Origin of the sequence: Hymenobacter radiodurans, from assembly GCF_004355185.1 — a bacterium.
Taxonomy (GTDB): Bacteria; Bacteroidota; Bacteroidia; order Cytophagales; family Hymenobacteraceae; genus Hymenobacter; species Hymenobacter radiodurans.
The window spans coordinates 57,672-288,357 of the sequence record NZ_CP037922.1; the positions used below are offsets into that span (position 1 = coordinate 57,672).

Here is a 230,686-nt window from a genome sequence, read left to right on the forward strand (position 1 = left end):
CCCTATTGGTCGTCCTAATGGGTGGAATAAGCTTTGTGTGGAGTATGATAAAATCAGGTCGGATAGCCCGCCGTAGCGCCATATCTTTAGCCGTAGCTACAACTGCCGATGTGGAGCAAGGATAAAGTTATTGATCGTAATAATGTAGCACCATTGCTGGAGCAGTGGCGCACGGAGGGCCGCCCGGTGGTTTTTACCAATGGCTGCTTCGACTTGCTTCATCTGGGACACGTCGATTATCTGGAGAGGGCGCGTCACTTAGGTGGAGCACTGGTGGTGGGTCTGAATACCGACGCTTCTGTCAGTTGTTTGAAGCCTGGAAGGCCGCTGCAAGACGAAATGTCACGGGCACGCATCCTGGCGTCCCTTTTGTTCGTCGATGCCGTAGTGCTGTTCGATGAGCCTACGCCGCTGGCCCTGATTGAATTGATCAAGCCCGACATTCTGGTGAAGGGCGATGACTATGCAATCAGTGGAATTGTCGGCCACGAATTTGTGTTGAGTAGTGGCGGGCAGGTACTTACCGTACCGCTCGTAGCCGGCTACAGTACCACGCGGATCGTGGAGCGCATACGTCAGCTTCCTTCTTAACTTTTACTTTTCTCTCCAAGCCCATGTATTTATTCCTCATTCTGGCGATGGTTGTAAGCTGGCTGATTCAGTGGCGCTTGCGCAGCAAGTTCTCTGAATACGCCAAGATAGGTCTGCAATCAGGCTTGTCCGGTAAGCAAATAGCCGAGCTTATGCTCGCTGATCATGGCATTACCGATGTGCGCGTTATTTCTACCGAAGGCCGTTTGACCGACCATTATAACCCCGCTGATAAGACCGTAAACCTGAGCGAGGCCGTGTATGAAGAGCGTTCGGCAGCGGCAGCAGCAGTTGCCGCCCACGAGTGCGGGCACGCCGTGCAGCACGCTACGGCCTACAGCATGTTGCAGTTCCGCTCCGCTATGGTGCCCGCTTTGAGCGCCGTATCGAAGTTTATGCCTTTCATTCTCATTGCGGGTGTATTCATGATCAACACCTCTATGATTCCGCTGGGTATAGGCATTGCGTTATTCGCTCTCACTACCTTGTTTTCCTTCGTTACGCTGCCAGTTGAATTTGATGCTTCGAAACGCGCGCTGGCCTGGATTGACAAGCGGGGTATCGTGACAACCTCAGAGCATGCTATGGCCAAAGATGCTCTTTGGTGGGCTGCCATGACGTACGTTGTAGCTGCTCTCAGTTCCCTAGCAACGCTGCTTTACTACGTTAGCATCTTCATGGGTGGCCGCAGCCGCGACTAACTTGATGATTGATTGCGCTAAGTAGATTCGTATACTAAAAAAGCCCCCAATATCTTTGGGGGCTTTTTAACATTTTAAGCTAGACATTTGTATCACTCAGTCAGTTATTCATGTGGCCAAGTCGCACTCAAATGAGCGTAACTTGCCCGTCTCTGCCCAGTTAGTGCTTACCTTTCCACCCACGTTTCCCACCCAAGCTTTTTACGAATGGATTTTCAGTTCACCGAAGAACAACTAGCCGTACAAGCGGCTGCCCGCGACTTTGCCCAATCCGAACTTTGGGCCGGCGTAATCGAGCGCGACGAACACCAAAAGTTTCCTGCCGAGCAAATCAAGAAGATGGGCGAGCTCGGCTTTATGGGCATGATGGTCAGCCCTGAGTACGGCGGCGGCGGCATGGATACGGTGTCCTACGTGCTGGCGATGGAGGAAATCTCGAAAGTAGATGCCTCTTGCTCAGTTATTATGTCGGTGAACAACTCGCTGGTATGCTGGGGCTTAGAGAAGTACGGCACGGAAGAGCAGAAGCAGAAATACCTGCCTCGCCTCACCAGTGGCGAAATCATTGGCGCCTTCTGCCTTTCTGAGCCAGAAGCGGGCTCGGATGCTACCATGCAGCGCACTACCGCTGAGGACAAAGGCGACCATTATCTGCTCAACGGTACCAAAAACTGGATTACCAACGGCTCAACGGCCTCGGTGTATCTGGTCATTGCCCAAACTAATCCTGAGCTAAAGCATCGCGGCATCAACGCCCTTATTGTGGAGAAAGACATGCCCGGTTTCGTGGTGGGTCTGAAAGAAAACAAGCTGGGCATCCGCGGCTCCGACACGCACTCCCTCATGTTTACGGACGTGAAAGTGCCTAAGGAGAACCGCATTGGCGAAGATGGTTTCGGCTTCAAGTTCGCCATGCAGGTCCTTGCTGGCGGTCGTATCGGTATTGCGGCTCAAGCACTGGGTATTGCTTCTGGTGCTTTTGAGTTAGCCCTGAAATACTCCAAAGAGCGCAAAGCATTTGGGGTTGAAATATCTAAGCATCAGGCTATTCAGTTCAAGCTGGCTGACATGGCTACCAACATTGATGCAGCTCGTCTGCTGTGCCTGCAAGCCGCCCAAGACAAGGACAACCACGTTGATTATGCGAAGTCAGGTGCTATGGCCAAGCTGTTTGCCTCAAAAGTAGCCATGGACACAACGGCAGAAGCTGTGCAAGTACATGGAGGCTACGGCTTTGTGAAAGAATTCCATGTAGAGCGCTTCTACCGCGACGCAAAAATCACTCAGATTTATGAAGGAACTTCCGAGATTCAGAAAATTGTAATCTCGCGGGAATTATTAAAATAAGAAGTTCATAGCTTAAAATTCAGATTATTTGCATTAAACCCAGTCAGAAAATGACTGGGTTTTTCGTTATTGTGAATTTTTATATGTTGTTTTGCATTGTCTACGTTTAGACGACTGTGCGGCCCCCTAGATATCCCTACCCAAAACATCCCCGAATATGGAAGATTACAATAAAGTGATTGAATCGCTTGGTGTACGTTACATCAAGGCGAAGAACCTGGTATTGCAACAGCCGTTTACGGTGCGCAATTATTATGATGTTGGTAACAATCTGATATTACTGCACAAAGGCCATATTGCCTTTGGCGATGAGGAGCAAGCAGTAGAAGAAGGTGAAATGCTGTTCATTCCCGGTGGGCGCGCTACAAAAGTGAACTACGGCGGCTCGGGGGGCAAATTGATCACCAACGACGACCTGATAAGCAATAAGGATAAGTTTTTCCATTCCAACTCTGACCTCGACCTCATTGGCGACGCAGAGGAGAGCCATAGCCACGTAAGCTTTGAGGCCAAGGTATTTGACTCGGTCAACTTCTTTGCCTCGCTGGATGTGCCGGCCTTCCTGATTACGAATAACTCCAAGCTGGCTAACCTAGTCATTAAGGTAGTAGAGGAGAGCTTGCAGGAACTGCCCGGTCGTGAGCGTCTGATCACGATTTACACCGAGAACATTGTAGTCGAAATCGTGCGCTACATCTTGAAAAACAAGATGTTTGTGGAGCAACTGGCTACCAACAGTACCTACTTCAAGGATCCACGCCTGATTGACCTGTTCAACTACATTAAGGAGAACATTGGTGGCGACTTGTCCAATAAAGTCCTGTCGAGCGTGGCCAACGTATCGGAAGACTATGTAGGCCAGTACTTCAAGATGCTGACCGGCATCAACCCACAGGACTACATCGAATACCAGCGCATGGAGCGCGCCGTATTCCTGCTTCGCACTACCAAGAAGAGCATCCGCGACATTGGTAAGGAAGTAGGCTACAAGGACACGGCTTACTTCTGCCGTCGCTTTAAAATGATGTTCGGTATTCCAGCTGGCAAGATGCGCCGCCGCGAGTCAGCGATGAATATCTAATTACAGCTTATAACCAGCAAAAAAGCCCCCAGACCTAGGTCTGGGGGGCTTTTTTGCTGTAATGCCAACAGCTTTTTTCTAAAGAGGCACTTTATACCGTATCCAGCACTGCGTTGAAGTTCTGAATAACCCTAGACACCTCGCACAAGAACTGGGGGGCTTTTTCAATCTGATTACCGACCACGATAACGTCGGCACCGGCCTCTAGAGCTGCCTGCGCTTTGTCCGTCGTGTTGATGCCGCCGCCCACTATTACGGGCACTTCTACCGCTTCCCGCACCGCCTGAATCATCGCTGGAGTAATGGGATACATGGCGCCGCTGCCACCATCAAGATACATCAGGCGCAGCCCGAGTTGCTCGCCAGCCATGGCCGTACAGGCCGCAATGCTGGGCTTATCGTAGGGTAGGGGCGTAGTCCCGCTCATATAGCTGGCGGTAGTCTGTCGGCCGGTATCTACGAGCATATAGCCAGTAGGCAAAATCTCAAGGTTGCTAGCCCTCAGCAACGGCGCTGCCACTACATGTTGGCCAATCAGGAAATCGGGGTTGCGACCCGAAATAAGCGACAACAACAGAATTCCGTCGGCTTGAGTGTCTAAGTGCAGACTATGACTCGGAAACAGCAGTACGGGCACCGTGCTGTTACTTTTAATAAAAAATATGAGCGACGCCTGGTGAGCATTCATCACCAGGCTGCCGCCCACAAAAAAGTAATCGATAGGATGAGCCTCGCTCAGTGCTAGCAAATGCCGACAGCCGGCCTCGTCCAGTTGGTCGGGGTCGAGGAGCACAGCCAGTGATTTCTGGCCGCGCTGACGGCGGTTGCTAAGCGTTTCATAGAGACTGCTGTGGCGCATCCGCGTCGTCGTGGTGATAAGTAAAGTCGATGTCCTTTGTCTCCGGCTCCATATGCGGTACCGTCGGATTGTCTGCAAGGTCGGAATTTTTGTTCACTGGCAAATATTCACCGACTTTTTTGGCCACATACGCCATTAAAACAGCTGTTACCTGAGCGGTCAGCATCTTACCTGTATCCGACTGCAGAAAACTTTGCAATACAGAGGCTACCATACTGGGTTGCTTCTGGGAATACGACTGGCTAGCATCAAATGCTGGCACCGGCAAACGGCGTGCATCATCGTAAGCTAGAGGAGGAAAAGGGTCGGTTTCGGCGGAGGCATGATATACATCAGGCGCCAAATCGGCCCGACCGGCGGCCGGGTGCTGTTGGCCGCGGTCAAACTGGTGTCCACCACCGAAGCCGTAGTCGTCGCCAACACTCTGGCGGCTGGTCTCGTGCACTGCCGGATTAGAAACATAAGACGCCCGATGCGCGTTTTTGCTCTGCTTTCTTTCCAGCTTTTCCCGTTTCTTCTGCGCCTTGCGAGCTAGACGGTCGTCCTCAAACTCTTCGTAGCCCTCATCGTCATCATCGTCCGAATCATCGCGGCTACGCAGTGCTTTAGAAATCAGCCAAATGCCCCCTAGAATGCCTGCTCCGATGGCGGCATATTTGCCCACTTCCTGTGTTTTCTCTTTGATGTGGTCAACGTCGCCCAGCAGGGCACGCTCGTATTCGAGCTTCTGGCGCTCCAGAAATTCTTTTTCGTCCTCGAATAACGGGTTGTGTAGCTCTGCCATGAGTTAGTTACGCTTATCAGATTTGTAAATTGTGTTATCCAATGTCTTGTTGGCTAGGCCCTGAAATAGCTTCTTGTCGACACCTACAACAAAGATGATCAGCAGCAATAAGTAGAAGCCCGCTAGTACCCCAAAACCCCAGTAGGGGCTGTCGAGCGCCTCGTTGAGTACCAAGCCTAGAAACACATTGAGAAAAATGAAAAAGAACAGCCCAATTATCGCCATTGTAGCACCGTGCGCGGTAGCCACGAAAGCCGTTTTTGCCTTTTCCTGCGCTTCAAGGCGCACCAGATCAATGCGCGTATCGAGGTAGCCTTTCAGGTTGCCTATCAGGCTGTCATTGGGGGGCGTTTTAGAGTCGTCGTCGAAAGCCATACGGCGTAGGATAGAATGGAAAGAAAAATTGTTAGTAGGTCGAAGGCCAGAAAAAGCGCCTAACAGCTGGTTTTTCGAGCCAAATGCACATACGAAAAAGGCGGGTTTGTGTCTGAAAATTGAATTACTTTTACCCTATACTGCCGTGTTTTGAGTCAGAATCATTATCAAGTTTTAGGTGTAGGAGCCACGGCGTCGGCCCACGATATAAAGGCGGCCTATAAGCGCTTGGCCATCCAGTACCACCCCGATAAGCACGGCGGTAGCACCCGATACGAGGAGCAGTTTAAGGCCGTAAACGCCGCTTATCGGGTGCTCTCCGATGCTGGCCGTCGCGCTGTCTACGATCATCAGTTGCGCCGCGCCGCGCAAGCACTGGAGGCACAGCGTCAGCAGCAGGCTTACCGGCATCAGGGCCAACGCGTGTATGGTGTGCCTATGCCGCCCCCACCAGCCCCTATGCGCACCCGCACCCCAGCGGGGTCGGCAGAGCGCCACTACCGCCCTATTCCGAAGCGCCGAAAATTTACGCGCCGCGACTATCTCCTAACAGCTGGGTTCATTGGGCTATTCGTGCTGTTTATATTTTCGGTGAAAGTGACCATGGACCACGTAACGGCTGTAGGAAATTATGATGATGGCCTGCGCGCCTACGCCGAGGGGGAGTGGAGTACCGCGCACAGCTTTTTCTCCGAAGCCCTGCACTTCAAGCCCAACTACACGGAGGCACTGCGTCGTCGCGCCGAAATCACGGAGTTAGTTTACCATCAGCCAGCCGTGGCGCAAAATGATTACCGTGCAGCGCTGCCCAACACGACGCACCCCACCGACCGAGCTTTTATTCTACACCGTTTGGGCCGCTATGAAGCGCGCCAGCAGCAGCCTATCGTAGCTGATCAGCTACTCACCCAAGCCGTGACTCTAGACTCAACCCGTGCCGGTGCTTGGATACTACGGGGCGAAATCCGATTGCTCACCAAACGGCAATTCCGCTTAGCCATCCGCGACCTGAGCACGGGGCTGCGGCAGCGTACCGTGGCGGGTAGGGCCCCCACGTTGTATGCGCTTACCTTGCGTGGCCTGGCCTACTACCGCCTCGGTGACTACGGCCGCGCCCAACAAGATTATCAGTTGGTAGCTAAAGCCAACCCTACCAATGGGCAGGTGCATTATTTGTTGGGGCGGGTGGCCCAGCGCCAGGGCCAGCAGGAAGAAGCATGCGCTGCATTCACGCAGGCCCTACGACTGGGCTATAGTTTTGCCAGTGCCGCGCAGAAACAAAGTTGTCAGTAAGAAGTCATGATAGCCCTAAAAAAGCCCCCAGCTATCTGAGTTATAGCGCCGGGGGCTTTTTTTAGAGTTATGCCACACAATGGCAAGTAATTGGTCGAGCAGAAGACTTAATCAAGAAATGAGGGTATTAGTAATGCCAGCGTACAAACGCTTCAATACCTTCATACTCAGGCAAACCTAAGCGGTCGTAGATCTGCGCAGTGGTACGGTTGCGCTCCTCGGCCCGCTGCCAGAATTCGCGCTGATCAGCACCAGGAAACAACGGCCGGTCCTTCTGCGACTGGTGCTTGAAAATGGCTCGACGCTTGCGCGTCAACTCCTCTGGGCTGATGGGTACCGCCATTTCAATCTGGTCCACATCCCATTCCTGCCATGCCCCGCGGTAGAGCCACACCCAGCAATCCTGTAGCCACTCAGCGCCTTCTGCTTTTAACCGCTGTACCGCCTGAAAAATGGCTGATAGACAAACGCGGTGCGTGCCGTGCGGATCGGATAAGTCGCCGGCGGCGTAAATCTGCTGGGGCCTGATTTTATTCAACAAATCGATGGTAAGCTGGATATCCTCTTCGCCCAAGGGCTTCTTGCGTACGCGTCCGGTTTCATAAAACGGCAAGTCCATAAAGTGCGCGTTCTCGTCGGGCACACCCGCGTACCGACACGCCGATTTCGCCTCACCCCGCCGTATCAATCCTTTAATCTGCTGTACCTCACCTGAATCGACTTGACCGGGGGCCTTATTCTGCAAAAAGTCGACGACGCGCCTATATAAGTTTTCAGCTGGCTGCTCATCGAGGCGGAAAGCTTCGTCATAGTCGGCCACAAATTCGGCGAAACGAATAGCTTCTTCATCGAATACCGCGATGTTGCCCGACGTCTGGTAAGCTACGTGCACCTCATGACCCTGATCGACCAAGCGTAGCAAGGTGCCGCCCATCGATATGACATCATCATCAGGGTGGGGGCTAAAAATGAGCACCCGCTTCGGAAACGGCTCTGCTCGCTCGGGTCGGTGCGAGTCATCCGCATTAGGTTTGCCCCCGGCCAGCCCGTAATGGTATGCTGCAATTCATTGAACACCTTGATGTTAATGCTATAAGCCTGGCCCGATTCAGCTAGCAAATCCGATAATCCATTCTCATTGTAATCTTGGTCAGTGAGCTTGAGTATTGGCTTTTGCAACTGACGAGCCAGCCAGGTAGTTGCCTTGCGCACGAAGGCGGCATCCTGCCAGTTGCAAGGCAATCCAGCGAGCCAGGGCGTTTTTCGGGCAGTCAACTCAGCCCCGGCAGCCTCATCCAACACGACGCGCACATGGGGATGCTTCTGCAGGTACGTAGCCGGTACCGAGTCCGTCATGTCGCCCTCGGTCATGCGCTTTATGACGGCGGCTTTGCCCTCGCCCCATGCCAGGAGCACTATTTCCCGGGCTTCCAGAATAGTGCCCACGCCCATCGTGATAGCGCGGCGCGGAACGTTCTCCTCTCCATAAAAGTCGCTGGCTGCATCGGTGCGGGTAATATGGTCGAGGGTGATGAGGCGGGTACGGGAGGTAGCACCCGAACCAGGCTCATTAAAGCCAATGTGGCCGGTGCGTCCAATTCCCAGAATCTGTAAATCAATTCCACCTGCTTCTTTAATTTTCTCCTCGTAGCGCCGGCAAAACTCTGCAACTCCCTCCGCGGGCACCGTGCCATCCGGAATATGCACATTGCCCGCCGGAATATCGACGTGGTCGAATAAGTATTCCCGCATAAAACGCACGTAGCTCTGCAGAGACTCGGGCGCCATGGGAAAATACTCGTCTAGGTTAAACGTTACAACATTCTGAAAGCTAAGCCCCTCCTGCTGATGCAAACGAACTAGTTCCTCATACAAGCGAGTAGGGGTAGAGCCCGTTGCCAAGCCCAGCACACAGCTTCGTTTCTCCGCTGCCCTCTGCTTAATCAAATCAGCAATATGATGCGCTACAGCTACAGATGCCTGTTCGGAATCTGGGTAAATGGTGGTGGGAATACGTTCTGTGGAGGCGTTTAGCAAGTTCATAGAGACTGACGGATAAGATTAAGGAAACTTATCAAAAAAATGCTCTACGTCAAACTTACAAGTCGATAATCAAAATAAATTATGTAATAAAGAAATAAAATAGAGTAATAATGTATACTGATCCGGATTTTTGCAATAAAGATGGTTGCAGCAAGTGCCTGATAATAAAATAATACTAAAATGTGTTACATGTTAAAACGTCTCCTTTTATATATTAAAACATATGATAAAATTTACTTATCATAAAGCTGTTTTGTTGTTATATATGTAGATAAAGAATTTTATAAAAATATGCTTTTAATTTTTGCTAAAGCAGTTAAAAAATAAAAGGAAAGAGTAATAATTTAATTGTTTTATCTGGGAATATAAATTTAGACCATAAGTATTTTATATGATTGTATCCCATAAAATATTTCAAGTAAAATTTGAAAAGAGAATACAATACGCGCCTATGCTTGCTCATTGTAAATGCGCCTTTAGCCTGTACCAAAGCAGCTTCAACATCAGTAAAGTATAGATTATTGGCTAAGGAAGCACAGTAAATAGCATAATTTGTGAGAGCTGCATTTCTTAAACTACTACGCTTGTCGATAGGTAAGTAATTCTGAATAATGTTAAACACCTTTATTATATCTCTTACATTTTGTCCGGTTTTTATAGAATGCTGAGTGATGCTATTACTAGTTAGGTATCGATAGTGCGCTAAACATTTAGGTGAATACGCAACCGGAAAATGTGCTGCTATTCTAGTCCACATCTCCCAATCTTCGCCGTAGTGTACCGCGAAAAAGCTCCCTAACTGTTCATACACACTTCTTTTTACTACGATAGCAGGCGGCTGTACTCGAATAGTAATAGCCATTTTTAGTAAAAAGTCTTTTACAATGCCCTCCTCCCTTTCAAATGGAGGGTTTATAAACATTGCATCTTCAGTCATATAGGCTATATGTGTGAAGGCAGCACCTGCTTCAGGATATTTAGTGAATAACGTATCTATTTCAGTGTAAAATCCCGGCGCCACTTTATCATCGCCGTGTAAAAGATGGACCCGATGGCCAGTAGAAAGGTTTAGACAGCTTTCAAGATTACGTAGGCTCCCGAGGTTACTAGTCTGTTGAAAAAATTCAACCCTGTTCTTTCCAACAGCGTCCACTAATGCCTTCACATCACCATCAGTACTGCAGTCATCAACAACTGCTATTTGCATCAGTTCGGGCCCTGGGTCCTGTGCAAGCACACTCTCTATCGTCTCCTGCAAATACTGCAAACAATTATACGTAGGTATCATCACCGACCACATAGGCCGGTGAACGTGTGCAGGAACCGCTGCAATCGTAGGTGGAACACTTGGGATGCGCTCCAAGGGAGTTGCAGTGTCAGCGGACGGCATTTTGACTTTCATCGATACCTATGCATCCTAAGTGTATGTCTATAAGATATATCCTTAGTTGTAGGCATAAAATAGGGGAGTTTCTGGCAACAAGTTAATTATTTATAGTAAAAATATAAAATTAATCATTTTGATAAAAGCTGTGATGTATCCTTGTAATAACATTTATTAATTTATTATGTTGAAAATCAGGTTGATATACATTTCTGCAAACCGTTTCCCGAGACAACGTATGAATTTCCCTTTTAATACGATAGCTAATGGCAAATCGAAATTGCCTTAAAACGAAAAGCCCTCTCTGCAAATTGCGGAGAGGGCTTTTTTGTGGTAACGGTTGGAATCGAACCAACGACACCAGCATTTTCAGTGCTGTGCTCTACCGACTGAGCTACGTTACCAACTTTCCTTTGCCCTTTACGGCTTAGGAGTGGCAAAAGTAGTAAACCAAAAGCAAGCTGCAACACTTACCTTAAAAAAGTTTTCGCCTAAAATCTTAAATTTGTTAGGCATAACGAGTACTTTTCGGTCGAACCCACCACCCAACTGCTTTCCCGTGACTATCGAAAACATTATTTTCCTGCTAGTAGCCATTATCGGCTTCGGCTTGTTTGCCTGGCAAGCGCGAAAGATCCGCGCCAACATCCTAGTAGGCCGCGACCGGGATATGTCGGGCAATATCGGGGAGCGGCTGCAAAAAACCTTGCTGGTAGCGTTTGGACAGCAGAAAATGTTCAAGCGTATTACCCCAGCCCTGTTGCATCTGGTGGTGTACGTGGGGTTTTTGGTGATCAATATTGAGGTAATAGAAATTGTAATTGACGGCGTATTCGGTACCCACCGCTTTTTACAGTTTCTAGGACCAGTGTACAATGTGCTGATGGCGACCAATGAAATTTTGGGCGCGCTGGTGATTGTAGCGGTTATTGCTTTCTGGTGGCGGCGCAACGTGAAAAAGGTGCGTCGCTTCTCCGGGCCCGAAATGCGCGCTTGGCCGCGCATTGATGCCGATATGATTCTCTACATCGAAGTAGTGCTAATGGTAGCGCTGTTCGTGATGAACACATCGGATCTGAAGTGGCATCGTCTGCAAAATCTGGAGATGCCGGGTTCATTTCCAGTTAGCTCACTACTGTTAGGCATATTCCCGAGCGACTTGAATTTGCTGCACTTCTTGGAGCGTGCAGGGTGGTGGGCACACATCGTGGGTATTCTGATTTTTCTGAACTACCTGCCAAGCAGTAAGCACTTTCACATCATCATGGCCTTCCCGAACGTGTACTACTCGCGGCTAGTGCCGCAGGGGCAGTTCTCGAACGTGGACAGCATTACCCACGAGGTAAAAGCCATGATGGACCCCAGTTATCAGGTGCCTGCCCCACCGGTAGGGCCTGATGGCTCGGCGTTAGCACCTACCTCGTTCGGAGCCAAAGACGTAGAGGATTTGGCTTGGACTAATCTGCTTAATGCGTACTCTTGCACGGAGTGTGGACGCTGCACTGCCTCGTGCCCGGCTAATATTACGGGTAAGCTGTTGTCGCCGCGCAAGATTATTATGGATACCCGCGATCGGATGGAAGAGAAGTACAACTCTCCGCTGATTTTTCAGCCTAACCAATACGGTGACGCTAGCAAAGGCACGGAGCGGGTAAAAATAGAAGCTGATCAAAACACGTTGCTGCGTGGTAAAGTAACGCCCGAAGAGCTGTGGGCTTGCACTACCTGTAACGCCTGCGTGGAGTCGTGCCCAGTGAATATTAACCCGCTCGAGTCTATCATTGAGATGCGCCGCTTCTTGGTGCTGGAAGAGTCGGCTGCACCGCATTCGTTGAATGTGATGTTCTCCAACATTGAGAATAACGGTGCGCCGTGGGCTTTTTCGCCCTCCGACCGCTTCAATTGGGCCGATGAACTGTATTTGGCCGAGAAACAAGCTGTAACAGCATAAACCAAAGCGTCATGCCACCCAACGAATAGTATGACAAACGATATCAAAAACCAACTAAATGGCTGAGCAAATCACCAAGCGTCAAGTTACCGTTCCCGTTATGGCCGATTTGGCTGCCCGCGGTGAGCAACCCGAAATCCTGTTTTGGGTGGGTTGCGCAGGCGCCTTCGACGACCGCTATAAGCGCGTGACCCGGGCTTTTGTGCGCATCCTGGAACACGTAGGCATAAAGTACGCTGTGCTGGGCATGGAAGAAACCTGCACTGGCGACCCCGCTAAGCGCGCCGGCAACGAGTTCCTGTTTCAGATGCAGGCCATGCAGAACATCACTACCCTGGATGGCTACCAGATCAAGAAGATTGTGACGGCCTGTCCGCACTGCTTCAACACGATTAAGAACGAATACCCGGCACTGGGGGGCAATTATGAGGTGATTCACCACAGCACCTTTCTCCAGCAGCTTATCAACGAAGGCAAGGTGGGCGTGGCCGGTGGTGGCGAGTTTAAAGGCCGCCGCATTACCTTCCACGATTCCTGCTACTTAGGTCGGGCCAACAATATTTACGAGGCGCCCCGCGATGTACTCGCAACCCTCGATGCTGATTTGGTGGAAATGAAGCGGAGCCGCGCCAATGGCCTGTGCTGCGGGGCCGGTGGCGCGCAGATGTGGAAAGAAGCGGAGCCGGGCAACAAAGAAGTGAACATTGAGCGCACGGAAGAAGCTCTCTTTACCCTTGACGGCAACGCTCCTGCATTAGCGCAAACACGTGGGGTAGAAGATGGCAATGCCGGCGCTACACCAAGCCCGCGTGCTAACGCGCAGGGGGCAATTATTGCGGTATCATGCCCTTTCTGCATGACCATGATGAGCGACGGGGTAAAGAACAAGGAGCGCGAGTCAGACGTGCAAGTTTTCGATTTGGCAGAGCTGATTGCTAGTGCTGAAGGTCTGAACGCCTAGCGTCGAGCCGAAAGGCATTTTTGTTTATTCGAAACAGCCTCGTCGGAACTTCCCGGCGAGGCTGTTTCTTTGTATGATTAGAGTGTATTTCTAAGTTTCAAGCTACTCCTCCATGTTTGTTCCGTTCGAAGAATTGCCCCCCAGCGCCCGCATTTGGATTTATCAGGCCGACCGGCCACTGACGGACGCAGAGCTAGCGGCCATTGAGCCCGCGTTGGCTCAGTTTGCCGCCGAGTGGACGAGCCACGGCCGCACACTGCGCGCTTCGGCCGCCTTTCGGCACGGACAGTTTTTGGTGTTGGGATTAGATGAAGCGGTAGCCGGTGCAAGTGGCTGCTCTATTGATGCTTCCGTACGTTTTGTGCACGGCTTGGAGGAGCAATTGGGCGTAAATCTGCTGGAGAAGTCGCACCTAGCTTTTCTGGTTGATGGGCAGGTGCAGTTGCTCGACCGGCGGGCGTTGCGTGAGGCAGTGGCTACTGGTCAGCTCCAGCCCGAAACGCCTTATTTTGACAATACCATTGCCCAGCACGGCAAGCTAACGGCGGCGTGGCCCGCGCCAGCCGCTGAGACTTGGTTAGCCAAATACTTTCAACCCTCGCCGCAGCGTTAAACTTACGGCTCTACTCCTGCCGAAACTTAGTATTATTGCTAGGCATAACAGCATTGCTAGTCTACGCCGCCAGCTTTACCCTTCCTACTGCTTTCCTTCTATGAAGAATTCTATTATTGTGTGGGCTGCCGCCGGATCAGTGGCTGCGTTGGGCCTTAGCGGCTGCGCGACCTCCGAATCGGGTACGAAAGCCGATAAGCGCTTTGCTCGCGGTGAATATGAAACGGCTATTGCCTTATATAAAGCGCAGGCAGAGCGGGGCAAAAATGCCCCCAGAGCAATTTTCGGGTTGGCGAATCGTATCGACTATCCAACCGCATCGAGCAGGCAGAGCTATATTATAAAATGGCCGTCGGAGCGGGCTTGAAGAACGCTGATGCTGGCTTCTATTATGGATTGGCGCTGAAAGCTAATGGTAAGTACGATGAAGCCATTGCCCAGTTTGATGACTACGTAAAGCTGGGCACCAACCGTGCCTTAGCTGCCCGGGCCGAAATAGAGGCCAAAAATACACGCTTGAGCAAAGAGCTTTTGGCGCTAAAAACGCGCGATGAAATCCAACCCCTTGATCAAGTAAACTCCGAGTCGGCCGACTTTAGCGCCACCATGATTCCGGATACTAAGGAAATCGTGTTTGCCTCGGGCCGAGATGGAAAGAAGTACTTAGGCAATGGGGAAGGGTTTAATGACCTGTATGCCATTCGCTTTGAGGATGCGGAGAAGATGACCGGCGGCACCGTCCGCAAGCTGGAGCCCATCTTCAACACCGAAGGCATGCACGAGGCAAGCGCCACCTATAGCCCCGATGGCAAAATGGTCGTGTTTGCCCGCTCCAACAGTGGTAAGAAAAAGGGTTACCTGAGCGTTGACTTATGGGCTTCTTACTACCGCAGTGGCGCCTGGACCGAGCCCGCGCTCATTAATGTCAACGATCGCACCACCGACGACTTCTCGCCCGTTTTCTCTCCCGATGGCGAAACGCTGTACTTCGCCTCCGGCCGCAAAGGTGGTGAAGGCGGCACCGATCTGTACAAAGCGACCATAGCCGCCAATGGCCGTTTCGCGCCTGCCGAAAATCTGGGCCCTGAAATCAATACGCCGGGCAATGAGAGCTTTCCTGCCATTGCTCCCGATGGCACGCTGTTTTTCTCCTCCGACGGGCACCCTGGCATTGGTAAGCTGGATGTGTTTGTGGTTGATAAGGGCAAGGTGCGCAATCTAGGCGCGCCCTTCAATAGCAGCGGCGACGATTTTGCTCCCTACTTCACGGCCCAAAACGTGGGTGTATTCTCTTCGAACCGGGCAGGTGGCAAAGGCAGCGACGACTTGTACCGTTTCCGCCGCAACACCACCAAGCTCGTCAACTTCTTCGTGGATGGCACTGTGCTGGAGCGCGACGCCAAAACCGGCACTACGAAGCCCGTCGCCTCCGAAAACGTGGAGCTGTTTGCCAATGGCAACCGTAAACTTCTTGAAGTCACCACCGATGCTGAAGGTAAGTTTAGCTTCAAGCTCGACTCGGCCACGACTTATGCACTAGTGGCTGACCGCCCCGGCTACTTCACGGCCCGCACTTCCGTAACGACGGTAGGCAAGATACCAGCCCAAGATCAGCTGCCGGAATTGGTGAATGACATTCGCCTGCCCGCGACACTCACGCTCAATAAGATTGTGAAGAACGTGGCCATTGTAGTCGAGAATATCTTCTACGATTATAACAAAGCCGACATTCGGCCCGATGCCGCAATTGAGTTGGACAAGCTAGTTGAAACGCTGAATGATAACCCCAAAATCACGATTGAGCTAAGCTCCCACACTGACTCGCGCGGTAAGGACGCGTATAACGCCAGCTTATCGCAGCGCCGCGCTCAATCGGCTGTCGATTATATCATTTCCAAAGGCATTGCGAAAGAGCGCATTACGGCCAAAGGCTATGGCGAAACGCAACCAGTCGTTCGCAACGCCAAAACCGAGGAGCAGCACCAGCGCAACCGTCGTACGGAGTTCAAAGTGACGCGCATAGCTGAATAACGATCTGCATAGAACCAAAAAAGCCCCCCGTACGTGTACGGGGGCTTTTTTGTGCTTTGGTGTATCCCTCAATCTTGTGGTAGCAAATTTCAGCAACACACCTAAGAACAAGTAATAGAGATAGTTAGAAACGACCTAAAGTAATAAGAGGCTGATAATTAAAACGCTAACCTTACTATGAAATCGAATAGGATTTACTATATTCAAAATGGCATAATACTTGGCTTAAAGAAGCTATCGGGAGCATCCCTATTGCTCTCACATTCTTCACACATGAAAAAGGCCTTACTTCTGAGCATCAGTTTGCTGATGCTATTATCGGCCCAGCTGCGTGCGGCGCCGGTTATTGTCAACTTTGCTTCCGAGCGCGGGATGCCGTTTCACTTGGTATTCGATGGGCAGCCGCTGACGCGTGGCGGCGTACGCCAAGTGTCCATCGACCGCCTCGCTCCGGGTTTCCACTGGGCTGAATTTCGAATTCCAACTCCTTACGGTCGGGCCGTTAACTACCGTACACGCGTGTTTCTAGATCCGGGGTTGGAGACTAGCTACGTGCTTATTGCCCGTAATGGCTTCGCGCCAGCGTTGCGGAAAGTAGCTGCCGTGCCGCTCGGCCTGGGCCGCGGACCTGGCCGTCGGGCGTATCCCGATGACGTCATTTACGATGATGACCGCCGGGAGCCGAACGCGCCCGTTGACCCTTATGGGGCGTACCACAACGGTCCGGGCACGGCCTACCCCGGCGCTTATCAGGTAATGACGCCGCAGGATGTCGACGCGTTGGCACAAGCGCTGGCAAATCGTTCCTTCGATAGCGACAAGCTACTGGTGGCCCGCCAAGCATTGAGCGAAACGGGCATCCGGGCCGATGATTTGCGCCACCTGCTCACGCAGTTCGACTTCGATAAAGACAAGCTGGAGTTAGCCAAATATGCGTACCCTGCGGTGGCTGATCGGCAGAATTTCTATCGGGTTTACGACGTGTTTCGCTTCAGCTCCAGCGCCCGTGAGCTGGAGGCATTCGTAGAGCGCAACCGAGGTCGATAGATAATCTATTAAGCATTAAAAAAGTCCCCCAGAAATAGTCTGGGGGACTTTTTTGTGACTCGGTAGTGCAGTAGAAGTTACCGAAGCCGATCCATGCTGCGCACGAGTTGCTCGTCGCGGCGGATGAAGCGGTTGGCCAGCACATTAAGCAGCAGCGCGAGAGTAGGCAGGTAAAAGCCGGCCTCAAACTCGCCGGGAATTTTGATATTGAGCAGCTGCTCGCCGACCCCAGAGTAGTAGAAGCCCGCGCCAATGGTAGCTACAATCAGCAGAAAGTTGACTAAGCCTAGCTTAAGCTGGCGGAAACGATTTTTGAATTGGAAAATTTCATATACCGCCACTGCCGCCGAAACCAGCGCCAAAATAGCAATAAGATAGGTTGGCGTCGGCGCTGGTGAGCCCGCTTGAAGGTTTGTAAAAGCCAGTTTGTAGGCCGATAGCACTACTTCTTGCCCGGTTAGCGGGTCGGTTTTGCTCCAGATGGGCAATACCAATACACTCAGCATGGCCAAGGCCAGCAAAAGAAGGAACACGCTTTGGATTCTTTGTATCATCTTTGTGGTTTGACGGTTCGCGCCGCGTTGCCGAAGCCTACGGGCCGGCAAAAGTAGCCAACAACGACCGTAATAACCGCATTCCAAGCCAATGCTAAGTGCTTATATAGTAGATGCCGTCCGCACCCCTATCGGACGGTTTGGCGGTGCGCTCAGTAGCGTCCGCCCCGATGATCTCGCCGCACACATACTGCGCGAGCTATTACGCCGCAATCCAACCTTAGATAAGGCGGTCGTAGAAGACATTATTATCGGTGCCGCCAACCAGGCTGGCGAAGATAACCGCAACGTGGCTCGTATGGCTGGCCTGTTGGCCGGCTTGCCCACTACGGTACCCGGCAACACCGTAAATCGCCTGTGTGCTTCAGGTTTGCAAAGCATTATTGATGCTTCGCGGGCCGTGCGCTGTGGTGAAGGTGACGTGTATTTGGCCGGTGGCGCCGAGAGCATGACCCGGGCTCCTTTCGTGATGGCGAAGTCAGAAACAGCCTTCGGCCGGGAGCTTACTGCTCATGATACCACCTTGGGCTGGCGTTTTGTAAATCAGAAGCTCTCGAAGCTGCATCACCCATATGCCATGGGCGAAACGGCGGAGAACGTAGCTCGCAAGTACGGCATCACGCGTTTGGAGCAGGACGAATTTGCCTTTAACTCCCAGCGCAAGTATCACCGTGCCAACGAGAAAGGCCGTTTTCGCCGCGAAATCGTGCCTGTATTCGTGCCCAACCCGAAGGGTGATGCTGCCTTGTTTGACACCGATGAGCCACCGCGCTTGTCTACCTTGGAGAAATTAGGCACGCTGAAACCTGCTTTCCAGCCCCAAGATGGCACCGTGACGGCTGGCAACTCGGCGGGTATCAACGACGGCGCGGCCGGGGTGATAGTAGTGAGCGAAGAGGCACTGCGGCGTTATAACCTCAAGCCTCTGGCCCGCGTGGTAGCCTCCGCCGTGGCCGGTGTAGATCCGGCTTACATGGGTCTCGGACCAGTGCCCGCCAGCCAAAAGGTATTGCAGCGCGCAGGCTTGACCATGAACGATATGGATTTGATTGAGCTAAATGAAGCGTTTGCCGCCCAGTCCATAGCCTGCATGCGCGACCTAGAGCTTGATCCTGAAAAAGTAAACGTCAATGGCGGTTCTATTGCCATCGGCCACCCGCTGGGCGCTAGCGGTTCGCGTATCACGGCGACGTTGCTGCACGAAATGCAGCGCCGTGAAGGCGTGCGCTACGGACTGGCTACTATGTGCGTAGGAGTAGGGCAGGGAGCAGCAGTAATTTACGAGAAGGTCTAAATTTGCCCCCCGGCTTATGTCTGCTGCCCGGCTGCGCCCCACGTTGGAACTACCCGTGCATGGGGCGCGGCTGCGGCCCTGGCAGCTTAGTGATGCTCAGGCATTAAGCACGCACGGTAATAGCCGCGCCATCTGGCTTAACCTGCGCGACCGGTTTCCCAATCCCTATACGCTCACTGATGCTGAGCACCATCTGCGCTTTGTATTAAGTCCGGAAGGCATGACCGACGTGCACCTGTGCATAGAGGTAGATGGGGAAGCGGCCGGGAGCATCAGCGTATTATTCAAGCAAGATGTCAATCGGCGGTCGGCAGAAATTGGTTACTTCTTAGGCCAACAGTTTTGGGGTCGCGGCATCACGACAGCGGCAGTTGTCGCCTTGACGGACTACGCGTTCACCAATTTTGACTTGTGCCGCCTGTATGCTGTGGTGTTTGCCCCGAATGCTGCTTCTGCACGCGTGCTGGAAAAGGCTGGTTATGAGCTAGAAGCGCGCTTGCGTAAGAGTATCACCAAGGATGGCCAAACTATGGATTCTCTGCTTTACGCTTCAGTAAAGTAGCATAAGCAGTAGCTTGCGTCGTATTAAACGGCCTCAGACAGTGCAGCAATTGTGCTCGTCAAAGCCTCCGCTCTACATGCGCTATTTTCTTCATCTGGCTTACGATGGTACCCGTTTTCACGGCTGGCAGGTGCAGCCTAACACCCTTACGGTACAGCAAGAGCTAGACCGCTGCCTCTCGCAGGTATTACGTCAGTCCGTCTATACGGTAGGCAGTGGCCGCACCGATACGGGCGTGCACGCCAGCCACCAGGTAGCGCACTTCGACGCCGATTTGCCCCCCACGCTGGACGAGGCCACCATTTTGTATCGCCTCAACCGCGCATTGCCCCCGACATTGCCGTGCGGCGCTTGCATGCCGTACCCGACAAAGCCCACGCCCGCTTCGATGCCGAAGCTCGCACCTACGAGTACTTCGTGCGCCTCATTCCTGATCCTTTTGGCGTTAATCAAAGCCTTTACCTAGATCGTGCGCCGAATGTGGGCGCTATGAATACCGCTGCTGCTTACCTCATCGGCTCCCGCGATTTTACCAGCTTTTCCAAAGTGAAAGGCGGCGAAAACCACTACATCTGTGTGTGTTATGAAGCGGGCTGGCATCCTATTCCGGGCGGTTTGGTGTTTCGCATTCGAGCCAACCGCTTTGTGCGCGGTATGGTGCGCTTGGTGGTAGGAACGCTGCTGAGCGTAGGCCGGGGCAAATTGACCCCCGAGGAATTTGGCCATATCCTACATACCCAAAGCCGTATTGCCGCTAGTGGCGCTGCGGTGGCGAAAGGCTTATTCCTGAGCCGAGTTGAGTACCCGTCGGAGTTGGTTGCAGCCGAAGAGCCTACCGGAATGCCGTACTTTGTGCCGACTTCTTAACATCCTTCCTCCGCAGGAGTGACGGGTGTGGGGGCAAAAGTGAGTATAAGCCGACGCTATTTTTGCAACCTCTAAGGCTTATGTGTGGTTACTTCTCCTTAGTACCCTGTATCGATTAAAAAACCCTCTGTGGAGCAAACAACTACTGCCACCAAAACCGGCAACATCTTCGATTGGCAGGTGCTAAGCCGCCTGATGAAGTATGTGCGGCCGTACCGGCGGATATTTTATTTTCTAATTTTCCTGACCGTTGCTACGGCCGCGCTGGGCACCCTGCGCCCTTTTTTGATCCAGAAAATGGTGGACCGCAGTATCGAGCAGGGCGACTTGACGGGCGTGAACCAGATGTTTGTGCTGCTGCTGGTGCTGCTGGTAGCTCACACGCTGGTAAGCTATCTGCAAACCTACTTCGGCGGTTGGCTGGGTCAGTATATCGTGCGCGATATTCGGGTTGATCTGTATCAACACATTCTAAATCTGCGCCTTAAGTTCTTCGACCGCACACCCATTGGAGTGCTGGTAACCCGCAATATTTCCGACGTAGAAACTTTGTCGGATGTGTTTAGTGAAGGCTTGGCGGCCATGATTGGCGACATTCTCCAACTGCTGTTCATTATGGGCTTTATGTTCTGGATTGACTGGCGCCTCACACTGGTGAGCCTTTCAGTCATTCCACCTCTGATTATCAGCACCTACGTATTCAAGGAAAAGGTGAAGCAGTCGTTTCAGGAGGTGCGCACGGCGGTGGCCAACCTGAATTCCTTCGTGCAGGAGCACCTGACGGGCATGAATGTGGTGCAGATCTTCAACAACGAAGAGCGCGAGTTTCGCAAGTTCAAAGCCATTAACCAGGAGCATACGAGGGCCAATGTGAAGTCGGTACTGTATTACTCCATCTACTTCCCGGTGGCTGAGGTGTTGGCCGCTATTGGCGTAGGGTTGCTGGTATGGTATGCGGCGCAGGGCCAGATTGAGGGCACTATCTCAAAGGGGGCGCTCATTGCCTTTATCCTGTATAATGCGCTGTTCTTCCGGCCAATTCGGCAAATTGCTGACCGTTTCAATACGTTGCAGCTTGGCTTGGTAAGCACGGATCGTCTGCTGAAATTGCTTGATAGCAAGGAGCTTATTGCCGATACTGGCACGCTGGCGCCATCCGCCATCCGTGGGGATGTGGCCTTTGAAAAAGTCTGGTTTGCCTACAACGACGAAGAGTACGTGCTGCGCGACATCAGCTTTAACGTAAAAGCTGGTCAGACCATCGCCTTCGTGGGGGCTACGGGTGCGGGCAAAACCTCTATTATCAACCTGCTCAGCCGCTTCTACGAAATCAACAAAGGTACTATCCGCGTCGATGGACACGATCTGCGCGAGTTCGACCTGAAAGAGTTGCGCCGTCATATTGGGGTGGTATTGCAGGATGTGTTCTTGTTTGCAGGCACCATCGCCGACAACATCACGCTGGGAAATAAGGATATTACGGAAGCCCAAATCTGGGAAGCGGCCGATTTGGTGGGTGCCCGACGCTTTATTGAGCGACTACCGGGCGGCTTGCATTATCCTGTAATGGAGCGCGGGGCCACACTTTCCGTTGGTCAGCGCCAGCTTATTAGCTTCGTGCGAGCCATGGTATACCAGCCGCAGATTATTATTCTGGATGAGGCTACTTCCTCGGTCGATAGCGAAACGGAGGAGCTGATACAAGAGGCTATCGACAAACTTATGGAGGGCCGTACCTCACTGGTTATTGCGCACCGTCTCAGCACCATTCAGAAAGCCGACCGCATTATTGTGCTCGACCGTGGCGAGATCAAGGAATCGGGGACGCACGAAGAGTTATTGCGTCATGGAGGCTTCTATCAGCAGCTCTACCAGATGCAGTACAAAGACGTGAGCATGGAGCTGAACAGTGAAAAAGTGGATCTGGGAAGTAGTGCTCGCACTTCTTAATTCATATTGTACTTTGTAGCACTCACTTTAAACACTACATAATGCGTTGGTTCTGGCTTATCGGTTTTGCTCTGGTGCTTATTCTGGGTGGCGTGTATGCGTATCTGGGAGGTTTCCGTCAGCCTGAAGTAACGGTGATAACCACAGCAAAGCCTATTTATCTGGCTGGGCGCTACTACAATGGGCCCGTTCAGGGGGATGAGTTTGGCCCTTTGTTTAGACAAGCACAGCAGTACAAGGAGAAGAATCACCTCCAGGGCACACTCGGCAATATTTATTACAACGACCCCGAGGCGGCCGGTGACACAGTGAAAGCCTTTATCGGCCTTATCGTAGCGGATACAGTTTCACAGAATTTGCCCCCCGGCTATCGTTATAGCACATTCAGCGGTGGGCAGCGGGTAGTACAGGCCCGCCTGAACGCCAGTTATATGCTGGCCCCCGGCAAGCTGTACAGTGGCATTAAAGAATACGCAAAGCAACAGAAGATACCCCTGCGCCAAGTATATGTGGAGCAATTTCCGGACGCCGGGCCGGCAGAAGTGCTGGCGGTTGTGAAGTAATAGCCATTCTACCATACAAAAGCCCCCGAGGATATCTGGGGGCTTTTGTATGGTAGAATGGCTACTTATTGGCGACCTATGTAATAAGAAGCTCCTAGCGTGAGACTGCTCAAGCCAAAATTGGCTCCAAAGCTTGAGGTTTTAGTTTCCCTATCATATTGTCCCTCCTGTAAACTTGAAGGCTTAGTGCGAGTGCGAGAATAGCCAATACTACCAGCAGTCAGTTCCAAACCTAGTTTATGAGAAGGAAAGAAAACTAGTGCTGGAGTGATACTGACACCCCCCCATTAGTTTTACTTTTACGTTCATTATCAATTCCATCAAATGTAGTGGTAGTAACTTGATGATTTAATCCAGCTGATAATTGGCTATAAAATCCGAAGCTCTCAATCGGGAAATAGTAGTAACGCAGAAAAGGCGCTACATTATAAGTGATAGATTTTGTTATCAGTTTGTTCGGGCGGGCGGGATCGGCACTTTCAGAATAAGGCCTAATTTCTTTTGTTGTACCAAATCCAAAAGACAGCCCTGCAGCTAGATTGTCAGCTATAAAGTAACCTGCATTTGGATTGATATTAAAATTTTGATAAGTGAGCTCTATTGGGTTTGGACCGGCAGGAATGACTGACCCAACATACTTGCTCTCATTAGTAGACCAATTGTATCCAATACTTCCCCCAATTAAAGAGGTGCCTCTACTTATTTGAGCTTGAGCTATTGAGAAGTTTAGAGATAAGAGTAATGCCAGAAAAACGATCTTCTTCATACAGATAGTGGAAAAGGAAGTAAAGAGATAAAGTGATTGAATACCAAGCTGGCAAAGAACGCAACCCTAACTTCATCTAGTATAGTAGATATAATAATTAAATTATAATATATAAAAAAGCCCCCAAACAATCGTCTGGGGGCTTTTTTGAGAGTTAGAGTAAGTCGGGGTGGCAGGATTCGAACCTACGGCCTCGTCGTCCCGAACGACGCGCGCTACCGGGCTGCGCTACACCCCGAGAGAGGTGCCGGTGGCGGCACCAAGCCTTCCTTTTACTGCCCAAAAAAAGCCTCCGAATCGAAATTCGAAGGCTTCTTTTAAACAGCGAACTGTTTCTGTCGGAGTGGCAGGATTCGAACCTACGACCTCCAGCACCCCATGCTGGCGCGATACCAGGCTACGCTACACCCCGATAGAATCGAGTCGCAAAGATAAGAGACGATTTGGGTTTGGCACAATCTTCGGAAGGATAAAATTTGCGGCTAAAACTGATAAAGCTACCCTAACACAAACCTAAAAATTTGATGAAAGGAAGAAGGCGTTTGCCAGCAATTAGGCTGGGCCCTACTTATCGGTTGAGGCTGAATAGAATGCAGTTGTAAAGAGGAAAATTAGAATAGAAGAATACCAACTGCGTTATACTTTTACAGGATATTGACTTTGTCTCTTTCGTTTCGGATGCATATGAAAAAATTTACTGTATTGCTGGGCTTAGGAATGGTCTTTTTGCTAACGGTGCCAACTCTAGCCCAAACGAAAACCGCTGCGAAGCCCGTGGCACCCGCAGCTAAGCCAGCCGCCCCTGCACTAACCGCATCGGCTGCCGCTGAGAAGTCCACCGATGCTGCTGAGCCAGCTACTGGTGTCCCTTCCTTGATAACTGATAAGATGGAAGCGCCAGCCGCCACTTCTGGAGCACTTAAGGTGAGTTTGGATAACAACCCGTTAACCAAGAGCCTTATCGTGCGCACCGACGCCGCCGGTCCTACCCGCGTGGAAATAAACGACGGCGAAGGCCGACCTGTACTGACGCGAAATATGATGGTTGGTAATAAGCCGACCTCACTCGACGTAAGTCGCTTGCCTGCTGGCTACTACATTGTACAATGCACCGCCGGCGAACGAAAAGGTATGCGCCGGGTGATGCTTGGTCAATAATAGCAACGACACAAAAAAGCCCCCCAGAACAAGTCTGGGGGCTTTTTTGTGTCGTAATGCCAACCTTACACTTCTTCCGTCTGCAGCTGCCGTTCGTAGAGAGCACGGTAGAGGCCATTTGCGTCCGCCATCAGTGCAGCGTGGGTGCCATGCTGCACAATCTGGCCGTCGTCGAGCACAAGAATCTCATCAGCTAGCTTCACCGATGATACTCGATGAGAGATAATCAGACTGGTGCGGTTGGCCATAATGCGTTGAAGGCTACCCAGAATGGCATTCTCCGTGTTGGTATCTACAGCTGAGAGCGAGTCATCCAGAATCAGAATTTTGGGCTCCTTAACCAAAGCTCGGGCAATACTGACGCGCTGTTTTTGCCCCCCAGACAGCGTAATGCCTCGCTCACCGAGCTTGGTGTCGAAGCCCAGCGGAAACTGTACGATGTTATCGTACACGTTGGCGTCTTTGGCCGCTTGCAGCATTCTTTCCTCCGTCGGGTTTTCGAGGCCGAAATTGATATTGTTGCGGATAGAGTCCGAAAACAGGAACACATCCTGGGGTACGTAGCCAATTTGCTCCCGCAACGACGTCAGGGCATAGTCGCGCACATCGGTACCGTCTACCAGAATGCTGCCGTCGGTTACATCGTAAAGACGACAAAGCAGGGCCGCTACGGTGCTTTTGCCTGAGCCCGTATTGCCGATAACCGCCAGCGTTTGACCGGGCCGAATCCGGAAGCTGACGTTTTTAAGAGCCTGAATACCAGTGTCGGGATATGTGAAAGACACATTGTCGAATACGATATCACCTTGAATGTCGCGCTCTACATTTTGGCGGGAGATGATGTCCGTCTTCTGATTCATGAACTCGTTGATGCGTGCCTGTGAAGCTTCTGCCCGCTGCACGAGGCTGCTAGTCCAGCCCAGGGCCGTAACGGGCCAGGTAAGCAGGTTTACATAAATCAGAAACTCGGCAATACTGCCTACGCTGATAGTGCCACGAATAACTTCCTGTCCCCAATCCAGACGGTGATAATGGTGCTTAAGCCGACTAGAAACAGAATCAGCGGGAAAAACAGGGAGTTCACAAAGTTCAGACTCAATGACTTCTCCCGGTAGTTGTCGCTAGCGACGGTGAACTGCTGGTGCGAATCTTCTTCACGGACAAACGACTTCAGTACTCGGATGCCCGAAAACGCCTCCTGCACGAACGTTGTCATGCTAGAGAGTGAGCGTTGAATTTCATCCGACTTGCGCTCAATCAGATTATTGACGTAGAAAATGCTGATAGAGAGAATCGGCAGCGGCAAAAGTGTGTAAATCGTCAGCTTCACGTTCACCATCAGCATCAGCGGGATGATGAGCACAAATAGAACGACGAGCTGCAGGAAGTACATGATGGCCGGCCCGATGTACATGCGCACCCGGCCCACGTCCTCGGAGATGCGCGACATCAGGTCGCCGGTATTGTGGCGCCGGTAGAAGCTCAGCGGCAACGATTGGTAATGCTGAAAAATCTCGTTCTTCTGGTCGTTCTCTACCCGCCGCGACATCACAATGAGCGTCTGGCGCATGAAGAACAGGAAAATGCCCCGCAGCAGCGCCATAATTACAATGAGCAGACCGTAAAGGAGCACGTTGCGCCCAAACAGCTCGTACACGCCGCTTTGCGCCTGCGTGCCGGCAAAAAGGTGATACAAGTCGATGCCTTCATTCACCAAATCGAAGGCGTAGCGCACGATTTGGGCCGGGAAAATAGCCAGCAGCGTCGACAGCGCCACGAATAGCACCCCGCCCAGGAAATGCCATTTATAGCGATACAAATACTTATTGGTAGAGGCAAGAGCGCGCACAGGTCGAGGGGTTGGGATGGGGTAGCGAAGGGAGTCGCCAAGCGGTGTAAGCCCGACGGCTGGGGGGCAAAATCAGAAAATCGGGTTACTTTTGCCCCCAAATTGAGGGGTAATGCTAAGCTCCAGCTCCGCAAATCGTCGTACGTCTAACGTTAGTTACGACCACAACGATTCACCATGTTGGAGCTTCGTCTTGCCCTCAAAGATACAACAACCGCTTTCCACCCAGTTTACCTTCCCACCCACCCAATTTTAATTTTTGTCCCGCATGGTTGAAATCCAAGAGTTGACCAATACTTCGGTCTTCGGTCAGATTGCCGAGCATCAACACGAACAGGTCGTATTCTGCCACGACCACGAAACTGGCCTCAAGGCCATTATCGGTATTCACAACACGGTGCTTGGCCCAGCTTTGGGCGGTACTCGCATGTGGGAATACGCTTCCGACGCAGAAGCCCTGAACGACGTGCTGCGTTTATCACGCGGCATGACCTACAAGGCAGCCATTTCGGGCTTGAACCTAGGCGGTGGCAAAGCCGTCATCATTGGCGACGCCAAAACGCAAAAAACCGAAGCCTTGCTACGCAAGTTTGGTCGCTTCGTGAAGAATCTCAACGGCAAGTATATCACGGCCGAAGACGTAGGGATGACGACCAAGGATATGCAGTATATCCGCATGGAAACCAAGCACGTAGCTGGCCTTCCTGAGAGCATGGGCGGTTCTGGCGACCCTTCACCCGTGACGGCTTTTGGTACCTATATGGGTATGAAAGCCGCTGCCAAGAAAGCCTTTGGATCGGAGAGCTTGGCTGGCAAGCGCATTGCGGTGCAGGGCGTAGGCCACGTGGGGGGCTATTTGTTGGAGCACCTCATTAAGGAAGGCGCCAAAATTGTGCTGACCGACTACTACGAGGACCGCAAGCTAGAAATGGCGGCCAAGTATAACGCGGTAGCCGTGGGCCTCGATGAAATCTACGATCAGGAGGTAGATATCTACTCACCTTGCGCGCTGGGTGCCACCATCAACAGTGACACAATTGACCGCTTGAAGTGCCGCGTTATTGCGGGCTGCGCCAACAACCAGCTGCAGGACGAGAACGTGCATGGGCCGGCGCTGGTAGAGCGCGGCATCATTTACGCTCCCGACTTCCTTATTAATGCTGGGGGGCTAATTAATGTCTACTCCGAGGTAATTGGCGGTAGCCGCAAGTCGGCCCTGAGCCAGACTGAAAAGATTTACGACTTCACCACAGAAGTGCTTAACAAGGCTGAGCTTGAGGGAATTCATCCTCAAAAAGCCGCTATTCGCCAAGCTGAGCAGCGTATTGCTGCATTAGGCAAGGTAAAATCAACTTATTAATTGCGTTGCGCGTTGTGGGTTGCCTTTTGACCGGTAACAGAACAGCTTTTTTATAGAGCAGTATCTTCTGACTGACAACAGGCAACTCACAACTCGTAACAGACACCACACCAGAATGCTCAATCGTCGCTCGCTTCGCATCAAGGTTATGCAGGCCCTATACGCTTACCATCAGGCAGTAGGGTCAGATTTTCTGCTGGCCAATGACCGCATTGCCGAGGAATTTGCCCCCGACCTCACTTCCCCCGAACCCCAGGACCGCAAGGTGCTGCAAGGTCAGCGCAAGCTGGCCGAGGTCATCTTTAAGGAATGGCATAAGACCAAAGCTGACCCGGAAAAAACCGAAGATGTTGCCGTAAACGAGGCTGTGGCCGATGCCATCAGCTTCTATGAAAAGCAGGTCAAGAAAGAAGGGACCTTCTTTGAGGGGCAAATGCTGCACGCCGCGGAGAGCATTCACGACCAATATATTCATCTGCTGAACCTGCCTACCACTTTGCTGCGGGTGATGGAAGACGAGCGCGACCGTGAAGCACGTCGGTTTACGCCTTCTAAGGAAGCACTACTCGACACTACTCGCTTTGAGCAAAACCAAGTGCTGGAGAAGCTCGTGGGCAATAAGCAGCTGCAGGACCTCACCATTCGGCGCAAGCTGCAATGGAACGGCGAGCAGGAGATGGAAGCGCTTCGCACCGCTTGGCGTCAGGAAATAAAGCAGGACGCCGAGTTTCAGGCGTACTTGGCCGCACCGGGGGGCAATTATACCGAAGACCAGGAAGCGCTGAAGCACCTGTACAAAACCTTCGTGTTTAAGGAAGGCGCACTGGCTACCCAGCTAGATGAGGCTGACCTGAACTGGGAGGAAAATCGTCCGGTTGTGAAAAACCTAGTGGTGAAGACTATAAAGATGCTCGACGAGGCGGCCGACGAGAATCTTGAGCTTATGGCACTGTCAGCCAACTGGGCCGAGGACAAGGAATTTGCCCAAAGCCTTTATCAGCAAACGCTTGCGGATGACGAGCGCTACGAAAAGCTGATTGCCGAGTCAGTACAGAACTGGGATGTGGAGCGCGTAGCCCAACTCGACAAGATCGTGCTGAAGATGGCCCTCTGCGAAATGCACCTTTTCCGTAGCATTCCGGTGAAGGTGACCATCAACGAGTACATCGAAATTAGCAAGATGTATAGCACACCTAAAAGCAAGCAGTTTATCAACGGTATTCTGGACAAGCTGGCCCAGGATTTGACGGCTAGCGGTGCTATCCGCAAGTCGGGTCGTGGCTTGCTTGACAATCAGTAATGGTTAAAGCTTAGTACAAGCAGAAAGCAAGCGAGACATCGACCCATTATTCGGTTGACTATATATCTCATTTTGCGTCTTTGCGTACTCAGTAGTAACTAACGTCTCATTTCTCACCTGTTTGTACTCACTTCTCTAAAAAATATGGGTAGCAAAACCACTACCGGCCTTGTGTGCTTCGCGGGCGGTGCCCTTACCGGAGCCGTTTTGGGTCTGCTGTACGCGCCTGAAAAAGGCCGCGAAACCCGCAGCTGGCTTAGTTATCAGCTTGAAAAGTACCGTGAGGTGCTAGCTGATCTTACCGAAAGCTTAGTGACGAGCCGGGTAGATGCCGGCCCATCCACAGCCAAGTCGGAGGGGCAGAAAGTAATTCGCGAAGCCAAAGACAAAGCGGAGCAACTGCTCGGCGATGTCGACCAGCTCATCAACCAAATCAATTCCCGTAAGACGGTTTAGATAATGCGCTGATTTGACGGTGTGCTGATGTGCTTAGGATGGTTCTCCATCGGGGCGCATCAGCACACTCGCATTTCACGCAACCAAGTAACGGCTGCACTTTACCTAAAAATGCCGATTCGTTTTGCGGCACATTTGCACATCAAACAATCAGTAGATCAATAGAATGCATACAATCACCCTTATTCCCGGCGACGGCATCGGACCCGAAATCACGAAGGCCGTTACGGATATTTTCAGTGCCGCCCAGGTGCCCGTGCAGTGGGAAGAGCAGAACGCTGGCCAAACGACTTTCGACCAATCGGGCGAGTTGATTCCGCAGGCGTTGCTGGATTCGTTGGAGAAAAACCGCGTGGCCCTGAAAGGCCCCATCACGACGCCCGTAGGCAAAGGATTCCGCAGTATCAATGTATCACTGCGCCAGAAGTACGATCTGTACCAAAACGTGCGCCCATCCAAGACCAACCCTGGCATTGTGACGCGCTACGAAGGGATTGACTTGGTGCTGTTTCGCGAAAATACCGAGGGCTTATACTCAGGCCTCGAAGTATGGGATGAGCGCTTAGGCATTGCCGACTCTTTCAACCGCATCACAGTGGAGGGCTCGCGCAAAATTTGCCGGGCGGCGTTTGCGTACGCGGCCAAGCATAACCGCAAAAAGGTGACGCTGGCGCACAAGGCTAACATCCTCAAGATGGCGGGTACACTTATGATCAATGCCTGCAAAGAGGCGGCCGCTGAGTTTCCGCAAATTCAGTTTGAGGATAAGATTATTGATAACATGTGCATGCAGCTCGTCAATAAGCCCGAGCAGTTTGATGTTATCGTGACGACCAACCTCTTCGGTGATATTCTGTCTGACCTTTGCGCTGGCCTCGTAGGGGGCTTAGGCGTAGTAGCGGGGGCCAATATTGGCGATGATATGGCCGTATTTGAAGCGGTGCACGGCTCGGCTCCTGACATTGCCGGCCAAGGCAAAGCTAATCCTACGGCTTTGCTCCGCTCAGCCCTGATGATGCTGCACCACCTCGGCGAGCACACGCACGCCGACCGCCTCGAAGCTGCCTTGGACGCTACCTTGCTGCAAAAGGAAAAGTGTACTGGCGACTTGGGAGGTAAGGCCTCAACCAGCGAATTTGCCCAGGCGGTAATTGATAATTTGAAATAGAAAAAAGCCCCCCAGCGCCTAATTTTGTGCGCCTCACTAGGGCCAAGTGGCTGCTAGGTGCCGGAACCCCGCCCAGCATTCACCTGTTGTAGCTTTTTTAATTGAAAACGAAGAACTTAGGCTGTCCAAATAAGATGGTCTGCTAACAAACTCCATGAAACGTACCCTCATTCCCTCCTTGTTCGCCTTTGCCGTGTTGCTAGGTGCTTGCAACAATGAAAAGTCCACGGAAGTAGGCGCCGCCGGCATGAATGCTGCCGCTACTGCCGCCGATGCTACGGCCAGCCCGGTAGTTGACAACCCCAACGTGGCCAGCGAAACGGAAGCGCCTAACCCGAATGCGCCGGTGATGACCTTCGCTGAAACCGAGCACAACTTCGGCGACATCAAGCCGGGCGAGGTAGTGAAGCACACCTTTACGTTCACCAACACCGGAAAAAGCCCCCTGCTAATTGAAAATGCAACGGCTTCCTGCGGCTGCACTACTCCTAACTGGACCAAAGAGCCCATTGCTCCCGGTGGTAAAGGAACCATTGATGTGCAGTTTGACAGCCAAGGCAAAACTGGCCTTCAGAACAAGCAAATAGCTATTCGGGCCAACACTCAGCCTACTATCACCCAGATTGCTATTCGGACCAACATCCTGCCTGACGGCCAAAACGGACCGTTAGCTCAATAAAACGGTAAGCAAGAGCGGCCCACAAGCCGCTCTTGTTATTTTTGCTGACCCGGGCGCCGCCAGCTCTTTGGTGGCCGCGGCGTTTTTTCTTCAACCCAACACCTCTCCGATGTTCCTCACGCTTTTATTGCAAGCCCCGGCGGGGGCATTACCCAGTTTCTGTTTCCGGTGGCTATTGCCGCCGTGGTTTATTTCTTCATGATCCGGCCTCAGCAGAAGCGGGCGGCTACGGCACGTAAGTTCCGCGAGTCGCTGACCAAAGGTGCTACGGTGGTTACGATTGGTGGCCTGCATGGCAAAATCGTGGATGTGCACGAAGAATCAGTGATTATTGAAGTAGACCGAGGCACCCGCCTCAAGTTTGACCGTAGCGCTATCGCGCGGGAAGTAACGCCGGCCGCGAAGGCTCCTGTAACGACGCCCTAATTTCCTTAACTATACTGCTTTGCCGCTCACTCGTGCTGCCCGTCTGGTTCGCTGGTTCACCAGTCCGTTTTACGGACAGGAGAGCAGCTACTGGCGGGCAGTTACCGTTTGTTTTATGGCGGCTTCCACGTTTTGGCTGCTGAATGCGCTGAACAAAACGTATTCTACCCGCATTACCTATCCCTTGACTTGGCGCTACGATACCACGCGTTACATACCCGTGCAGCCGCTTCCCAGTGAAGTAGCCGTAAACGTGACGGGGCGCGGGTGGAAGTTGTTGCGTAAGGCCCTGATGCTGGACGTGAAGCCAGCGGAGGTACCCGTAAGCAGAGTGCCGACCGCTACCCGCTTTGTTACAGGAAGTTCATTGCGGCCAGCCTTACAGACCGCGATGGAAGGTATGCAGTTCAACTATATTCTGACCGATACACTTTGGGTTGAATTTGATGAGCTAATAACGCGCCGGCTGCCGTTGACGCTCAGCCCGGATGTTGATGGCTCCGCTTTGCCCTACGCCGCACGCTTTGTACCCGAAAGCATTGCCTTTCGGGGGCCGGCCCGTACCGTAAATCGATTGGCTAGCCCCTATCCTGTGCACTTGCCCAAAGCACCGGCTGGTAGTAGCGACGGTGCCATTATAGTGCCTATCGGCGGTCCGGCCTCGGTGGAAACCAATGTGCAAGAAATTCAGGTGCGCCTACAGCCGCGCCCTCTGCTAACCGTGCCTGTGCAGATAGTACCTGAGCTGAATAATTTTCCGGTGGGGGAGAAGTTTGGGTTTTTTCCTGCTACCGTAACCGTAGAGGTACAATGCTTCCCTGAGGACACTGCCCGTTTGAACCTGCAGGAACTGAGGGTAATGCTGAACTATCGTAAGCTAACTGCTCCCGATTCCAGCCTGGAGCCTATGCTTGTACAGGCTCCGTCATTAGCCCGTGGCACCCTTATAAAAACACCCGCCGTGCGGGTTTCACGGGTTAGATGAGTATGCTGCGGATTGGTATTACCGGCGGAATTGGGTCGGGGAAGAGTATTGTCTGCCGGTTGTTTCAACTGTTGGGCGTGCCGGTTTATGATTCCGACTATCGAGCCAAATGGATCATGGCCAATGATTTAGGTCTGCGAGCCGAACTATTGACCACATTTGGTTCCCAGACGTTTAGCGAGTCGGGCCAGCTGGATAGAGCCTATTTGGCCCGCGTTGCCTTCTCAGACCCCGCGCAGCTAACCCAGCTCAATACTTTGGTGCACCCGCACGTAGGCCGCGACTTTGAAACTTGGGCCGTAGTGCAGCAGCAAGCAGGACACGCCTACTCGTTAAAGGAGGCAGCTTTGCTTTTTGAGTCGGGTGCCTACCGCCAGCTCGACCGTATTATTACGGTTTTTGCCCCCCAAGACGTGCGACAAGCCCGCGTATTACGCCGCGACCCCCACCGTACTGCTGCCGATATTCTGGCTATTGTCGGCAAGCAGATGAGCGAGGAGGAAAAGGTCCAGCGGGCCGATTACGTCGTGTACAATGATGATCAGCAATTATTGATACCGCAGGTGCTGGCGCTCGATACGCTGTTTCGGCAGCAGGTGTAGCTGAGGGCTACCTGATTATCGCGCTACGCTCGAATTTTCGGGTGGGGTCGAAAAGCTTGCGGTACGTCACGTGCGTTTTGGAAATGCGGGCTCCGATGGAGCGGGTAAGAGCCAACATACGCGGGTTGAAGTCGCCGATCCAGTTCATCTCAATTTCCGTGTAGCCTGCCGCCACAAGTGCCTCTTGCGCGTGCACCAGCATCGCCGACTCGACGCCCTTGCCTTGGTGAGCGGGTACCACGCCGAAGATGACCCCAAACATTTTGCGCGGCTGTCGGCGTTCGTAGCGCCATTTTTCCCATACAAACCGAATTTTGCCCCCCAGATTTAGCCTTGGCCCTACGTGCTTAAAAATCTGATTCAACTCGGGCAAACTCACAAAAAAAGCGACGGGCTCACCCTGGTGATAAGCAAACCAAAGCAGGCGCGTGTCCATAACGGGCCGCATTTGGCGCACCAGCTGGTGCGCTTTGTCCAACGTCATCGGGTTGATACCCGAATGATTAGCCCAAGCCAGGTTATACACATGATGAAAATCATGGGCCATCTGGTCGGCTGAGCGACCTACTGAGTGGGCAAACGTGTAAGCTGGCTCCTCCTGCGCGTAGCGCTCAGCGGTGCGCGTAAAGCTTGGGTGCAGAGGCTCAGCTACTTCCCGGTGACAGGTGTACTGCTTGAAGTACACCTGAAAGCCATAGTTTTCAAACAGCTGCTGATAATAAGGCGGATGATAAAACATCCCATAGTTAGGCTCCGTGAAGCCCGAGACCAGCAAGCCCCAAAACCGGTCGCGCTCCCCAAAGTTGATAGGCCCATCCATGGCCTGCATCCCACGCGTCAGTAGCCACTCCTGGGCAACACCAAAGAGTTGGTTGGCTGCGGCCTGATCATTAATGCACTCAAAAAAACCGATTCCACCGGTCGGTAACGTAGGATCGGTGTGTGCGGTAAGCTCATTCACAAAAGCGGCGATGCGACCAATGGCCCGACCTTGTGCATTGGTCAGAACCCAGCGAGTGGCTGTGCCATGCTGAAAGTTGGGATTGCGTCGCGTGTCGAATACGGCCTCAACATCATTATCGAGGGGCGAAATCCAGTTAGGATGGTGTTGATAAATTTGGGCCGGCAGCTCCAGAAATTGCCGCCGGTGCTGAGCAGTAGAAACTTCAAGCAGTGACATCACGCAGTAAGGAACGATACCGGGCACGCGAGCGGTATAGTTATAAAAAAGGTTAACCCGCTATCAGCCGACTTACTTATCAGAGCGTCGAAAAACCGACAGGATGCGCACGCCATTAACCTGAATAGTATGTACTTCCCGACCGATGGTGTCGGGAAAAGAATGCGTTCGATAACGATAGTTGGTGAGGGTATAGTCGGCGTTTTGGTGGTTTGTGAAGCGTAGGCGGGCGCGGTCGGCGGGGGGCAAAATTAGCGAGTTCGTATAAACTAGGTGACCACTGGGCCAGGGCGAGTATACGTTGATTGTGGGAGCCTGGTCGTGCATAAGTGCCCATTCAAGCCCCTGACGGTAGGAAAGGCCCCAATAGTCGAGGTCGAAGTTGTGCTGAGCGAAGCTGGGGGGCAAAATGCTGAAATACGTCTGCTGGTGCGGATGGTCGCGCACTATGCGCCAGGCCGCGTGTACCATTCCGCCGCTGACAACTAGGGCCGCACTTATAGCCACCGGCCGCCACTGAGGCCGCTGCCGCGCTGTTGCCGCGAGCGTATGCACGCCATGCACCGCCAGAAGTATCAGCGCTGGATAGATGAAGTATAAGTGCCGCCAGCCATCATACACTACCGGACGCAATGCCATGACCAGTAGCACAGGTACCAGTAGCCAGCTCACGAAAAGCAGATCGAGGCGCCCGGCAAATGAACTTACGCTTGCTCGCCCTCGCCAACTTATCTTCCGCAGCCAGAGGCCCACTCCGATTAAGGCGGATATTACGTAAGGTAAAGGCGTTGTGATGATTATCCATACTGGGATATAATGCCAGGGAAGCTGCGTGCCCGGCAAGACTTGCCCAAAGTATACCACCCGCCCCGCCCAGGGGTATTGGCTAATTCGCTGCGTAGCCGCTAAAAGTTCTTTCCAGGGCAAGGCCCATAAGTAGGGCCACCCCAACACCGTAAAAATCAGCGCGGCCACAGTATATACTCCGCCCACTCGCAGCAACATTCCGCGCTCATTCCGCGCTCGGTGGCGGGCTTCCAGCCACAGCATAACCAGCGTTACGACTAGCAGCAGCAACCCCTGCACGCGCACATCGACGGCCAGCGCCGTGGCGAGCCCGTGGACGAGGGCGCGCCCCCGCGTCGGGTGGTGCAGCAGCCGCACCAGCGTGTAGATAGCCAGCGTGAAGAAGGCCATATACACGATGTCTTTGCCGTTGTAGAAAGCCTCGGCAAAAAACCGGGGCGAGAGCACGAGCAGCCCCGTGCCCAATAACCCCCAACGCCAGCTTTCAAACCGTTGCTTTCCGAGCTGATACAAGGCCCAAACCCCGAGCACGAAAACAAGAAAGACGCAAAGGTGACGAAGACGATAGAACGCCTGTGAATCGCCATGAGTAAAAACAAAGCTGAGCAGGGCCAACGGCAGCTCGAACGCTACACCATGATCAGCATCCGCAAAGTTCTGGATGTCGGGAATCAGGCGACTGCTGGGTTGGCTGGCTACCAACTCGGGAGCTACCAACTGAGCCAGGTACTTTGCACTGACTAGCCCATTGAGGTGGTTGTTCGGCTCATCCCACGATACGCCGTAGTCATTATGCAGCCACAAACCTATGCTGATCAACACCCCAAAAAAGCCCCCTACAATCCACTGGCTGCTCGACTTAAAGAAACGAAAGCGAAACAAGTCAGGCATAAATAGGGCTGCTGTGGCGGCGCAAGTTAACAGCTAGCCGAGCAAGTGTAGTAACACAGACTGGTTGTTGAGTAGCTATTTGGTAGTCACAAAAAAGCCCGCTTCAATTATGAAGCGGGCTTTTTTGTGACTACCAAATAGCCTTATATAGACCCATAAGTAACGGTACGGACCGTAGTGGCGCCATTGCTCGTCGATGTCTGCTTAACAGTCATAGTAGAGGACGTTAAATCGGCCGGACCGCTGAGCGTAGGAGGGAAATTGGGGCATAAGCAGGGTTCCGTAAAGGTGATAACCGTCTTATCAGCATTCCAGCTCCAGGTGCCCTTCGCTGTCTGCGGATCGGGAGCAGCGCATTTGCTAGGGCCTTCATTTATCTCTAATTCGCCATTATCGTTAAAGCGGATGAAGTCATCCTTACCACAAGCCTGCAATGCGGCGTAATTATCGACTGTTGTGGTAGCACCGGCACTAGTAGTGGTCACGCTAACATCCGCTGTTGCGCGCCAATCTTTATTAATCAGCAGAGTTGTCTTAGGATCTGTTGCATCTGGCTCATTCTCTTCACCACAAGCAGTAAAAGTTACAGCCAGTAATAAGGAAAGGCTAAAAGTCAGTAAGTGTTTCATAATACAGAAAGGGTAGGGAGAGAGGGTATTATTAATGTAGCGGTGTAGCTACTGTAATGACAAGCTGAATACGCTATACGCTCCAGCAGGTTACTTTATTATAAAGATCCCACTAAAACGGATAAATATATTGATTTTTTACGGCCTTTAACCTGCTACATGTCTTACCAATCTTAAAACTATAAACAAAAAAAGGACAGCCGTTACCGACTGTCCTTTTAGTGGGAGATACTGGGTTCGAACCAGTGACCCTCTGCTTGTAAGGCAGATGCTCTGAACCAGCTGAGCTAATCTCCCTTTGTTCCCGTTTGGGATGGCAAATATGGCAGGTCATTTTCGAATACGCAAAAAAAACCGCGACCTTCGGGCTATAATTTTTAGTGAGGGAGGCCAAAAAACCTCTCAACTGTTTCACTACCAGAAAATTTCGGTTGTTGATTCGTTTAAAAAAGTTTTTTCTGTACTCGCTGCTGGGAGGCATTTTGCTGCTGTTGGGGGGCATTTTGGGAATCTGGCTGGGGGAGGAGCGCATCATTGCGCTGTTTGTGCGGGAAGCCAACCGGCACCTGCGTACACCTGTGCAAGTGGGTAAAATTGATCTTTCGTTGATCGATCAGTTTCCGCGAGTGTCGGTAACGCTGCAGAATGTGGTAGTGGGGGGCTCTTTACCTCAAGATACCGTGGCTCTGGCGCGCGCCCGTCGCTTATACTGCGCCTTCGACGTTTGGGACCTTGTAGCTGGTCGTTACCGCATTCGGGCCGTGACCCTGGACTCAGCAACGGTGCAGGTGCGCTATGATGCGCAAAGCCAACCTAACTGGGACGTCTTTCGGGCCGATTCATCGGGCACATCCGATGATAAGCCCTTCGCATTTGATTTGGAACGTATCGTGCTGCGGCGGGTGCTGGTAATATACGATGATGCAGCGCGGCGGCAGCGGCATACTATCCGAGCCCACGACTTGCGCGCGGGCCTTTCGGTAACGGATGAGCTCATTGATATTCAAGCCGATGGGAAGGCGCGTATCGAAGGGATTGAGCTAGGGCAGGATAAATACTTTCGGCAAAAGGAGTTGACACTGAAGACCCTGATAGCTATTGACCGCCCAGGCCGACGAGTTACCATTCAGCCCTCCGATTTGCGCATTGGGCCCGCTACGTATGGTGTGGCGGGTACGGTAGGATATGGAGGCGAAACGCAACTGGATTTACGCTTGGAGGGTCGGCAGACAGACATCCAATCGGTGGTGGCGTTGCTGCCGTCGCGCCTGGCTGGAAACTTAAGCGCTTACCGTAGTAGGGGTGAGGTGTATTTTAGAGGTACGGTACGCGGAGCTATGTCTGCGCGCAGCAATCCGCGGGTAGATGTGCAGTTTGGCTGTCGCGATGCTTCCTTCTATCATCCTGAGTACCGCGAGACCGTGGAACACGTCTATCTGACGGGGTCCTTTGATAATGGCAACAAGCGGTCGTTGAGCACGTCTACGTTGGCTTTGCGGCAGGTGCGCGGCACGCTACACGGGCGGGCGCTGGGGGGCAATTTGCGCTATCATAACTTCGAAGACCCAACGGTACAACTCGACCTGCGGGCTGACCTTGACGTAGCCCGTGCGTTGCGCTTCTACCCAGTAGCCGCCGTGCGTACAGCCAGTGGTGATGCGCGCCTAGCCGTGCGCTTCAACGGCAACCTGCGAGCCTTCCGGGCCCAACCTGCAACCGCCGCCGTGCAGTCTAGCGGCGACCTGACGCTACGAGGTGTGAGTTTGCGCCTGCGCGATTTTGGGCAGCCGTTTACGGGGCTCAGTGGCAACTTTATTCTGCGTCGTAACGATGTAGCCGTTAGTGATTTTAAGGGGCGAATAGGTCGCTCTGACTTTCAATTAAACGGCCTGTTCAAAAATGCGCTGGGGTGGCTATTGCTTCCCCGCCAACAGCTCTTAGTGGAGGCCGATGTGGAGTCGCGCTTACTTGATTTTGACCAGCTGCTGAGCGCGCAATTAGCTGACGCTGCGCAGAAAAGCCCCCCAAAGGGTAAAAAGCGCGGGCCGCAATCCGAATACGAGTTTCACGTAGCCCCCAATCTGGCCTTAGACGTACAGGCCAGCGTAGGCCGAGTGCAATTTCGGCGGTTCCGGGGGCGTAACCTCAATGGCACGGTGCGCCTGCGCGACCAAGTTATTTCTTCGCCTACGCTGAGTGTGGCAGCGGCTGGCGGCCAAGCCAGCATTCGAGGAAGCATTGATGCGCGCCAGCCCGATTTGCTGAAGGTGCATACCACCATGGCCTGCTCGCAGCTGCCGCTTGATAGTCTGTTTTACGTGTTTGAGGACTTTGGCCAGAAGTTTATTACGGCTCGTCACCTACGCGGCCGCCTCACGGCTTCGGGCGAGTCGGACCTGTACTTTGACCGCCGTCTGACGCCGCTTACTGACCGAATGGAAGCCGAAGTAAGAGCAACGGTGCGCGATGGGGAACTCAATAATTTTGAGCCGTTGCAGAAGCTTTCTATGATAGCTCGTCGGGACCAATTGCGCCATTTGCGCTTCGCAGAGCTCACCAACAACTTCTATATTCAGAGCCGGACAGTGTATATGCCGGAAATGGAAATCCGCTCTAACGTGCGCACTGCCTCCATTATTCGCGTTACGGGCACGCATACCTTTGATCAGCAGATGGATTATCACCTCTCTATTCCGGTATTGCCGGGGCTGCTGCATCGGGCATCTATGGGGGGAAGCGGCACCACTGGGCCCAACCTGTTGCTGGCTATTCAGGGCGATGAGAACAACTTCAAAGTAAGCTATGATCGGGCGCGCGCGCAGGCTAACCGGGCTGCCGCAACGCCCCCCGGCAGCGGTCCGCGTCCTAATCTGAGTGATGCACTGGATGTCACTACCGATCCTGTTGCGACGCCTGCGACTCGGCCGGCAGAGGCGCGAAAGCCATTTGAGCTGAAAAAGCCGGTAAAGAAGCCAGCCCAGCCACAACCCGACGAGTATTTCGATTTCTAGCCTTACTTAAAAGCGTGGCAAAAGGGTTGTGCTACAACTCTTTTTTGCGGGGTATAGTCGAGCATCAACATTTCCCGATAGAGTGCGTTAAGGAGAGCAGTACTTTTCTTTCCTCCCAACCTCAACCGCTATGGACAACACGCAAGTATTACAGAATTACTCTGAACAGGAGAAAACCGCTTACCTCAGCGTAATTGCCAGCTTGGCCTCCGCCGACCGTCAGGCCTCAGACGCCGAGATAGAGTTTTTGCAGCAGCTCGCTCAAGCTGCTGGTCTCTCCAGTGGCTCTACCCAACAGGTAGTAAGCGCCGCTCAGGATGCCACTAACAGCACTGTACAGCAGAATCTGGACGCGTTGAAAGGTAGTGAGCTACGCTTTTCGCTGGTAACCGACCTGATCAGCTTTGCCCGCGCCGATGGAGCTTATTCCAACGACGAAGAGGCAATGGTTAATAAGATTTCCACGTATCTCGGCATTAATCAGCAACAGCAGCACACGCTGGAGCAAGTAGTTGACCAAGCCGAGAAAGTGCCTCACGATGCGAACGATCCTGCCAAGCAGGGCTTCTTCGGCGGCATTACTGATAAACTTGAAAGTGCCGGCATCCCCAAAGGCGCCCTGATGGGTGGTCTGCTGGGTGTAGTGGCCCCGATGGTGCTGTCGCGCGTAATGGGCGGCAACCGGGGTGGTGCGATGAGCAGCGGTGGCTTAGGTGGCCTAATGGGCGGTGGCTCTATGGGTGGCCTGATGGGCGGCATGGGCGGTAGCGGCATGGGTGGCTTGTTGGGTGGTCTGCTCGGCGGCGGCTTGCTAGGCAACGTACTAGGCGGTGGTGGCCAGCAATTGCCCCAGCGTGGCTCGCACGTAGGCAGCGGCGGCTTAGGATCCCTCACGTCCATCTTGGGCGGTTTGGGCGGCCGCCCAAACTCGGCACCCCGTTCCGCCGGCGGCGGCGGTCTGGGCAGCCTCCTCGGTGGCGGCAGCGGTATGGGCGGCCTGCTGGGCGGTCTGCTCGGCGGCCGCTAGAACCAGTCTATAATAGTCTGACACATAAAAAGCCCCCAGAATATTTCTGGGGGCTTTTTTGCGTAATAATGGTAGAAGCTACGCAGTTGTTATTTCCCCAAAACGGGCTGATCAACAGATTCGAGACCTTGCAGCCGGTCGGCAGGCGATTGAGTGCTGGCCAGCATATTGGCAAACTTGCCGCCGTGGCGCTCCACTGCCTCCACAATAGCATAGTTCAATTCCTCTTTCACCGCCAGAAACTCATCGTAGTTATTCGTCTCGACAAAATACTGAACAGCGGCTTCCTTGGCGGTAGGGGTGAGAGCTGTGAACTGCAACTGCACTTCATTAGTCGTAAGCGGGTGCGCCCGAATAGTGGCCGTAGCATCGGCAATAATGCGACGAAGCTGGTCGCTGGTCGTTTCGTGGCTGATAGTGAGCGTGAAGTTGACGCGCCGGGCGGTACGCAGCGACAAATTATCCAACGGCTTATCAATCATCGACTTATTAGGCACCGTGACGTAGCTTTTCTCCACCGTACGCAGACGAGTACTGCGGAAACCTACCTTCTCAACGGTGCCGGTTACGCCGCCCACAGTTACCAGGTCGCCTACATTAAAGGGGCGATCAAGGAAGATGGTGAAGGAAGCGATGAGGTTTTCGAGGCTTTCCTTGGCCGCAAATGCTACAGCCAAGCCGCCGATGCCTAAGCCGCCAATTAGGGCCGTCACATTCACGCCAAAGCCTTTGCCGAGAATAATCAGAAAGGCAATGATCATCACAAACACCTTCAGCAGATCCTTGGCAAAAGGGATCAACTGATTATTCAGGCGTGAAGGAACGATTTCGGCTTTGCGGCTGAATACCAGTACAAAAAAATCGATCAGCCGAAGAACTACCCAGCAAATGGCCGTGATAAAACCAATCTGGTAAACCCGAAAAACAAGCAGCTCAAGCCAGTGCTCGCTTTTGTCCAGATCGGAAGTGCGAACCGGATAATTAAGCACTTTGAACGCCAGAAAAATAGTGATCAAAACGACGACAACTTCAATCGGTTTGATGAGCAGCACCTGAAACTGGGTTTCGCTAACACCCTCCGTTTGCTTGCGCAGAAACCGAAACAGCAGACGCGATAACAAGCGCGACAGTAGGGTTTTGAAAGCGTAGCCCACCAGCATAATAACCCGCACACGAGGTAAGTACCGATGTTGTTGCCGAAAAATCGATATTGAAGAAATTCGTTGACAGTCATAGTATTATAAAATACGATTGCCCTCTTTAGCGAACAATCAACGAACTATACAAGCTCCCGCAAGGCCATTTCAAACGACTTCTGCGCTAGTCCCGTACGGCCGTCGCCCTGCTGGCGTGTGCGCTCCAAAGCCCGACGAATAACGCGTGACGTATCGCTAAAAATGGCTTGGTCGGTGATTTCGGCGTTGGTCTCCATCAAGTAAGCAAATACCCGAGCCATACCGCAGTTGGCAATAAAATCGGGAATGACGGAAGCGTGTTGGTCGGCGTACTCGCCGGTAGGCCCGAAGAAGATTTCGGGATCTTGAAAAGGCACGTTGGCTCCGCAGGAAATCACCTCCAGGCCGCCGGCCAGCATTTGCTCTACTTGGCTGCGCGAAACCAGACGGGATGAGGCGGCAGGAATAAATATCTCGGCTCCTGAAGACCAGATGCGCTGGCTAATTTCCTCAAATGAGAGCAAGCCACTGGCAATGAGTGTATTGTTTTTTCTAGCGAGAAACAGCTCACGAATCTCTTCCAGCGAAAACCCATTCTCATTCAGCAAGCCACCGGCCCGGTCGATGATGCCCGTAATATGAACACCCTGGCTGGCAAGGTAATACGCTGCCGCCGCGCCTACATTACCCCAACCCTGAATGAGGGCACGCTTACCAACTAACTCACCGCCCCAGAGCTCATAATAGTGGCGTACCGCCTCTGCCACGCCGTAACCAGTAATTAGGTCGGCCACGGTGTACTTGCGGCTCAGGCTAGGCGTGAACGTCGCATCTTCAATTACCTTCACTACTCCCTGGCGCAACTGCCCCAGCTTCTGAATCTTCTGCGGCTCCGTGGCGTGGTAATGACCGTTTACGATACCCTCTTGGGGTGCCACAGGCCATAGTCCTCGGTAATAGGAATCACGTCGTGAATTTCGTCCACATTCAAGTCGCCGCCGGTGCCGTAATAATTCTTGAGCAACGGAATAACGGCCTTGTACCAGCGCTCCAGCACGCCGCGCTTGCGCGGGTCATGCGGGTCGAAGTTGATGCCCGATTTTGCCCCCCGATGGCCGGCCCTGATACCGTGAACTTTACTTCCATGGTTTTAGCCAGGCTTTCGACCTCGCGCTTATCCAGGCCCTGGCGCATGCGGGTTCCGCCGCCGGCGGCTCCGCCGCGCAGAGAGTTAATGACGACCCAGCCTTCGGCCTCAGTTTCAGCGTCCTTCCATTCAAAAACTATTTCGGGACGCTTATTTTCAAATTGGGCCAGTAGGTCTTTCATTAGAAATACAAGAAAATTAACAGAGTGAAAAATATGGTGCAAAGGTAAGTAGACCCATGCTAGCGCTCAGGAATTAGCTTTTATAACTAAATTTTTTGTGAGTAAAGCCACAAGAAACTCGGCGAAAACCAAATCTTTTCAGGGCTATGTTCGTTTCAAAGGAACTTTGCAGGTATAGAATATCGTATGATCCTTATTCTCTCCCTAAGTTTTCCACCTTTGTACTAGTATATGAAACCACTGCTGGCGCGCGTAGAATCCAAGAAAGTAGACAAGGCTGCCGCAATGCTGAAAGTGTTGGCCCACCCTAAACGCCTTGCAATCGTGGATTTGCTGGGTAAGGAGGACAAGATGACTGTAACGGAGATTTACCGTTCTCTCGACTTGCCTCAAGCCATTGCTTCTCAGCATCTTATCACTTTGAAAGACCGTGGCATTCTGTCCTCATTCAAAGTAGGCACCAAGATCTACTACTCCCTATCTATTCCTAAGCTGCTTGATGTGATCGACTCACTCGAGGACTGCTGCGAATCTATGTAATCACCTGTTTCGCTCACGAAACCAAACGAAAAAAGACCGCTATTAGCGGTCTTTTTTCGTTTGGGGTTAGTAGCAAGTAAAGGCTTACTAATGGGCAGTTGTCGGCTGGTTCTCTAAGTCGAACAACTCCGTGATAATATCAATTACTTGGTCTGCTTCGCCGCGTTTGCAGGCTGCTTTCAACTGCAATACCGGCTGCTTCAGAAACTTCTGCATCAGGGAGCGGGTAATTTCGTCCATGCGCTTGGCTTCCTCGGGGGCATTTTCTTCTGGTAACGGTCCATTTCTTCCTGCCGAATCTGCTCCAAGGCATTCTTCAGCTTCTGAATAGTGGGCGACACCAGCATTTCCTTGGTCCAGTCGGAGAGGCTAGCAATGCTTTCGGCGATAATAGCGCGCACCTGCGGTACGGCGGCCAAGCGCCGCTCTAGCGCCGCGCTAGCTTTGCTATGGATAGCGTCGATGTTGTATACCAGCACGCCGGGCACGTTTTCCACTTCGGCCTCTACGCTACGGGGTACCGAGAGGTCGATGAAAAACTTGTAGTTCAGTACGTCGAGGCGCGCCACCATATCGGTGGTGAAGAAGGGCGAATCGCGGTTGATGGACGAGATAACTACATCGGCGTCTTTCAAGCCAGTTACCAAGTCTTCGAAGTCGAACACGCGCAAGCCACACTCAGTCGCTAATTCTTCGGCCTTAGTACGGGTACGGTTACAGATGCTCACATTCGTGAACAAGTTGCTGTCGCCGAGGTGGCGACATACATCAGCCCCAATTTCACCTAATCCTACCACCAGAATGCTGGGGTTAGCAACGTCGGCGGTCAATTCCTCCACCAGTTCCAAGGTGGCGTAAGAGGTAGACGCGGCCCCGTCGCGGAAGCTGGTCTCTTGCTGTACGCGCTTGTTAGTGAAGAAGATAGTGTGCATCAGGCGGTGCAAGAACGGACCAGCGGCGTCCGCATCGGCAGCCCATTGATAAGCGTTCTTTACCTGATTGCTGATTTGTAAGTCGCCTACCACCTGAGCGTCGAGGCCCATAGCTACCTCAAAAAGGTGCTGAACGGCCGTCTCATAGGTATCGAGCACGTCGAAGTAGGACGCATAGGCGTGGCTTTCAGGCAAGCCCTTCAGGTGGCCTAGTGCCGTAATGATGGCCGTGCTGTGGTCGTGATCGGCGGTGTAATACACCTCCGTCCGGTTGCAGGTGCTGAGCACGAGCAGGTCGCTGAGACCCAGGTCGTGATGGAGCGTATGTAGGAAGCGGCGGCAAGCGGCCTCGTCTAATGCAATAAGCTCCCGAATGGCTAAGGGCGCTTTCTTGAAAGACAGGCTGACAGCCTTGAATGGGTGGAGCATAGCTGGTGCTAGTGCGAGAATCTGGGGGGCAAAAATACGGCGGAAATCGCTAGTGTGAAAACAGCCGACACTCCATAGTGGTTCGAGGGTATGTAAAGTATCGTGCCAAAACGCTTATAACCCGGCTGGGGGGCTTTTTGGTGCGCAGATAAACTTAAAAAATTCGTGTAGCGACCTGCTACGAAGCAGAACCGTGGAACCTGAGTTGAGGGGAAAGCGTCTGCATCGGGCGCGGGCACGTATCTTCGTTGCCCGTGCGTTTGTAGTTCTTCGCGCCTCCCGTGGGGGCTTTTCTGCCTTACAGCTTTTCTGCCTTTGCTACCGATTTACGATCAGAAGTCCCGTATTAAGCTTGTGGTGCTGGCTGGCGCTTTGCTTATTGCCGCTGCCACGGTTATCTACACCAATATTCTGGTAGGCCGCCTGTCTGAGCGCGAGCAGCAGCAGATTGACTTATACGCCAAGGCCCAGCGCTACATTATCAGCACGGAGGAGGAAACCAACCTGGTGTTTGTGCAGGAACAGATTATTGATGCCAACACGACCATCCCTATCATCTTCACCGACGATCAGGGGAATATTCAGGGCACCAAAAACATCGACCTGCCCAAGGGCATGTCGGAGGAAGCTTCGATTAAGTTTTTGCGCGAGCGAATCGAGAAGATGAAAGCCCAGCACCCACCCATTGTGGTGGAGTACGCGGCGGGGCTGCGCAATTATATTTATTACCAAGACTCGGTGCTGCTCACGCAGTTGCGCTACTATCCGCTGGTGCAACTGGCTATTATTGCCTGCCTAGGTGTTATTGCCTACTTCGCCTTCAGCTACTCACGCAGGGCCGAGCAAAACCGCGTGTGGGTAGGTCTAGCCAAAGAAACGGCTCACCAACTGGGTACGCCTCTAAGCAGCCTGATGGCTTGGCACACCTATCTGAAAGAGTCGGAGCGGTTCCGGGACGAGCCAATCGTGGAGGAACTGGGTAAAGATGTGCGGCGCCTGGAAATTATCACCGAGCGCTTCTCCAATATTGGATCGGTGCCCGTGCTCAAGGATGAAAATATTTTGCAGGTGACTCAGAACGCCATTGCTTACCTGCAAAGTCGGGTATCAAAGAAAGTGGTGTTCAAGATTGAAACCAGCCTGCCTACGCACACACCAGCCAAGCTTAATATTCCGCTGTTCGACTGGGTAATTGAGAATATCTGCAAAAACGCCATCGATGCGATGGATGGCCGTGGTAGCATTACTATTCATCTGCGTCGCCCGGCCCGCAATAAGTCCCAAGTGGCCATCGACATCACCGACACCGGCAAAGGCATTTCCAAGAGCAAGATTGATCGTGTATTCCTGCCCGGCTACACTACCAAAAAGCGGGGTTGGGGCCTAGGGTTGGCGTTGGCTAAGCGAATTATCGAGAATTACCACCAAGGCCGACTATTTGTGAAGTGGTCGGAGCTAGGGAAAGGAACCACCTTTCGGATAATCCTGAATGGCGAATAGCGAATCGGCTTTCTAACGCGTAATGCTGCTAGGCGCTGAGCTTTCCACCGGAAGCGTACGAGGTGATTTTACTTCTTTACGATTGGTTATTTCCACGTAGCTGTTGCCGCTGACTGGTTTACCATTGTGGGTGCCCGTCACGCGGCACATGCCTTCCCAGTAGCTCATCTTGATGCCAGGTAGTAGCTTGAGCGTCAGCTCCTGATCGGGTATGATTGGTTCAATGGTAAGGTCATAGCCTTGTTTGGGTACCCGCAGGCGCCACTTGCTAGGGTAGCGCAGCTTGGAGGTAGGGCTCGTCCAATAATCGAGGGTTTCGAGCTGAAAGTCCTCGGCGGCAAGGTGCGTGTTCTGGGCTTGGGGGCCAAAATGCGAGCCGCCGCTCACCGTTTGGCCGGTGGCTTTATTGAAAAGCTGATACGCCATAATTTCCTCACGTGGCTCATCAAGCTGTACCGAAAACCAATCCCAGCCGAGGTCTTTCGTGGTCACCGAGTTGCAGTTCCATTGGCGGTCGTACCACAGCTCGCCTTCCACTTCCCGCGGCTTGCCATCAATTTCAATTGTACCGATAGCCGTGAGGCGCGGATAGCTATAGTAGCCAGCCTGAGCCACTGGCCCGTATTTTTCGTAGCCCGTGCCGCCGTGGAGCAAGATAGCCTTGGCGGGCGTAGTGGTAAGGTTCACGGCTAAACCCCGATGGGCAGCCATGCGCGCCTGTAGACGGTAGCGGCCTTCCTGACCGCTTAAGGTCCAACGCTCATCCTTTTTCTTCATGGATAGGCTGAGCGGAAGCATGGCAGGAAGCAATTTAGGCAGCCGTTCTACCTTGTAATCGTAGCGGAATTGCTTGGTTTGTGGGTCGGTGAGAGCAAAGTTCACCATTTGATAGTCCTGCTTACCCGTGGGGTTGAAGTGGAAGAATACGTACTCCACACCATAGGTCTCACCAGTTGCCTTGTCCTTCAAATGGCCGGTGAAGTACCACCACTCCAGAGAATTACGTAGGTGAGGCGCTTCCTCTTGGGGCAGTTGAGCACGTTCGGTGAAAACGTCGTGCTTGTTGGTAGGCTTAAGCGTACAGGCAGTAGCAAAGAATAGCGATAGGGAAAGCAGCAGAATATTTCTCATACCCCGAAAGAAGGACTTTGGGGGGCAAAAGGTTTGCTGAAATCGAAGTTAGTGGCGTTGAAACGGACGGGTAGCTCGCTGCCATAGGCCACGTGGGGTATACCAGGGAGCCACATTGTAGCCACCGATCATGGCAACTTCACCCAGTAGCACGGTGTCCGGCGCCAGCTTGATAACCAGCACAGCAGAATTTTTTGGATCAACGGTATACTCTCGATGGATATAGCCTATTGAACTCAATAACAATTTGACAGCTTTCACTTTCCGAAACTCGTCGGGAAGAATCAACTCAAATTGTCCGTCCGTATTGGTGCTAACTCTCACATTAGTGCCTACGACCAGCACGCTAACGCCCGGAAGTGGCTGCCGTGACGCCGAATCGAGCACAGTGCCGCTCACCACGCTGGGGGGCAAATTTGCCAAGAATGGCTCCACACGGCGTGGTACTGCCACCATTCCCATTGTAATGACGTGCTGCTGCGTCGAGATGGGGCGCTGAGCCTGCGCTTCCGGTGCCGCTCCCGCCTGCATGCCCACTACTGCCAACGTCGCCGCTACCCATTGCTGCCAACGCGAAGCGTGCGTAGCCGGCGCTACTAACAGTGGCCGATTCAGCTGCTGCGTTGCAAATCGCCCACAGGTGCTACCCGCCGGCCGCTGCTGGAGCCACTGTACTACTTCGGCATCGGTCATGCGCGTAAAATCCACGACTACTTTGTCGCAGGCGGCGCAGTGACGACCTTGGGCAGCGGGTGTCATCTGGGCCCAGCCTTCATGACAGGGCTTTGGAATAGTAATAGTGGGGCGATGCGACATAATTGCGAGGGATTAGCGTTTCCCTGCTGATGCCACGCCGGAGATAATTCCACACGAAATAGCCAAAAATTTTGCCCCCCCCAAACTAAGTCAGGGCAAAGCGCTCCGCGGCTCTGGTCTTCAATTGGGCGCCATCTGACAAGAAGCTAGCGCCGGGGTGTGCAGCCCCGCCGCAATATTCTTTATCTTTTGCCCCCCAAACCTTCTGCCCTTCACCCTTCGAATGAGTTCTTTTTCCTCCCTCTTCCGTCGTAAAGACATTTCCACCATCCTGCAAAACCCGCCTGTCGACACTGCCGCCCACCCTGGTAGCACGGAAGAAGGTGCCTTGGAACGCAACCTCACCGTGCGCGACCTCACCGCGCTGGGTATTGCTGCTGTTATTGGGGCCGGTATTTTCAGCACCATCGGCAATGCCAGCCACGACGGCGGCCCGGCTGTGTCGCTGCTTTTTGTATTCACCGCCATTGCCTGCGCATTTTCGGCGCTGTGCTACGCGCAGTTTGCCGCTACCATTCCCATCAGTGGCTCGGCTTATACCTACGCTTACGCATCCTTTGGGGAGTTAACGGCCTGGATAATTGGCTGGGCTCTGATTATGGAATATGCGGTAGGCAACATCGTGGTCGCTATTTCCTGGTCCGATTACTTCACCGGACTCATGCAAGGCATTGGGCTAGAGGTGCCTGCTTACCTAAGTATGGGTTTTCAGAGCGCTTATCAAGGCTACCATACTGTGCTGGAGCTGATGCTAGCCGGGCGGCCCCTCACCGAGGCCTCGCCCGCCGATATGGCTGGCTATCAAACTTGGATTAGCGCGCCAGAACTCACTGATTCTCTTCGCTTAGTCATCGACCTGCCTGCTTTCGGTATTACGTTTCTGATTACCTGCCTTGTGTACGTGGGGATTAAAGAATCAAAAAATGCCTCCAATTTATTGGTGCTACTCAAACTCATTGTAGTAGCCATAGTAATTATAGTAGGCGTTTTCTATGTGAATACTGGCAACTGGACCCCTTTCGCGCCTAACGGCGTGAGCGGTGTGCTCAAAGGCGTATCGGCCGTATTCTTCGCCTACATTGGCTTCGACGCCATCAGCACCACCGCCGAAGAGTGCAAAAACCCGCAGCGCGATTTGCCCCGCGCTATGATATACGCGTTGATTATCTGTACGGTACTTTATGTGATTATTACGCTGGTACTCACCGGTATGGTATCGTATAAGGAACTCGGTGTAGGTGACCCGCTGGCTTTCGTTTTCACCAAAGTTGGTCTGCCAAAGCTGGCGGGCTTGGTAGCGGTAAGTGCTATTTTCGCTATGGCGTCAGTGCTGCTCGTGTTCCAGATTGGCCAGCCCCGCATCTGGATGTCGATGTCGCGCGACGGACTTTTGCCCCCCGTGTTTGCCCGCGTACATCCCCGCTTCCGCACCCCGTCTTTTAGCACCATTGTCACGGGCCTATTCGTGGGTATCCCGGCTTTGTTGCTCAATATGGACTTAGTAATCGACCTAACCAGCATCGGTACCTTGTTCGCCTTTGCGCTGGTGTGTGGCGGTATTCTGCTCATTGATCCACACGGTACTTCCGACGCACGCTTCAAGGTGCCTTACCTCAATGGCAAGTTCCTTGTGCCGCTGGTAGTACTCGTGGGGGGCATTTTATTACTGACTTATAACGGCGAGCAGGTAGCCGAGTTCGGCCGTGCCGTGCGCGGCGACAGTGGCTACGAAGGCTTCCGTCACTACATCCCGATGCTGGTGTTTCTGGGCTTCTGCGTGTACCTGAGCATTGCTTCCTTTCGCAATCGGCTCTCGTTGCTGCCAGTGCTAGGCCTGCTCACCAACCTCTACCTGATGACGCAGCTAGGCGTGAGCAACTGGCTACTGTTTTTTGCCTGGTTGGTGATGGGGCTCGGCGTGTATTTTGGCTACGGCTACAAGCATAGCAAGCTGGGCCTGAAGAAGGTCTGATTGTAGTTATGCCACTAATGGCGAATGATGGTTCATTGGCTCTAATAATTGGGTAGAAGCCGCCAGCGGAGGGATTAAGTGCCTTACTCACTTTATTATACTATCCTTGATAATTGCTCCTAACCTAGTGCACAGTGACCGTTACGAGTAATTTCCGTCAAGAATACGTTGCTTATCCTCGATCATATCGTAAGGTAAATTTCATCTACTTATATCATGCGGAAGAATTTGATTCTTAGTGTTGCTGATAGTTACGCCTATGAAGATATATCCCGATTCTTAAAATCTCTATTTAAAACTAGTTTCCGAGGTCATTTATGCTTGTTCGTTGGACCTAATAACGATCCAACTTTAATCAAAAAACTGCAAAAATTACCTATTGAGCTGATTCCGTTTCAGTATGATTTTCCCTTTGTTACGCAGCCCCATCCAGAGAATGTCAATTTTCTCCCGAGCCCCATCCATATTTACAACTACCGCCACTTTCTGTATTATGATTACTTGCTGCGTAAGGGCCAACTCTATGAGCACGTATTGCTAACAGATATCAAAGACGTTATCTTTCAAAAAGACCCCTTTGATTTTCCAATAAAGAATGCTCTGCATGTAGCCATGGAGACGCAAACTATTGTGGAGTGCACCTGGACGTGGGAGTGGTTGCTGGCTGGCTATGACGAAGCCATATTAGAAGAAATTAAGGATAAACGGGTAACGTGTGCGGGCACTACCTTGGGGCCAACTGCCCAAGTGATGCGCTACCTGCGCACGATACTGGCTGCAATAGCGACTACGAAAGACGCCGTGAACTGCGTAGACCAAGCAATTCACAATTTCTTGTTCTACCAAGGAGCATTAGAGCCGACCATCCAGTTGGATAATCAGCAAGGAATTATCATGACGGTAGGCACGGCTGACCCGTCCCCTTACATCTACGATAAGCGGGGCTATTTACTTCGCCGGGACGGTCAACCTGTGTTGACCATCCATCAGGCTGATCGACATCCCCAGATGCTTCAGGAGCTAGATAAATTCATTTTCAAGCCCACGGTGGCTCAGACGATAAGTAAGCCGTTTAATGTGGGCTTCGCATTCGTGGTAGATATGGCGCGTTTGCTGCGGCGGACCCTGCGGCAAATCTAACGGCAGTCGTAGAAGCATTATGCTCTGTCTCAGTCTGGGGGCTTTTGGGGCTCCTCAATTAACAAATCGTCACGCGGCCGGTCATGAAAATAGTTGGGCTACGCAACGGTTACACCCTTTACAGTCTTATTCTGTTCTTCAATCTTACAGCTAGGCCACGTAGGCCATGGAGTAACGGGTGATGGTAGGGAAAGAGTGCTGCGGCGAGTGCTTGTTGCACGGCTCTGTTAGAAAAATGGCCATGCAATAAGTAAGTGGAAAACCATTCCAAAAAATGCCGGCGCACACGATGATACAGCCCTTGCTGATTTACGGCCTGGACAATGGAGCCTACGCGCTGGCGGTAGTAGTTATGACAAGCTGCCGAGATATAGACTTGTTCGGTTAGATAAACTTTTGTTAAAAAGGCTTGATCCTCATAAAGTTGAAACTCTTTATTGAAGGATTCTTCAAAGCCTCCGACGGCTAGGTATGCCCGCCTATGGATCATTAAACCGGACGGGCAGGGTGCGGCAGTAGTACCCAATGGGTACAACCGCAATAGCAACTCTGCGGGCGGATATACCCGGTCGGCGGGTGCACCCACTGGGATGAGCACGTCGGCCTGGGCTGAGCCATCCCAGCTGTACCAATACAAGGAAGCCTCGGCCACCATCCCAATTTCTGGGTGGCGCTGGAAAAGAGCTACTTGCGTAGCGAGTTTTGCGGGAAGCCAAATATCATCCGCATCTAAAATAGCGATGAGTGACCCCCGACCTTGCCGAATGCCGAAATTGCGGCTGGCACTAAGCCCACGGTTCGCGTGTCCGGAGTGTTCGCAGTAAAAAATTTTGCTTGGAAATTGTGCCGCGTATTCTTTGGCTATAGCTGTACTTTGGTCGGTCGAGCCGTCGTCAACCAGCAATAGCTCCCAGTGTGCATATTCCTGCTGCAACACGCTCTCGACCGCTTGCGCTAGAAAACGCGCCTCATTTAAGAAGGCGGTAACGACTGTTACCAGTGGATAGGCAGCGTGTTCCATATAAGCGCGATGTTAAGAGCTTTGTCGCCATCCTTGCAACTGTTGCGCAAAGTTCAACGCAGGCATGTCTCGGACTTGAAAACGACCAAGACGATATTTATCAGAGACCGAACCGATTGGTAAAGCTTCTGTAGTGAAGGCGGCCCGAAATCCTAACTCGGCAGCTAAGGCTACGGTTTCAGGAATGTAGTTTCCGTAGGGATACGTGAGATACTGTATGCGTTTGCCCGTTACGGTTTCTAAAAAAGCTTTGTTGTCGACTAATTCTTGCTGTTGTACTGCGCGCGGGTGGAAAGACAAAGCAGGATGCGAGTGTGTATGCGCGCCAAGCGTGTGTAGGGAGCTTTGACTTAGGTCTTGCAGTTGCTGCCGCGAAAGACTGCGGTACGTCGGGCGCTGACTGGGAGCAACCCCCGCCCACTGCCGGACTTGGTGCAGCTGCCGCTGCTGTTCGTCGGAAGGCAAGGGGCGCAGTAACTCCCAAATCTGCAGAAATAACTTAGCCCGTAACGTAGGAGGAGGCACCTCACTGGCTGACCACTGTTTATGTTGAGCTCGTAGGGAAGCACTTAAACTGACCTCTGAGTCTAGCGCTAGATATAGTTCTGTGTTCGCAACGGTGCCGAAGAATGCTTGTGGTAATTCCTTTGTCAGTAGTATAATATCTTCTAGTTCATCCCACCAGAATTCAGTGGCTGTATCTATCGTCTGAGACGCAATGAAAAATGTAGCCGGCAAACCGTAGGTGTCAAGTATAGGCTTAGCAACAAGACCATTGTCTGCGTAGCCATCATCAAAGGTTAGGACAACGCTCCGCGGTTTGAGGGTTCTTTTGTCTATTGCTTCCACTAGTTCCTCTACGGAAATCACCCTCGCTTTGCGATGTAAGAACTCCATCTGCTGCTCAAAGTGACTGGGCGACACAGCTAGATTCCACACGTCGGACTCGAGTTCTGCCACCCGATGGTACATGAGCACGCACACATGTGCTCGGGGGGCAAAACCTAGAAAAGATCCTATCTTATTGAGCAAGGGGTAAGACCTTAACGGCTTTCACCGTGTTGATAACCTGAAAATGCGGGTCATGGTCCTGTAATTGCTGCGTCGTTACCTCCGACACGCCCATGCCATACAGAAAGGCGGCAGCAATAAGCACATTGCCATGTGACTGAATTTTGCTGGTTCCCGGCCCAGGAAACGCGTCCGCAAAAAGGCGCTGCAGCGCCTTATCGGTAAAAGACCAGTACCAGGTTTCTTTCCACTCCCCATGATCAATGGGAGTAATGCCGGGCACTGTAAGCAACAACGTGCCGCCCGGCTTCAGCAGCCGATAGCAGGTATCCAGTGCCTGCTTATAATCGTAAATAAGATGCAGTGTTTGGGTGAGCACAATACAGTCAAATAAATTATCCGCCACGTGTTGCACGTTGCTCAGGTCACCAATGATGGTGGCGCGAGGATTGCTCGCGTCTACGTGCAAAATATCGCTCTGGGTGATGTCTGAGCCAAAGCGGAGCGTATACTCATTATCGCCAATCTCTAAGATGCGCCCCCGAATGGCTGCGGCCTCTCGTTGCAGAAATTGCTCGATATAATAGCGGTCTACTGGTCCTCCTCGGTCGTAGCCAAATACAGTACTAAACGGCTTGGTTCGCCCCAAATCGCCAAGTTCTACCTGTCCGACTGGCGGCAAGTATCCTTGATAGAGACCCTTCTGAGACAGGAAGCGTAGGCCCACCGTAGGCGCGTACCTCTTGAGGATTTTCTTGAACATAGAGGTTGTTGGTCCGAAGAGATAACGAAAAAGTAGCGCGGGGTAGTGCTTGCTAAGGGTTAGAAGTTCTATATAGGTAGCCCTAGCAGCGCCGGGGGCAGCAAGGCGATTATATAACTCCGTGCTATAATAACCTTTCCAAATAAGTTGACCTAGACTGTACGCTTCCTGCTCTGCTGCGTTCCGTAAGTGTGGTTTTTGCCGATGCAATACTGCTAACACAGTGGTGAGCATCAAGGGTATGTTGCCGGACATATTCGTAGTATGCATGCGGTAAGCAGCGATGCGCTGAGTGTGATGGGCGACGGGATAGGTGCGGGCCAAGCGCAAATACAGGTCGTAGTCTTCACATGCAGGCAGCGTAGGATCATAGGCATATGCTGCAAATACCCAGCGCTGAAACATTACTGTCGCATGCATCCCAATATAGTTTCCTTGCAGCAGAGCCATGTAATAATCACCCACCACGGCCGGTGTGTCCACTGTACGCATACTCGTGCCCACAACTTTGTAGTGGCCACCTGAGACAAATGCCAGCGCAGGATTTTGCTGCAGGTAGCCCGCATTGATACGAAGAGCTCCGGGTAGGAGCCAATCATCTGCGTCTAGAAAGACGAGGTACTGCCCTGTGCTGCGGGCAATGCCCGTATTACGAGCGGCGGATAGCCCTTGATTTTCTTGATAAATGTAGGTGATGGATGGATGACTCTTTGCTACCGTCCGGGTTGAGTCCGTGGAACCGTCATCGACGACGACGACCTCAATAGCGGGATAATCTTGCTGCCAGATGCTGGCCAAGGCCTCCGGTAAATACCTGCCGTGATTATAGCAGGGGATGATAACAGAAACTAGAGGATATAGAACAGAGGGGGGGAGTCCATCACGAGAGGCAGCGCTGTGGCGTACGATGGCGATAGTAGAAAGCAATACCAGCGGCAACCCCTTTCACCTCCGCCCACAAGGTGCGACTGCGAAAACGAAAGTATGGAAAGCCTATTTTAATCTGATGAGCATAGTACTTAGGTAAATGAAAGTAGGTATGCTTGGCATAACCGACTTTAGGAGACTGGTCATGTTGGATGAGCGCAGCAGCAGCATGCCCACGCATATAGTAAAAGAGTTGACGCTTCAATTCCTTCATTCCCTTCCGATGCTCATGGTATACTATGGCGCGTGGATTATAGCGAATAGTATGCCCGTGTAATAAAATTCGGTACCACATCTCCGAATCACCGCTACAACCGGCCGCACCAGCATCCAGCAACTCATTAAAATACCCTACCTCCTCAAAGATGGATTTTCGGAAGGCCATGTTGGCACCTGCTCCAATATCCCATACTCGGGGTGCAGACTCTGCTGTAGGCCGGAGGAATGACTCATCGTAGAACTTATCTACATAACCCCGATTAAAACTCCAGTGCTGCTCAAAAATCAACTGAGCCTCTGTCTGCAAGGCCGCAGCAATGACCAAACCTGTCATCGCAGAAGTAGTTGGCTCGTGAAAGGTTTCCCAAATTCTAAAGATCAAATTAGGATGCACAACCACATCATCGTCTATGAAAGCTACTACAGGGCAGTGAGCTGCTACAATACCCGCATTACGGGCTATATCGAGACCGATCCTTGGTTCCCTAATATAAACTACGCCTGAAAATTCTTGTACGATTTCTCGGGTGCAATTATCAGTAGGAGCGTTGTCGACTACGACTATTTCCTTTGGCCGACACGGCATCGCATATAAAGATTTTAGGCAGCGAGCCAGCACCGCCGCACGGTTGCGTGTGCAGATAACTACGGAGATAGGAACTTCCGCTGGCAAAGAAATAGGTAACACAACCGTTAAAGCCGTTGCCATCCAAGCATTCCATGTGTCGGTATTTATTAGGTGGAGCCAGAGCGAGTAGGACAGCGAGCTTAAGGAATGAGGTTGCTCATACTGGCGCAATGCTGGTTGAATAGCTGCGTACACTGCCGAGTAGTATGCCTCTTCCGTGAACTCTTGGTTTGGTTCGATAAACAATTGTCCAAGAGCTATCTCATGCCACCAAAACACTAGATAGTTGCCCTGCGACCGGGTTAGGGGCGGGGATACCAGCGGCTCATGCATCGGGACATGAATAATGTGGTAAGGGAGAGCGTCGCTCATACCTAGTTACAAAAAAATGACGGGCTGGGTAGACAATCGGAAGGGAAGGTGCGGCCGAACGGCCCCCATCCATTTACCATAACCTTGCATATCGCCCCGAAAATCTTCTAGTTCAAAAGACAAACACTCCTCATAGTAAAATATTTCTTCGGAGGCATTCTGCACGATAACCAAAGAAATATAATAAGATCCGTCGTTCAGAAAGTTGCCCGGAATGTGACATTCACCAGTTACGACTCCGGTGGCACAGGGGATAGGTTGAGCCGGAGCGTCGAAGATGCACTCCCCCGCGTAGGAGAACAGGTGTAGGCCTGCACTGAGCAGAGCCTCATCCATTAGGTTCCAAAACTCGAATTTTACCGTCAGTGCCGCCCGTACATCTAGGGGGGCATCCGGCGTTGGCAAGTGAGGAATAAGTTCCACGGATTTGAATCGAACTCGATTGTTGCCCGGAGCTTGCTCTATAGTAGCCCAGGTTTGGCTAAGCTTAAGTTGTTGAACATGGGTAAGGTAGCTATTGACAACGCTGCCTGCATTTCCTCTTTCCTGCACTTGGCCATGTTGTAGCCACAAACCATAATCGCAGAGGTTAGTAATAGCTTGCATGCTGTGACTGACAAAGAGAATAGTGCGGCCTTCACTGTGGGCTACCTCCTTCATTTTACCTAAGCACTTCTTCTGGAACTCAGCGTCGCCGACGGCAAGTACTTCATCGATAATCAGAATATCGGGTTCCAAGTGAGCGGCTACAGCGAAAGCCAGTCGTACATACATTCCGGATGAATAGCGCTTTACGGGGGTATCTAAGAATTTTTCCACCCCGGAAAAAGCTACTATCTCGTCGAATTTGGTGCGAATTTCGGCTTTACTCATTCCCAGGATATAGCCGCTGAGGTAGATGTTTTCACGACCAGAAAGCTCTGAATGGAACCCTGTACCTACTTCCAATAGGCTACTCACTTTGCCTCGGCCTCGGACAAAACCAGCGGAGGGACGAATGATGCGCGATATGATTTTAAGGAGCGTGGATTTGCCCGCGCCATTGCTACCAATAATGCCCCAGACCTCGCCCTGCTTTACCTCAAAGTTTATGTCTTGCAGGGCCCAGAGAGCCTGACTCTGGGCAGCATTAGGCGACTGGGCGTCGGGCAGCTGAAAAAAAGGATCCTGTTGTTTTCTGACCGTTGTGGTCCACCAACGTTGCAGGTCCTGTAGCAGGTAGCCCGTACCGATGGTGCCTAAACGGTAAACTTTGGATAACTTCTCAACTTGGATAACTACTTCTGACATACGACCTTAGATAGTATCTATTAGCTTATCCCCTTGCTTATTGAAAATAAGCAGCGCGGCCAGCAGGAGCACAGCCGTAGTGATGAAGCTGTAAGCGAATAGGGGAAAAGTTACCACTCCTTGGCCCAAAAGGGAGCGGCGAAATAGCTCAAATAGGGGCGTAAGAGGATTTAGCTGCACGAGCCAGCGCCACTTTTCTGATACATACCCGACTGGATAAATGACGGGAGTCAGGAACATGAGCAGACGGGTTCCTAATCCTATCAGGTAGCTCATGTCCCGGTATTTTGCCGTTAATACAGAGAAGAACAAACCTAGTGCAAAGCTGATACCTCCAACCAGCAAAATTGCTACGGGCGCAAGCAGTAGCCACTGAATGTCAGGTAGTTGTAAGCCCTTGAAAATGATATAATATGCCAGCACTACTGCCAGCAAGCCGAACTGAATACCGAAGTTGAACAGGTAACCGCTTAGGCGCGCAAAGGGAATAATAAGACGCGGGAAATAGACCTTGCTGAATACCTGGGCGTTGTCGCGGAAAGTGGATGAGATGCTGGTAAATGTATCGTTGAACAGGTTCCAGAGGATAATGCCTGCTAGATAAAAAAGTACGGGCGGAGTACCTCCTGTTGAGATGCCAACTACTTTGCCGAAGACAATGACATACGTAATCAGGGTTAGGAGCGGCTGTAACAGCACCCACAGCGGTCCCAGAATAGTCTGCTGATAGACGAGCAGGAAGTCGCGGCGTACCAGCCCCGACGCTAAATGGCGGTAGGCCCAGAGGTCGGGTAGGCTAGTACCCCACCAGCTGGTTTTGGATCCGATTTCCCAATCCCATTTATTATCAGTGCGAATAGACATGTGTTGTGTGTGATACTGGCCCTAAGACCAGGCAGAAATTCTGAAACTAGAGCAGTGCTCGGGATAAGCTAGCTCGTGTAGCTTAGGTGATAAAGAAAGGTAAGGCTGATTCGTGTTCGGACCAAACTACAGAAAAGCCCCCCGCACGCAGCAAATGTAGCGGTAGCTTTCACGGAATGACGCACAAGGGTTTCAATTAAATCCTTGATTCTCACAACTATTTCAGGAATGCATACGATGTGCTTTGCTTGCTAACGAGCCCAAACTGAACCGGCCGTGAACTGCGTACATAGCGCACTATGCGCTACTGGCTGAGCACTTTGCTGCTGATTTTTATCCTTATCGAAACCGGGCGGGCCCAAAAAATGCCCCCCGACAGTAGCGTCGTCAGTTCTGACCACATCATTGCTTATTCATTCGCCAACGACGCCTTTTTTCGCACCGATTATTATTTTACCCAAGGCATGACCCTGAATGTAGTGCTGCCCGTGCTGGCTAAGTCGCCGGTAAATAAAATCCTGTTGGGGGGCAAAATGGCGGCGGTGCGCTATTATGGCGTGAAGGTATTTTATGATGGCTTTACGCCCCTGCGAATACAGGATGCTTTTATTCGGGTGGGCGACCGGCCGTATGCCTCCTATATCTATGCTTCGCTGTACCGCGTAGCCAATCAGCCCCAACAACGGCAGCGCCTTACTGCTGGTCTCGACATAGGATTTATGGGGCCGGCTGCCGGGGCCAAGGGTTTTCAAACCAAAGTGCATGAACTGCTGGATGCACCCACGCCGCGAGGTTGGGATTATCAAGTGCAAAACGATCTGGTGCTGGGCTATCAGCTAGGCTTCGAAAAACAGCTGCTGGGGGGCAAATTTGCGGAGCTAATTGGTACGGCGAGAACCTCGGTGGGTACACTGAATACCCTGGCAGCCACAGGTTTGCTATTGCGCATGGGCAAGATGAATCCGTATTTCCGTAACCTGGGCGTAAGCTCGGCGGCAGGGCGTGCTGGGGGGCAAAAATTTCAGCTTTATGCCCAAGGTCGCCTGGAAGGAAGAGCGGTGGGCTACAATGCTACGATGCAAGGCGGAATACTTAATCGGCAGAGTCCTTATACGCTGCGTGCTGAGCAGTTGAAGCGCACAGTAGTGCAGGGCAGCGGCGGAGTAGTGCTTGCCTACGGTGGCCTCCGCTTCGAGCCATCGGCTACTTGGGTGTCTCCGGAGTTTCGGGGCGGACGGGCGCACCGGTGGGTTCAGTTTGAGGTTTGGGTGGCTTTTTAGCCGCACATAAACCTGCCAGAATCCGTAGGCAGAGAGCTAAAATCCGGCAATACGACTTACTGCGTATGTTGTGCCATGCCCAAAACAGTGCGAAAAAGACGTTATAAACCGGCTAAGTGGCGTCGATTTATACAAGCTAATTGGCCCTGGAGCTTGGCATTGGCGGCCTTCACGGCGCTGGGCCTTTTAGTATGGCACCACGGCTGGTAAGTACCGGATAAATTCTGCCGACGACGGTAAGACGCAGGTGGCGGCGGGAGCTACTTTGCTTTGTTTACCATAAAAACGCCCCCCAGGATGATAATCATCCCCAGGCAATGCAGCAGGTTGATGGTTTCGCCATCCAACACGCCCCAGCCCAGCGCTACAATAGGCACCAGATAGGTATTGGAGCTGGCAAAAAGCGCCGTGGACTCCTGAATCAGCTTATTGAACAGTACCATCGCCACGGCTGTGCTCATAAAGGCCAGCAGCGCAATGTAGCCCAGGGCCGACCAGGCGCCGGGCACGGTGGAGAGCTTCGTGAGAAAATCGGTGAAGCCGAAAAGAAAAATCAGGGCGGGCCCACCGATCAGCAGCAGAATCAGGCTGGTGACGGCCAGCGACGGCAGGCCATGCAGCTGGTGCTTGATCACGTTTACACTCACCCCGTAGCCCATGGTGGCGAGCACAATATAGAGGCCGTACCAGGCATTGCCCAGGCCGGTAGGAGTGGCCGAGCCGCCGCTGCCGCCTAGGCCCATCAGAACCACCGTACCCACAAAGCCGAGCCCGATACCTAAAGCTCGCAGTGGCGTAATGGGCTGTCGGAAAAATAACGCACCCACCAGCAATGTGAATACGACCGTCAGGGCATTAAGAACGCCCGCCAGCCCCGAGGCCAGCTTGGTTTCGGCGTAGGCAAAAAGAAAAGCTGGAATAAACGTGCCCACCACGCCGCTCAGCAGCAAATACTTGAAGCGGCCACGCTCCACGCGCCGCACGTGGCGCAGCCCGAACGGCAACAGTACCAGCGCCGCAATGCTCACCCGCGCCGCCCCCAGTTCTAAGGCCGAAAACACCTCCAGCCCTTTCTTCATCAAAATAAACGAGGTGCCCCAGATGCAAGCCAGCACAACCAACAACACCCAGGCCGAGGCTGGAATGCGCTGAATAGGCGCGATAGTAACCGCCGGAGCGACCGTAGCAGATGAAGGCATTGTAGAGGAAACTGGGGGGCTTTTTTTAAGAAAAATACGAGAACACCCCACTGGCTAGGGCGGGCTTTTAGGCTAAAGCAGAGTGCTACCCTACCATTACCGGCTCGGCAGCGGCAATTTCTTCCAGAATTTCCAGAATGATTGCGGGCTGCTCAGCGTCTACAAGTCGGGTGCGCCACTGCTTGGCGCCTTCCAGGCCCCGGAAATACTGAGCATAGTGGCGGCGCATCTCAAACACGCCCACGCGCGGACCTTTCCACTCAATACTCTTCTCGAAATGCATGCGGCACATGGCTACGCGCTCCTCAATAGTGGGCGGCGCCAGCTTTTCGCCAGTAGCCAGGTAGTGCTTAATTTCGCGAAAAATCCAGGGGTAGCCAATGCTGGCCCGGCCCACCATAATACCATCGACGCCGTAGCGCTCTTTGTAAAGCGCCGCCTTTTCGGGCGAATCGATGTCGCCGTTGCCGAAGATGGGAATACGAATGCGCGGGTTGTTTTTGATCCGGTGAATAAGCGTCCAGTCGGCTTCGCCTTTGTAGAGCTGCACGCGGGTGCGGCCATGCACGGTAAGCGCCTCAATACCAATATCCTGCAAGCGCTCGGCTACTTCCTCCACGTTTTTGGTGTCATCGTCCCAGCCCAGGCGAGTTTTTACCGTCACGGGCAGGTGCGTATTCCGCACCACGGCAGAAGTCATTTCCACCATTTTTGGAATATCGCGCAGCAGGGCTGCTCCGGCTCCCCGGCAAGCCACTTGCTTCACGGGGCAGCCGTAGTTAATGTCAATCAGGTCGGGGCCAGCAGCGGTGCTGATGGCAGAGCACTCGCCCATGGTGGCCACATCGGAGCCAAACAGCTGAATGCCGATGGGCCGTTCATAGTCGAACACGTCGAGCTTTTTGCGGCTTTTGGCTGCGTCCCGAATCAGGCCTTCCGAGGAAATAAACTCAGTGTACATCAAATCAGCCCCATTGGCTTTGCATACGGCCCGGAACGGTGGATCGGAAACGTCCTCCATTGGAGCTAACAGCAAGGGGAAATCGGGTAGAGCGAGGTCGCGGATGTGTACCACAAGTAGGCAGTTAGAGGAATTTGCGCAAATTTACGACACTTCCAAGTTTCCCGTAACCACCTGTCTGCTATGAAAGGTTTCGTGTCCAGCCGATTGCACCCATTGCTGACCCTGGTCTTGCTCGTTGGCCTAATGGTGGGCGGCTTGTGCATAGCCACATTTTTAATTGCAGTCTTGGCTAGCAGCATCTACGGTATTGGCTTGCTGGAAATGGGCAACGTCACAAGCCGGCCCGACTCGCACCCCGATGGTTGGGCGTTACTTATGCTCAGCCAGGGCCTGACCTTGTTTATCGGCTTTGCCGGTTCGGCGTTGGTGCTGGCCTGGATGCAAGGCTACCGCTGGACTGAGTATTTTGCCCCCCGCCGCCCCACGCGCACCGAATGGCTGCTACTGGCCGGGCTGCTTGTCATCGTTAGCCTCCCCGCCATGTCGAGCCTGATAGAATGGAATGCTAAAATGCACTTCCCGCCGTTCATGCAGGGGTTCGAAACGTGGGCCCGCCAACTGGAGGATAAGGCAGAAGCCATGACCAAGTCGCTGACTCAATTTAATACAGTAACACGCCTGTTAGTAGCGCTGCTCGTCATTGCCATCGTGCCGGCCATTAGTGAGGAGTTGGTTTTCCGCGGGGTCGTCCAGCGCAACCTGGTGCAGTGGACGGGCAGTCACCACGTCGGTATCTGGCTGTCGGCCGCCATTTTCAGCGCCATCCACTTCCAGTTTTTTGGCTTCATTCCGCGCCTGGCTTTGGGCGTGATTTTTGGCTACCTCTACGCCTGGAGCGGCAATATTCTGGTGCCTATGGCTGCACACTTTACCCAGAATGCCTTTCAGCTTGTCCTGCTATACTTAGTGCAGCAGCGCGCTTTGACGACTGATGCCTTCAATCCTGACTCAACGGAAAGCCTTCCGTGGCCGCTGGTGCTGCTTTCGGCATTGCTTTCGGCTGGTATTCTATATTATCTGTACCAAAAAATGGCCCCCGCTACCGAGCCGACGGAGGCGCATACCATTGCTAGCACTGGTATAGCCGTGCGCACTGCCGATGCGCCCGTGCCACATGAGCGCCACACGCTCAGCGGCCGGGGCATTGAAGTCGATGATGACAAGTCGGCTTCCTAACTTTTATCTTCCATTAACCTCGCTATTTTGCCCCCCACGCCCGCCCCAGCCGAATCTACTCTGACCGACCAGCCGCCGGGCAAGAAGCCGATGTCCAACCTCACGCAGCGCATTATTTTTGGTGCTATTGGCGCTGCGCTACTATTCGGCTGCATCTGGTACAGCGCGTGGAGCTTCGCCGTATTTTTTGCCTTAGTACAGGCCAAGATGCTGCTTGAGTTTTACCGCATGATGCGCAAGACTGGCTACGCTCCGGTGGCAGCTATGGGGGTGGGGGTGAGTGTGTTGCTTTTTATGGGCGTGCACTTAATTGCCGGAGCTGGACATTACAATACGGAAGGCAACTCGGCCATTCAGATTTACAATGCGGATGCTGCACCGGGTAGCTCAGTGGCTTTTTATTCGTTTGGCTTTCTAATTCAGCGGGCCTTACTTTGCAGCCTGGTCCTCATACCCGTCCTGCTGATACTGCGGGAAATGATTCTGTGGCCACGTTCCAAAAACCCCTTCGGGAACATTGGGGTGAATCTGCTGGGCTTATTCTACGTGAGCATCCCGATGAGCTTGCTCAGCGTGCTGGCCTTCACCGAAACCGGCTACGACTTCCGCCGAGTTCTCGCCCTGCTTTTCCTCGTCTGGACCGCTGACATTGGTGCTTACGCCGCTGGCAAAACTATGGGCAAGCATAAATTGGCCCCCAACATCTCGCCCGGCAAAACGTGGGAAGGTTGGATTGGCGGCGCCCTGCTTACCCTGGTGATGGGCTGGGCCTTAGGCTATTTACTGCCCGATATGCCACTCTCGCACCGCCTAGTTGCTGCTGCCGTCGTCGCCGTATTTGGAGTGCTCGGCGACCTGGCCGAATCGATGCTGAAGCGCAGTGTAGGCGTGAAAGACTCCGGCCGTATTCTGCCGGGTCATGGTGGATTGCTTGACCGGTTTGACGCGTTGCTGCTGGTCCTGCCGGTGCTGGTGCTGCTACAGCTATTAGTGGAGTAAGCCTGACCATATCAGCGCACTGCTTGATTTGTGGAGTTTGCCGCCAGAAATCTTCTACTATATTCTTGATTTTCAGGGTTCTGCTAACTAGGCTCCGCGGCATTCAGCTGTGGAGCTTAAGCCTGTTTCCTTTCCCCGAACTGGGAAAAGCATATGGATTGGGGCAATTATTGCACAGCGAAGCACCAAGGCGGTTTATTCAGCGTATGCACAAACCTAGTACCTTTGACCACCCCAAACACAGGGGGCATTTTGGGCTCCACCCGGCCTTTATGCGTCCTGAATTATAGTCCCACCCTTTTTCAACTCTTCCTCTTCTATGGCTGTCACCACGGTGTACAAAGAGCCGGCTCCAATTGTGGACCGCGAAAATCCGCTTGAATCAATGATGTCGCGTTTTAATATCGCGGCGGAGATTCTGGGTCTGGATGAATCAACTTACAACGTTTTAAAAGCGCCTGATAAGCAGGTAATCGTCAATATTCCCGTGACCATGGACAATGGCCAAATTCGGGTGTTTGAAGGCTACCGCGTGGTTCACAACACGATTCTGGGTCCGTCGAAAGGCGGTATCCGCTACGACATGCACGTGCACCTCGATGAGGTAAAAGCTTTGGCTGCCTGGATGACCTGGAAGTGCGCCGTAGTTGATATTCCCTATGGCGGAGCCAAGGGCGGTATTATCTGCGACCCCACCACGATGAGTGCCGGCGAAATCGAGCGTATGACCCGTGGCTACACGCTGGCTCTGAAAGACGTGTTTGGCCCCGACCGCGACATCCCGGCTCCCGACATGGGTACTGGTCCGCGCGAAATGGCCTGGCTGATGGATGAATTCTCTAAAACCACAGGCGCTACGTCGCCCGCCGTTGTGACGGGCAAGCCCTTGGTAATGGGGGGCTCTTTGGGTCGGGTAGAAGCTACCGGTCGGGGCGTAATGGTATCTGCCATTGCGGCTATGAAAAAGCTCGGTATGGACCCCACCAAGTCATCGGCAGCGGTACAGGGATTTGGCAACGTAGGCTCGTGGGCGGCTAAGCTGCTCTGCGAGAAAGGTGTGAAAATCAAGGGCGTATCTGACATCAGCGGTGCTTACTGGAACGAGGAAGGCATCAACATCGATGAAGCTATTGCCTACAAAAACGCGCATAACGGCCGCTTAGAGGGCTACACTGGTGCCACTGCCATGGACCCCGACGACCTCCTAATCAGCGCTGTAGACGTACTGGTACCAGCTGCTGTTGAGGACGTAATAACGGAGCACAACGCTGAGCGAATTCAGGCGAAGCTGATCGTGGAAGGTGCCAACGGCCCAACCTCAGCCAGCGCCGACGACATTATCAACCGTAAGGGTATTATGGTAGTGCCCGACATTCTGGCTAACTCTGGCGGCGTTACCGTGTCCTACTTCGAGTGGGTGCAGAACCGCTTGGGCTATAAGTGGAGCGAGGGCATGGTGATTGAGCGCGCCGCGCGCATCATGAACGACGCCTTCGAGAAAGTGTACGCTACCAGCCAGAAATATAAAGTGCCTATGCGCATCGCGGCTTACGTAGTAGCAATTGATAAAGTAGCTCAGACGTACAAGTTCCGCGGCGGCTACTAGGCCTTTCGTGGTTACGCCACAGTCAGCTTCATGGGTTATTAGACCAAATAGCTGAATTGCGCGTATGTAAACAGAGTAGTCGTAAAACTGTCTAATTGATAGCCCGGACCCTTTAGTCCGGGCTATCTTTGTCAGGCTTTTGTACATTCGTGACTAAACCCGACAACAAACCCAGTTTTCTTATCTGTTTGATTAGCTGAAACCTTGTAGCCGCGCATTTTGTCGGTTGGGTTCAGCCTTAGGTCAGCGCAGCTAATCTGCGATTTATGAAGATTCACAAAGAAGGACGACGTATACTATTCTTTACGCTGCTGGCTCTGCTAGCTGTTAATTTGTTGCTGTTCCGATTTAATAGTCGCAACGAAACCTTCAATATCATTTTCGTCGTGGCATCGGCCGTGGCGTTTCTGCTGCTGTTGCAGTTTTTCCGCAGCCCTTACCGCAACCTGCTCACCCACGAGGATTTGCTAATTGCGCCTGCTGATGGAAAAGTGGTCGTGATTGAAGACGTACACGAACCGGAATACTTTGATGATGTGCGCAAGCAGATCAGCATCTTCATGTCGCCTATCAATGTGCACATCACCCGCAACCCGATTTCGGGTGTAGTGCGCTATTTCAAATATCACCCCGGCAATTACCTAGTGGCCTGGCACCCCAAAAGCAGCACCAAAAACGAGCGTACTACGGTAGTAGTACAATCGGAAGCCGGGCCGATGGTCCTTTTTCGGCAGATTGCCGGCGCTATGGCCCGTCGCATTGTCTGGTACGTGAGCGAAGGCGACGAAGTAAGCCAGGGCGAAGAGTTCGGATTCATTAAGTTTGGCTCCCGTGTCGATATTTATGTGCCGCTGGATACAATACTGAAAGTGCAGCTTGGAGATAAAGTGAAAGGCGGCGAAACGGTTATTGCCCAACTAAAAACGGAAACGCCCAGTCTGTTCTAGTTCGTAGCTCGTTCATGCGAACGAGGATAAACAGCACAAAAAAGCCCCCCAGACTTGCTCTGGGGGCTTTTTTATTCGATGTTGGTGAGTTGGTAATGCAACAGTATCATCCCATTGGGCCAGGCATGATTGCGTAGCAGCTTAATCGGCTGTGCAGATTTTGGAGCTTCCCACAGCGGAATACCTTCGCCTAGTAGCCTCGGAACCACAAATAGCATCAGCTCATCCACCAGCGCTGCCGCCAGCAACGGGGCTGCCAGCTTGCTGCCGCCAATAAGCCAGATTGTGCCGCCTTCCTGCTGCCGCAATTGCCCGACAAACTCAACTGCCTCCGCCGTTACAAACCTGACGGATGAGTGTGCCGCCTCAGCGGGAGGGTTGCTGGTAAAAACGTAGTTGACAAGCTCTGGGTACGACCACTCACCAAAGGTGAGTATCTGTTCATAAGTAATGCGACCCATCAATGTAGCATCGACGGAAGCTAAAAAATCAGCGTAGCCATAATCTGATTCTGGTAGAATAGGCGGCAGCCAGTCAACAGAGCCATCGGACGAGGCAATATACCCGTCAAGGCTCGCGGCAATATATAGGACCACTTTGCGCATAAGCCAAGATACAGGTTTGGGATAATCCGGCCATAGAATACAGTGGCTTGTCTAAGTTAAAGCCAAGGAATACTGGAGGGTATCCACCTAGCTGAACAGTTATAATAATCTGTTCTATCAGATGGCACTAGGATTTCCTGATACTGCGGTGAAGTCACCGAAGTACGTGCTAGTTGTTGAGCAAGTAGGAGAATTCTAAAGTACGTGTAGTAGGCTTTTCCACAATGATTTAGCAGTTGTATCCTAAATCAAGCCTTAAACAATCCTAAAGTCACGTTAATAAATCAAATTATAGATTCTTAGAAATGTTCAAGTAGAAAACACGGACACTTTATCTATGATAGGGTGCAGTTTTAAATCGCGTATTAGTTTGCAAATGAGTATTGCTGATAGTAGATATGCTGATATAAATATAATTATTATAAGTGTAAGTCCTTTTTAGTACAGGATATAATAATGGTCTAAAGAAAGCTATTTATTATATAAAAAGCTTGTATTCAGGCTAGTATGTGAATTTTATAACTTTAGGACGCAATATCTTTTGCAAGCTCGGCAATTGTTACACCTCATTATATAGATAGTTCAAAATATATGATGTGCAAATGTATTAGTCTACTAAAAAACGCTGCTTAACGAACAAAACCGACTCTTTACGGATAAGCCATAAAAAATGTTGTAAAAATTCTGAAAAAATTAGAAGGGTCCCATTTTTTATTAGATATTCACATAGATATTGGTCAATATGCTCCAATTACAATCATCCGATGCATCCTGAGTTATTAATCTCTTGAGCGATTGGGCGCTTGCCAAAATATTTGCACTTAAATAATAAACGTTAGTATAGTCTCCACCCTTAATGCCAAATTTATGAGTAGATTTTTTCCCACCCTCCCAAGGCCTCATAGCCTACAAGACAAATGTGGATTCAATGGTCCCACTGATTTTGCTGGCAACGTCACACGCAGTTGAAAAGTGTATCTGTCTTCTTAAGAAGATCATACTAATAATTTTTTTATCACAAATAAACCGTTCTGCCTAATGCACAACTCTACTCATTTCTTGCCTCCGCTGAGGCTTGTGATGGTTGCCGGATTTATGTCACTTGCAGGTGTGGGCTTTGCCCAGACAGGCATTGGCACGCGCAACCCCGATCCTTCAGCTGCGCTCGACATCTCGAGCAGTAACCGTGGCCTTCTGATCCCGCGTGTTGCTCTTACCTCAAGCACCGATAACACGACGGTGCCGAACCCGGCTACCGGGCTGATGCTTTTCAATATTAATGCATCCCTTCCAGGTGGAGTAGGCCTATATTATAACGCTGGAGGCCCAACAGGAACTAATGGTGCTACTCCTACTAACTGGGTGCGAGTAGCCACGAGCAGCGCACAAATAGGAGTAGAAAGCTGGCATACGATCAGTACTCCTAACGGTAATACTGGTGGGACCAAAGCAAGTAGTTCACCATACATTGAGAACCAGAGCGCGGCTATTCAAAGTGCCAACTTCCGCATCAATGGTACTGGTGCGATAGGTGGTACGCTGACGGTAGGTGGAAATACCACTTTATCCACACTAGCAGGCGGCGGAAACCGAATGGTTACTACCGATAACACGGGTAAGCTGATAGCTAAACCATTAGATTTTCTTACAATCAATGGTAACGAACTGCGGCTAAATGCTACTAATGCTGTAACCCTGCCGACTATTGCCGGACCACAAGGTCCAGTCGGCCCAACCGGGGCAATGGGAGCAACTGGTCCTGCTGGTGCTAAAGGTGATACAGGTGCAGCTGGGCCTATCGGGCCGGTTGGTCCTCAAGGTGTAGCTGGCGCTACGGGTGCCACTGGTGCTAACGGTTTAAATGGCGCCAAAGGCGACAAGGGTGACACCGGCGCGCAAGGTCCACAAGGCATCGCTGGTACGAACGGTACGAATGGTGTTAACGGCCAAGACGGCGCTACGGGTCCTCAAGGTGCGGCTGGTCCAGTTGGTGCTACCGGTCCTCAGGGTACTGCTGGTATTAAAGGAGATAAAGGCGATACCGGTGCGACCGGGCCTGCTGGCATTCAAGGTTTAAAAGGTGACACCGGTGCACAGGGCACGGCGGGCACCAACGGCACCAATGGTGTAGATGGTGCGAAAGGCGACAAAGGTGATACGGGCGCTAAGGGCGACCAAGGAATTGCTGGACCAGTTGGTCCGACTGGTCCGCAGGGCCTGAAAGGCGACAGCGGCGAGAAAGGTGCTACTGGCGACAGTGGTGCTAAAGGAGATACCGGTGCCAAAGGCGACCAAGGTATCCAAGGCATTGCCGGGCAAATTGGTGCAACTGGCCCTCAAGGCTTAAAAGGCGATAGTGGCGAAAAAGGTGCTACCGGTGACACAGGCGCTAAAGGTGATCAGGGAGCTAAAGGCGAGACCGGTGCTACTGGTGCGCAAGGTATCCAAGGCATTCAAGGCCTAGCTGGCACTAACGGTACGAATGGTGTCGATGGTGCCAAAGGTGACAAAGGGGATATCGGTGCGACCGGACCTGCTGGCGCTCAAGGCATTCAAGGTATTCAGGGTGAAACCGGTGCTAAAGGTGATACTGGTTTTAAAGGAGACAAGGGTGATACTGGGGCACAAGGTATTGCGGGCATCAATGGCACCAATGGCACCAATGGTGTAGATGGCAAAGACGGGGCAACCGGCGCCAAAGGCGATAAAGGTGATACCGGCGCTACTGGTGCTCAGGGTGTAGCTGGTAATAACGGCCTTAATGGTGCAAACGGCATTAATGGTACCAACGGCACGAACGGAGTTGATGGCGCTAAAGGCGACAAAGGTGACAAAGGGGATACCGGTGCAACCGGACCTGCTGGCGCTCAAGGCATCCAAGGCGTAGCAGGATCAAACGGTCTTGATGGCAGAGATGGCAGAGATGGCAGAGACGGAGCTACTGGTGCTACGGGTCCTCAAGGTGTAGCTGGCGCAACTGGCGCCACTGGTCTGACTGGTCCGCAGGGGGAGAAAGGAGCTATCGGTGCAACTGGTGCTCAAGGTATCCAGGGGGAAAAAGGCGAGACCGGAGCAAAAGGCGACACTGGCTTCAAAGGCGATAAAGGTGATACCGGCGCAGCTGGCGCTGACGGCGTAGTCGGAGCTAAAGGCGACAAAGGTGAGCAGGGTATCCAAGGCATTCAAGGTGTAGCTGGTCCAGTAGGTCCAGCTGGCACGAACGGTGTTGACGGTGCTAAAGGTGACAAAGGAGATACCGGTGCAACTGGCACACAAGGTGCAGTTGGTCCAATCGGCCCACAAGGAGAGAGGGGAATAGCTGGCACCGATGGTGCTAAGGGCGAAACTGGTGCTAAAGGTGACCAAGGCATCCAAGGCGCTCAAGGTGAAACCGGCGCTAAAGGGATAAAGGTGACAAAGGTGATCAAGGCCTAGCAGGCACGAACGGTACGAATGGTGTCGATGGTGCTAAAGGTGATAAAGGAGAGCAGGGCATCCAAGGTATTCAGGGTGAAACCGGTGCTAAAGGTGACACCGGTTTCAAAGGAGACAAAGGTGATACTGGGGCACAAGGTATTGCGGGCACCAATGGTGTGGACGGTGCTAAAGGAGATACCGGCGCACAAGGCCCAATCGGCCCACAAGGTGAGCAGGGCGTAGCCGGTGCTAAGGGTGACCAAGGCATTGCTGGTGCTCAGGGCCTACAAGGTGAAGTAGGTCCACAGGGTACTAAAGGCGACACTGGTGCAACTGGCGCTGACGGCGTAGCCGGAGCAAAAGGAGACAAAGGGGACACCGGCGCTACTGGTGCAGTTGGTCCAATGGGCCCGCAAGGTGAGGTTGGTGCGACCGGTTCTGCCGGCGCTCAGGGCCTAAAGGGTGACAAAGGGGATACCGGTGAGCAAGGTATCGCTGGAGTCAAAGGTGACAAAGGAGACACTGGCGCAGCTGGCACGAACGGTACCAACGGGGTTGACGGCGCCAAAGGCGAGCAAGGCATCCAGGGTGTAGCTGGTGCCAAAGGTGATAAAGGTGATACCGGCGCAGCCGGTGCTGATGGCGCTACGGGTGCTCAGGGTCCAATCGGCCCACAAGGCTTAGCTGGTGCTAAAGGTGAGACTGGTGCGAAAGGCGATACCGGATTCCAAGGTGACAAAGGCGACAAAGGTGATACTGGTGCTGATGGCGCTACTGGTGCAACCGGTGCTAAAGGTGATCAGGGCATTCAGGGTCCAAAAGGTGATCAAGGCACAGCAGGTACTAATGGCACCAACGGCACAAATGGTGAGCGTGGCATTCAAGGTGAGCAAGGTGTAGCCGGTCCAGTTGGTCCACAAGGTCCAATCGGTTCGAATGGTGCTAAAGGTGACCAAGGTGAGAAAGGTGAAACTGGTGCTGTGGGTCCAATCGGCCCACAGGGTACTACGGGTGCACAAGGTGTAGCTGGCACTAAAGGTGACACGGGCGAGACCGGACCAAAAGGTGACACAGGTGCTACTGGTGCTCAGGGCATTCAAGGTGTGAAAGGTGATACCGGTGCAGCCGGAGCTGACGGCGTGGCCGGAGCTAAAGGTGACAAAGGTGATACGGGTGCGACCGGTGCACAAGGCACGGCTGGTACCAACGGCACTGACGGCGCCAAGGGTGATACCGGTGCTACTGGTCCAGCTGGCCCACAAGGCTTAACTGGTGCGAAAGGTGACAAAGGAGAGCAGGGCATCCAAGGTGTTCAAGGCGAGAATGGGGCTAAAGGCGAAACTGGTGCACAGGGCACTCAGGGTATCCAAGGCATAGCTGGTACGGATGGTGCGAAAGGTGATATCGGTCCTGCTGGTGCTAAAGGAGATACGGGCGCTCAGGGCTCACAAGGCATCGCTGGTCCAGCTGGCGCTGATGGTGAAGATGGTGCTAAGGGCGAGACAGGTGCAACTGGACCAATCGGCCCCCAGGGCCCGCAAGGTGTAGCTGGTGCAAAAGGTGACACAGGTACTCAAGGTATCCAAGGTGAAACTGGTCTTACTGGACCACAAGGTCCTCAGGGTCTCCAAGGCACAGCGGGTACAAACGGCACTAATGGTATTGATGGCGCCAAAGGTGACAAAGGCGATACGGGTGCAACTGGCGCACAAGGTGTAGCTGGTCCTGCCGGGCCAACTGGCCCTCAGGGATTGAAAGGGGATACTGGTGCGCAAGGTGAAATAGGTGCTACTGGCCCAATTGGTCCACAAGGTCCAATCGGTCCGAATGGTGAGCGTGGTCTGCAAGGTGAGCAAGGTATAGCCGGCGCTAAAGGCGACAAAGGGGACACTGGCACTGCAGGCACCAATGGTACCAACGGTGTTGATGGAGCTAAAGGTGACACGGGTGCTCAAGGTCCACAAGGCCTAGCTGGCCCGACTGGTGCTAAAGGTGACAAAGGTGATACGGGCGCAGTTGGTGCTACTGGCCCACAAGGTCCAATCGGTCCAAAAGGCGAGACTGGCGCAGCTAGCACAGTAGCTGGTCCTCAAGGTGAAACGGGTCCTGCCGGTCCTGCTGGATCGACTGGTGCTAAGGGAGACCAAGGTATTCAGGGTGTAGCTGGTCCAGTAGGCCCTGCTGGTGAGACTGGTCCTGCTGGTCCAAAAGGTGACACCGGTGCGGCAAGCACAGTGGCTGGCCCTGCTGGTGCCACCGGTCCTGCTGGTGCGAAAGGTGACACAGGTGCACAAGGTATTCAAGGCATTCAAGGTGTCGCTGGTCCTACTGGTCCTGCTGCAACTGTAAACATTGGTACCGTAACTGCAACTGGCACGACTACGACCGTGACTAACAGTGTTGACCCCACGACCAAGGCGAATACTCTGAGCTTTAATATTCCCTCAGGACCTACAGGCGCTAAAGGTGACAAAGGTGACACTGGTCCTGCGGGTCCAGCTACTGCAACCTTGAGCGCTAATAATACTGGTACTAGCGGCAGTATCACTTTTGCAACAGGCGAGAACTTCACTACTTTGACTTCCGCTTCTGCTGGTTCCTTCACTTTGGCTGCCACTACAGCTGGCCGTATAGTTTACCTCCGCAATGCGAACACTGGCAACGTTAACATGACAATTTCTAATGCAAGTTCTATGGTCATGGCAGGTGCTAGTGGTAATAACATCACATTCTCTTCCAGCACTTCGACTATAATATATCCTGGTCAAACGCGGATGTTCGTTTACACTGGCTCTGCATGGGTTGCACTATAATTAGCATGGCCATGAACAGATATCTGAAACGTTTCGAACCTCCTAGGGTCGCGTTGGCTTTGCTGCTGGTGTGTGGTGCTGCGGCACCGCACACCAGCGAGGCCCAGACCCTGTACAATGGTCTGGGGGGCATTTTCGCCGTCACCGACTCAATGCGCTACGTGCGCGGCGATGTCGAGAATGCCGGCGAGCTCAATCTGACCTCGGTGCCCGGCGGCTCAGCCACCCGACTCTTCATTGATGAAGGCAACCTGATTAATACGGGTACCGGAACCTGGGTAGCAGGCCAAAGCACGGTCTTGTTGCTCGGAGTGGGCACCACGTCGCACACACTCAGCATGAACGGCGCTTCTCTCTACAATGTGCGGCTCGACAACCCAGCGGGCACTTCGCTGGGCTCGAACGCCACTGTGACAAGTGCCCTCAAGCTGGCCAATGGCAACCTGCTCACAACGGAGGCCTTCAGCCTGACGCTTGGCCCAAATGGCGCCGTGTTTGGCCCGGCTGCCGGTAACCAGGAAGATGGCACGCACTACGTAAAGGGCAGTCTGCTTCAACAGAAAGCGGTAACCGGCACCAACGACGTGAACTTCGGCAATATGGGCTTTACCCTGAATCCGCAGGGTCAGAGCTTAACATTGGCCGTTGACCGCCGCACCGGCCTGAAGCAGCAGAACTACTCCTACGGACGCAGCCGTAATTTCGCGGGCCGGGAAAGCATCGACCGCATCTGGCGGCTCAGCACGCCCGGTGCCAAGGATCCGGCCAAGCCCGTGAATATTTCGCTGGCATGGCTCGCCGACAACGACAATGACCAGAACTTTGATACTGCTCTCGCTCAGGTGTGGCGCTCTACCAACCAAGGCGCAACCTGGGTACGGGAAGGTGTGCCGCAAAAAGGCAAATCGCGCCAGGTTACGGTAGCTACCACACACCTCAATGCCTGGTACACGGTAAGCAGCACGAAGGCCCCGATGCTCACGCCAGAACAGCTAATCTTCTCGGCAGCGCCCCGGCAGCTTGACGCGGTGCTAAGCTGGAGCACTACCTCGAAGCCCGAAAATGGCTGGTTCGTTATCGACCGGTCGAAGGATGGACAGCAGTGGCAGGAAATCAGCCGCCAGCCGGTGGCTGGTCAAAGCTGGTCGCCGGCTGCTTCCACAGCTGTGGATAAGGGAGCCGGTAGCTTAGGGCAAATTGTTCACTATCGGCTGCGCCAGCTTGGTACCGATGGGATGATGCGCTCCAGCAGTACATTGCAGGTTCGCTTCGATGCGCCACTGGCGTTCAATCTCGACGCTTATCCGGTGCCTATGCAGGATTACCTGACCCTCGATCTGAGAACGCCTACGGAGGGCTCGATGTACCTGCAACTGTACGACAGCAACGGACGCCTGGTAATTAACCGGCAGGAAAAAGCGCCAGCTGGCTCCAGCCGCTATCAGCTACAGGTGCGCGACCTGCCCTTGGGCATGTACACCCTGCGCATCCGCCAAGGCAGTAACACAGTAACACGGACGATACCTCGCTACTAGCGTTGCCTCGGCCAGCTGCGTAAGCGGCTTTCACAAAACAGCCCCGTTTCCAGAATTGGAGACGGGGCTGTTTTGTGAAGCAGGAAATAAAGGGTGGCTAAGGATCTACTTAAAACCAGCTTCCCATCAGTTGCGCCATCTGCTCAAGCGCCTGCTGGTCATCTTGGTCAAAGTCGTTGAGCTGGTCGCTATCCACATCGAGGACCATAACCACATGCCCATTTTTCAACACCGGCACCACAATTTCAGATTTTGATTCGCTGCTGCAGGCGATATGCCCCGGAAACTGCTCCACGTCGGGTACGAGCAGGGTCTGTGCCTGGGCCCAGCTGGCACCGCACACGCCCTTGCCATGCCGGATACGGGTGCAGGCAATTGGTCCCTGAAAGGGACCGAGCACTAGCTCATCACCTTTTACCAAGTAAGCGCCCACCCAGAAAAAGCCGAAGGCTTGCTTCAAAGCGCCCATCGTATTGGCCAGGTTGGCAATCAGGTCGGGCTCGCCTGAGGTGAGGGCCTCAATCTGAGGCAGGAGCTGACGGTATTTTTCAGCTTTGGTGAGCGTAAGATCGAGAATGAGTTCTTCAGCCATGAGAAAAGCAGGGTAAGCGGCGGCTTATACAATTAGTTGTGTAGTACGAAAATAAGACCTTATAAGGCTAATACAGAGGTGATGCCTACGCGCGGTAGTGATGATATACAAACAGCGTATCCTCGCCCAGAGTTACCTGCTCGTGCAAATGCTTGATACCGAGTTGGGGGGCAGCAATGCCACTACCCAGGGTTTTAGGATTGCGCAGTATCCGCGCTTCATCCCACAATCCGTGTTGCAGCAAAGAGGTTAGCACTGTAGGGCCGCCCTCCACCAATACCGATTGTATCTGCCGCTCGAACAGGTTGGCCAGAATACGAGGAAACAAGTCTTCCGCTTCAGGCAGTTTGATGTATTCAATATTAGTGCTGGCCGCCCGTTCGCGGTAGGTATAAACCAGCGTAGGCTGCTTGCCATCCAATAAATGGTGACTGGGGGGCAAACTTAGGTTCTTGTCGATGACAACGCGCACCGGATTTTGGCCGGGCCATTCGCGCACGTTCAGGTTAGGGTTGTCATGCAGGGCCGTGCGAGTGCCGACTAGGATGGCCTGCTCCTCGGCGCGCCACTGATGCACCGCCACGCGGGCCAACGCACCACTTATTTGAATGGGCTGATAAAACCGTCCGGCCAATAGTCCGTCAGCCGTTTCGGCCCATTTTAAGACCACGTAAGGGCGTTTTTTCTCCTGAAAAGTGAAGAAGCGCCGATTCAGCCACCGCCCTTCTGCCTCCAGCACGCCCGTTTCTACATGCACCCCAGCGGCCCGCAGCTTATCGATGCCCCGGCCGGCTACTAGGGGGTTGGGGTCGAGGTTGCAGATGACTACGTCGCGTACGCCGTTGTCAATCAATAAGTCGGCGCAGGGCGGCGTTTTGCCAAAGTGAGCACACGGCTCCAGGGTCACATACACACGACTTTTGGGCAACAGGCTTTTGTCGGTTACGGCAGCCAGCGCATTTACCTCGGCATGCGGCCCGCCGTAGCGCTCGTGCCAGCCTTCGCCAATGATACGGCCTTGGTGGGTTACTACACAGCCAACAACGGGGTTGGGCCGCGCGTAGCCCAGGCCCAGCCGAGCCAGATCGAGGGCGCGGCGCATTATCAGTTCATCAAAATCACGCATACGGGGTGGGAGGAACGTAGCTTTATGGCCGAAGGTACAAACCTCGCCTCGTATGACCATCCTGGAGCTAACGCGCCGCCTCACCACCGCTTTGGGGGGCATTTATCCTGAGCCTGAAGCCGCTGCCATTGCGGGTCAGGTGATTGAGTATTATCTGGAACTGACTCCCTTGAAGCGCCGCATGCAAGCCGCTGAGTTGGTGCCAGCAGAGAAAGAGCAATTGCTAGAAGCCGCTCAGGTCCGGCTGCTACGCCACGAGCCGCTACAATATGTACTAGGCACGGCTCACTTTGCCGGCCTGGAGCTGGACGTGACGCCGGCTACCCTTATTCCCCGGCCCGAAACGGAGGAGCTGGTAGCGCTTATTATAAAAGAGCAAAAAAAAGCCCCCCAGCTTACTGTTCTAGACATCGGAACGGGCTCCGGTTGCATTCCTATTGCTCTCAGTCAGGCGCTGCCCGAAGCGCGGGTGATAGGAGTAGATATTTCGGCAGAGGCGCTGGCCGTGGCTCAGCGCAATGCGGCCCGCTATGCGCCAAACGTAGAGTTTCAGCAAGTAGATATTCTGCGGGCCACGCCAGCCGGAATTGTCCCCCACAGCGTGGCGGTACTAGTGAGCAATCCACCGTATGTGCTGGCAAGTGAGCGGGCGCAAATGCGGCCCAACGTGCTGGAGTACGAGCCCGCCACCGCGCTGTTTGTGCCGGATAATGACCCGCTGCTTTTTTATCGGCGCATCGCGGAGCTGGGGCTGCAATTGTTGCGACCGGGGGGCAAATTATACTTCGAGATAAACGAGCAATACGCCACGGCCGTGCTCGACTTACTCGCCGAGCTAGGGTACGCTGGGGGGCAAATTCACCAGGATATGTTTGGCAAAGACCGCATAGTGAGTGGGAGTATTGGCGCCTAAATACGCTCGTGCTTCCAAACCCAAAACTTTTCGACGTTGCGCGCCCCAAATTTCTCAAACTTAAAAAGTCCTACCTTTGCCGGCTCAAAATCGGCAGCCTGCCGAGCTAGTTATCTGCTTTCGTGACTGATACGGTTGCCTATTTTGCTCACCCCACCGCTGTGCTCGACGACGGCTGCCGTATTGGCACCGGGTGTCGCATCTGGCACTTTGCTCACCTGATGGCGGGCTGCGAATTGGGCGAAAACTGCACCATTGGGCAGAACGTGATGATAGCCGATGGCGTCCGCCTAGGCCGCAACGTGAAAGTGCAAAACAACGTGAGCCTGTATACGGGCGTGGAGTGCGCCGATGATGTTTTTCTGGGGCCGTCCGTCGTGTTTACCAATGTACGCAACCCGCGCAGTGCCTTTCCACGCCGCCACGAATACCAACCTACCGTGTTGGAGCGCGGCGTGAGCGTGGGGGCCAATTCTACTATTATATGCGGGGTGCGGCTGGGAGAATACGCCTTTGTTGGGGCCGGTTCCGTAGTAACGCATGATGTCGCACCGTATGCCTTGGTGTATGGCAATCCGGCTCGTCTGCAAGGCTGGATGAGCCGCGCCGGGCACCGCCTCACTTTCGATGCCAGCCAGCGGGCCACCTGCCCTGAAAGCGGCATGCAATACGAGTTAATTACTGATAATCAGGTGCTACCTGTTATTTCGATCCAAAATTCATAAGTCAAAATTCAGCATTTCTTCTTCCTGTGTACGAGCAATTACTTCAGAAAAAAGCCAAGCTAGCCGTCATCGGTCTTGGGTACGTGGGCTTACCTATCGCCCTTGAGTTTGCCCGCAAACTCAGCGTTATCGGCTTCGATATAAACGCCGCCCGTGTCGACTTGATGCGTAACGGTATCGACCCCAGCGGTGAGCTGGAAGCCAAAGACTTCGAGGGCTGCGACATTACGTTCACCGACTCTCTGGAGGTGTTGCGTGAGGCCACCTTCTTCATCGTTGCCGTGCCCACGCCCATCGACGAGCACGCCATGCCCGATTTGAAGCCCCTATTGGGCGCCTCAACCAGCGTGGGCAAGGTGCTCAAAAAAGGCGATTACGTAGTGTTTGAAAGCACGGTATATCCCGGTTGCACTGAGGAAGACTGCATTCCAGTGATGGAGAAACTGTCGGGGCTGTCATTTCCTCAGGATTTCAAGGTGGGCTACTCCCCGAGCGCATCAATCCAGGCGATAAAGAGCATACGTTGACCAGCATCATCAAGGTAGTGGCTGGCTGCGATGATGAATCGCTGGATATTATTGCTAAGCTCTATGAACTGGTGGTAAAAGCTGGCGTGCACCGGGCCAGCAGCATTAAAGTAGCCGAGGCAGCCAAGATTATCGAGAACACGCAGCGCGACGTCAACATTGCGCTGATGAATGAGTTGTCGTTGATTTTTGACCGCATGAACATCAATACCTACGAGGTGTTGGAGGCTGCTGGTACAAAGTGGAATTTCCTCAAATTCTCGCCCGGCCTGGTAGGTGGTCACTGCATTGGCGTTGATCCTTACTACCTGACCTACAAAGCGAAGGAGCTAGGCTTCGACGCCAAAGTTATCCTTTCGGGTCGCAGCACCAACGACAATATGGGCGCTTACATCGCCCGCAAAACGGTGCAGATGATGATTAAGCAGGGCAAGGACGTTGCTAAAAGCCGGGTGCTGGTGATGGGGGCTACCTTTAAGGAGAACGTAGAGGATATTCGCAATTCCAAAGTGGCCGACGTAATTCAGGAGCTGAAAAACTTCTCTGTAAACGTGGATATCGTAGATCCGCACGCCGACTCTGACGAACTACACCATGAGTATGGCTTTCGCCTCACATCCGCTGAAGAGACCAGAACTGACTATGACGCCGTTATTGTAGCCGTAGGGCATAAACCCTACCTCGACAAGAACGAAGCGTATTTCAAGTCGATTACGGCTGACAACGCCGTTTTGGTTGATATTAAAGGTCTGTACCGCAGCAAGATGCAGGATTTGCACTACTGGAGCCTATAGAACACATGCTAGATATGGAAAGGACGAAAATATTAGTAACCGGCGGCGCAGGCTACATTGGCTCACACGCGGTGGTGGAGCTATACGAAGCTGGATATCAGCCTGTAATCGTTGATAACTTCAGCAATTCTTCTGAGTCTGTGATGCACGGCCTGAAAGAGATTCTGGGGACCAATATAGCGTGCTATGCCATCGACTGCGCTGATGAAATAGCCCTACGGGAGGTTTTTGCGCACGAAAAGGACGTGCGTGGCGCCATCCACTTTGCTGCCTACAAGGCGGTAGGGGAGTCAGTGCAGAAGCCACTAGCCTACTACCATAACAATATCGCTTCCTTGCTGACGCTTTTGAAAGTGATGCAGGAGTTTGAGGTGGCGAACGTGGTATTTTCTTCTTCCTGTACCGTGTACGGCATCCCTGATCAGTTGCCTGTTACGGAGGAAACGCCTACCAAGCCAGCTACCTCGCCCTACGGCAACACCAAAAAGATTTGCGAAGACATCCTGCGTGACGTAGTAGCTGCGCCAAATAGCAGCGTGCGCACAATACTACTGCGCTACTTCAATCCTATTGGTGCCCATCCTTCGGCTCTTATTGGTGAACTGCCGCTGGGCATACCTAACAACCTGGTGCCATTCGTGACCCAGACGGCGGCGGGTATTCGGGAGAAGCTTACCATCTTCGGCAATACCTACGACACCCCCGACGGCACCAACGTTCGCGACTACATCCATGTAGTAGACTTGGCTAAGGCACACGTAGTGGCCGTGGAACGCCTCTTAAAAGGGGAAAGCGAGCCAGTTGAAACGTTCAATGTGGGCACCGGCCGCGGCAACAGTGTGCTGGAGGTAGTACAGACGTTTGAGAAGGCAACCGGTCAGAAACTCAACTACGTTATCGGTCCTCCTCGCCCCGGCGACGTACCGGCCATCTATGCCGATGTAACCAAAGCTAATCAGGTACTAGGGTTTCAAACCACTACTTCCTTAGAAGAGAGCTTGGCGAGTTCCTGGAAGTGGCAGCAGAAATTAATGGCGGATAACGCAGGTTAAACAGCCGAAATACCGCTGTCTAGTCGTTAAACGGTTCAACTGTAAGCAGATGAAAATCATTATCACCGGCGGGGCTGGATTTATTGGGTCGCACGTGGTGCGCCTGTTTGTAACTAAGTACCCGGAATATCAGATAGTTAATCTGGATGCGCTGACGTACGCAGGTAATCTTGAAAACCTGCGTGATATCGAGGATGCGCCTAATTATCGCTTCATAAAAGGCGACATTGCTGATCAAGCATTCATCGATGAGCTATTTGCGCGAGAAGAACCCGACGCTGTAATTCATCTGGCGGCCGAGTCGCACGTTGACCGCTCCATCACTGATCCGCTGGCTTTCGTGAAAACCAATGTGCTCGGAACAGTGCATTTGTTGAACGCGGCCAAAAACCTATGGAAGCCGCTGGGGTATGAGGGCAAAACATTCTACCACGTAAGCACCGATGAAGTATACGGCTCCCTTGAAATGGGCCCCGAGATGTTCACGGAAGAAACGGCGTATGATCCTCGCTCCCCCTACTCCGCTTCTAAGGCTAGCTCCGACCATTTTGTGCGCGCATGGCACCATACATATGGTCTGCCGGTGAAGTTGAGCAACTGCTCCAATAACTACGGCCCCAACCATTTCCCGGAAAAGCTGATTCCGCTAGCTATTCACCGCATCCGCACCCAGCAGCCGGTGCCGGTATATGGAAAGGGCGAAAATGTGCGCGATTGGCTTTTTGTGAAAGATCATGCGACGGCCATTGACGCGGTGTTCCACAAAGGCAAAGTGGGCGACACCTACAATATTGGCGGCGTAAATGAGTGGCAGAACCTGGCGCTGATTCATCTGCTGTGTGACGTGGTAGACGAGAAAACCGGCCAGGCTCCTGGCACTTCGCGCAAGCTTATCACCTTCGTGAAAGACCGGGCCGGGCACGACTTGCGCTACGCCATCGACTCGAGCAAAATCATGAACGAGCTAGGCTGGAAGCCCTCCGTCACGTTCGAGCAAGGCCTCGCCCAAACGGTAGACTGGTACTTAGCAAATACCGAATGGCTAGAGCGCGTGACGACGGGTGCCTACCAAGATTATTACCATCAGCAATACAGTAACTAGGGCTGGAAGAGCCATAATTTTCACTCAAATAAGTAACGGCTCCTCTTTCCTTCCTCATTCCCCGACAACGTGTACGAAACCCCCTTTCACGACCAGCCACTCGATAATCTGACCTTTCTGGTTACGGGTGGTGCCGGCTTCATTGGCTCCAATCTGGTTGAATACCTACTTAAATACGGCGCCGGGCGCGTGCGCGTGCTGGATAATTACTCCAACGGGTTCCGCAAAAACGTGCGCTTGTTCGAAGGGCATCCGGCCTTGGAGGTTATTGAAGGCGATATCCGCGATCCGCAAGTGTGCCGCGATGCTTGCCGGGGGGCAAATGTGGTGCTGCATCAAGCTGCATTAGGCTCCGTACCGCGTTCGATCAATGACCCTATTACGAGCAACGATGTGAACGTGGGGGGCTTTGTGAATATGCTGGTGGCTGCGAAAGAAGCTAACGTGCAGCGCTTTGTGTACGCAGCTTCTTCGTCAACTTATGGCGATTCGCCTCACTTGCCCAAAGTAGAAGACCGCATTGGGAAGCCTCTGTCACCGTATGCCGTGACCAAGTATGCGAACGAGCTGTACGCCGACGTATTTGGCAAAACTTACGGCATGCCCATTATTGGCCTGCGCTACTTCAATATTTTTGGTCCTCGCCAAGACCCAAATGGCGCTTACGCAGCCGTAATTCCGTTGTTTATTGACGCTGTGTTGCAAGGAAAAGCCCCCCGCATGAACGGGGACGGTGGTCAGACCCGCGACTTTACCTTCGTCGAAAACTGCGTACAGGCGAATATTAGAGCAGCTTTGACTACAAATCCGGCGGCGCTGAATGAGGTATATAATATTGCCGTAGCCGACCGCACGTCGCTCAACGATCTGTTCAATATTCTGAAAGAAGAAGCCGGCTCCGACATCACGCCCGAATACGGCCCCGATCGGCCCGGCGACATTCGCGACTCACTAGCTGATATTTCCAAGGCCAAAAACCTACTGGGCTACGATCCTCAGATTCGTATTCGGGAAGGTTTGCAGCAAACGCTGGCGTGGTTTAAGGCCAACCAAACTTTCATTCGCGAGAGCAACTAAACGCCGAGCGACCATACAGGTCATTCATGTTCCAATTTATATAGCAGGTTCATCCGAACAAATGAAAGGTATTATTCTCGCCGGTGGATCTGGCACTCGCTTGCACCCGCTCACGCTGGCCGTTAGCAAGCAACTCATGCCGGTGTATGACAAGCCGATGATCTATTATCCGCTATCAATTTTGATGATGGCTGGTATCCGAGACATTCTCCTGATCACGACGCCTCATGATCAGGCCCAATTTCAGCGTCTGCTCGGCGATGGGAAAAGCTTAGGTTGCAACTTTCAATACGCCATTCAGGAAGTTCCCAACGGCTTGGCGCAGGCATTTGTCATTGGCGCCGACTTTATCGGAGATGATAAAGTTGCCTTGGTCTTGGGGGATAATATTTTTTACGGCGAAGGCTTGGAGCAACTGCTGCAAAGCAATAGCAACCCCGACGGGGGCGTGGTGTACGCCTACCACGTAAACGACCCTGAGCGTTACGGCGTAGTGGAGTTTGATACTGATAAGAAGGCTCTCAGCATTGAGGAAAAGCCCAAAATGCCTAAGAGCAACTACGCGGTGCCGGGGCTGTACTTCTATGATAATGAAGTAATTGAGATTGCCCGTAACCTTAAGCCCAGCCCACGGGGCGAATACGAAATTACGGATGTGAACCAAGAGTACCTGCGCCGTGGCAAGCTGAAAGTGGGTATTCTGGGCCGTGGCACGGCCTGGCTGGATACGGGAACATTTGAGAGCCTCATGCAGGCCTCCGAGTTCGTGCGGGTAATCGAGCATCGCCAAGGCCTAAAGGTGGGTTCCATTGAGGAAGCTGCTTACCGTCAGGGATTTATCACGGCTGATGAGCTGCGCAAGATAGCGGAGCCTCTGCGTAAAAGCGGCTATGGTGACTACCTGATGAACCTGCCCGAAACGCAAATGCTGGAACAGTAACCGAGTGGAGACACCAATAAAAAAGCCCCCAAGCTAGCTTGGGGCTTTTTTATTGGTGTCAGAGGTTTTAAAACAACAGGCCAGCTACCAATCCGGCCCCGATGATAACGTAGGACGGAACCTTATTCCACAGCAGCAGCAAGAACGTAGAAGCTACCAGTATCAGATTGATAGGCGTATCGGGCAGCGGATGATAGAGCAGGAAGGTAGCGGCCCACACCAAGCCCGCACTCACCGCATTAATACCTTCCAACGACGCTTTCACCACGCGATACTGCTTTAGCTGGTCCCAGAAGCGGATGAGGAAGAAGATTAGAAAGGTGCCCGGCAGAAAAATGCCCGCCGCCGCTACCAGCGCCCCTAATAACTGGCCACTTACCCCAACCTCATCCCGCCGCATCGCCAGCGCCCCGATATAGGAAGCAAAGGAAAAATTGGGCCCTGGCATGGCTTGTACTAGTCCCAAACCGGATAGAAACTCCGGGGCCGTGAGGTAGCGCTTAAACTCCACGAACTCAGCGAATAGGAGAGGTGCCAGTACTTGCCCACCCCCAAACACGAGGCTACCGTTGCGATAGAAGTTCTCGAAAAGTCGCACGGGCAGCCAGCGAGTGTAGTGGCCGAGTACGGCCGCCGCAATAAGCACCCCCAGCCAGAGAATAAAGTTGGCCCACTCAACACGCAAAGGCTGCTTTTGCTCTACCTGCGGCAGCTTGCTGTAGCGAAAGGCTGTAATTAGCCCCCCAGCCAATAATAATAGAGGCAATACGGCCGGCAACTGGAAGGAATAGGCCAGCATGGCTCCCGATACCATCAGGGCAACTGAAGTCTTCGTGTGAATTACCTTTTCCGCAATTTTGTACGCCGAATAAGCCACAAAGCCAATGGCGATGGGCTGCACAAATTGCACTAGCCGAGCTACAAGGCTAGAATCTAAGTAGCTAATACTGAGTGCGAAGACGGTCATGAACGTCACGGCGGGCGTCATCCAAACCAGCAGCGTGAGATAGGCCAGATTGGGGCCGCCCAGCCGAAAGCCAATAGCAGTAATCGTTTGGGTAGAGGAGGGGCCGGGCACGATCTGGCATAAGGCCGTCAACTCGACCAACTCCGCCGACGTGAGATAACGTCGTTTATCAACCAGCAAGCGGAACATCATGGCCAGGTGCGCCTGCGGTCCACCGAAGCTGGTGAGGGCCAGCACGGCCACATCCTTCAGGAAAATGATGCCGCGTACGCGCTTGGTACGCGTGCCACTTCGGCGGGGTGGGGGAACCAAGCTAACCTCTTCCGTTTCCACTTTTTAGTGCTTGGTGCTTTTAACTGCCCAATAGCAAGGCGTTCATTGTTGGAAGATAAGATACGGTATTATCAGAAAAAAGCCCCCAGAAAAATGCCGGGGGCTTTATACCTCAAGTATCGGGTGTCAGAAGATAGCTGACAACCACGATTACTTTTTCTTCAAGCCAAGCTCAATCAAACGCTCATTCAGGAATTCGCCGGCGGTGATGTCTGCTTCCTGCTTGGGATTGTCAGGTGTAACGCAGCTTTCCAAGGCAGCTAAACTCATTTCGGAGCGAGGGTGCATGAAAAAGGGAACGGAGAAACGCGACGAGTTCATCTTCTCGCGGGGTGGGTTTACCACGCGGTGAATGGTGCTCTTGAGTACGCCATTGGTCAGGCGCTGGAGCATATCGCCCACGTTTACCACAATCTGATCGGGCAGAGCCGTGATGGGAATCCACTTGCCATCACGACGCAACACCTGCAGACCATCGGCCGAAGCCCCCATGAGCAGCGTAATCAGGTTGATGTCGCCGTGTTCGGCGGCCCGCACTGCATCAGCCGGTACCGCATCAGGGTTCTCAATGGGGAAGTAATGGATGGGGCGCAGAATGCTGTTGCCGTTGCGCACCTTATCATCGAAATAGTTTTCGGGCAGATTCAGGTACAACGCAATAGCACGCAGCACATCCTTACCCGCCGCTTCCAGCGTTTTGTACGTGGTTAGCGTGGTCTGGTGAAAGCTGGGTACTTCCTTCGGCCAAATGTTATCAGGATACTCGTTCTTGATAGGATCATTTGGGTCATCTACCTCTTGGCCTACGTGATAGAACTCCTTAAGGTCGCCGGTGTTACGGCCCTTCGCGTGCTCTTTGCCTTTGCCAATGTAGCCGCGCTGACCCGCCAAAGCCGGGTTCTCATAGCTTTGTTTTACCTCATCAGGCAGCGAAAAAAAGGATTTTACGTCGGCGTAGAGCTGGGTGGTTTGCTCTTCGGTTAGGCCGTGATTACGTAGTGCCACGAAGCCGATGCTTTGGTAAGCATCACCGAGTTGTTGAACGAAGCGCTGCTTGCGCTCCGGGTCGCCTGACCGAAAGTCGGCTAGATCGAGGGATGGAATTTCTTCCAGCAATGTTGGGTCCATAGCGGAAAATCAAGATACTTTTGAGCAATCATTTCGTATTCTGCAAGGTACTCAAAAATCAAATGTCATCTTTGTAGCTCAACGATACCGGATTTCTGGGTCTTTTAGTATAATTCCACTTTTTATTATGAAAGCATCAACTTTACTCTTAAGCGGCGCCATATTTTTAGGCCTTGTAGCCTGTGACACAGCCCGTCAGCAAACCGAAACTGCCAGTCAGACCATTGCTGAGAATACGGCACCGGGCGGTTTGTCAAGTATGGAAAAAAATGGAATCCGCCTCACTCCTTTCAACGACTCGCCTAAATACCCTGAGTCGCAGATGCGGCTGAAGTCACCGATTTCCGGCAACACGCTCGCATCTGGGGCAGTAGCTTTCGACTACGACTTAACCAACTTTCAGCTAACCAAAATGACCGGCGGCGTACATGCTGAGCACATGGCTAATTCTCAGCAGGGCCAGCACATTCATAATATCGTTGACAATGAGCCCTACACGGCGCATTACACCACTGAGTTCACTAAGAATATTCCGGATGGCCAGCACGTAGTGTTGTCGTTCTTGTCGCGCTCTTACCACGAAAGCCTCAAGCACCGTGGCGCTTACGATCTGCGCCTGATCAATGTAGGGTCTGCGCCCGTTACCCCATTAGGGGCCGATCTGGCCGCTCCACACATGTTCTATAGCCGCCCCAAGGATACTTATTCGGGTAATGATACCAAGAAGGTGATGCTAGATTTCTACCTAGTTAACACTACCCTGGCTCCTGAAGGCAACAAGGTGCGCGCCACTATCAACGGCACTGAGTTTGTGCTGGATCAGTGGTTGCCGTACATGATGGAAGGCTTGCCCGCCGGCCAAAATACCGTGAAACTGGAGCTAGTTGACACGAATGGCACCGTTATTCCGGGGCCGTTCAACTCCGTTACCCGTACGTTCACCCTGCAGCCCTAGGCATCTACTGCTGATTGCTTGATTTTCAACAAAAAAGCCTGTTCATGCTTAGCGTGAACAGGCTTTTTTTAATGTTGTAGCTTATATAGTTTCTTTTTAATAAGGAAAAAGTTCTATTTTTAGAAAAAATATGTCCATATAATCATCATGAGTAATTTTGGCTTGGCTTTCGCAGATCGGAGCCGCCCCCGAAACTACTTTGAATGTGATTGGGCAAGAAACGAAGTCAAAGATGAGCTTGTTAGGCTCTCTTCCTAATATCTTTTTGGTGTTAACTATGCGTTTTTACAAGTCGTTTTTTACGTTGGCGGTCGTGCTGGCCTTGAGCTTAAACGCTCAGGCTCAACATGCTGTCTGGGCCAGCAAAGTAGTAGAGGTATCGTCGCAGAAGGCGGAAGGAAAAGAGGCATTCTCGCCCGACAAAGTACTAGGTGAGCCGAACGCCAAGCCGCTTGGGCAAGTAAGCAACGATGCCTGGATTCCGAAAAAAGAAGGGAAAGAGGAATTTGTGGAAGTTCGCTTCAGTAAGTCGCTGATTGCGCGCCAGGTAACGGTCGTGGAAAATTTTAATCCAGGGTCAGTTATTAAAATTGAATTGGTCGATACGCGAGGCGGAAAGCACCAAGTGTACGAAAACAAGAACCCGGGCCCCATCCCGGAGCTGTTTCGCTCTCTGCAAGTAACCTTTGAACCAGGTACTTACCGGACGATAGGCGTGATAGTAACCATGAACACGCTGAAAGTAAATGGCGTGAATCAGATTGACGCTATCGGTATTGCCGACGTGGTGGCTACCATGGTGAAGGAAGAATTCAAAACGGCCCCCGCAGATGACAATGGGGTATCGGCCGACTCGTCGATGGTGAACTTGGGACCTGCCGTCAATTCGAAGTACGTTGATACGCACCCAGTTATATCGCCTGATGGCAAGACGCTATTCTTCGCCCGTCAGGAAAGTCCGCAGAACGTGGGGGCAAAGATGATGTGCAGGATGTGTGGTACAGCAATCTGCGTGACACGGCCACTAAGTCGTGGAACCCTGCCAAGAATATCGGAGGGCCCATTAATACGCCCGGCCCCAATGGCTTAGCCTCAGTTTCGTCGGATGGTAATGCCGTAGTGTTGATTAACGTGTATAACCCCGATGGGTCATTGGACCCTAAAGGCTTGAGTATGGCCCGGCGTACGCCCACCGGCTGGACAAAGCCAACGAAGATAGAAGTAGAGGATTTCTACAACGACGACCCCGAAAACGTTGATTTCTACCTCGCTACATCCGGTAAAGAGCTCCTAATGGCAGTAGAGCGCAAAGATGGGCAGGGCCAGCAGGATTTATATGTCAGCTTGCTCAAGAGCGATGGCAAAACCTGGGGTAAGCCGCGTAATCTGGGTACCTCGGTGAATACTAAGAAGGCTGAATTTGCTCCCTTTCTGGCGGCTGATGGCAAAACACTGTACTTCGCCTCGGAAGGGCACGGTGGCTACGGGCAGAGCGATATTTTCTACAGCAAGCGTCTTGATGATACTTGGACAAGCTGGACTAAGCCGCGCAATCTGGGTTCCAACATCAATTCTTCTGACTTCGATGCGTACTACACCGTATCGGCGGCGGGGGAAGATGCCTATCTGGTGTCGTCGCGCAACGGTACGGAGGGCTCACGCGATATTTTTCGTATCGGCCTCACGCCGCAGTTTAAGCCGGAAGTTGTAACGCTGGTGCGTGGACGCGTACTCGATGCCAGCACCAAAAAGCCAGTTGCCGCCAAAATCCGCTACGAAAACCTGCTGACCGGCGAAGAGTTGGGCGTGGCAGAAACCAGTCCGGTAGATGGCTCATACACTATTGTGTTGCCTTCGGGAGCGCACTATGGCTACCGCGCCGAGGCTGCCGATTATATCTCGGAAAGCGACAATATTGATGTAACCGATCGACAGAAGTATACTGAGCTGACGCAGGATTTGTACCTGATTCCGTTCACGGTAGGGCAAACTATCAAGCTGACCAATATCTTCTTTGCGCAGAGCAAGTTCTTTCTGCGTGAGAACTCTTACCCCGAACTGCAACGCCTGATCGGGATTATGAAGGAGTATCCGAACATGGAAATTAAGCTGGAAGGCCACACCGATAATCAGGGCGACCCGACCTTGAACGTGAAGCTGAGCCTTGACCGCGTAAATGAGGTGAAGAAGTATTTAGTGGCGCGAGGCATTTCAGCCGCTCGTATTACCACGGAAGGCTTTGGAGGCAGTAAGCCCGTAGGCAGCAACGACCAAGAGGAAACGCGCCGCCTCAACCGGCGGGTTGAATTCCGAATCACGAAGAAGTAACAGCTTCTGTAAGCCTGTATTTTCCTGAATCACAAAAAAGCCCCCAGTAATTAGTCTGGGGGGCTTTTTTGTGATTTAAGGCCTTCGTGACGGCTAGACACAGCGTAAGGATAGGTGGCAGGTATGGAATATTACAAATGGGAAGATCTGTACCGACTATGTGCGCAACTAAACCATCAGCTTGCTTTTATCGTCTAGTTAAATGACTAGCCGTACTTCTAAGCGAAAACGAACAGCCAGCATACGACTCCATAGGTACTGGTCTTGCATAATAGGCAGGCCACACTCCTTCTTCCATTGAACGCCCCGACACTGCATCTGCCCGTGGATAAGATTTCCTGCACCCTCCTAGTAGACGACGACCGCATCAATAACTTTCTCAATCAAAGGCTATTGGAAGGACTTAATATGACGGATAAGTTGCTCACGGCCCTGAATGGGAAGGAGGCGCTGTCTTTGTTTGAAAAGGAGTGCCGCGAGTCTGCTTGTCCGGCGCTGATCTTGTTGGACGTAAACATGCCCGTCATGAACGGTTTCGAGTTTTTGGAGGCCTACGACCAGCTCCAGATAACGCCCAAAGAGCCCGTTATTATCATTATGCTCACCACTTCATTGCACCCGCGCGACGTAGAGCGCGTGCAGCAACTGGGCATTGCTGGCTTCCTGAATAAGCCGCTGACTAAAGAGAAAGTGAATGATATTCTGAAGGACCATTTTAACCGGGAACTGCCGCAGGAATAAGCCCATACACGGGGTTGTTCAAGTTAAGTAGCCCAATTGCCCAGCAAAAAGCCCCCGAACGCAGTGGTTCGGGGGGCTTTTTGCTGGGCATGAGAACCTGTAAATGCGCTGGCTTTTGCCTCTGCTAATCAGGTCTGGCGGGTCTCGTCGCGGCCGGGCTTGATGCTGCTACTTTGCCCTCCAGGATTCGCAATGGAGTCGCGCATGTCGGTGTCTGACTGAATGTTGCGCATTTTGTAGTAATCCATAATACCTAGGTTGCCACTGCGGAATGCTTCGGCCATAGCCTTCGGAATTTCGGCCTCGGCCTCCACCACGCGGGCTTTGGCTTCCTGCGTCTTGGCGCGGTTCTCCTGCTCCACGGCGACGGCCATAGCGCGACGCTCTTCGGCTTTGGCTTCGGCCACTTTCAGGTCGGCCGTGGCCTGGTCGATTTGCAGCTTGGCCCCAATGTTTTCGCCGATGTCGATGTCGGCAATATCAATGGACAGAATCTCGAAGGCAGTACCCGCGTCCAAGCCTTTGCTCAGCACCAGTTTCGATATCTTATCCGGATTTTCGAGCACTTCCTTATGGGAGCGCGACGAGCCGATACTGGTTACAATGCCCTCACCCACACGGGCCAAGATGGTTTCTTCGCCGGCGCCGCCCACTAGCTGCGTGATATTGGCGCGCACCGTGATGCGGGCCTTGGCAATGAGTTGAATCCCATCCTGCGCCACGGCCGCCACGTTAGGCGTGTTGATGACTTTGGGATTTACAGAAGTCGTGACGGCCTCAAATACGTCGCGACCGGCTAGGTCAATAGCAGTAGCTTGCTTAAAGGTGAGCGGAATATTGGCCTTGTCAGCGGAAATAAGGGCTTTGATAACGCTCGGAATATTACCGCCAGCCAAGTAGTGCGTTTCCAGATCATTCGCGGTTAGCTCCAAGCCTGCCTTAGTGCTCGTAATCAGAGAGTTGACGATAAGCGTGGGTGAAACCTTACGCACCCGCATCAGCACTAGCTGAAATAGGCTGACCCGCACCCCCGAGAAAATAGCCGTAATCCAGAGCCCGATGGGAAAAAAGTACAGGAAGACCAGCAGAGCTACGGCCGCGATAGCAAGCGGAATAAAGGGAAACTCCATTAAGTAGGGGTGTAGGCTTTAGTAGAGAGAAGAGAAAAGGCTATCTGGGGAGCTTTTGGGGAGCCTACCAGCACTGCTTTAAGGGTTAAGCTTGTTCTACAATAATGCGATTCTGCTCGATGCGCAGAACGCGCACGGCGGTGCCCGCATCCAGAAATTCTCCCCGCGTGGCAGCTTCGCGGCGGTCCTCGCCAAACAGAACAGTACCGGCGGGCCGTAGTGCCGATAGTGCCCGGCCGGTAGTACCGGGCTGCATATCGGGGCGGCGCACATCGCGTACGCGACTGTCGTTTACGTCGGTGAGGGCAAACCTATGCAGATTTTTTGGTCGGAGACCTACATATAACATCACCCCCGCGGCCACCACCGAAAACAGCAGCGCATAATGGCCAGCAGTGCTTCCCAAATCCCGATAGCCTAGCCATACGCCTACTACCAGCAACCCAAATCCGATCAGGCCAACCAAGGTAGTGCCCGGAATAAACAGCACTTCCACGACGAGAAAAAGCAGTCCGAAAAGCAGAAGTAAAATAACGGTAAGCCAGTCCATAGAACGGAAAGTAGGATGTGTTCTTAAATATACACAAAAACAACCGCCGCTGCCAGCCCTCACTCCGATCTTCCTGAACTCAAATTTTCTACCCTTTTTCTGCGGTGAAACGGCGAGAAAACATATTCAGTAGCTAAAATAGATAGAAGCGCACCTCTGGTTTGCCCGGTAAGCACGTAGTTATAGCATGATGAAACAACGTGAAATAACGGACCAGTCGAACACAGCCTGGACTTGTGTGCAGGCCTACGCCGGCCTTGATAGTGAAACCGCCGAGCAGGCTACCAAGCTAGCTGAAGCGGAAGACGGAACCGTGACCGTAGTCTGCACGCCCAGCGGCGGTGCCCAAACCGTGCGGCTGGAGTTGGATAAAGGGTGGCTAGACGATCTTTCGGATGAGGAATTAACGTCCGCTATCAGTTCGGCCGGTACGGGTAACTAGCTGAGTTAGGAAGCAAAAAAGCCCCCGACAGTAGTAGCGGGGGGCTTTTTTTGAGGGAGGATAATTTACTAATATGCTCGCGCAAAGTGAGCCCGCCGCGTGCTGGGCTTGCCCGTCACGATGCAGATACCATCCTCATCCGGCTCGGCCAGCGCCAGGCAGCGAATAGTGGCTTTCGTCTCGTCCTTAATGCGCTCCTCCGTTTCGGGAGTGCCATCGTAGTGCGCTACCACGAAGCCGCCGGGGCCGTCGAGCACCTGCTTGAACTCCTCGTAGCTCTCCACGCGAGTAGTATGGGTTTCGCGGAAGGTATGAGCGCGCTGGTAGATATTCTTTTGGATATCCTGAAGCAGCTGATCGATGTTGTTCACGATGTCGGTGAGCGGCAGGTGCAACTTCTCCTTGGTGTCGCGGCGAGCTACTTCCACTGTGCCGTTTTCCAAGTCGCGCATACCGATGGCCAGCCGCACGGGCACGCCTTTCAGCTCCCACTCAGCAAACTTAAAGCCCGGCCGCTCGGTGTCGCGGTCGTCGAGCTTTACGCTGATGCCGCGCTCCAGCAAACCCATTTGAATGGGCCGGATGCGCTCCTTCAATTCATCAAGCTGGCCAGTTTTGTAGATGGGCACGATAACTACCTGAATAGGAGCCAGCTTGGGGGGCAAAATTAGTCCATCGTCGTCGGAGTGCGCCATAACTAGAGCACCCATCAGGCGCGTACTCACGCCCCAGCTGGTTCCCCACACGTGCTCCAAACCACCTTCTTTGGTGGCAAACTGCACGTCGAAGGCCTTCGCAAAATTCTGCCCCAGAAAATGGGAAGTGCCGGCTTGCAACGCTTTGCCATCCTGCATCAGACCCTCGATGCAGTAGGTTTCGAGCGCACCAGCGAAGCGCTCATTCTCGGTCTTTACTCCTTTTACCACCGGCAGCGCCATCCATTCCTCCGCAAACTCGGCGTACACATCCAGCATCTGGCGAGTTTCGGCCAGGGCTTCTTCGGCCGTAGCGTGGGCCGTGTGGCCTTCCTGCCACAAGAACTCGGCGGTACGCAGGAACAAGCGCGTGCGCATCTCCCAGCGCACCACGTTAGCCCACTGATTAATGAGCAGAGGTAAGTCGCGGTAGCTCTGAATCCAATTTTTGTAGGTGCTCCAGATAATCGCCTCCGACGTGGGCCGCACAATCAGCTCTTCCTCCAGCTTGGCATTCGGATCGACGCGCAGCTTCCCCGGATTATCGGGGTCCGTCTGCAACCGATAGTGCGTTACTACGGCGCATTCCTTGGCGAAACCTTCCGCGTTTTTTTCTTCGGCTTCAAATAAACTTTTGGGTACAAACAGCGGAAAGTAGGCGTTTTCATGGCCCGTGCGTTTGAACATATCGTCGAGCTGGCGCTGCATCTTTTCCCAGATGGCATACCCGTATGGCTTAATAACCATACAGCCCCGTACTGCCGAGTTCTCGGCCAGGCCGGCGCGCTTCACTAACTCATTGTACCACAGGGAATAATCTTCGCTCCGCTTCGGCAAACTTTTACTCATCTTTGGAGTATCTTTAAATAAGCAAATCCGTTCGTACTCTGGTACAACATTTGACACTACAAAAGGGCACCGTTTCGGGGCAAATTACGTTATTAAAACCCAAGCAGTCCGCTACATTAGCGGAGAAGAGCGTGGGTCCCGTTAGGTTACCCGTATTCTCTACTTTCTTGGTTCACACTTTCGCGCCAGCAGACATGAAAAATTTCCTCCCAGCCTTATTGCCCACTTTGGCCCTACTTACGCTCGGGGGCTGCGTTGGCACGTCGGCGCTCACCTCTACGGAGAGCGACGGTGTTTACTATACGTCTAAGGATAAGACAACTCTTGTAGCCTCGGCTGCCCCTGCCTCATATGAGGAAGGTAGCTACGAAGCTACCACCGATGAGGCGGCTAATCCTGACTACAATGAGGATGCTGCATCATCTAACGCGCGTAGTGGCTCATCCGAATATTATGATGAAGACTACGGTTATTCGACGCGCATTCGTCGCTTTCATCAGCCATACCGCGGTACTGGCCTTGGCTACTACGATCTGGCCTATACCGACCCTTTCTGGTATGGCTCTAATGCCTATTATGGTGGTTACTCGCCCTACGGTGGTTTCTACGATCCTTTCTACAATCCCTACGCTTTTGGAGGTGGCTCCTTCATTAACATTGGTTTAGGCTTCGGCAATCCTTGGTCGCGCCCATGGCGCTATGGCTACGGTGGCGGTTATGGTCTCGGCTATTACGATGGTTTCAACAATGGCTATTACAGCCGTCTGGGTGGCTACGGCTATGGTGGCTTAGGCTACGGCGGTCTGGGCTATGGCAACGTGTATAACCGCAACTACACTGATAACCGTCGGAACGTAAATGTGGCCCCGCGCCGCGACCGTAGCAGCCAAGCTTACACCCTCGACCGTCCGTCCAACAATGGTCCGGTAATGTCTACCCGTAGCCGCGGTGGTAATGTGGTTGATGGCTCTGGTGCTACTGCCGCTCCTGCACCTACGACCGCTGGTCGGGGCCGTGGGCGTGTGCTAAACGCATCAGGCGCAGATTCGCCGCAGCCTACTGCCCAGCCTTCTCAGCCTGGCGTGGTTACGGAATCGGGCGCTGGTGCCAGCCAGCCGCGGCGGTGGCGCACGGTAGATCCAGCTGCTAGCACTGGAACTGCTTCCCCCAATCAGCCTGCTCGTGCCTTCCCCTCACGTCGGGAGATGCGCAACGCGCCTAGCCAGCAGGTATCACGTCCACAGCGCTCGGAGTCTTCCAATTCAGAACGGTCTACTCGGACATATTCACAGCCCTCGCGCTCTGAGTCATATTCGCAGCCTTCGCGTTCGGAGTCGTACTCACAGCCTTCGCCTTCGTCGAGCCCCAGCAATAGCGGTGATAGCAACAGCGGCGGCAGTCGTGGACGTATTCGTTAAGCCAACGGCGTAAGCTCAATAATAATCTGCGCACGTTCGTTTTAGGCGAACTGTCTATTTCTCCTTCATGAAAAACCTGAAATACTGGCTTGGTTTGACCCTTATGGGTTGGGCCAGCCACGCCTTTGCCCAAAGCGAAACGGATGCGCTACGCTATTCGCAGCTGCAATTTGGGGGCACATCCCGGACACTAGGCATCGGGGGAGCCAACGTAGCGGTGGGCGCTGACCTCGGAAACCTCGTGAGCAACCCTGCTGGTCTGGGGCTTTTCCAGCAGTCGGAAGTGAGCTTCACGCCTGGCCTGAACATCGGCAATACCACTACCTCGGGCATCGGGGCCCAGTTATCAGATTCGCGCAACGGCTTGCAGATAGGAAGTCTGGGGGCCGTTTTTGTAAACCGTCGCCCCGACGATGACAATACGTCGGACTGGCGGGCCGGGGCGTTTGCTGTGGGCCTGAACCGCATCAATGATTTTAACACGAGTTTCCGCTATTCAGGCACGGTTCAGGATAACCAATCATTCTTTCAGCGCCTTCGCGAGCCGCGACTGTTAAATGGCTCTTTGCCTCAAACGCTGGATGATATTATCAACCAGGATAATACGGGCAACTATCTGGATCTGGAAGGCTTGGCCTACGGTGCTTATCTAACTAATATTCAGGATAACGGCCCAGGCACGGCGGAGCAGATCGTGACTGTACCACGCAGTGGCCCCATCACGCAGCAGGAAACGGTGGTAAATGAGGGCTCGCAGACGCAGTTTGATTTCGGGTATGGCGCCAGCTACCGGGATAAGATTTACATCGGTGGGGCTATTGGTATTGTGAGTACACGCTTCATCCAAACCCGTGAATTCATTGAGTTAGGTACCGACCCGAGTAGCGGGGTGAGCCTAACGTTGCGCGATAATCTCGAAACGCGGGGCAATGGCTTCAATGCGCGGCTGGGGGGCATTTATCGGCCCAACGACCAGGTGCGGGTGGGACTTTCCGTCCAGACGCCTACGTTCATGCAACTCGATGATACCTATAGCACCTCCCTCACGACGCAGTTCACGCCGCCCGTTGAGTTTGTTAATGAGAACGGGCAGGTTATCGACCGGATTTCTGATGGGTCTGCATCTACTAGTGGCGAGTTTAGCTACCGCCTGACAACGCCTTTCCGGGCATCTGGAGGCGTGGCAGTATTGATTGGCAAGTATGGTTTTTTGAGCGGTGACCTGGAATATGTAAACTACCCCAGCGCCCGGCTGAGAGACGATTCAGATACCGGACTCTCCGGCTCTTTTAGCTCGCAAAACGACGCCATTACGGCGCTCTACCGCTCCACCGTAAATGTGCGGATTGGTGGGGAAGCCCGCTATAATGCTTTCCGCTTTCGGCTGGGATACGCCCGTTACGGCAGCCCGTATGAAGGTAGCGGCCAGGATGGTTCCCAGAACTATTTCACTGGTGGCCTCGGCATTCGCCAGAATCGGTTTTTCCTTGACTTAGCTGGTGTTTATAATACTGGTAATCAATACTATCGGGCTTACACGCTGAATTCTGGCAACGAGCCTGTGATTACCGTAGATGCGAACCGCTTCACTACTTCTATAACCGCTGGTATTACTTTCTAGGTAGCCGTGGTTACCGCGAAAAAAGGCTGCTTCCTTGCAAGGAAGCAGCCTTTTTTCTTGACGAGCCAACAATTTTTGCCCCCCAGTTCCTGCCTAGGGCTGCTTGGTGACGCGCACGCGCAAATCGACGGTAGGGCGGTCGGAGGTTGGTAGCTTTTCCACCAGTATGAGTCCAGTTTGCCCCCCAGTTGTCTGGAAGGCATATACTTGGTTGAGGGCCAGCGCCCCGGTGCGCGTGATCGTTGTGTTCTGAGAATTTGCGAAAGCTGTGGTAATGGCCTGGGGGTTGATAGCGCCGGCAAAGCCGGTAGCAAGTAGTGGGGTTTGCTTGAGCACTGTCAGGTTTCTGGCTGGCCATGCCCTGATACCTAAGATTGGATTCGTGGTGAACAGCGGATCGGAGGGAGTTACGAGAATAGGCGCGTTGCCAAAGGAAGGAAAGTACAGTACATCAATACGTTGCTGAATAATAGGATTGGTGCGAACGGCGGTATTGGGAAATAATAAGCCGGCGTCCAGATCCAGAAAGCTCAGTGTACGTTGGGATGTAGGCGCTTGCAGGCGGGCAACGTATTCGTGGTAGGGGACAGTCAGCGAGTCGGTTTTGCGGGTGGTAAGCTCGAAACGACGACTGGCTTTGTTCCCATCCGCATCGGTTACCTCGAAGCGCCAGCTTTCACGGCCCGAAGTGGTGCGAGTGCCAAAGGTGAACTGGTAGGCCAGCTTGCGAACCGTAAGTAGGGAGTCCAGATATACCACGCTATCCTTAGGGGCGTTTTCTGGGTCGTAGGGGCTAGGGTAGATGAAGGGGCTCGACTGGGGCTCGTACTTCACCGTGATGACTAGGCGCTGGAGCAGCGGCCCGTTGGCCGAGTCGCGGTTGTCGGCAAAGATGCGGGTGGAAAAGGTGTCGCCGGGAGCCGTTACGAGGCGGTTATTGCTTACAAAGCGACTGGTACCAACAAAGTCAATTCGTGGGCCGGAGCCGGGGTCAGGAGTGCAGGCTGCCAGCAAGCTCAGCAGCGACAGAAGAAACAAAGACAGACGCATAGACAACAAAGGTCGGGGATGGAAAGCGAATGCTAACGCCTCCATCGCAGATGCTAGTACGCAGCAGGTGAGGCAGTGGCAGCTACTTTAATCCAAATTGCCCCCCAGGGTCCAAATCTTGCGGCCTCTTTGATTTATTGAATACCTTTAACCCACATAATTCCGCCGTCATTTTATTTCACTCTATGAAGTTTCGCTCTTTCGGGCTGGCCTTGTTGCTCACTACGGCTAGTCCTGCTTTAGTACCCCAAATTGCCCCCCAGGCTTTTGCCCAGCAAAAACAAGCCATAACTCTCGAAGATATTTGGTCGAAGCCCACGTTCCGGGCCCGCTCTGTACCGGGCTTCAACTGGATGCGCGACGGCCGCTACTACTCCGCTCTCGATGGCGGCAACTTGGTACAGTCGGATGTGACGACCGGCAAACCCGTTAGCACGCTTGTAGCCGCTCAAGATTTGCGCGTAACTGGCAGCAACGAACCATTAGCCGTGGATGGCTACAGCTTCAATGCCGACGAGCAGAAAATTCTATTCTGGACCGCTGAAGAGCCTATTTACCGTCGTAGCTCCAAGGCTAATTACTTCGTGTTTGATCGGGCTACGAAGAAACTAGCTCCCCTAAGTGCTGGTGGCAAGCAAAGCTACGCCACCTTCTCGCCCGACGGCAAGCGGGTCGCCTTTGCCCGCGACAACAACCTGTTTGTGGTCGATTTGGCCACGATGCAGGAAAAAGCGGTGACCACCGACGGCGTGGTCAACAAAATCATTAACGGCTCGGCTGATTGGGTGTACGAGGAGGAGTTTTCGTTCGCTCAAGGCTTTTTCTGGTCACCAGACAGCCGCCATGTGGCTTTTTATACTTTCGATGAAAGCCAGGTGCCCGAATATAACATGCAAGAGTGGGGTGCGCTCTACCCCAAAGACTACCGCTACAAGTATCCCAAAGCAGGCGAGAAGAACTCGGTAGTAAGCGTGTCGGTGCACGATGTAGCCGCCGCTCGCACCACCAAAATGGACGTGGGCAGCGTAGCCGATCAGTACATCCCGCGGGTGCTTTGGACCAAAACGCCCAATCTGCTCAGCATTCAGCGCATGAACCGCTTGCAGAATAAGCTGGAGCTATTGCACGCTGACGCTGCCACGGGCAAAACCCAAGTAGTCCTCACCGATACCGACCCAGCTTATGTGGACATTGCCGACGACCTGCGCTACCTGAACGATGGAAAACAGTTCATTTTCAGTAGTGAGAAAGACGGCTACCGCCACTTGTACCTGTATGATATGAAGGGCAAGTTGGTGCGTCAGCTAACCAAAGGCAACTGGGAGATTGGTGCTATTGAGGGCCTCGACGAGAAAAGCGGGCAAGTGTATTTTACTAGCACCGAAGCCTCGCCCTTGCAGCGCCACCTCTATCGCGTGAGCTTGAAAGGCAAAGGTAAAAGTCGCCTAGGAGAAGCTGGTACTGGCACTGATGTCGTGAATATTAGCCCCGATACCCGCTATTACCTCAACTATCACTCTGCCGCCGGCGAGCCGACCACTGTGAGTCTGCGCAACGGTCAAGATGGCAAGCTGGTGAAAGTGCTGGAAGACAACGCCGCGCTCCGCCAAACCCTGAGCCAGTATAACCTCGGCAAGGTGGAGTTCTTCGACTTCAAAACCACGGAAGGCACTACGCTCAACGGCTGGATGATTAAGCCTGCCAACTTCGACCCAAGCAAGAAATATCCCGTGTTGATGCACGTTTACGGTGGTCCTGGCTCCCAAACCGTGCTCGATAATACGGGCGGTGGTGTGGCCCTAACCAACTACCTCTGGCACCAGATGCTAGCTCAGAATGGCTACATCGTGGTATCGGTGGATGGGCGCGGAACAGGGGCTCGGGGGGCAAAATTCAAGAAAAGCACCTACGCCAACCTTGGCAAACTCGAAACCATCGACCAGGGCGAGGGCGCCAAGTATTTGGGCACGCTGCCCTACGTGGATAAAGGCCGCATCGGTATCTGGGGTTGGAGCTTTGGCGGTTACATGACCGCCCTGGCCATGACCAAGGAAACTGATTTATTTAAAGCAGGTATTTCGGTGGCGCCCGTTACCAACTGGCGTTACTACGACACCGTGTACACCGAGCGTTTTCTGAAGACACCCCAGGAAAACCCCGGCGGCTACGACGACAACTCACCTGTGCAGTTTGCGGAGCAGCTAAAGGGTAAGTACCTGCTCGTGCACGGCACCGGCGACGACAATGTGCATTTCCAGAACTCTGTGGCCTGGACTGATGCGCTTGTGAAAGCCAATAAAGACTACCAGACGCTGTATTACCCCAACCGCAACCACGGTATTTCGGGCGGCAACACGCGCCTGCACCTCTACCGCCAGATGACCGATTTTATCCTGAAAAATCTGTAATAGGTTGTCTGGGGGCTGTTTTGCAGAATGAACCAGTCATTCATTTTGCGCCTTTCTCGTTGTTTATAAGCTGTTCTTTCCAATGGTCCGCATACCAAAAATCCTCGGCTTAGCTGGCTTTCTATTGATAGCAAGTGGATGTCAGCGCGATAAGCCGGCAACTACCGAAGCATCAGAACCGGAGCTGGCGCAAGCCGAGGATTTTTTGGATACCATTCCGGCAGCTACCCCACTGGATACTACGTCTGGAACATGGCACCGCCTGGCTAGGCGTACCAACCCAAATGCGCCGCTCTTAAGCCGGCGGAGCTTGCGCGGGCCGTAAAATTGCCCCCCGGCGTGCCGCCCCGCCCGAGGCAGAGCTACATGATATTACCCTGAAAGCCAGCGAGTACTTTCGCATTGATCCTACCCAAGCAAGTGAAGTAATTGGGCGGGAAGGTACCATCGTACGAATTCCGGCCGGCTCCTTAGTGACGGAGACGCAAGCCCCGGCCCGCGGTCCCGTGTGGGTAGAGCTGAAGGAGTGTTACTCCATGGCTGATATTCTGCTCTCTAACCTGTCCACCGTTTCCGACAACAATGACCTGCTCGAAACGGGCGGTATTGTACTGATACAAGCCTCAGCTCAGGGGCAGCCGCTGCGCGTGGCCGAAGGACAAACAATCCAGATTGATATGCCTGCGCCGCGCCGCCAGTCGGGCATGCGCCTTTCCTTTGGGCGGGGCGACCGGCGTAAGCACTTGCGCTGGGTGGCGCTTACTCCGGATGCTGAGCCTGCCGAAGAGAAATTCTATACCGAACCTGAGAAAATGCCCGCGTACGGCAAAGGTCCGGCGGATATCAATAAGCTGATCCGATACCCCAAGCAAGCGATTGCTAAGCAAACGCAAGGATTGGTTTTTGCATCCTTCGTGGTCGATGAAGCCGGTCGGGTAGTGAACCCCAAGATTGTGCGGGGCATCGGCGACGGCTGCGACGAGGAGTTGTTGCGGGTGCTACGTCAGACTTCGGGCAGCTGGAAACCAGGTTTGCAAGCTGGTAAAGCCGTGAAAGTAAAAATGGTGCTGCCCGTGCGATTTGCTTTCCACGCGGGGTTGGCCTCGGCTCTCGATAGCGCGGCCACAATCGAAACTACTTCCGACTCCACACAGGAGTTAGCAACAGAAGAAATGCCCCCCGCTGAGCCCAGCTTCAAAGCAGAACCCACCGACCGCTACTTGTTCAGTAGCGGTAAGTTGGGTTGGCTCAACTGCGACCGGGTGTGGCATGCTACCGGCAACCCCGCCACCGACCTGATGGCCACTGCCGATACCGACCCAGGTACCAGCGTGTACCTCGTATTCAAGGAAGCAAAAACATTAGTAACTGGCCAGCCGGAAGAAGGCGGGTATGCTTTCCGAAACGTGCCGGCCAACAAGCGCGCCGTTCTCATTGGCATTCGATACCAAAACGATGTGCCATTCGTGGCCCTGCACGAAACCATGACCGGTCGCCACGCCACCGAAACCCTTGCTTTCCGTGAAACAACCTTGGATGAGCTAGAGCGAATGCTGGCGAAGCTCAAGTAGCCCTGCGCTTTACTAGCTACTTGCTGATGGTGTACGGCTGCTGATAGCTACCGGCGGCATGTACGGGCCCCGGCGTTGGGTTTTGAGATTGGGCCGTTGGAATATTGGTATCAGAAATAATGTAGAGCGGCCGGTGCCGGACGTTGGCGCCAATGCGCGAAATGTATTCGCCGATAATACCAATAGCAATTAGCTGAACACCCCCAGAAACAAGATGCTCACCATCAGCGAAGTCCAGCCGGGTAAGTAGTCATTGTAGAAAAATCGCGTCCAGAACGCGTAGATCATTACAAGGAAGGAGATTCCCGACACGAAGAATCCGCTCACAGTAGCCACTTTCAACGGTACTTCAGAGTATGCCGTCAGGCAGTCGATGGCCAGGCGCAGCATCATGCGGTAGGTCCAGGCAGTTTGCCCCCCAGCGCGCTCAGCCCGGTCAAATTCGATTGCCGTTTGCCGGTAGCCTATCCACGAAATCTGTCCCCGCAGAAAGCGGTTGTGCTCTGGCATCTGCCGTAGCGCGTCTACTACTTTGTATGAGATAATGCGGAAGTCGCCGGTATCCAGCGGAATAGAAATGTTGGTGAGCTTAGCCATCGTCCGGTAAAACAACTTGGACGTGATGCGCTTAAAAATGCTTTCGCCCGCTCGGCGGCGGCGCTTGGCATACACCACTTCGTAGCCTTCCTGCATTTTGCGGTGCAGCTCTGGAATTAGCTCCGGCGGGTCCTGCAAATCGGCATCGATAATAACGGCGGCCCGACCGGAAGAAAGGTTCAGGCCGGCGGCTACCGCGTTTTGCTGGCCAAAGTTGCGGCTGAAGTCGATGTAGCGCACTCGCTTATCCTGTTCTGCCAACTCCCTGATCAACAGCAGCGACCGATCGCGCGAGCCATCGTTTACAAAAATGAGTTCCGTTTGTCCACTCATCGAGTCAATAACACTCCGTAGGCGCTTATACAGGGCCGGAATGTTTGCCTCTTCGTTGTAAATCGGAATAACAATAGAGAGATCCATAAGCAAGTGAACAGGGAACGAGGCGCTTACGCTGATGAGGGAGTTAGGCAGGGCGAAGGTTAAGGGAAGAGTAGTAGCTTAACGAGTTGACAAAACTACTACAACTTCTGGTCAGGCTGGAAACGCTTGTTACGGCGCTCAAGGTTCTAGCGAATAGCCGTTTAGTATCAGGCGGCCTCGCTCATCAACCCAGTATACATCCGTGTCGAGGGGGCGAATCAGGAAGTCATCAACCAGCAGCTCACTGTTGTCATATAATACTTCCAAGCGATCTACGCCTGACTGCACCCGTATCGGAACGGCCACGCGCACCCAGTCGCCATCTATTTCGGTGCTATGCCGCGCATCGGCTACTTGGTGGTCAACGAGCGCACCATTGGCGTACTGCTTTACCTGCATATTACCGTAGCCTTCGGGCATTTTGCCATTCATCCACACGCTCACCTCATAGCGGCCTGTGTCGGCTGGGGCTGGCACGGGGCCATCGTATAAGATAGAAAACTTCCAGTCGGGCTCATAAAAGCCCCCCGCGCCAAGCCTGCCCCGCCGCTCCGGGCTGTTATCATACGACTGCAACAGTACCCCCTTGGAAGTAGTGGCGCGCAGACCGCCCGTCCGCACTGGCAGCGTGGGTAGCAGAGCGGCCGCTTTTGCTCGCTCCTGAGCCCGGGTAGTAGCGGCCAATGCAGCCAGGGGTAACTCATAAAGTTTCACCTCTGCCGACGCGACGAGGGGGCGGGCCAAGCTTACTAGGCGCTGCTCCGCCGGCGATAAAATGCCGGGCGCTACCAGCAGCAAAATAGGCTTATCGGAAGGAAACTGCTTTAGTAGAGGCTTACTTAGTAGCGGGCTGCTGAGCAGCTGCACGTGCCGCAATACCTGGTCTACGGATGGGCGCGAGACGTAGCTTGAGAGCTGAGGCAAGCCTGTAGCAATAGACATGCGGTGGGTTTCGGCGATGGACGCTTCGGAGCCGGGTAAGGCAATTTTGTCGCTGCCGTTATTAAAATAAGGAAGCGGTAGAATTGCCTGAAAATTGCTTGGCTTCTTGCCGGCCCAACTTAGATAGTTGACCAGAAGGTTATTGTCCCGATCCATGAAAGCGCGGGCTCCAGCGCCCAGCGCTACTTCACGCGCTTTAGTCGAGACATTTATCCACGCTTCGCTGGCCCAGATGATCAGAAGGAGTGGTAGCCACGGCAACGCTAAGAGCGACACGCCATGCTGGCGCTGATAGCGCCATAGACGGTACAAATAGTAGGCAGCGTAGGCGGTGAAAACGTAATAGAAAGGCCAGGCAAAGCGCCCCAACGCCCGCAGCTGCTTGATCGGACCCAGGTACTTTACGAAATCGGAGAACCAGGGAAAGATGAAAGGCACGCCAAACGAGAACAGCAGCAACAGGCCGCCCGCCCATAAGCTCGTATACAACGGCGTGGGCATGGCCCGGCGAAGGTGGAGCTTGTGGCCTCGGCGCTTCCACACATGCCGTATCACCCGGAAACCCGAAACCAGAGCTATGCCAGTAGCCACCAGTCCCACGTACGACATGGCCTCGAAGCTGATATCGCCGGCGGGTAGAAGTGCGGCCCATAGTTCGCGCAGGGGCGAAAGGGCTGGGGTAAATACTCCGCTTGGCGTGGCCATGTACACTAGAAAACCATATGGGTTTGGCGGCCGGTCGGTGGTCGGATCAGTCAGCCATAGCCAGCCCCTAAATAGCAGTAAGGGTAGTAGAGCGGCCAAGGTCATGCGCCAAAGCATGGCCATCGGGCGCGGCCGTTGGAAGAAGAGTACCAGTACATGCCCCAACAGAAAAAAGCAGCCGCAGGCCAGAAAGTACACCATCACTAGCCCCATAAGCAGGCTGCTAACGACAAAAACAACGTACCAACGGAGTTTAGTTGGCGCCTCCTGCATGCGCAGAATGCAGTACCACAATATCGGTACGAAGCAGGGGTAGCTCAGCGACATATGTCCCCCAAGACGCTGAATCTGAGGTGATAAAAAACCGATAAGCAAAGCCATCAGGCCGGCGTACACAACTGGCATGCGCAAACGCCGCAGGATAGTATACATCACTAAGGGCGTTACCCAGACGGCCAGCAAGGCCAGCAGATTGGTGATGGCAACCGTATGTTCCGCCGCGGGGATGCCCAGGCGCTGTAGAAGATTGATGCCTACCGCTATCAGCGGCTGCAGATTGGGGTAAGTAAAGTTTTCCCCAAACGGGTAATTCATCCCACTGAAGTGGTGGCCAGTATCATAGAAGGCGTAGTACGCGGTAGCATAGTAGCTTTGCAGACCGTCGCCGGCGGGCAGGAAAAAATAGTCGTTTGGGTTAGCCAGTACAAAAGAGAAAAGCGCAACCAGAAGCGCTGTCGTGGCTAGTCCAACGCCAGCCATCCCCAGCCAGTGCGCGTTTCGACGAGGTATAATCATACGTAAAAGCAGTGCGCTATCAGTAGTTTGGGCAAGCGAGCCAGATGCGTGATAGAGCGAATGAAGAACAGCATGCGGGGGGCAAAACTACGCTATTGCGGCCATAGCCGCCCGCAGTAGTTGTAGTGCTTCCGGCTATATTTGCCGCCGATTACATCTGCTCTCACTATTCCCTTTTTATGCGCCATTTGGCTATTGGGCTCGCCCTAGTACTGCTGACAACAGCTTGTTCGCAGAACGGCAGCGAGAAAAATCCGGCCGGAGCGGCTGGCCGAGTATTGGTTAGCACAAGCTTTGAAGAACTGGAGGGCTGGATACCCGAGAACCCGTCGTTGACCCAAGAAAAAGCTCATACCGGACGGTATTCTGTCAAAATAGATCCCGGCACGGAGTTCAGCCTTACTTACATCAACCAACTGTATCGGCTTTCACCCAAGCGCTTCGACAAAGTGCGCCTGACGGCTTGGGGCCAACTTACGGCCCCGGGCTCAGCGGCCGTCGTCTTTCAGATCACGCACGCCGACCAGACAACTGCTTTTTACGAGAAGATTGACATTACCGAAGTCAACAGTTGGGGCCGGATAGATAAGGTACTGACGATGCCACCAGTGCTAGACCCAGCAGATCAGGTGAAAATCTATCTGTGGCGCGCCACGGCCACGGCTCCCGCTTATCTGGATGATCTCACGCTGAGCGTGGAGCCCTAAAAAAGCCCCCCAGCCAATAGGGAGTTGCTATTCTGTAAAGCTATTTGGCTTGGTTCATCGGCTGCTTTGATTAAAACAACTAGAAACCCTCTGTTCGCAAGCTGGTGTGAAAATTAGCTTGGAGAGTAATATAAACCTTAAATGCGCCCTATCACTGCCTTAGTATCGCTGCTGCTACCCGCCACGCTTTTGTTCGGCTGCACCGGTAGCAGTTCAAGCAAAGGTGCCTCGGCCAACGACAAAACATTGGTAAGCACTGATTTTGACGAGTTTCGTGGCTGGGTTAGCAACGCCGACAGCTCGTTGAGCAACCGGCAGGCGTATAGTGGCCGCTATTCCCTAACCATCGGGGCGGGCCGCGAGTACGGCATGACGTTCAAATACCCACTGGGCGAGCTGAGCGCCACCAAGCCGCGCACCCTGAATGTGCAGGCGTGGGTACGAACTGAGGAAACGACTACGCCCGCCCAACTCGTGGTGGAGGTTCTCAAGCCTGGCACCAATGAGCGCGTCTTCTGGAAAGGGATACACTTATTTGGCGGTAGCAAACCCGGCAAATGGACCAAGTTGAATACCGACCTCGTGATGCCGGATAACATCGCTTTTGACCATATTCTGGGAGTGTACATGTGGGGCAATGGCGCACAGAAACCGGTGTATCTGGATGATTTGCAAATAACTAGCGCCGATTAAACCCTTTGTGTACCTGTAGTCGCAGATTAGGATAGGCTGACGACATTAAATTATCAGTCGGTAAAATATGCTGCGAGATATACACCACATGCTGCGCGCCCATTTAGCAAGCCGTTACAGTGCGTGGATATGGTTTTGTATCACATTCCTGATTTTCTTAACTCATCTCCTAACCTCACGCTACCATGATTTTTATTATGATTCGTCGGGTTATTGGTTTTTAGCCAACACTTTCGATCAGAAGGGCGCCAGCCGATTTTCTTTTTACAATTTTAATAGTGCACTGCGCGGATATTTGCTGCCGCTGCTCCATTATCCGGCGGCAGTAGTAGTGCGCGAGTGGTTTCCGGATGCCATATCGGAAGCAGCCAAAACTATGGGTGCCTTGTGGGCCGGAGCTGTGTTTGGAGTAGCTGGGCCCGCGTTATGGGAAAAAGCATCGGGCAAAGCCGTGAACAACTTGCGCCGGTTATTATTTGTCGGGGTGGGCTTCGTGCTGTGGCGGGATTATTTCAACTTTCCTCTATCTGATTTTCCAAGCGTACTGGCGGTGGTGCTGGCGTTGCTGGTTGCACACCGCGCCCGCAACTATTGGTCGGCGCTGGCGGCGGGAGCATTGGTAGCGGCCGCCGTGTACATTCGGCCGCTAAGCTTATTGGTAACGCCTTTTGTACTAGTGCTTCTCCTTCTCGGGCCAAGTGCACAGACCGACACAGCAGGAAGTAATGTTTCGTGGCTGAAACAGGCCGCACGTTTAGGATTATTTGCACTGGCCTTTTTGCTGTTAGCTATTCCTCAGTATTTGATAAATGTGAATAATTATCAATCGCCTAACCTGTTGATTTTAGGATTGGGGGATGGTGATTTCAGAGTAAACGACGTCGACAATGTTTATTTATTTAAGATAAACGAGGGACTAGATAAGCAGCGTTACGAAACTAATATTGGTACAGATTACCCCATTCCGCAGGCTATTTTTCTGGATCCGGCGGGCCGGGCACTACTGGAGCGCAATGGTAATCCGTTGTTCGATTCTTACTTTAAATACTTTGTGTTTGTCGTAAGCCACCCGGCAGATATGACGGCGCTATATACCCGGCATTTTTTCAATGGCTTGGACGTGCTCTACCCGGGACCCTACGTGAGTAGGATATACGGTTCTACGCTCTCCCTTTCGCTCGTAAATTATACCGTCCTGTTCGCCGCTTTCCTGGTGATTTTGCTTCGCGTGCAGCAGCTGCGTTTAAGGCATTGGCTAATGGTGGGGGGCTTATTTATCACCTGCCTGGCCTCTATGCCGCTGATGATTGAAACCAGGTATTTCCTGCCCTTAGATCTGCTGCTTTACGCCGTCGCCTGCTTCGGTTGGCCTGCTGACTGGCGCTGGACGACGGTGCCCAAACAGCATATTGTCTCGGTGGTTTTAGCTTATTGCTTTTTCGTGGCAATCTGCCTGACATTGTCGAGCAATACGCAGGCTTCCTTATCCTTAAAGCCTAAAACGCTACAGCGGTAGCCAATTTTGCCCCCCAAGGCTACCGGCCTAGGCCGTACCGCAGAATGCACCATAGTGCCCACAGCCCGTCGCGCCAATTGATTTTTTTGCCCTCGGCGTAGGTTCGGCCGTAGTAGCTGATGCCTACCTCGTAGATGCGAATACCGGGAACACGCGCCATTTTGGCGGTCACCTCGGGCTCGAAGCCAAAGCGCTTTTCTCGCAGCACGAGCCCCTGAAGAATATCGCGCCGGAAGAGCTTGTAGCCGGTTTCCATGTCTGTCAGGTTCAGGTCGGTGAACATGTTGGAGAGGAAGGTAAGGACTGCATTGCCGATGCTATGCCAGAAGAACAGCACCCGATGCGGTTTGCCCCCCACGAAGCGGGAGCCGTACACTACATCGGCAAAGCCGCGCACTACCGGTTTGAGTAGAGCGTTATAGTCGGCGGGGTCGTATTCGAGGTCGGCGTCCTGAATGATGATGTAGTCGCCGGTGGCTGCCCGAATGCCGGTATGCAGCGCGGCGCCCTTGCCTTGGTTGGTGGAATGCTGAAGAAGACGCAGCCCCAAGGCGGGGTGCCGGACTGCGTACGTGGTAATCAGGCTGACTGAGGAATCGGTGGAGCAGTCATCAATCAGAATGATTTCCTTCTGAATATTCCCGGCCAACTCTACCTCGCGCAACTGGTCGAGCACCTGTGTGATGGTGCGGTCCTCGTTGTAAACGGGAATGAGAATAGTGAGCGTTTGGAACTTGATCAAAGCAGGGAAGCTAACACAACGGCCCCACGAAAGTAGAAGGTTATGGCCGGAGTACGGGTTTGGCGGCCGCGCGACTTAATAAATTCAATAACGTATTAGGGCTATGTCGGAGCTGTAGCCTTCTCGCTTCACCCAAACCCAAGAGGTAAGGCCACGCATGACATAGTTGCTTACTTTTGCCCCCTATTACTTACCTACGATAGTTTCAGAACCCTTTCATGAAGGAGTTGGCCAAAAAGATTTTAAAACGTATTCCTATTGCTTTTACTAAAAACCAGCAATATGACCGCGACACGGAGCGGGTGCTGCGGGCGGTATGCCACCCGAGGGCAAACTGCGTGGATGTGGGCTGTCACAAGGGCGAAGTGCTGGAGCTTATGCTTAAATATGCCCCCAGGGCCAACATTATGGTTTTGAGCCGATACCGGATTTATATGAAAAGCTGACGGCCCATTTTGCAGATTACGCCAACTGTCACTTCTACCAGCTGGGCCTCAGCAACGTAACCGGCGAAACGTCCTTCAACTACGTGCTCACCAATCCGGCTTATAGCGGCTTTGTGAAGCGTAAGTATGATAAGGCCGACGAAGTAGACACGCTGATTACTGTACGCAAGCAGCCGCTTGATCAAATTTTGCCCCCCGGCACGCGCATCGACCTAATAAAAATTGATGTGGAAGGAGCGGAGCTGGAGGTGTTGCAGGGCGCGGTAAAAACCATTCAGCAGAGCCGGCCCGTTATTATTTTTGAGCACGGCCTAGGCGCTTCCGATTACTATGGCACACGGCCCGAGCACATATATGAGCTACTCACGGGCGCGGCCAACTTGCAGGTGTCTACGATGGCGCGGTGGCTGGCCGGACATCCCGCCTTTACCCATGCCGAGTTTGTGGAGCAGTTCGAAAAGTCGCTGAATTATTACTTCATGGCTTATCCGTTGGAGAAGGCCCAGCTAGGGCAGTCGGCGTAGTAGCGTGGCTGCGTACCCGTTGCTTACGTAAAACGGTAATTATTCCTTACCAGATACCTCGCTCCACCTTCACCAAGTACCAACCTTTATGGCCCTCGCCCGTCCCTTCAACTTTCAGCAGTGGATTGATGAACACCGTCACCTGTTGAAGCCACCCGTTGGCAATCAGCAGGTCTTTACGGATAATAAAGACTTTATCGTGATGGTGGTAGGTGGCCCCAATGCTCGCAAAGACTACCATTATGACGAAGGTGAAGAGCTTTTTCTGCAACTGGAAGGCGACATTGTGCTCAAAGTAATCGAGGATGGTAAGCCAGTGGATATTCCGGTGCGGGCCGGCGAGATGTTTCTGCTGCCGGGCGGCGTACCCCACTCGCCCCGGCGCCCGGCTGGTTCCATAGGGCTGGTGCTGGAACGCTACCGCACCGCTGGCGAGCTGGATGGGTTCCTGTGGTACTGCGAGAACTGCGGCACCAAGCTGCACGAAGAGTACGCCGAAATAACGGACATCGTACAACAATTGCCCCCCATCATGAACCGGTTTTGGGAATCGGAGGAACTACGCACCTGCCGCAACTGCGGAACGGTGATGGCGAAGCCTGCGCCAGTACCCGCCTAGCGGGGGGCTAATTGGTGTGAGTAAGCCAATCCATTGTGGCTATCTTTGCTTCCGATGACCACTTTCCAAGCCACCCCCGAGTTCGCCGCCACCCTCGACGCCCAAGATCCGCTCCGCCGCTTCCGTGAGCAGTTTCATATTCCGCCCGCGCCCGATGGGGGCGAGAGCATCTATTTCTGCGGTAATTCGCTGGGTTTGCAGCCGCGCACCGTGCGGGCCGCCATTGAGGAGGAGCTGGAATCGTGGGAACGGCAGGCCGTAGAAGGACACTTTCGCGGTAAATCGCCGTGGATGCCCTACCATGAAACGCTGGCCGACTCGACGGCCCGCCTAGTAGGTGCTAAGCGGCTGGAGGTCATTGTGATGAATAACCTGACCACCAATCTCCACTTACTGCTTATTTCCTTTTACCGCCCCACGGCCACGCGCTACAAAGTGCTGATGGAAGGGGGCGCATTTCCCTCCGACCAGTATGCGGTGGAATCACAGGTGAAGCTGCACGGCTATGCGCCCGATGATGCCATTGTGGAACTGGTGCCCCGCCCTGGTGAGCGCACCCTGCGCACCGAGGATATTGAAGCTAAAATCCGGGAAGTAGGCGAGGAGCTGGCCCTAGTGCTATTGGGGGGCATTAACTACTATACCGGCCAGGCTTTCGACATGCAAGCCATTACCAAAGCTGGGCACGCCGTGGGCGCCACCGTTGGCTTCGATTTGGCGCATGCAGCGGGCAATTTAGTGATGCACCTGCATGACTGGGATGTAGACTTTGCCTGCTGGTGTTCTTATAAGTATCTCAACTCGGGTCCCGGTGGCGTGAGCGGAGCATTTGTGCACGAGCGCTTCGCCAATCGGCCCGATCTGCCGCGCCTCGCGGGCTGGTGGGGCCACGATGCCTCCGAGCGCTTCCAAATGAAAAAAGGGTTCAAGCCCATGGCTGGAGCCGCAGGCTGGCAACTGGCGAATGGGCAGATTATCGCTTTGGCCATGCACCGCGCAGCCCTGAACATCGTGGATGAAGCCGGGGGCATTGCGGAGCTCCGGCGCAAGAGCGAGCAGCTTACGGCCTACCTGGAGTTTGTGCTGCGTAGCCTGAATTTGCCCCCCAGCATCCTTGAAATCATTACGCCCTCCGAGCCGCAGGCCCGTGGTTGCCAGCTCTCCCTGTTGGTGCACAAAGACGGCCGCGGCCTGTTCGACTACTTCTCGGAGGCCGGCGTAATTGGCGATTGGCGCGAGCCGAACGTGATTCGGCTGGCTCCGGTGCCGCTATACAACACCTTTGGCGAAGTGCAGCGCGTGGGGCAGCTACTCAGCAAATGGGCAGAACGGGTACGTTAGCTGTTCGTTTTGGAGTGAATTTACGTAGAGGAATTTGTGGCTGTCCTTTTTTCAGCCTCCTCGCCCTTCATACCTAAGATGACTGAAGATTACGTGGCCAAAATGGGCCGCAAAACCCTCGCTGAACTTCACCAGTATGTGAGCGGCCGCAGCCAGTACCGCGAAGATGCCGTGCTGGCCGCGCTCGATGAGCTGGCCCGGCGCGGTGAGCCCCACCCCGACGACGCCCAACTGCGCCCCGAGTTGGAGGCGGAAGTGCAAAAGCAGGTAGCTCAAGTAGCCGAAGATCAGCAGCGGGCCATAGATGCTACTGCCGCGGAAGAGGCTGCTGAAGCAGGACCAACACTTTACTCGCCCAGCACTATTACTTTGTTTTCGGTGGTATTCTCGATGCTGGCTGGCGGGGCTTTGTTGGCGCTTAATTTCCGCGCTCTTAAGCGGACCGGCGCTACAGTGCGGCTGGTTTTGTTTATAGTGGCTTACTTGGTTATTGGGGGGCTAATTCTGAATTGGGTGGTGCAGCGCTATGGTTTGAATCCCTGGTTTGGTGCCTTCTTCGATCTGCCGGCTATTGTGGTGTATATCTTCTGGTTTTGGCCGCGCTACGTGGGCGCTACGCCCTACCAGAGTCGCAGTTGGCTTTTGCCATTTATCATTTGCGCAGCCATAAAAATTGGCCTTACTCTATGGGTAGCTAGTTTTCTGACTAAGTTTATCGGTACGCTGCCGGGCCGATAATTCATTGTGAGGCATCTCAATCAACGTCATAGATAATCGGCTGTGTCGCTCACGTTATTGCCCCTGCCCGATGCCGAAGTGCTGCTCGATCCGCACTTTTTGCCCCCCATAGAGGCAGAGGCTCTTTTTCAGGAGTTGCTCAATACCATTCCGTGGCGGCATGAGCCTATCAAGCTGTTTGGCAAAGAGGTAATGCAGCCCCGCCTGACCTCCTGGCACGGCGACCCTGCCGCTCGCTACCGTTACTCGGGGCTTATTCTGGAGCCGCAGCCCTGGACGCCCGCCTTGCAGCGTTTGCGAAAGCAGGTAAGCGAGGCCACAGGTGCCGAATTTAACAGCGTGCTACTCAACCTTTACCGCACCGGTCAGGATAGTATGGGCTGGCACGCCGACAATGAGCCAGAGCTAGGGCCCCATCCTGTTATTGCCTCCGTGAGCTTGGGTGCAACCCGGCGCTTTCGGCTCCGACCCGGTTCCGGCACCCCACCGTATGCGCCCTTGGGGCTGGATTTGCCCCCCGGTAGCCTGTTGGTAATGCGCGGGCCCACCCAACAACGCTGGCAACATGCCCTGCCCAAAACGGCCCGCCCCATAGAAGCGCGCTTGAATCTGACCTTCAGGCGTATTGTTGAGGCCAGAAATTAACTTTAGGAGTAAGATAATTGCCCCCCCAGCCATCGTCTGGGCGTATTCATTTGGCTGGCGGGCCAAATAGGTCGTAAACGAGTACTTTTGCCGCCCGTCGCTTTCCTCGTCGGCTTTCAGCTTCTTTGCTTATGGGTACGCCTTCTTCCGCCGCCGTGGCTGCTGCCACCGATCTCTCTCCTTGCACCATTATGGGGGCGGGGCTGGTAGGGTCGCTGCTAGCGCTCTACTTGGCTCGGCGCGGTCACCAAGTGGATGTGTATGAGCGCCGCGCTGATCCGCGCCTAAGCGGAGCCGTAGAGGGCCGGTCCATCAATCTGGCGTTGTCGGATAGAGGGTGGCGGGCTCTTGAGGGTGTCGGCATCAGCGAGCAGGTGCGCGAAGTGGCCATTCCCATGTACCGGCGCGTGATGCACGACCAGCAGGGCCGCCTCACCTATCAACCCTATGGCCGCGAAAACCAGGCTATTTACTCCGTATCGCGTGGGGGGCTAAATCGCACGCTGCTTAACCTCACGGAGGCCGATCCGCGCATTCGCATGCACTTTAACGAGCACTGCCAACACGTTGATTTGCGGGCGCGGCGGCTGGAAATGCATAACACGCTCACCGACCAGGAGCAGACGCTACCGTTTCGCCGCCTGTTTGGGGCCGATGGCGCTTACTCGGCAGTGCGGGGCGCTATGCAGAAAACCGACCGCTACGAGTTCTCGCAGAGCTATTTGGAGTACGGCTACAAAGAATTAACCATTGAAGCTGGTCCCGACGGCGAGTGGCAGCTGGAGAAAAATGCTCTTCATATCTGGCCGCGGGGGCAATACATGATGATTGCTTTGCCAAACCTCGACGGGTCATTCAATTGCACGCTATTCTTTCCCTACGAAGGCCAGGAATCTTTTACTACCCTGGAAACAACGGAGCAGGTGCAAGCCTTTTTCGAGGAGAAGTTTCCGGACGCGGTGCCTTTTATGCCGCAGTTGGCGGAGGAGTTTATTCAGAACCCAACCGGCTCCCTGATTACGGTGAAGTGTTTTCCGTGGACGCACAAGGATGAAATAGTGCTGCTTGGCGACGCCTCGCATGCTATTGTGCCCTTCTACGGCCAAGGCATGAATGCGGGCTTCGAGGATTGCAGCGTGCTGGATTCTTTGCTCAACCAGTATGGCGAGGACTGGAACATGGTATTCAGCGAGTTTCAGCGCCAGCGCAAACCCAACGCCGACGCGATGGCCGACTTGGCTATCTACAACTTCGAGGAAATGCGCGACCGGGTAGCCGACCCGCGCTTTCTGCTCCAAAAGAAGATCGAAAGCAAAATCTCGGCTCAGTACCCCGATCAATGGCTGCCGCTCTATTCGCAGGTTACGTTTTCGGATACGCCCTACGCCGATGCCTGGGCCAATGGCCAGCGACAGGAAAGTATTATGCAGCGCCTCATGCCGCATATCCAAACCGAAGCAGACTATGATTTGCCCGCCGTGCAGGAAATGGTGCGCCAGGAAATGGAGAAAAATGATGCCCTTTCCAGCTTAAAGTAGTGCCCCTTCATTCAAAAAAGCCCCCCGCAAGCACGGATAGAGCAAAGAAGCAAAGGCTCGGAATTATTCTAAAACAAGAGCCCTTGCTTTTCGCTTTGTTCAAGGTGTAATGGCTTGACACTTACCTGCGTACTCAAAATTACTGTGCCGATATTTTTCAATCAGTTTCATGGCTGATTGGATTATATCGACTGAGAAACGACTAATCCGATAACCTGGCCGGTAATTTGGTTGTTTCGAGGACCGCTTTTCAGGAGCGCTTTTTGATTGTTCATTCGCACACTCTCTTTTGTTGTCCTGTTCGTTTAGTTATGTTGCTTGAAGACATTGTCTCCCCCCGCATTCTAACCTGTGCTATTATTGACGACGACGAGATTAATCGCTTAACCCTGCAACATTGTATTAGCCTCACTCCCAGCCTACACCTGCTAGCATCCTTGAAAGGTGGGGTAGAAGGCTTGAACTTTTTCAGTCTAGGACGCCGAGTTGATGTGCTGTTTCTGGATGTAGAGATGCCCGACCTAAACGGCATCGAGATGATGCGCTTGCTGCCCGAGCCGCCGGAAGTAATTTTTACGACCGCTTATGAAAGCTTCGGCATGGAAGCTTATGAGCTGAACATAGCTGACTACTTAGTGAAGCCCTTCTCCTACGACCGCTTTCAGCTAGCCGTGCAGCGAGTAGCAGAGCGCCTGCAGCCTGCTATGCCAGCCGGTATAGCTCTACGCGACTAACTTCTACAAGCACCGCTTAACTAAATAAGCCCAGCGCTGCCCTACTATATGGAGGCAGCGTCGGGCTTGTTTGATTAGCAAGCTACTACTTACGCAAGCTTCTGTCGGCACTTCTCCAAAGCACGAAGCAACTGCGGCAGCAGCTGAATAAGCTGTTTGGTGGCCTTAGCGCTTTCTTCTGGCCGTAAATCAGGAGTTTCCAGGGTTCGAATAGGCGTCAGTAACTCGTGGGCATGAAGCAGCTTGAGTGAAGGCTTAATCTTATGAATTAAGGTGCCCACCTGAGCCCAATCCGAAGCGTCGGAAGCGGCGGTAAGTTGAGTTACCACCTCTGGCGTATTATCAAGAAACGAGTCAAGAATACTGCGCACAAAGTTCGTCTGGCCGTGCGCCATCTGGTAGATTTCACTTAAGTCGAACAACGGCCGCGTAGCCTTCTTCGACGCCAGGCGCAAGGCACTCATTTTTCCCAGCAGCTCGGCCTCCTCAAAAGGCTTCGTCAGGCAGTCGTCCATGCCAGCGGCCAGATACTTTTCATTAGCTTCATGGAAAGCATTGGCGGTGAGAGCAATAATGGGTGTGCGGGCCCTGGCAGCGTTAGTATGCCGACGAATTTGGGCCGTAACCTCCAAGCCACTCATGCCGGGCATCTGAATATCCATCAGAATCAAATCGTAGCGCTGCTCCTCGAACAGGCGCAGTGCGGCAGAGCCATTGGAGGCAGCATCAACCACCACCCCATAGTTGGCCAATACCAGTTGCGCTACCTGGCGGTTCACGTCATTATCTTCTACTAGCAGCACGCGCATGCCTTGCACTGCCGCCGTAGCGTACTCAAGCTCCGCCTCGGCTTTAGTTGCGATAATGGTGCCTTGGGGGGCTTTTTTGAAGGTGAGCGTGAAGCTAAATGTGCTGCCACGCCCCGGCTCACTGCACATCAGTAGGTGTCCGCCCAACTGCTCTACCAAGCTGCTGCTAATAGTGAGGCCCAAGCCTGTGCCCCCAAATCGGCGCGTCGTATCGGCGTAGGCCTGCGAGAAGCTGGCAAAGATGGCTTCCTGTTTGTGCGTGGGTACGCCCGACCCCGTATCACTTACCTGAAAACTAATGGTGACTTCCTTAGCTGTGTCATCTAGTAGCTGACACGTCAGGGTAACGCTGCCCTTATCAGTAAACTTGATGCTGTTGCTGAGTAAGTTAAGAAGTACTTGTTTGAGGCGGTATGGGTCGCTGAGTACTAGGGAATCGGGGAGGGGAGGGGGCGTTACGTCGAAGCTAATACCTTTCTCTGCGGCCTGAAAAGCGACGGTTTGGCCCGCCATTTTCAGTGCCTGACACAAATCGAAGGGGGTGCGCTCCAGTTCCAGATTTCCTGAAGTGATTTTGGCCACATCCAGCACGTCGTTCAGCACGCCCAGCAGGTGCTGCCCGGAGTTGCGAATAATATCGAGGTACTCGCGCTGTTGAGCGTTCAGATCGGTACGTGCCAGCAAACCGGCCATGCCCAGCACTCCATTCATAGGGGTACGGATTTCATGACTCATATTAGCCAGGAAATTCTCCCGGGAGCGAGCTGCTGATTCGGCTACTAGCTTTGCCCGCCGTAGCTCATCCTCGGCCAGTATGCGCTCCGTGATATCCTGCGCGTAGGCAATCACGTAGGGCAACTCGCCGGCCTCAGCCACTAAGCAATTGTGATACAGTAAGTAGCGTGGCCCAGCGTTGCCCAGGGGCTTTACGCTCACAATTCCCGATACCTCTCGTTGTTGGCGAAAGGCAGCCAGGTACGCTTCCAGATCGGTTCCTTGGTCTACGGCCAAGCCTTCAGCAAGCGGCCTTCCTACCATGCTATGAACCGGGACGTCCATAAGGCTTGCCATGGCTGGGTTGGCAGAAAGAACTATGCCGTCGAGGTCGTGGGTACAAATGAGGGCTTGCGTATAGTGCATCAGGTCGCGATACTGCTTGGCGTTGCGCTCCAGGGTATGACGAATGCGCTTTACCTCCGTGATGTCGGTGCTGACGGTGAGCACCTGAACCGTACCCTCGGGACGAACCAATGGCCGCTTTACTACCTGATAATGCCGTATCTCGCCGCTGGCCAGGGTAAACGGCAACTCGGCTGCATGTTCCCGTCGACTAGCTAATACGCGCCGGTTGAGTACATTAAGCTGCCGAACCTCTGCGTCTTCGGGTGATTCACCGCTCTTTCGCACCCGGGCATGGTTGCTCCGACTGACAAGGTCATCGAATGCGGTATTGGAAAACATAATGTCCCCCTCCTCGTCATTCACATAAAGCAGGTTAGGAACGGTATCGACTATCTGACGAATAAACTCCTGCTGCTCACGCACCACCAATTCGCTGCGACGGTGCAGTTCTTCGGCTTGATGGCGCTCCGTAATGTCGAGGCCGTAAGCCAGCATCAGATGCAGCGTGCCGTCTGGATTAAATACCGGCTGAAATCGGCGCAGGACGTAGCGTGGCTCATGGCTGCCAACGGTCAACTCTTCCCACGTAACCTGGCCCCGCTCGCGCACTGCTTGCTCAAACATGCGCTGCCGGTTCTCGGCTACATCAGTAGAGCGCTGGCGATGCGCGCAGTATTCCAGGTCAGTTTTGCCTATCATCCATTCCCGAATGTCCTGATCTTTGATACTTACTGGGTTTGCGAATATGTAACGACCGTGGGCATCCAGTACGGCTATGTCGGCGGGTAGCTGATTGAGAACCGTTTCGTAAAACTGCTGCTGTGCCGCAAGCTTCTCTTCGGCTTGGTGGCGGGCCGAGATGTCCAGGCCTGAACTGACCATCATGCGCAGCGAGCCATCGGAGTTAAATACGGGCTGGAAGCTGCGCAATACTTGGATTTGCCCCCCAGGTTCCAGAAAGTTTTCTTCCCAGCTTATCCCTTGACGCTTGTGTGTGGCTTGGGCAAAATACGCGTCGCGCAAATCAGCCAAGGCCTGGGGGCGCTGCCGATACAGACAAGCTTCCCGATTCGTCATACCCAGAATCTCGCTGCGAGTTACAGCGTTTGGGGCCGCCGTCGGGTTAGCAAACAGGTAGCGGTGCTCCGCATCTAGAGCGGCTACGCCAACAGGCAGCTGATTGAGGATGGTTTCGTAGAACTCGCGCTGTTGAGCCAGCTTCTGCTCGGCTTCCCGACGAGCCGTAATGTTGGTCAGGTATAAGCTAGCATAGTTCTCGCCGGGCACGGGAGTTACGATGAGCAGATAGTGCTCATTGGCTACGCTTATCTCGCGCTGATGATGAGCAGTAGTGCGGAGCGCTATTGTTACTAAGGCTACCAGCTGAGTGCGCAGCTCATTGGGGCCATCCTGCTTATAGAGTTGCGCAAGCTGGTAGGCCGCTGGGTTGGCGTACAATAGCTCGCCGCCGGGCGTAAGGCGCAAAATAGGATTCGGACTTTGCTGCGCCAACAGAGAAATAGTACTTGCGCGGGCATTGCGGCGAAAGCGAATGGTAATATCGCGGTAGCAAACCAGCCGGCCGGCCATCACATCATCGAGCACAATGTAGTCGCGCTCTAGCACCCGACCGTCGGCCAACATTACTTCCTCCCCCATTACCGTACGGCCGGCCGCTCTTACTTCTTTGGCCCGAGCCAGGTAAGCCGCCGGATCAGGGTAGTTATGCTGACTGCGAACTGCCACTTCCAAGCCTGAAATACCGTACAGGCTTTCCGGCTCGTCGGCAATGCCAAAAAGCTGACAATAGGGGCGGTTTACCAAGAGTACGCGGCCATCATTGTCCACGAGCATAATGCCCATTTTCAGGTTCTGAGCCAACGCAGTCAGCCGCGACTGATGGCGCTGTGCACTGGCCTGGGCTACCTCAAGCTCATACCGCATGGCGGCAAGTTCCTGCTCGGCTTCCGCCCGCCGGGCTCGCTCGTGGTGTAGTTGGGTGAGCAACGCTTCTGCAGAGTCGGAGGAAGGCGATAAAGTGGAAAGGGGCATGCGCGGTAAAGACGACAGTTGGGCGGTCGGTAAAGATACACCTCCCGAGGCAGCGGTCAAGAGCAAAGTTTAGTACTAAAACAAGGATTTAGACGAAGGAGGCGACTCCCAACACCAGCCCTATAACCACGCTAATTCCCAGGCCTAGCCCGGCCCAGGCTTGGGCCGGCGTGTGCGCATCAAGAGCCAGACGAGCGCTCAGTACGGCCAGCGCCAAAAGAGCAGCGGCTAGTAACCACCAAAAGCCAGCCATGCCCGCCGCATTTGTAAGGTGCAGTAGTAGAAACAGCCCAAAAGAGCCCCCACGCCTACGCCATGAGCGCTTATTTTCCAGCGCAGTGAGATGAAGAGGGTCAGCAGAACGGCCAAAGTCATGCCCAGCATCATGCGGCCGAGCAGAGGAGAGAAAGGTGGCTGGTGCAGCAGGAAGGCCGCGCCGGCAAAGCTGATAGCTGCCAGCAATAACGGTAACGGCCGCTGGGCGCGCTCGCGCAGGAGCAATGAGTCGAGGCGGCCAAACCAGTACAATGCGCCCGTACCCAAGGCGGGTAGTAAAAATGTGAAGCCAAACACGACGGCCAGCACTATCCAGCGGTCTGCTACGGTGGGCTGTGCTACCACGCCCGGCAACTGGTAACAGACCACGTAAAACAGATAAGAGGGCACTAGCAACGGATGAAACGCCAGCGAAAGGGCGGTTGCCAAGGATTTATTCAACAGCGTAGAAAAGAGGATTGCGGCCCTAAACTACCAAGTTGGTTTTGAATACAAGGAACTAGAAGTTGCCTATCTGTGCCAGTACGTAGCGCTCGGCCAAATCACCGGTTATCTCCTGCCCGTCCAGATCAAGCTGTTGTAAGGCGCGGGGGCGCATGCGGTAATCAGTGGGACCGGCGGCGGAGCGCCGCGTAAGTCGCACCAAATTGGCTGATACCTGCGCCCACCGGCCGGAGCTTACCTGATCGTTGTTGCCTTCCTTGGGCTGATCTAAGTAGGTCCGGCGCTCCATGTAGGTGCTATCGGGGTAGAGGTACAGCACGGTTTCAATTCCAGCGCAGTCGGCGCAGGGCAGCAACCCCTGATAAATGCCCCCCAGACCTTCGGTAGCCACTGCAATAGAAGGCGAACTTGTGCTAGGCGACGCGGCACGGCCTACCATACCATCTGCCGGGAGCGAGGCATCGGTGGAATCCACGGTAGACCCGGTTGGCCGCTCGCAAGCGGTGGCTAATAGAAGCAGGCAAGCAAGCAGAAGAAGTCGCATAAGCTGAGTAGGTTAAGCGTAAAAAAAGCCCCCCAGCTGCCCCAACTCTACAACTCTTTTCGAAGTCGGGCTACCGGAATATTGAGCTGCTCGCGGTACTTGGCCACCGTACGCCGGGCAATGTTGTAGCCCCGAGCGTTGAGCATTTTCTCCAGCTTATCATCAGAAAGCGGCTTGCCTTTGCTTTCCCCCTCAATGATTTCCTTCAGAATATGCTTCACCTCCCGCGAGCTAGCGTCCTCACCCGAATCGGTGGCGATACCTTCGGAGAAAAAGTACTTCAACGGATAGATGCCGAACTCGGTTTGCACCGACTTGCTATTTGCTACCCGGCTCACGGTCGAAATGTCCATGCTGATTTCCTGGGCTATGTCCTTCAGAATCATGGGGCGAAGCTTGCTTTCGTCGCCTTCCAGGAAGAACTCGCGCTGGTAGCGCACAATAGCATCCATGGTGCGCAACAGGGTTTGCTGCCGCTGTCGGATGGCGTCGATAAACCACCGGGCCGCGTCGAGTTTTTGCTTCACAAACGTTACGGCCTCCTTCATCTTCCGATCCTTTTTCGACGCCTTGTCATAGGCCTGAAACATTTCGGTATATGCCGGCGCCACCCGCAAATCGGGGGCATTGCGCGAGTTCAGCGTTAGGTTGAACTGGCCGTTGTCGTTGCTGAGAATAAAATCGGGGATGATGTACTGCACCTTACCCAAACCCGTCGGGCCGCTGCCGCCGGGCTTCGGGTTGAGCTTCAAAATCAAGGCAATAGCATCTTTCAGCTCGTCGTCTTCCAGATCGAGCCGTTGCTGAATGCGTGGGTAATGCTTCTTGGTAAACTCGTCGTAGCACTCGGAAAGAATGCGCTCTGCGGCCTCCACCGTATCATCTACGGGGCGGCGCTCTAGTTGCAGAAGCAGGCACTCACGTAGGTCGCGTGCCCCGATACCAGCCGGGTCGAAGGCCTGAATAATGTGCAGCACACGCTCAATCTCGGCCGGGGTAGCTTCGATATTTTGGGCAAATGCCAAGTCGTTGGCAATGGCCGACAGGTCGCGCCGGATATAGCCGTCGCCGTCGATGGAGCCCAGCAGTTGGCGACCAATGGCGAGTTGCTTGTCATCTAGGTTAGCAAAGCCCAGTTGATCAAAAAGCGAGTCAATCAGCGTAGAACCGGTATCGGCCAGAGGCATTTCGCGGTCGTCCTCGGCATCGCCGGGACCATCGCCTTGCATCTTATAACCAGCAATTTCGTCGTCGTTGAGGTAGTCGCTCAGGTCCAGATCCTGGTTGTCCGGCGCGTCGGCGATGTCATCTTTGGGTAGCTCTACTTCGGGCTGCTCCTCCGAGCGGTCGTCGAAGTCTTCATCGAGGGTATTGTCGTCGTTGTCGAACTCGGAGTCTGGGTCGTCGAAATCCTCGTCGCTATCGTCATCGTCGTCGCGTTCCAGTTCCTCTTCATTCTCGTCGCCTTCTTCCAAAGCGGGGTTTACTTCCAGCTCTTCCTTAATGCGCGTCTCTAATTCCGCCGTCGGAATTTGCAGCAGCTTAATGAATTGGATCTGTTGGGGAGACAGCTTCTGCGAGAGAAGCTGCTTCATATCAAGTCGTTGCATACACAGAAATCGCAATAAGCCCCAGCGACGGTGAAATGGGGCACTACTTCAAATGTAGCGTATTCTCTACTTGAGTTGAAGTAAAAAAGTTGAGGCCATCAGAAAGCATTAAAGAACAGCGCAAATTTCTGCGCTAGCGAAAACCTCTACCTTTGCCCCCCATAGATTATAAACCACAGAAATTCGAGTCCGATGTCCGTCAGAAGGTCGAGTGTACAGCAGCTGCTGCAAAGCCAGGAGCTGGAGCGCGAGGTAGTAGTAAAAGGTTGGGTGCGCACCCGCCGCGGAAATAAGTATGTGCAGTTTATCGCCCTGAACGACGGCTCCACTATTCATAATATTCAGGTGGTAGCCGATGCGGAGAAGTTTCCGGAGGAATCGTTGAAGGACGTAGCCACCGGCGCTTGCTTGTCGGTGCGCGGCCAGCTCGTAGCATCCCAGGGCAAAGGCCAGGCAGTAGAAATCCAAGCTATTGAGATAGAAGTTCTTGGTACTGCTGATCCGGAAGAATACCCGCTGCAAAAGAAAGGGCACTCTTTAGAGTTTCTACGCGAAATTGCCCACTTGCGGCCCCGCACCAACACCTTCGGCGCAGTACTGCGTGTGCGCCATGCCTTAGCGTTTGCGGTGCATCAGTACTTCAACGACCACGGCTTTTACTACGTGCACACGCCCGTCATCACCGGTTCCGACGCCGAGGGCGCCGGCCAGATGTTTCGGGTCACAACTTTGCCCCCGAGCACCCGCCCCGCACTGCCGACGGCTCCGTGGATTACAAGGAGGACTTCTTTGGCAAGCAAACCAACCTGACCGTGTCTGGCCAGCTAGAAGCCGAAGTAGCAGCCATGGCACTGGGCAAAGTGTACACGTTTGGGCCAACTTTCCGCGCCGAAAACTCCAACACGGCCCGCCACCTAGCGGAGTTTTGGATGATTGAGCCCGAAGTAGCATTCAACGATCTGCAGGACAACATGGACCTGGCGGAGGACTTCCTCAAAAGCTTAGTGCGCCAAGCCCTAGAGAAGTGCGCCGACGACCTACAGTTCCTCAACGACCAGTACGACAAGGAACTGCTTAACCGCCTGCGTTTTGTAATAGATAATGACTTCCAGCGCCTTACTTATACCGAGGCCGTTGAGATTCTGAAAGCGGCAAAGCAGAAGTTCGAGTTTCCCGTGGACTGGGGCACTGATCTGCAAAGTGAACACGAGCGTTATTTGGTGGAGAAGCACTTCAAAAAGCCCGTTATCCTGACCGATTATCCTAAGGATATTAAAGCTTTCTACATGAAGCTCAACGATGACGAGCGCACCGTGCGCGCCATGGATGTGCTGTTTCCCGGCATCGGCGAAATCATTGGCGGCTCTCAGCGCGAGGAAAGCCTAGAAAAGCTGCGCACCCGCATGGAGCAAATGCACGTGGAAGAACACGAACTGTGGTGGTACTTAGAGCTACGGAAGTTCGGAACTGCCCCCACGCCGGCTTCGGCTTGGGCTTTGAGCGTCTGGTGCTCTTCGTGACGGGCATGGCCAATATTCGGGATGTAATTCCCTTCCCACGCTTCCCGAAGAACGCGGAGTTTTAAGCTGTACCCCAAACCGCCTTTTAGTACAATGGCAGCCCCGCGAGAGGCTGCCATTGTATTTTATACTGCTAATCGATCAGCAGTAATTACGCAGTTCTTTATCATCTACAGCCACCAACGCATCCAACCGTAGCTCAAAGCCATCTTGCAGGCGCAGGTATTCTACTTTGTCCTTGATAAACAGATCGGTGATGACGCCTTGGTAGGTGCTGGGGGGCGTATCTGGTTCTAGGCGGTAGGTGAGGGTGCAGGGCTGGCGGGTGGTGGCGCGGGCTTCTAGCTCGTCATAGAAGGAGCAGCTGATGGGTTGGTAGGTTTTCATACGTACTAAAACGAAAAACACCCCGATTAGATAACCAATCGGGGTGAGTTAGTAGAAGGGTGAAAAGGGGAGCTAATGCTTGCCTTTTCCTTTTCCGTTGCCTTTTCCCTTGCCGGGGTGACCACCTGCTTGCTGCACCACGATTACGTTGCCAGTCGGGTAGGCGGCGCGCATCTTCTTGGCTTGGCCGGGGGGCATGCCGTGCGGGTGGCCCGCTTTCGGGTACTTCACCTTGTGCTCCCGGATCAGGACCCAGGGCTGGGCACCCACGTAGTTGATAACTACCGGGTGAAAGCTGCTGGGGTTGTAATTAGAAATAGTGGTTACGCGCTTCCATTTGCCTTCGCGCTGCACCACGTAATGCTTGTCGCGCAGGTCGTAGTAGCCACCTACTTCAGGTATATAGTAGTACTGCGTGCCGGCTGGGGCAGCAGGTCCCCAGGAGGGGGAATTAATATTGATATTTACCTGAGCCTGGGCTGGTTCGGTAGCGCTTAGCAGCAGTAGGGTAAATGCACCGGCAAGCGTGAGTTTGGGTAGGAATGACATGGAGATAGGATGTAGCGTGAAGGAATTGTCCTACTATAGGCAAGAACAGCGCCAAACGCGACTTTATGAGCTCTGCTCAAAGTACGCCGGCCGGACAACTGTTGCGCTGCGTATGGGTGGCTACATAGGAGTTAAATTTTAGTTCCCCTAAACCCACGGTATATTCTGCTAAACCCTCTGGCAAATAAGCTATTCTGGATAGCGAAAGGGTTAGGTTTTGCCTACCTTTGCGGACTTATTCGATTCGCGCTGCATGGCTAAGAAAACAACTGCTTCCGTACCCGCTCCTACTCCTGAAAAAGCCCCCCAGCTTCCAGTTGTACTCGCTACCAACGGCCACGCGGCCGACGTAGAGGCGCCTTTCATTGAAGTGTATGGGGCGCGTGAGCACAACCTGAAAAACGTTTCAGTTCAGATTCCGCGGGGCAAGCTGGTGGTGTTCACCGGCATTTCGGGCTCGGGCAAATCCAGTCTGGCTTTCGACACGATTTATGCCGAAGGGCAGCGTCGCTACATGGAGACGTTTTCGGCCTATGCCCGCTCCTTTATGGGTGGCCTGGAGCGACCCGACGTGGACAAGATTGAGGGCTTGTCGCCGGTAATCAGCATTGAGCAGAAAACCACTTCGCGCAATCCACGCTCCACGGTGGGCACCATCACCGAGATTTACGACTTCCTGCGTCTGCTCTACGCCCGCACGGCGGAGGCCTTCAGCTACGCTACCGGCGCCAAGATGATCCGGCAGAGCGACGAGCAGATTATCAACTACATTCTCAAGCACTTCAACGAGAAAAAGCTGGTGGTGTTGGCGCCCGTGGTGAAGGGTCGCAAAGGCCATTACCGGGAACTGTTCCAGCAGATTGCCAAGCTTGGCTTTGCCAAAGTGCGCGTGGATGGCGAGCTGCTTGACCTGACGCCCAAGATGCAGGTAGACCGCTACAAAATCCACGACATCGAAATTGTCATTGATCGGCTGGTGGTAAAAGCAGAGGATCGGTTCCGGTTGTCGGGCTCAGTGCAGAACGCGCTGACTCACGGCAAGGGCACCATGCTCGTGCTGGACCCGGACACCAAGAAAACGCAGTTTTTCTCGCGCTTTCTCATGGACCCCACTACGGGCATCGCCTATGATGACCCGGCGCCAAACACGTTCTCCTTCAACTCGCCCTATGGTGCTTGCCCCACCTGCAATGGCTTGGGTGAGGTGCAGCAGATTACGGAAGACTCGGTGCTGCCGGATAAGAAGCTGAGTATCAGCCGCGGTGGAATTGCCCCCTAGGTGAGTACCGCGACATTTGGATTTTTCAGCAGCTCCAGCTCATCCTCAAAAAGCAGAAGTTCAGCCTGTCCACACCCATCGACAAGCTACCCGAAGACTTGGTGGAGCGCCTGCTCTACGGCGTGCCCGAAGATGAAGACGCGGACCCTAAAAAGGCGAACTACACGGAGCCATTCGAAGGTATTATTCCCTTCCTGCGCCGGCAGATGGAGTCTGATTCGGAGAACATCCGCGCCTGGATTCAGGAGTACACCCAGGCCCAGGAGTGCCCCGAGTGCCGCGGCTACCGCCTGAAAAAAGAGTCGCTCCACTTTTTGATCGACGGCAAGAATATCGGTGAGCTATCGGTAATGGATATTGCCCAACTCAGCCAATGGTTTGTGGGCCTGGAAGAGCGCCTGAGCGAGCGTCAGAACGTGATTGGGCGGGAACTGCTCAAGGAACTGCGCAAGCGCATTGGCTTCCTGCTCGAAGTGGGTTTGGAATACCTGAGTTTGCACCGCTCGGTGCGTACCCTGTCGGGGGCGAATCCCAGCGGATTCGCTTGGCTACCCAGATTGGTACCCAACTCGTAGGTGTGCTCTACATCATGGACGAGCCGAGCATCGGGCTACACCAGCGGGATAATGAGCGCCTAATCAAAGCCTTGCAGCACCTGCGCGATATTGGCAACTCGGTGATTGTGGTGGAGCACGACAAGGATATGATTATGAATGCCGACCACGTGCTGGACATCGGGCCGGGCGCGGGCATTCATGGGGGCATATTGTGGCCGCCGGCTCACCTACTGAGATTTTTAAGTCGGGCAGTTTGACTTCGCAGTATCTGAGTGGAGAGCGCCACATTGAGCTGCGCAAGAAAAAGCGCAAGGGCGAAGGCAACATGCTTACGCTCAAGGGCGCTACAGGCCACAACCTGAAAAACGTGACCGTGAAATTTCCGCTGGGTAAACTAGTGGCCGTCACGGGCGTATCGGGCTCGGGCAAATCTTCGCTCATTCACGATACGCTGTATCCTATTCTAAATCAGTACTTTTTCAACTCCAAGAAAGATCCACTGCCGTACTCCGGAATTGAAGGCTTGGAGCTGATCGACAAAGTAATTGAGGTAGATCAGTCGCCGATTGGCCGCACACCGCGCTCCAATCCTGCCACGTATACGGGTGTGTTCACGGAAATTCGCAGCTTGTTTGCGTCGTTGCCGGAGGCCAAGATCCGGGGCTACGGACCGGGTCGTTTTTCCTTCAACGTGAAGGGCGGCCGCTGCGAAACCTGCGAAGGCGCGGGCCTGCGCACCATCGAGATGAACTTCCTCCCGGATGTGCACGTGCCCTGCGAAACCTGCAAAGGCCGCCGCTACAACCGCGAGACGCTGGAAGTACGTTTCAAAGGCAAGAGCATCACCGACGTGCTCGACCTGACGGTGGAAAAAGCCGTGGAGTACTTCGAAAATCAGCCGCGTATTATTCGTAAAATACAGGTGCTGAATGAAGTGGGCTTGGGCTATCTGACCTTGGGTCAGCAGGCCACCACGCTCTCGGGTGGTGAAGCGCAACGGGTGAAGCTAGCTACAGAACTCGGCAAAAAGGACACGGGCAAGACATTCTACATCCTCGACGAGCCTACTACCGGCTTGCACTTTGAGGACATCCGCCACCTTTCCGATGTGCTGCAAAAGCTGGTCGACAAAGGCAATACCGTCCTTATCATCGAGCACAACCTCGATTTGATTAAAGTAGCTGACCACGTCATTGATCTAGGTCCCGAAGGCGGCGGCGGCGGCGGCACCATCGTAGCTCAGGGCACGCCGGAGCAGGTGGCAAAAGCTGGCAAAGGCTACACGGGAAAGTTTCTGGCTGAAGAATTGAAGGTGAGCAAATACGCGGAAGAAAAAGCGACCCTGTAATAGGGCGAGTAGTCATTAGTAATTGAAAAAAGCCCCCACGCACTGCGTAGGGGGCTTTTTTGCGCTGCCTGTAAGAGAAAGAATTAATGCAAAACCTCGGATTGCGTAGTGACATAAAGCGGCGTGTTCTGCCCCGCAACGGTTGCATAGGTAGTAGTGCCCACCGACTTACCATCGATTAATAGCTCACATACCGCCTGATAGCCTATGCCAGAGCTAGAAGGCAAGGTCTGGTCTTCCCAAATGGTGACCGTTATTTTTGGTCTAATGACCTCGGCATACGTAGCGATAGGCGCCAGCTGCACCTCTTTGAGTGCAGCAGTTACCTCTTGCTCATGGTGCTGAGTAGTGGCATCCAGAAGCTTATAGGCGGCGTTGCCCTGTGGTACAACCTGCTCATAGTCCACGGTGATATTGGGGGAGATGGTGGGCAGCTGAAAAGTGCTGTCTAACGCTTTGAGATAATAGCGCACCGCCACTGTGTGCATTCTGAGTGGTATGGGCTTTACAAGCACGTCCTCCGTTGGCTGGGGGGCATTTTCTTCTTGGTCGCAGCTAGTGGCCAGCAAAGAGAGGGTGGCGAGCATAAGTACCCGCAGCGTAGAGGAGGATAGCATAAGCATAGAAGAGGAAAAAGAGTAGGGGATGAGATATAAGCTCACCGGTTTAGCGGCTGTAGGCGTGCAGTCAAGCAAATGGGCTTGAATTCTAAGCCGCTAGCTGGCATTATAGAGTGGCGGCAACCTGAAGAATGGTTGGTTGGGCCCAGATATTTTTTTGGCGCCGCTACACCATCTGTGTTCGATGCCCTCTGGTTTTATCTGTCTGCTAGGAGGTAGCGGATACTGGCCAATGAATAGGCCGGAAAATATATTTTGCCCCCCGACCAACCTTCTGAGCTCAGCTTTACACTTTAAGCCAAAGTTCAACTTAGCTACTGCCACTCCTTGCTTTTGCCCCCTGAAGAACAGCGCTTACTTACTGCCTGCTTGACTCAGGACCGGCAGGCGCAGTATGAGCTGTACCAACGCTACAAAACGGCCATGTTCTCCACGGCGCTGCGCATGCTAGGGCACAACCGGGAACTAGCGCAGGATGCCTTGCAGGAGGCTTTTGTAGAGGTATTTCAACACTTAATCAATTTTCGGCAGCAGTCGACATTAGGAGCCTGGATTAAAACCATCGTGGTGCGGCGGGCACTACTTATCCTGCGGCGCGAGCAGCGCATGGAGATCTACGACCAAGACCGCCACCCTGAGCCGCTGGTGGCCTGGCACGATAACCTGACCGGCGAGGCCCTGGACAAAGCCATCGGGGAGCTGCCGGCTGGCTACCGGGCCGTGTTCTGCCTGATAGAAGTGGAAGGCTATGCTCATCGCGAAGTAGCCGAGCTGCTCGACATCACGGAAGGGACCAGCAAGTCGCAGCTCTACCACGCCAAGCGCTTGCTCCAACGCAAACTACAGTATCTCTATTCATGAACCAGACCCCCGAAATACCTGAGGCCGGTGGTCCTAACCTCCACCGGGCCCTCGGCAACCTGCCAGCTCACGAGCCCGACCCAACCACCTGGCCTCGCATCGAAGCGCAACTCGCGGCCGATGAAGAGCTTATCCGCGTAGTGCCCACGCTTCCCAAACATGAGCCCGACGAGCTGGTATGGGACGCCATTGCCGCCCGTCTGGATAAAGTTGCTCCGGCTGTTGTGCCCCTGTTCTAGTAAAGCCAGCGAAAGTGCGGCCCTTGTGGTCATCTCCCGCTTTACGTCAGGTGATGGCTGTTGCGGCTAGCGTGCTGATTCTGCTGGGTGTATGGTGGCAGCAGCAGCGAACCGTGGAGCCTACCACTACGGGAATCCGCGAGACGCTGGGGATCAGTGAAGAAGTAGCCACGCCGATGCCCACGTCAATTGCCGTTTCGGTGGACCCTTTGGAACAAGAAGGCCGCTCCTTTATTGATGCGCACTGTACCTCACTGCCTACGGTGTGCCAATCGGGGAATTTAAATCCCTGCGCACCCAACTAACGGAGCTGGAAGAAGAGGAAAAGCAACTGCGCCAAGATGCTCGCCGCTTCGGGGAGTCGCCGGAGTTGCTGCGCCAACAAGCCCAACTCATCACCATGAAAGCCACCATCACGCGTGAGCTGGTTCAACTTCTTATCTCATGATGTTTCCCTCCATTTTGCCCCAACTCTGGCTGCGCTGTTGGCTGCTGGTTGCGCTGCTGGCGCTCCTATTGCCAGTGGCCCAGGCCCAGCAGAAAGTCAAAGTCGTGACGCGTACCCTGGAGCAGAGCTGGGGTTGCCCGCCAGGCATGCCAGTTACCATTCAGGCTGAAAAGGCTACGGTGCGGGTGCAAGGCTGGAATAAGCCTACCGTTCAAGTAGTGTTGCGCCTAAGCGCCCGGCACCCCGAGCAGGCGGTAGCCGAACAAGATCTGCCAGTGGCGCGGTATCGGCTGCAACAAAGCGGCAACGCTATTTACTTGGTCAACTTTTTTACCCTGCCCACGGGTGCCCCCGCCGTGCGCAGCGACTTGCGGGCCGAATACACCATCATGATGCCCACCGGCAACCCCATCAAGATAGTAAACGCCTACGGCCAAACGGAGCTAACTGACCTCACGGGCCAGCAAGAACTGGAGCAAAGCTTCGGCAAGATTGCTCTCCGCGACCTCCGCGGTACCATTAAGGTCACGGCCCGCTACACCGACCTGACGGCCAGTAATCTACAGGCCAACTTCACCTGCGAGGCTACCAAGTCGGCGGTGCAGGCGCAGGGGCTGGGGGGCAATTCTACGATGAATAACTACTTCGGAAGTGTTCGGCTACAACTCGCTGCTAATCTGAGCAAGCTGACGGTGGTGGCCGACCGCACAGAAGTTGTTATCAGCGCGCCACAGCCTGAGCTATTTGCTTATCAGTTGGCCGTGCAGCAAGGCACTCTTACGGTGCCAACGGCTTATGCCGCCAGCAAAAAAAGCTCGGCCAGTCGAGCAACATTAACAGCCTCAAAAGGCGCTTCGCGGCGAGTGGTGCGCGTGACCACATCTTATGCACCTCTGACTTTGCAAACGGAACCACTCTCCCCCAGCTCTAATCCATCTTGCTTTATACCTCTACCGCTATGTTCTGCTTACACTCCTTGCGCATCTATCGGCACCTGCTTTGGATAAGCCTAATAGCCAGTATCTGCTTACAAGCTTCGGCCCAAACTATTCCCGACACAACCCGTCTGAGCTACGGGGAAGAGGAAATTCTAACACCCGAAGCTGACGCACAACTCCGCGTACAAGCGGAGGACCGTAGCTTGTGGAAACTGGGGCTGAACAATTTCACAGTAAGCAATTCCTTACTCGGCCGAGGTCAATATTATACCCGCTATGGCTTTCACCTGGCGTACGAGCGGCGCCTCAAGAGTCCCGCCTGGACGGTGCTGGCCGAACTGAGTCCCGCCCTGACGCACTACCGCCCTACGCCCGGCGCTGACCTTGATCGGGGATTGAGTATGCGCGCTCAAGTAGCGGGCCGTTATTACTATAACACTGAGCGGCGCTTGCGCCTGGGGAAGAATACGACCAACTTTTCGGCTAATTATATTGCGTTGGCACTGGGTGCGGGTACGGGTTTAGATCGGCCGGCGCGGGATACACCCTTTTACTTTCTTACCAATAATACGCGCTCAATAGCTACCGATGTGGCAATAATATATGGGTTGCAGCGTCGGTTGGGCCGCTACGGATTTATTGATGCGAATATTGGCGTAAGTAACTTGCTTTCCTCGCCCTGGAGAACCATATCTATTACCAACAGCCTTCGCATAGGCTTGGCTATCGGGTCGCAGTCGGCCACCAACTACTCGCCCCGCGTTATTCCGGTAGATACCGACGAATCGTTGCAGCCCAAGGCGTATGCAGGCTTTCAGCTGGGAGCGTACCTGTACCGGGTGCGCTATTCGGATACCAACCCGTACCGGGGGACGAATTTGCCCCCCAAAGCCGGGGTTGGCACGTACAGCCAAGAGATATTGATGCCGTACGCTTATGTTGGCTACTACGTGCAGCCTCGCTTGGCCGTGCAAGTTGGGATGCAGCGTCAGCGGGAGGAGTTTCGAGTTACCCTAGCTAGGTTTCCGGGGCTTCTTTCCCGGGACAGCATTACCAATAAAAACGACTTGGCTTTGCCCGTCATGCTACGCTATTCGCTCACACGTTCCTTCCTGAAGCGGTGGCAATTCGACGTAGTAGGCGGATTGGTGCCTCACTGGTCGTCGGTGCGCTTTCAAGAGCAGGAGTTTGTTGATGAGCGGCTTACCAATGAGTACGGTTTTCGACGTAGCGCTTTCGGTGTACATGCCTCCGCGGGGCTAAATGCAAGCTATGGGTTTGGTCGCCGCCGCCGGCTTCAAGCCACTACGGAGTGGGTACTTACCAAAGATCTGCGCTCCAAATTTCAGAGTAGCGAACCGTTGCAGTGGGGCCTCAGCTTTATTGGCCTGCGCTACCGCTTTGGCTATCGCTAGACAGCAACGGTTATTAAAGCCAAAAAAGCCCCCAGATAGCTTCTGGGGGCTTTTTTATAGATGAAATAGCGCTGAGCACTTACATCTTCATGCTCGCATGCTGCTTAGATGTATCCAAGTGCTTCTGAATAACAGGGGTTGTTTTGGTAATAAAGCCTTGTAGTTCAGTGTCTTTGGTCATATTAGCGTGCGCTTGCATCGTATTTAGCGTCTTCTGGTGGTCGGTCACCATTTGCTGCAGGAAGCGCTGCTCCAACTCTTTGCCTGATAACTTGCGCATCTGATCAGCAATGGCTTTGTGCTCAGCATCCATATCGGTGGGCAGCGTCACGTTCTTCTTCTGGGCCAGCGCTTTCAAGTCAGCTGTCGACTTGGTATGATCCGTAATCATCATGTTGGCGTGGTCTTTTGCCATGCCGGTGACGCCTTTCTCCAGCACCAAGCGGCTCAATTGAATCTCATTCTGGTCGCTGTGTGCGGCCGATTTCATAAACTCCGGGTCGTCTTTGTGCGGAGCCGTGGGGCCGTTAGGATCTGCGCTGTTTGCATTCATTCCGGCGGGCGCGGTGCCAGCGGCAGCAGCCGAACCTCCGGCAGCGGTGTCAGAAGGCATAGTAGCCGTGGCGCTGTCGCCATCGGTAGCAGCATTCATGTAGTTGTCGCCGGCGTTGCCGCCAGCTTCTTCTGAATTGGTAGGAGTATCGGTCGTGGCGGTTTTTTCATTGCTGCAGGCACTGGTAGCCATTAGCAGACCTGCGCAAAACAGGCTCATGATTGTACGTTTCATAGCGGTTAGTAAAGGGTGGAATGGTTGAGCTTGTACTGTGAAAAAATAGGTCTGCCGCCAACCATCGACTTAGTAAGTCAGCGATTAGCGGCAGAAAACGGCTGAGCGGTTGCTCAGAGTCGTTAGTGTACGGATCAGAATATCCGAAGGTTAGTCCTTGTCGGCCGCTTCCAACGAGTCGGCATCGGCGGTGACGGTAGCTCCTTCTTCGTTGTCGATAACGGTAGCATCAGCCTGTACGCCACCTTGTGCGGCGGCTTCTTCTTGATCAACTACGGCCTCGCCGGCCGTGCCGTCGGTGCGCTTTTCAGCGTTGTCTCCGCAGCTTGCAAACGACAAAGCAGCGAATAGAGCCAGAACAGAAAATAAACGGTGTTTTGGGAATTGGAACATGGGTTAGAATTCAGGTTAACAATAAAAAAATTAAGGCAAGTTTTCGAGTTGGTCTTCCACGACGCCCACCTCATCTAGGTGTTTCTCGAGTGTGGGTAAAAATTTGGCGGCAAAGCCGCGAATGTCGCCGTCGTAAGCGTCCTTGCTCATATCCTCGAACGCATCTACGTCCTGTTTGTGAGCCTCCACCAGCATTTCCACATATCGCTTATCGAACGGTGTGCCGGTCAGGGCGCTTAATTCGGCGTACTGTTTTTGCTGATCGCTGCCAAGGCCGCTGGGCAGCATCAGGTTTTTCTGTTGCGCCAGGTTTCGGAGCGCCGTGCTCACTTGCCCATGCTGTTGCACCAGACTCTGGGCTAAGTTGCGAACCGCGGGAGTAGTAGATTTTTGCTGGGCCAGCTTGCTCATTTCCAGTTCCAGCAACCCACTGCTGGCTGCGTTTACCATAAAATCCGCGTCGCGTTCCTGGCGCTCCGTCACGGCAGCTTCCTTGATGCGCTTTTCGTTCTGAAACCTGGCTTCCGCTACCGGATCTTTTTGGCTGGCATCTGGTGAGCACGCACCAAAGGCAATGCAGCATCCTAAGAGCAGAAAACGGGCAGAAGCCATAGTACACAAACAGTTAGAGGAATGGAAAATAAGCTAGTGCCTATACGGGCACCTCAGCAGGTGGTTATCAGGGAGAACAGGATAGCGGCGAAATGCAGAGCTCAGAGCGCGTCTGGGGGCTTTTTGGCTGATAGAGTGTTGCGATATAAGCACGCAAACCATTCAACAAAAAGCGCCACCCTGTAGCAAGGTGGCGCTTTCAATAACCAAAAATTGCAGCTTGATTGCCTAGACTACGCTCCGCGAAACTGAGGCTTGCGCTTCTCCAGAAATGCCTGTACGCCCTCCCGATAATCATCCGACTCGCCTGCAATCTGCTGGCAATAGGCTTCGTAGTCCAACATTTCATCAAGTGTTGAGGCACTGGCCTTGTTCAGCATTTGCTTAATCAGGCCAATCGATTTGGTAGGCGCTGCGGCATATCGTGCTGCTAGAGCGTACGTAACCTCGTCGAGCTGTTCGGGCGCCACCACCTGGTTTACTAAGCCCAGCCGCAACGCTTCCTCCGCCGATACCTTAGAGCCCAGCGTACACAACTCAAACGCCTTCAGCGTGCCCACTAAGCGCGGCAAAAAGTACGACGAACCCGAGTCCGGCACCAGCCCAATGTTGATAAACACTTCAATCAGGGAGGCGTCGGTGGAGGCAATCAGCGCATCGCAGGCCAGCGCCAGCGAGCAGCCAGCCCCGGCGGCTACTCCATTCAGCCGCCCGATAATAGGCTTCGGTAAGCTTCGCATAGCCCGGATAATAGGGTTATAGCGCTTGTGCAAAGAGTCATAGAAAGACCTTTTTTCTTCTCCCTGCGCTGCCTTCAAATCCTGACCTGAGCAAAACGCCCGTCCGGCACCCGTAAGCACGACGGCCCGCACTGAGGCGTCGCGCGCTACCTGCTTCAGGGCATCCTGTAGCTCGTAGCTCTGTGGGTCGTTGAAGGCATTGAATACATCGGGCCGGTTAAGCGTGATAGTCGCAACACCGTCGCGCACATCGTAGAGCAAGCAGGTATACATGGGAATTAGTGAAAGGTAGAAAGCGGCTCCGAGTAGGTCATCTTCACGTCGCCTGGGGGGCAAATTACATGAGAAAGTTGGCGTTCTGACAAGACCTAAGGTCACAGCACCACAGTGTACTACCGACTACGCAGAATGGCTTCGGCCAGCAGCATATCTTCTGGCGTCGTGATTTTGAGGTTGCGATAGTCGCCTTCTACCAAGTGAATGGGGTGCAGGTCTTCCACCACACTCGCGTCATCGGTGAAAGTAGGTAACTCCGGCAACCGATACGCTCGCCGCAGGAGCTCCAGATCAAAGCACTGAGGGGTCTGAACTAATCGCAAGCGGGAGCGGTCCATCGCATAAGAACCTTCTTTGGAGAGGCCGCGCACCGAGTCTTTGGGTGCCACGGCGGCTATGGCCGCGCCGTGCTCAGCAGCGGCCGCATATGTATTCTCAATGACTGCCGCCGATACCAATGGCCGCACGCCATCGTGCACCGCTACGATGCCTTCTGTATACGTAGCCAGATGTTTCAGTCCATTCCGCACGGATGCCCACCGAGAATGCCCCCCGCCCACCACGGCGTGCGGAATCGAGACCTGATGCCGGGTACAGAGGTGGTGCCACGTGTCAAACTGGTCGGGGGGCAAAACCACCACAAATTGCTGCACTCCTAGGCTGGTTTCGGCGAAGCGGCGCAGCGTATGCAGCAGCACGGGCTCCCCAAGCAACTCCAGAAACTGCTTCGGCTGACCCGCGCCCATGCGCGTGCCGCTGCCGCCAGCCACAAGTATAGCAAACCGATTAGGAGACGACATGAGCAACAGCTACGAGAGTGAAAAAGGAATATGATGAGCAACAAAAAGCCCGGCCACCAAAGGTAACCGGGCTTTTCGGTGAAGACGAAGAAAGATAGTATCTAACTTCTGACTTCTAGTTTACAGAATCAACATCGCGTCGCCGTAGCTGAAGAAACGATACTTCTCCTTAATAGCTACTTTGTACGCTTCCGCCAACAGATCGTAGCCAGCAAAAGCGGCCGTCATCATCATCAGCGTGCTCTCCGGCGTATGGAAGTTGGTGAGCAGGGTATTAGCAATTTTGAACTCGTACGGCGGGAAAATAAACCGGTCGGTCCAGCCTTGGTTGGCTTTCAGACGGTTGTGGGCCGATACCGATGACTCCAGCGCCCGCATGGTGGTGGTACCCACGGAGCACACGCGCTTTTTGGCATCCAGCGCCTTATTTACAATAATGGCCGCCTCCGCAGGAACGATGAAGTTCTCAGAGTCCATCTTATGCTTGGTCAGGTCTTCCACATCCACCGGACGGAAAGTGCCCAAACCAACGTGTAGCGTAACGGCAGTAGTTTCTACTCCTTTGATTTCCAGGCGCTTCAGTACCTCGCGGGTAAAGTGCAGGCCCGCCGAAGGAGCGGCTACGGCACCAATGTGCTTAGCATAAATGGTCTGATAACGCTCTTTGTCGGCCGGCTCAGCATCGCGGGTGATAGCCTCGCGGGGCAGCGGCGTTTCGCCTAAATCGTGGAGGGCTTTATAAAATTCTTCATCAGGACCATCAAACAAAAACTTGATAGTACGGCCCCGAGATGTGGTGTTGTCGATAACCTCGGCCACCATGTCGCTTTCGCCGAAGTACAATTTATTGCCTACCCGGATTTTACGGGCCGGATCAACGAGTACGTCCCACAGATGGCTTTCTTTATTTAGCTCGCGCAGCAAAAACACTTCAATTTTTGCTCCTGTCTTTTCTTTATTGCCATATAGCCGCGCCGGAAACACCTTCGTGTCATTCATCACGAACACGTCGCCGTCATTGAAATACTCAATAATGTCTTTGAAAATACGGTGTTCGATTTTGCCAGTATCGCGGTGTACTACCATCAAGCGCGACTCGTCGCGGTTTTTGGCCGGGTGCTGCGCCAGCAGGTTCTCGGGCAGGTCAAATTTAAACTCGGACAGTTTCATGGTCGGATATGGGCAATAGGGGGGGAAGCTAACAAAAATTTCAGGGGGCAAAAGTACGTAGAATGGCCGGATTAATCGTTATTTTTCGCTCGGAATCAGCATAGAATGCTCAAATAGCTGAACAGCTAACTGATTGTAATAGTGGCAGGTTAAATACATATCTTGCTCCATTGCTACCCGCTGAACTACTGCCCAGTCGATAATGTAGTAGTTCAGCTAGCCAACCCTTTAGCTACTTAACCTCTCGCTCCATGCTCGCCCTGCGCCTGACACTGGAAAGCTTCCGCTTCGCGTGGCAAGCTCTCAAATCCAATTTGCTGCGCACCATTCTCTCATTGTTGGGCGTCACGGTGGGCATTTTTGCCATCATCGCTGTTTTTACCGTTGTAGATTCGCTAGAGTCCAACATCCGGCAGAGCATGGATTTTCTGGGCGAAAAGGTGATTTACGTTGGTAAGTGGCCCTGGAAATTTGAGCCTAATCAGCCTTGGTGGAAATACTTCAACCGCCCTGTGCCTACCCAGCGCGAGTTTCGCTCCATTGAGCGCACCCTCGACCCCAATAGTCATATGGGAATGGCTATTATGGCTAACACGGGCGGAAACACCCTGAAAGCGGGAAATAACAGCCTCACCGACTGTAATTTGCAAGGTGTGAGCTACGAATTCCAACAGGTTTCCAAGGTTCCTATTGGGGAGGGGCGCTATTTTACCCCCCAGGAAATTGATCTTTCTCGCAACGTCGCCATCATTGGGGCCGACATCGCCGAAAACCTGTTTGGCGGCAGTTCAGCCTTAGGTCGGGAATTCACGGCACGTGGGCGAAAGTTCACCGTGATTGGGGTGATGAAAAAAGAAGGAAAGAAACTGATTGACACGCCTAGCAACGACACTAATTGCCTGATTCCATTTGGCATGTTCAGTCAGATCTTTGCCATCAATAGCGGAAGCGGTGGAAGCGGCGTAACTCCCAGCATTATTGTGAAGGGCCGCGAAGACGATCAGAACCTCACCAACTTAGAGTCGGAGCTACAGGGAGCACTGCGGAATATTCGGGGGCTCAAGCCCCGCGAGGAAGACAACTTCGCCCTGAACCGACCCGAAATGTTTGGAGAGCTCATCTCCAAGCTGTTCTCTGTAATTGGGGTGGCGGGCGCCGTTATTGGCAGTTTTGCCATGCTGGTGGGCGGCTTCGGCATTGCCAACATCATGTTCGTGTCGGTGAAGGAGCGCACCAATATTATTGGTATTCAGAAATCACTGGGGGCCAAAAATTACTTTATACTGTTTCAGTTTCTGTTCGAAGCTATTTTTCTGTGCTTGATTGGCGGCGCAGCCGGCATCTTTCTGGTCTTTCTGATCACGCTGATTCCGCAGGAATCGCTGCCTCTGTTTCTCTCGGCTGGCAACGTGACGCTGGGCCTCACCGTATCGGTGGTCATCGGTATTCTAGCCGGTATTATTCCGGCGGTTCTGGCTTCCAACCTCGATCCGGTTATTGCCATCCGCTCGAAGTAAAACAGCGGGAGTAAGTAGGCTCCTCCTATTGGACAACAGAGCCAAACCCTTATCTTGCACGCCCCGGTTTTGGGTAGAGGGCAATTGCGCGTTTTGGTCGCTAGGCTTCTGATTATCTTTCATTTTCTTTAAAAACAGGCTCGCGGCACCCAAAAGTGCTTGCTAATTCCCGTAAGCGGGCTCAAAAGTGCAGTATCTATGACTAAGCTTAAAAAAACCAGTCGGACCAAAATCCACGACGAGACCCTGAATGCAGGGAGTGGGCAGACCATTAGTCAGCCCAATGTGAACGATAATAAGGTGACCTCCATCAGCGAAATTCGGGAGCAGACCAGCGGGCAGCGTACCCTACAGCTTGATGATGAGCAGCGCATCCGGCGCGCGTTCGTGGATAAGGACTGGAACGAGATTAAGATTGCCGACTCCTGGCAGATCTTCAAGGTGATGGCTGAGTTCGTAGAGGGCTTTGAGAAGATGAGCAAAATCGGCCCCTGCGTGTCCATTTTTGGTTCGGCACGTACCAAGCCCGATAACCCTTATTACCAGATGGCTGAGGAGATCGCGGCCAAACTCGTGCGGCACGGCTACGGCGTCATCACGGGTGGCGGGCCGGGTATTATGGAAGCCGGCAACAAAGGTGCGCGCTCCGAGGGTGGTCGGTCAGTAGGGCTCAATATTGAGTTACCCTTCGAGCAGTTTCATAATATCTACATCGACCCCGATAAGGTTATCAACTTCGACTACTTCTTCGTGCGGAAGGTGATGTTCGTGAAGTACGCTCAGGGCTTCATTGGCATGCCCGGCGGCTTCGGTACCTTGGACGAGCTGTTTGAAGCTATCACGCTGATTCAAACCAAGAAAATAGGGCGTTTCCCTATCGTGCTGGTTGGGTCGCGTTACTGGGAAGGCATGTTCAAATGGATTGAAGAAGTGATGCTGCACGAAGAGCACAATATCTCCGCCGAGGATATGCAACTGGTGCAAATTGTGGATGATGCAGCTTCGGCCGTCAAAATCATCGACGATTTCTACTCCAAGTACCTGCTCTCGCCAAACTTCTAATACGGAAACAAGCTCAGGTATTAAGCCGTTATTTGAACCGGCGACGGAAATGCTTCCGTCGCCGGTTTTTTTGTGTTTGTGCAAACTGATTTCGACTATTTGATAGTGGGTGGTGGGGCCGCTGGTCTGAGTCTGGCGTATGCGCTGGCCCAGGAGCCGCGCCTGCACGATAAGCGGGTACTGTTGTTGGAACCGGCAGCCAAAGACCAAAATGACCGCACATGGTCGTTCTGGGCAGATGCGCCATCGCCGTTTGATAGTATCGTCGCCCACGAATGGCAGCAGCTGGCCTTTCGTAGTCCGGGCTTCGAGCGAGTATTTCCGCTTCGTCGCCACCGCTATAAAATGATTCGGGGCCTGGATTTCTACCAGTTCGTACATGCCGCGCTGGCCGACAATCCACAGTTTACGCTGATGCGCGCTACTGTCGATAATCTCGAAAATTTGCCCCCCGCCGGCGTGGTAGCGAGTACCATTGAAGGAAATTTCACGGCCCGATACGCCTTCGATAGTCGCCCGCCAAGTATTGATAAGCGGCCCGATAAGCACCGCTACCTGCTCCAGCATTTTGTGGGCTGGGAGGTAGAAACTGACCAGGATGTGTTCGACCCGGAAACCGTGGAATTCATGGATTTTCGGGGGCCACAATACCAAGAGCCGCGCTTTATGTACGTGCTGCCTTTCAGTCGGCGCCGGGCGCTAATAGAGTACACGCTATTCTCGGGCGACCTACTGCCCAAAGCTGCCTACGAAGCGGCGATGCACGACTACCTAACTACCACGCTCGGGGTAAAAACCTACCGCATAGCGGCGGAAGAAGTCGGCGCTATTCCCATGACCGATCATCCGCTGGCCGCCCGTCGGGGGCAAATATTATCAATCTGGGGACGCGCGCCGGGCGGGCTAAGCCAAGTACGGGCTACGCATTCAAACGCATTCAGGCGCATACGGCCCGCTTAGTAGAAGCGCTGGCCACCACCGGCACGCCGCCGCCCGACCCAACCGGCGACCGGTGGCAATTTCGCCTTTTCGATACCTTACTGCTCGATATCATGCAGCGCAAGGGCGAAACCACTCGCGATATCTTTACCGAGTTATTTCAGCACAACCCGGTGGAGCGCATCTTCGACTTCCTAGATGAGCGGACTTCCTGGATTGAGAACTTTCAGGTGATGAACTCGGTGACGCCGTGGCCATTTATGCGTTCTATCGGGCAGGTAGTACGAGGCACACCAGGGAAACGAGACGAGTAGTTGCCTAAGAAATAGGCTCGATCCGCAGGCTGTCCTCGCTTTCCAGATATGCTTTTGCCCCCCGCACGCTCTCGGGCGTGAGCACTTCCAATACGGGCTCTGGAAGCGACAAATTCAGTAAGTAGCCCATCATGGGGGGCAAATTATCGAGGTCGTGGGTGATGCAGAGCACGGTTTTGCCAGCTTCCAGCACCCAGCTTTGTAGCAGGTCAAACACCCGGCGACGGTAATACACGTCGAGCTGTTGGGTGGGCTCATCGAGGAGGTAAAGCTGGGCGTCTTGCAGCGCCAGTTGCGCCAGCCACACTAGCTGTTGCTCGCCCCCGGATAGGAGCGTAAAGTCGCGGTGAGCAAGGTGAGCGGCACCCACGCGGGCCAACGCTTCATCGGCCAGGGTGTAATCGGTGGGGCCGTAGGCACTCAGGAAACGCTGGTGACGGAAGCGACCCATTACGACCAGTTCACGCACTTCAATGGGAAAGCTAACCGTATTGCGCTGGGGCAGATGGGCCAATAAACCACTGGCTGCCGGCTGGCGCTCAGTGCGCAGGTCGTGGCCAAATATGTGCGCGCTGCCCTGATAAGGAATTCGGCCCGTAAGGGCTTTGAAGAGTGTGCTTTTACCGCAGCCATTGTGCCCCACAATGGCTACAAAAGCCGGCGCCGGAACACACAAAAAAAGGTTGCGGAGCAGAACGCGATGTTCATACCCCGCAACCAGATTCTGTATTGCTAAAGGAGCTGAGAGTTGAGTGCTGGCGGTTGAAGCAGACTGACTGTCGGGTATACCACTCATCCAATCCGTTCTGACTTCGGCTGCTAACTCCTGACTTCTTTCTTAGTACTCGTCTTCATTAAACATGAAGTCTTCCTTGGTCGGGTAGTCCGGCCAAACTTCTTCAATGTTCTCGTACGGTTGGCCGTCATCCTCCAATGCCTGCAGGTTTTCCACCACTTCCATCGGGGCACCCGAGCGGATGGAGTAATCAATCAGTTCATCCTTGGTGGCGGGCCAGGGGGCATCTTCCAGGTAGGAAGCAAGTTCCAGAGTCCAATACATAATGGTGTGCTACAAAAAAAGTGGGCAAAATAAAGTTGTAAGTAGCCGGTGAGCAAAAACCCGGCCGGCCGAAAACGCCTGCCAAAGCGGCGCAACAGCGTTTGCTTCCCGACAACGTAAAAAGTGTTGTAAGGTTCAGCCTAAGCCGCTAGACGCTTGCGCAACAGTTCGATAAGATCGGTTTTTGTGCGGATTTTTCGCTCAAATCCGCGGATTTTTCCTTCCAACATATTGCGGAAAGTTTCGTTGCCGGGTGAGTCATTGAGTTTGCCCAAGTTCTCTTGTAGCACTTCCAACTCCTGCTTGTCGTACTTAATAAAATCGCGTAGAGCCTGCACACGGGTGTTTACCTGGTCTTCCGGCAAGCCTGTCTCCTGGGTATTCGGCTGGCGCTTCCGGATAAAGTGCTCCAAAGCGCTCATCTCAAATACCTTATCACAGGCCATGATGAACTGCTCCCACACGCGGTCAGATTCTTCACCGCGTACGGGACCCACCTTTTTCCAGGCGGCCTGCAACTCCTTTGCGCGTGCCACTGCCGCCGACATAGGCTGATTGAGCAACCCTTCGGCCTCGGCAACCAAGGCCCGCTTGCGGCTTAGGTTGTCGTCCATGTAGCCGTCTTTGGCATCTACCCGCTTGGTGCTGATGTGCTCTTTCAGACGGTCGAAGAAGTGGTTGTGGGCAGCCCGAAAGCGCGTCCACAACTCGTTGGCTTGTTTGCGAGGCAAAGAGCCCCCCACCTCTTTCCAGTCTTGTTGCAGCTGCTTGAGTTGGCGGGTGGTTTCTTCAAAGTCCTCCGAGTTTTGGATAGCCTCCGACTTGCGAATCAGGTCGCGGTACTTATCCACTACCCGATTAGACATAGCCTTTTTATCGGCTAGAAATTCTTTCTTGCGCACGAAAAACTGATCCACGGCTTCGCGGAAGCGGTTTTCCAGCTCTTCGGTGAGGTGCTTTTCTACGGGGCCAGTCTTTATCCAGGCTTGGCGCAACTCCTGAAGCTTCTCGCCGGCCGTTTGCCAGTCGATGCTGTCGCGCAGGGCTTCGGCCTCCTGAATAAGCGTAATCTTGGTATTTAGATTCTTCTCACGGTTGCGCGCCACGGTAAGCTTGATGCCTTCCTCGGCCTCGGTGAGGCGGCGGTGCAGGCTCGCAAAGTCGCCGAGGCCATCATAGCTGGCCATCTGCTCCTTTAGGTGCAGGGCCTTCATCAGGAAAGAGCCTTTGTTCTCCGATTCCTCAATCTTGGTCAGGAGCTCTTCTACTTTGGCCCGAAAGCTCTCGAAGCGCTGAGCAAAGTACTGAAGCGAAGCCTCCTCGGATTCTTTAACCTGCCCAACCTGACGGGCCGGCAAATCCATAAACGAGCGTAGCCACACTTGGTCGCCCTCGACGTAGCCGTAGCGCCGGGCTTCGGCCAGCAGGTGATCTTGTGGTTCCATACTATATGATAATAATAACGCGAAAGCGGCTAGGTGGTGGGATCGGAAGGGTAAAGAAACGGTATTAGCTGACTACAAGTTTACGGGATGAAAAGCACATTCGCTGCCTGTGAAACCCTGGGTTTAAACGGCGGAAACTTAGGGCAAGCTGCCTACCTTTGGCCGGCTCGCCGAGTTAGCCAAGGTTATCTGAACCGAACGTAAGCCAACGCCGCAAGGTTAGGCCGCGGGTGGGGAACCAAGTTGAAACAGGCGAATTGATCTAAGAGCTTCTCTAGCAGAACGTCATGCAGAGCGGCCGCGACGCATCTCGCGTGCTGATGTCTGATTAGCACTCCCGTCAAACACGCGAGATGCGTCGCGGCCGCTCTGCATGACCGCCTTTTTATGAGGAATCTGACTGTCCACGCAGCTTGGTTTGTTGTCTAAAAACTTTAAAAAAGCCCCCCAATCCCATTTCTATGAGCGAAACGATCATCTTCTCCATGGCCGGCGTGAGCAAAGTGTATCCGCCCCAGAAACAGGTTCTCAAAAATATTTACCTCTCCTTTTTTTACGGTGCCAAAATCGGCGTGCTTGGTCTGAACGGCTCGGGTAAGTCGTCGCTGCTGAAAGTAATTGCCGGCGTCGATAAGCAGATTCAGGGCGAAGTAGTGTGGTCGCCGGGCTACTCAGTGGGCTATCTGGAGCAGGAACCCCAGCTTGACCCCGCCAAAACGGTGATGGAAGTAGTGCAGGAAGGCGCCGCCGAAACGGTAGCCTTACTTAAGGAATTTGATGAAATCAACGAAGCTTTCGGAGCCGAAGATGCTGATTTCGACAAGTTGTTGGAACGCCAAGGCGCAGTGCAGGAGCGCCTCGACCAGCTCGACGCCTGGAACCTGGATAGCAAGCTGGAGCGCGCCATGGACGCCCTGCGCACGCCCGACGGCGACGCCATCGTAGGCAACCTGTCTGGGGGTGAAAAGCGCCGCGTAGCCCTCTGCCGCCTGCTTTTGCAAGAACCCGACGTACTTCTGCTCGACGAGCCCACCAACCACCTCGACGCTGAAAGCGTGCTGTGGCTGGAGCAGCACTTGCAGCAGTATAAGGGCACCGTGATTGCCGTAACCCACGACCGCTACTTCCTCGACAACGTGGCCGGCTGGATTCTGGAGCTGGACCGCGGCGAGGGCATTCCGTGGAAGGGCAATTATTCCTCATGGCTGGAGCAGAAGTCGAACCGCTTGGCGCAAGAGGAAAAAACCGAGAGCAAGCGCCAGAAAACCTTACAGCGTGAGCTGGAATGGGTACGCATGTCGCCCAAAGCCCGCCAAGCTAAGAGCAAGGCTCGCGTGGCTGGCTACGACAAGCTGGTGAGTGCTGATGTAAAAGAAAAGGAGCAGAAGCTGGAGCTATTTATTCCAGACGGTCCCCGTTTGGGTGGGCAAGTAATTGAGGCTCATCATATTTCCAAAGCTTTCGGCGACAAGCTCTTATTTGAAAACCTGAGCTTTGCCCTGCCCCAGGGTGGTATTGTCGGCATCATCGGACCGAACGGAGCGGGTAAATCCACACTGTTTCGTCTCATCACCAACCAGTTAGAGGCTGACGCGGGCACCTTCGAAGTCGGCCCCACGGTACAGACGGCCTATGTGGATCAGCAGCACGACACGCTCGACCCGAATAAGTCAGTGTTCGAGACTATCTCTGGTGGTACCGAAACGATGCTGCTGGCGGGTCGGCCAGTGAATGCTCGGGCGTACGTGAGCAACTTCAACTTCCGCGGCGGCGACCAGGAAAAGAAAGTAGGTATGCTGTCGGGTGGAGAGCGCAACCGCGTGCATTTGGCCACTACACTAAAGCAGGGGGCAAATTTGCTCCTGCTTGACGAGCCCACCAACGACTTGGACGTGAATGCCATCCGGGCACTGGAAGACGCGCTGGAGAACTTCGCCGGTTGCGCCGTCATCATCAGCCACGACCGTTGGTTCCTCGACCGTTTGGCCACGCACATTCTGGCCTTCGAGGGCAACTCGGAAGTAGTTTGGTTTGAGGGCAACTTCTCGGATTATGAAGAAGCTAAAAAGAAACGCTTGGGCGATGTAGAGCCCAAGCGCGTGCGGTATAAGAAGCTGGGATAATCGTCCGCTTTTTGTAGGTACTCAACATATTATCAGCAAAAGCCCCCAGCACTTACTATTTGTGTTGGGGGCTTTTTTGGTGAAAGTAGCTGGCACCATGCCACTTGCAGTAAGCCAGTGTAGCCGTAGCTAGCGGCTACGGGTTCTTGAGGCGGGCTGCATCAGCAATATCCCACCGAAGCCCGGCAAATAAAATAGCCGCTGATTTACCATCGTTTGGGGCTTTGCGCCCCAGGCTGGTGGCTATCCAGATACCTTCGGAAGCCCTGAACTCCAGGCCGCCCGCCCACTCAGCGCCCGAGCTGGCTACATTGGGCAGCGGGTTGCTATGGTTAGTGCCTGTCACCTCGACAAAGAAATTAACCGTACCTGACCCGAACAAGGCGCGTGCACCATACTGGAGCTGGTTGTCGGTTTGGGTGGGGCCATTCAGCTCCGGGGTTTGCTGTTGGCAAGTGTAGCGCACCTGGCCTACCAGCTGCCCCGATTTGCCCCCCAGTGGCAGCGCGCCCGTAGCCCACACGCTCCAGCCCAGCCAGCGACTATCAGTAGCTGGCAGTATACTCGATTCATTGAGCCGCCACCCGCTGGCAGCAGCCAATGCCAGACCCGCGCGGTTCCAATTGTCTTTGCGCCACTGTTTGCGGTAGGCTATTACCTTTTCTTTGGCGGCGGCAAAGGCGAGGTCAGCATCATCGGGGTCATCGGGCAGACCTGCTTCTAACAACTTACGCACTTGGCGTGTGTACACTGAGTCTAGCATGGGGTCGCTGTGGTCGATTAGGGTTAAGCGGAAGCCGAAGCCTAGGTCAGTAGCGTTGGCGTCGCCGCCCGTGCGCACGCTGCCCCCCGATACCTGGGCGTTGTAGAGAACATATTTGCGCCAGTTCGTCTGGTATTCTTTCACATCTACGCTGCCGCCCAGCAGCGCATAGGGCGCTACGGCTACGGCCAGCCCTTGCTTTACCCGACCCGCTGAGTCAACCCCGTTTGCCAGCTCCGTAGCCAGTGCGCGCGGCGTTACGGGGCGCGTCACGTTGTTGGCACTGCCCCCTACAAAGGTGAGGGCCGGCAGCTCGGGAATAGCATAAGGCGTCAGTTTTTCCTGACTGCCCTGCGCTACTAGCTGGACGGCCAGCTGTGGGGCCAGCACCAGCCAAAGCGTGAGGAGCCAAGTCGTGCGGAATGGCAGAAGGTTCAATTGGCTGTTCATACAGTTAGCTCCAAAGTGTTTTTTCGCTGATCGAAGCCATCCTCATCCGTGGTGCCTCGCAGGGAGAAGGCTCCGTCCTGCAGTGGCCGGCCGTTCTGCAGAACCTCTATCTCGATGCGGTACGCGGTGTGGCTGTTGCCGCTCAGCCACACTAAATATCTGATTTCGCTGCCCGGCGGTAGGGGGCCCACGGTATGCATGTGGGTAGAAGGGTTGCTGGTTTCATCATCCGTACCGGTGGCAAAGATGCTGGGCTTCTCGTCGCCCGGTCGTTTGTACCAAAGCCGATAAGCCACCACGTGGGGCGAGTGAAACGTGATGGCAAAAGTTATCGGCTGGGCGGGGTCAATTTTGATGGCTGGCATAGGAAGGAAAGTTGGCAGTGAATAAGTGAGTCGTTTCAGTACCTCTGCAGGCTGGCAAGCTTCCGTCCTGCTCTTGCGCCCTTTTTTAGATGGAAACGGGCAGCGGCCGCAGGCCGGGCTCAGGCGGCAGGGCCGGCGCATAGGCTCGCCTACAGATCGGCTGGCCTATCCGCTCCACGGGCACATAAAACTCAGAGTGCAGAAAGCAGGTCGGATTATCGGTGGCCAGGCGTTGCCAGGAGGAGGGCGCATCGGCTTCGGGGGGCATTTTTAGCAAATACTGCATTAGCTCGCCAGCCAGCGTTTGCTCGGCTTGCAGGCGCGAAACCATGAAGAAGTCGGTGCCAAACAGCAGCCGGTCGCGGTAAGGTGACTGCTGACTCAGATCGGCGGCCAACGTTTGGAATAGCTCATTTTCCGCCCGCCCCCGAAACACGACTGGCCCTTCGGCCAGGGTAAAGGCTACATCGGTGTACACGTTGGGATACTTGCGCATGAGCCACCGCACGCCCGCGTACCAGTTGGCAGGAGCCTCTTCCGGTAGCTGGGCCGCGGCGGGCGACTGGGGGGCTTTTTCCTGGGCTTTGAGGTAGGCTAGAATTTCGTCGCCGCCGCCATAGTGCGCCAGACACAGTTTCAACTCGGGGTAGCGGGCCAGCACCAGGTCGTAGAGGCGAGGCTCCAGCAGCAGATCACTAAATACGTCGTTGCGGAAGCTGAAGCGCCCTTCCTCCACTGGGAGCGGAAATTCGTTGTCGCCCAGCTTAAAGGGCTTACCCGGTTCCGTAGCTTCCGCAATACGCTGGCGCAGCGCCGGCGGCAGGGGGGGCCAGCGCAAGTGGGGGGCTAATTCGCCCTGGTAATAAATGCCACCGCGCGAGCAGTGGGTGAGCACCGGCACCTGATGCTTTTGGGCAAACGCATACACCAGATCCAGGCGCTCATCGAAGGGAAAAAAGCCGAGCGAAGGATACAGCTTCAACCCAACGAAACCCCGCTTCAGCCACTTTTCCGCGAAAGCCAGATTTTGCGCCGCCGTACCCATGCGCGGGTCGAGGCACAGGAAGGGCAAGCACGTATTCGGGTGGCGCTTGCGTACTTCCAGCAGTTGCCAGAGCTGGGTGTCGTAGTTGAGCGTAGCGGCTCCCGCGCCCATATAATCCATATTCAAAGCCAGCAGTACAAAGCGGGTTCCGGCCGGATAGTGCGGCTGCAGCTGTTGCTCGAATACGCTCACTTGGGATATGCCGCTGCCAATTTCCAGAAAGGCCGCATAGCGTTGGAGCAAGGGCAGTCGGAATCTTTTGCCGAACAGGTTGGTCAGTTTCACGAGCAGCGTAGTGGCCCCCGGCACCTTCAGCACGGCGCGTAGCACCGAGCCCAGCCGCCGCCCCGTGTACATATCCAGAAACCTCAGCGGGGCGCAATCCAGGTTAAAGACGTGCGCGTGGCAGTTGTAGAGATTGCTCATAGCAAAAGCTGGTCAGCTAGGCTCTTTGGGAGAAGTAGCAGTGGCAGTGGGTGGGCGCAAACCCTGGTTGCGCATGTTCACGAGACGGTTGAGCAGCTCAAACCAGAAGGGCGCCCCAAAGGACAGCGCCGCCCCCGTCAGGAGCCAGCCCAGGCCGGTAAGCCACCACGGCTGTTGCAGGTTGGGGGCAGTAGTAGCCGGTGGCGCAGCCCGCAAAACGAGGCCGCCGCGCGTTGGCAGCTGGAGGAGTGTGTCGCGCTGCCACTGCACCACAGCGGCCGGCACTACTGATTGCAGGCTGTCAGCGGCTGGTGAGGGTAGTAGGTCCCGCTGGTGATGGACCCAGTAGGCGGGCCGCACTATGGTGCCCGTAGTGCGTTCACCTCTGATCCGGCGCCACATTCGCTGACTCCGGGTGGGTGCATGGGCCACTGCCGGTTGGTACGTGAAAAAGGAGTCGGGCAGCTTCGTACTGTCGACGGTGGGCGGTATCGTCCAGCCGATGGGATAGCCGTGGCGCTGCAGGCCCTTAGTCAGCGAGTCGGCCTGGTTGATGAACGCCCGCACCTGTTGTTTGGTGCTTAGAGAGTCGGGGGGCTTATTGCCAGTAGAAGGCAGTGCAGCAACTCTAGCTCGGGCCACCACTTCGGTTGCATAATCGGCTACGCGGCGGCGCTCCTCGGCGTGCTCCCAGAAGTAGCGGGCCACGTAGAGCGAATCGAGGTTGCACACTATTGCCAGCAGTAAGCCCAAGGCAAATAAATACGGCCTGATTTCGCGCTTATACCAGCCCGTAACCCGCTCCATGTAGTTATCATACCATACAGCCAGCCCGCGCACAAATTCAGCAAATACCTTTTCGTCGCCTACTGCTCCGGCAACGGTACAACCCTGGGCATTGAGCAACAGGCTTTGCAGCAGCCGTTTAAAATCGCCGGGCGAGACGTGTGCCAAGCCCGCTTCAAACTTCGCCAACGCCGTTGCCTGGCCCGCGCCCGGATCGGTAACTTGGTACTCGTATTCGCCGCTGGGCTGCTGCACAAACTCGTGGGTGCGGGCTTCGTCAATCACTAAATCGACAATGGCTTTTACGAATACACTGGACGGAACATAGGTTGGGGGCGTTTGGTGGTTTGCGCCAGCATATCCACGCTGGGGTGCCGATACATCAGCTCAGCCCAGTTTTTGTCGTTGCCGCTGTTGAGGGCCTTAGTAAGCTGGTAGCGCAGAAATCGCCCCCGCAAATTGATTTTGCTCGCAATCAACTCAAACCCCGACAGCACTACCTGGCTGAAAAACAAGTATAGCAAGGCCAGTGAGATAGCAACTTCCAGGATAGGGATAAGCGACATATCGATACCTCTTATTGGCCTGACAATCCGATTCCTGGCGCGCCACGGTACTTCCCGTCAATTATGAGATTTTACGCTGCCACCCAGCCCTCCCGCATGGCCTGTACTACCAGGCCAACCAGTGTTTTGGCTCCCGTTTTTTGCAGCAAGGCTCGGCGGTGGCTTTCTACGGTGCGCACACTCAGAAAAAGGCGGTCGGCTATTTCCTGGTTACAGTGGTCGGCAATTACAAGGCGTAATACTTCCAGCTCGCGGCGGCTGAAAGGTGTGGGCGGTGCGCTCCGCCGAGCCTTTCGGGCTGGGCAGCAAAATGCTTCAGTGGGATAAAGCAGATTACCAACGCACTTTATTACTTCCGTAGGCGTCGCGCGACGTGGAAGTAACGTGTAGCCCATTTGCGCCAATAGGTTGCAGGTAGCGGTGGGCAGGCGTCGTCTGGTGAGCACTACTAGCCGCTGCTGGTTGTGGGCGCCGTGCAGTTGCAGCAGTTGCGGCAACAAGCCGGAATCGGCCGCCATGGCATCGACAATAACCAAGGCGAAGCGCTGCTGCGCTAGCAGCTTCAGAAGCTGGTCGGGGTCGGGGAGGGTGCAGATGCGCAGAGCCGGCCATGTTTCGCGCAGCATAGCAATCAGGCCCAGGCGATACAGCGTGGGTGAGGCAGCAACTAGCACATCCCCTGCGGGTATAGTCATGTAATTTGCTAAGTCAATCCATGTATAAAAATGAAATGGGGTAGCAAAAGGTGATAGAGAGTGGCGCGGGTATTTGTATTATATAACGAGTTGAATATAGTAAACTCAGATAGGGAAGTCAATATTTGGTTCTTAAAAAAGGTAAATTTCATATAAGAATGATTAAATTATAGAGTGTTGCTGACAACTAGTCTCATACCTTCAACCCCCCACGGGTAGTAGTGAGCTAGCCTTACCCGATGCGACCTTTGCTTATCAGGTTAGGGTTGTATTTTTGACTACTTAGACCTTTTTCTCCTGATACCTTTACCCACCTCTGCCAAGTCCGACAACAACTAAAGACTTCGTCATCGTATAGTTTAGTCGTTCGTCCTCCTTCCGCTACATTTCCATGCTCAATCCGGTATCGTTTTTTCATGACTTCGTGGAGAATATCCACCAGGTTTTTTTTGTGTATGACCCGGCGACGAATCAAGTGACATTCGTAAATGCTGCTTACGAGCGGCTCCTGGGCGGAAATCGTGCGCGGGTAAATGAAGAGTTACCCCAGCTCATTGACCGCCTGCATCCCGACGACCGCCCTTACTTGGCTAATTGCTGGCGGCGCTGGCAGCGGGGTCGGCTGGAAGAAAAGGAAATCGAATTTCGCCTTCTCGCGCCCGATGGCACAGAGCAATGGCTGCAATTGAAGCCCCACCACCAGCAAACCGGAACCGAACAACAGTTGCTGGGGGCTTTTTAGACGTGATTACCGGCCAGAAAGAGTATATGGCTAACGTTGATAAGTTCAACGCCAAGAAAAACGCCACCCTCGAAATTCTCTCGCACGATCTGGCCGGCCCATTTATTATGCTGCAACAGCTAGCCGAATACATGGGCGAGCAGGTTGGATCATTGCGGAACGAGAACCTTAACGAGATGATCCGCATCATGCAGACCACTTGCAAGGAAAGCGTCGACCTTATCCGCGACTTCGTCGATCAGGAGTTTCTGGATTCGGCCAATGTGGAGCTCAAGCTGGAGCGGGTTGATATGGTGGAGCGCATGCAGCAGATGATGGAGAGCTATAAGCAGTCGGAGGCGGTAGTTGCCAAAAACTTCACCTTGCTTGCCCCCCAGGAGCCGGTTTACGTCACTCTGGACGTCAATAAGTTTATGCAGGTGCTCAACAACCTGGTGTCGAATGCCCTAAAGTTTACGCCCGACGGTGGCCACATCACCCTCACCATAGCGCAGGGGCCCAGTACCGTGCGCTTCACCGTAGCCGACGACGGCATCGGCATTCCGCAGGCCCAGCAAGCGGGCTTGTTCGATCGTTTTACCAAAGCTCGTCGGCCCGGCCTGCGCGGCGAAAAGACCACCGGCCTGGGTATGTCGATCATCAAAACCATTGTGGGGCTGCATCGGGGCCGTATCTGGTTTGAAAGCGAAGAAAACAAAGGCAGCACCTTTTACATTGACCTGCCGCTGAATATGGCTTCGCAGTCCAACGGGCAGCAGGCTTAAAGGACGTTGTTGCTTGCTCGCAGGAGGGCGTAAGCAACTCGTGTAGCGTAAGCGGTATATTATTTGAAGCCAAGACTACGTTCGGTATTCTTGCCACCTATTTATTTCTCTGATGCATACAGACTCTCAAAAGCAGACCCTTTTCCAGCAAACCGAGCAAAAGCTCAAGGACCAGGGGTTTTCAATCGACAAGCAAGACCAATCGCGCCCGTGGGGGGGCTTTTTTGTCATTAATGAAGACCAAGCCCAGGCCTTTGCCGATGCGTATTTTGATGGGAAGGCCGTAGAAGATCTGCGCATTTCGGGTAAGCTGAGCCCTAAAATTCTGATTGTAGCGCCGCAGAAGCGGTTGTCGTGGCAGTATCACCACCGTCGCGCCGAAGTTTGGAAAGTGCTGCAGGGCCCTGTAGGTGTAGTGACAAGCGCCACCGATGAGGAAGGCGAAGTGAAAACGTATGCCGTTGGTCAGCTGATTACCTTAAAACAAGGCGAGCGTCATCGACTAGTCGGCCTCGACGATTGGGGCGTGCTAGCCGAAATCTGGCAGCACACAGATGCCACCCAGCCCTCCGATGAGGACGACATCGTGCGCGTGCAGGACGATTTTGGGCGTTAGAATACCAGTTCAATAAAAGCTAAAAACGCGGCCGGAAGCTATTCCGGCCGCGTTTTTTGTGCAAAGTCCCGCGGGCAGCTCGCGCCTGCAGGAAGTACTAGCGTCAAGCCGTTAGCAGCTCAGCGCACTGCCGGGCAATGGCCAGCTCTTCGTTGGTGGGCACCACCAGAATCTTTACCTGCGCTTCGACCTTATTTATTTCGCGCAGCTTCTTGGCGCGCGTCTCATTGCGGGCGTCGTCGAGGTGCAGGCCCATAAACTCCAGGTTTCGGCAAACCAGGGCGCGGATACGGGCATCGTTTTCGCCCACGCCGGCCGTGAATACCACCGCGTCGAGGCCGTTGAGCACGGCCGCGTAGGCCCCGATATATTTCTGGATGCGGTAGGCATAGAGGTCGTAAGCCAGCGCGGCGGTGGGGTCGCCGGCCAGCAGGGCTTTGGTAATGTCGCGCATATCGCTGAAGCCGGTGAGGCCCAGCATACCGCTGCTTTTGTTGAGCAGGCTTTGCACCTGAGCCGGTTCATAGCCGCGCTCCTGTATCAGGTGAAAAATAACCGACGCATCAAGGTCGCCGGAGCGCGTGCCCATCACCAAGCCACTGAGCGGCCCAAAACCCATGCTGGTATCCAAGCATTTGCCCCCAGTACGGCTGCCATGCTACAGCCATTGCCTAGGTGAATGGTGATGATTTTGGCTGCCAGATTTCCTATATAAATAGCTGCCTGCGCGGCTACATACTGATGGCTGGTGCCGTGAAAACCATACGCCCGTATGCCGAACTCGGTGTAGAACGAAGTGGGCAGCGCGTAACGAAAGGCCTTGGGGGGCAAAGTTTGGTGAAAAGCCGTATCAAATACCGCTACCTGACGTGCCTGAGGAAACAGGTTTTCGGCCACCTCAATACCCAGATAATTAGCCGGATTATGTAAGGGAGCCAAAGAAAATAGCCGCTTGATTTCCGCTTTTACCGCCGGGGTAATGAGCGCTGTGGCGGCAAATGCTTCGCCCCCGTGCACCACCCGATGCCCTACCACTTCAATCTGCTGTGGGTCGCGGAGTACGCCTTGCGCCGGGTCGGTAAGCAGGCCCACTACTTCCCGCAGCCCAGCCTCATGGTCGGGGAGGGGCTGGCTGCGCTGGATAACGGGCTCGGCCTCGCTGGTGAATACGTTGTGGGTGATGGTAGCATCGGGCAGGCCAATCCGCTCCACCAGACCGCTGCATACGGGCTGTTCGGCGGGCCAGCGGAAGAGTTGATACTTAATAGAGCTGCTGCCGGAATTAATGACGAATAAGTACATAGAAGTCGCTTACGTACCGGCCCCTACTTCTAGTTTGCCGGAAGTGGTGTTGCTGGAGTTCACGCCCCCCATACTCACACTGTTAAAGTGTCTGCTCAACTCAAACCTGAGCTATTGACCAAAAAGAGCCTGAGGTGTCAATAGTTACCAATTGAAAATGCTAAAGCCTTGACAGTAAGGAATGTATTGCTAGTAAAAAATAAACACGCGTTTTTATTTGATAACTTTGAAAAACAAAGTACTTTTGATTCGCCCTTGGATATAAGCAAACAATCATAGACGATGCTCAGGGTAAGTACACCTATAGTTAGCCTGACCGGCACCAGCTGAAACGTACGTTGTCTGTCTACAAGACTACTGCGTGCCTGATGGCTCCGTCTGTCGAGCGAGAGTAAAAACGCAAGCATTGAATAGGAGAAAACATCACAGCCACAAACTCTGTGTTCGGCCAACTATCCAGAGGCAATAAAGCATGAGTATTTCTTCCACACTTGACCGAGTTCATGCTAGGGTAAGGCAAATAAAATGGCTCCGTGATTTTACTGTTTTCACCCGCATAGTTTTAGCCATGGGTTTTCTGCCTTCTGGCTACGTTAAAATTGTTGGGGAGCGGTTCACCGATTTGTCCGTTTGTCATCCAATGGGCCATTATTTAGAAGCTTTTCATCGGACAGGGTTCTACTACACTTTTGTGGGGGTGGTACAAGTAACTGCTGCCTGCTTGCTGCTAATTCCGCGCACGGCAACCCTTGGCGCTGTACTTTATTTTCCTATTATTTTAAACATCTGTATCCTAACATTCGCCGTGCGATTTGTTGGGTCATGGATTACGGCGCCCCTAATGGTACTAGCTAATTTATATTTGCTTTGCTGGGACTACGATAAATTAAAATATATTCTGCCATTCAACCAACGGTCTGATTTAATAAGTTGATAAGTAGAATATTAAATAGTAGTCAAAATAAAATAATGTAATGAAAATATTGTTTACACTATTTGTTCTTATCATGCTATTTACGACTGGCTGTGAAATTATGCCTAGCAATACTCTGAAAGATTGTAGGAGCCAATGCGAGGATAGTAAAAAATCTAAAGTATGTTATGAATTCTGTGATTGTATCCATCAAAATTGTCAACCACTAGATACTTGCCTAGCTGAATACAATAAGGCTCCACAGGAATCAATTTGAATACACAAAGGTGCCTTAAGCTTAGTATAAATAAGTAATTATTAATCGACATAACAGACTGTTTTTGGTTTTCACAAAATAAACTTTCACACTTTTTCAAACATTGTTATGGATAACACTTCAAACGCTTCGGCTCCTATTTCGAATTTAATCGGTTGGCTATTTGGGCTGCTTGCTTTGGCCATCGGTGTAGTGAACACTTTCTGGGGTAATGATGCCGGTTTTGGAATCTTTATTATTGCGATGTCATTTGCCTTTTTTCCTCCGGTAAATGCTTTTATCAAGGAAAAAACAGGATTCGCCATTCCTAGAATAGCAAAATGGCTTCTGGGCTTCTTTATTATCTGGGCATCCTTAGGCGTAGGCGAACTGTTCGATAAGATCGACCTTATGATGGCTTCTTTCTAGTCTTCTTATTGGCCTCCGCTGAAACATAGAGTTATGAAGACGACCTGTTCTGCTTTACTGTTTGCTTGATTTTCAAACTATACATAGGCGTCATGAAAGAAAATGCAGTGCAAGGGAAGGCCACTCTATCAAGTATAATTGGTTGGGGGTTTGGTATGGTCGTTTTTGCTGTTGGCGTAGCGAATCTGTTTTTGGTGCACCCCGTTCCGGGGATTGTTTACCTTTTTCTATCTTTGCTTTACTTACCTCCAGTAAATGTTCTTATCAAGGAAAGAACTGGTTTACATATCCCTGGAATAGCAAAAATAATTTTTGGCATAATCATTATTCAATTCACTTTGGGCGTGAGTGACTTGGGGGATATGATTGATGACTTTATGATTGAGTATGTATAGTTTTCGCAATATCATTATAAATCGAATACAGATCTCTCTAATATATAACTACTGGGCCTTTTACTATTTGTTTTTTAATAAATAGTAAAAGCATTATGTACGCATCATACGATTCTGTGAAATTATATACATTTTATGAAGTATTTATATCCGCTTGCTTGCATATTATTCTTTTCATCTTGTAATGATAATAATAATAACAAGCCAATCGATGAATGGGAGCTTAATAAAAACACAAGAATTTTGAATAATGAGAATTCTTCTTACCAGGAGGCGCGTCGGTTAGCTCAAGCTAATATAGGTTCATTCATTAAATCATTTGATAATAACAGGGATAGTCTTGAATTCTATATAAAAGCTGGATTCTCGGATGAAAGAGGCGCAGAGAATATGTGGGTTCGCGTTTATTCTGTTGGAGATTCTATGCTCGGTGTTTTAGACAACAATCCTATAACAATTCGAAAAAATCGTTTGGGTGATAGCGTGGTTGTTAACATTATAGAAATTGTTGATTTCTCTATTTACAAAGGTGATTCTGTTATTCAGGGTAATTATTTGAATCAAGTTTTAGAAAAATGAAGATGTACAAGACACGTTTTCTATATTAGTAGTCTAGCATTGTTAGATACTTATGAATCATCGTGGGATAGCTAACCCTAAAGATTGAAAGATACTTTTTAAATAATGCCACTTGCGAAAGCTGTTTTCTGCATTACCCCTGCGCTTGAATAGCTGTGATAATTACCGTATTCACTACGTCCTCCACGGTGCAACCGCGGCTTAAGTCGTTTACTGGCTTATTCAGGCCCTGCAATACTGGGCCGATGGCTAGGGCGCCAGTTTCGCGCTGTACGGCTTTATAAGTGTTGTTGCCGGTGTTCAGGTCGGGAAAGATGAGCACGCTGGCCTGGCCGGCTACCGTGGAGTCGGGGAGCTTCTGGCGGCCCACGATGGGGTCGACGGCGGCGTCGTACTGGATGGGGCCTTCCACTTGCAGATCGGGGCGGAGCTGGTGCACGAGCTGTGTGGCGCGCCGCACTTTCTCCACTTCCGCGCCCTCGCCGGAGGTGCCTGAAGAGTAAGACAACATAGCCACACGGGGCTCGATGCCGAAACGGAGGCTGCTTTCGGCCGAGGAAATGGCAATTTCAGCCAATTGCTCGGCCGTAGGGTTAGGGTTCACGGCGCAGTCGCCGAATACGGCTACACGGTCGGGGAGGCACATAAAGAACACCGACGACACAACTGATACTCCCGGCTTGGTTTTGATAAACTGCAAGGCCGGCCGGATGGTGTGCTGGGTGGTGTGTACCGCCCCCGATACCATGCCGTCGGCGTGGCCCTGATACACCATCATGGTACCGAAGTACGAGACGTCCGTCATCATGTCGCGGGCCATATCGAGGTTTACGTTTTTAGCTTTGCGCAACTCGTAGAGCGTTTCGGTGTACTCGGCGAAGCGAGGCGCGTGGGCGGGGTCGAGTAACTGAATGCGGCTGAGGTCGAGGCTAAGACCCAGGCGGTTGACGGCGGCCGTGATGGTGGCCGGGTCGCCGAGAATAGTCAGGTCCACGACATCTAGTTGCTGGAGGCGGGCGGCGGCGCGCAGAATCCGGTCATCGTTGCCTTCGGGCAGCACAATGTGGCGGCGCTGGCTTCGGGCCCACTGCATAAGCTGGTACTGGAACATATGCGGCGTCATGCCTTCCGCCGTGAACGTAGCCAGCTTTTCTTCCAGCGCGGCGACATCTACGTACTGCTCGAAGGTGCTGATGGCCAGCTCAATCTTCTTCGGGTTATCGGGTGAGATACGCGACTGGATGGCGCCTATCTGGGTGGTGGTGAGGAAGGTGCCCGTGGAGACGGATAGAATAGGTATCACGGTTTCGAGGCCTTCCATGAGGCGCACTACATACTCGTCGGGGCCGATGTCGCCGGTGAGCACGATGCCCGCTACTTTCGGGAAGTTGGCTGAGGCGTTAGCCTGCAAAGCGCCCAGAATAATGTCGGCGCGGTCGCCGGGCGTTACGATGAGCACGTTCTCCTTGATGCGGCGCAGGAAGTTGGGCACCTGCATGGCTCCGGTGATGAAATTGTCGACCTGGTTGCTTAAGAGGTGTTCGCCGAGCAATAATTTGCCCCCCAACTGCTCCTGAATCTCCTTCATGCTGGGACTACGCAGACTCTGATTTTCGGGAATAACGGTCAGGACGATACCCGCCGGTAATTGCCCCCCAGCAGCTGGCGCACGGTATCAGCTTCGTTGGGGGGCGTTTTATTGACCATAACGGCCAGTACGGGCACTTCCCGCGCCTCAAAGTTGCGCAGCACCGTCAGGGCCGCGTTCACGACCTGATCGGTGGTTTTGCCCTCGCCCGAGATTACCAGAATGGCGGGCGCCCCCAGGTTTTTGGCGATGGAAATGTTGGCGTCGAACTCAAAGGCCGTTCCTGCCCCCAGAAAGTCGCTGCCTTCCACCACCAGAAAGTCGTACTGCTGCTCTAGAGCCTTGAATTTGTGGATGATAGTGTCGATAATATCGCCTTGCGTGTCGCCTTCCACGAGGCGCATGGCGGCTGCTCGGGTGTAAGCGTAGGCGCCATCGTAGGTGATGGGCAGCCCAAAATGGCTGATAATCGTTTCGATGTGCGCGTCCTTTTTTTCGGCGGGCTCAAAGTTGATGATGGGCTTGAAGTAGCCGACTTTGGGCGTTTTGCGCAGCAGCATATTGATCAGGCCCAACGACACGAGCGACTTGCCGCTATAAGGCTCGGCGGCGGCAATAAATACGGATTTGGTCATAGTGCGAAAGCGAGGGTAGGTATTCCTGTACGATTGGGACGCGAAGTGAGGCGGAACAGAGTTGAGGTTATGGAGTAAACCACAGGTTCAACTTGTTACAAAACGTCATGCCGAGCGGAGCGAAGCATCTCGCGTGCTGACGTTGGATTACTACTCTTAAGTAAACACGCGAGATGCTTCGCTCCGCTATGCAGGACTACCTTATTTACTTACAGTAAACCATCAACCGGAAACAATGGCTACTGTCGCGCTACCAGCGTATTTATGTTAGGCGTAGCTGCTTAGCTACAGCGCTGCTGCACACGCTTTTCACCTAAGTACTGCCTGTATGTCTGCAAAAAAGCCCCCCAGCACGTATACCAATCCCATTCTCAACGAAGACTTTCCTGATCCAACCATCATCCGGGCCGCCGATGGTTACTATTACGCCTATGGCACCCAAACAAAATGGCGTAATCAACTCATTATCAATATTCAGGTAGCACGTTCGCACAACCTGATTGAGTGGGAGCTGCTGGGCGATGCGCTGCCGCAAAAGCCTGCCTGGGCCGATACGACCCAAAAGCTGTGGGCGCCTCACGTGAGCGAGCACGACGGCCTCTATTATCTCTATTTTTCGGCGTTGCCGAATGGTACTAGCAAGGAGGATCTGTGCCTGGCCGTGGCAGTGGCTGAGGCACCCGCCGGCCCGTTTGTGGATATTGGCCAGCCATTACTCTGCGGAAAAAGCTTTATCAACATTGACCCGATGAGCTTCGACGACCCCGCTACAGGTAAGCGGCTGCTGTATTGGGGCTCCGGCTTTGGGCCGATCAAAGTGCGGGAGCTGGCCCCGACCGCGTGTCTTTTGCCCCCCAGAGCGTTGCCCTCGACCTTATTCAGCCCGTACCGGATAAGGCGCCCACCAATTACCAACGTTTGGTCGAAGGCGTGTGGGTAATTCTGCGCGATGGGTGGTACTACCTGTTTTACTCCGGCAATAACTGCTGCGGTCCCGATGCTCATTACGGAGTACTGGTCGCCCGTTCGCGCAGTGCCACCGGGCCGTTCGAGACCTTGCCTCAGGCCACCGGCAACCCCAATAGCATGCTGCTGGAAGGCAATGAGCACTGGCACGCCCCCGGCCACAACTCGGTCATTACGGATGCCGCCGGGCAGGATTGGCTGGCTTATCATGCCATTGATCCTCGCCAGCCCACTTTCAATGCCATCGATGCAGAGCAAGGCTACTCCCGCCGCATTATGCTCCTCGACCGGCTGGAATACCGGGATGGCTGGCCCCGGTTGGTTAGCGGCGGCACTCCTTCGCACCAAGCACAAGTGGCCCCGGTCACAGAATAATTGACCTAAAAAAGCCCCGCGCCTCTCGCTAGTATCGGTGTTTAGCTCGCTAAACGACGGACGGAGCAGAAGGGCGCGGGGGGCTTTTTTGCCTCCGCTAATTGCGCTAAAAACGGGGGCTTCGTTACTGAGAAGTAATCGGAAGGTGCTAGCATTTTGAGTGTGATTCAACAAACATAGAATAGTGTAATTTTACTATTTATAGAGTGTTCTGTCTTTTGATATATACTATCAGGTTTTCAAACAAATAGGTGAATTAGAGTCATGAAAAATTTATAATAATAATCAAATTATTGACTGCCTAATCTTGGAATTGTGGAATAAAAATGGCGTAACAAGAAGCGCTGCGCTACAGCAGAAACGAGCTTGTTGGCCACCCTTTTTTATTCCTCTTTTTGAAGAAACTCTACACGCTCGTTTTACTGCTGCTTTCGTTGCGGGCTGGTGCCCAAACGGGAGTGCCAGTACCTGAACTTGCCCACTTTGATACCGCTATTGAGCAGTTTGTGCAGCGGTGGAAGGTGCTGGGCGCATCGGTGGCGCTGAGCCGGGGCGATAAGCTCGTGTACGCCCGTGCTTTCGGCTACGCCGATCAGGCCCGCACCACTCCGCTTCAACCCCACCATCTGATGCGTGTGGCCAGTTTGTCGAAGCCCATCACGGCTATGGCCATTATGAAGCTGGTGGAGGAAGGCCGCCTCGACCTCGCTCATAAAGCCTTTGGGCCGGAGGGCTATCTGTCGGATGCTTACTACACAGAAGTTATTGATGACCGTCGCATCTACGATATCACGGTGCAGCAACTACTGGAGCACAGCGCCGGCTGGGACCGGGAGAAAAGCTGCGATGGTTTTGCCAGCTGCGACCCTATCGATTTTCCCGAGCATGTAGCCCAAGTAATGAATGTGCCCAATCCCGTGGGTGACTCTACCTTGGTGCGCTTCATGCTAAGTAAAGGTCTGAACTTCAGGCCCGGAGCACGGTTTGCTTACTCCAATATTGGCTACCTGGTGCTGGGTAAGATAATTGAGGCCGTAACCCTGCAACCGTACGAAGCCTGGGTGCGCGACCACCTGCTGCTGCCCAGTGGCGTACGCGAAGCTCATCTCGGGCGCAACTTATTGGTAGATAAGCAGGAACGCGAAGCCGAATACGACAGCCATTTCCAGCAATCGTCGTGCTATGGCACCGGCGAAGTAGTGCCGGCGGCCTACGGCGGCTGCAACGTAGAGGCTATGAATGCCCACGGCGGCTGGATATTCACTGCCCGCGACCTTACGCGCCTGCTTACCGCCGTAGATGGCGCAAAGGGCCGCCCTGGCTTGCTGAGTACGGCTACGATTGCCACGATGATAGAGCCCTCGGCCGTTAACGCCCGGTATGCGAAAGGATGGCAGGTAAACACGGGCAACCGCTGGCACAGCGGCTGCCTCGATGGCACGGCTACGTATCTGGTGCGGGCTGCTAAAGGCTATACCTGGACTATCCTGCTGAATACTCGACGCGATGATGCTGCCTTTTGGACCGAACTCGACCGGCTGGGGTGGACCTGCATTCGGGGCGCTACCAAGTGGCCCGCTCATAACCTGGTTGTGCCTGATCAGAATGCTGCCCAGCTTACGGGTACTTCCTTGACGAAAACGAGCACGCTGCTTAAGTGGGCCAATGGCACCGGCAACCGCCGCTTAGTACTCATGAAAGCGGATAGCCCCGTCGATGACTTTCCCCTCGATGGCGTCGACTACGTGGCTAATCCTCGTTTTGGTAAAGGCCAAGCCTTGGCTGGCGGCAGCTTTGTGGTGGCCAATGGTGAAGCAGATACCGTAATGGTTAAAAACCTGGATCCCAACCGGGCTTATTTTGTGCGCGTCGTGGAGTATGCCAAATCGGAAACCACCAGTCAGCAGGCGCTCTACGCGCTGGAGGCCAATGCCACTATGATTCTGAACGAGCATTTGGCCGAACCATCTCTTGTTGCTGCTCAGCCCGCGCTACAGATGGATCCGAGCTCGGCCTACAGCGAACTGGCGCTACAATTGGTGCCCGCGTCGCTTTCCAGTGATGCTCACTTCCTGCCAAACGGAATTTTGCCCCCCAGCTCTGCTCCCCCTGCGCTGGAGCCAGTAGACACTCAGCCGAGTCGAATCCGCGAGTCGGGACGCGCCGTGCTGCGCTTGTTTACGAAGTAGACTACTGCTAAAGCATCTGTAACGGCAAAACACAGTGTAATGCCGGCTGGCTACTTCGGGCATAGCACCCGCATCACTTAGTTATAAAAAGCCCCCCAGTCCTTCGCTCAGCTTGCGTGGAAGTAGGTTAGTGCTCTAAGTCAAGCTTTTGGGGAAGGCCCGGAGATGATAGGGCAAGGCACATAAAAAGCCCTTTGCTGGACATTCAGCAAAGGGCTTTTTCAATGTAGACTAAGGCAAAAGTCAGCTACTAGCGAAGTTGTTACTTTACCGTAATCTGGCCGCGCAGCTCACCGCCAGTGTATTGCGAGCTGTGGAGGTTGGCGTACGTGCCACCCGCCAACAGGGCCGCTTCCGTGCTTTCCGACAGTGTAGCCGTGCCTTTGATGGGCGAAGGGGTGATGGTGAACGGCACCACCGCATTGCCGTTGGTACCCGCTGCACCCAAGTGAATGTGGCCCATGGTGGGGGTGGCCGTCATGCCCTGGTAGGTCACCTCGTAGGTCAGTACTTTTGTATCCTTGTTGTAAGAGCCAGTAAACGTGCCCGTGCCCGTAGCGGCGTTGGCGGGCACTTCTTGCTTGCCATCCAGCTTGGTGGTTAGGTTAACGATGTTGGAAGGGGTGTTGTCGTCTTTCTCGCACGCAGTGAACGTCGTCAGGCCAGCGAACAACAGGGCAGCGAGGGTAATTTTTTTGAACATGGGGGAAGGGTAAGGGATGGAAAATGGGTTGAAGGTTTAGTGGTAATAATGTCAGGTAGGAAGCCTATGGGGGCTTATTTGCGAAATCCTGCTTTGGGCCGCACCGTGAAATTGCGATTGACGATAAAGCCGAAATAGATATCGCCATCGAAGAAATTGCCGCGCGTCTGCTGCACAAACGACTTCTCAATCAAGCCTTGCGCGTTCGTGACGTGCAGCTGGAAGACGTGTCCGCCGGTTTCCAAATCGACGCCTAGCGCTAGTGCATTGCGCACCCCAGTTGGCCTAGAATCAGGAAGCAGGTAGTAGTACTCCGCATTCAGCGACGTTCGCTTGGTCAGCTTCTGCCGGCCGGCAAAGCCTAGGGCATACACGTCATTCGGGTCCTGCTCCGTAGCCACTAAGTTGTTGTGCACCATCGTGGGCATAAACTGCACGGAAAGCGACGGGCTAAACTTCCGGGCCACCAACGCCTGAGCCGTGTAAGTAGAACGACGGGTGAAGGTGCGGTCAAACGCATCGCCACTGTAGCGCAGCGTATTGACCGCCGTGCTGCCCAATAGGGTCACGCTGACCGGCGAACCGCCCGCCCCCGTGCGCTGCCGAATAGCTTTGTACTTGATAAACCCATCAAATGCCTTCTCCAGCGAGCTACGGCCAATGCCAACGGTGAGTAAGTCCGTAATCCCGTACTCTAAGCCTAGGCGAGTCGTTGCCTGGTCGAGGCCAAAGAAGTTGTACGCGCCGCTGTTGAGCGTGCCGAAGCGGTGAGAGATCAGAAAGATCATCGTACCCTGCCCCGGCGTTTGTACCGTGTGCCCATTAATGAGGCGGGTGCTTTTGAAGGTAGCATCTACGTAGCCAGGCGTTTGGGCGGTAGGCGCTTGCTCTTCTAATTGCCCGAGTAGGTCGCCTTGGGCCCACGCAGGAGCCGCGGCGAAAAGGGACAAGCCGACCAAGAAACCGGCTAGCCGGCGGCTTAAGGAGTACGTGTGTTGCATAGGAAAGGGTGGGTAAGGCGGATTATTTGGATAAAGTCAGCTGCGAAACGGGGTCGCAGGATAATGACACGCGGATGCCGACCGTCTTGGCAATGTTCTCGCGGACCAGCAAGGGCACCTCAATGCCATAATCGGCGGGAGACACGTTGAAGTAGGCGTGCACAAGGAGGGTGCCGCGCGACATCTCCAGGGCACCCGGCACGGTAATGCGTTTCGTCACCCCATGAATCGTGAGGTCGCCCTCCACGTTCACGCGTTGCGAGCCGCCTTTGAACAGGGCGTCGGGGTGTAAATCAACTACCCGGCCCGAAAAGGTCGCTTTGGGAAAGCGCTCCGACTCCATATAGTTCTCATTGAAGTGCTCCTGCATCAGCGTGCGCTTAAACTGGAAGGACTTGATGGGGATGGCGAAGGCCAACTGGCTGCTCTGCACATCTACCACGGCCGATACCTGTTCGGTACGGGCCTCAATGTCTTCAATGATACTAGTCGAGTAAAAGGTAACTGTACCCGTGCGGGTCATGTATTTTTGGGCCCAGGTGTCGGGCGCCATGCAAAGCATGACGATCAACAAAGACCACCAGGTGAGGTTCTTCATACAGCAGAGCGGCGAGCAAGAGCTTAATTATTCGGAGCTCCGGCCGTTACCCATGCTTTGAGGAGTGCGATATCACAGTCGGAGAGCTTGGCCCCATCTTTTGGCATTTGGGCATAGCCCGGCGCGTGACTCACCACCCCTACTAGCTGGCCTGTATCAGCCCGTCGTTTGATTTCCGCAAAATCTTCCAGGTTCACTCCTCCCGTCAGGATGGCTGCGTTGTGGCACGTGCGACAGTTCTTGGTTAGGAGCGGGGAAATATGCTGTGTATACGTTACCAAGTCCGGCGGCGTGCAGGGCTGCGGGTCGGTGGCTAGCTTCTCCACGCTGTCGTAGGCACAACTAGTCGTTAATAGAAGAAGCAAGTAAAGGGAATACCGGCGCATAAAGGTGTGCAATAGAATCTGTTGTTGGTGGAAGCAATGGGGACGGGGTGAGCAAAAAGCTCAGAGCGGAGAAACAGGTAATGGAATCCAGTAAACTGAGGATTGTACAAATTTTAAAAAAAGAAATTTAACTACATTATTTGCTAAGCCGTATTTTTGGATGTATTAAATTAATTGAGATTGATATTAAAACGAGTTTATTTAATATTTCTTTTATATCCTAAATATTTAAAATTTATCTTGTCATAAAAAAGCAAAATGCATTAAGTTGAAAAAGACAAAAATTGCCCAGACAATTCAATTGCACCAAACTTTCTGTTATAAAAACCAAGTGCTACTCTGATGAGATATTTGACGCAAGCTGAACTATAACCGTGCCAATATTCAATGCTGAAAATCAGTATTTATCTGCGTTAAATACTGATTTTCAGCGGTTTGTATTAAAGCTATATTAACTGTGATGATGGCTATGTAGGTAGGGGCCATAATAGATTTTGTAAACTGTAAGTATTAATTGTATCCAAACTTGCTATTATTGAAAATTATTTAATTATTATAAATACGACTCTAATTATGAGTTTGAATTGCAGGATAAATTTTTAAAATCAAACACTGAGCACGTGGTTTGGATCAAGTATTCGCTATTGCCTTATTTAAATGGTAAGTACTGTAGCAATATTTGATATGACTATTATTAAAACTTATTTTAGTTATAATTATGCAAATGGATTTTTGAGGATGTGCTGATAAAGACAAAGTAAGCTTTCCCTATATCGATAATGAGGATTTCTAGAAGCATCTGGAACCAGCTGTTATCAAATTTGTTATAAAATGCAAAAATTAAATGTTATGAAAATTATAATTAAAAATATGATTATAAAGTTATGCATACTAATGTATGTGTGTGCTTAATAATAAGTAGATGATCTTAAAATAGTTAGAAAGCCTATTAAGCCGGTAGTTGAAAAAATGTTTAAAACATGTGGAAATAAATTTTTCCCAGATACGGTGGTTATACAACATCGGATTGCGCTATTGAAAATATTTTATAACTGAGCCTTTACTTGCTTGATAACTTGATAAAACCATCGTAGGGGAATCGTTTTGCTTACTATAGCAATGGATTATATGACAGCTTAGACTGGATGGACCCAAAAGAAAAGGCCAACTATTTCCCCCCATTAAGTAAGTGGAATTGAACTTATACTAGATTGGAATTGATTTTTATGTTTTTATAATAATTTTAATCTAAAACACTATGTATAGGTCTAATGATTGTATATTATTGTAATAAGCACAGTAAGCAAACCTCTTTTGTCTCTTCAAATGACTGCCTTTTATACCACAACAGCTACGGCTTCATATAACTTTTCCCGGGCTAGCCTATTGGCTTTTTGTGGCTTGCTGATACTTGGGTTCACCTCTTGTGTGGGTGGCCGAGAACGTACCCCTTCGCTGAGCGCAAACAACGCTATGACGGCATCGCCGATTGACTTAACGCGCCTTCAGGTGCAGCACGCTGAGGATGGCGTTGAGGTGAAGTGGGAGACGGCAACTGAACTTGGGTGCGCTTATTTTGAAGTTGAGCGTAGTGCGGATGACATCCATTATAAGGTTATTGGTCGAGTAGAAGGAGATGCAATGGCAGTTACAACGCGCAGTCACGCCTTTTTGGATCAGGCTCCGTTGCAGGCGGCTGCTTATTACCGCCTTCGTCAAGTAGATTTGGATGGAATGAATCATGTTAGCCTCAAGCATCTGGTGGATGCCAATGGCACTCAACCATTAGTTGCCTCTCGCTAACCCCACCGATATTAGTCGGCGCAACTTTCCTGAAAAAGCCCCCAGCCATTGGTTGGGGGGCTTTTTTCTGTAATGAGTATTTTAAGAGAAGTGATAGTTTGGTCTTCGTTATTCTGAAAATCGTTGATGGCGGAAAGGGTGAGTCAGCGGCCGAATCGGCTGAAATGGGAGCCCTAGGTTGGCAGAGCTAAGCGCAGTGCCATCATATTATTCAGCTTTATACTGTCCTTCGACCTGATAGATACGATTGGAGCTATTTACACCAGTGGTATTTATGGTGTCACCTGCCTTCGTTAGACGTAATGTGATTTAAGAGGAGGTTGACATATGGTATCGAGACGCACGACCTGCCTTTACACACTCCATCTCCCTCACAATCGAAATCAACCGACTTATGCCGCTCGGCGAATCAAAGCTGCCTGCACCCATTCAACCCGTAGAAAACGTGTTGCTATAAATAGTGGGAGGAGCCTGTTCAGGAATTGACGCAAACGTTCCGAGCATCATTCAGCCTATGGCCCGAACAAAAAAGGTGGCCTTTTGCAAGGCCACCTTTTTCAAAGTAGTTCAGCGGCTATCGTAGCCTGCCAAGCTGTGTCACCATTAGGCTAAATCGAAGCGGCCAAGGTTCATTAGTTTGGTCCATACGGCCACAAAATCACGGACGAACTTCTCCCTGGCATTCGCATAGCCGTACACTTCGGCCAAGGCCCGCAACTCGGAGTTAGAGCCGAAAATCAGATCTACGCGGGTGCCAGTCCATTTTACGACGCCGGTCTTACGATCACGGCCCTCGAAGGTCGTCTGCGCGTCCGACGTGCTTTTCCAGGTAGTGCCCATGTCGAGCAGGTTGATGAAATAGTCGTTGGTTAGAGCGCCCGGCCGATCAGTAAAGACGCCGTGCTGCGACTGATCAAAGTTGATGTTGATGGCCCGTAAACCTCCGAACAATACCGTCAGCTCGGGCGCGGTGAGCGTAAGCAGTTGAGCTTTGTCAACCAGCATTTCCTCAGCTGAAGCTTTGTGATGCGACTTGAGGTAATTGCGAAACCCGTCGGCGGCCGGCTCGAGGGCCCGAAACGAGGCCACGTCGGTCTGCTCCTGCGAGGCATCCGTGCGGCCGGGCGCGAACGTTACCGCCACCTCGCGGCCGGCGTTGCGCGCGGCCTCTTCGATGCCGGCATTACCCCCTAGCACAATCAGGTCGGCAATCGATACCTGCTTGCCGTCGGTTTGAGCTTCGTTAAACTCGCGCTGCACGCCCTCCAGCACTTGCAGTACCCGAGCCAACTGAGCGGGGTTATTTACTTCCCAATCTTTCTGGGGGGCTAGGCGAACACGGCCGCCATTGGTGCCCCCACGCTTATCAGAGTCGCGGTAGGTAAAGGCTGATGCCCAGGCGGTAGACACCAATTCGGATACCGACAGGCCAGACGCCAAGATTCTGCCTTTCAGGGTAGCAGCGTCTTGGTCATCAATCAATGGATGGGTGACGGCCGGCACCGGGTCCTGCCAGATTAACTCTTCCGTGGGCACTTCCGGACCGAGGTAGCGCTCAATCGGGCCCATATCGCGGTGAGTCAGTTTGAACCAGGCACGGGCGAAAGCATCGGCAAACTGGTCGGGGTTTTCGTGGAAGCGCCGGGAAATGACTTCATACGCTGGATCTGCCCGCAGGGCGATGTCAGTGGTGAGCATGAAGGGCGCGTGCTTTTTGGCTGGGTCGTGGGCATCTGGAATAGTACCGGCGCCGCCACCATTCACGGGCCGCCACTGGTGTGCCCCAGCGGGGCTCTTGGTCAGCTCCCATTCATAGCCAAACAGATTATCGAAGTAGTCATTGCTCCACTGGGCGGGTGTGCTGGTCCAGGCGCCTTCGAGACCACTAGTAATAGTGTCGGCGCCGTTGCCGGTACCGTAGCTGTTGCGCCAGCCCAAGCTCATTTCTTCCATGCTGGCTCCAGCGGGTTCCATGCCCACATACTTGCCGGGATCAGCGGCGCCGTGGGTTTTGCCGAAGGTGTGGCCGCCGGCAATCAGGGCCACCGTTTCTTCGTCGTTCATGGCCATGCGGCCAAAGGTTTCGCGGATATCGCGAGCGGACAGGGCCGGGTCGGGGTTGCCATTTGGGCCTTCCGGATTCACGTACACCAAGCCCATTTGCACGGCGGCAAGTGGGTTTTCCAGCTGTCGGTTGCCAGTGTAGCGCTCATCGCCCAGCCACTCGGCTTCTGAGCCCCAGTAAATGTCTTGCTCGGGCTCCCACACATCTTCGCGGCCACCCGCAAAGCCGAATGTTTTGAATCCCATTGACTCCAGGGCGCAGTTGCCGACGAGTACCATCAGGTCGCCCCATGAGATTTGCTGGCCATATTTCTGTTTGATGGGCCACAGCAGCAGGCGGGCCTTATCAAGGTTGGCGTTATCGGGCCAGCTATTGAGGGGCGCAAAGCGCTGAGCGCCGGAGCCCGAGCCTCCCCGCCCGTCGCCGATGCGGTACGTGCCGGCGCTGTGCCAAGCCAGTCGGATGAACAGCGGGCCGTAGTGTCCATAATCGGCCGGCCACCACTCTTGCGAATCCGTCATGAGGGCATAAAGGTCCTGCTTCACAGCCGCCAAGTCGAGCTTCTTGAACTCCTCGGCGTAGTTGAAATTGCCCCCCAACGGGTTGGAAATGCTGGCGTGCTGACGTAGAATATTGAGCTTGAGTTGGTTGGGCCACCACTCGCGGTTGGTGCGGCCTCCGCCGGCGCTGCGTTGCAGTGCGCCACTGCTGAAGGGGCACTGCGCTGCCGCTGGTCCGTTTACCTCTTCGAGAATTGAGTCACCCGTAGGGTGTGCATGCTGACTGTCGTCCATCTGAAAATTGGGTTGCTGTGTGATGGGAGTATAATGCACAGCACGCCAAAAAGTTTGGACTTCTACTAGTAGAGCTTATCGGCAACTTACTGGCAATCTTATAATATGCTTTGATGAACATATTGTAAGATGCCTCTTTAGTCCAAATGCCAGAGTCAATAGATAAATAAGAGAACCGCGGATGGGCGGTGGTTTGCGAATTAGCGACAAATCCACTTTCCTATCCTACACTAGCACTAGATAAGAGGCTTACCAGCTGGCTCCTTTGGTAAGGGTGCGGATGCGGCACAAATAGTTGCTGGCAGTGAGGTAGAGCGTGCTCCCATCATCACCCCAGGCCAAGTTCGCAACCGCAACGGGCAGACCGATGCGGCCCAAATGAGTGCCATTGGGGGCTAACACGTGTACGCCGCCGGGACCAGTAGTAAATACGTTTCCTTGCTGATCTACTTTAATTCCATCAGGCATGCCAGCGAATTGGCTGGTGAGAGGCGTGGCATCGAAAAAAACGCGGCCTTTGCCTAAGCTGCCATTTTCTCGCACCGGATAAGCCATTACCACTGCTCTTTTAGGATCTGATTGGGTGACGTACAGCGTTTTCTCATCCGGAGAGAAAGCCAAGCCATTAGGGCGCGTCAGGTCCTGAATGACTAGCGTTATCTGCCCCGACTTCGCTATGCGATACACGCCACTGAAATCCAGCTCACGCCGTGGGTCTTTTTCCTGTTCGGGCAGGCCGTAGGGTGGATCGGTGAAGAAGATGTCACCATTCGATTTGATGACCAAATCATTGGGGCTGTTCAGGCGCTTGCCTTCGTAGCTGTCGGCGAGGGTACGCTTGCCGCCGTCTTTGAGCAGCACGGATATGCGCCGGTCGCCATGCTCGCAGGCTACCAATTGGCCCTGTTTATCGAAGGCAAGGCCATTGCTGCCCGATTCCTTACTGTAAGTACCCAGCCCTGTATAGCCGGCGGGCTTGAGATGTTCGGCCAGTGGCTCGCCTTCTTTCCAGCGATAAATCACGTTTTGTGGCGCGTGAGAAAACAGCAGGGCGCCATGTTGCTTCGACCACACCGGACCCTCGAGCCAGGTGAAACCCGACGCTAGTACTTCGATTTTAGCATCGGGGGCTACCAACTGACTCATGGCTGCCTTGTCGGGAATGACGCTGCCCAGCGTGGGATACACTGGCGGCCTGCGTTGCGCGCGGGCTGGCGCAACATGAGCCAGCGCCAAGCTGGCCACACCTAGTAAGCAAAGCAGAAATGGCTGATCCATAAGCACAAGGTAAAGGCTACCCTAATTGTTACGGCCGCCGCGGTATCGTGTTCGGATGAATACGCCGCAAATAAGCCCCCAACGACTACCCTGTTCTTGGGGTCAGGCTGAGAAGAGCATTTCTTACACAACTTCTACCAGCGGGCCGGCGTAACCAGATATGTGCTTTCTGGGGCCTGAAATGCCTTTCTTTCACTGCTTTTTCTGTCAGCTTATGTGTGGCCGCTATACATTCATCTCGCCGGCTCCTGTTATTGAGGAGCGTTTTGATGCCCGGTTTACGGAAGAAATGCCCCCCAATTACAATGCGGCGCCTTCGCAGCAACTGCCCATTATTACCAACAGTGCTCCCGGCCAGATTCAGCTGGTGCAGTGGGGCTTGGTGCCGGGGTGGGTGAAAGACATTAAAACCGCGCTAAAACCTATAAATGCCCGCGCCGAGACACTGGCCGAGAAGCCATCGTTTCGGCAGCTGCTCCAACGTAAACGCTGCCTGGTGCTGGCCGACAGCTTTTATGAGTGGCAGCAAGTGGCGCCACCGGCCGGGAGCAAGGGCAAAAAGGCCAAGGTGCCTCACCGAATTCTGCTGCGCAACGAACAGCCTTTTGCTTTCGCTGGCCTCTGGGATGAATGGACCGACCGCGAAACGGGCGAAGTGCTGCCTACGTTCACCATTATCACCACGGAGCCGAACGACCTGATGGCCCACTTGCACAACCGCATGCCCGTGATACTGCCCGATCGGGACGCGGAGTTGGCCTGGCTCGACGATGGCGTGTCGGCAGTGGACCACCAGCACTTGCTCCGCCCATATGCCACCGAACTGATGCAGGAGTACACGGTTAGCACACTCGTCAACTCGCCTGGGCATAACTCCCCTGATGTACTGGCTGCTGCTTAATTATTGAACTGCACTGGCTATTGTGATAGCAATGCATCCGGTTGAAAACGCGTGAGTAGGCTGCCGCACTTTGGAAGTAGCAGCCAACAAAAAGCCCCTGCTGGCAGGGGCTTTTTGTTGGCTATGTACTAGATGGTACGAACAAGCGGACGGCCTTTGTGGCGCGTGGTTTTTTTGTGTTTGAACTGCGCTTTAATTGGTTTGCGCTTGGCATAGGGTCCGATGGCGGTAGGTGCGGTAGGAGCCAAAGGTCTTATCGCGGCAGCCACTGTGCCCACTGTCTCGCCCAGAGCCATGAACAAGAGCGTACCAAAAATCAGAAAGTATTTGTGCGGCATAAGAGGTAGAAAAGTGAGAGTAGGTGGTTTAGAGAGGTCAGTTGTCTAAACATAGGAACTTATATGTATTATAAAAAATAGCAGCTTTTTTATATAGTAAATAACCGGATTAGCTCCCTGCACTTGCTGAATCACGAAGGTTGGCTATAATCGCAAAAAAGCCCCCCAGACTATATCTGGGGGGCTTTTTTGTGGCAAGTAAGAAAAAGGTTTCCGAGCGTTAGCGCAAAGCCAAAAGCTTACGAGTCTTGATTAGCCTGAGGCTTAGGACCATTGTTTGGCTTCCTGTTCTTCTGCTCCTCCACTGGCTCAGCCGACGTATCATCGTCGTCGGCGGCTTCCACCACTTTGTTTACAACTACCACAGCAACAGCAGCGATAGCAGCAATGCCGATAATCAGTTGGGTAGTGGTAAAGCGCTGGGCTGTCTTTTTCAGCAGCGTTCCACCGTGCTTGAGCAAGTCGTCAATACGGTCGTGGTCGCCCTGGAAGATAACGTGGTAAGCGCTCTCGAGTGTCCGAGTGATGTCTTCGGGCAGAATTTTTTCTAGCTGAGTTTCTAGTTGTGTTTGGTTGTCCATAGCGCAGGTTTGCGAAACGAGTGAAAAGTCGATACAGAATAGTGGTGTAGCCACCGGGAAGCGTGTACGCAAAAACTCGTTCGCGGGCTGTCCTTTTTTCTGTTCCCCCTACCTAAGTCCACACAGCCAGCGTTTTAAGTATACAAGCGCTTAAATCTGGCGTTGAGATGTAGGCTAATAAAAAAGCCCCCAGGATCTGGGAGGCTTTTGTGGAATAGCTATTGGCGCTTATTCGTAGACCTTCACTACGAAAACAAAGTCCTGTAGCTTCCGCAGCTGTTGCGGACGCGTATTGCCAGTCAACTGGTTGAATCGAGGTAAGTTATACAGCTGAGCAGGCTTCGCTGTGGCCAGCGAATCGACTAAGCGCATTAAGTAAGATGACTTGGTGGCAAAAGCGGCGCTTTGCACATCCGTCTGCCGACCACTGATGATACCGATCAAATTGCCCCGATCATCGAGCAGCGGACCGCCGCTGTTGCCCGGATTCACGGGAATAGAAATCTGATAAAACCCGGTATCACCTTCAAAGCCTGAGCGGGCGCTCAATGAACCATCATTAAACACCAGATCCTCACGCGGATACCCCAGGGTGTATACTCGCTCGCCCAATTCAGCTAAACCACGCTTGAAGGAATATGGCAAGCGACCAAAGCCATTAAACTTTGGGTCGGTGATACGCAAAATAGCCAAGTCGTGGGCTACGTCGGAGAAAACAGGCTCGGCGCGGAAGCGCTGCCGGTCGCGGCTCTCAATCAGGACCGAATCGGCTCCTTGGATTACGTGGTAGCTGGTTACCAAGTAGCCATCGGTAGTGAGGGCGAAGCCCGTTCCGCTGAATTTACCCGGATTGGCTTCCTCAGTGGGGCGCGGCTCATCCATCAAGGTGAGGGCCTTGTTCATTGCGCGCTGGTTGCGCTTGATGCGTTCTACTTCGCGCCGCAGCACCGTGTAGCCGTAAAGCGAGGGCTTTTGCTGAGCGGTGCGCCACATTTCCAGACCAAGCAAGGTGGCGAATACTGCCAGTATAGCGACCGAAGCCGCTACCGCGATGGTGGCGCGATGGCTGCTCCAGAACTCCCGCAGGTGCTGCTCCGTGCGCGAAATGCGCATGACCGGCATGGTAGAGTGACCTGTTTCGATAATGGCTTCCGTGGCGGCTTTCTCTACATCAAGTGCAGCCTGCATGGCCCGTAGCTTACGCCGCGTAGTCAGGCGCCGGCCGTAGCCATGGAGCGTAGCGGTCAGCTCGTTGAAATCAGCAAGCTGCTGGGCTAAATCCGGTTCGGCGGCCAAGCGGCGCTCCAGGGCAGCCTGCTCCTCGGAAGGCAGCTGTCCGCTCTGGTAAGCGTCAAATAAAGCGTAGTAATCAGCTTCAGTTTTCATAGGACTGGTCGGAAGCGAGCTTCCTCTATACTGGGAACCGAGCTTGTCGCTAAAAAGATTCTTCTTCCTTATAATGGGTGAAAAACAGCTTTTTAAGACGCACTAGGCACTTGTATTTTTGATTTTTGGCGTTGTCGGCATTTGTATAGCCAAACTCAGCCGTGAGTTGCTGCATGGATTTCTCCTGCAGGTAAAAACCTTCAAGCAGCGACCGGCAAGGCTCTCCCAAGTGGTTGAGGGCTTCGGCCATCGTAGCGAAGCGCTGGTCGCGCTCTTCCGCCTGGTCGACATCCGCTTCCGCACCGGTTTCGAGGTAGGGCTCATGGTCTTCGAGACGACCGCCAAAACGGTTTTTCTCAGCCAACCGTTTGAGCCACAGTCGCCGACACACCGCGTAGAGGTAGGTTTTGATCTGGCAGCTCAGCTCCAAAGAGCCCTCGCGCACCTTTTCATAAAACACCATTACGCCCTCCTGATACACGTCCTTGGCCTCGTCCTCGGTGCCACTATTTTGCAGCACCAAGTGCGAAATCATGGGCAGATGCAGGCGGTAAAGTTGTGCCAATGCCCGATCGTCGCCGTCCTGAATGGCAGCCACGAACTCTTCATCAGTGTAGGAAGGTTGACCCTTACCCATTCGCTTTGGTCTTTAATACACAGAGGATGACTTAGTAACCCTCTCTAAAAATTATTTTCTACCGCCGGGTTACCTTTTGACCGAATGGGAATGAAGGAAGTTTTTAGACAACTTTTCAAACCTAACACCAAAATGAAGAACTTCCTGAAAGTATCTGCCCTGGCTTTTGTATTTGCTGCTGCCCTGACTTCTTGCGAGTCGAAGCCTGCTGAGACTGAAACTACTACCACCGAAGTAAGCACTGAGACTACCGTTCCGGCTACTACCGACACTACGATGGCTGCTCCTGCTGACTCTGCTGCTATGACGGCTCCAGCTGACGGCACTTCGACTTCGACTACCACTACGACGACCCAGCAGTAAAAGTAAGCAGCTACCGGCTTACACCGGTAAGTTGCCAAACGGCCCGGTTTCCTTTAACAGGAAGCCGGGCCGTTTTTTTGTGTGCATATTCTTCTGTAATCGCTTCAGCTATAAAGCGGTAGGCGTACTAGGTAGGACGGCGGTAGCACTGAGGCTACAGTTTCTCTTCTAACCATAAAAAGCCTGCCCCCAGCAAAAACAAGCCAAAGAACCAAACTGCCGGCCACGCCTGACGAGTGAGAATAGGTGAAGCCGCAACGGAAGCAGATGCGTCGGCTATCCAGGCTTGGGCTGCCTGCTGACGCAGCTCGGTTTCGGGGCCGAGCCAATTTTGCCCCCCAAACACGTAAAATGAATGTGCGGCCTTTTCGGCCAGCGTCACGCGGTGCCACCCTGCTGAATCGGGCCAGAACTGACTGGTATTCCACTCGGACAGACGTGTATCCTGACGCATAGCTAAGCGTATGGGCTGGGCCGCGGCTCCTTGCACGGTGGGCGCGGTGGCAGGAAAGCTGGCCGCTGTTAGCTGTAACTCTACGGGAGTATTGGGGCGAGGCCAGGCTGTTGTTACGCGCCAAGCGGCTGTTACCGGTTCGGGCCGCGCTACGGCAGTCAGCAGGCGGCTCCAATAGGCATTATAGGTCAGTGAATCGTTCTGCAAGGCCCAACGGAAGGTTTCGGGTAGTACCGATACGACCATTGTTCCGGCGCCCAAGCGCTGAGATGCTACTACAGCTTGTCCCTGCCCAGTTGTGATGATGGGTCGCAATCGGGCCGAGGGCCGCAATGTAGCCGGCACGGTAGCGGTGGTGCGGCCAGGAGCCCCCGGCCACACAACAGGCTGTGGCTTCGCAGATGCGGCCGTAGCAACGGGCACAATACTAAAGGCGGCCCGAGCAGGCGTGAGGCGCGGCAACGGAGCAGCATCGGCCAGCACGATAAGGCCGGGCCCGCCGGTGCGCAGCGCGGATGTTAGCTGTTGCACTTCGCCCCCGGAAAGCGTGGCCAGCGTGCCCACATCGGCAATAACTGCATCGTAGCGTGCTAGCAAGGCGGGCGTTAGGCGGGAAATGTCGTGGGTAGATTGATTGAGAAACTCGGTTTGCGTCAGGCCACGACTAATGCCCACGCGCAAGGCTACCGCGTGCTGCCGCGTGCCAAGCTGGTTTTTGAGAAATTTGAATTCAAACGAGGGGGTACTTGCCAATAATAATACCCGCAGGGCGCGGGTGGGCACTATCTCCACGGGTACGGGCTCAGTAGCTAAAATTTGCCCCCCACGTCGCGCTATTAGCTCGTACACGGCTAAGCCCGCCGCCTTCGGTACGTAGCTCAATCGAAAAGCCCCCCGCCCGCTCGTTAAGCGCACCGAATCGCGTGGCGCGCCCACTGCGCGCAGGTGTATCCACGTGGGGGCATTATCGCCTGCTTTGGAAGGCAAATTATCGAAGTAGCCTGCTACTTCCAGCGGTTGCCCTAGCTCTACGCGGGATGCCCAATTAGCTGTTCGGAAGCCCGCTTGGGTTGCAGGCGCATGCTGCACTAGCCGGACCGGACCAAGCATTGTTAGGTCAGCAACCGGCAACCCCTGTCCAACTACATGCAGGCGGCGCAGACTGGGCTGTTGCTCCCTGATTTGTAAAATGTTGGCTACCGTCACCGTGTCAGCTCCGGCTACCGCATGGGTACGCCACAAGCGGGTAGCGGGCCCCAAGCGGCGCAGCAAAGCGCGAACGGTATCGGGTTGGAAATTTTCGGTGAGCAGAATGGTTTCGTAGGGCGAGCCTGGTACGCTGCGGGAAGGCGGAAAAGCTGTCAACCACAAGCCCGCCCCGGCTAGTACGCCCGCCAATAAACGCAAGACAAGCCGCTGTCGGTTAGGCCGGCGCAGGGCGCTCCAGGTCAAGCCAACAACCAGCAGCACGCACAGCGTAAGCAGGGCGTAATAAAGAAACGTGGGGGGCATTTTAGACAAAACTTACCGGCTTAATTCCTGGAAATACCGCTGGGCCAGCGGGTTGGCAGTCGGCACCCGTGTAGGCGCTGCCGGTGGGGCTGGCAGCAAACCGGTAAGCGCGCGCTCCACGGATGGTACCAACTCAAGACGCAAGGACCGGCCGGCGCGAACATCGGCTACCAGCCCACGCAGGTCACGCAAGGCGGTGAGGTAGGCCCCCGGACGCTCCAGCGCGGCTTGCGCCAAGGCTTGACCTGCCTGTTCAAGTAGCAAGGCGTCAGCGGGTTTGGCGACTTGGCCGCGGCGGGTAGCCCCTAGCCAACGCAACGCGGTGCGCACGGTTGGTTGCGTAGGTGGGGGGGTAATTTTCTGCTCCCGGCGCGGCGCGGCGGCATTGCCCATCTCGCCCGTAAGCCGCAGCGTAGCCTCCGGCAATACCGGCGGCGTAAAGCCCGATTTCTTGACGTAAGCACGGGTCTGCTGTTGCACTTGCTTGAGCAGGCGCAGGGCGCGGTACTCGTACGGCAACGCTTCCTTCAAACGACTGGTGCGCAGCCGCAACTCCGCTTCCCACATTTGAGCCAGCACGCCGCGCAGCTTGGCCTTCACCTCTGGTTCCAGAAAGTCAGCCGTTTCGCTGTCGTCGTGCAGGTGCATATAGGGTTCCATGAGGGCGGCCGTGGCTGCCTCGCCGGGAACGTCAGTGGCGGAGGGGAACTTGTCGCCGCTGTGGTCGTGGCCATCGTCGGCCGAGTGCTCTTCCGGCTCGGTGGTTTGCTCTTGCTCGGCGGTGGCGGGGTTATCTTCCTCTTTTTTCGCTGCGGGCGGACGAGTGGCCGTTTCGCCAATACCTTGTTCGAATTCTTCACCCAGAAACTTGCCGTAGCGCATACGCAGAATTTTCTGGTCGAAACCCAGGTTATTGCCGCGCTCTGCAACGGTGGCGGCGGGCAGACGCGGCTGCTCGGCAATCAGCTTTTCGGTGTCGATAATGATCTGGCGCTGGCTCCGAAAATAGGCTGGCACCACATTCACCCCCAACGACAGGTCGGAAGTGCCATCAACTACGGCCGTGTCTTCCCACTGCACTAAGTAGGTGTCGGAGCGGGTGCTGCCCCGGGCGTTGTCCCAGGCTTGCACGTAGAAATACACTTCGTCACCATATGTCAGACCGAGCTTTGGTAAGCTGAGCAGATGGGTAGCAGTAGCTTGCGCGGGCTGTCCGCGCAGCGAGCCGCTTAAGTCCGTCACGACTTCCGTAAACTTCACTGCTTCACCCTGCCCTTGCGCAACCGTGGCTACCAAACGGGCCCGACTCAAGCCGTAATCGTCGCGCAACGCTACCCGAATCGCTATTTGCGGCTTGTCGCCAAACTCGATAAGGGTGTATGGCTTCGGATTCTGAATCTGGACTACGGGCGCTTGGTCAGGCTGCACATCAATGGCATAGTCATCGGAGGCTTTGCCCGCAAACCGCACCCGATACAGCACCGATGCCGTCAATACTTGCTCAGCCACGAAGGTGTTGGCTTGCCCTGGCATAGCCCTAAAAGCCACCCGCCGCGTGCCTAGCTCTAGTTGAGGCGGCGCGTCGGCGGCTCGGTTTACGCGCACCGTCCACCGCACCCGCGACCCACTAGGACAGCGGAAAGATGCCATGGCTGCGCTCGTAGCAGGGCGGCGGGTATAGGCTGGCGGCATCACGTTGATGCGCGTATCAGCAACCCGCGGCGCGGCTTGGGCAGCAGGGCTAAGCTTTTCTTCGGGAAAATTCAGCGCTACGGCAGGAGCGGCAGTTGGGGCTATGGCCTGCGAAGTTGGCCGCAGCCACCACGCTGCTCCCGCCAGAGCAAGTAGCAACCCCGCAACACCCAGCGCCGGCCGAACATCAAACGGCAGCAATGTCTTTTTCGCGGCTTGCAATTCCTGCAAGCGACTACTCACCCGCTGATGCTGCAGGCTTTCAAGCAAATTTAATTCGGACGACTCGCGAAGCAATAGGCCAGTGCTATCCTCCAACTGCGCAAAACGCCGGTCGAGTTGCCGCGCTATGGGCGCCAAGTCAGGGTTCCAAAAGCGCCGTAGCTGAATAAGGGCGTAAGCAGCCAACAGCAGCGCAACTCCTCCTATGGCCCACACCGGTACAGGCCAATAGCGGGCTATTACCGCCAGCAAAATGCCCCCCGCCACGATGGGCAACAGCAGCGCGCCCGTTCGGCGCAAAGCATAGCGGAGCCACTCGGCCCTGAGTGCGGGCGAGGCGACCAAAGAAGGCGCTACAGCAGCTTGGGTAGTGGGTGTCATGCGGGAGAAAGGGGGGAAGAAATGGGGCGCTGCCGGGCCAGCAGGCGCTCCAAACCAAAGAGCAACGCGGCGAAGAGTACCGCCCAAGCCCGCAAATCAGTGAATGTGTCAGGAGCTGGTCGAACTGCTTTCTGGGGGACTTTCTTGGCAGAGTTTGAGCTACGCTGAATGGCTGCCTGAACTTGGCTCGGGGCAACTACCCGTTGGTCATTACGGGCCAAAGCAGGAGTTGGTATAGGTGGCTGTAGCAGCCCAAGCAGCAAGGCCGGCAATTCTGGACTATCCGGAAGGCCACTCCACGTTGGATTCAAGCGCGTGTGCAGCGTGTATACTTGGCCGCGCCCTTCTGCCCGCCCCGACAGTACGGGCTGGCCTGAGCCATCCGTCCAAATAGCAGCGGCGGGGGGCAAAATAGCGGCCGTATCACGGCGCAAAATCGGAATAAGGGTCTCTGCTCCAACAGGTCCAAATGAGGCCGCAACGGCGGCGCCTGTTCCTGCTGCCTGTTGCCACCAGTTCAGCCCTTCGGCCACGCGCAGTTTCCACGCGGCTGGCATAGGCGCTTTGCTCAGCCAGAAAACCCAAGTCAGTGAGTCGGAAGGGGAGGGCGCGGTGGCCGAAACGGTAATGACTGGCGGCACTAACAGGCCACTACTCGCCGCTCGTAACGCCGCTGCTAAGTAGCGCGCATCCTCGGCCTGGTCTGGGGTATAATACACGCGCAGACGCATAGGGGCCTGCACAGGTGTAGCTACGGAATCAGATACGAGGTGCACAGCCGCCTGATTGTTAGCACGTGTTTCATACCGCAAGGCGGGCAAGCCCGGCACTGGCAGAGTACCAGCCGTAGTTGGCCGCGCCACCGTAACCGCCTGAAAAGTAGTTTTTTCTTCATCGCTGCGCCCAATTAGTAGACGTACCTTATTTGCCCCGTTAAGGCCCGCAGCTTGCACCCACGCACCCGAATCAGGAGTAGGGATAAGCTGCCAAGTTAGGTTGGGGGGCAAATTAGGGCGGGTGCCTTGCAAGTCTGCTAGCTTAGCTGGCGTGAGTAAATGCACGGGCCGATCCGCAAAACGCTGCGCGGCTTGGGCTGCGCGCGCCCACAAAAAACTTGATTCGGTTGAATAGCTAATAGAGTCAGAGGCCGCTGGATTCGCTACCAGTGCAGTCCACTCCTCCGCTGAAATTGATGGGAGGCCTTTCTCCAAACGACTTACCTCGTACCCACGGCGACGTAGCGAATCAACTAGCGGACGTACGTTTGGTAGCGCGGCGGAGGTTAGCAGTTCGGGGCTCACCAACACCTGACCACGGGCCGGCGGCGCGGGCCGCTGCCACGCAGGTCCGGCTAATGCCACCGCCAATACTGCTACTACAGCGGCCCGCAACAGCAGCAGTAGCAGCTGCTCCAGCTTCAGGCTGCGCAGGCGCCTATTAGCCGACGCTGCCAGCCACCTCACGCTGCCCACCTGCACCGTGCGGCCCGGCCGCCGGTTCCAAAGGTGGATAGCCAAGGGCACCAGCAGCCCCAGCAAAGCCAACAACGCAGATGGAGTGAGAAGGGTAAACAAGGTTTAAGTAAGAATTAGAATTGAAATGGCGATTCAATAAGGCAGAGCAGGTATTTACATCTGCGCCTCGCGGCGGCGCAAAAACTCGCGCATCGCCTGATCCAGCGGGTCAGTGGTGCTGAGTTGGTGGTAGTCGAAGCCGTGGCGCCGGGCCGATTGGGCCGTAGTACGCAGCCATTCTTGGTGGTTCTGCTGATAAGCTGCCCGCTGCTGATCGGCATCAAGCTGGAGAATCTGGCCAGTTTCGAGGTCCTCAAACGTGATAGAGCCCCGATAGGAAAACTTTAGCTCGTTCTGAGCCACCAAGTGCAGTACCAACACCTCCCCGGCTACCGCCTGCAGGCGAGTGAGCAGGCGTTCCATCTCGGCTTCTTCCTCATATAAGTCGCTCACAAAAACGGTCAGGGCCCGCTGGCGCCGGGACGTAAGCGGCGCCAGCGTAGCCGTACTCGGAAAACGCCCCACTCCCTCAGTCTTCTCTAGCATATGGTAAAGACGAGGCAACTGCCGCGTCTCAGCTCTGGGGGCAAATGTTGGAGCCCTTCCGGCCGCAGCACGCTGAGCGCTACCGCATCGCCCTGATTAGTGGCTAGATACGCCATACTTGCCAAAACCAACCGGGCATAATCCAGCTTGGTCAGGCCGTTGTCGTCGCGGTGATTCATACTGGCACTCGCGTCGAGCAGCAGATGAATCATCAGACTGGTCTCCACCTCCGATTCGCGGATGTAGTAGCGGTCGGAGCGGGCGGCCAGTCGCCAATCGAGGCGGCGCAGGTCGTCGCCGGGCTGGTAAGGGCGGTATTGGCTGAACTCTAAGCCTACACCCCGCCGCCGGCTCCGGTGCTGACCAGCCAGAAAACCCTCCGCCGCCAGTTTGGCAGCCAAAGGCAAGTTGCGCAGGGCGTGAAGGGTTTCTGGAGCCAGCATATAGTTATTGGCTAAACGGCTACGGCTTTCAGCAATTCGGCTACGGCGTCATCGGCCGTGATATTCTCGGCTTCGGCATTGAAGTTCAACAGCACCCGATGCCGCAACACCGGCGGCGCCAGCGTCCGCAAGTCGTCCAGGGTAACGGCGAAGCGGCCTTGCAGCAACGCCCGCGCTTTGGCGCATAAAATGAGAGCCTGTCCGGCCCGCGGGCCCGCGCCCCAACGGCCATAATCCTGAATGAACTTTACCTGCGTAGTAGCTGGCCGTGTAGCCCGCACCAAGCGATTCACGAAATCAAGAAGCTCTGGGCTCAAACTCACTTGGCGCACAAGCTGCTGCAACTGCCGGATATCCGCGCTGCCTAGCACCGGTTTTACTTCGGCGCGGGCTGTGCCCGTTGTGCCGCTAAGCACCGCTAGTTCTTCCTGCTCCGATGGGTAGCCGATGCGCACGTATAGCAAAAATCGGTCGAGCTGAGCTTCGGGCAACGGATAGGTCCCAGCCTGTTCAATCGGGTTTTGGGTTGCCAGCAGGAAGAAAGGCTTCGGTAGCGCATGCTCTTGGCCCGCGTACGTCACGTGGCCTTCCTGCATGGCTTCCAGCAACGCTGCCTGCGTCTTGGGTGGCGTCCGGTTGATTTCGTCGGCCAATACTAAGCTGGCGAAAATTGGTCCCTCGTTAAACTTAAACGAACGATGACCGGTGCCGTGGTCTTCCTCCAATACTTCGGTGCCCAAAATATCGGTGGGCATCAAGTCGGGCGTGAACTGAATGCGCCGAAACGACATATCGGTGGCCGCCGCCAAGGTGCGAACCAGCAGCGTTTTGGCTAGTCCCGGCACGCCTTCCAGCAGGGCGTGGCCGCCCGCCAGCAGCGCGACAAGCACCTCATCGAGCACTTCACTTTGCCCTACAATGACCTTGGCAATTTCTTCTTTGAGCGGCGGCAGTTTAGCAAGCAGGCGGTGTACTTCTTGTTCGGTCATGCAGGGAGAAGGTTTCTGGCGATGGTCGGGTGTTAGTTCCCGCTCAAGTCGAGGAGTTCGAAGGTTACTGAATTACTGGTTAAGCCGTTAGCGCGTACATCAGAATGTTGACGCCAAACTTGGTATTGTCTTCCGCTAGCCAGCGCTTGTTGCGGTAGTCGTAGTCCCACTCGCAGCCGTAGTCTTTGTTAGAGTACAATACTCCGATCCGGCCGTTGATTTCCACGGCTTTTAGGTAGTCGTGGATAAGGTCGTCGCCCCAGCCATTAAGCTCGAAGGCTGTGGGCGGCGGGCCATCCTTGAAGGTGAAAAACGACTTATAGATGGCGTGCGTTTTGGGAATCTTCTTGAGAGCCCCGGCTCCAAAGCACTGCCGCATCTGCTCCTCAAACGAGCGGGCAAACAGGCCGTCAATGTCGTGGTTGCAGTCGTCCACAAACACGAAGCCGCCGTTGCGCACGTACTGGGTGAAGTTCTGCTTTTCGGCCGCCGAAAACTGCACCAAGCGGTGCCCTGATAGGTAGCAAAATGGGTAACTGAACAGATCGGGGCTGTCTAGGGCCACCACCTTTTCCTTCTGATTGACGGGCACCGTCGTGTACTGAATCAGCGAGTGAAGCAGGTTGGTGGGCATTCGCTCATCCACAGAATCCCAGTCGCCGGAACGGTATTGGAGGCGCACGAAGGTAAACGGAGCGGGCATAGAAGCAGGTAAGCGACGGAAAAGAGACGGCGCGGGGCCAACAAAGTTGCCTGGGGAGCAAATTCTGACCGGAAAATACAACCTGCCGCCGACTCATCAGCAGGAGTTGAAGAAGCTATTCTTGGCTTATGAATTTATTCTGGCCCAATTAATGCAAATCAATCATGTATAAATAATACGCCAATGCCTACAATACAATTTGGTATTTCAGCGTATTAGGTTTTTACTCCAACCTGCAACTACTATGAAACGCACTGTCCTATTGCTGTTTAGCTTATTTTCTTTAGTGCTTAGCGCGCACGCCCAATTCGGTTTGAAAGGCGGAATTAACCGCGCCGTACTCAGCGGCAACGTCGGCGACGATGCTGAGTATCAAACCTCCTATCATGCCGGTATTTTTTATGAACAGAAAATTCTCGGCCCCATTTCCTTGCAGCCCGAGTTGCTCTACTCCATGCAAGGCGCCCAAGCCCGTAGTCTGATTCGCAACCAGTCGCTGGAGGAGTTTGATACCAAGCTGCATTACCTCACTCTGCCTGTACTGGCGAAGGTAAATATCGGTCCCGTATTCGTGGAGGCTGGTCCGCAGTTCAGCTACCTAGTTTCGGCTCAGGATAACGGTCGCTTGCAAGTTGATATGACCAGCTCCGGCCCGCAGGAATACCTTGATTTTGACCGCGATTCGAGTGGTGATTTCAAGAAAAGCGACCTGGGTGTGGCGGTTGGCGCAGGCATCAAGCTGCCCCTGGGCTTGGCCGTGGGTGGCCGCTTTACTACCAGCCTCAACAACATCAGCGACTATCGCAACATCAGCGGCGTCAATGACCCAGAGCTGAAGAACCGCGTGTTTCAGGCCTATGTGAGCTTTCAGCTAGGGCGAAATAACTAGCATAATCTTTCACACAGCTTCATAAAAAAGCCCGCCAGAGAAGTTCTGGGGGCTTTTTTAATTAACAATCTGGCTGCTAGACAGCGTCCGATAAGCTGGTGAAGGTAAAGTCGCGAATCTTCAGGGGTGGCACCAAATTGCCCCCCAGACGTTGCGGTTTGCCTATTGCCTCTATATTATTCAGCATAATAATGGGCGACTCATTAAAGCGGAAGTTCTTCACCGGATGCTTGATCTTACCGTTCTCGATGTAGAAGGTACCGTCGCGCGTCAGGCCCGTAAAGAGCAAGGTTTGAGGGTCTACGTCGCGGATGTACCACAAGCGCGTGACGAGAATACCCTTCTCCGTGCTTTTGATCATATCCTGCACCGTTTGAGTGCCGCCTTCCATGATGAAGCCGCTGGGGAAAGCTGTGGGCGCCACGTTGTTCTTCTGCGCCCAGAAGCGCGAATAATACATGTTCTTCATCACGCCCTTCTCAATCCAGGTGATGCGCTTCGTTGGCAAGCCATTACCGTCAAACACGTTGCCGGGCGCCTCTGTATTCAGCGGGTCGGAGTAGATCGTAATGCGCTCGTCGAATAGCTTCTGACCGAGCTTGTTACCACCGCCTTTTTTGCTCAAAAAGCTGCGCCCCTCATCCGCCGAGCGGGCATCGAGCGAATACATCAGATTGTTGAGCAATCCTTCATCGGAAACCAGCGCAGCCGGCTCCAGAATTACGGTGTACTTGCCGGGCTCAATGGCTTTCGCATTTACTGAGCCCGCCGCTTTGTCGGCCGCGATTTTGGTCAGAGCCTTGGCGTCGAGCTTGTTAGCATCCGTGAAGTCAGCTACTGCGTAGCCCGAACCGGTACCATCGGGCGTGCGAACGGTGACGGAGAAGTCGAGGCTGGTATCCTGCTGATACGCTTCGAGACCTTTGCTATTACGCATGGCCAGGAAACTCGCGCCATCTTCTAAGTAGCCCGCCGCCGTAAGCTTGCGCTCTTGGCATAAAGCAATACTATCGGCGGCAGCTTTGGCCCGGAAATCAGGCGTGACGTTGGCCGTAGTCTGCGCAAACGACACTGGCGTAAGATATTGCTGCGGACCTAGCAGCGGCACATAGTCAGGATCTTCGGGGGCAAGCCGGGCAATTTCTTCGGCCCGCTGCACGCAGCGGCGCAGGGTGGCTTCGTCGAACTCGTTGCAGGTAGCCACACCGGAGCGTTTGCCAAAACCAGATTCCACTACCAGCGACACATTGTCGGTAGCGCCGGCGGTGCTCACGTTGTTGCGGGCGTAGCGGATGTTGCCTCGGGTGCGTCCTTGCAAGGTTACGGTACACTCGTCGGCCTTACTATAGCTCAGAACCTTCTTGAGAATAGTCTGAGCTTCGTCTTTTGAGAGAATGGGCATTGCTAGCTGATTTTATGATAGTTATGCAACAATTGGCCTCCGCTCTAGCTGTTCCTGAGGGAGGGCTAGAGCGGAAGTTCCCATTATCCAATCTTACGGGCGGTGTTAATCACGTTCACGCCGTTGAAGCGCGTAGTCGAGCTGCCGTGGCTTACGGCGCTGCTCTGCGAAGGCTGACCTTTGCCGTCGTTGAAGAAGCCCGAGAAGCGATAGTCGGACTCGTCGCAGATGGCGGCGCAGGAGTTCCAGAACTCCAGCGTGTTGGTCTGGTAAGCTACATCTTCCAGCATCCCCGTGATTTTGCCTTTGTTAATCTCGTAGAATACCTGGCCGCCAAACTGGGAGTTGTAGCGCTGCTGGTCGATGGAGAAAGAACCGTGGCCAGCAATGTAGATTCCTTTGTCTACGCCTTTTACCATGTCATCCACGCTCAGCTTGGTCTTACCCGGCTGCAAGCTCACGTTCGGCATGCGCTGGAACTGCACATCGGCCCACGACTGGGCATAGCAGCAACCATCCGACTCGTTCTGGCCCACCATTGCGGCCTGATCCCGAATCTTTTGATAGTCGATGAGCATGCCCTCTTTGATCAGGTCCCACTTCTTCGTCTTTACGCCTTCGTCATCGAACCCTACGGCGCCCAGCGAATTTGCCTGCTGTTTATCGGCCACGATATTCACTAGCTTCGAGCCGTAAGGCTGCTTTTTGGCGCGCCACTCTAGGGTAGCAAAGCTGGTACCGGCGTAGTTGGCTTCGTAGCCCAGTACGCGGTCCAGTTCCGTGGGGTGACCCACGCTCTCGTGAATAGTCAGGCCCAGGTGATGAGGGTCCAGCACGAGGTCGTATTTGCCCGGTGTTACCGATTTGGCAGTCAGCTTTTGCTTTACCTGCTTGGTAGCGGCCGTAGCATCTTCCAGAATGTCGTAGCTGTTTTTGTAGCCAACTAAATCGGAGCCAGCGGGACCAGCAACTTTATCAGCCGCTTTGGGAGTGAGATACTCGTAGCCCATGCCCATCGGCGCGCTAAGCGCTTGGCGGCTGCGGAACTTACCGGAAGCGCGGTCGATGGCCGTTACGCTGAACGTTGGCCAAATACGGTGAATATCTTGGTCGATGTACGAGCCGTCAGTGCTGGCAAAGTACTTCTGCTCATTTACTTGGAACAAGGCTGAGTTTACGAAGCTAGCGCCGTTGTCCATAGCTTTCGCGTTGGCACCCAACAGCAATTCCACTTTCTGGGCGATCGGAACTTCGAATGCATTCTGCTGAATAGGGGTCTTCCAGCTGACCTCACCGTGACCTTTTACCGGAGCAAGCTTCACCTGCTCTTTCTGCACTTTCGAGTTGGCCTTGGCAATCTGGACTGCTAGTTGGGCGGCTTTGGCTAGGCCGGCTTCGCTTACGGTGTTCGTGGACGCAAAGCCCCACGTGCCATTGGCGAGTACCCGCACGCCCGCACCGTAGCTTTCAGTGCTTTGAATATTTTGCACCTGCTTTTCGCGAGTAAAAATGCCTTGGTTCAGCGAGCGACCAATGCGTACATCAGCGTAAGACGCGCCGGCCGACTTAGCGGCATTGAGTGCTGCATCGGCCAAGCGCTTTTTCAGGGCTACGTCGGCGGCGGGTATCAGCAATTGCTCGGGCGTAACCAAATTGCCCCCCAAGCCTGGGAAGCTGGGCAAGAACAGGGCGCCGGCCGCTAAGCCCGACAGCCCGACAAAATCGCGTCGTTTCAAGAAAGTAGAAGTTTGAGTGAGGAGTAGAATGTAAGTACAAAACCCGCCGGACAAGGCCGACGGGTTTCGTAGCAGTCAACAGAAATTATACAGCGTCCGATAAGCTGGTGAAGGTGAAGTCGCGAATCTTCAGGGGTGGCACCAAATTGCCCCCCACGCGCTGGGGCTTACCGATGGCCTCCAGGTTGTTGAGCATAATAATGGGCGACTCATTGAAGCGGAAGTTCTTCACCGGATGCTTGATCTTACCGTTCTCAATGTAGAAGGTACCGTCGCGCGTCAGGCCAGTGTATAAGAGCGTCTGCGGATCAACGGGGCGGATATACCACAGGCGCGTCACCAAGATGCCTTTTTCGGTACCCTTAATCATATCCTGCACTGACTGGGTGCCGCCTTCCATGATCCAGCCGCCGGGGCGGGGAATATCCGGAATGCCTGCTTTTTGGGCCCAAAAGCGCGTGGTGTACAGGTTCTTCACGACGCCCTTCTCAATCCAAGTCATTTTTTGTTGGGGGCGACCATCACCGGAGAAAGTCAGGGTCGGAATCTCAGCGTTCAGCGGGTCAGAATAGATGGTTACGCGCTCATCGAACAGCTTTTCGCCCTTCCTATTTCCACCACCTTTTTTGCTCAGGAAAGAGCGGCCTTCGTCCGCGTTACGTGCGTCGAGGGCATTCATCAGAGCTGCTAGGAGGGAGGCATCGGTATTGGCTACCAATGCCGCCGGCTCCAGAATAACGGTGTACTTACCGGGCTCAATAGCTTTAGCGCCCACAGAAGCAGCTGCCTTGTCGGCGGCAATCTGAGTGAGGCGGGCGGCGTCGAACTTGCTGGCGTCGTTGTAATCGGCCGTGGCGTAGCCTGAGCCGGTGCCGTCGGGCGTGCGTACCGTTACGGAGTACTCCAGATTGGTGATTTGCTGATAGGCTTCGAGCCCCTTGCTGTTGCGCTTGGCAATGAAGCCAGCCTCGTCATTCAGGAAGCCGGCAGAGCTGAGTTTCTTCTGCTCACACAGCTTCATGCTCGCGGCAGTTTGCTGAGCGCGGTAGTCGGGGGTAATATTAGCGGTGGCTGCTGCAAACGCCGCTGGCGATGGAGCCAGGTATTTCTGAGCGCCGAGGTAGGGAACATATTCAGGGCTTTCGGGAGCCAGACGAGCAATCTCTTCGGCCCGCTGTACGCAACGACGCAAGGTTGCTTCATCGAACTCATTGCACGTAGCGACGCCTGAGCGCTTACCGAAGCGCGACTCTACGGCTAGCGATACGTTATCAACAGCACCGGCAGTTGAAATAGCATTACGCGCCGAGCGCACGTTGCCGCCCGTTCTACCGTTAAGCGTGACTTCACACTCATCGGCTTTGCTGTAGCTCAGCACTTTGGTCAGGATAGCCTGAGCCTCTTCTTTGGAAAGTATGGCCATTAGTTGGTATGGATGTACTGATTATTTATGTGTGAATTTGCCCCCCAGCGACGGTGGCAATCATTACCCAATTTTGCGGGCAGTGTTAATGACGTTCACGCCGTTGAAGCGCGTGGTGGCGCTACCGTGGCTCACGGCTGACACCTGCGAAGGCTGGCCTTTACCATCGAAGAACGACCCGAACAAACGGTAATCAGACTCGTCGCAGATGGCAGCGCACGAGTTCCAGAATTCCAGCGTGTTGGTCTGATAAGCTACGTCCTCTAGCATGCCGTCAATCTTACCCTTGTTGATGGCATAGAACACGGTGCCGCCAAACTGGGAGTTGTAGCGCTGCTGATCGATGGAGAAGGAACCACGGCCGGCGATATAAATGCCTTTGTCGACGTTCTTAATCATCTCATCTACCGATAGCTTCGCTTTGCCAGGCTGCAAGCTCACGTTGGGCATGCGCTGGAATTGAACGGAACTCCAGGAGTCGGCATAGCAGCAGCCGTCCGACTCATTCTGACCCACCATCGCGGCCTGGTCGCGAATCTTCTGGTAATCAACCAGTACTCCATCCTTAATGATATCCCACTTTTTGGTCTTCACACCTTCATCATCGTAGCCAACTGCACCCAAAGAGCCAGGTTGCAGCTTGTCGGCCACGATATTCACCAGCTTGGAGCCGTAAGGCTGCTTTTTGGCGCGCCACTCCAGGGTAGCAAAGCTGGTACCGGCGTAGTTGGCTTCGTAGCCGAGCACGCGGTCCAGTTCCGTGGGGTGACCCACGCTCTCGTGAATGGTCAGGCCCAAATGGTTCGGGTCGAGCACCAAGTCATATTTGCCTGGCACCACCGATTTAGCCGTGATTTTCTCCTTGGCTTGCTTAGCGGCTAAGGCAGCATCTTCCAGAATGTCGTAGCTGTCTTTGTAACCAACAAGACCGGTGCCGGCCGGACCAGCAATTTTGCCGGCGGCCTTCGGCGTCATGTATTCGTAGCCCATGCCCATGGGCGCACTCAGAGCCTGCCGCGTCCGGAACTTACCGGAAGCGCGGTCGATGGCCGTTACGTCGAAGGTTGGCCAGATGCGGTGCACATCTTGATCAATATAAGAGCCGTCGGTGCTGGCAAAGTACTTCTGCTCGTTTATTTGGAAGAGCGACGAGTTGACAAAGTTGGCGCCATTATCAAGAGCCTTTGCGTTGGCGGCGAGCAGGAGTTCCACCTTCTGGGCGATCGGAACTTCGAACGCATTCTGCTGAATAGGGGTCTTCCAGCTGACCTCGCCATGACCTTTGACGGGCGCCAGTTTCACCTGCTCTTTCTGCACTTTCGAGTTGGCCTTGGCAATCTGGACCGCTAGCTGGGCGGCTTTGGCTAGGCCAGCTTCCGTCACCGTATTGGTAGCCGCAAAGCCCCACGTGCCATTGGCGAGTACCCGCACGCCGGCGCCAAAACTCTCGCCGCTTTGAATATTTTGCACCTGCTTTTCGCGGGTGAAAATGCTCTGGTTTAAGTACCGGCCAATGCGTACATCAGCATAAGAGGCACCGGCCGACTTAGCGGCATTGAGCGCCGCATCGGCTAAACGCTTGTTCACTGCGGCATCCATAACTGACTCAAGCAACCGCTCTGGGGTAACCAGAGTGCCACCGAAACCGGGGAAGTTGGGCAGGAACACAGCCCCCGCCGCCAGGGCCGAGAGTCCTACAAAATCACGTCTTTTCAAGAGGGTAAGGTTTTGGGAAGATGAGTGAAGATTTAAGTTTAGAGAGAAATCGGGAGAAACTCAATTTTAAGGACAAAGAATGCCCCCCAAGGCTGCATTGAACAGGATTATATACATTGTTGAATCGATACAAATAGTCCGCATCGTTGCGCTCTTTTATCGTTTGTCCTCCTGAGGCACGAAGGACCTGCTCGCAGAAGCGCAAGTTGTTTCTCAATGAAATGGTCCTTCGTGCCTCAGAATGACAGATGGGGGCAAGGTTGCATTTTACTCGATCAGCTTCAGCAAATCAGCAGCAATTCCTGGCCAAGGTTGATTCAAGTCCAGCGTCACGACGCGTACCGGGTGGCCGCCGAGCGTGTAGCGCAGGTCTATTTCGCGGGTGGCGGCAGGGTAGAGCAGAATGCCTTCCAAGTGCTGGCCGGGGGGCTTTTTTTGGTTCTGCAAGTAAGCGTACAGCTGATACAGGTGCGGCGAAATGAGGCGTTGCCGGTCGTAGCGCGGCCGCAGGGCGGCGCGGTAGTATTTGGTGTCGAGAATGATTTTGCGGTCGGGGGCCTCTAGCGTTGTGTCGGTAATCATGGCGGGCAGCATGCTCAAATCTTCGGGCTCCTCGGCGGCAGCTTGCCAGCTTATTGTCTCCGATAGCACCCGAAAGCGGCGCTGCTCTAGGCGGTAAAAGTTGCGTACAAAAGCCTCAAAAAGCTGGGCCATCAACCGCTCATCGCGCCGAAAATCCATGAAGCGAGTGCGGCCATCGGCGGCTGGTTCGGGAAGGGCACTGCGGTGCAGTAATTCGCACACATTAAGCAGCAGTGCCTCATGACCAACGGGGCGGGTGCGACGCACGGCCCGCAGCGCATGACTGCTAAGCGGCGTGGGGGGCAAATCAGCAGGAAAAAGACGCATGACAGCACGCAGCTCATGCCGCAATGATGCCGATACCTGCCGTGCCCGACTTACTTGGGCCAGCGCCCCAAGTACGACCCGTAGAAAAGGCGTATCCGGCCCCAACTCATCGTAAGCACACACTGCCCGGCCCCGCCGCAGCAGGTCGCGCGATAGGGAGGCCTCTAGCAACACCCGACCCCGGAGTTCGCCCAACTCTTCCTCGCGCTCTGCATAGGCCTGCCGCAGCCTCTGCCGCAACAGCCGACGCGTACCCATGAGCAGCACACGGCCCAGCAACTCCAGCGGCCGGTGAAAAGACGTCGCTTCCGACGTCAGCCACTGCTCCTGCTCGGGTAAGCGGTTCCACGCGTAGCAAAGCAGATAGTAGAGGTTCTGAATCGGAATCATGGGGTGAGGCTACCGCAGCAAGCGTTTCCTGTGAGCCGCCGCTTTCGTGGGCTGATCAAGCCAGTATTCGTCCAGCAATGGCGCAATTTCCTGCTCCAGAATAAGTGTTAGCCAACTGTCAGCAGCCGCTGAGTCAAGGGGCGGCTGGCAGAAGTAGCTGTGGCCTATCTGATAATCTTCGCCTAAATCGGGGTCGTCGCTGATGGCTTGGTTAAGCTCCGTGAGCCGCGCTACCAGCCGCGTAATAACGGCGGCCGGTAGGCCTTTTTGCGCCAGAAACCCTTGTAGCGGCTCGCCAAACTCCGGCTGCATTTTGACGAACGCAAACCTGCGCCGCAAGGCATAATCCAGCGGCGCCAAAGAGCGGTCGGCGGTATTCATGGTGCCGATAACGTACAGGTTGTCGGGCACGAAAAACCGGGGCGCATGCGGTGGCGAGTAAGGAAGGCGGACAGCATGCGCAGGGCCGCGCTTATCAGCTTCTAGCAGAAGTAACAACTCGCCAAAAATCCGCCCCAGATTGCCCCGATTGATTTCATCAATCAGCAGAAAATAAGGCTTGTCTGGGTCTTGGGTAGCGCGGTGGCAAAACTCCAGTAGCACACCCAGCGTCAGCCGAAAAATGCCCTGGTCATCTGGCCGGAAACCTTGCACAAAATCTTCGTAGCTATAGCTAGGGTGAAACTGTACCAACTCTACCCGCGTCATATCCGTGGAGCCCAGCTCCAGCCAAGCCAAGCGTCGGGCCAGAAAGGTTTTGCCTGTGCCAGGTGGGCCATATAAAATAAGATTGCGCCGGCGGCGCAATGCAGATAACGTGTCCTCAAGCTTTTGCTCCGACACAAACAACTCCTGCAAAGCCGTGGCGCGGCCGTAGGGCTCCGCGGGGGCAAATTGTAGCTAGAAGTTGGCTCCTGTACCGCCGAGGCTTGCGACGGCTTAGCAGATTTTTCGAGGTGAGTAGGTGGCGAGTCGCTGGGCCGGCCGGTGTACAAATCCTGCATGGCTTGTTGGGCGGCCACATCGCCATCGAGAGGAGAATTGGCTAAGCTGGGCCGCTTTGTAGCAACCGTAAAATCGAGGTGCTCCAGTAGGCCGTTGGTGGGGCCGCCAGCGGGCAGCGGCCACTTAGCATCCGTCTGGCCGGTAGCCAGGCGGTAGGCTAGCTGAGCCACGGGGCGGGGCGGGTAGCGCCGCCCCCGATACACCAAGTCGTAGACGGTGCTGGGGGCAAATTCAGCCCTTGCCGGTCAATGTGCCGGAGGGCGCGCAGCACATGGTCGCGGGTGAGTTGAGAAGGGTCGAAAGAAGGGGCTGGCATCCGGTTTAAAGGTAGGAGCAAAACGAATGCAACACCAGAAAGGGTTCGGGTAAAGGCAAAACGATATTTCGTAAGCTGCCGGCCCCTTCACAGGCGCAGTGTGGCCGAAAAGCAAATAACTTTTAAGTAACTAGTGCACTCTTTCATTTAGTGCCTTCGCATCACAGCTGGTTCACTACCTTGCTTCCCTCAAGCATTACACTATGACTAATTCTCTACGGCTATTTCTGCTGATTCTCATCGTGGCTGCTGCCGCCCAACTGGTGCTGCCCTGGTGGAGCATTACGCCCATCGCCTTGGTATTGGCGTTTGTGCTGGGTCGCCGGGGCTGGGGGCTTTTTGGGCTGGTTTTGCGGGCGTGGGACTGGGTTGGCTGGCGTTGGCGAGTTGGCTCAATATTCAGAACGAAGGCCATCTGAGCCACCGCGTAGCCGAGCTGATTCCGCTGGGCGGCAATGGCTGGCTACTGGTGCTGGTCACGGCCGTGCTCGGCGGACTGGTTGGCGGCCTAGCTGCTCTGGCGGGCGTGTGGCTGCGCCAAGCTCTAGCGAAAAATAGCCAAACGGCTTCAACCTAAAACTTCAATTTTGGACGTAGACAAAGCACGTAAAAAAGCCCCCGACTCCTCTCTAAGAAAGGCTGGGGGCTTTTTTACGTGTGTCAACTAAAGAAATTTCTCCTCAATAAACTGTCGTTGTAGAGCAAGGACAAGTTTGAAAAGCAATTAGTTAATCTCCTGAAACTCGCCGAAAAAGGCCAGCGCCTCCAGCGTGTATTGAGGCACAGAAGAAAAGTGGTTGCCGTCTTTAATTGGGTGTAGCTCTACCTGCATCGCACCGCGGGCGCGCATGGCTTTGTAAGCGTTTTCGGAATTGAAAAAGGGCACATAATCATCGGCAGTGCCGTGAAACAGGGCCAGCGGAGCACGGGGGCGCCAATCGTAAATGTCGTTGTCGTGGAAAGCCGCCAGCATGGGCTGGTCCGTTTTGTTTAGCACGCCCGCCCGGAAGGGTTCCGTGAATAGCTCCTTGGCCTGTTCGGGCACTTTAGCGAACGGATTAGCCTGCAAATGCGTGGCCCAGGGCTCCTGAAAATAACCAGCGTAGGGCCGGTTGATGTTGTACACCCGATTGTATGTGTCCAGCACCCAAACGTAAGAACTGAGGAAGTTCAGTGGCTGCTCCGACTGCAAGATATAGTCGGCAAAGGCTGACTTATTGTAGGCGCCAGCGCCGGGCGCGCTGGCCGTGATGGTAAAATCCGACGCGTGCTGCTCCTCAATCAGCTTGTGCAAGGCCAGCGTAGCAAAGCCGCCCTCCGAGTAACCCAGCAGGAAATTCTTATCATTCAGCTGAATCTTCTCCTGCTTACAAAACTCGTGCGCCGCCCGCATCATATCCAGCGAGGCCGAAGCCAGCGAAGCAGCATGCTCATATGGGTGCGGCAAGCTCTTGGAAGCGCCATAGCCAATATAGTCAGGAGCCACCACCAAATAGCCCGAAGATGCCAGCACCGATATAGCCGTATACACTTCGCCGCCGGAGCGGTAATAGGAGGGAGCCCGCGCTTCGTCTTTAGGCGAAATGGTACCGTGCTGATAGCTCAGCAGCGGCAGCGGCTGCGTAGCTACCGGCACCAGCACCGCGCCTGAGGCCGTCACAGGTTGACCATTGGTATTAGGCGTAGTGTACGTCAGCTTATACACCCGAATCGAGTACTTCGTCAGGGCACTGACGATGGGCAAATCGGGTACGCGGCCAGCCAGCATGCTCGGCGTGTATTCCCCAATGAGGGTGCTGCTAAGCAAGCGGCTACTCGCTACCGGAGTGATAGGTGCCGCTGGAGCGGTAGGCGTAGCGGCTTCTAAAGCCGGTTCCTTCGTGCAACTCAGGCCGGGCGCCACCACCAAGCTCAGCCAGAAAAGGAAGGCGAAATGGGACAAGCGGCGGCTATTGATTTTCAAAGACATTAGGAGGTTGTTGAGGGCAAGCTGCCTTCATAACACCATTCAGCTCAAAAGATTTCGTGCCATCACAGAGAAAACGGAGAGCCTTATTTAAGCGGTCTTCCTTAGAATACTTAATTAAAACTAAAGAATTAGTTGTATAACTAAATAATTAGTTATACATTCATTTATCTCAAAAAGCCCCCATGCAAACCTTTCCTGAGCTAACCCGCGCCGAGGAGCAAGTGATGCAGGTGCTATGGCAGCGCGGCCCTTCTTTCGTGAAGGAAGTAGTAGCCGAAATGCCTGCCCCGCAGCCCGCCTACAACACTGTTTCCACTATCATTCGCATTCTGGAGCAGAAAGGCTTTGTGGGCCACGAAGCCTTCGGTCGGACGCACCGCTACCAAGCGCTAGTAGCGCAGGATGACTACCGCCGCTTCTCGTTGCGCAAGCTGTTGGGGGGCTATTTTGGGAATTCATTTCCGCAGTTGGTGTCCTTTTTTGCGAAGGAAGAAAACCTCGATGCCGCGCAGCTCGATGAGCTGCTTCGCCACGCCGCCCAACCTCCAACCCACGACTCCGATGCTTCCAATCAGTCTGCTTAAATGGATGGTGCTCAGTACGGTACTGCTGGGCGTGTGGTGGCTTTGCTACCACGTGGTATTGTGTCGTGAGCGGAGCTTTGGCTACAATCGGGCATTTCTGGTGCTAGGGCCACTGCTAGCGGCGGGCTTGCCGCTACTCCCGCTGGATTGGCCAAGCACTTGGGGGGCAAATTCGGGCATCCTCCTGCCGGGTATCACAACCGTGCTGCTTCCACCTGTCCAAGTGGGTGTGCCTACCAGCAATCCGGTGCTTCACTGGTCGCAGTGGCTGCTGGTGGGGTACGTAGGTGGGGCGCTGGCCACGCTGGCCCGGTTAAGCTTCGGGCTGACCAAGCTATGGCTCAGCACCCGCAATTTACCTCGCGAAAAGCAGGCAGGCTACACACTGGTACGCACGCAAGGACTGCTGCCAACTAGCTCATTTGGCCGAGTCGTGTTTTGGGATGACAGCTTACCACTCAACGATGCTGAAGCCCAACAGGTGCTGCACCACGAGCTAGCCCATGTGCAGCAAGGCCACACCTTCGACCGGCTCTTGCTGGAGGTGTTGCGCGCCGTACTCTGGTTCAATCCATTCGTGCATCTGTGCGCTCGGGCTCTCACACTTACGCACGAGTACCTAGCCGATGCGGCCGCCCTGAGCACTACTACTGCCTTCTCAAATACTGCTTCTCATTCCTATACCCACCTACTGGCTCGGCAAGTAGCCACCCGCCTCGGTTTCTCCATTCCGCTTGCGCACTCCTTTTCTCATTCCCAAACCCTACGTCGCATTGCCATGATTCACCGAACTTCCCCTATCCGTCGCTGTAAACAATGGCTGGCCCTGCCGCTGGTTGCTTTGTTAATGTTTACCATCGCCTGTGAGCGAAATACGGAGTCAGTAGCCCCTTCGCAAAATGCCGAGATTTCGCCCAATCCGAAGCGCATTGATATATCATCCTCGTCCGGCAAGCAAACTCTCACATCTTCTTCATCTGATGAAGTTTATACCTATGTAGAAGAGATGCCTCTATTTCCTACTGGTAAAAATGAGGATATAACGCGAGCTATCTTAAGTAATCTCAAGTATCCAGCGGAGGCTGTTCGCAATCAAGTAAAGGGTAGAGTTTTCGTTGCTTTTACAGTAGGTAGTGACGGTCAGGTACGGGATGCAGCTATCACAAAAGGGCTAGGCTCAGGGTGCGACGAAGCAACTCTGAATGCCGTTCGCAAATTGCCGCGGTTTATCCCTGGTAAGCAAAATGGCAAGCCAGTATCAGTTCGTTTTACAGTACCTATCGAATTTAAGCCGTACTCCGCTCCACTCAGTAATATATTTGGCGGGTTAACGGGTTTACGAGGTTGCTAAAGTATAATCTCTAGGCTCGGTAGAGCTCATTATAAGGACAAACCGTGTGGAAAGCTCCGAATATTGTCGGGGCCTTTCTGCGTTTAGAGCAACGCTAACTGCCCGAAATGGGCTAACTTGCGGATAGTTTTGGCCTTCTAATCAAGCTTTATCCAGTGTTGTTACCGTTTTCGCCGCGTCACGCCGTAGTGGCCGCCTCCTTAAGCCTCTTTTCTCTATCTGTATTGCCCGGCTGCGGCACCCGCACCGATGGAGAAGCCACTGCCGCCAAAGCTTCTGTTGAGGCTGCCAAGCCAGCGCCCATCGATACGGTGGCCATCAAGATGGCGGCTATGCGTCGCGACTCGCTCAAGGCCGACTCTATTGTAAAAGCCAACGGCCAACTACCAGGGGCCATTTTGCCCGGTAAGCGTATTGTGGCTTTCTACGGCAACATTCGGGCGAAGGGCATGGGTATCTTGGGCCGGGAGCCCAAGGAGCAGATGTTCCGCAAGTTTGACAAAGTACTGGCTGAGTGGCAAGCCGCCGACCCGAGCATCCCGGTGCAGGCTGCCATTCACAACGTGACTATCACGGCCCAGGGGGCACCCGGTAAGGACGGTAAATACCGCCTTATGAACTCCAAAGCCACCATTGAAGAGGTTATTCGCTGGGGCAAGGAGCACAACTGCATTGTATTTCTGGACGTGCAAGTGGGCCTGAGCAACCTTGAAAATGAGCTGCACAAGCTAGAGCCCTACCTGAAGGATCCTATCGTGCACATGGGCATTGATCCAGAGTTTGCCATGGAAACCAAAGGTGTGCGCCCCGGCAAAAAGATCGGCACGTTCGACGCCAAAGACGTGAACTACGCCGTGAAATTTCTGGCCCGCATCGTGAGCGAAAACAATTTGCCCCCCAAGGTGCTCACCGTGCACCGCTTTACTCAGGGCATGATTACGAACTACAAAAACATCAAGCTCGACCCCCGCGTGCAGATTGTGATGCATATGGATGGCTGGGGCGACCCCATTCTGAAGAAGGATTCCTACAAAGCCTACATCCAGAAAGAGCCCGTGCAGTACACCGGCTTCAAGCTGTTTTACGAGTACGACAACCGTCCTGCTCCCCACCACATCATGACGCCGAGCGAAGTACTGGCCCTCACGCCCAAGCCCATGTACATTCAGTATCAGTAGGCTACGAGATTATAAGAAATAAAAAAGCCCCCCAGAATAAGTCTGGGGGGCTTTTTTGTATCAAACAAAGTGAAAGTACTAATTATGCGCCGACGCTAGTGGGCCGCGTTCAGATCAACGGCTTGACCGGGCCGATTGCGCTTGATCATGAACATAAGCGGCAGACAAAGCAGAAAGAAAGCGCCAATGAGGAGGAAGGTTTGGGCGTAAGTAATGATGGCCGTTTGCTTCATCAGAGAGCCCTCCAAGGCCGCGTAGGCCTGCTGCTGAGCCTGCACGAAGCTGGCGCCTTTAGACATGAAGTTGGCAATAAAGCCTTGCAGACGCTGCTGAGTTTCCGGGTCGTACAAGGAAATATTGGGCAACAGCGACACGCGATTCTGCATCATGGAGCGCTCCAAGTAAGTGCCTACCAGCGCCACTCCAAACGAGCCGCCCAACTGACGAATCATACCGGTAAGACCCGCCGCCTGCCCGGCATCTTTACCACTGATACCGGATAGCGACATCGTTGTAATAGGCAAGAAAAGCAATGCTAGGCCAAAGCCCCGCAGCATAAGCGGCCAGAAAAAGTCACTTTCGCCGGCCAATGGGGTAATGCGTAAGCTCATCCAGTACGAGAAGATAAAGAAGCAGATAAAGCCCACCGGCAGAATATATTTCTGCGGTATGCCCCCCTGAATCATCTTCCCCACCACCGGCATCATAAAGCCCGACAGCAAAGCCCCCGGCAACAACAGATACCCCGTTTGTGCGGCCGTAAAGCCCAGAATTCGCTGACAGAAAATTGGGAAGATGAACACGGACGCAAACAGTCCGAAGCCCAGAATAAACGACAGGAATGCGCCAATGGCCAGGTTGCGGCTACGCGTGAGTACCCGTAAGTCCACGATGGGCTGCTTGGCCGTTAGCTCCCGCCAGATAAAGCCGACCACGCCAATGACAGAAAATACAGTGAAGACGTTGATATAGAGGCTCTCAAACCAGTCCTCACTTTCGCCCTGCTCTAGCACCAGCTGCAAGGAGCCAACCCCAAGAATCAGCAGGAAAATACCCGACCAGTCAATCTCGCGCAGCGGCCTTGGAATCGCATTTTTGATGCGCTCAGGGTCGCGGATGAACAGCATAGTGAAGATGGAGGCGAAAATGCCCACCGGTACGTTCACATAGAAAATCCAGGGCCAATCGAAGTTATCCACGATGTAGCCGCCCAGTGTGGGACCAATGGTGGGACCAATGATGACGCCCATACCAAATATTGCCTGACCGAGCGCCAGCTGCTTGGGCGGAAAGGTGTCAATCAGAATAGCCTGCGAAGTAGCCATAAGGGCCCCGCCCCCAACACCCTGAATGAAGCGAAAAGCCACCAGCTCCCAGATGTTAGTACTTTGTCCGCAGGCTACTGAGGCAAGGGTGAACAGTATCACCGAGAACAGGTAGTAGTTTTTGCGGCCAAACTGCTCAGCCAAAAAGCCCGTCATCGGAATCACGATAACGTTGGCAATGCCGTAGGAGGCCACCACCCAGCTTACTTCCTGCTGTGTAGCCGACAGGTTGCCCATCATCTGGGTAAGAGCCACGTTCACGATGCTGGTGTCAATCAACTCCAGCAAGACGCAGAGGACCACCGTTACGACGATGATCCACTTGGTAAATCCGGTTTCCATGTAGGCTGTTACTTGGTTTCCACCGTGGCCGTCACGCTCATGCCGGCACGCAGGGGATGCTGAGGATCAACTTTGTCGAGCACAATTTTGACCGGCACGCGCTGGGTTACTTTCACGAAGTTGCCGCTGGCGTTGTCGGGGGGCAAAAGGGCGAAGCGGGCACCCGTCGCCGCCGAAAGTGACTGAATGTGGCCTTCAAATTCTTCGCTAGGGTACGCGTCAACCTCTACCGCCACCTTCTGGCCCTCGCGCATGTTTTCCAGCTGCGTTTCCTTGAAGTTGGCAATTACCCAGGTGTTGCCGCTGGCCACAAGTCCCATGATCTGCTGACCCGGTGACACCACCTGACCGGGCTGTGCGCTTTTCTTGCTTACAATTCCGTCGCCAGGTGCGGTGATGGTGGTGTAGCTCAGCTGTAGTTTGGCGTTGTCGAGGTCAGCTTGGCGCTGCTTTACTACGGCTTCGGCTACGGCCACTTGCTGCTGCGCGGCGGCTACCTGCTGGCGTGCTACCTGCACCTGGTCGGCGGCCGTGGCGCGCTGGGCGCTGGTAGCTTTCAAGTTGGCTTGCACCGCGTCGTACTCGCTTTGCGGAATGATGTCTTGCTGACGCAGGAAAGTGCTGCGCTGCAAGTCTTTTTGCAGCCGGGCGCGGTTGGCTTCGCTTACTCCAATCGTCGATTGGGCGGTGCGCACATTGGCCTGCGCCGTGCCTACTCCGGCGCGAGCCGCCACTACATTGGCCTGAGCCGCCGCCAGAGCCGCCTCCGCAGCGTTCACGCGCTGCTGGTAGTCGGCCTGATCGAGGGTTACGAGTATGTCACCCTTCTTTACGAGTTGATTGTCCTGCACTTTTACTTCGAGCACCGGGCCACCTACGCGGGGCAGAATGGGATACACATCACCTTCCACCTGAGCATCGTCGGTTTCCTCGTGCGTTTGCCCAAACTGGTAGCGCTGCCAGCCAAAATAGCACCCCACGAGGAGTAGCAGAGCCAGAATAACGAGAATAATAGGACGCTTTGAACGGCCTTCCGGTGCCTCAATTTCCGGTGTGTAAGCCGAATCTTGGTGAGGAGCAGAAGCTACAGCCGGCGCTTGTTGAACGGGGGTTGCCATATAAATTACTTGGTTATGCGTGTTTTGAAGTTGGTAGTAAGCCGCTGGGGGCTTTTTTGGATAGCTAGCAGTAGGGAGCTACAAAACCATTATTAACAAATTGTCAGGCCGATTGGCGGAGTGTTTCGGCGGGCCGGCATTTCATCAGGAAAGTAGCGCAAGGTGCCGTGCGCACTACCAATTCGGCCGTATTTCCCATCAGGAAGCGCGTAAGACCAGTTTGGCCGTGTGCCCCAATAACGATCATATCAGTAGTGTGGCGCTTAGCCTCGGCTACGATCTCCTGGGCGGCATCACCGTGTAGGATGACCGTGCTGACCTGGGCACCAGCTAGCTTGGCCGCGGCATGATGGTGGGCCAACTGGCTAGCAATATCAAGGTCTGATACGGCGGTGGCCAATGTGGGCTGCGGTTCCAGCACGTGCAGCAAACGCAGTTCCGCTCCGGTACCGGCGGCCAGCGCGGCCGCATACGCCACCAGACGCTCCGTAGCCGCCGAAAAGTCAATTGGGCAAAGAATGGTGGTGTGAGTCATGGATGAAAGGAAAACGAGGTGTGCACTATTACCAGATCTGCTCGCCGGTGGCGCGCTTCAATTGGTATTGGCCAAGTGTATAGTTATAAATAGCCTGTAAGCGGGCTAGCCGAGCTTGTGCCAGCGAGGTCTCCGCGTCGAGCACGTCGAGGTTGGAGCCTACGCCGTAGCGGTAGCGCGACTGCGCCCGCGTGAAGGCATCCGTGGCCTGATTAATCTGCTGTAAGGCGTTGTCGTGGCGCGCCGCGCTTGCCTGCATATTGTTCAAGGCCTGCTGCACATCGGCCCGAATTTGCTCCTGCGTATCCTGGGTGCGCGCCTGCGTACCCCGAATGGTAGCCAGGGCCTCTACCCGCTGGTTCTTATTCTTGTTGCCATCATAAATGGGCACGGAGAGCTGCACGACGCCCACCGAGTTCGGCCGAATCTGGTCGAGGTTGGGCTGGTAGCCGTTTTTGGCCCCCAACTGAGCCCCAACACCAAGTATTGGCTTGTTGCTGTGTTCAATAAACTTCAGATTCAGATTAGCGGTGTTTTCCGCGTCGCGCGCCAGCTTTACTTCCGGCCGGTTCTCACTCGCTTGTGCTAAGGCCGCATTTACGTCAACGGCCTGCGGCTGATAAGCAAAAGCGCCCCGCACGGGTACGTTCTCATATTCCGGCTTGTGCAGGAGGCGCGCCAGCTGCACCTGCTGGTTGCGGAGCTGGTTTTGCAGATCAATCTTAGTGTTCTGAGCCTGGGTAATGCGCACCTGTGTCGTAGTCACGTCGAAACGGGTGCTAACACCGCCTTCCACGCGCTTCTCCATTTCGCGCTGGTGCTGCTGCAAAGAAGCAATCTGCGCATCCTGCACCTTAATGCTTTCGCGCACAAACAGAATATTGTAGTACACCTGTGCCGCTGAGTAAGCCAAATCGCGACGAGTTAGGTTTACTTGGTCGGCGGCCGCTATCCGGCGGCTTTCAGCCAAGTTGTACGAGGCATTCTTCTTTCCGAAGTCGAGAATACCGTACTGCAGCGTGATGTGGGCGTCGTAATTATTGTTAGGAGCAAATTGAAACTCCGGCGAGTCTGGAGAAAGCTGAAGCTTCACCACCGGGTCGATACGAGTGTAGGTAGCGGTGCCTGTTATCTGGGGCAAAAAGCCCCCCGCGTCTGGGTTACGCGGCTAGCAGCGGCATTTACTTCCTCTTCCAGTGTAGTAATGGCTGGGTTAGCATCGAGCACCGCGCGAATTGTGCCATCCAAAGCCAGAGAATCAGAGATAGTGGGCGTTTGAGCGTGTACTGCCCCAGCCGTCATAGACAGCCCAAGAGTTAATAGCGGAGCAATAATAGTTAGTCGAGAAAACATGGTTGAAGCAACTGTTGTTGCTGCCCTCATAACCAACCATGTGCCAAGTGATTAAAATATCTTTAATGTGTTAAAATACGTCTAATACACGCTCTAATCGCATAAAATTAGTTTGTATGTAGCTACTTATTGCTGGTTTATACAAAAAATAATTCCTCATATTTGAGAATATCCTCATTATATATCCTGATATTTAAGGAGAAAATTTGTTCCTTATATGCCTGACCAAGACGACTCATTGCTGCTGTATATCAACGAGGCCATTGCTACGACTCGTGATAAGGATACGCTGTTCCGCAACGTGACGGAGAAGCTTCGGCTGATATTCCCTTTTGACGCAATTACCATTCTGACGCTGGATGCGGACCACCAATACCGTCGCGTATTTCTGCGAGACTACTTAGGTGAAGTGCAGTTGCCATACATGACGGGGAACAAACCCAGTCAAATGCCCGTGGAGAACACCCCAATCGAAACGTTTATTCGTCAGCCACACCTACAGCAATTCGACTTGACAGAATTGCTCAAGGCGTATCCGGATTTTCAACCTTTTGAGTCGTTGTTGGCGGGCGGAATGCGCTATCTGACGGTTGTGCCATTGCGCACCAGTGGGCGGCTGGTAGGGCTGCTGTCGCTGGTAGCACATCGGCGGCCAGATTTCTCACCCTCTGATGGCGATTTGCTGGAGAAGATTGGAAGCCTGGTAGCCGTGGCAGTCACCAATGCCCTGGCCTTCGAGGATATTGCGCGCCGCCAGCAGGAAACGGCGATGCAATTGGCCTTGAATAATGCGCTCCTTAGCATTAAAGAAAGGGGAGAACTGTTTCGCACAATCGCGACGGAAATCAATCGGGTAGTGCCCTGCGACTATTTTGGGGTGCGGGTGCGTCTGCTCACTACGCCGGGCCGGGCCTTCGCTGAGTTCGGCAAAGATGCTGCTGGCCACTTCGTGGCGCTCGACGAAAACCGGTGGGATGATCTGCCGAACGCGGAAGCTGCCCGTCAAGCCGCCGCCGATCTATTTTCGAAGCCAGGATTCTATGTGGGGGACAATTTTGACGAGCTAGCCAAACACTACGACCTGATGCGCTACATCCGCGAACAGCGTGGTACCCAATCGGTACTCTACGCCCCGCTGGATGTACATGATGAGCAAACAGCTACCCTGATACTATCGAGCAAAGACCCTTTCGCTTTCACGGAGGAGACGTTGGCCTTGATGCTTAACCTCGTGCCCCAAATCCAATTGGCCGTGCAGAACGTCTTTGCCTTCGAGCAAATTGAGGCGTTGCGGGCTCAGCTGGAGCAGGAAAAAACATATTTGCTGGATGAAATTAACACCACGGGCAAATTTGAGGATTTCGTGGGCTCAAGCACCGTGATGCAGCAAGTGCAGGTGCGTATTGCGCAAGTAGCGCCCACCGATACGACGGTGCTGGTAACGGGCGAAACAGGTACGGGCAAAGAGTTAGTAGCCCGCGCTATTCACAACCTGTCGACCCGTAAAGAGCGCGCACTTATCAAGCTCAATTGTGCGGCTTTGCCCGCTCAACTAATCGAGAGTGAGTTGTTTGGCCACGAAAAAGGCGCGTTTACTGGCGCCCACGACCGACGTATCGGTAAGTTTGAACTAGCAGATGGCGGCACCATTTTCCTGGATGAAATCGGTGAACTACCCCTGGATCTGCAAGCTAAACTACTGCGGGTATTACAGGAAAAGGAGTTTGAGCGCATTGGCGGCCGGCGCGTTATTCCAACCGACGCCCGCGTTATTGCCGCTACCAACCGGGTGCTGGAAGACGAGGTAAGTGCTGGCCGCTTCCGCGCCGATCTATACTATCGGCTCAACGTGGTTCCTGTTCGGCTGCCAGCGTTGCGGGAGCGGCCTGAGGACATTGAACCACTCGTTCGCCACTTTCTGGACCGCCTCAGCCGGAAGCTGGCCAAGCCCGTGCGAGGGCTGCGCGAGCGAGATTTGCGGGCCCTGCGGCAGTATACCTGGCCCGGCAATGTGCGCGAGCTAGAGCATGTGCTGGAACAGGCCGTGATAGTGTCGCAGGGGGCTTTTCTGGAATTTGCGGGCTTCTCCGCTACCCGAACTCCCACCGCCAAACCCACTGATGCGGCTCCGCTTAAAACGCTCAAAAACCAGGAGCGCGACCATATCTTGGCTGCTCTGCAGCGCACGGGTGGCCGGGTAAGCGGACCAAATGGCGCGGCAGTGCTATTAGATATCAACCCTAAAACGCTGGAAGCCCGCATGAAAAAGCTCGGCATTCGCCGAACGGTAGGCGTGGAAGAGTAGGGGGGCTTTTATTGATAAAAATGCCGCGGCCTGGCTAGCGCTACAACCAGGCTGGCTATTTCTTTCTTCTGCATGAAACGTATCTTGTTGCTCTCCATACTGTCTTTCCTGACTGCCTGTGCCGTTAAGCCTGCTACTACCAGCCGGCCGGCGTTGGTGCTGCCTGACTTCACCAGTTACCCCGTGTATTATGGGCCCGATCTGGGACTCACGTTTCAAGGGGGCGCGCCACGTTGCGGGTGTGGGCACCGACGGCCGACGCGCTCCACCTTAAGCTATACACAACCGGCACGGGAGGGGAGGCCGTGGCCGATTTTGCCATGCGGAAGGCTGAAAGCGGCACCTGGGTTTTTACTTTACCCTCGCAACCAGCGGGCCGCTTCTATGTAGTTCAAGCCACTATTGGGGGGCAAAAAATGGCCGAAGTGCCTGACCCTTACGTGCACGCCGTGGGCCTGAATGGACAGCGCGGCGTGCTGCTTGATCCGGCTACAGTTAACCCGATGGGCTGGCTGGATGACCAACGGCCAACCCTGGCCAAGCCGACCGACGTGATAATCGGGGAGCTGCATCTACGGGACTTGTCTATGCACCCTGAATCGGGCGTCGAGCATAAGGGCAAATACTTAGGGTTAACGGAGTCTGGAACCCAAGGTCCCGATGGCGTGAGCACGGGCCTCGACCATCTGGCGGAGCTGGGTATCAGTCATGTACATCTGCTGCCGACCAACGATTTTGCTTCCATCGATGAGAGTAAGCTGAGCGAAAATCGCTACAACTGGGGCTACGAGCCTTTGCATTTCTCAGTGCCCGAAGGATCATTTGCCACCGACCCCGCCGACCCTGCTGCCCGCATCCGGGAGCTGAAACAAGTGGTGCAGGCATTGCACCAGCGCGGCCTGCGCTTGGTGCTCGATGTGGTGTACAACCATACTACTGACGCCGCCCGCACCAGCTTTGAGCAGTTGGTACCCGGCTACTACTATCGACATAATGACGACGGCAGCTACTCCAACGCCACCGCCTGCGGCAACGAAATTGCCTCGGAGCGGCCCATGGTGCGTAAGTTGATCGTGGAGTCGGTGGCATACTGGGCCCGCGAGTATCACGCCGATGGGTTTCGGTTTGACCTGATGGGGGTGCTGGATAGTGAAACCATGCGCGCCGTGCGCGTAGCCCTCGACCAGCAGGACCATAGTATTCTGATGTATGGCGAAGGATGGACTGCAGGCCCCAGCCCATTGCCCGAAACGGCTCGCGCGGTAAAAGCAAATGTGCAGCGTTTGGAACGGATTGCCGCCTTCAGCGACGAGTTGCGCGATGGGGTGCGTGGGCATGTGTCGCGGCGCGAGGAGCCGGGCTTTGCCAGTGGGCATCCGGGGCTGGAGGAAAGCGTGAAGTTCGGTATTGTGGCCGCCACCGAGCACCCCCAGATTGATTACTCGAAGGTGAATTACAGCAAAACGCCCTGGGCCGCGTCGCCCGCCCAAACCATCAACTACGTGGCCTGCCACGACGACCAGTTGCTTTGGGATAAGCTACAGTCATCGAACCCCAGCGCAACGGAAGCTGAGCTAATTCAGCGGGATATCCTTAGCAATACTATCGTGTTCACCTCGCAGGGAATCCCGTTTTTGCCCATTGGCGACGAGTTTCTGCGCACGAAAGGCGGCTCCCACAACTCCTTCAACCAGCCCGACAGCGTTAATCAAATTGACTGGGGCCGCAAAGCCCGCTATGCGCGGGTGTATGCGTTCTACCGCGAACTGCTGGCGTTGCGGCGAGCCCATCCGGCGTTTCGGTTGCCCACCCGCAAATTGGTGCAGCAGCACCTCGAGTTTTTGCCCAATTTGCCCCCCGGCACCATCGCCTACCGCCTCCGCGACTACGCCGGCGGCGATACATGGCGCAACATTGTCGTGGTGTTCAATGGCAACAAAGCGCCAACTGCCGTCATGGTGCCGGCCGGTAGCTACACGGTGGTGCTGCGCGGCGATCATTTAGTACCAGCTGGTATCGAAAAATTGCCCCCCAGTGCTAACCCATTCGCGCTAAAAATGCCCCCCAGCACGGCTATGATTCTGGTGGAGAAATAAGTAGGCTCAAGGGTAGGTAAGGTAATGCTACGCCACGATTATTTCGTGCTTGCTGAGCAAACCAGGTAAGCCTTCTAGACTGAAGCGGGCGCGCTTTACTACGTTCATATCGGGGTCGATGAGGAAGCCGGAAGCGGTGGTAAAATCGGTGGCGGTGAGCTGAGTTTGCTCGAAAACTGCCCCGGTTAGGTTACACTCCTGAAAGACTGCTTCCGTTAAGTCGGCATAGCTGAAATCGGCCTCGGTCAGCACACAGTTCGCGAAGCGGGTGCCGCGCATGCGCTTACCGTGGAAGGAAGCGTAGGGAAGCTGGCAATGCGCAAACTCCACTTCAAACCACATATCCCGACAGGCTGCAAACTGCACGCCCGAAAGCTTGCACTCCCGAAACGACACATTCTGCAAGCCTGCACCGGCCAACTTTGCTAATGATAGATTACACCGCTCAAACAGGCAGTCGATAAAGCGTTTATCAGTGAAGTCGGCGCCCGAGAAGTCGCAAGCCACGAACCGACATTGCTCCATTTCTTGCTGGGGGGCAATTTCAACAGCAGTCCACCGCTCAAACACGTTCTCAGGTGAAAAAATGAGTGCTTTTTTGACGGTTGGAGTGGCGCGCCGTGGTTTCATTAGACAGGAGAAAGGAGGGCCTTACGCAGAGTATTTTAGTCGAGCGAACGGCCATGAAACAGCAGGTAGCCAATATGGCCAAACACCCCAAAGCGCTTGGCTGAGTCGTCGTAGTAGATGCCGTGCAGAGCAAGGGGCCCAACGGGCGTCTGATACACGAAACCTGTGCTAGCTGTCAGGCGAGGCCGATCGAAGCCGGATTTTTGAAGTGCCCGCTGGCCTTCGCTGTCGCGCAGAGGCTTATACACGAGGTGGGCAAAAGCCTCGGAGCGCCATTCTAACTTACTAGCCAGCAGGCTCTGGGAGAAGCGCAAACCAGCGGCGGCGTAGCGCGGCGAGCGGTAGTTATCCAGAAATAGCGTGCGCGAATCAACGAGGGGGGCAAATGTCGGTGAGGTCGTCTGGGAGGAGCGGAAGTTGGCAAAGCGCGCCTGTCCGCTGACAACTACTTCCCCAAAATAGCCCCATATCTGCTTTTTGTTGAGCAGCATAAAATACTGCTCCGTGGTAGCTGAAAACTGTAGCCATTGGTGGTTGTCGCGGTACTCGTTCTCAAATACTGAGGTGGAGCCGGGGCTATATATCTCAGTGCCCTGCACGCCGCGTATACTAGCCAAAGCTCGACGCCCGGCCGTAGGGTATTGCTTGCGATTCAGGGAGTTGCGGCTGTAGCGGACCGCCGCTGTCAGGCCGCGGAAGCTGGTGCGGTCCAGTACGTCGCTGGAGGATACTTCGCGGGTATTGGCGTAGTTATCCTGGTTGCCAAAATAGCCCGCCTCCAACGAAACCCGACTGCGGTAGCGGGGGCTAATCCCAATCTGCACGCCTAAGGCTAAGTCGCTCTGCTCAATTAGCGTATTCTGAATATCACGCCCCAGCAGGCCGCCGGTTTTCTGATAGCTCCAGTTATTGTAAGTCACGCTGGGCTCCACAAAGAAGGGCAGCTTCTCTGGAATACTCACCCGAAACCGGCCCTGCACCGCATTATAAAAGCGCCCCAGATTAGCATTTACAGCCGCCGAATACAGGTATTTGGTCAGCCAGCGGTATTCCAGCCCCACATAAATATTGTCCACGGCGCGGGTAGCCAGTACAAAGCCCGCCTCGGCCGACAGGTTGTTATTCTGGCGGGCATCGATGTTGAATACATAGCCCTGCCGGTCCTGATCGTAGCGAATGCGCGGGTAGATATTGCGAAAAAAGTCGTCGGCCGCGAGGCGGTAGTAGCCTTCCTCAATCTCGTCGATGGTATAGCTACGGCCCTCCCGCCGGAAAAACCGGCTTACATAAGTGTTCTGCTTTTCGGCCAGACCCTGCACCGTGATGCGTTTAAAAACCGGACCGGGGGCCGAATTCTGAAACTCGCGGCGGCGGCTGGCCAGCGCCAGTGTATCGACGCGGCGCGGAATGCGGCGTAGCATCTGCGTGAGCTTATCCTGCGCCGCCTTTTCGCCCAGTTCGATCAGCTCGCGCACTTTGTCGAAGTCGGTGGCGCCGTAGCCTTCCAGATCAGGCTGAATGAATACTCCGTTTGGCCCTACGGCCAGTGTATCAGCTACATCGGCGCCCAAAAAAACGATGGAGCCCAGTAGCAGCTCGTCGTCCTTCTCGAAAGGGTATTTTTTGTAGGCCACATCGCCCACGTTCACCCCAATGATAATATCAGGCTGAAATGCGGACCGCATAACATCGGTGGGGAAGTTGTTGTAGATGCCCCCATCAAAAAGGTAGCGGCCGTCGGGGTTGCGAATGGGGCGAAATACCAGCGGCACCGCCATCGAATTGCGCACGGCATCGGCAAGCGAGCCGCTCTCCTGTACTACTTGCTTGCGGGTAAATACCTCGGCGGCAAGGCACCGGAAGGGAATAAACAGATTGTCGAAATCGTAGTTGGCAGCCGCGGCAGCTGGCGCCAGAAACTTGGCCAGCGCGAAGTTCAAGTTAACGTCGTTGATCAGATTGGGCGAGATGCGCGTGTTCAACGACGAGTCGATGGCCACGCCCACGCGCAGAGCCGCCGGGGAAGCATCAGCGTTCAGATAGTTGAAGGCTTTGTCTTGGAGTTGCTCACCGGACACCCAGTATTGAAAGTCGGGGTCCATCACGATTTCCTCGATTTCGGCTGGCGAATAACCCGCCGAATACATAGCGCCTACCACCGAGCCCATGCTGGTGCCAATGATGTAGTCAATTGGTATCTTGTTCTTCTCCAGAACTTTCAGTACGCCCACGTGCGCCAAACCCTTGGCGCCGCCGCCGCTCAGTACTAAGCCAACTTTCTGCGCTTGAACTGACAGAGTGGACCCGCTGAGTCCCAAGATTAGGAAGCAGAAAAAAAGAAACCAGTTACGTAACATAGGTAGGAAGTAGCACAAAAAAGCCCCCCAGGGGCAGTAAGCCGACGCAAGTTGGCGCGACCGGTGAGCAAATTACCGCTTTCCAACGGCACTACCGTTTAGCTTACCATTTGCGAAAGATGACATACACTGCCGCCACCAGCAGCCCGAAGCCCACTACATGGTTCCAGGCCAGCTTATCAGTTTTGAAAATGTACACCGCGCACAGCGTGAAGACGCTCAGCGAAATGACCTCCTGAATAACCTTAAGCTGAAACAGGTTAAATGGTCCGCCATTTTCATCAAACCCAATGCGATTGGCGGGTACCTGAAAAACGTATTCAAAAAACGCTAGGCCCCAGCTCACCAGAATCACGCCAACCAACCCCAGCCCGTGTAGCCAGGTGATCTTTTTGAACTGCAAATGCCCGTACCAGGCAAACGTCATGAAGAGGTTGGACACGGTGAGCAGCAGAATGGTGTAGAGGGCTTTCATATGTGTAGGGGAGGTTGCCGTTTTAGTCCTCGTGGCCCGGAATACTGCGCTGGGGGGCGTTTTTCAATTCCGTGCTTTCCTTATCCAAGCGGCGTTGCTCTGCAGCAGAAATGCTGGGGGGCAAATTTTTCAGATCGGGCTGGCCGGCGTTTACCCAGCAGGTGTACCAGAAAGCTCCCACAAGCTGCACGGCCCGCCGCATTTGCCGTTCTACCTGCCCGTGCAGGCGCTCGTGATAAGCACGGCTAAACTCGCGCGAATACACGCGCACCGCGCCCTGAGCACCGCGCTCCTCAAAGCCGTATTTCTTGTCGTCAGGAAAACGGTTGGTCAACTCCCGCTCAAACCGCAACACCGAATCTACTGCGGCATTAGAGCGGCCCACGGCTTCCCAGATGCTGAAAGCAGGGTTATCAAGGTAGGGTGCTGGGCCAGTGAAAAAATCATAATTCGCACTCAGCAATTCCGGCAAACGACTTTCCCATAACCCATGAATACCCCGCTGACCGGACAGTTGGCCGTTATAGTTGCGGGTGCTGTGCAGCGGCACGCAAGCGTCGGCAACATAGTGCCCCAAGTCGGCGGAAAGGTGCAGAATGCGGTCAGCGTCGCGGGTGCGGAAAGCCTCGGTCAGTTGAAGCTGCATGCGCGCCACGTGCCACGGTACAATGCCGTGCCGCTGCAAAGTATCTTCGCCATAGCGCGCTACGGCGTCGGCCCAGCTACGGGGCAAACGAACTATCGCGCTGTCGCCATAAGCATCCACGTCCAAGAAGTGACGAGCTGCCTCACCCGGTACCACGGCCCGGCGTTGGTCAGGCCGGGTGGCGTGGTCGGTGAGATAGTCAATGTGCTTTTTGTAAAACCCCAGCAGCTCGGTCGGCAGGGTAAATACCGCCAGCCGATTGATCATGCGATGCCCGAAAAATCCCCACGCCCGCGGCTGCAAAGGCAACAGCAGGAGCAACAGAAGCAGTGGGAGTTTCTTCATAATCGGTGGCTGGGGGGCTTTTTCTTATGGCTTAGCGCCGCCCTTGCCCTGCGAAGCGCAACCGATAATCGGCCTTCACATCGCCCTTACTGATGCGCGTAAGCTTGCCCTTCAGCAGTTGCTTCTTGAAGCCCGATAAATGATCGGTGAACAGAATGCCTTCTAGGTGGTCGTACTCGTGCTGAATGACGCGGGCCGTCATGCCGGAGAAGGCTTCTTCGTGTACCACGCGGTTTTCGTCCTCGTAACGCAGCACGATATTGGCCGGCCGGTACACCATCTCCCGCACGCCCGGAATGCTCAGGCATCCTTCTTCAAAGCCCCATTCTTCGCCGGTTTCGCTCACCATTACGGGGTTAATAAAGGCCCGCTTTACTGGCTGGTCCTGGGGGGCATTTTCGGCAACGGAAGGAGCTTCAGTAGTTTCTTCCTCATCCTCATCTTCGTCGTCCAGCATAGGCGCCGAGTCGATAACAAACAAACGTACGCTGCGCCCAATCTGCGGAGCGGCCAAGCCCACACCGCGAGCGTGATACATAGTGTCAAACATATCGGCAATGAGCTGTTTCAGCTCTTTGGCATCAACATCTACTGATATGTCCTTGGCGGGTGTCTTTAATACTGGGTCGCCGAAGGCAACGATGGGATAAATCATCGGGAATTAAGGAAAGATTGCAAAATAAGCGTGGCACTCACGCGGTCGACGGTGGCTTTGTCGCGGCGGTCTTTCTTCGAAAGCCCCCCAGCCAGCATCGCGGCGTGCGCCATGCGCGAAGTGTAGCGCTCATCGAGCTCGTGCACCGGTACAGTTGGCAGCTCGCGACGCAAACGCCGCACCAAACCAACCACAGCACTGGTTACGTCTGTTGGCTCATTGAGCAAAGTGCGCGGCATCCCCACTACAATAGCTGCCAACGGTTCACGCTGATGGTACGCCTGTACATAAGCCAACAGGTCCTGACTATGGATGGTTTCGAGGGGCGTGGCAATGAGCTGCAACGGGTCGGTCACGGCCAGTCCCACGCGCTTGTTGCCGTAGTCAATGGCAAGAATTCGGCTCATTACGTCGGGATGAAAATAGAAAGGTGCAGTAATCTGGCTACTCGCCCAAAGATACGGCACCTATCGCTATTGCTCGTCTCCACTAAGTTGATTTCTAGCCTACCTAGGCTGTAATGAGCTTTAATCTTTTTATTGGAAATTTTATATATTTTCAATGTAATACTTTAGTAATAACTCTAGTATAATGCCAGCGTATTTACCTTGTTATATTATAAATATGTCTTACAAAATATAAAATTGCATTGTTATTTGAAAATAATGTAGGGGTATAAATAGGCATGATTTTCCCGTAATAGTTTTACTAGATTTGGAATGTTGCCTTGTCGCTAACTGCCGTTTATAGTTAAAACATCTACTCTTCCAGCCTTTTATGAACGCCAAGTCGAACACTGTTTCGACGCCTACTCCGGAGCTCACTCCGACGTCGGCGCCTCGTGCTTCCCGCTTACAGGTGCGGCAGCCATGGCTGTTAGCGTTGGTACTAGCTGGCGGTATGTTGGTAGGTGCGAATCCATTCAGGCCCTCCGGCCAAAACCCCGATAGTACCTCGCGCGGCTATCTGAAGTTCAAAGAGATTTTGAGCTACGTAGACCGCGATTATGTCGACTCTGTTGATGCCGAAGCGCTTTCCGACTACGCCATTGGCCGTATGCTGGAGCGCCTCGATCCACACTCGGTATTTATACCAGCAAAAGAGCAAACCCAGGCTTCCGCCTTCCTTCAGAGTGATTTTGACGGTGTAGGAGTTGAGTTCAATATATTTCAAGACACAGTTACAGTAATAGCTTCGCTGGGGGCGGCCCGGCGGAGCATGCTGGCCTTCGGCCCGGCGACCAACTGCTGGCTGTGAATGGTGAGGCCGTATCTGGGGTGCGCATGACGACCGAGCAGGTGTATGGCAAACTGCGCGGTCCGCGGGCTAGCCGTGTGCAAATTCAGGTTCAGCGCCGTGGCTCACTCAAGCTGCTGAACGTGACGGTGACCCGCGAGCGGGTACCAAATAATTCAGTGGAAGTAGCCTATATGGTTGATAACCAAACTGGCTATATCAAAGTGAGTCGGTTTGCCAACAATACCTATGAGGAGTTCAAGCAGGCATTAGGTGATTTGCGCCGCCAAGGCATGTCGCGTTTGGTGCTAGACTTACGGGGCAACCCCGGCGGCTACCTCGACCGCGCCACCAAAATGGCCGATGAGTTCATCGCCGGTACCCGCAAAATCGTGTATACCGATGGTAAAGGCGACCAATACGATACCCAAACCTACTCCCGCGTGCTGGGCGAGTTCGAAGAAGGCCCTTTAGTTGTGCTGGTAGACGAAGGTAGTGCCTCCGCCGCTGAGGTAGTGGCTGGTGCCTTGCAAGATCATGACCGCGCCCTGCTGGTCGGTCGGCGCACGTTTGGGAAAGGCTTGGTTCAGCAGCCCATTGCTCTCAATGATGGCTCAGAACTGCGTCTGACTATCGCCCGCTATTACACGCCCTCGGGCCGCTCTATCCAGAAATCGTATCAGGGCGGACACGCTGAGTATGAGCAGGAACTGGCCAAGCGTCAGCGCCAAGGCGAGTACTTCCACGCCGACAGTATTCACTTCGCCGACTCTCTGCGGTATCGCACGATGCACGGTCGTACGGTATATGGCGGGGGCGGTATCATGCCTGATTTATTTGTGCCCCGAGATACCACGGCTTTCTCCAAGTATTTCCGCCGGTTGCAAAGCCGCAATCTGGTGCGTGAGTTCGCGCTGAAGTTTTACCAAGATCATCAGCCTGAGCTAGAAGGCCTTCGTTTTGAGCAATTCAATGCATCGTTTCGCATCACGGATACCCAGCTTCAAGCTCTAAGCGCTTTAGCGGCCCGCGCAGGCTTGGTGGCCGATGCAGCTGGTTTGCGCCGGGCGGCTCCGCTCCTACGCACACAACTTAAAGCGCACATTGCCCGGAGTGCTTACGGCAAAAACGCCTATCACACGGTGTTAGCTGAGCAAGACGTAGAGTTTCAACAAGCATTGCGCGCTATTGATACGAGTACGGCCCAGCTTACTGGGAACTGAGCATAGTTCTTGCCTATTGTACGTTCGCCACCACTTAGCACATAGAGTCAAGGTGGCGGATGGATAGGTAATTAATGGATTCAATTGATTGATGGGTGATTGTTGATAATGCTCCAACACCTGCTTAGGCTGTTTTTTTGGTGGAAAGCCCCGCCGTTACGGTAGACGCAATTAACCTTTTTCGGAAAACGAATGAGCGACGCACACAAAGATTTACAGCAGGCTTTAGAGCAATTCTGGAGCTATATGGCGCGGCGGCAGGGTGGAGCAGTATTGGTGGAAGAACTAAAGCTGAACTTCTGGGACGACGACCACGATACCATGGAGCGTCGGCGCTACCGCAGCGACCTGCACCGGGCCACTATATCCGAAATTGAAAAGCAGAACGGTGGCTGGGGCGACGTGAACGGCATTGACTTGCTGCTGGAAGCCATCACGGCCGACTATCTACACGAGGATGTTCTGTATGAGTGCCTCGAAACGCTGAAGCCTGCTCGTCGCACTATTCTACTGGAGCGTGGGTTGCTTTCGCCGCTCTACCACACGCGCTACCTGGCTGCTGAGCATGTAGCTCACTATATCATTCCTCATCGCACGGAATTGATGGAATTCCTTATCTGCCACGACGATCATAAGCTCGTCAGCCGATATGCACTCAATACACTGTCGGATTTGCACCCCGCAAAAGCGGTAGAATATGCGTTGCCTCGCCTCACCGATGAGGATGCGTATATGCGGCTGGCTAGCGTAATGGCGCTACAAGCAGCCGGGCATAGTTTACCAGCTGAGTTGGTAGCCGCCCTGCGCACCGATTCGAATGAGTATGTCCGCGAAGCTGCTACCGAGTTGGTAGTAGCTAAACAATAACCTCTTATCTATATCTATTTGCTAGAAATCTACTATTACTAAGTGCTAACAAGAAAAGGCCGGTCGCCTCTCCGTAAGGAGACGATCGGCCTTTTTGCGTTTAGTAGCTGTTATTCCCAGCTTTGTTTTGACACCTATAGCTACCCGATCTCTATAGACGACTGTTCTGTTATTTCCGCTTGCTGGGGGGCAATTTCAGGTCCTGATAATAGAAGTTTTGTTCCAAACTGGTGAAGGGCTGACCATCTACTTCAGCATAGGGATAAACAAAATAATTTAGCGGCGCACCTTGTTGGCGGGGAGCTAGTGTAAGGTCGCGGCCACGGGTCAGTTCCACACGATTTTCATCGTGGGCCCCAAAAAAGTAGGTGCGCTGGGCTGGGTTTTTGGCCGCCTCCGACGCGTCTATAGGCACCCAGCCGGTTTCGCGAGTATAAAACTCGGCCCAGCAGTGATACCCTTTCACCTCGCCTGTACCGCGCTCGGGAGGTAGCGGAAAGCCAATGCTGAAGCGCGCCGGAATACCAAGAGCGCGACAGTAGCCAATAAATACAGCGTGGAAATCGGTGCAGTTGCCGCGGCGGGCATCGCAGGCGTAGTAGATGTCGCCACGCCCCCAGCCCTGACCCGTTTTATCGTACTTAACGGTAGAAACCACGTGGTTATAAATAGCCTGCGCCTTTTCGAGGTCGGTATGGGCATTGGCTTGCGAAACCACCTCATTTGCCCATTGCTTGATCTTACCATCCAAGGGCACAAGGCGGTCGGGCTCTAGCCAGCGGGCCATATTGGGGTCTCCAGCTTCGGTGTTCTTCGTAGCCGCCGCGGCTGACTTTGGTGCCGCAGCAAGGTTCAGGTGCTCGCGCCGGGCTGCCTGAAAACGCACTGATACGGTGAAAGGCTCTGCCGACGGATTCGTCACCTTCAGGTGCAGCACTTGGTTGTTGTACTGCGCCTTTACTACCTCGTACGGATGCGGAGATTCTATCTTTAAGTCACTAATAGTTTGCGACTTATCGGAATGCGGTACCGGAAGCCACAGGTCGACGGCCTTGGCGCTGGGGGGCAAATTTCGAACAGTGGTTCTGTATTCAAAAGTAAATGTCCGAACGCGGGCTGGCTGGGGGGCTTTTTTGGCTGCTGACTCCGCCCACCGACCGGTGTGAGGAATAAAGGCAGTAAGCAAAACCAGAAGTGCAAGTGGCCCAAGTAGTTTAGGCGAAAAAAAAGTACAGATCACAGTAGAGGATAGTTTTGCTACAAACCCCTGCTCCAATAAAAAGTTGGTGAGCAGCAGCTTATAAATGAAGCAGATACGACGGGCGATGTAGGTCTGCAAAGGTACGGCGCCAGCGTGAGGTGAGCTTCGCACGTAGCGTTTTTAGGGGAATTTGCCGACCTTCCAGCTTGCATTACTAGGCAATCCCACCCTTGCTTTCCCTATTTCTATGGCTTACTACCACCGCCTCGGCCAGATTCCGCGTAAGCGCCACACCCAGTTTCGTCAGCCCGATGGGTCGCTGTACGCGGAGCAGCTTGTGGGCACGCTCGGTTTCCATGGCGTCTCTTCCTTGCTTTATCATATCCACCCGCCCACCCAGATAAAAGAGGTTGGTGAGCCAGTGCCCTACAGCGAAAAACTGCTAAAGGACAGAGCATTACAGCCCAGCCATCTGCGCACCCTCGCCCAAACCACTACGGGTGGCGACTATCTGCAGGCCCGGCAGACGCTGATGGGCAACGCAGACGTGATGCTCAGCATCTGCAACCCTACGGAGCGCCGCATGCAGTACTACTACAAAAACGCGTTGGCCGATGAGGTGATTTTCGTGCATGAAGGCCGTGGCGAGCTGTGGAGTCAACTGGGCAAAGTCAGCTTCGAGCCCGGCGACTACGTGGTAGTGCCGCGCACGATTATTCATCAGTTTCATTTCGAAGAAGGGCCTGTGCGCCTGCTCATTATTGAGTCGTTCAGCCCCATCGAAACGTGCCGGCGCTACCGCAACCACTTCGGGCAACTACTGGAGCATTCTCCTTACTGTGAGCGGGATATGCGACCTCCAACTGAGTTAATCATGGAAGAGGAGCCCGGCGAATACCGCGTGCAGGTAAAAAAGGAGGGCTATCTGCACCAACTCACCTACGCCCATTCGCCCTTTGATGTGGTTGGCTGGGATGGGTATTTTTTCCCCTATGCCTTCTCCATTCACGATTTTGAGCCGATTACAGGTCGCATTCACCAGCCGCCGCCCGTGCACCAAACGTTTGAAGCGCATAATTTCGTCATCTGCTCCTTCGTGCCTCGCCTCTTCGACTATCACCCTTTGAGTATACCGGCGCCCTACAACCATTCCAACGTTGACTCTGACGAGGTGCTCTACTATGTAGCCGGCAATTTCATGTCGCGCAAAGGCATTGATCTAGCATCGTTTACGGTGCATCCCAGCGGTTTGCCTCACGGCCCGCACCCCGGCACGGTAGAGGCTAGCATTGGCAAAAGAGAAACCCACGAGCTGGCGGTCATGGTAGATACCTTCCGGCCCATGTATCTCACCGAAACAGCCCTGCAATACGTGGACGAGAAATACCCTATGAGTTGGAATCCGGATTTTAAGCACGAGCCTCCTCGCGCCGCCGATATGATGGACTAAATGGTTTGTCATCTATGAAATCGATTGGCCAAATTGTTGCTCAAATGCAGCAAAAGCCAATCACATGAAAAAAATACTATTCATCATCCCACTTGCGCTCCTCTTTTTGACAGCTGGTTGTGAGAAAATCGATCAATTGCTCACCTTCTACATTGATGACACTCAGAATATTAAGGTTGCTGGCAATGCTGTTGTGGGGCTAATCCCGGTAGCTCCGGTAGCCGTGACAACCCGTTCAGAGGAACGCTTCAAGAATGAAGATACCCGCGCCGATTTGGTAAAGGATGTGAGCCTGAACAAGCTTACGCTCACTATTACCGACCCAAATAATGAGAATTTCGACTTTTTAGAAAGCGTAACCCTTTATATCAGTACTGATCAGAGTGACCGGGTAGCACTGGCTTCGCTTAATCCGGTGCCGACGGGGCAAAAGGTTATCGACCTTAAGCCAAGTGGCGCCAAACTGGATAAGTACCTCAAGGCCTCGGGCTACACACTCACCACGGAAGCCCGCGTGAAGCGCGCCGTCGCTCAGGATATTACTATGCGTGCCGACTCACGCTTCAAAGTGACAGCTGATCCGTTGTAACCAAGAGATATAAACCACATAAAAAAGCCCCCCGGAGTAGCTCTGGGGGGCTTTTTTATGTGACTTACGTAGGTTACTCGGGCTGAACTGTCCTGTTGTATTCGTCGACTATCTGGACTACGTGCGCCAAATCGACGAATGTGAGCTTGTGAGCTGAAGCGTAGCTCGCCATCCGGTTCGCATCCTTTCCAAATAGATACAGAACACCGGTCTTGTTAAGATTTATCTCCTGCACGGTAGTGCGCTTGGGCGTACGGGCATACAGACGACTTACGCGCTCTATTCTTTGATCGGCGGGCCGCCCAGTACCGCCAGGAGCGAAGGCGGAAGATGTAGTTTGGGCAACTACTTCGTGCAGCAGCAATAGATCCACGGGCCCTGGCACGGAGTTTATCTTTTCAAACAGGTTAAGGTCGTGGCGCGATTGATCCGACTGGTACGGATGAGCCACAAACTCCCGAAATAAGGATGGTAAAGCAGTGCCAAATTGTGCTGCCTGAAACTGCGGGAGTAGTAACACGCTGTCTGGCTTGGCTGGAGGACCTGGGCGCTGAATCTCCAGGGCCCGCGCCACCAAATTGTAGCGCATAGGAGCTTTGATTTCCTGTCCATTAGCTAGTTTTACAGTGCCCGGCCGCCAGTCGCTATCATAATAGGTCAGGGGTGAGGCCATCTTAAGCTGCTCCACTATTCGCTGTTGATGGGCATTCCGAACGCCCACCTGAAAGGTTTCCTGCCGCAGCTGTGCCATAGAAGGCCCATTTACGCCCGGACTCATGTTAACAGTCTCCTGCGCGTAGCTAGCCGAGCAAAAAAGCAGAGGTATGGTAGCGCCAAACCCAAGACAGATAATAAAGGAGCTTTTCATAAATGTAATGCCAGTAGCAAAATCATGCTTTACTATGCGGAAGCTATATGAAAGATAACTATTTGGCTGTTATTTGATTAGGCTCTGGTAGTGTTCCATCATCTTCACTACGTTGGGCAGTTGCTCATAGCTTAGATTGTTCTGACTGGCGTATGCTTCTATTTGGGGGGCTTTTTCATTGAACATCCGCAGCACAGCTTTCTTGGTTAGGCTCAGGGGCTCAACTCGCTCCTGACCTGCGCGCAAAACGTACGGCTGTGTACTGCGCAGGTATTGTGCAGCGCGTGTTTCAACGCCAAGGGCTTCGTTGCGGGCGGCTGGACGCTCTACCACTTCATGCAGTAGGAATAAGCGCACAGGACCTTGGTTGAGCGATTCAAAAAAGTTTTTGCCGCTGTAACTGGCCGACCGATACGACTGAACTTCAAAAGCCTGCCCGTTTTTGCCGGCGGGCCCCAGAATAAATCCTCGGATACTGGCAGCGGGAATTATCCGAATACCGCCTTCGGCAGTTGGGTCCTGTACCTCTACTAGGCGCATGGCCATATTGAAGCGCATGGCTGGTACGGCCAGCGCCTGTTCGTTGGTAAACAGCAGCGTACCAGCTTTCCAGTCAGGCGTGTAATACGCTTGCTCGGGCGTGAGTTTCGTCTGATCTACGAGGCGCTTGTATTCAAATGGTGTATATGATCCACCTGTTAGTCGCCCTACTTCGCTCATTGTAATGTTTTGATTCTGAGCCATGCTCGGGCTAACCAACGCCACATTCAATAATGCCAGTAAGCTTATTCTTTTCATTTTCGGATGGAGTAACTATAAATCTGTTAACTAAATACCAGCACCGCTAAAGCGACCAAGCTGACCTGCGGCCCTTTTCTTATCGATTGCGGCCGTACTGCTCGTGGCTGCTGACCCAGTCGCTGCTCGAAATGGCAGCACCTAGGCTTAGTTCGCCCGCCAGTACCACGCCGGCCACTATTTCGGCAAACTTATTCACGGTGCCCCGGCCCACGCAGCCCAGCATCCGCAGGCATTCATTCTGAGTGGCCAGACCGGTGCCGCCACCGTGGGTTGCCACGATGAGCGACGGAATCGTGATGTTCAGATACAAGTCGCCCTCCTTGGTTACCTCCGAATACAGCACGCCCGCCGATGATTCCGACACGTTAGCCACGTCTTGGCCAGTAGCAATGAATAAGGCGGTAATGCCGTTGGCTGAGTGCGCGCCGTTGTTGTTGGCGCCCGAAATAAAGGCTCCCACATTGCTTACTTGCCCATGATAAGCTAGTTGCTCGGGCGTCACGCGCATGCGTTGCTGCAGGATGTCGCGCTTCACGACGGCCTCGGCCACTACGCGCTTTCCACGCGTACGCATCACGTTGATTTGGGAGGCTTTTTTGTCGGTGGCGAAGTTCGATTCGAGGTAAAAATGACGGATGCCAGGGCCCTTATAGTTTTCCAGAATCCAGGAACAGGCGGCGAAGGTGGCGCGCCCCACCATATTCTGCCCGGCCGCGTCGCCGGTGCTGTAGTTGAAGCGCAGGTACGCAAACTTGGTAGCCAGATACGTATCGATGTACTGAAGCTTAGCCACGCGCGACGTGCTTTCGGCTTCCTGACGAATAGCGTCTATTTCGGCCTCTACCCACTTAGAAAAGTCGCGGGCACCACGGGCGTCGTCGAACACAAACACGGGAGCCCGCTGCATGGCGTCGCCGATGACGGTGCACTTTACGCCGCCGCATAGGTTCAGCACTTGAATACCGCGGTTATAACTGGCTACCAGCGTGCCTTCGGTAGTTGCCATCGGGATGAGGAAGTCGCCTTGGGCGTGCTCGCCGTGCACGGTAAGCGGCCCGGCCAAACCCACCGGAATTTGGGCTACGCCTACAAAATGCTCGCAGTTGCCCTGGAGCATGTGGGGGTCGAAGGAGTAGTTTTTCAGATGCTCGAACTCCTGGCCAGTGTATTCCTGCGCAAAGCGCTGTCGCTCCTGAATGGCCGACTCGGCGTAGTCGTCGGCATCTTGGCGCGGAATGCGCGTGCGATTAGTCGACTGATTGACGATGCTGTCCTCTACCTCCACATGCAGGTCGCCAAACGGATCGGCCGCAAACTGCACCTGTACGCCGTGCAGGCCTTCAGTAAGCGCAGCGGTGGTGAGGTAAAATGTAATGCTGTGACCCACCAAAAACTCCAGGCCGCCGGGGGTGCGGCTCAGCACATCGGGTGCGGGGCGAATGTCGCCGTCGCCCAGGTCCAGGGCAATATGATCGGGGGTGATTCGCTCCCCGTCGATCTGCACGTAGTCGAGGCGGGTGAAGCGGACGGTGTCGAGACGGTTCTTGATGCTGAAAGCCACGCCATTAGGCGTGTTGCGCAGGCTGCCACGGGTATAGAGCAGCTTGAGCAGCATAGGACTGGGCGTAAAGATCATAAGCCGGGAGAGGTGGGGTTAGAACTATCGGCTTATAAGGTGCGAATTTTTTGGGAAGGATCAAGGCGTGGGCTTGCCTGGTGGCCGGAAATTGACTGGTATAGTGAATGGCACCTCAACAGGTTGACCATTCTGCTTACCGGGATTCCACGGCCCCAAGAGGCTCACGGCTCTAAGCGCTTCCTGATCAAACGGAGAGCCTAGACCTTTGATTATTGTTGGCTCCTGTAAAAGCCCAGCCTTGTCGATAGTAAATTTAACAATTACACGACCAACAATCGTGTGACCAGCAGGGTAGCGCAAGTTTTGCATTATAGCTGTAATGATAGCTGCATTACCTCCATTTTTGTAAACGGGCATTTGCTGTGCGACCATGCCATAGACTTTGGTGTCTATGGGATAATGACGCTGAGTGCTATCCTGTATTTGTGCCATTACCTCCTGCCTCGTCAGCCCCAACCCGCACACCAACACTAGCGCTACCAGAAACTGCCGCAGCTTGGGCCGCAACCGCACCGTTGGCATCAATTGCGCCGGCGAGAATCGGCCGCATACTCGGCCATCCAAGGAATCTACCCGCGCCTGCTCCAAGTCGGCCTGAGAACTGTTGGTAAAATCCTGCACGAGCCGGTCGCAGAGGGCGCAGTGGTGACCTAGCGCCTGGGGCGTCAGGTGGTGCTGCTCGGCTACTAAGCAGGGTTGAATGCGGACGTTGAGAATAGGCAGGTTGAGCATACTGTACTGCGCCGCGCGGGCTTGAAGATTTGTCTGGTAAGCTACTAGAAAAAAGATAAAAAAGCCCCCCAGCGAACTACCCACGGAGTTTGCGTTACTCCTCAAAAAACTCCCGGCCCCGTGTATCAATATACCCCGCCTGCCCGCTCTCGGTGAGCACTCGCGCCGTGCCGGCCACGAAGGGCTGTGCCTCGCGATACTGAGGCTTCACCATTAATTTGCCATCGGCATCGAGGTAGCCTAGGCGTCCAGCCTGCTCAACGATGGGGAAGGCGTAGCCGTTGGCGGGCGTGGCCCGAATGGCGTCGTATTCTAAGGGCAACACCAACTTGCCTTTTTGGTTGATGACACCCCAATTTGCCCCCCGCCGCACGAAGAGCAAGCCGTTGTAGCTGTCTCGGATTTCATCATACTCGGCGGGAACTACGGCGTGACCGACGGTGAAGCGGAAGCCGACTTTGCCGTTGCGGCGCACCAAGTCGCCCTGCTCCATAAAGTCAGTTTCGGCGGTGGAGTCGGGAGCCGTACTGAGGCGGTTGCCGGTTCGGTCTATCTGATAAGTCTCGCCTTTTAGCTCAACGGTAGCGCGGCCCCGAAAGAAGTTTTCGGCGCGGGTGAAGTGCAAGGGCGTGAGCGGGTTGCCATCGGGGCTGATGTAGCCAAAATTTGCCCCCCGGCGCACCCAGGCAATGTCGTCGATGAAGGGTCCGGCATCGTCGTAGCCTAGGGGCAGCACCAAACGGCGCTGCTGGTCTGCGTAGCCCCAGAGGCTGCCGCGACGGAAGGGCACGAGACCACTGGGGGACAGTTGAGCCAGCGCAGGAGTCAGTAGCAGGAACTGAAAAGCCAACAACAGCAGCAGGACGCGCCGCCCCGCTGGGCCGGAAATGCGGAGAAGCCGAAGAGAAAAAGAGGCAGGCATCAGATCGGTAAAGATAGGTGCGCACCAACTTAGACGGGCTGCCGGGTGTTGCGTTCGGTTTGTACCTTGTGTGTCCATTCGTTCGCCAACACCTACTCTTATGAAATCTATATACTCCGCGCTTACGGTCGTTGCTCTGCTGACCAGCGCTGGAATCGTGCCGGTTTCGGCCCAGAATGCTGCCCTCGACGCTCGCATTGCCAAACTGGCCCAGCAGCAGGAAGCCCAGGTAATCGCCTGGCGCCGCGACTTCCACGAACACCCCGAACTGGGCAACCAGGAGAAGCGCACCGCCGAGATTGTAGCTGCTCACCTCAAAAAGCTGGGTATGGAAGTGCAAACCGGCGTGGCTCGCACGGGTGTTGTGGGCATTTTGCGCGGCGGTAAGCCCGGCCCCGTGGTTGCCCTGCGCGCCGATATGGACGGCCTACCCGTAACCGAGAGCAACGAATTGACCTTCCGCTCCAAAGCTACCACCACCTACAACGGCCAGCAGGTAGGCGTGATGCACGCCTGCGGCCACGACTCGCACGTGGCTATGCTGCTGGGCGCTGCCGAGGTACTCACGCAGGTCAAAAAAGATCTGCCAGGCACGGTGAAGTTCATCTTTCAGCCCGCGGAAGAAGGCTCTTTGCCCGGTGAGGAAGGTGGTGCCAAGCTTATGGTGAAGGAAGGTGTGCTCGACAACCCTAAAGTGGATGCCATCTTTGGGGTGCACATCAACGCCCAGACCGAGGTAGGTACGCTCAAGTATCGGCCGGCCGGTACCATGGCCAGCTCCGACGTGTTCACGATTAAAGTAAAAGGCAAGTCGGCCCACGGCGCTTACCCGTGGCTGAGCGTAGACCCGGTGGTAACCTCGGCTCAGATTATTACCGGCCTGCAAACCATCATCAGCCGCCAAACGGAGCTGACGGAGGATGCGGCCGTCATTACGGTGGGCATGGTGCACGGCGGCGTGCGCAACAATATCATCCCGGAGCAAGTGGAGCTGACCGGCACCATCCGGACGCTGAGCAAGGAGATGCAAACCAAAATCTGGGCGGACATCCGCCGCACGGCCACCAACATTGCCGAAAGCACTGGCGCTACAGCGGAGGTTGATATTGTGAACTACGCCCCCGTGACTTACAACGACCCGCGCCTCACCGAGCGGATGGTGCCCACGCTGCGCACGGCGGCCGGCGCGGCAGATAAAGTGGTGCTGCAAAAAGCAGTAACCGGCGCTGAGGACTTTGCTTATTTTCAGGAGAAAGTGCCCGGCGTGTTCGTCTTTGTTGGCGGCATGAGCAAGGGCACCGATCCGGCCACCACCGCCCCCACCACACCCCCGGCTTCCGCCTCGACGAAAGCGGCTTTACGCTGGGCGTGAAAACCCTGGCTATGCTGGCCGCCGATTACCTGACGATGAAGAAATAGGCGCTGGGCACTCATCATCTTATTAACAGGCCGTGATGCAGAGCGGCGCGAAGCATCACGGCCTTGTATAACTGTAACCTTCAAGCATAAAGTACAACGCAGTGAATATCGCTTTAGTAACCTACGAGCCCGTAGGCAAATACACCGGGGCCGGGGTAGAGCAGGAAGATGCCCTGCTTACCAGCTACTTACAAAGCTGCGGCCACCGCATAACGACCGAAATCTGGAGTGATTTGGCTGTTGACTGGCCCAGCTACGAGGTGGTGTTGTTAAAATCGCCTTGGGATTACTTTGACCGCATAGCTGAGTTTTACGCATGGCTCGACACCTTGGAGCGCCTCGCGGTGCGCGTGCTCAATCCGGTGGCTACGGTGCGCTGGAATTCCGATAAAAAGTATCTGCTTGATATGCAGGTCGCTGGCGTGCGCATTGTGCCCACGCACTGGCTACCCCGCGGCTCCCGCTTCGTACCCGAGGCCTTGTTTGCGGAACTGCAAACGGAGCAGCTGATTGTAAAGCCTGCCATCAGCGGCGGGGCCAAAAACACCTTCTCCCTGCTGCCGACCGAAGCCGCTACCCGCACTGCGGAGCTGGATCTACTACTGGCCGAGGAAGATTTTCTGGCCCAACCATTCCTGCCCCAGATTCAGACCGAAGGTGAATGGTCATTTATCTATCTGGGGGGCAAATTCAGCCATTGCGTGCTCAAAACGCCCAAACAAGGCGACTTTCGGGTGCAGCATTATCTTGGTGGTGGGGTAGAGCCACGTCAGGCACCAGCCCATTTACTGCGCACTGCCAATGATATTGTGGCCCGGTTTGCCCAAGCCTGCCTGTACGCCCGCGTCGATGGGGTAGAGGTAGAAGGCGACTTTCTGCTTATGGAGCTGGAGTTGATAGAACCCTTCCTATACCTCGATGCAGGCCAAAAAGCCCCCCAGCGTTATGAAGAGGCCTTGCAAGCGCTCCTGTAAGACACTCATACTTGAAAGTAACCAGAAAAGGCCAGTTGGGTAGTAAAGCGACTGCTCCGCTGGCCTTTCTGGCTACACGCAGGTTTTAAAAGCTAAACCCATTCACGGCAAAGCCACCATCTACGCTCAGGCACTGGCCAGTGATGTAGCTGGCGGCGGGCAAACACAGAAAGGCCACGGCTGCTCCTACTTCCTCCGGCTCGCCAATGCGCTTCATCGGGGTGCGAGACAGTACTTGCTGCAAGAATTCGTCGTCGCTGAGAACCCCGGCTACCAGAGGCGTGCGGATGTACCAGGGCGCGATGGCGTTTACCCGAATACCATCGGCAGCCCACTCTACGGCCAAGTTGCGGGTGAGCTGCAGGATGGCCGCTTTGGTCATGCCGTAAATGGAGCCCGTGCGCAGGTGCATCAGTCCTGCCACCGACGACACGTTCACGATACTGGCCCGGCCAGCAGCTTGCAGCAGCGGAAAAGCCCCCTGGCACATTCCAAACACCGATTCGAGGTTGGTAGCCATGATGTGTTGGTACTCTTCGGGTGTGTACTCGGCCGTGCGCTTGCGGATGTTGGTGCCCACGTTGTTCACCAGAATATGCAGCTGCGGCCACCGCTGACTTACTTCAGCCAAGAGCGCCGCCCGTCCGGCAGCACTGCTGACATCGACCGGTATGGCGTGCGCATCGAGGCCGCGAGCGCGCCACTCTGCTACCTGAGCGTTCAAATCTGTTGGGTTGCGGGCTACGGCTACCACTGTAGCGCCAAAGCTCAGCAGCTCCTCTGCCACGGCCGCGCCGATGCCTTTTGAGGCACCCGTAACGAGGGCAACCTGACCCGTCAGCTGCCAACGGTTGGGGAAAGTAGAAGGATTCGAGGCTGGCATTTTGATTATAGGAAGATTACAGGACGGGAGACGAATAGCTCAGAAGTCACAAATGAGGGATTTTTTAGGCTGAAAGCGGGCGGTTTTAGCTTTCAAATGTTCGCAGAGAGGATTCTTTAAGCATAAAAGACACTTTCTGTTTTCTATATAGCCACGTCACATTTTGGGGGTTGTTGGGTGGTGAAGGAGTGGGCAAAATCGTAATTTGAGGCATAAGTCGATTGCAGTCGGCTGTACTCCGTTCCCTTTTCCATCACCAAACCTCCTCATTAATGGTTAACAAGTACTCTGTTGCCACCCTGCTTTTGCTGGGTGGTATTTCTTCCGCTTACGCACAAGGTCAGGATTTGACGCGCGTAAAACACAAAGAAGTAGGCGAAAAAGGCATGCCTACGCTTATCCAATTCCGTCTGGAGGGCAAATCGTACCAGATGAGCGAAGCCCGAAAGGCGTTAGCTGAACAACTCGAACTGACGGCCGACGACCAGTTCCAGAGCGCCAAAATCGAAGCCGACCCAGAAGGTTTTGTGCACGAAAAGTTTAACCAGTATTACAAAGGCATTAAGGTAGAGCACGCCGAATACACTGTACACGCCCGCCAAGGCACGGTTGAAACCATGACAGGCAACTTTGAGCGGGTGCAAAATGTAAAGACGGCGCCAACTATAAATGAGAACGCTGCGTTGCAACGCGCTCTCCGCTTCGTGGGGGGTAAAAAATACATGTGGGAAGATGCCGGCGAAGAGGCTACCCTGAAAGAGCAGGAAAATAACCCGCGCGCCAGCTACAAGCCAGAGGGCGAATTGGTGATTGTGGCCAATACCCAAGCGGAACCCGGAAGCCCCGAGTTTGAGCAGCCTACGTTGGCCTGGAAGTTTAATATCTATTCGCAGCAGCCGGTAAGCCGGGCCTACATTTATGTAGATGCGCAAACCGGTGACATTGTAGCCAAGGATGCCATCATTAAGCACGCGGCGGCCACGGGCACCTTTGCCACCCGCTACAGCGGCACCAAAACCAGCGCTACGGAAAGCATTAACGGCAGCTACCGCCTGCGTGAGCTTACGCGCGGCTCGGGCATCGAAACCTTTAACTGCCGGAAGGGCAACAGCTACACCACTGCCGTCGATTTCACCGACGCCGACAACAGCTGGACGGAATACGCCAACGCTAATTTGGACAACGCTGCCCTCGACGCGCACTACGGCGCCCAAAGCACGTACGACTACTTCAAGAACATTCACGCCCGCAACAGCTACAACAATGCGGGCGCGAAAATCAAGAGCTACGTTCACTTCGACGACACGCCCGGCGACGGCAAAGGCTACGAGAATGCCTACTGGAATGGCTCGGTAATGACCTACGGCGACGGTTACACCCGCTTCGACCCATTGACCTCGCTCGACGTAGCGGCTCACGAAATTGGCCACGCCGTGTGTTCCAGCACCGCCAACCTTACCTATTCGTATGAGTCGGGGGCGCTGAACGAAGGCTTCTCCGATATCTGGGGAGCGGCCGTGGAGTATTATAAAGATCCGAATAAAGCTACTTGGCTGATTGGCGAAGACATCGACAAAGTGCGGCCCTCACTGCGCTCCATGAGCAACCCGAACGCCGAAGGCCAGCCTGATACTTACAAAGGCACCAACTGGTACGCCGGCAGCGGCGACAACGGCGGCGTACACACCAACAGCGGCGTACTCAACCACTGGTTTTATCGGTTGGCCGTGGGCGGCAGCGGCACCAATGACATCGGCAGCAGCTTCAGCGTAACGGGTATCGGCATTGATGCGGCGGCCAAAATCGCTTACCGCACAGAGAGTGTATACCTCACGGCTTCCAGCAACTATGCGGCGGCTCGTACCTATTCTATTCAGTCGGCCACCGACTTGTATGGTGC

General features: G+C 54.0%; 208 protein-coding genes, 4 tRNA genes and 8 pseudogenes (2 of these 220 only partly in view). 109 read left to right on the forward strand and 111 right to left on the reverse strand.

Going from position 1 to position 230,686, the window contains the following annotated elements:
• The 5 genes from EPD59_RS01170 to EPD59_RS01190 form a co-directional block, all read left to right on the forward strand.
• A protein-coding gene (locus tag EPD59_RS01170; RefSeq protein WP_133271193.1) for a lysylphosphatidylglycerol synthase transmembrane domain-containing protein crosses the window boundary here: on the forward strand, window positions 1-125 show its end. It extends 928 nt beyond the left edge of the window; only the last 125 of its 1,053 coding nucleotides appear in the window; the start codon falls outside the window, past its left edge; it ends in the stop codon at window positions 123-125.
• Window positions 109-591 (forward strand): D-glycero-beta-D-manno-heptose 1-phosphate adenylyltransferase, encoded by a 483-nt coding sequence (gene rfaE2, locus EPD59_RS01175; protein ID WP_133271194.1) that lies wholly within the window; start codon window positions 109-111, stop codon window positions 589-591. The genes EPD59_RS01170 and rfaE2 overlap by 17 nt, the downstream gene beginning before the upstream one ends.
• 23 nt (window positions 592-614) lie before the next feature.
• Window positions 615-1,292, forward strand: coding sequence for a zinc metallopeptidase (locus EPD59_RS01180; RefSeq protein ID WP_133271195.1), 678 nt, complete (start codon window positions 615-617; stop codon window positions 1,290-1,292).
• Window positions 1,293-1,499: 207 nt separating this feature from the next.
• Entirely contained in the window at window positions 1,500-2,639 is a 1,140-nt protein-coding gene (locus EPD59_RS01185) for an acyl-CoA dehydrogenase (RefSeq protein ID WP_133271196.1), read from the forward strand.
• A 157-nt stretch (window positions 2,640-2,796) separates the two neighbouring features.
• Window positions 2,797-3,720: a helix-turn-helix domain-containing protein gene (locus EPD59_RS01190; protein WP_084443435.1), complete on the forward strand. Its 924-nt coding sequence runs from the start codon at window positions 2,797-2,799 to the stop codon at window positions 3,718-3,720.
• A 91-nt stretch (window positions 3,721-3,811) separates the two neighbouring features.
• Here EPD59_RS01190 and EPD59_RS01195 read toward each other — a convergent pair whose 3' ends face one another.
• From EPD59_RS01195 to EPD59_RS01205, 3 genes are read right to left on the reverse strand one after another with little or no spacing between them, the layout of a single operon-like run.
• The gene (locus EPD59_RS01195) at window positions 3,812-4,579 is read right to left on the reverse strand and encodes a geranylgeranylglyceryl/heptaprenylglyceryl phosphate synthase (protein WP_133271197.1); all 768 of its coding nucleotides are present in this window, start codon (window positions 4,577-4,579) and stop codon (window positions 3,812-3,814) included.
• Window positions 4,557-5,363, reverse strand: coding sequence for a hypothetical protein (locus tag EPD59_RS01200; protein ID WP_133271198.1), 807 nt, complete (start codon window positions 5,361-5,363; stop codon window positions 4,557-4,559). The genes EPD59_RS01195 and EPD59_RS01200 overlap by 23 nt, the downstream gene beginning before the upstream one ends.
• A gap of 3 nt (window positions 5,364-5,366) precedes the next feature.
• Complete coding sequence (locus EPD59_RS01205; protein WP_133271199.1) at window positions 5,367-5,738, reverse strand: phage holin family protein; 372 nt, start codon at window positions 5,736-5,738, stop codon at window positions 5,367-5,369.
• A gap of 150 nt (window positions 5,739-5,888) precedes the next feature.
• Here EPD59_RS01205 and EPD59_RS01210 point away from each other — a divergent pair, with 150 nt between their 5' ends.
• Complete coding sequence (locus EPD59_RS01210; protein WP_133271200.1) at window positions 5,889-7,031, forward strand: J domain-containing protein; 1,143 nt, start codon at window positions 5,889-5,891, stop codon at window positions 7,029-7,031.
• Between the two features lie 127 nt (window positions 7,032-7,158).
• Here EPD59_RS01210 and nagB read toward each other — a convergent pair.
• From nagB to EPD59_RS01225, 3 genes and pseudogenes are all read right to left on the reverse strand, one after another.
• Window positions 7,159-9,074: pseudogene (gene nagB, locus EPD59_RS01215) on the reverse strand (glucosamine-6-phosphate deaminase).
• A 316-nt stretch (window positions 9,075-9,390) separates the two neighbouring features.
• The gene (locus EPD59_RS01220; RefSeq protein WP_205703463.1) at window positions 9,391-10,476 is read right to left on the reverse strand and encodes a glycosyltransferase family 2 protein; all 1,086 of its coding nucleotides are present in this window, start codon (window positions 10,474-10,476) and stop codon (window positions 9,391-9,393) included.
• A gap of 313 nt (window positions 10,477-10,789) precedes the next feature.
• Window positions 10,790-10,862: transfer RNA gene (locus EPD59_RS01225), tRNA-Phe, on the reverse strand.
• A gap of 155 nt (window positions 10,863-11,017) precedes the next feature.
• Between EPD59_RS01225 and EPD59_RS01230 the strand changes: the two genes are divergently transcribed.
• From EPD59_RS01230 to EPD59_RS01255, 6 genes are all read left to right on the forward strand, one after another.
• Window positions 11,018-12,409, forward strand: coding sequence for a (Fe-S)-binding protein (locus EPD59_RS01230; protein WP_133271201.1), 1,392 nt, complete (start codon window positions 11,018-11,020; stop codon window positions 12,407-12,409).
• Between the two features lie 100 nt (window positions 12,410-12,509).
• Window positions 12,510-13,370: a (Fe-S)-binding protein gene (locus EPD59_RS01235; protein WP_084443446.1), complete on the forward strand. Its 861-nt coding sequence runs from the start codon at window positions 12,510-12,512 to the stop codon at window positions 13,368-13,370.
• Window positions 13,371-13,482: 112 nt separating this feature from the next.
• The gene (locus tag EPD59_RS01240) at window positions 13,483-13,983 is read left to right on the forward strand and encodes a hypothetical protein (RefSeq protein ID WP_133271202.1); all 501 of its coding nucleotides are present in this window, start codon (window positions 13,483-13,485) and stop codon (window positions 13,981-13,983) included.
• Window positions 13,984-14,083: 100 nt separating this feature from the next.
• Window positions 14,084-14,350 carry an outer membrane protein assembly factor BamD gene (locus EPD59_RS01245; protein ID WP_133271203.1) on the forward strand — a complete coding sequence of 89 codons (267 nt, stop codon included), beginning with the start codon at window positions 14,084-14,086 and terminating at the stop codon, window positions 14,348-14,350.
• Complete coding sequence (locus tag EPD59_RS01250; RefSeq protein ID WP_133271204.1) at window positions 14,329-16,014, forward strand: OmpA family protein; 1,686 nt, start codon at window positions 14,329-14,331, stop codon at window positions 16,012-16,014. The genes EPD59_RS01245 and EPD59_RS01250 overlap by 22 nt, the downstream gene beginning before the upstream one ends.
• A gap of 273 nt (window positions 16,015-16,287) precedes the next feature.
• Window positions 16,288-17,061, forward strand: coding sequence for a DUF4476 domain-containing protein (locus EPD59_RS01255; RefSeq protein ID WP_165963433.1), 774 nt, complete (start codon window positions 16,288-16,290; stop codon window positions 17,059-17,061).
• A gap of 77 nt (window positions 17,062-17,138) precedes the next feature.
• Here EPD59_RS01255 and EPD59_RS01260 read toward each other — a convergent pair whose 3' ends face one another.
• A complete protein-coding gene (locus EPD59_RS01260) occupies window positions 17,139-17,615 on the reverse strand; it encodes a DUF4293 domain-containing protein (RefSeq protein WP_133271206.1) in 477 nt (158 codons plus the stop codon).
• Window positions 17,616-17,706: 91 nt separating this feature from the next.
• Here EPD59_RS01260 and EPD59_RS01265 point away from each other — a divergent pair, with 91 nt between their 5' ends.
• The 6 genes from EPD59_RS01265 to EPD59_RS01285 all read left to right on the forward strand — a co-directional run bounded on the left by EPD59_RS01265 (window position 17,707) and on the right by EPD59_RS01285 (window position 22,851).
• Window positions 17,707-18,909, forward strand: coding sequence for a thiolase family protein (locus EPD59_RS01265; RefSeq protein WP_133271207.1), 1,203 nt, complete (start codon window positions 17,707-17,709; stop codon window positions 18,907-18,909).
• Between the two features lie 16 nt (window positions 18,910-18,925).
• Complete coding sequence (locus EPD59_RS01270; RefSeq protein ID WP_133271208.1) at window positions 18,926-19,471, forward strand: GNAT family N-acetyltransferase; 546 nt, start codon at window positions 18,926-18,928, stop codon at window positions 19,469-19,471.
• Window positions 19,472-19,547: 76 nt separating this feature from the next.
• Complete coding sequence (locus EPD59_RS22085) at window positions 19,548-19,937, forward strand: tRNA pseudouridine synthase A (protein ID WP_240731560.1); 390 nt, start codon at window positions 19,548-19,550, stop codon at window positions 19,935-19,937.
• On the forward strand, window positions 19,823-20,338 hold the full coding sequence (locus EPD59_RS01275; protein WP_240731561.1) for a tRNA pseudouridine synthase A: 516 nt from the start codon (window positions 19,823-19,825) through the stop codon (window positions 20,336-20,338). Before EPD59_RS22085 ends, EPD59_RS01275 begins: the two co-directional genes overlap by 115 nt.
• 195 nt (window positions 20,339-20,533) lie before the next feature.
• On the forward strand, window positions 20,534-22,288 hold the full coding sequence (locus EPD59_RS01280) for an ABC transporter ATP-binding protein (protein ID WP_133274558.1): 1,755 nt from the start codon (window positions 20,534-20,536) through the stop codon (window positions 22,286-22,288).
• A gap of 41 nt (window positions 22,289-22,329) precedes the next feature.
• Window positions 22,330-22,851 (forward strand): hypothetical protein, encoded by a 522-nt coding sequence (locus EPD59_RS01285; protein ID WP_133271209.1) that lies wholly within the window; start codon window positions 22,330-22,332, stop codon window positions 22,849-22,851.
• 256 nt (window positions 22,852-23,107) lie between these two features.
• On the opposite strand, the gene EPD59_RS01290 is transcribed toward EPD59_RS01285, so the two are convergent.
• The 3 genes from EPD59_RS01290 to EPD59_RS01300 form a co-directional block, all read right to left on the reverse strand.
• Entirely contained in the window at window positions 23,108-23,617 is a 510-nt protein-coding gene (locus EPD59_RS01290; RefSeq protein ID WP_133271210.1) for an outer membrane beta-barrel protein, read from the reverse strand.
• 164 nt (window positions 23,618-23,781) lie between these two features.
• Window positions 23,782-23,855 (reverse strand) — tRNA-Pro (locus EPD59_RS01295).
• Between the two features lie 100 nt (window positions 23,856-23,955).
• Window positions 23,956-24,029 (reverse strand) — tRNA-Pro (locus tag EPD59_RS01300).
• A 272-nt stretch (window positions 24,030-24,301) separates the two neighbouring features.
• On the opposite strand from EPD59_RS01300, the gene EPD59_RS01305 reads away from it, so the two are divergent.
• Window positions 24,302-24,775: a T9SS type A sorting domain-containing protein gene (locus EPD59_RS01305; protein WP_165963434.1), complete on the forward strand. Its 474-nt coding sequence runs from the start codon at window positions 24,302-24,304 to the stop codon at window positions 24,773-24,775.
• A 65-nt stretch (window positions 24,776-24,840) separates the two neighbouring features.
• On the opposite strand, the pseudogene EPD59_RS24000 reads toward EPD59_RS01305, so the two are convergent.
• Window positions 24,841-26,624, reverse strand: a pseudogene (locus EPD59_RS24000) (ABC transporter ATP-binding protein).
• Between the two features lie 268 nt (window positions 26,625-26,892).
• Between EPD59_RS24000 and EPD59_RS01315 the strand changes: the two are divergent.
• The 8 genes from EPD59_RS01315 (at window position 26,893) to coaE (ending at window position 33,600) form a co-directional block, all read left to right on the forward strand.
• Window positions 26,893-27,984, forward strand: coding sequence for a Glu/Leu/Phe/Val dehydrogenase dimerization domain-containing protein (locus EPD59_RS01315; RefSeq protein WP_133271212.1), 1,092 nt, complete (start codon window positions 26,893-26,895; stop codon window positions 27,982-27,984).
• A 115-nt stretch (window positions 27,985-28,099) separates the two neighbouring features.
• On the forward strand, window positions 28,100-29,284 hold the full coding sequence (gene nusB, locus EPD59_RS01320) for a transcription antitermination factor NusB (protein WP_133271213.1): 1,185 nt from the start codon (window positions 28,100-28,102) through the stop codon (window positions 29,282-29,284).
• Between the two features lie 144 nt (window positions 29,285-29,428).
• Window positions 29,429-29,740 (forward strand): YtxH domain-containing protein, encoded by a 312-nt coding sequence (locus tag EPD59_RS01325; protein WP_084443414.1) that lies wholly within the window; start codon window positions 29,429-29,431, stop codon window positions 29,738-29,740.
• A 166-nt stretch (window positions 29,741-29,906) separates the two neighbouring features.
• A complete protein-coding gene (locus EPD59_RS01330; RefSeq protein WP_133271214.1) occupies window positions 29,907-30,908 on the forward strand; it encodes an isocitrate/isopropylmalate dehydrogenase family protein in 1,002 nt (333 codons plus the stop codon).
• 154 nt (window positions 30,909-31,062) lie between these two features.
• A complete protein-coding gene (locus EPD59_RS01335) occupies window positions 31,063-31,587 on the forward strand; it encodes a DUF1573 domain-containing protein (RefSeq protein WP_133271215.1) in 525 nt (174 codons plus the stop codon).
• A gap of 168 nt (window positions 31,588-31,755) precedes the next feature.
• Window positions 31,756-32,013 (forward strand): preprotein translocase subunit YajC, encoded by a 258-nt coding sequence (gene yajC / locus EPD59_RS01340; RefSeq protein ID WP_240731562.1) that lies wholly within the window; start codon window positions 31,756-31,758, stop codon window positions 32,011-32,013.
• 19 nt (window positions 32,014-32,032) lie between these two features.
• A complete protein-coding gene (locus EPD59_RS01345) occupies window positions 32,033-32,998 on the forward strand; it encodes a YbbR-like domain-containing protein (RefSeq protein WP_133271217.1) in 966 nt (321 codons plus the stop codon).
• Window positions 32,995-33,600 (forward strand): dephospho-CoA kinase, encoded by a 606-nt coding sequence (coaE, locus tag EPD59_RS01350; protein ID WP_317128437.1) that lies wholly within the window; start codon window positions 32,995-32,997, stop codon window positions 33,598-33,600. The genes EPD59_RS01345 and coaE overlap by 4 nt, the downstream gene beginning before the upstream one ends.
• Window positions 33,601-33,607: 7 nt before the next feature.
• On the opposite strand, the gene EPD59_RS01355 is transcribed toward coaE, so the two are convergent.
• From EPD59_RS01355 to EPD59_RS01370, 4 genes are all read right to left on the reverse strand, one after another.
• Window positions 33,608-34,780, reverse strand: coding sequence for a GNAT family N-acetyltransferase (locus EPD59_RS01355; RefSeq protein WP_133271218.1), 1,173 nt, complete (start codon window positions 34,778-34,780; stop codon window positions 33,608-33,610).
• A gap of 72 nt (window positions 34,781-34,852) precedes the next feature.
• Window positions 34,853-36,478 (reverse strand): glycosyltransferase family 39 protein, encoded by a 1,626-nt coding sequence (locus EPD59_RS01360; protein ID WP_133271219.1) that lies wholly within the window; start codon window positions 36,476-36,478, stop codon window positions 34,853-34,855.
• Between the two features lie 143 nt (window positions 36,479-36,621).
• A complete protein-coding gene (locus EPD59_RS01365) occupies window positions 36,622-37,107 on the reverse strand; it encodes a hypothetical protein (RefSeq protein ID WP_133271220.1) in 486 nt (161 codons plus the stop codon).
• A gap of 222 nt (window positions 37,108-37,329) precedes the next feature.
• Window positions 37,330-37,404: transfer RNA gene (locus EPD59_RS01370), tRNA-Val, on the reverse strand.
• 137 nt (window positions 37,405-37,541) lie between these two features.
• Between EPD59_RS01370 and EPD59_RS01375 the strand changes: the two genes are divergently transcribed.
• Window positions 37,542-40,118 (forward strand): AsmA-like C-terminal region-containing protein, encoded by a 2,577-nt coding sequence (locus EPD59_RS01375; RefSeq protein WP_133271221.1) that lies wholly within the window; start codon window positions 37,542-37,544, stop codon window positions 40,116-40,118.
• 130 nt (window positions 40,119-40,248) lie between these two features.
• Window positions 40,249-41,145, forward strand: a complete 897-nt coding sequence (locus EPD59_RS23080; RefSeq protein ID WP_133271222.1) for a TerB family tellurite resistance protein — start codon at window positions 40,249-40,251, stop codon at window positions 41,143-41,145.
• Between the two features lie 89 nt (window positions 41,146-41,234).
• Here EPD59_RS23080 and EPD59_RS01385 read toward each other — a convergent pair whose 3' ends face one another.
• Window positions 41,235-42,317 (reverse strand): mechanosensitive ion channel family protein, encoded by a 1,083-nt coding sequence (locus EPD59_RS01385; protein WP_133271223.1) that lies wholly within the window; start codon window positions 42,315-42,317, stop codon window positions 41,235-41,237.
• 107 nt (window positions 42,318-42,424) lie between these two features.
• Window positions 42,425-43,649: pseudogene (locus EPD59_RS01390) on the reverse strand (Glu/Leu/Phe/Val dehydrogenase dimerization domain-containing protein).
• 231 nt (window positions 43,650-43,880) lie between these two features.
• Here EPD59_RS01390 and EPD59_RS01395 point away from each other — a divergent pair.
• On the forward strand, window positions 43,881-44,189 hold the full coding sequence (locus EPD59_RS01395; RefSeq protein ID WP_084443403.1) for an ArsR/SmtB family transcription factor: 309 nt from the start codon (window positions 43,881-43,883) through the stop codon (window positions 44,187-44,189).
• An 87-nt stretch (window positions 44,190-44,276) separates the two neighbouring features.
• Here the strand turns inward: EPD59_RS01395 and hemA are convergent.
• Window positions 44,277-45,550 (reverse strand): annotated as a pseudogene (gene hemA / locus EPD59_RS01400) (glutamyl-tRNA reductase).
• A gap of 315 nt (window positions 45,551-45,865) precedes the next feature.
• On the opposite strand from hemA, the gene EPD59_RS01405 reads away from it, so the two are divergent.
• Window positions 45,866-47,050, forward strand: coding sequence for a sensor histidine kinase (locus EPD59_RS01405; RefSeq protein WP_133271224.1), 1,185 nt, complete (start codon window positions 45,866-45,868; stop codon window positions 47,048-47,050).
• A 12-nt stretch (window positions 47,051-47,062) separates the two neighbouring features.
• On the opposite strand, the gene EPD59_RS01410 is transcribed toward EPD59_RS01405, so the two are convergent.
• Both EPD59_RS01410 and EPD59_RS01415 read right to left on the reverse strand, forming a co-directional pair.
• The gene (locus tag EPD59_RS01410) at window positions 47,063-48,181 is read right to left on the reverse strand and encodes a lipocalin family protein (RefSeq protein WP_133271225.1); all 1,119 of its coding nucleotides are present in this window, start codon (window positions 48,179-48,181) and stop codon (window positions 47,063-47,065) included.
• Between the two features lie 48 nt (window positions 48,182-48,229).
• Complete coding sequence (locus tag EPD59_RS01415) at window positions 48,230-48,997, reverse strand: carboxypeptidase-like regulatory domain-containing protein (protein ID WP_133271226.1); 768 nt, start codon at window positions 48,995-48,997, stop codon at window positions 48,230-48,232.
• Between the two features lie 223 nt (window positions 48,998-49,220).
• Here EPD59_RS01415 and EPD59_RS01420 point away from each other — a divergent pair, with 223 nt between their 5' ends.
• Window positions 49,221-50,969, forward strand: a complete 1,749-nt coding sequence (locus EPD59_RS01420) for an amino acid permease (RefSeq protein ID WP_133271227.1) — start codon at window positions 49,221-49,223, stop codon at window positions 50,967-50,969.
• 612 nt (window positions 50,970-51,581) lie between these two features.
• Window positions 51,582-52,109: a hypothetical protein gene (locus tag EPD59_RS01425; RefSeq protein ID WP_133271228.1), complete on the forward strand. Its 528-nt coding sequence runs from the start codon at window positions 51,582-51,584 to the stop codon at window positions 52,107-52,109.
• Between the two features lie 118 nt (window positions 52,110-52,227).
• Here EPD59_RS01425 and EPD59_RS01430 read toward each other — a convergent pair whose 3' ends face one another.
• The 6 genes from EPD59_RS01430 to EPD59_RS01455 all read right to left on the reverse strand — a co-directional run bounded on the left by EPD59_RS01430 (window position 52,228) and on the right by EPD59_RS01455 (window position 59,204).
• Window positions 52,228-53,130 (reverse strand): glycosyltransferase family 2 protein, encoded by a 903-nt coding sequence (locus EPD59_RS01430; protein ID WP_133271229.1) that lies wholly within the window; start codon window positions 53,128-53,130, stop codon window positions 52,228-52,230.
• A gap of 12 nt (window positions 53,131-53,142) precedes the next feature.
• A complete protein-coding gene (locus tag EPD59_RS01435; protein ID WP_165963435.1) occupies window positions 53,143-54,090 on the reverse strand; it encodes a polysaccharide deacetylase family protein in 948 nt (315 codons plus the stop codon).
• Window positions 54,091-54,151: 61 nt separating this feature from the next.
• The gene (locus tag EPD59_RS01440; RefSeq protein ID WP_240731563.1) at window positions 54,152-55,702 is read right to left on the reverse strand and encodes a glycosyltransferase; all 1,551 of its coding nucleotides are present in this window, start codon (window positions 55,700-55,702) and stop codon (window positions 54,152-54,154) included.
• Between the two features lie 82 nt (window positions 55,703-55,784).
• Window positions 55,785-57,050 carry a glycosyltransferase family 2 protein gene (locus EPD59_RS01445; RefSeq protein WP_133271231.1) on the reverse strand — a complete coding sequence of 422 codons (1,266 nt, stop codon included), beginning with the start codon at window positions 57,048-57,050 and terminating at the stop codon, window positions 55,785-55,787.
• 6 nt (window positions 57,051-57,056) lie between these two features.
• Window positions 57,057-58,340, reverse strand: coding sequence for an ABC transporter ATP-binding protein (locus tag EPD59_RS01450; protein WP_133271232.1), 1,284 nt, complete (start codon window positions 58,338-58,340; stop codon window positions 57,057-57,059).
• Between the two features lie 6 nt (window positions 58,341-58,346).
• Window positions 58,347-59,204 carry an ABC transporter permease gene (locus EPD59_RS01455; RefSeq protein ID WP_133271233.1) on the reverse strand — a complete coding sequence of 286 codons (858 nt, stop codon included), beginning with the start codon at window positions 59,202-59,204 and terminating at the stop codon, window positions 58,347-58,349.
• 299 nt (window positions 59,205-59,503) lie between these two features.
• On the opposite strand from EPD59_RS01455, the gene EPD59_RS01460 reads away from it, so the two are divergent.
• Window positions 59,504-60,484, forward strand: a complete 981-nt coding sequence (locus tag EPD59_RS01460) for a lipid A deacylase LpxR family protein (protein WP_133271234.1) — start codon at window positions 59,504-59,506, stop codon at window positions 60,482-60,484.
• 260 nt (window positions 60,485-60,744) lie between these two features.
• On the opposite strand, the gene EPD59_RS01465 is transcribed toward EPD59_RS01460, so the two are convergent.
• A complete protein-coding gene (locus tag EPD59_RS01465) occupies window positions 60,745-61,683 on the reverse strand; it encodes a DMT family transporter (RefSeq protein WP_133271235.1) in 939 nt (312 codons plus the stop codon).
• An 85-nt stretch (window positions 61,684-61,768) separates the two neighbouring features.
• Window positions 61,769-62,758, reverse strand: a complete 990-nt coding sequence (dusB, locus tag EPD59_RS01470; RefSeq protein ID WP_133271236.1) for a tRNA dihydrouridine synthase DusB — start codon at window positions 62,756-62,758, stop codon at window positions 61,769-61,771.
• A 69-nt stretch (window positions 62,759-62,827) separates the two neighbouring features.
• Between dusB and EPD59_RS01475 the strand changes: the two genes are divergently transcribed.
• The 4 genes from EPD59_RS01475 to EPD59_RS01490 all read left to right on the forward strand — a co-directional run bounded on the left by EPD59_RS01475 (window position 62,828) and on the right by EPD59_RS01490 (window position 67,435).
• Complete coding sequence (locus EPD59_RS01475; protein WP_133271237.1) at window positions 62,828-63,883, forward strand: CPBP family intramembrane glutamic endopeptidase; 1,056 nt, start codon at window positions 62,828-62,830, stop codon at window positions 63,881-63,883.
• A 27-nt stretch (window positions 63,884-63,910) separates the two neighbouring features.
• Window positions 63,911-64,882 (forward strand): phosphatidate cytidylyltransferase, encoded by a 972-nt coding sequence (locus EPD59_RS01480; protein ID WP_133271238.1) that lies wholly within the window; start codon window positions 63,911-63,913, stop codon window positions 64,880-64,882.
• A 319-nt stretch (window positions 64,883-65,201) separates the two neighbouring features.
• Window positions 65,202-66,488, forward strand: coding sequence for a Glu/Leu/Phe/Val family dehydrogenase (locus EPD59_RS01485; protein WP_133271239.1), 1,287 nt, complete (start codon window positions 65,202-65,204; stop codon window positions 66,486-66,488).
• A gap of 266 nt (window positions 66,489-66,754) precedes the next feature.
• Window positions 66,755-67,435, forward strand: a complete 681-nt coding sequence (locus EPD59_RS01490) for a phosphatidylserine decarboxylase family protein (RefSeq protein ID WP_133271240.1) — start codon at window positions 66,755-66,757, stop codon at window positions 67,433-67,435.
• 71 nt (window positions 67,436-67,506) lie between these two features.
• Here the strand turns inward: EPD59_RS01490 and EPD59_RS01495 are convergent, their stop codons facing one another.
• On the reverse strand, window positions 67,507-68,040 hold the full coding sequence (locus EPD59_RS01495; protein WP_133271241.1) for a dihydrofolate reductase family protein: 534 nt from the start codon (window positions 68,038-68,040) through the stop codon (window positions 67,507-67,509).
• Between the two features lie 1,095 nt (window positions 68,041-69,135).
• Between EPD59_RS01495 and EPD59_RS01500 the strand changes: the two genes are divergently transcribed.
• Complete coding sequence (locus tag EPD59_RS01500; RefSeq protein ID WP_165963436.1) at window positions 69,136-71,475, forward strand: collagen-like domain-containing protein; 2,340 nt, start codon at window positions 69,136-69,138, stop codon at window positions 71,473-71,475.
• Here EPD59_RS01500 and EPD59_RS22100 read toward each other — a convergent pair.
• Entirely contained in the window at window positions 71,472-71,612 is a 141-nt protein-coding gene (locus EPD59_RS22100; protein WP_240731564.1) for a hypothetical protein, read from the reverse strand. The genes EPD59_RS01500 and EPD59_RS22100 overlap by 4 nt on opposite strands.
• A gap of 21 nt (window positions 71,613-71,633) precedes the next feature.
• Here EPD59_RS22100 and EPD59_RS22105 point away from each other — a divergent pair, with 21 nt between their 5' ends.
• Complete coding sequence (locus tag EPD59_RS22105) at window positions 71,634-74,270, forward strand: collagen-like domain-containing protein (protein WP_133271243.1); 2,637 nt, start codon at window positions 71,634-71,636, stop codon at window positions 74,268-74,270.
• An 11-nt stretch (window positions 74,271-74,281) separates the two neighbouring features.
• Window positions 74,282-75,805, forward strand: coding sequence for a T9SS type A sorting domain-containing protein (locus EPD59_RS01515; protein WP_165963437.1), 1,524 nt, complete (start codon window positions 74,282-74,284; stop codon window positions 75,803-75,805).
• Window positions 75,806-75,914: 109 nt separating this feature from the next.
• Here EPD59_RS01515 and EPD59_RS01520 read toward each other — a convergent pair whose 3' ends face one another.
• The gene (locus EPD59_RS01520; protein WP_133271245.1) at window positions 75,915-76,397 is read right to left on the reverse strand and encodes a GAF domain-containing protein; all 483 of its coding nucleotides are present in this window, start codon (window positions 76,395-76,397) and stop codon (window positions 75,915-75,917) included.
• Between the two features lie 85 nt (window positions 76,398-76,482).
• On the reverse strand, window positions 76,483-77,523 hold the full coding sequence (gene ribD / locus EPD59_RS01525; RefSeq protein WP_133271246.1) for a bifunctional diaminohydroxyphosphoribosylaminopyrimidine deaminase/5-amino-6-(5-phosphoribosylamino)uracil reductase RibD: 1,041 nt from the start codon (window positions 77,521-77,523) through the stop codon (window positions 76,483-76,485).
• A gap of 52 nt (window positions 77,524-77,575) precedes the next feature.
• On the opposite strand from ribD, the gene prmC reads away from it, so the two are divergent.
• The 7 genes and pseudogenes from prmC (at window position 77,576) to rfbA (ending at window position 84,653) form a co-directional block, all read left to right on the forward strand.
• The gene (gene prmC / locus EPD59_RS01530) at window positions 77,576-78,436 is read left to right on the forward strand and encodes a peptide chain release factor N(5)-glutamine methyltransferase (RefSeq protein ID WP_133271247.1); all 861 of its coding nucleotides are present in this window, start codon (window positions 77,576-77,578) and stop codon (window positions 78,434-78,436) included.
• Between the two features lie 122 nt (window positions 78,437-78,558).
• Window positions 78,559-79,161, forward strand: coding sequence for an acyltransferase (locus EPD59_RS01535; RefSeq protein ID WP_133271248.1), 603 nt, complete (start codon window positions 78,559-78,561; stop codon window positions 79,159-79,161).
• Between the two features lie 26 nt (window positions 79,162-79,187).
• Window positions 79,188-80,482, forward strand: a pseudogene (locus tag EPD59_RS01540) (nucleotide sugar dehydrogenase).
• 14 nt (window positions 80,483-80,496) lie between these two features.
• Window positions 80,497-81,534, forward strand: coding sequence for a UDP-glucose 4-epimerase GalE (gene galE / locus EPD59_RS01545; RefSeq protein ID WP_133271249.1), 1,038 nt, complete (start codon window positions 80,497-80,499; stop codon window positions 81,532-81,534).
• Window positions 81,535-81,583: 49 nt separating this feature from the next.
• A complete protein-coding gene (gene rfbB / locus EPD59_RS01550) occupies window positions 81,584-82,636 on the forward strand; it encodes a dTDP-glucose 4,6-dehydratase (protein WP_133271250.1) in 1,053 nt (350 codons plus the stop codon).
• A gap of 69 nt (window positions 82,637-82,705) precedes the next feature.
• Window positions 82,706-83,713, forward strand: a complete 1,008-nt coding sequence (locus tag EPD59_RS01555; protein ID WP_133271251.1) for an SDR family oxidoreductase — start codon at window positions 82,706-82,708, stop codon at window positions 83,711-83,713.
• A 61-nt stretch (window positions 83,714-83,774) separates the two neighbouring features.
• On the forward strand, window positions 83,775-84,653 hold the full coding sequence (gene rfbA, locus EPD59_RS01560) for a glucose-1-phosphate thymidylyltransferase RfbA (RefSeq protein WP_133271252.1): 879 nt from the start codon (window positions 83,775-83,777) through the stop codon (window positions 84,651-84,653).
• A gap of 67 nt (window positions 84,654-84,720) precedes the next feature.
• On the opposite strand, the gene chrA is transcribed toward rfbA, so the two are convergent.
• A complete protein-coding gene (gene chrA, locus EPD59_RS01565; protein WP_240731565.1) occupies window positions 84,721-85,953 on the reverse strand; it encodes a chromate efflux transporter in 1,233 nt (410 codons plus the stop codon).
• A gap of 150 nt (window positions 85,954-86,103) precedes the next feature.
• Window positions 86,104-87,081, reverse strand: a complete 978-nt coding sequence (locus EPD59_RS01570; RefSeq protein ID WP_133271253.1) for an isopenicillin N synthase family dioxygenase — start codon at window positions 87,079-87,081, stop codon at window positions 86,104-86,106.
• A 127-nt stretch (window positions 87,082-87,208) separates the two neighbouring features.
• Between EPD59_RS01570 and EPD59_RS01575 the strand changes: the two genes are divergently transcribed.
• The 4 genes from EPD59_RS01575 to EPD59_RS01590 all read left to right on the forward strand — a co-directional run bounded on the left by EPD59_RS01575 (window position 87,209) and on the right by EPD59_RS01590 (window position 91,105).
• Window positions 87,209-88,036 (forward strand): hypothetical protein, encoded by an 828-nt coding sequence (locus EPD59_RS01575; RefSeq protein WP_133271254.1) that lies wholly within the window; start codon window positions 87,209-87,211, stop codon window positions 88,034-88,036.
• Window positions 88,037-88,313: 277 nt separating this feature from the next.
• Complete coding sequence (locus EPD59_RS01580; protein ID WP_165963438.1) at window positions 88,314-89,126, forward strand: PD40 domain-containing protein; 813 nt, start codon at window positions 88,314-88,316, stop codon at window positions 89,124-89,126.
• Complete coding sequence (locus tag EPD59_RS01585; protein ID WP_133271256.1) at window positions 89,030-90,364, forward strand: OmpA family protein; 1,335 nt, start codon at window positions 89,030-89,032, stop codon at window positions 90,362-90,364. Before EPD59_RS01580 ends, EPD59_RS01585 begins: the two co-directional genes overlap by 97 nt.
• A 297-nt stretch (window positions 90,365-90,661) precedes the next feature.
• Window positions 90,662-91,105 carry a response regulator gene (locus EPD59_RS01590; protein ID WP_240731566.1) on the forward strand — a complete coding sequence of 148 codons (444 nt, stop codon included), beginning with the start codon at window positions 90,662-90,664 and terminating at the stop codon, window positions 91,103-91,105.
• A gap of 128 nt (window positions 91,106-91,233) precedes the next feature.
• Here EPD59_RS01590 and floA read toward each other — a convergent pair whose 3' ends face one another.
• A complete protein-coding gene (floA, locus tag EPD59_RS01595) occupies window positions 91,234-92,235 on the reverse strand; it encodes a flotillin-like protein FloA (RefSeq protein WP_133271257.1) in 1,002 nt (333 codons plus the stop codon).
• Between the two features lie 85 nt (window positions 92,236-92,320).
• A complete protein-coding gene (locus EPD59_RS01600) occupies window positions 92,321-92,785 on the reverse strand; it encodes an NfeD family protein (RefSeq protein ID WP_133271258.1) in 465 nt (154 codons plus the stop codon).
• A 187-nt stretch (window positions 92,786-92,972) separates the two neighbouring features.
• On the opposite strand from EPD59_RS01600, the gene EPD59_RS01605 reads away from it, so the two are divergent.
• Window positions 92,973-93,227 (forward strand): hypothetical protein, encoded by a 255-nt coding sequence (locus EPD59_RS01605; protein WP_240731567.1) that lies wholly within the window; start codon window positions 92,973-92,975, stop codon window positions 93,225-93,227.
• Window positions 93,228-93,295: 68 nt separating this feature from the next.
• Here the strand turns inward: EPD59_RS01605 and proS are convergent, their stop codons facing one another.
• Window positions 93,296-94,771: a proline--tRNA ligase gene (gene proS, locus EPD59_RS01610; protein ID WP_133271259.1), complete on the reverse strand. Its 1,476-nt coding sequence runs from the start codon at window positions 94,769-94,771 to the stop codon at window positions 93,296-93,298.
• Window positions 94,772-94,965: 194 nt separating this feature from the next.
• Between proS and EPD59_RS01615 the strand changes: the two genes are divergently transcribed.
• Window positions 94,966-96,189 carry a hypothetical protein gene (locus tag EPD59_RS01615; RefSeq protein ID WP_133271260.1) on the forward strand — a complete coding sequence of 408 codons (1,224 nt, stop codon included), beginning with the start codon at window positions 94,966-94,968 and terminating at the stop codon, window positions 96,187-96,189.
• A gap of 67 nt (window positions 96,190-96,256) precedes the next feature.
• Window positions 96,257-97,810 (forward strand): OmpP1/FadL family transporter, encoded by a 1,554-nt coding sequence (locus EPD59_RS01620; protein WP_133271261.1) that lies wholly within the window; start codon window positions 96,257-96,259, stop codon window positions 97,808-97,810.
• Between the two features lie 93 nt (window positions 97,811-97,903).
• On the opposite strand, the gene EPD59_RS01625 is transcribed toward EPD59_RS01620, so the two are convergent.
• On the reverse strand, window positions 97,904-98,860 hold the full coding sequence (locus EPD59_RS01625) for a hypothetical protein (RefSeq protein WP_133271262.1): 957 nt from the start codon (window positions 98,858-98,860) through the stop codon (window positions 97,904-97,906).
• A 185-nt stretch (window positions 98,861-99,045) separates the two neighbouring features.
• Between EPD59_RS01625 and EPD59_RS01630 the strand changes: the two genes are divergently transcribed.
• On the forward strand, window positions 99,046-101,268 hold the full coding sequence (locus tag EPD59_RS01630; protein WP_133271263.1) for a S9 family peptidase: 2,223 nt from the start codon (window positions 99,046-99,048) through the stop codon (window positions 101,266-101,268).
• A gap of 473 nt (window positions 101,269-101,741) precedes the next feature.
• The gene (locus tag EPD59_RS01635; protein ID WP_205703465.1) at window positions 101,742-102,839 is read left to right on the forward strand and encodes an energy transducer TonB; all 1,098 of its coding nucleotides are present in this window, start codon (window positions 101,742-101,744) and stop codon (window positions 102,837-102,839) included.
• Between the two features lie 189 nt (window positions 102,840-103,028).
• Here EPD59_RS01635 and EPD59_RS01640 read toward each other — a convergent pair whose 3' ends face one another.
• Window positions 103,029-103,856 carry a glycosyltransferase family 2 protein gene (locus EPD59_RS01640; protein ID WP_240731568.1) on the reverse strand — a complete coding sequence of 276 codons (828 nt, stop codon included), beginning with the start codon at window positions 103,854-103,856 and terminating at the stop codon, window positions 103,029-103,031.
• Window positions 103,857-103,994: 138 nt separating this feature from the next.
• The gene (locus tag EPD59_RS01645) at window positions 103,995-106,298 is read right to left on the reverse strand and encodes a hypothetical protein (protein WP_133271264.1); all 2,304 of its coding nucleotides are present in this window, start codon (window positions 106,296-106,298) and stop codon (window positions 103,995-103,997) included.
• Window positions 106,299-106,477: 179 nt separating this feature from the next.
• Here EPD59_RS01645 and EPD59_RS01650 point away from each other — a divergent pair, with 179 nt between their 5' ends.
• From EPD59_RS01650 to EPD59_RS01660, 3 genes are all read left to right on the forward strand, one after another.
• On the forward strand, window positions 106,478-107,005 hold the full coding sequence (locus EPD59_RS01650; protein ID WP_133271265.1) for a carbohydrate binding domain-containing protein: 528 nt from the start codon (window positions 106,478-106,480) through the stop codon (window positions 107,003-107,005).
• A gap of 141 nt (window positions 107,006-107,146) precedes the next feature.
• Window positions 107,147-107,698: a hypothetical protein gene (locus EPD59_RS01655; protein ID WP_133271266.1), complete on the forward strand. Its 552-nt coding sequence runs from the start codon at window positions 107,147-107,149 to the stop codon at window positions 107,696-107,698.
• 295 nt (window positions 107,699-107,993) lie between these two features.
• Window positions 107,994-109,214, forward strand: coding sequence for a hypothetical protein (locus EPD59_RS01660; protein ID WP_133271267.1), 1,221 nt, complete (start codon window positions 107,994-107,996; stop codon window positions 109,212-109,214).
• Window positions 109,215-109,233: 19 nt separating this feature from the next.
• Here EPD59_RS01660 and EPD59_RS01665 read toward each other — a convergent pair whose 3' ends face one another.
• Window positions 109,234-109,956 carry a glycosyltransferase family 2 protein gene (locus tag EPD59_RS01665; protein WP_133271268.1) on the reverse strand — a complete coding sequence of 241 codons (723 nt, stop codon included), beginning with the start codon at window positions 109,954-109,956 and terminating at the stop codon, window positions 109,234-109,236.
• A gap of 442 nt (window positions 109,957-110,398) precedes the next feature.
• Between EPD59_RS01665 and EPD59_RS01670 the strand changes: the two genes are divergently transcribed.
• The 7 genes from EPD59_RS01670 to EPD59_RS01700 all read left to right on the forward strand — a co-directional run bounded on the left by EPD59_RS01670 (window position 110,399) and on the right by EPD59_RS01700 (window position 116,541).
• Window positions 110,399-110,926, forward strand: a complete 528-nt coding sequence (locus tag EPD59_RS01670) for an FkbM family methyltransferase (protein ID WP_240731783.1) — start codon at window positions 110,399-110,401, stop codon at window positions 110,924-110,926.
• Window positions 110,927-111,014: 88 nt separating this feature from the next.
• Complete coding sequence (locus tag EPD59_RS01675) at window positions 111,015-111,545, forward strand: 3-hydroxyanthranilate 3,4-dioxygenase (RefSeq protein ID WP_133271270.1); 531 nt, start codon at window positions 111,015-111,017, stop codon at window positions 111,543-111,545.
• Window positions 111,546-111,599: 54 nt separating this feature from the next.
• The gene (gene kynU, locus EPD59_RS01680; protein ID WP_133271271.1) at window positions 111,600-112,886 is read left to right on the forward strand and encodes a kynureninase; all 1,287 of its coding nucleotides are present in this window, start codon (window positions 111,600-111,602) and stop codon (window positions 112,884-112,886) included.
• Window positions 112,887-112,964: 78 nt separating this feature from the next.
• Window positions 112,965-113,624 (forward strand): hypothetical protein, encoded by a 660-nt coding sequence (locus EPD59_RS01685; protein WP_133271272.1) that lies wholly within the window; start codon window positions 112,965-112,967, stop codon window positions 113,622-113,624.
• A 42-nt stretch (window positions 113,625-113,666) separates the two neighbouring features.
• Window positions 113,667-114,269: an alpha-ketoglutarate-dependent dioxygenase AlkB family protein gene (locus EPD59_RS01690; RefSeq protein ID WP_133271273.1), complete on the forward strand. Its 603-nt coding sequence runs from the start codon at window positions 113,667-113,669 to the stop codon at window positions 114,267-114,269.
• Window positions 114,270-114,400: 131 nt separating this feature from the next.
• A complete protein-coding gene (locus EPD59_RS01695) occupies window positions 114,401-115,807 on the forward strand; it encodes an FAD-dependent oxidoreductase (protein WP_133271274.1) in 1,407 nt (468 codons plus the stop codon).
• A 311-nt stretch (window positions 115,808-116,118) separates the two neighbouring features.
• The gene (locus tag EPD59_RS01700) at window positions 116,119-116,541 is read left to right on the forward strand and encodes a LytR/AlgR family response regulator transcription factor (protein WP_133271275.1); all 423 of its coding nucleotides are present in this window, start codon (window positions 116,119-116,121) and stop codon (window positions 116,539-116,541) included.
• A gap of 89 nt (window positions 116,542-116,630) precedes the next feature.
• Here the strand turns inward: EPD59_RS01700 and EPD59_RS01705 are convergent, their stop codons facing one another.
• The 5 genes from EPD59_RS01705 to rpoN all read right to left on the reverse strand — a co-directional run bounded on the left by EPD59_RS01705 (window position 116,631) and on the right by rpoN (window position 123,398).
• Window positions 116,631-120,524: a PAS domain-containing protein gene (locus tag EPD59_RS01705; protein ID WP_133271276.1), complete on the reverse strand. Its 3,894-nt coding sequence runs from the start codon at window positions 120,522-120,524 to the stop codon at window positions 116,631-116,633.
• A gap of 88 nt (window positions 120,525-120,612) precedes the next feature.
• The gene (locus EPD59_RS23085) at window positions 120,613-120,741 is read right to left on the reverse strand and encodes a hypothetical protein (protein WP_262712924.1); all 129 of its coding nucleotides are present in this window, start codon (window positions 120,739-120,741) and stop codon (window positions 120,613-120,615) included.
• A gap of 11 nt (window positions 120,742-120,752) precedes the next feature.
• Window positions 120,753-121,241: a hypothetical protein gene (locus EPD59_RS01710; RefSeq protein WP_133271277.1), complete on the reverse strand. Its 489-nt coding sequence runs from the start codon at window positions 121,239-121,241 to the stop codon at window positions 120,753-120,755.
• Between the two features lie 58 nt (window positions 121,242-121,299).
• Window positions 121,300-121,788, reverse strand: coding sequence for a copper resistance protein NlpE (locus tag EPD59_RS01715; protein ID WP_133271278.1), 489 nt, complete (start codon window positions 121,786-121,788; stop codon window positions 121,300-121,302).
• Window positions 121,789-121,835: 47 nt separating this feature from the next.
• Window positions 121,836-123,398, reverse strand: a complete 1,563-nt coding sequence (gene rpoN / locus EPD59_RS01720; protein WP_133271279.1) for an RNA polymerase factor sigma-54 — start codon at window positions 123,396-123,398, stop codon at window positions 121,836-121,838.
• A 192-nt stretch (window positions 123,399-123,590) separates the two neighbouring features.
• On the opposite strand from rpoN, the gene EPD59_RS24005 reads away from it, so the two are divergent.
• Together EPD59_RS24005 and asnS are read left to right on the forward strand one after the other, a co-directional pair.
• Window positions 123,591-124,208 (forward strand): OB-fold nucleic acid binding domain-containing protein, encoded by a 618-nt coding sequence (locus EPD59_RS24005; RefSeq protein WP_394347213.1) that lies wholly within the window; start codon window positions 123,591-123,593, stop codon window positions 124,206-124,208.
• Between the two features lie 2 nt (window positions 124,209-124,210).
• Window positions 124,211-124,983: pseudogene (gene asnS, locus EPD59_RS24010) on the forward strand (asparagine--tRNA ligase).
• Between the two features lie 76 nt (window positions 124,984-125,059).
• Here the strand turns inward: asnS and EPD59_RS01730 are convergent.
• Together EPD59_RS01730 and EPD59_RS01735 are read right to left on the reverse strand one after the other, a co-directional pair.
• Window positions 125,060-125,305, reverse strand: coding sequence for a hypothetical protein (locus EPD59_RS01730; RefSeq protein ID WP_133271280.1), 246 nt, complete (start codon window positions 125,303-125,305; stop codon window positions 125,060-125,062).
• A gap of 72 nt (window positions 125,306-125,377) precedes the next feature.
• Window positions 125,378-125,854 carry a hypothetical protein gene (locus tag EPD59_RS01735; protein ID WP_133271281.1) on the reverse strand — a complete coding sequence of 159 codons (477 nt, stop codon included), beginning with the start codon at window positions 125,852-125,854 and terminating at the stop codon, window positions 125,378-125,380.
• Window positions 125,855-126,107: 253 nt separating this feature from the next.
• Here EPD59_RS01735 and uvrA point away from each other — a divergent pair.
• Window positions 126,108-129,038: pseudogene (gene uvrA, locus EPD59_RS01740) on the forward strand (excinuclease ABC subunit UvrA).
• 83 nt (window positions 129,039-129,121) lie between these two features.
• Here uvrA and EPD59_RS01745 read toward each other — a convergent pair.
• Window positions 129,122-129,655 (reverse strand): hypothetical protein, encoded by a 534-nt coding sequence (locus EPD59_RS01745; RefSeq protein WP_133271282.1) that lies wholly within the window; start codon window positions 129,653-129,655, stop codon window positions 129,122-129,124.
• 336 nt (window positions 129,656-129,991) lie between these two features.
• Between EPD59_RS01745 and EPD59_RS01750 the strand changes: the two genes are divergently transcribed.
• From EPD59_RS01750 to EPD59_RS01775, 6 genes are read left to right on the forward strand one after another with little or no spacing between them, the layout of a single operon-like run.
• Entirely contained in the window at window positions 129,992-130,519 is a 528-nt protein-coding gene (locus tag EPD59_RS01750; protein ID WP_240731569.1) for an RNA polymerase sigma factor, read from the forward strand.
• Window positions 130,516-130,758 (forward strand): hypothetical protein, encoded by a 243-nt coding sequence (locus tag EPD59_RS01755; RefSeq protein ID WP_133271284.1) that lies wholly within the window; start codon window positions 130,516-130,518, stop codon window positions 130,756-130,758. Before EPD59_RS01750 ends, EPD59_RS01755 begins: the two co-directional genes overlap by 4 nt.
• A gap of 53 nt (window positions 130,759-130,811) precedes the next feature.
• A complete protein-coding gene (locus tag EPD59_RS01760) occupies window positions 130,812-131,063 on the forward strand; it encodes a hypothetical protein (protein ID WP_133271285.1) in 252 nt (83 codons plus the stop codon).
• Complete coding sequence (locus tag EPD59_RS01765; protein WP_133271286.1) at window positions 131,024-131,206, forward strand: hypothetical protein; 183 nt, start codon at window positions 131,024-131,026, stop codon at window positions 131,204-131,206. The genes EPD59_RS01760 and EPD59_RS01765 overlap by 40 nt, the downstream gene beginning before the upstream one ends.
• Complete coding sequence (locus tag EPD59_RS01770) at window positions 131,203-132,213, forward strand: DUF4097 family beta strand repeat-containing protein (protein ID WP_133271287.1); 1,011 nt, start codon at window positions 131,203-131,205, stop codon at window positions 132,211-132,213. Before EPD59_RS01765 ends, EPD59_RS01770 begins: the two co-directional genes overlap by 4 nt.
• Entirely contained in the window at window positions 132,165-133,559 is a 1,395-nt protein-coding gene (locus tag EPD59_RS01775) for a hypothetical protein (protein ID WP_133271288.1), read from the forward strand. The genes EPD59_RS01770 and EPD59_RS01775 overlap by 49 nt, the downstream gene beginning before the upstream one ends.
• Before the next feature lie 79 nt (window positions 133,560-133,638).
• On the opposite strand, the gene EPD59_RS01780 is transcribed toward EPD59_RS01775, so the two are convergent.
• The 6 genes from EPD59_RS01780 to queA form a co-directional block, all read right to left on the reverse strand.
• The gene (locus EPD59_RS01780) at window positions 133,639-134,346 is read right to left on the reverse strand and encodes a DUF4142 domain-containing protein (protein WP_133271289.1); all 708 of its coding nucleotides are present in this window, start codon (window positions 134,344-134,346) and stop codon (window positions 133,639-133,641) included.
• A 150-nt stretch (window positions 134,347-134,496) separates the two neighbouring features.
• The gene (locus EPD59_RS01785; RefSeq protein WP_133271290.1) at window positions 134,497-134,685 is read right to left on the reverse strand and encodes a hypothetical protein; all 189 of its coding nucleotides are present in this window, start codon (window positions 134,683-134,685) and stop codon (window positions 134,497-134,499) included.
• Between the two features lie 84 nt (window positions 134,686-134,769).
• Entirely contained in the window at window positions 134,770-135,351 is a 582-nt protein-coding gene (locus tag EPD59_RS01790) for a DUF4142 domain-containing protein (protein WP_133271291.1), read from the reverse strand.
• 233 nt (window positions 135,352-135,584) lie between these two features.
• Window positions 135,585-136,364 (reverse strand): enoyl-CoA hydratase-related protein, encoded by a 780-nt coding sequence (locus EPD59_RS01795; RefSeq protein WP_133271292.1) that lies wholly within the window; start codon window positions 136,362-136,364, stop codon window positions 135,585-135,587.
• A gap of 119 nt (window positions 136,365-136,483) precedes the next feature.
• Entirely contained in the window at window positions 136,484-137,167 is a 684-nt protein-coding gene (locus EPD59_RS01800; protein ID WP_133271293.1) for a 2-C-methyl-D-erythritol 4-phosphate cytidylyltransferase, read from the reverse strand.
• 120 nt (window positions 137,168-137,287) lie between these two features.
• Window positions 137,288-138,337 (reverse strand): tRNA preQ1(34) S-adenosylmethionine ribosyltransferase-isomerase QueA, encoded by a 1,050-nt coding sequence (queA, locus tag EPD59_RS01805; protein ID WP_133271294.1) that lies wholly within the window; start codon window positions 138,335-138,337, stop codon window positions 137,288-137,290.
• A gap of 251 nt (window positions 138,338-138,588) precedes the next feature.
• Here queA and EPD59_RS01810 point away from each other — a divergent pair, with 251 nt between their 5' ends.
• From EPD59_RS01810 to EPD59_RS23090, 4 genes are all read left to right on the forward strand, one after another.
• Window positions 138,589-139,854, forward strand: a complete 1,266-nt coding sequence (locus tag EPD59_RS01810) for an ABC transporter permease (protein ID WP_133271295.1) — start codon at window positions 138,589-138,591, stop codon at window positions 139,852-139,854.
• Between the two features lie 198 nt (window positions 139,855-140,052).
• The gene (locus tag EPD59_RS01815; RefSeq protein WP_133271296.1) at window positions 140,053-140,916 is read left to right on the forward strand and encodes an LOG family protein; all 864 of its coding nucleotides are present in this window, start codon (window positions 140,053-140,055) and stop codon (window positions 140,914-140,916) included.
• A 78-nt stretch (window positions 140,917-140,994) separates the two neighbouring features.
• On the forward strand, window positions 140,995-141,876 hold the full coding sequence (locus EPD59_RS01820) for a lycopene cyclase family protein (RefSeq protein WP_165963439.1): 882 nt from the start codon (window positions 140,995-140,997) through the stop codon (window positions 141,874-141,876).
• Complete coding sequence (locus tag EPD59_RS23090; RefSeq protein WP_262712949.1) at window positions 141,798-142,169, forward strand: lycopene cyclase family protein; 372 nt, start codon at window positions 141,798-141,800, stop codon at window positions 142,167-142,169. The genes EPD59_RS01820 and EPD59_RS23090 overlap by 79 nt, the downstream gene beginning before the upstream one ends.
• Window positions 142,170-142,173: 4 nt before the next feature.
• Here the strand turns inward: EPD59_RS23090 and EPD59_RS01830 are convergent, their stop codons facing one another.
• The 3 genes from EPD59_RS01830 to EPD59_RS01840 form a co-directional block, all read right to left on the reverse strand.
• Entirely contained in the window at window positions 142,174-142,845 is a 672-nt protein-coding gene (locus EPD59_RS01830) for an ABC transporter ATP-binding protein (RefSeq protein ID WP_240731570.1), read from the reverse strand.
• Between the two features lie 162 nt (window positions 142,846-143,007).
• Complete coding sequence (locus tag EPD59_RS01835) at window positions 143,008-143,229, reverse strand: DUF2795 domain-containing protein (protein ID WP_019948259.1); 222 nt, start codon at window positions 143,227-143,229, stop codon at window positions 143,008-143,010.
• Between the two features lie 140 nt (window positions 143,230-143,369).
• Entirely contained in the window at window positions 143,370-144,674 is a 1,305-nt protein-coding gene (locus EPD59_RS01840) for a DUF349 domain-containing protein (RefSeq protein ID WP_133271300.1), read from the reverse strand.
• A 461-nt stretch (window positions 144,675-145,135) separates the two neighbouring features.
• Between EPD59_RS01840 and ettA the strand changes: the two genes are divergently transcribed.
• Entirely contained in the window at window positions 145,136-146,797 is a 1,662-nt protein-coding gene (gene ettA / locus EPD59_RS01845) for an energy-dependent translational throttle protein EttA (RefSeq protein WP_133271301.1), read from the forward strand.
• Window positions 146,798-146,933: 136 nt separating this feature from the next.
• Here the strand turns inward: ettA and EPD59_RS01850 are convergent, their stop codons facing one another.
• From EPD59_RS01850 to EPD59_RS01875, 6 genes are all read right to left on the reverse strand, one after another.
• Window positions 146,934-148,010: a hypothetical protein gene (locus EPD59_RS01850; protein ID WP_133271302.1), complete on the reverse strand. Its 1,077-nt coding sequence runs from the start codon at window positions 148,008-148,010 to the stop codon at window positions 146,934-146,936.
• Window positions 148,007-148,375, reverse strand: a complete 369-nt coding sequence (locus tag EPD59_RS01855) for a hypothetical protein (RefSeq protein WP_133271303.1) — start codon at window positions 148,373-148,375, stop codon at window positions 148,007-148,009. Before EPD59_RS01855 ends, EPD59_RS01850 begins: the two co-directional genes overlap by 4 nt.
• An 85-nt stretch (window positions 148,376-148,460) precedes the next feature.
• Entirely contained in the window at window positions 148,461-149,846 is a 1,386-nt protein-coding gene (locus EPD59_RS01860; protein ID WP_133271304.1) for an amidohydrolase family protein, read from the reverse strand.
• Between the two features lie 12 nt (window positions 149,847-149,858).
• Window positions 149,859-150,917, reverse strand: coding sequence for a hypothetical protein (locus tag EPD59_RS01865; RefSeq protein ID WP_133271305.1), 1,059 nt, complete (start codon window positions 150,915-150,917; stop codon window positions 149,859-149,861).
• 17 nt (window positions 150,918-150,934) lie between these two features.
• A complete protein-coding gene (locus EPD59_RS01870; protein WP_133271306.1) occupies window positions 150,935-151,198 on the reverse strand; it encodes a hypothetical protein in 264 nt (87 codons plus the stop codon).
• Between the two features lie 71 nt (window positions 151,199-151,269).
• Entirely contained in the window at window positions 151,270-151,893 is a 624-nt protein-coding gene (locus tag EPD59_RS01875) for a helix-turn-helix transcriptional regulator (RefSeq protein WP_133271307.1), read from the reverse strand.
• Window positions 151,894-152,284: 391 nt separating this feature from the next.
• On the opposite strand from EPD59_RS01875, the gene EPD59_RS01880 reads away from it, so the two are divergent.
• The 3 genes from EPD59_RS01880 to EPD59_RS01890 all read left to right on the forward strand — a co-directional run bounded on the left by EPD59_RS01880 (window position 152,285) and on the right by EPD59_RS01890 (window position 154,015).
• Window positions 152,285-152,635: a PAS domain-containing protein gene (locus EPD59_RS01880; RefSeq protein WP_133271308.1), complete on the forward strand. Its 351-nt coding sequence runs from the start codon at window positions 152,285-152,287 to the stop codon at window positions 152,633-152,635.
• A 26-nt stretch (window positions 152,636-152,661) separates the two neighbouring features.
• Window positions 152,662-153,399 (forward strand): sensor histidine kinase, encoded by a 738-nt coding sequence (locus EPD59_RS01885; RefSeq protein WP_165963440.1) that lies wholly within the window; start codon window positions 152,662-152,664, stop codon window positions 153,397-153,399.
• Window positions 153,400-153,511: 112 nt separating this feature from the next.
• Window positions 153,512-154,015: a cupin domain-containing protein gene (locus EPD59_RS01890; protein ID WP_133271310.1), complete on the forward strand. Its 504-nt coding sequence runs from the start codon at window positions 153,512-153,514 to the stop codon at window positions 154,013-154,015.
• Window positions 154,016-154,118: 103 nt separating this feature from the next.
• Here the strand turns inward: EPD59_RS01890 and EPD59_RS24015 are convergent.
• Window positions 154,119-155,317 (reverse strand): annotated as a pseudogene (locus EPD59_RS24015) (acetate/propionate family kinase).
• A gap of 1,298 nt (window positions 155,318-156,615) precedes the next feature.
• On the opposite strand from EPD59_RS24015, the gene EPD59_RS01905 reads away from it, so the two are divergent.
• The 3 genes from EPD59_RS01905 to EPD59_RS01915 all read left to right on the forward strand — a co-directional run bounded on the left by EPD59_RS01905 (window position 156,616) and on the right by EPD59_RS01915 (window position 157,889).
• The gene (locus EPD59_RS01905; protein ID WP_133271311.1) at window positions 156,616-156,915 is read left to right on the forward strand and encodes a hypothetical protein; all 300 of its coding nucleotides are present in this window, start codon (window positions 156,616-156,618) and stop codon (window positions 156,913-156,915) included.
• A 92-nt stretch (window positions 156,916-157,007) separates the two neighbouring features.
• Window positions 157,008-157,310, forward strand: coding sequence for a hypothetical protein (locus EPD59_RS01910; protein WP_133271312.1), 303 nt, complete (start codon window positions 157,008-157,010; stop codon window positions 157,308-157,310).
• Window positions 157,311-157,445: 135 nt separating this feature from the next.
• Window positions 157,446-157,889 (forward strand): DUF2314 domain-containing protein, encoded by a 444-nt coding sequence (locus EPD59_RS01915; RefSeq protein WP_133271313.1) that lies wholly within the window; start codon window positions 157,446-157,448, stop codon window positions 157,887-157,889.
• A 133-nt stretch (window positions 157,890-158,022) separates the two neighbouring features.
• On the opposite strand, the gene pta is transcribed toward EPD59_RS01915, so the two are convergent.
• Together pta and EPD59_RS23455 are read right to left on the reverse strand one after the other, a co-directional pair.
• Complete coding sequence (gene pta, locus EPD59_RS01920) at window positions 158,023-159,477, reverse strand: phosphate acetyltransferase (RefSeq protein ID WP_317128440.1); 1,455 nt, start codon at window positions 159,475-159,477, stop codon at window positions 158,023-158,025.
• 38 nt (window positions 159,478-159,515) lie between these two features.
• Window positions 159,516-160,112, reverse strand: coding sequence for an AAA family ATPase (locus EPD59_RS23455; protein WP_317128441.1), 597 nt, complete (start codon window positions 160,110-160,112; stop codon window positions 159,516-159,518).
• A 328-nt stretch (window positions 160,113-160,440) separates the two neighbouring features.
• Between EPD59_RS23455 and EPD59_RS23095 the strand changes: the two genes are divergently transcribed.
• The 3 genes from EPD59_RS23095 to EPD59_RS01935 all read left to right on the forward strand — a co-directional run bounded on the left by EPD59_RS23095 (window position 160,441) and on the right by EPD59_RS01935 (window position 163,642).
• Window positions 160,441-161,052, forward strand: coding sequence for a family 43 glycosylhydrolase (locus EPD59_RS23095; RefSeq protein ID WP_133271314.1), 612 nt, complete (start codon window positions 160,441-160,443; stop codon window positions 161,050-161,052).
• Window positions 161,031-161,453, forward strand: coding sequence for a family 43 glycosylhydrolase (locus EPD59_RS23100; protein WP_165963441.1), 423 nt, complete (start codon window positions 161,031-161,033; stop codon window positions 161,451-161,453). The genes EPD59_RS23095 and EPD59_RS23100 overlap by 22 nt, the downstream gene beginning before the upstream one ends.
• A gap of 395 nt (window positions 161,454-161,848) precedes the next feature.
• Entirely contained in the window at window positions 161,849-163,642 is a 1,794-nt protein-coding gene (locus tag EPD59_RS01935; protein ID WP_165963442.1) for a serine hydrolase domain-containing protein, read from the forward strand.
• Window positions 163,643-163,904: 262 nt separating this feature from the next.
• On the opposite strand, the gene EPD59_RS01940 is transcribed toward EPD59_RS01935, so the two are convergent.
• From EPD59_RS01940 to EPD59_RS01955, 4 genes are all read right to left on the reverse strand, one after another.
• Window positions 163,905-164,345 carry a CHRD domain-containing protein gene (locus EPD59_RS01940; RefSeq protein WP_133271317.1) on the reverse strand — a complete coding sequence of 147 codons (441 nt, stop codon included), beginning with the start codon at window positions 164,343-164,345 and terminating at the stop codon, window positions 163,905-163,907.
• Window positions 164,346-164,419: 74 nt separating this feature from the next.
• A complete protein-coding gene (locus tag EPD59_RS01945) occupies window positions 164,420-165,346 on the reverse strand; it encodes a DUF5777 family beta-barrel protein (RefSeq protein ID WP_240731571.1) in 927 nt (308 codons plus the stop codon).
• Window positions 165,347-165,368: 22 nt separating this feature from the next.
• A complete protein-coding gene (locus tag EPD59_RS01950) occupies window positions 165,369-165,944 on the reverse strand; it encodes a YceI family protein (RefSeq protein ID WP_133271318.1) in 576 nt (191 codons plus the stop codon).
• A 23-nt stretch (window positions 165,945-165,967) separates the two neighbouring features.
• Window positions 165,968-166,309 (reverse strand): c-type cytochrome, encoded by a 342-nt coding sequence (locus EPD59_RS01955; RefSeq protein WP_133271319.1) that lies wholly within the window; start codon window positions 166,307-166,309, stop codon window positions 165,968-165,970.
• Between the two features lie 1,494 nt (window positions 166,310-167,803).
• On the opposite strand from EPD59_RS01955, the gene EPD59_RS01960 reads away from it, so the two are divergent.
• Window positions 167,804-168,133: a hypothetical protein gene (locus tag EPD59_RS01960; protein WP_133271320.1), complete on the forward strand. Its 330-nt coding sequence runs from the start codon at window positions 167,804-167,806 to the stop codon at window positions 168,131-168,133.
• 603 nt (window positions 168,134-168,736) lie between these two features.
• Here the strand turns inward: EPD59_RS01960 and katG are convergent.
• Window positions 168,737-170,992 (reverse strand): catalase/peroxidase HPI, encoded by a 2,256-nt coding sequence (katG, locus tag EPD59_RS01965; protein WP_133274566.1) that lies wholly within the window; start codon window positions 170,990-170,992, stop codon window positions 168,737-168,739.
• Window positions 170,993-171,241: 249 nt separating this feature from the next.
• Window positions 171,242-172,270, reverse strand: coding sequence for an SMP-30/gluconolactonase/LRE family protein (locus EPD59_RS01970; protein ID WP_133271321.1), 1,029 nt, complete (start codon window positions 172,268-172,270; stop codon window positions 171,242-171,244).
• Window positions 172,271-172,484: 214 nt separating this feature from the next.
• Here EPD59_RS01970 and EPD59_RS01975 point away from each other — a divergent pair, with 214 nt between their 5' ends.
• On the forward strand, window positions 172,485-173,171 hold the full coding sequence (locus EPD59_RS01975; RefSeq protein WP_133271322.1) for an SOS response-associated peptidase: 687 nt from the start codon (window positions 172,485-172,487) through the stop codon (window positions 173,169-173,171).
• Window positions 173,172-173,299: 128 nt separating this feature from the next.
• On the opposite strand, the gene EPD59_RS01980 is transcribed toward EPD59_RS01975, so the two are convergent.
• The 4 genes from EPD59_RS01980 to EPD59_RS01995 all read right to left on the reverse strand — a co-directional run bounded on the left by EPD59_RS01980 (window position 173,300) and on the right by EPD59_RS01995 (window position 176,113).
• Window positions 173,300-173,509: a hypothetical protein gene (locus EPD59_RS01980; RefSeq protein ID WP_133271323.1), complete on the reverse strand. Its 210-nt coding sequence runs from the start codon at window positions 173,507-173,509 to the stop codon at window positions 173,300-173,302.
• A gap of 239 nt (window positions 173,510-173,748) precedes the next feature.
• A complete protein-coding gene (locus EPD59_RS01985; RefSeq protein ID WP_133271324.1) occupies window positions 173,749-174,090 on the reverse strand; it encodes a hypothetical protein in 342 nt (113 codons plus the stop codon).
• A 228-nt stretch (window positions 174,091-174,318) separates the two neighbouring features.
• Window positions 174,319-175,476: a S1 family peptidase gene (locus EPD59_RS01990; RefSeq protein ID WP_133271325.1), complete on the reverse strand. Its 1,158-nt coding sequence runs from the start codon at window positions 175,474-175,476 to the stop codon at window positions 174,319-174,321.
• A gap of 49 nt (window positions 175,477-175,525) precedes the next feature.
• Window positions 175,526-176,113, reverse strand: a complete 588-nt coding sequence (locus EPD59_RS01995) for an RNA polymerase sigma factor (RefSeq protein ID WP_133271326.1) — start codon at window positions 176,111-176,113, stop codon at window positions 175,526-175,528.
• A 132-nt stretch (window positions 176,114-176,245) separates the two neighbouring features.
• On the opposite strand from EPD59_RS01995, the gene EPD59_RS02000 reads away from it, so the two are divergent.
• The gene (locus EPD59_RS02000; protein WP_133271327.1) at window positions 176,246-176,476 is read left to right on the forward strand and encodes a hypothetical protein; all 231 of its coding nucleotides are present in this window, start codon (window positions 176,246-176,248) and stop codon (window positions 176,474-176,476) included.
• Between the two features lie 154 nt (window positions 176,477-176,630).
• Here the strand turns inward: EPD59_RS02000 and EPD59_RS02005 are convergent, their stop codons facing one another.
• The 7 genes from EPD59_RS02005 to EPD59_RS02030 all read right to left on the reverse strand — a co-directional run bounded on the left by EPD59_RS02005 (window position 176,631) and on the right by EPD59_RS02030 (window position 184,932).
• Window positions 176,631-178,442 (reverse strand): hypothetical protein, encoded by a 1,812-nt coding sequence (locus tag EPD59_RS02005; protein WP_133271328.1) that lies wholly within the window; start codon window positions 178,440-178,442, stop codon window positions 176,631-176,633.
• Between the two features lie 12 nt (window positions 178,443-178,454).
• Window positions 178,455-180,737 carry a DUF4175 family protein gene (locus EPD59_RS02010; RefSeq protein WP_133271329.1) on the reverse strand — a complete coding sequence of 761 codons (2,283 nt, stop codon included), beginning with the start codon at window positions 180,735-180,737 and terminating at the stop codon, window positions 178,455-178,457.
• Entirely contained in the window at window positions 180,734-182,311 is a 1,578-nt protein-coding gene (locus EPD59_RS02015) for a BatA domain-containing protein (protein ID WP_133271330.1), read from the reverse strand. Before EPD59_RS02015 ends, EPD59_RS02010 begins: the two co-directional genes overlap by 4 nt.
• A 54-nt stretch (window positions 182,312-182,365) precedes the next feature.
• Complete coding sequence (locus tag EPD59_RS22115) at window positions 182,366-182,797, reverse strand: DUF58 domain-containing protein (protein WP_240731572.1); 432 nt, start codon at window positions 182,795-182,797, stop codon at window positions 182,366-182,368.
• Window positions 182,791-183,240 (reverse strand): DUF58 domain-containing protein, encoded by a 450-nt coding sequence (locus tag EPD59_RS22120; protein WP_240731573.1) that lies wholly within the window; start codon window positions 183,238-183,240, stop codon window positions 182,791-182,793. The genes EPD59_RS22115 and EPD59_RS22120 overlap by 7 nt, the downstream gene beginning before the upstream one ends.
• Window positions 183,241-183,251: 11 nt before the next feature.
• Window positions 183,252-184,229: an AAA family ATPase gene (locus tag EPD59_RS02025; RefSeq protein ID WP_133271331.1), complete on the reverse strand. Its 978-nt coding sequence runs from the start codon at window positions 184,227-184,229 to the stop codon at window positions 183,252-183,254.
• Between the two features lie 79 nt (window positions 184,230-184,308).
• Window positions 184,309-184,932, reverse strand: coding sequence for a DUF4159 domain-containing protein (locus EPD59_RS02030; protein ID WP_133271332.1), 624 nt, complete (start codon window positions 184,930-184,932; stop codon window positions 184,309-184,311).
• Window positions 184,933-185,176: 244 nt separating this feature from the next.
• On the opposite strand from EPD59_RS02030, the gene EPD59_RS02035 reads away from it, so the two are divergent.
• Window positions 185,177-185,821, forward strand: a complete 645-nt coding sequence (locus EPD59_RS02035; protein WP_133271333.1) for a porin family protein — start codon at window positions 185,177-185,179, stop codon at window positions 185,819-185,821.
• A gap of 76 nt (window positions 185,822-185,897) precedes the next feature.
• Here EPD59_RS02035 and EPD59_RS02040 read toward each other — a convergent pair whose 3' ends face one another.
• The 8 genes from EPD59_RS02040 to EPD59_RS21460 all read right to left on the reverse strand — a co-directional run bounded on the left by EPD59_RS02040 (window position 185,898) and on the right by EPD59_RS21460 (window position 194,718).
• Window positions 185,898-187,223, reverse strand: a complete 1,326-nt coding sequence (locus EPD59_RS02040; RefSeq protein ID WP_133271334.1) for a TldD/PmbA family protein — start codon at window positions 187,221-187,223, stop codon at window positions 185,898-185,900.
• 83 nt (window positions 187,224-187,306) lie between these two features.
• Window positions 187,307-188,959 (reverse strand): TldD/PmbA family protein, encoded by a 1,653-nt coding sequence (locus EPD59_RS02045; protein ID WP_133271335.1) that lies wholly within the window; start codon window positions 188,957-188,959, stop codon window positions 187,307-187,309.
• Window positions 188,960-189,044: 85 nt separating this feature from the next.
• Window positions 189,045-190,382, reverse strand: coding sequence for a TldD/PmbA family protein (locus EPD59_RS02050; RefSeq protein WP_133271336.1), 1,338 nt, complete (start codon window positions 190,380-190,382; stop codon window positions 189,045-189,047).
• Between the two features lie 63 nt (window positions 190,383-190,445).
• On the reverse strand, window positions 190,446-192,098 hold the full coding sequence (locus tag EPD59_RS02055) for a TldD/PmbA family protein (RefSeq protein WP_133271337.1): 1,653 nt from the start codon (window positions 192,096-192,098) through the stop codon (window positions 190,446-190,448).
• A gap of 267 nt (window positions 192,099-192,365) precedes the next feature.
• Window positions 192,366-193,397, reverse strand: coding sequence for a 5-methylcytosine restriction system specificity protein McrC (locus EPD59_RS02060; protein WP_133271338.1), 1,032 nt, complete (start codon window positions 193,395-193,397; stop codon window positions 192,366-192,368).
• 9 nt (window positions 193,398-193,406) lie between these two features.
• Window positions 193,407-194,204, reverse strand: coding sequence for an AAA family ATPase (locus EPD59_RS02065; RefSeq protein ID WP_165963443.1), 798 nt, complete (start codon window positions 194,202-194,204; stop codon window positions 193,407-193,409).
• On the reverse strand, window positions 194,102-194,572 hold the full coding sequence (locus tag EPD59_RS21455) for a hypothetical protein (RefSeq protein WP_165963444.1): 471 nt from the start codon (window positions 194,570-194,572) through the stop codon (window positions 194,102-194,104). The genes EPD59_RS02065 and EPD59_RS21455 overlap by 103 nt, the downstream gene beginning before the upstream one ends.
• The gene (locus EPD59_RS21460) at window positions 194,560-194,718 is read right to left on the reverse strand and encodes a hypothetical protein (protein WP_165963445.1); all 159 of its coding nucleotides are present in this window, start codon (window positions 194,716-194,718) and stop codon (window positions 194,560-194,562) included. The genes EPD59_RS21455 and EPD59_RS21460 overlap by 13 nt, the downstream gene beginning before the upstream one ends.
• 203 nt (window positions 194,719-194,921) lie before the next feature.
• On the opposite strand from EPD59_RS21460, the gene EPD59_RS02070 reads away from it, so the two are divergent.
• Window positions 194,922-195,137 carry a hypothetical protein gene (locus tag EPD59_RS02070; RefSeq protein ID WP_133271340.1) on the forward strand — a complete coding sequence of 72 codons (216 nt, stop codon included), beginning with the start codon at window positions 194,922-194,924 and terminating at the stop codon, window positions 195,135-195,137.
• Window positions 195,077-195,295, forward strand: a complete 219-nt coding sequence (locus EPD59_RS02075; protein WP_133271341.1) for a hypothetical protein — start codon at window positions 195,077-195,079, stop codon at window positions 195,293-195,295. The genes EPD59_RS02070 and EPD59_RS02075 overlap by 61 nt, the downstream gene beginning before the upstream one ends.
• Window positions 195,296-195,442: 147 nt before the next feature.
• On the opposite strand, the gene EPD59_RS02080 is transcribed toward EPD59_RS02075, so the two are convergent.
• Window positions 195,443-196,681 carry an alpha/beta hydrolase family protein gene (locus tag EPD59_RS02080; RefSeq protein WP_240731575.1) on the reverse strand — a complete coding sequence of 413 codons (1,239 nt, stop codon included), beginning with the start codon at window positions 196,679-196,681 and terminating at the stop codon, window positions 195,443-195,445.
• 188 nt (window positions 196,682-196,869) lie between these two features.
• Between EPD59_RS02080 and EPD59_RS02085 the strand changes: the two genes are divergently transcribed.
• The 3 genes from EPD59_RS02085 to EPD59_RS02095 all read left to right on the forward strand — a co-directional run bounded on the left by EPD59_RS02085 (window position 196,870) and on the right by EPD59_RS02095 (window position 199,800).
• Window positions 196,870-197,271, forward strand: a complete 402-nt coding sequence (locus tag EPD59_RS02085; RefSeq protein WP_133271343.1) for a BlaI/MecI/CopY family transcriptional regulator — start codon at window positions 196,870-196,872, stop codon at window positions 197,269-197,271.
• The gene (locus tag EPD59_RS02090) at window positions 197,249-198,622 is read left to right on the forward strand and encodes a M56 family metallopeptidase (RefSeq protein ID WP_165963446.1); all 1,374 of its coding nucleotides are present in this window, start codon (window positions 197,249-197,251) and stop codon (window positions 198,620-198,622) included. Before EPD59_RS02085 ends, EPD59_RS02090 begins: the two co-directional genes overlap by 23 nt.
• Window positions 198,623-198,777: 155 nt before the next feature.
• Window positions 198,778-199,800, forward strand: coding sequence for a hypothetical protein (locus tag EPD59_RS02095; RefSeq protein WP_240731576.1), 1,023 nt, complete (start codon window positions 198,778-198,780; stop codon window positions 199,798-199,800).
• Between the two features lie 95 nt (window positions 199,801-199,895).
• Here EPD59_RS02095 and EPD59_RS02100 read toward each other — a convergent pair whose 3' ends face one another.
• From EPD59_RS02100 to EPD59_RS02120, 5 genes are all read right to left on the reverse strand, one after another.
• Entirely contained in the window at window positions 199,896-201,467 is a 1,572-nt protein-coding gene (locus tag EPD59_RS02100; protein ID WP_133271345.1) for a DHA2 family efflux MFS transporter permease subunit, read from the reverse strand.
• 8 nt (window positions 201,468-201,475) lie between these two features.
• Window positions 201,476-202,585 (reverse strand): HlyD family secretion protein, encoded by a 1,110-nt coding sequence (locus EPD59_RS02105; protein ID WP_133271346.1) that lies wholly within the window; start codon window positions 202,583-202,585, stop codon window positions 201,476-201,478.
• Between the two features lie 103 nt (window positions 202,586-202,688).
• Window positions 202,689-203,120 carry a universal stress protein gene (locus EPD59_RS02110; RefSeq protein WP_133271347.1) on the reverse strand — a complete coding sequence of 144 codons (432 nt, stop codon included), beginning with the start codon at window positions 203,118-203,120 and terminating at the stop codon, window positions 202,689-202,691.
• Window positions 203,121-203,148: 28 nt separating this feature from the next.
• On the reverse strand, window positions 203,149-204,261 hold the full coding sequence (locus EPD59_RS02115) for a TolC family protein (protein ID WP_133271348.1): 1,113 nt from the start codon (window positions 204,259-204,261) through the stop codon (window positions 203,149-203,151).
• Window positions 204,249-204,422, reverse strand: a complete 174-nt coding sequence (locus EPD59_RS02120; protein WP_165963447.1) for a hypothetical protein — start codon at window positions 204,420-204,422, stop codon at window positions 204,249-204,251. Before EPD59_RS02120 ends, EPD59_RS02115 begins: the two co-directional genes overlap by 13 nt.
• Window positions 204,423-204,690: 268 nt before the next feature.
• Between EPD59_RS02120 and EPD59_RS02125 the strand changes: the two genes are divergently transcribed.
• Together EPD59_RS02125 and pulA are read left to right on the forward strand one after the other, a co-directional pair.
• A complete protein-coding gene (locus tag EPD59_RS02125) occupies window positions 204,691-206,778 on the forward strand; it encodes a sigma-54-dependent Fis family transcriptional regulator (RefSeq protein ID WP_133271350.1) in 2,088 nt (695 codons plus the stop codon).
• Window positions 206,779-207,017: 239 nt separating this feature from the next.
• Window positions 207,018-208,874 carry a type I pullulanase gene (pulA, locus tag EPD59_RS02130; RefSeq protein ID WP_165963448.1) on the forward strand — a complete coding sequence of 619 codons (1,857 nt, stop codon included), beginning with the start codon at window positions 207,018-207,020 and terminating at the stop codon, window positions 208,872-208,874.
• Between the two features lie 27 nt (window positions 208,875-208,901).
• On the opposite strand, the gene EPD59_RS02135 is transcribed toward pulA, so the two are convergent.
• From EPD59_RS02135 to ruvX, 6 genes are all read right to left on the reverse strand, one after another.
• A complete protein-coding gene (locus EPD59_RS02135) occupies window positions 208,902-209,504 on the reverse strand; it encodes a pentapeptide repeat-containing protein (protein ID WP_133271352.1) in 603 nt (200 codons plus the stop codon).
• A gap of 35 nt (window positions 209,505-209,539) precedes the next feature.
• On the reverse strand, window positions 209,540-211,822 hold the full coding sequence (locus tag EPD59_RS02140; RefSeq protein WP_165963449.1) for a patatin-like phospholipase family protein: 2,283 nt from the start codon (window positions 211,820-211,822) through the stop codon (window positions 209,540-209,542).
• Window positions 211,823-211,964: 142 nt separating this feature from the next.
• Complete coding sequence (locus EPD59_RS02145) at window positions 211,965-212,336, reverse strand: DMT family protein (protein WP_133271354.1); 372 nt, start codon at window positions 212,334-212,336, stop codon at window positions 211,965-211,967.
• 22 nt (window positions 212,337-212,358) lie between these two features.
• The gene (locus EPD59_RS02150; RefSeq protein ID WP_133271355.1) at window positions 212,359-213,327 is read right to left on the reverse strand and encodes a zinc dependent phospholipase C family protein; all 969 of its coding nucleotides are present in this window, start codon (window positions 213,325-213,327) and stop codon (window positions 212,359-212,361) included.
• A gap of 31 nt (window positions 213,328-213,358) precedes the next feature.
• The gene (gene def, locus EPD59_RS02155; protein WP_133271356.1) at window positions 213,359-213,982 is read right to left on the reverse strand and encodes a peptide deformylase; all 624 of its coding nucleotides are present in this window, start codon (window positions 213,980-213,982) and stop codon (window positions 213,359-213,361) included.
• Window positions 213,979-214,389 carry a Holliday junction resolvase RuvX gene (gene ruvX, locus EPD59_RS02160; protein WP_084445095.1) on the reverse strand — a complete coding sequence of 137 codons (411 nt, stop codon included), beginning with the start codon at window positions 214,387-214,389 and terminating at the stop codon, window positions 213,979-213,981. Before ruvX ends, def begins: the two co-directional genes overlap by 4 nt.
• Before the next feature lie 370 nt (window positions 214,390-214,759).
• Between ruvX and EPD59_RS22125 the strand changes: the two genes are divergently transcribed.
• The 3 genes from EPD59_RS22125 (at window position 214,760) to EPD59_RS02170 (ending at window position 217,308) form a co-directional block, all read left to right on the forward strand.
• Window positions 214,760-215,239, forward strand: coding sequence for a hypothetical protein (locus EPD59_RS22125; protein WP_240731577.1), 480 nt, complete (start codon window positions 214,760-214,762; stop codon window positions 215,237-215,239).
• The gene (locus EPD59_RS02165; RefSeq protein WP_240731578.1) at window positions 215,236-216,441 is read left to right on the forward strand and encodes a S41 family peptidase; all 1,206 of its coding nucleotides are present in this window, start codon (window positions 215,236-215,238) and stop codon (window positions 216,439-216,441) included. Before EPD59_RS22125 ends, EPD59_RS02165 begins: the two co-directional genes overlap by 4 nt.
• 192 nt (window positions 216,442-216,633) lie before the next feature.
• Window positions 216,634-217,308, forward strand: coding sequence for a HEAT repeat domain-containing protein (locus EPD59_RS02170; protein ID WP_133271357.1), 675 nt, complete (start codon window positions 216,634-216,636; stop codon window positions 217,306-217,308).
• 169 nt (window positions 217,309-217,477) lie between these two features.
• On the opposite strand, the gene EPD59_RS02175 is transcribed toward EPD59_RS02170, so the two are convergent.
• Entirely contained in the window at window positions 217,478-218,494 is a 1,017-nt protein-coding gene (locus EPD59_RS02175; protein ID WP_240731579.1) for a transglutaminase-like domain-containing protein, read from the reverse strand.
• 262 nt (window positions 218,495-218,756) lie between these two features.
• Here EPD59_RS02175 and EPD59_RS02180 point away from each other — a divergent pair, with 262 nt between their 5' ends.
• Together EPD59_RS02180 and EPD59_RS02185 are read left to right on the forward strand one after the other, a co-directional pair.
• On the forward strand, window positions 218,757-219,959 hold the full coding sequence (locus tag EPD59_RS02180) for a homogentisate 1,2-dioxygenase (protein ID WP_133271358.1): 1,203 nt from the start codon (window positions 218,757-218,759) through the stop codon (window positions 219,957-219,959).
• Window positions 219,960-220,023: 64 nt separating this feature from the next.
• Complete coding sequence (locus EPD59_RS02185; RefSeq protein WP_133271359.1) at window positions 220,024-220,548, forward strand: hypothetical protein; 525 nt, start codon at window positions 220,024-220,026, stop codon at window positions 220,546-220,548.
• 73 nt (window positions 220,549-220,621) lie between these two features.
• Here the strand turns inward: EPD59_RS02185 and EPD59_RS02190 are convergent, their stop codons facing one another.
• The 5 genes from EPD59_RS02190 to EPD59_RS02210 all read right to left on the reverse strand — a co-directional run bounded on the left by EPD59_RS02190 (window position 220,622) and on the right by EPD59_RS02210 (window position 225,510).
• Window positions 220,622-221,416 carry a hypothetical protein gene (locus EPD59_RS02190; RefSeq protein ID WP_133271360.1) on the reverse strand — a complete coding sequence of 265 codons (795 nt, stop codon included), beginning with the start codon at window positions 221,414-221,416 and terminating at the stop codon, window positions 220,622-220,624.
• 69 nt (window positions 221,417-221,485) lie between these two features.
• Window positions 221,486-222,214 (reverse strand): hypothetical protein, encoded by a 729-nt coding sequence (locus EPD59_RS02195; protein ID WP_133271361.1) that lies wholly within the window; start codon window positions 222,212-222,214, stop codon window positions 221,486-221,488.
• Between the two features lie 79 nt (window positions 222,215-222,293).
• Window positions 222,294-223,853: a hydroxymethylglutaryl-CoA reductase gene (locus EPD59_RS02200; RefSeq protein WP_205703466.1), complete on the reverse strand. Its 1,560-nt coding sequence runs from the start codon at window positions 223,851-223,853 to the stop codon at window positions 222,294-222,296.
• A gap of 60 nt (window positions 223,854-223,913) precedes the next feature.
• Window positions 223,914-224,672, reverse strand: coding sequence for an energy transducer TonB (locus EPD59_RS02205; RefSeq protein WP_133271362.1), 759 nt, complete (start codon window positions 224,670-224,672; stop codon window positions 223,914-223,916).
• Between the two features lie 10 nt (window positions 224,673-224,682).
• Complete coding sequence (locus EPD59_RS02210) at window positions 224,683-225,510, reverse strand: WG repeat-containing protein (protein WP_165963450.1); 828 nt, start codon at window positions 225,508-225,510, stop codon at window positions 224,683-224,685.
• A 100-nt stretch (window positions 225,511-225,610) separates the two neighbouring features.
• Here EPD59_RS02210 and EPD59_RS02215 point away from each other — a divergent pair, with 100 nt between their 5' ends.
• Window positions 225,611-226,882, forward strand: coding sequence for an amidohydrolase (locus EPD59_RS02215; protein ID WP_317128442.1), 1,272 nt, complete (start codon window positions 225,611-225,613; stop codon window positions 226,880-226,882).
• Between the two features lie 148 nt (window positions 226,883-227,030).
• The gene (locus EPD59_RS02220) at window positions 227,031-227,903 is read left to right on the forward strand and encodes an ATP-grasp domain-containing protein (RefSeq protein WP_133271364.1); all 873 of its coding nucleotides are present in this window, start codon (window positions 227,031-227,033) and stop codon (window positions 227,901-227,903) included.
• 85 nt (window positions 227,904-227,988) lie between these two features.
• On the opposite strand, the gene EPD59_RS02225 is transcribed toward EPD59_RS02220, so the two are convergent.
• Entirely contained in the window at window positions 227,989-228,786 is a 798-nt protein-coding gene (locus EPD59_RS02225) for an SDR family oxidoreductase (protein WP_133271365.1), read from the reverse strand.
• A gap of 272 nt (window positions 228,787-229,058) precedes the next feature.
• On the opposite strand from EPD59_RS02225, the gene EPD59_RS02230 reads away from it, so the two are divergent.
• Window positions 229,059-230,686 carry the 5' portion of a M4 family metallopeptidase gene (locus tag EPD59_RS02230; protein ID WP_133271366.1) on the forward strand. Its footprint extends 841 nt past the window's final position, so 1,628 of the gene's 2,469 nt are visible here — the first part of the coding sequence; its start codon is at window positions 229,059-229,061; the stop codon falls past the right edge of the window.

What these genes read in the sequence shown, in the direction of transcription:
- rfaE2 (WP_133271194.1), top strand. Translation starts at nt 109, where the DNA reads ATGTGGAGCAAGGATAAAGTTATTGATCGTAATAATGTAGCACCATTG.
- EPD59_RS01180 (WP_133271195.1), top strand. Translation starts at nt 615, where the DNA reads ATGTATTTATTCCTCATTCTGGCGATGGTTGTAAGCTGGCTGATTCAG.
- EPD59_RS01185 (WP_133271196.1), top strand. Translation starts at nt 1,500, where the DNA reads ATGGATTTTCAGTTCACCGAAGAACAACTAGCCGTACAAGCGGCTGCC.
- EPD59_RS01190 (WP_084443435.1), top strand. Translation starts at nt 2,797, where the DNA reads ATGGAAGATTACAATAAAGTGATTGAATCGCTTGGTGTACGTTACATC.
- EPD59_RS01195 (WP_133271197.1), bottom strand. Translation starts at nt 4,579, where the DNA reads ATGCGCCACAGCAGTCTCTATGAAACGCTTAGCAACCGCCGTCAGCGC.
- EPD59_RS01200 (WP_133271198.1), bottom strand. Translation starts at nt 5,363, where the DNA reads ATGGCAGAGCTACACAACCCGTTATTCGAGGACGAAAAAGAATTTCTG.
- EPD59_RS01205 (WP_133271199.1), bottom strand. Translation starts at nt 5,738, where the DNA reads ATGGCTTTCGACGACGACTCTAAAACGCCCCCCAATGACAGCCTGATA.
- EPD59_RS01220 (WP_205703463.1), bottom strand. Translation starts at nt 10,476, where the DNA reads ATGAAAGTCAAAATGCCGTCCGCTGACACTGCAACTCCCTTGGAGCGC.
- EPD59_RS01235 (WP_084443446.1), top strand. Translation starts at nt 12,510, where the DNA reads ATGGCCGATTTGGCTGCCCGCGGTGAGCAACCCGAAATCCTGTTTTGG.
- EPD59_RS01240 (WP_133271202.1), top strand. Translation starts at nt 13,483, where the DNA reads ATGTTTGTTCCGTTCGAAGAATTGCCCCCCAGCGCCCGCATTTGGATT.
- EPD59_RS01245 (WP_133271203.1), top strand. Translation starts at nt 14,084, where the DNA reads ATGAAGAATTCTATTATTGTGTGGGCTGCCGCCGGATCAGTGGCTGCG.
- EPD59_RS01250 (WP_133271204.1), top strand. Translation starts at nt 14,329, where the DNA reads ATGGCCGTCGGAGCGGGCTTGAAGAACGCTGATGCTGGCTTCTATTAT.
- EPD59_RS01255 (WP_165963433.1), top strand. Translation starts at nt 16,288, where the DNA reads ATGAAAAAGGCCTTACTTCTGAGCATCAGTTTGCTGATGCTATTATCG.
- EPD59_RS01260 (WP_133271206.1), bottom strand. Translation starts at nt 17,615, where the DNA reads ATGATACAAAGAATCCAAAGCGTGTTCCTTCTTTTGCTGGCCTTGGCC.
- EPD59_RS01265 (WP_133271207.1), top strand. Translation starts at nt 17,707, where the DNA reads ATGCTAAGTGCTTATATAGTAGATGCCGTCCGCACCCCTATCGGACGG.
- EPD59_RS01270 (WP_133271208.1), top strand. Translation starts at nt 18,926, where the DNA reads ATGTCTGCTGCCCGGCTGCGCCCCACGTTGGAACTACCCGTGCATGGG.
- EPD59_RS22085 (WP_240731560.1), top strand. Translation starts at nt 19,548, where the DNA reads ATGCGCTATTTTCTTCATCTGGCTTACGATGGTACCCGTTTTCACGGC.
- EPD59_RS01280 (WP_133274558.1), top strand. Translation starts at nt 20,534, where the DNA reads ATGAAGTATGTGCGGCCGTACCGGCGGATATTTTATTTTCTAATTTTC.
- EPD59_RS01285 (WP_133271209.1), top strand. Translation starts at nt 22,330, where the DNA reads ATGCGTTGGTTCTGGCTTATCGGTTTTGCTCTGGTGCTTATTCTGGGT.
- EPD59_RS01290 (WP_133271210.1), bottom strand. Translation starts at nt 23,617, where the DNA reads ATGAAGAAGATCGTTTTTCTGGCATTACTCTTATCTCTAAACTTCTCA.
- EPD59_RS01305 (WP_165963434.1), top strand. Translation starts at nt 24,302, where the DNA reads ATGAAAAAATTTACTGTATTGCTGGGCTTAGGAATGGTCTTTTTGCTA.
- EPD59_RS01315 (WP_133271212.1), top strand. Translation starts at nt 26,893, where the DNA reads ATGGTTGAAATCCAAGAGTTGACCAATACTTCGGTCTTCGGTCAGATT.
- nusB (WP_133271213.1), top strand. Translation starts at nt 28,100, where the DNA reads ATGCTCAATCGTCGCTCGCTTCGCATCAAGGTTATGCAGGCCCTATAC.
- EPD59_RS01325 (WP_084443414.1), top strand. Translation starts at nt 29,429, where the DNA reads ATGGGTAGCAAAACCACTACCGGCCTTGTGTGCTTCGCGGGCGGTGCC.
- EPD59_RS01330 (WP_133271214.1), top strand. Translation starts at nt 29,907, where the DNA reads ATGCATACAATCACCCTTATTCCCGGCGACGGCATCGGACCCGAAATC.
- EPD59_RS01335 (WP_133271215.1), top strand. Translation starts at nt 31,063, where the DNA reads ATGAAACGTACCCTCATTCCCTCCTTGTTCGCCTTTGCCGTGTTGCTA.
- coaE (WP_317128437.1), top strand. Translation starts at nt 32,995, where the DNA reads ATGAGTATGCTGCGGATTGGTATTACCGGCGGAATTGGGTCGGGGAAG.
- EPD59_RS01355 (WP_133271218.1), bottom strand. Translation starts at nt 34,780, where the DNA reads ATGTCACTGCTTGAAGTTTCTACTGCTCAGCACCGGCGGCAATTTCTG.
- EPD59_RS01360 (WP_133271219.1), bottom strand. Translation starts at nt 36,478, where the DNA reads ATGCCTGACTTGTTTCGCTTTCGTTTCTTTAAGTCGAGCAGCCAGTGG.
- EPD59_RS01365 (WP_133271220.1), bottom strand. Translation starts at nt 37,107, where the DNA reads ATGAAACACTTACTGACTTTTAGCCTTTCCTTATTACTGGCTGTAACT.
- EPD59_RS23080 (WP_133271222.1), top strand. Translation starts at nt 40,249, where the DNA reads ATGGACAACACGCAAGTATTACAGAATTACTCTGAACAGGAGAAAACC.
- EPD59_RS01395 (WP_084443403.1), top strand. Translation starts at nt 43,881, where the DNA reads ATGAAACCACTGCTGGCGCGCGTAGAATCCAAGAAAGTAGACAAGGCT.
- EPD59_RS01410 (WP_133271225.1), bottom strand. Translation starts at nt 48,181, where the DNA reads ATGAGAAATATTCTGCTGCTTTCCCTATCGCTATTCTTTGCTACTGCC.
- EPD59_RS01415 (WP_133271226.1), bottom strand. Translation starts at nt 48,997, where the DNA reads ATGTCGCATCGCCCCACTATTACTATTCCAAAGCCCTGTCATGAAGGC.
- EPD59_RS01420 (WP_133271227.1), top strand. Translation starts at nt 49,221, where the DNA reads ATGAGTTCTTTTTCCTCCCTCTTCCGTCGTAAAGACATTTCCACCATC.
- EPD59_RS01425 (WP_133271228.1), top strand. Translation starts at nt 51,582, where the DNA reads ATGGAGACGCAAACTATTGTGGAGTGCACCTGGACGTGGGAGTGGTTG.
- EPD59_RS01430 (WP_133271229.1), bottom strand. Translation starts at nt 53,130, where the DNA reads ATGGAACACGCTGCCTATCCACTGGTAACAGTCGTTACCGCCTTCTTA.
- EPD59_RS01445 (WP_133271231.1), bottom strand. Translation starts at nt 57,050, where the DNA reads ATGAGCGACGCTCTCCCTTACCACATTATTCATGTCCCGATGCATGAG.
- EPD59_RS01450 (WP_133271232.1), bottom strand. Translation starts at nt 58,340, where the DNA reads ATGTCAGAAGTAGTTATCCAAGTTGAGAAGTTATCCAAAGTTTACCGT.
- EPD59_RS01455 (WP_133271233.1), bottom strand. Translation starts at nt 59,204, where the DNA reads ATGTCTATTCGCACTGATAATAAATGGGATTGGGAAATCGGATCCAAA.
- EPD59_RS01460 (WP_133271234.1), top strand. Translation starts at nt 59,504, where the DNA reads ATGCGCTACTGGCTGAGCACTTTGCTGCTGATTTTTATCCTTATCGAA.
- EPD59_RS01465 (WP_133271235.1), bottom strand. Translation starts at nt 61,683, where the DNA reads ATGCCTTCATCTGCTACGGTCGCTCCGGCGGTTACTATCGCGCCTATT.
- EPD59_RS01475 (WP_133271237.1), top strand. Translation starts at nt 62,828, where the DNA reads ATGAAAGGTTTCGTGTCCAGCCGATTGCACCCATTGCTGACCCTGGTC.
- EPD59_RS01485 (WP_133271239.1), top strand. Translation starts at nt 65,202, where the DNA reads ATGGCTGTCACCACGGTGTACAAAGAGCCGGCTCCAATTGTGGACCGC.
- EPD59_RS01490 (WP_133271240.1), top strand. Translation starts at nt 66,755, where the DNA reads ATGAAGATTCACAAAGAAGGACGACGTATACTATTCTTTACGCTGCTG.
- EPD59_RS01495 (WP_133271241.1), bottom strand. Translation starts at nt 68,040, where the DNA reads ATGCGCAAAGTGGTCCTATATATTGCCGCGAGCCTTGACGGGTATATT.
- EPD59_RS01500 (WP_165963436.1), top strand. Translation starts at nt 69,136, where the DNA reads ATGTCACTTGCAGGTGTGGGCTTTGCCCAGACAGGCATTGGCACGCGC.
- EPD59_RS01515 (WP_165963437.1), top strand. Translation starts at nt 74,282, where the DNA reads ATGAACAGATATCTGAAACGTTTCGAACCTCCTAGGGTCGCGTTGGCT.
- EPD59_RS01520 (WP_133271245.1), bottom strand. Translation starts at nt 76,397, where the DNA reads ATGGCTGAAGAACTCATTCTCGATCTTACGCTCACCAAAGCTGAAAAA.
- ribD (WP_133271246.1), bottom strand. Translation starts at nt 77,523, where the DNA reads ATGCGTGATTTTGATGAACTGATAATGCGCCGCGCCCTCGATCTGGCT.
- prmC (WP_133271247.1), top strand. Translation starts at nt 77,576, where the DNA reads ATGACCATCCTGGAGCTAACGCGCCGCCTCACCACCGCTTTGGGGGGC.
- galE (WP_133271249.1), top strand. Translation starts at nt 80,497, where the DNA reads ATGGAAAGGACGAAAATATTAGTAACCGGCGGCGCAGGCTACATTGGC.
- rfbB (WP_133271250.1), top strand. Translation starts at nt 81,584, where the DNA reads ATGAAAATCATTATCACCGGCGGGGCTGGATTTATTGGGTCGCACGTG.
- rfbA (WP_133271252.1), top strand. Translation starts at nt 83,775, where the DNA reads ATGAAAGGTATTATTCTCGCCGGTGGATCTGGCACTCGCTTGCACCCG.
- EPD59_RS01570 (WP_133271253.1), bottom strand. Translation starts at nt 87,081, where the DNA reads ATGGACCCAACATTGCTGGAAGAAATTCCATCCCTCGATCTAGCCGAC.
- EPD59_RS01575 (WP_133271254.1), top strand. Translation starts at nt 87,209, where the DNA reads ATGAAAGCATCAACTTTACTCTTAAGCGGCGCCATATTTTTAGGCCTT.
- EPD59_RS01580 (WP_165963438.1), top strand. Translation starts at nt 88,314, where the DNA reads ATGCGTTTTTACAAGTCGTTTTTTACGTTGGCGGTCGTGCTGGCCTTG.
- floA (WP_133271257.1), bottom strand. Translation starts at nt 92,235, where the DNA reads ATGGAGTTTCCCTTTATTCCGCTTGCTATCGCGGCCGTAGCTCTGCTG.
- EPD59_RS01600 (WP_133271258.1), bottom strand. Translation starts at nt 92,785, where the DNA reads ATGGACTGGCTTACCGTTATTTTACTTCTGCTTTTCGGACTGCTTTTT.
- EPD59_RS01605 (WP_240731567.1), top strand. Translation starts at nt 92,973, where the DNA reads ATGATGAAACAACGTGAAATAACGGACCAGTCGAACACAGCCTGGACT.
- proS (WP_133271259.1), bottom strand. Translation starts at nt 94,771, where the DNA reads ATGAGTAAAAGTTTGCCGAAGCGGAGCGAAGATTATTCCCTGTGGTAC.
- EPD59_RS01615 (WP_133271260.1), top strand. Translation starts at nt 94,966, where the DNA reads ATGAAAAATTTCCTCCCAGCCTTATTGCCCACTTTGGCCCTACTTACG.
- EPD59_RS01620 (WP_133271261.1), top strand. Translation starts at nt 96,257, where the DNA reads ATGAAAAACCTGAAATACTGGCTTGGTTTGACCCTTATGGGTTGGGCC.
- EPD59_RS01625 (WP_133271262.1), bottom strand. Translation starts at nt 98,860, where the DNA reads ATGCGTCTGTCTTTGTTTCTTCTGTCGCTGCTGAGCTTGCTGGCAGCC.
- EPD59_RS01630 (WP_133271263.1), top strand. Translation starts at nt 99,046, where the DNA reads ATGAAGTTTCGCTCTTTCGGGCTGGCCTTGTTGCTCACTACGGCTAGT.
- EPD59_RS01640 (WP_240731568.1), bottom strand. Translation starts at nt 103,856, where the DNA reads ATGGATCTCTCTATTGTTATTCCGATTTACAACGAAGAGGCAAACATT.
- EPD59_RS01645 (WP_133271264.1), bottom strand. Translation starts at nt 106,298, where the DNA reads ATGATTATACCTCGTCGAAACGCGCACTGGCTGGGGATGGCTGGCGTT.
- EPD59_RS01650 (WP_133271265.1), top strand. Translation starts at nt 106,478, where the DNA reads ATGCGCCATTTGGCTATTGGGCTCGCCCTAGTACTGCTGACAACAGCT.
- EPD59_RS01655 (WP_133271266.1), top strand. Translation starts at nt 107,147, where the DNA reads ATGCGCCCTATCACTGCCTTAGTATCGCTGCTGCTACCCGCCACGCTT.
- EPD59_RS01675 (WP_133271270.1), top strand. Translation starts at nt 111,015, where the DNA reads ATGGCCCTCGCCCGTCCCTTCAACTTTCAGCAGTGGATTGATGAACAC.
- kynU (WP_133271271.1), top strand. Translation starts at nt 111,600, where the DNA reads ATGACCACTTTCCAAGCCACCCCCGAGTTCGCCGCCACCCTCGACGCC.
- EPD59_RS01685 (WP_133271272.1), top strand. Translation starts at nt 112,965, where the DNA reads ATGACTGAAGATTACGTGGCCAAAATGGGCCGCAAAACCCTCGCTGAA.
- EPD59_RS01695 (WP_133271274.1), top strand. Translation starts at nt 114,401, where the DNA reads ATGGGTACGCCTTCTTCCGCCGCCGTGGCTGCTGCCACCGATCTCTCT.
- EPD59_RS01700 (WP_133271275.1), top strand. Translation starts at nt 116,119, where the DNA reads ATGTTGCTTGAAGACATTGTCTCCCCCCGCATTCTAACCTGTGCTATT.
- EPD59_RS01705 (WP_133271276.1), bottom strand. Translation starts at nt 120,524, where the DNA reads ATGCCCCTTTCCACTTTATCGCCTTCCTCCGACTCTGCAGAAGCGTTG.
- EPD59_RS01715 (WP_133271278.1), bottom strand. Translation starts at nt 121,788, where the DNA reads ATGCGACTTCTTCTGCTTGCTTGCCTGCTTCTATTAGCCACCGCTTGC.
- rpoN (WP_133271279.1), bottom strand. Translation starts at nt 123,398, where the DNA reads ATGCAACGACTTGATATGAAGCAGCTTCTCTCGCAGAAGCTGTCTCCC.
- EPD59_RS24005 (WP_394347213.1), top strand. Translation starts at nt 123,591, where the DNA reads ATGTCCGTCAGAAGGTCGAGTGTACAGCAGCTGCTGCAAAGCCAGGAG.
- EPD59_RS01730 (WP_133271280.1), bottom strand. Translation starts at nt 125,305, where the DNA reads ATGAAAACCTACCAACCCATCAGCTGCTCCTTCTATGACGAGCTAGAA.
- EPD59_RS01735 (WP_133271281.1), bottom strand. Translation starts at nt 125,854, where the DNA reads ATGTCATTCCTACCCAAACTCACGCTTGCCGGTGCATTTACCCTACTG.
- EPD59_RS01745 (WP_133271282.1), bottom strand. Translation starts at nt 129,655, where the DNA reads ATGCTATCCTCCTCTACGCTGCGGGTACTTATGCTCGCCACCCTCTCT.
- EPD59_RS01755 (WP_133271284.1), top strand. Translation starts at nt 130,516, where the DNA reads ATGAACCAGACCCCCGAAATACCTGAGGCCGGTGGTCCTAACCTCCAC.
- EPD59_RS01760 (WP_133271285.1), top strand. Translation starts at nt 130,812, where the DNA reads ATGGCTGTTGCGGCTAGCGTGCTGATTCTGCTGGGTGTATGGTGGCAG.
- EPD59_RS01770 (WP_133271287.1), top strand. Translation starts at nt 131,203, where the DNA reads ATGATGTTTCCCTCCATTTTGCCCCAACTCTGGCTGCGCTGTTGGCTG.
- EPD59_RS01775 (WP_133271288.1), top strand. Translation starts at nt 132,165, where the DNA reads ATGTTCTGCTTACACTCCTTGCGCATCTATCGGCACCTGCTTTGGATA.
- EPD59_RS01780 (WP_133271289.1), bottom strand. Translation starts at nt 134,346, where the DNA reads ATGAAACGTACAATCATGAGCCTGTTTTGCGCAGGTCTGCTAATGGCT.
- EPD59_RS01790 (WP_133271291.1), bottom strand. Translation starts at nt 135,351, where the DNA reads ATGGCTTCTGCCCGTTTTCTGCTCTTAGGATGCTGCATTGCCTTTGGT.
- EPD59_RS01795 (WP_133271292.1), bottom strand. Translation starts at nt 136,364, where the DNA reads ATGTATACCTGCTTGCTCTACGATGTGCGCGACGGTGTTGCGACTATC.
- EPD59_RS01800 (WP_133271293.1), bottom strand. Translation starts at nt 137,167, where the DNA reads ATGTCGTCTCCTAATCGGTTTGCTATACTTGTGGCTGGCGGCAGCGGC.
- queA (WP_133271294.1), bottom strand. Translation starts at nt 138,337, where the DNA reads ATGAAACTGTCCGAGTTTAAATTTGACCTGCCCGAGAACCTGCTGGCG.
- EPD59_RS01810 (WP_133271295.1), top strand. Translation starts at nt 138,589, where the DNA reads ATGCTCGCCCTGCGCCTGACACTGGAAAGCTTCCGCTTCGCGTGGCAA.
- EPD59_RS01815 (WP_133271296.1), top strand. Translation starts at nt 140,053, where the DNA reads ATGACTAAGCTTAAAAAAACCAGTCGGACCAAAATCCACGACGAGACC.
- EPD59_RS01835 (WP_019948259.1), bottom strand. Translation starts at nt 143,229, where the DNA reads ATGTATTGGACTCTGGAACTTGCTTCCTACCTGGAAGATGCCCCCTGG.
- EPD59_RS01840 (WP_133271300.1), bottom strand. Translation starts at nt 144,674, where the DNA reads ATGGAACCACAAGATCACCTGCTGGCCGAAGCCCGGCGCTACGGCTAC.
- ettA (WP_133271301.1), top strand. Translation starts at nt 145,136, where the DNA reads ATGAGCGAAACGATCATCTTCTCCATGGCCGGCGTGAGCAAAGTGTAT.
- EPD59_RS01850 (WP_133271302.1), bottom strand. Translation starts at nt 148,010, where the DNA reads ATGAACAGCCAATTGAACCTTCTGCCATTCCGCACGACTTGGCTCCTC.
- EPD59_RS01855 (WP_133271303.1), bottom strand. Translation starts at nt 148,375, where the DNA reads ATGCCAGCCATCAAAATTGACCCCGCCCAGCCGATAACTTTTGCCATC.
- EPD59_RS01860 (WP_133271304.1), bottom strand. Translation starts at nt 149,846, where the DNA reads ATGAGCAATCTCTACAACTGCCACGCGCACGTCTTTAACCTGGATTGC.
- EPD59_RS01870 (WP_133271306.1), bottom strand. Translation starts at nt 151,198, where the DNA reads ATGTCGCTTATCCCTATCCTGGAAGTTGCTATCTCACTGGCCTTGCTA.
- EPD59_RS01875 (WP_133271307.1), bottom strand. Translation starts at nt 151,893, where the DNA reads ATGACTATACCCGCAGGGGATGTGCTAGTTGCTGCCTCACCCACGCTG.
- EPD59_RS01880 (WP_133271308.1), top strand. Translation starts at nt 152,285, where the DNA reads ATGCTCAATCCGGTATCGTTTTTTCATGACTTCGTGGAGAATATCCAC.
- EPD59_RS01885 (WP_165963440.1), top strand. Translation starts at nt 152,662, where the DNA reads ATGGCTAACGTTGATAAGTTCAACGCCAAGAAAAACGCCACCCTCGAA.
- EPD59_RS01890 (WP_133271310.1), top strand. Translation starts at nt 153,512, where the DNA reads ATGCATACAGACTCTCAAAAGCAGACCCTTTTCCAGCAAACCGAGCAA.
- EPD59_RS01905 (WP_133271311.1), top strand. Translation starts at nt 156,616, where the DNA reads ATGGATAACACTTCAAACGCTTCGGCTCCTATTTCGAATTTAATCGGT.
- EPD59_RS01910 (WP_133271312.1), top strand. Translation starts at nt 157,008, where the DNA reads ATGAAAGAAAATGCAGTGCAAGGGAAGGCCACTCTATCAAGTATAATT.
- EPD59_RS01915 (WP_133271313.1), top strand. Translation starts at nt 157,446, where the DNA reads ATGAAGTATTTATATCCGCTTGCTTGCATATTATTCTTTTCATCTTGT.
- pta (WP_317128440.1), bottom strand. Translation starts at nt 159,477, where the DNA reads ATGAAGGAGATTCAGGAGCAGTTGGGGGGCAAATTATTGCTCGGCGAA.
- EPD59_RS23455 (WP_317128441.1), bottom strand. Translation starts at nt 160,112, where the DNA reads ATGACCAAATCCGTATTTATTGCCGCCGCCGAGCCTTATAGCGGCAAG.
- EPD59_RS23095 (WP_133271314.1), top strand. Translation starts at nt 160,441, where the DNA reads ATGTCTGCAAAAAAGCCCCCCAGCACGTATACCAATCCCATTCTCAAC.
- EPD59_RS01940 (WP_133271317.1), bottom strand. Translation starts at nt 164,345, where the DNA reads ATGTTCAAAAAAATTACCCTCGCTGCCCTGTTGTTCGCTGGCCTGACG.
- EPD59_RS01945 (WP_240731571.1), bottom strand. Translation starts at nt 165,346, where the DNA reads ATGCAACACACGTACTCCTTAAGCCGCCGGCTAGCCGGTTTCTTGGTC.
- EPD59_RS01950 (WP_133271318.1), bottom strand. Translation starts at nt 165,944, where the DNA reads ATGAAGAACCTCACCTGGTGGTCTTTGTTGATCGTCATGCTTTGCATG.
- EPD59_RS01960 (WP_133271320.1), top strand. Translation starts at nt 167,804, where the DNA reads ATGACGGCATCGCCGATTGACTTAACGCGCCTTCAGGTGCAGCACGCT.
- katG (WP_133274566.1), bottom strand. Translation starts at nt 170,992, where the DNA reads ATGGACGACAGTCAGCATGCACACCCTACGGGTGACTCAATTCTCGAA.
- EPD59_RS01970 (WP_133271321.1), bottom strand. Translation starts at nt 172,270, where the DNA reads ATGGATCAGCCATTTCTGCTTTGCTTACTAGGTGTGGCCAGCTTGGCG.
- EPD59_RS01975 (WP_133271322.1), top strand. Translation starts at nt 172,485, where the DNA reads ATGTGTGGCCGCTATACATTCATCTCGCCGGCTCCTGTTATTGAGGAG.
- EPD59_RS01980 (WP_133271323.1), bottom strand. Translation starts at nt 173,509, where the DNA reads ATGCCGCACAAATACTTTCTGATTTTTGGTACGCTCTTGTTCATGGCT.
- EPD59_RS01985 (WP_133271324.1), bottom strand. Translation starts at nt 174,090, where the DNA reads ATGGACAACCAAACACAACTAGAAACTCAGCTAGAAAAAATTCTGCCC.
- EPD59_RS01990 (WP_133271325.1), bottom strand. Translation starts at nt 175,476, where the DNA reads ATGAAAACTGAAGCTGATTACTACGCTTTATTTGACGCTTACCAGAGC.
- EPD59_RS01995 (WP_133271326.1), bottom strand. Translation starts at nt 176,113, where the DNA reads ATGGGTAAGGGTCAACCTTCCTACACTGATGAAGAGTTCGTGGCTGCC.
- EPD59_RS02000 (WP_133271327.1), top strand. Translation starts at nt 176,246, where the DNA reads ATGAAGAACTTCCTGAAAGTATCTGCCCTGGCTTTTGTATTTGCTGCT.
- EPD59_RS02005 (WP_133271328.1), bottom strand. Translation starts at nt 178,442, where the DNA reads ATGCCCCCCACGTTTCTTTATTACGCCCTGCTTACGCTGTGCGTGCTG.
- EPD59_RS02010 (WP_133271329.1), bottom strand. Translation starts at nt 180,737, where the DNA reads ATGACACCCACTACCCAAGCTGCTGTAGCGCCTTCTTTGGTCGCCTCG.
- EPD59_RS22115 (WP_240731572.1), bottom strand. Translation starts at nt 182,797, where the DNA reads ATGCTAGAGAAGACTGAGGGAGTGGGGCGTTTTCCGAGTACGGCTACG.
- EPD59_RS22120 (WP_240731573.1), bottom strand. Translation starts at nt 183,240, where the DNA reads ATGCTGGCTCCAGAAACCCTTCACGCCCTGCGCAACTTGCCTTTGGCT.
- EPD59_RS02025 (WP_133271331.1), bottom strand. Translation starts at nt 184,229, where the DNA reads ATGACCGAACAAGAAGTACACCGCCTGCTTGCTAAACTGCCGCCGCTC.
- EPD59_RS02030 (WP_133271332.1), bottom strand. Translation starts at nt 184,932, where the DNA reads ATGCCCGCTCCGTTTACCTTCGTGCGCCTCCAATACCGTTCCGGCGAC.
- EPD59_RS02035 (WP_133271333.1), top strand. Translation starts at nt 185,177, where the DNA reads ATGAAACGCACTGTCCTATTGCTGTTTAGCTTATTTTCTTTAGTGCTT.
- EPD59_RS02040 (WP_133271334.1), bottom strand. Translation starts at nt 187,223, where the DNA reads ATGCCCATTCTCTCAAAAGACGAAGCTCAGACTATTCTCAAGAAGGTT.
- EPD59_RS02050 (WP_133271336.1), bottom strand. Translation starts at nt 190,382, where the DNA reads ATGGCCATACTTTCCAAAGAAGAGGCTCAGGCTATCCTGACCAAAGTG.
- EPD59_RS02060 (WP_133271338.1), bottom strand. Translation starts at nt 193,397, where the DNA reads ATGATTCCGATTCAGAACCTCTACTATCTGCTTTGCTACGCGTGGAAC.
- EPD59_RS21460 (WP_165963445.1), bottom strand. Translation starts at nt 194,718, where the DNA reads ATGCCAGCCCCTTCTTTCGACCCTTCTCAACTCACCCGCGACCATGTG.
- EPD59_RS02070 (WP_133271340.1), top strand. Translation starts at nt 194,922, where the DNA reads ATGACTAATTCTCTACGGCTATTTCTGCTGATTCTCATCGTGGCTGCT.
- EPD59_RS02085 (WP_133271343.1), top strand. Translation starts at nt 196,870, where the DNA reads ATGCAAACCTTTCCTGAGCTAACCCGCGCCGAGGAGCAAGTGATGCAG.
- EPD59_RS02090 (WP_165963446.1), top strand. Translation starts at nt 197,249, where the DNA reads ATGCTTCCAATCAGTCTGCTTAAATGGATGGTGCTCAGTACGGTACTG.
- EPD59_RS02100 (WP_133271345.1), bottom strand. Translation starts at nt 201,467, where the DNA reads ATGGAAACCGGATTTACCAAGTGGATCATCGTCGTAACGGTGGTCCTC.
- EPD59_RS02105 (WP_133271346.1), bottom strand. Translation starts at nt 202,585, where the DNA reads ATGGCAACCCCCGTTCAACAAGCGCCGGCTGTAGCTTCTGCTCCTCAC.
- EPD59_RS02110 (WP_133271347.1), bottom strand. Translation starts at nt 203,120, where the DNA reads ATGACTCACACCACCATTCTTTGCCCAATTGACTTTTCGGCGGCTACG.
- EPD59_RS02120 (WP_165963447.1), bottom strand. Translation starts at nt 204,422, where the DNA reads ATGACGGCTGGGGCAGTACACGCTCAAACGCCCACTATCTCTGATTCT.
- EPD59_RS02125 (WP_133271350.1), top strand. Translation starts at nt 204,691, where the DNA reads ATGCCTGACCAAGACGACTCATTGCTGCTGTATATCAACGAGGCCATT.
- EPD59_RS02135 (WP_133271352.1), bottom strand. Translation starts at nt 209,504, where the DNA reads ATGAAACCACGGCGCGCCACTCCAACCGTCAAAAAAGCACTCATTTTT.
- EPD59_RS02145 (WP_133271354.1), bottom strand. Translation starts at nt 212,336, where the DNA reads ATGAAAGCCCTCTACACCATTCTGCTGCTCACCGTGTCCAACCTCTTC.
- EPD59_RS02150 (WP_133271355.1), bottom strand. Translation starts at nt 213,327, where the DNA reads ATGAAGAAACTCCCACTGCTTCTGTTGCTCCTGCTGTTGCCTTTGCAG.
- def (WP_133271356.1), bottom strand. Translation starts at nt 213,982, where the DNA reads ATGATTTATCCCATCGTTGCCTTCGGCGACCCAGTATTAAAGACACCC.
- ruvX (WP_084445095.1), bottom strand. Translation starts at nt 214,389, where the DNA reads ATGAGCCGAATTCTTGCCATTGACTACGGCAACAAGCGCGTGGGACTG.
- EPD59_RS22125 (WP_240731577.1), top strand. Translation starts at nt 214,760, where the DNA reads ATGAACGCCAAGTCGAACACTGTTTCGACGCCTACTCCGGAGCTCACT.
- EPD59_RS02170 (WP_133271357.1), top strand. Translation starts at nt 216,634, where the DNA reads ATGAGCGACGCACACAAAGATTTACAGCAGGCTTTAGAGCAATTCTGG.
- EPD59_RS02180 (WP_133271358.1), top strand. Translation starts at nt 218,757, where the DNA reads ATGGCTTACTACCACCGCCTCGGCCAGATTCCGCGTAAGCGCCACACC.
- EPD59_RS02185 (WP_133271359.1), top strand. Translation starts at nt 220,024, where the DNA reads ATGAAAAAAATACTATTCATCATCCCACTTGCGCTCCTCTTTTTGACA.
- EPD59_RS02190 (WP_133271360.1), bottom strand. Translation starts at nt 221,416, where the DNA reads ATGAAAAGCTCCTTTATTATCTGTCTTGGGTTTGGCGCTACCATACCT.
- EPD59_RS02195 (WP_133271361.1), bottom strand. Translation starts at nt 222,214, where the DNA reads ATGAAAAGAATAAGCTTACTGGCATTATTGAATGTGGCGTTGGTTAGC.
- EPD59_RS02200 (WP_205703466.1), bottom strand. Translation starts at nt 223,853, where the DNA reads ATGATCTTTACGCCCAGTCCTATGCTGCTCAAGCTGCTCTATACCCGT.
- EPD59_RS02210 (WP_165963450.1), bottom strand. Translation starts at nt 225,510, where the DNA reads ATGCCTGCCTCTTTTTCTCTTCGGCTTCTCCGCATTTCCGGCCCAGCG.
- EPD59_RS02215 (WP_317128442.1), top strand. Translation starts at nt 225,611, where the DNA reads ATGAAATCTATATACTCCGCGCTTACGGTCGTTGCTCTGCTGACCAGC.
- EPD59_RS02225 (WP_133271365.1), bottom strand. Translation starts at nt 228,786, where the DNA reads ATGCCAGCCTCGAATCCTTCTACTTTCCCCAACCGTTGGCAGCTGACG.